212 protein-coding genes, 6 tRNA genes, 3 rRNA genes and 4 pseudogenes (2 of these 225 cut by a window edge) are annotated in these 229,373 nt (G+C 50.1%); 91 read left to right on the top strand and 134 right to left on the bottom strand.

The features are described 5' to 3' along the window. From AWQ21_RS14120 to AWQ21_RS14110, 3 genes are all read right to left on the bottom strand, one after another. On the bottom strand, positions 1-691 hold the 5' portion of the coding sequence (locus tag AWQ21_RS14120; RefSeq protein WP_065715076.1) for a ribonuclease Z. It extends 263 nt beyond the left edge of the window; the window shows 691 of its 954 coding nt (coding positions 1-691); it begins with the start codon at positions 689-691; its stop codon lies off the left edge, out of view. Positions 692-1,105: 414 nt separating this feature from the next. Next, positions 1,106-2,305 carry an argininosuccinate synthase gene (locus AWQ21_RS14115; protein ID WP_065715075.1) on the bottom strand — a complete coding sequence of 400 codons (1,200 nt, stop codon included), beginning with the start codon at positions 2,303-2,305 and terminating at the stop codon, positions 1,106-1,108. Positions 2,306-2,721: 416 nt separating this feature from the next. Then, the gene (locus AWQ21_RS14110) at positions 2,722-3,180 is read right to left on the bottom strand and encodes an endonuclease domain-containing protein (RefSeq protein WP_232315000.1); all 459 of its coding nucleotides are present in this window, start codon (positions 3,178-3,180) and stop codon (positions 2,722-2,724) included. A 444-nt stretch (positions 3,181-3,624) separates the two neighbouring features. Here AWQ21_RS14110 and AWQ21_RS14105 point away from each other — a divergent pair, with 444 nt between their 5' ends. Both AWQ21_RS14105 and AWQ21_RS14100 read left to right on the top strand, forming a co-directional pair. After that, positions 3,625-4,206 (top strand): type IV pilin-like G/H family protein, encoded by a 582-nt coding sequence (locus tag AWQ21_RS14105; RefSeq protein ID WP_065715385.1) that lies wholly within the window; start codon positions 3,625-3,627, stop codon positions 4,204-4,206. 217 nt (positions 4,207-4,423) lie between these two features. Next, positions 4,424-5,065, top strand: coding sequence for a type IV pilin-like G/H family protein (locus tag AWQ21_RS14100; RefSeq protein WP_083998035.1), 642 nt, complete (start codon positions 4,424-4,426; stop codon positions 5,063-5,065). A gap of 59 nt (positions 5,066-5,124) precedes the next feature. Here the strand turns inward: AWQ21_RS14100 and AWQ21_RS14095 are convergent, their stop codons facing one another. Next, positions 5,125-6,411 (bottom strand): proton extrusion protein PcxA, encoded by a 1,287-nt coding sequence (locus tag AWQ21_RS14095; protein WP_065715073.1) that lies wholly within the window; start codon positions 6,409-6,411, stop codon positions 5,125-5,127. 176 nt (positions 6,412-6,587) lie between these two features. On the opposite strand from AWQ21_RS14095, the gene AWQ21_RS14090 reads away from it, so the two are divergent. The 3 genes from AWQ21_RS14090 (at position 6,588) to AWQ21_RS14080 (ending at position 12,509) form a co-directional block, all read left to right on the top strand. Continuing rightward, positions 6,588-8,705 (top strand): hypothetical protein, encoded by a 2,118-nt coding sequence (locus tag AWQ21_RS14090; RefSeq protein WP_232314998.1) that lies wholly within the window; start codon positions 6,588-6,590, stop codon positions 8,703-8,705. A gap of 482 nt (positions 8,706-9,187) precedes the next feature. Then, positions 9,188-10,948 carry a biosynthetic-type acetolactate synthase large subunit gene (gene ilvB / locus AWQ21_RS14085; RefSeq protein WP_065715072.1) on the top strand — a complete coding sequence of 587 codons (1,761 nt, stop codon included), beginning with the start codon at positions 9,188-9,190 and terminating at the stop codon, positions 10,946-10,948. Between the two features lie 127 nt (positions 10,949-11,075). Continuing rightward, complete coding sequence (locus tag AWQ21_RS14080; protein WP_065715071.1) at positions 11,076-12,509, top strand: FAD-binding domain-containing protein; 1,434 nt, start codon at positions 11,076-11,078, stop codon at positions 12,507-12,509. On the opposite strand, the gene AWQ21_RS14075 is transcribed toward AWQ21_RS14080, so the two are convergent. Then, a complete protein-coding gene (locus AWQ21_RS14075) occupies positions 12,506-13,288 on the bottom strand; it encodes a photosystem II S4 domain protein (RefSeq protein WP_065715070.1) in 783 nt (260 codons plus the stop codon). The two genes, AWQ21_RS14080 and AWQ21_RS14075, sit on opposite strands and share 4 nt — an antisense overlap. Before the next feature lie 38 nt (positions 13,289-13,326). Further along, complete coding sequence (locus AWQ21_RS14070) at positions 13,327-14,103, bottom strand: hypothetical protein (protein ID WP_065715069.1); 777 nt, start codon at positions 14,101-14,103, stop codon at positions 13,327-13,329. A 196-nt stretch (positions 14,104-14,299) separates the two neighbouring features. Here AWQ21_RS14070 and ftsY point away from each other — a divergent pair, with 196 nt between their 5' ends. Beyond that, on the top strand, positions 14,300-15,904 hold the full coding sequence (ftsY, locus tag AWQ21_RS14065) for a signal recognition particle-docking protein FtsY (RefSeq protein ID WP_065715383.1): 1,605 nt from the start codon (positions 14,300-14,302) through the stop codon (positions 15,902-15,904). A gap of 129 nt (positions 15,905-16,033) precedes the next feature. Here the strand turns inward: ftsY and AWQ21_RS14060 are convergent, their stop codons facing one another. Then, positions 16,034-16,378: a hypothetical protein gene (locus AWQ21_RS14060; RefSeq protein WP_065715068.1), complete on the bottom strand. Its 345-nt coding sequence runs from the start codon at positions 16,376-16,378 to the stop codon at positions 16,034-16,036. 40 nt (positions 16,379-16,418) lie between these two features. Between AWQ21_RS14060 and AWQ21_RS14055 the strand changes: the two genes are divergently transcribed. Further along, positions 16,419-17,336 (top strand): histone deacetylase, encoded by a 918-nt coding sequence (locus AWQ21_RS14055; RefSeq protein ID WP_065715067.1) that lies wholly within the window; start codon positions 16,419-16,421, stop codon positions 17,334-17,336. Here the strand turns inward: AWQ21_RS14055 and AWQ21_RS14050 are convergent. Continuing rightward, positions 17,330-18,469: an anhydro-N-acetylmuramic acid kinase gene (locus tag AWQ21_RS14050; RefSeq protein ID WP_065715066.1), complete on the bottom strand. Its 1,140-nt coding sequence runs from the start codon at positions 18,467-18,469 to the stop codon at positions 17,330-17,332. The two genes, AWQ21_RS14055 and AWQ21_RS14050, sit on opposite strands and share 7 nt — an antisense overlap. Positions 18,470-18,610: 141 nt before the next feature. Between AWQ21_RS14050 and AWQ21_RS14045 the strand changes: the two genes are divergently transcribed. From AWQ21_RS14045 to AWQ21_RS14015, 7 genes are all read left to right on the top strand, one after another. Then, positions 18,611-20,362, top strand: a complete 1,752-nt coding sequence (locus AWQ21_RS14045; RefSeq protein ID WP_065715065.1) for an ABC transporter ATP-binding protein — start codon at positions 18,611-18,613, stop codon at positions 20,360-20,362. A 448-nt stretch (positions 20,363-20,810) separates the two neighbouring features. After that, positions 20,811-22,300 (top strand): 16S ribosomal RNA (locus AWQ21_RS14040). Positions 22,301-22,421: 121 nt separating this feature from the next. After that, positions 22,422-22,495, top strand: a tRNA-Ile gene (locus AWQ21_RS14035). Positions 22,496-22,534: 39 nt separating this feature from the next. Continuing rightward, a tRNA-Ala gene (locus AWQ21_RS14030) sits at positions 22,535-22,610 on the top strand. 205 nt (positions 22,611-22,815) lie between these two features. Further along, positions 22,816-25,629, top strand: a 23S ribosomal RNA gene (locus tag AWQ21_RS14025). A 79-nt stretch (positions 25,630-25,708) separates the two neighbouring features. Further along, positions 25,709-25,826 (top strand): 5S ribosomal RNA (gene rrf / locus AWQ21_RS14020). Together the 16S, 23S and 5S rRNA genes with 2 tRNA genes alongside form the textbook arrangement of a ribosomal RNA operon. A gap of 261 nt (positions 25,827-26,087) precedes the next feature. Further along, positions 26,088-26,447: a PPC domain-containing protein gene (locus AWQ21_RS14015; RefSeq protein WP_315862276.1), complete on the top strand. Its 360-nt coding sequence runs from the start codon at positions 26,088-26,090 to the stop codon at positions 26,445-26,447. On the opposite strand, the gene cobS is transcribed toward AWQ21_RS14015, so the two are convergent. Further along, complete coding sequence (gene cobS, locus AWQ21_RS14010) at positions 26,427-27,215, bottom strand: adenosylcobinamide-GDP ribazoletransferase (protein ID WP_065715064.1); 789 nt, start codon at positions 27,213-27,215, stop codon at positions 26,427-26,429. The genes AWQ21_RS14015 and cobS overlap by 21 nt on opposite strands. A 301-nt stretch (positions 27,216-27,516) precedes the next feature. Between cobS and AWQ21_RS14005 the strand changes: the two genes are divergently transcribed. The 3 genes from AWQ21_RS14005 to AWQ21_RS13995 all read left to right on the top strand — a co-directional run bounded on the left by AWQ21_RS14005 (position 27,517) and on the right by AWQ21_RS13995 (position 29,354). Further along, a complete protein-coding gene (locus AWQ21_RS14005; protein ID WP_065715063.1) occupies positions 27,517-27,972 on the top strand; it encodes a hypothetical protein in 456 nt (151 codons plus the stop codon). A gap of 81 nt (positions 27,973-28,053) precedes the next feature. Then, positions 28,054-29,190 (top strand): tRNA guanosine(34) transglycosylase Tgt, encoded by a 1,137-nt coding sequence (gene tgt, locus AWQ21_RS14000; RefSeq protein WP_157094776.1) that lies wholly within the window; start codon positions 28,054-28,056, stop codon positions 29,188-29,190. A 26-nt stretch (positions 29,191-29,216) separates the two neighbouring features. Next, positions 29,217-29,354 (top strand): photosystem II reaction center protein K, encoded by a 138-nt coding sequence (locus tag AWQ21_RS13995; protein ID WP_012308371.1) that lies wholly within the window; start codon positions 29,217-29,219, stop codon positions 29,352-29,354. Positions 29,355-29,443: 89 nt separating this feature from the next. Here AWQ21_RS13995 and AWQ21_RS13990 read toward each other — a convergent pair whose 3' ends face one another. Together AWQ21_RS13990 and AWQ21_RS13985 are read right to left on the bottom strand one after the other, a co-directional pair. Next, positions 29,444-30,004 (bottom strand): glutathione S-transferase family protein, encoded by a 561-nt coding sequence (locus tag AWQ21_RS13990; protein ID WP_065715061.1) that lies wholly within the window; start codon positions 30,002-30,004, stop codon positions 29,444-29,446. A gap of 32 nt (positions 30,005-30,036) precedes the next feature. After that, positions 30,037-30,501, bottom strand: coding sequence for a hypothetical protein (locus tag AWQ21_RS13985; RefSeq protein WP_065715060.1), 465 nt, complete (start codon positions 30,499-30,501; stop codon positions 30,037-30,039). Between the two features lie 196 nt (positions 30,502-30,697). Between AWQ21_RS13985 and AWQ21_RS13980 the strand changes: the two genes are divergently transcribed. Beyond that, complete coding sequence (locus tag AWQ21_RS13980; protein WP_232314996.1) at positions 30,698-31,417, top strand: hypothetical protein; 720 nt, start codon at positions 30,698-30,700, stop codon at positions 31,415-31,417. A gap of 148 nt (positions 31,418-31,565) precedes the next feature. Next, positions 31,566-32,531 carry a tyrosine-type recombinase/integrase gene (locus AWQ21_RS13975; protein ID WP_065715058.1) on the top strand — a complete coding sequence of 322 codons (966 nt, stop codon included), beginning with the start codon at positions 31,566-31,568 and terminating at the stop codon, positions 32,529-32,531. A 17-nt stretch (positions 32,532-32,548) separates the two neighbouring features. Here AWQ21_RS13975 and ald read toward each other — a convergent pair whose 3' ends face one another. Next, on the bottom strand, positions 32,549-33,637 hold the full coding sequence (gene ald, locus AWQ21_RS13970) for an alanine dehydrogenase (protein ID WP_065715057.1): 1,089 nt from the start codon (positions 33,635-33,637) through the stop codon (positions 32,549-32,551). 232 nt (positions 33,638-33,869) lie between these two features. On the opposite strand from ald, the gene AWQ21_RS13965 reads away from it, so the two are divergent. From AWQ21_RS13965 to AWQ21_RS13945, 5 genes are all read left to right on the top strand, one after another. Next, complete coding sequence (locus AWQ21_RS13965) at positions 33,870-35,417, top strand: AAA family ATPase (protein WP_065715056.1); 1,548 nt, start codon at positions 33,870-33,872, stop codon at positions 35,415-35,417. 186 nt (positions 35,418-35,603) lie between these two features. Then, positions 35,604-35,804, top strand: coding sequence for a hypothetical protein (locus tag AWQ21_RS13960; RefSeq protein WP_065715055.1), 201 nt, complete (start codon positions 35,604-35,606; stop codon positions 35,802-35,804). Between the two features lie 111 nt (positions 35,805-35,915). Next, entirely contained in the window at positions 35,916-36,440 is a 525-nt protein-coding gene (locus AWQ21_RS13955) for a phycobiliprotein lyase (RefSeq protein WP_065715054.1), read from the top strand. A 173-nt stretch (positions 36,441-36,613) separates the two neighbouring features. Further along, the gene (locus AWQ21_RS13950) at positions 36,614-37,978 is read left to right on the top strand and encodes an NAD-dependent succinate-semialdehyde dehydrogenase (RefSeq protein WP_065715053.1); all 1,365 of its coding nucleotides are present in this window, start codon (positions 36,614-36,616) and stop codon (positions 37,976-37,978) included. A 44-nt stretch (positions 37,979-38,022) separates the two neighbouring features. Next, the gene (locus tag AWQ21_RS13945) at positions 38,023-39,660 is read left to right on the top strand and encodes an acetolactate synthase large subunit (RefSeq protein ID WP_065715052.1); all 1,638 of its coding nucleotides are present in this window, start codon (positions 38,023-38,025) and stop codon (positions 39,658-39,660) included. On the opposite strand, the gene cobA is transcribed toward AWQ21_RS13945, so the two are convergent. Together cobA and AWQ21_RS16435 are read right to left on the bottom strand one after the other, a co-directional pair. Then, positions 39,643-40,413 carry a uroporphyrinogen-III C-methyltransferase gene (gene cobA, locus AWQ21_RS13940; protein ID WP_232314995.1) on the bottom strand — a complete coding sequence of 257 codons (771 nt, stop codon included), beginning with the start codon at positions 40,411-40,413 and terminating at the stop codon, positions 39,643-39,645. The two genes, AWQ21_RS13945 and cobA, sit on opposite strands and share 18 nt — an antisense overlap. Positions 40,414-40,643: 230 nt before the next feature. Then, positions 40,644-40,784 carry a hypothetical protein gene (locus AWQ21_RS16435; RefSeq protein WP_198159662.1) on the bottom strand — a complete coding sequence of 47 codons (141 nt, stop codon included), beginning with the start codon at positions 40,782-40,784 and terminating at the stop codon, positions 40,644-40,646. Positions 40,785-40,962: 178 nt separating this feature from the next. Here AWQ21_RS16435 and gshA point away from each other — a divergent pair, with 178 nt between their 5' ends. The 3 genes from gshA (at position 40,963) to AWQ21_RS13925 (ending at position 45,348) form a co-directional block, all read left to right on the top strand. Next, on the top strand, positions 40,963-42,108 hold the full coding sequence (gene gshA, locus AWQ21_RS13935) for a glutamate--cysteine ligase (protein WP_065715050.1): 1,146 nt from the start codon (positions 40,963-40,965) through the stop codon (positions 42,106-42,108). Positions 42,109-42,164: 56 nt separating this feature from the next. Then, positions 42,165-42,620: a tRNA (cytidine(34)-2'-O)-methyltransferase gene (locus AWQ21_RS13930; protein ID WP_065715049.1), complete on the top strand. Its 456-nt coding sequence runs from the start codon at positions 42,165-42,167 to the stop codon at positions 42,618-42,620. A gap of 754 nt (positions 42,621-43,374) precedes the next feature. Beyond that, positions 43,375-45,348 (top strand): peptidoglycan DD-metalloendopeptidase family protein, encoded by a 1,974-nt coding sequence (locus AWQ21_RS13925; protein WP_065715381.1) that lies wholly within the window; start codon positions 43,375-43,377, stop codon positions 45,346-45,348. A 156-nt stretch (positions 45,349-45,504) separates the two neighbouring features. Here AWQ21_RS13925 and AWQ21_RS13920 read toward each other — a convergent pair whose 3' ends face one another. Next, a complete protein-coding gene (locus tag AWQ21_RS13920; protein ID WP_065715048.1) occupies positions 45,505-46,668 on the bottom strand; it encodes an ISAs1 family transposase in 1,164 nt (387 codons plus the stop codon). A gap of 63 nt (positions 46,669-46,731) precedes the next feature. Between AWQ21_RS13920 and AWQ21_RS13915 the strand changes: the two genes are divergently transcribed. Both AWQ21_RS13915 and AWQ21_RS13910 read left to right on the top strand, forming a co-directional pair. After that, positions 46,732-47,469, top strand: coding sequence for a dienelactone hydrolase family protein (locus AWQ21_RS13915; RefSeq protein ID WP_065715047.1), 738 nt, complete (start codon positions 46,732-46,734; stop codon positions 47,467-47,469). A gap of 23 nt (positions 47,470-47,492) precedes the next feature. Continuing rightward, positions 47,493-47,708 carry an RNA-binding S4 domain-containing protein gene (locus AWQ21_RS13910; RefSeq protein ID WP_065715046.1) on the top strand — a complete coding sequence of 72 codons (216 nt, stop codon included), beginning with the start codon at positions 47,493-47,495 and terminating at the stop codon, positions 47,706-47,708. 16 nt (positions 47,709-47,724) lie between these two features. Here the strand turns inward: AWQ21_RS13910 and AWQ21_RS13905 are convergent, their stop codons facing one another. The 8 genes from AWQ21_RS13905 to AWQ21_RS13870 all read right to left on the bottom strand — a co-directional run bounded on the left by AWQ21_RS13905 (position 47,725) and on the right by AWQ21_RS13870 (position 56,114). Then, on the bottom strand, positions 47,725-48,969 hold the full coding sequence (locus AWQ21_RS13905; RefSeq protein WP_065715380.1) for a VWA domain-containing protein: 1,245 nt from the start codon (positions 48,967-48,969) through the stop codon (positions 47,725-47,727). Positions 48,970-49,105: 136 nt separating this feature from the next. After that, entirely contained in the window at positions 49,106-50,764 is a 1,659-nt protein-coding gene (locus tag AWQ21_RS13900; RefSeq protein WP_065715045.1) for an EAL domain-containing protein, read from the bottom strand. 142 nt (positions 50,765-50,906) lie between these two features. Then, the gene (locus AWQ21_RS13895) at positions 50,907-51,557 is read right to left on the bottom strand and encodes a cupin domain-containing protein (protein ID WP_065715044.1); all 651 of its coding nucleotides are present in this window, start codon (positions 51,555-51,557) and stop codon (positions 50,907-50,909) included. A gap of 4 nt (positions 51,558-51,561) precedes the next feature. Further along, on the bottom strand, positions 51,562-52,773 hold the full coding sequence (locus AWQ21_RS13890) for a M20 family metallopeptidase (protein WP_065715043.1): 1,212 nt from the start codon (positions 52,771-52,773) through the stop codon (positions 51,562-51,564). An 86-nt stretch (positions 52,774-52,859) separates the two neighbouring features. Next, complete coding sequence (locus AWQ21_RS13885) at positions 52,860-55,037, bottom strand: Piwi domain-containing protein (RefSeq protein ID WP_065715042.1); 2,178 nt, start codon at positions 55,035-55,037, stop codon at positions 52,860-52,862. A 60-nt stretch (positions 55,038-55,097) separates the two neighbouring features. Further along, a complete protein-coding gene (locus AWQ21_RS13880) occupies positions 55,098-55,394 on the bottom strand; it encodes a TMEM165/GDT1 family protein (protein ID WP_065715379.1) in 297 nt (98 codons plus the stop codon). 78 nt (positions 55,395-55,472) lie between these two features. Continuing rightward, on the bottom strand, positions 55,473-55,790 hold the full coding sequence (locus tag AWQ21_RS13875) for a TMEM165/GDT1 family protein (protein ID WP_065715041.1): 318 nt from the start codon (positions 55,788-55,790) through the stop codon (positions 55,473-55,475). Positions 55,791-55,889: 99 nt separating this feature from the next. After that, on the bottom strand, positions 55,890-56,114 hold the full coding sequence (locus AWQ21_RS13870; RefSeq protein ID WP_157094775.1) for a hypothetical protein: 225 nt from the start codon (positions 56,112-56,114) through the stop codon (positions 55,890-55,892). 53 nt (positions 56,115-56,167) lie between these two features. On the opposite strand from AWQ21_RS13870, the gene AWQ21_RS13865 reads away from it, so the two are divergent. After that, positions 56,168-57,211, top strand: coding sequence for a fatty acid desaturase (locus AWQ21_RS13865; protein WP_065715039.1), 1,044 nt, complete (start codon positions 56,168-56,170; stop codon positions 57,209-57,211). 204 nt (positions 57,212-57,415) lie between these two features. On the opposite strand, the gene AWQ21_RS13860 is transcribed toward AWQ21_RS13865, so the two are convergent. Beyond that, positions 57,416-58,870 carry an ammonium transporter gene (locus tag AWQ21_RS13860; RefSeq protein WP_065715038.1) on the bottom strand — a complete coding sequence of 485 codons (1,455 nt, stop codon included), beginning with the start codon at positions 58,868-58,870 and terminating at the stop codon, positions 57,416-57,418. Positions 58,871-59,169: 299 nt separating this feature from the next. Here AWQ21_RS13860 and AWQ21_RS13855 point away from each other — a divergent pair, with 299 nt between their 5' ends. Both AWQ21_RS13855 and AWQ21_RS13850 read left to right on the top strand, forming a co-directional pair. Beyond that, complete coding sequence (locus tag AWQ21_RS13855; RefSeq protein WP_065715037.1) at positions 59,170-59,799, top strand: hypothetical protein; 630 nt, start codon at positions 59,170-59,172, stop codon at positions 59,797-59,799. A 57-nt stretch (positions 59,800-59,856) separates the two neighbouring features. Then, positions 59,857-60,339 carry a GNAT family N-acetyltransferase gene (locus AWQ21_RS13850; RefSeq protein WP_065715036.1) on the top strand — a complete coding sequence of 161 codons (483 nt, stop codon included), beginning with the start codon at positions 59,857-59,859 and terminating at the stop codon, positions 60,337-60,339. A 129-nt stretch (positions 60,340-60,468) separates the two neighbouring features. Here AWQ21_RS13850 and AWQ21_RS13845 read toward each other — a convergent pair whose 3' ends face one another. From AWQ21_RS13845 to ndhC, 5 genes are all read right to left on the bottom strand, one after another. Beyond that, positions 60,469-62,514, bottom strand: coding sequence for an iron uptake porin (locus tag AWQ21_RS13845; RefSeq protein WP_065715035.1), 2,046 nt, complete (start codon positions 62,512-62,514; stop codon positions 60,469-60,471). A gap of 211 nt (positions 62,515-62,725) precedes the next feature. After that, the gene (locus AWQ21_RS13840) at positions 62,726-63,649 is read right to left on the bottom strand and encodes a hypothetical protein (RefSeq protein WP_083998034.1); all 924 of its coding nucleotides are present in this window, start codon (positions 63,647-63,649) and stop codon (positions 62,726-62,728) included. A gap of 167 nt (positions 63,650-63,816) precedes the next feature. Beyond that, positions 63,817-64,341, bottom strand: coding sequence for an NAD(P)H-quinone oxidoreductase subunit J (locus tag AWQ21_RS13835; protein ID WP_065715034.1), 525 nt, complete (start codon positions 64,339-64,341; stop codon positions 63,817-63,819). A 3-nt stretch (positions 64,342-64,344) separates the two neighbouring features. Beyond that, a complete protein-coding gene (ndhK, locus tag AWQ21_RS13830) occupies positions 64,345-65,076 on the bottom strand; it encodes a photosynthetic/respiratory NAD(P)H-quinone oxidoreductase subunit K (protein WP_065715033.1) in 732 nt (243 codons plus the stop codon). After that, positions 65,067-65,429, bottom strand: coding sequence for a photosynthetic/respiratory NAD(P)H-quinone oxidoreductase subunit C (gene ndhC / locus AWQ21_RS13825; RefSeq protein ID WP_012308340.1), 363 nt, complete (start codon positions 65,427-65,429; stop codon positions 65,067-65,069). The genes ndhK and ndhC overlap by 10 nt, the downstream gene beginning before the upstream one ends. Positions 65,430-65,939: 510 nt before the next feature. Between ndhC and AWQ21_RS13815 the strand changes: the two genes are divergently transcribed. Further along, positions 65,940-66,500, top strand: coding sequence for a universal stress protein (locus tag AWQ21_RS13815; protein WP_065715031.1), 561 nt, complete (start codon positions 65,940-65,942; stop codon positions 66,498-66,500). Between the two features lie 15 nt (positions 66,501-66,515). On the opposite strand, the gene AWQ21_RS13810 is transcribed toward AWQ21_RS13815, so the two are convergent. Then, complete coding sequence (locus tag AWQ21_RS13810) at positions 66,516-67,817, bottom strand: hypothetical protein (protein WP_065715030.1); 1,302 nt, start codon at positions 67,815-67,817, stop codon at positions 66,516-66,518. 378 nt (positions 67,818-68,195) lie between these two features. On the opposite strand from AWQ21_RS13810, the gene murF reads away from it, so the two are divergent. Beyond that, complete coding sequence (gene murF / locus AWQ21_RS13805; RefSeq protein ID WP_065715029.1) at positions 68,196-69,548, top strand: UDP-N-acetylmuramoyl-tripeptide--D-alanyl-D-alanine ligase; 1,353 nt, start codon at positions 68,196-68,198, stop codon at positions 69,546-69,548. 51 nt (positions 69,549-69,599) lie between these two features. On the opposite strand, the gene AWQ21_RS13800 is transcribed toward murF, so the two are convergent. Further along, complete coding sequence (locus AWQ21_RS13800; RefSeq protein WP_232314994.1) at positions 69,600-70,535, bottom strand: type II secretion system F family protein; 936 nt, start codon at positions 70,533-70,535, stop codon at positions 69,600-69,602. A 162-nt stretch (positions 70,536-70,697) separates the two neighbouring features. Between AWQ21_RS13800 and AWQ21_RS13795 the strand changes: the two genes are divergently transcribed. After that, the gene (locus AWQ21_RS13795; protein WP_065715376.1) at positions 70,698-71,264 is read left to right on the top strand and encodes a thylakoid membrane photosystem I accumulation factor; all 567 of its coding nucleotides are present in this window, start codon (positions 70,698-70,700) and stop codon (positions 71,262-71,264) included. Positions 71,265-71,454: 190 nt separating this feature from the next. Continuing rightward, positions 71,455-72,453: an SPFH domain-containing protein gene (locus AWQ21_RS13790; RefSeq protein WP_065715028.1), complete on the top strand. Its 999-nt coding sequence runs from the start codon at positions 71,455-71,457 to the stop codon at positions 72,451-72,453. Between the two features lie 91 nt (positions 72,454-72,544). On the opposite strand, the gene gap is transcribed toward AWQ21_RS13790, so the two are convergent. Both gap and AWQ21_RS16300 read right to left on the bottom strand, forming a co-directional pair. After that, positions 72,545-73,588 (bottom strand): type I glyceraldehyde-3-phosphate dehydrogenase, encoded by a 1,044-nt coding sequence (gene gap / locus AWQ21_RS13785; RefSeq protein WP_065715027.1) that lies wholly within the window; start codon positions 73,586-73,588, stop codon positions 72,545-72,547. Between the two features lie 104 nt (positions 73,589-73,692). Beyond that, positions 73,693-73,848 carry a hypothetical protein gene (locus tag AWQ21_RS16300; protein WP_157094774.1) on the bottom strand — a complete coding sequence of 52 codons (156 nt, stop codon included), beginning with the start codon at positions 73,846-73,848 and terminating at the stop codon, positions 73,693-73,695. Positions 73,849-74,110: 262 nt separating this feature from the next. Between AWQ21_RS16300 and AWQ21_RS13780 the strand changes: the two genes are divergently transcribed. Next, positions 74,111-75,307: a hypothetical protein gene (locus tag AWQ21_RS13780; protein ID WP_065715026.1), complete on the top strand. Its 1,197-nt coding sequence runs from the start codon at positions 74,111-74,113 to the stop codon at positions 75,305-75,307. A gap of 3 nt (positions 75,308-75,310) precedes the next feature. Here AWQ21_RS13780 and AWQ21_RS13775 read toward each other — a convergent pair whose 3' ends face one another. The 3 genes from AWQ21_RS13775 to infC form a co-directional block, all read right to left on the bottom strand. Next, the gene (locus tag AWQ21_RS13775) at positions 75,311-75,994 is read right to left on the bottom strand and encodes a TIGR04283 family arsenosugar biosynthesis glycosyltransferase (RefSeq protein WP_065715025.1); all 684 of its coding nucleotides are present in this window, start codon (positions 75,992-75,994) and stop codon (positions 75,311-75,313) included. A gap of 5 nt (positions 75,995-75,999) precedes the next feature. Beyond that, positions 76,000-77,988, bottom strand: a complete 1,989-nt coding sequence (locus AWQ21_RS13770) for a serine/threonine phosphatase (RefSeq protein WP_065715024.1) — start codon at positions 77,986-77,988, stop codon at positions 76,000-76,002. A gap of 425 nt (positions 77,989-78,413) precedes the next feature. Next, positions 78,414-78,950, bottom strand: a complete 537-nt coding sequence (infC, locus tag AWQ21_RS13765; RefSeq protein ID WP_065715023.1) for a translation initiation factor IF-3 — start codon at positions 78,948-78,950, stop codon at positions 78,414-78,416. A gap of 167 nt (positions 78,951-79,117) precedes the next feature. Here infC and AWQ21_RS13760 point away from each other — a divergent pair, with 167 nt between their 5' ends. The 6 genes from AWQ21_RS13760 to mnmA all read left to right on the top strand — a co-directional run bounded on the left by AWQ21_RS13760 (position 79,118) and on the right by mnmA (position 85,461). After that, entirely contained in the window at positions 79,118-80,065 is a 948-nt protein-coding gene (locus tag AWQ21_RS13760) for an alpha/beta fold hydrolase (protein WP_232314993.1), read from the top strand. A 53-nt stretch (positions 80,066-80,118) separates the two neighbouring features. Then, positions 80,119-80,637, top strand: a complete 519-nt coding sequence (gene ilvN, locus AWQ21_RS13755) for an acetolactate synthase small subunit (protein WP_065715021.1) — start codon at positions 80,119-80,121, stop codon at positions 80,635-80,637. A gap of 73 nt (positions 80,638-80,710) precedes the next feature. Continuing rightward, positions 80,711-82,303, top strand: coding sequence for a methionine--tRNA ligase (gene metG, locus AWQ21_RS13750; protein ID WP_065715020.1), 1,593 nt, complete (start codon positions 80,711-80,713; stop codon positions 82,301-82,303). Between the two features lie 167 nt (positions 82,304-82,470). After that, positions 82,471-83,085 (top strand): NYN domain-containing protein, encoded by a 615-nt coding sequence (locus tag AWQ21_RS13745; protein WP_065715019.1) that lies wholly within the window; start codon positions 82,471-82,473, stop codon positions 83,083-83,085. Between the two features lie 9 nt (positions 83,086-83,094). Next, complete coding sequence (gene lptC, locus AWQ21_RS13740) at positions 83,095-84,249, top strand: LPS export ABC transporter periplasmic protein LptC (RefSeq protein WP_232314992.1); 1,155 nt, start codon at positions 83,095-83,097, stop codon at positions 84,247-84,249. A gap of 150 nt (positions 84,250-84,399) precedes the next feature. Beyond that, on the top strand, positions 84,400-85,461 hold the full coding sequence (mnmA, locus tag AWQ21_RS13735) for a tRNA 2-thiouridine(34) synthase MnmA (RefSeq protein WP_065715017.1): 1,062 nt from the start codon (positions 84,400-84,402) through the stop codon (positions 85,459-85,461). Positions 85,462-85,473: 12 nt separating this feature from the next. Here mnmA and AWQ21_RS13730 read toward each other — a convergent pair whose 3' ends face one another. The 10 genes and pseudogenes from AWQ21_RS13730 to AWQ21_RS13690 form a co-directional block, all read right to left on the bottom strand. Further along, positions 85,474-86,487, bottom strand: coding sequence for a VOC family protein (locus tag AWQ21_RS13730; RefSeq protein ID WP_065715016.1), 1,014 nt, complete (start codon positions 86,485-86,487; stop codon positions 85,474-85,476). A gap of 71 nt (positions 86,488-86,558) precedes the next feature. Beyond that, the gene (locus tag AWQ21_RS13725) at positions 86,559-87,434 is read right to left on the bottom strand and encodes a hypothetical protein (RefSeq protein ID WP_157094773.1); all 876 of its coding nucleotides are present in this window, start codon (positions 87,432-87,434) and stop codon (positions 86,559-86,561) included. Between the two features lie 71 nt (positions 87,435-87,505). Next, entirely contained in the window at positions 87,506-87,715 is a 210-nt protein-coding gene (locus AWQ21_RS13720) for a hypothetical protein (protein WP_012308307.1), read from the bottom strand. A 33-nt stretch (positions 87,716-87,748) separates the two neighbouring features. Next, a complete protein-coding gene (gene coaE, locus AWQ21_RS13715) occupies positions 87,749-88,363 on the bottom strand; it encodes a dephospho-CoA kinase (RefSeq protein ID WP_065715014.1) in 615 nt (204 codons plus the stop codon). Further along, positions 88,350-88,649, bottom strand: a complete 300-nt coding sequence (locus tag AWQ21_RS13710; protein ID WP_065715013.1) for a hypothetical protein — start codon at positions 88,647-88,649, stop codon at positions 88,350-88,352. The genes coaE and AWQ21_RS13710 overlap by 14 nt, the downstream gene beginning before the upstream one ends. A 67-nt stretch (positions 88,650-88,716) precedes the next feature. Further along, a complete protein-coding gene (locus AWQ21_RS13705; protein WP_065715012.1) occupies positions 88,717-89,586 on the bottom strand; it encodes a Bpu10I family restriction endonuclease in 870 nt (289 codons plus the stop codon). Next, the gene (locus AWQ21_RS13700) at positions 89,562-90,773 is read right to left on the bottom strand and encodes a DNA cytosine methyltransferase (RefSeq protein ID WP_065715011.1); all 1,212 of its coding nucleotides are present in this window, start codon (positions 90,771-90,773) and stop codon (positions 89,562-89,564) included. The genes AWQ21_RS13705 and AWQ21_RS13700 overlap by 25 nt, the downstream gene beginning before the upstream one ends. A 323-nt stretch (positions 90,774-91,096) precedes the next feature. Then, a pseudogene (locus AWQ21_RS15955) lies at positions 91,097-91,198 on the bottom strand (dephospho-CoA kinase); the annotation flags it as partial. 42 nt (positions 91,199-91,240) lie between these two features. Continuing rightward, positions 91,241-91,477, bottom strand: a complete 237-nt coding sequence (locus tag AWQ21_RS13695; protein ID WP_065715010.1) for a CDGSH iron-sulfur domain-containing protein — start codon at positions 91,475-91,477, stop codon at positions 91,241-91,243. A 44-nt stretch (positions 91,478-91,521) separates the two neighbouring features. Beyond that, a complete protein-coding gene (locus AWQ21_RS13690; RefSeq protein WP_065715009.1) occupies positions 91,522-92,223 on the bottom strand; it encodes a pirin family protein in 702 nt (233 codons plus the stop codon). Positions 92,224-92,350: 127 nt separating this feature from the next. On the opposite strand from AWQ21_RS13690, the gene AWQ21_RS13685 reads away from it, so the two are divergent. Further along, positions 92,351-93,247, top strand: coding sequence for a LysR family transcriptional regulator (locus tag AWQ21_RS13685; RefSeq protein WP_065715008.1), 897 nt, complete (start codon positions 92,351-92,353; stop codon positions 93,245-93,247). Between the two features lie 59 nt (positions 93,248-93,306). Here the strand turns inward: AWQ21_RS13685 and AWQ21_RS13680 are convergent. From AWQ21_RS13680 to AWQ21_RS13655, 6 genes are all read right to left on the bottom strand, one after another. Further along, a tRNA-Leu gene (locus tag AWQ21_RS13680) sits at positions 93,307-93,388 on the bottom strand. Positions 93,389-93,504: 116 nt separating this feature from the next. Continuing rightward, on the bottom strand, positions 93,505-94,758 hold the full coding sequence (locus tag AWQ21_RS13675) for an MlaD family protein (RefSeq protein ID WP_065715007.1): 1,254 nt from the start codon (positions 94,756-94,758) through the stop codon (positions 93,505-93,507). A 57-nt stretch (positions 94,759-94,815) separates the two neighbouring features. Beyond that, positions 94,816-95,610 (bottom strand): ABC transporter ATP-binding protein, encoded by a 795-nt coding sequence (locus AWQ21_RS13670; RefSeq protein ID WP_065715006.1) that lies wholly within the window; start codon positions 95,608-95,610, stop codon positions 94,816-94,818. Between the two features lie 55 nt (positions 95,611-95,665). Continuing rightward, positions 95,666-96,403, bottom strand: coding sequence for a DUF3153 domain-containing protein (locus tag AWQ21_RS13665; protein ID WP_065715005.1), 738 nt, complete (start codon positions 96,401-96,403; stop codon positions 95,666-95,668). A gap of 30 nt (positions 96,404-96,433) precedes the next feature. Continuing rightward, entirely contained in the window at positions 96,434-97,732 is a 1,299-nt protein-coding gene (locus AWQ21_RS13660) for a TldD/PmbA family protein (RefSeq protein ID WP_065715375.1), read from the bottom strand. A gap of 162 nt (positions 97,733-97,894) precedes the next feature. Then, on the bottom strand, positions 97,895-98,887 hold the full coding sequence (locus AWQ21_RS13655) for a ribose-phosphate pyrophosphokinase (RefSeq protein ID WP_065715374.1): 993 nt from the start codon (positions 98,885-98,887) through the stop codon (positions 97,895-97,897). Positions 98,888-99,166: 279 nt separating this feature from the next. On the opposite strand from AWQ21_RS13655, the gene bioD reads away from it, so the two are divergent. Then, positions 99,167-99,880, top strand: a complete 714-nt coding sequence (gene bioD / locus AWQ21_RS13650) for a dethiobiotin synthase (protein ID WP_065715004.1) — start codon at positions 99,167-99,169, stop codon at positions 99,878-99,880. Here the strand turns inward: bioD and AWQ21_RS13645 are convergent. The 3 genes from AWQ21_RS13645 to AWQ21_RS13635 all read right to left on the bottom strand — a co-directional run bounded on the left by AWQ21_RS13645 (position 99,840) and on the right by AWQ21_RS13635 (position 102,326). Then, the gene (locus AWQ21_RS13645) at positions 99,840-100,493 is read right to left on the bottom strand and encodes an ABC transporter ATP-binding protein (RefSeq protein ID WP_065715373.1); all 654 of its coding nucleotides are present in this window, start codon (positions 100,491-100,493) and stop codon (positions 99,840-99,842) included. The genes bioD and AWQ21_RS13645 overlap by 41 nt on opposite strands. Positions 100,494-101,037: 544 nt before the next feature. Continuing rightward, entirely contained in the window at positions 101,038-101,676 is a 639-nt protein-coding gene (locus AWQ21_RS13640; RefSeq protein ID WP_065715372.1) for a cofactor assembly of complex C subunit B, read from the bottom strand. 149 nt (positions 101,677-101,825) lie between these two features. Then, positions 101,826-102,326, bottom strand: a complete 501-nt coding sequence (locus tag AWQ21_RS13635; RefSeq protein ID WP_065715003.1) for a pentapeptide repeat-containing protein — start codon at positions 102,324-102,326, stop codon at positions 101,826-101,828. A 409-nt stretch (positions 102,327-102,735) separates the two neighbouring features. Between AWQ21_RS13635 and AWQ21_RS13630 the strand changes: the two genes are divergently transcribed. From AWQ21_RS13630 to AWQ21_RS13610, 5 genes are all read left to right on the top strand, one after another. Further along, the gene (locus AWQ21_RS13630; RefSeq protein WP_065715002.1) at positions 102,736-103,254 is read left to right on the top strand and encodes an FHA domain-containing protein; all 519 of its coding nucleotides are present in this window, start codon (positions 102,736-102,738) and stop codon (positions 103,252-103,254) included. A 33-nt stretch (positions 103,255-103,287) separates the two neighbouring features. Then, entirely contained in the window at positions 103,288-105,240 is a 1,953-nt protein-coding gene (locus AWQ21_RS13625) for an FHA domain-containing protein (RefSeq protein WP_065715001.1), read from the top strand. Then, the gene (locus AWQ21_RS13620; RefSeq protein WP_065715000.1) at positions 105,237-105,677 is read left to right on the top strand and encodes a hypothetical protein; all 441 of its coding nucleotides are present in this window, start codon (positions 105,237-105,239) and stop codon (positions 105,675-105,677) included. The genes AWQ21_RS13625 and AWQ21_RS13620 overlap by 4 nt, the downstream gene beginning before the upstream one ends. A gap of 173 nt (positions 105,678-105,850) precedes the next feature. Beyond that, positions 105,851-107,461, top strand: a complete 1,611-nt coding sequence (locus tag AWQ21_RS13615) for a protein kinase domain-containing protein (protein WP_065714999.1) — start codon at positions 105,851-105,853, stop codon at positions 107,459-107,461. 69 nt (positions 107,462-107,530) lie between these two features. Next, the gene (locus AWQ21_RS13610; protein ID WP_065714998.1) at positions 107,531-109,462 is read left to right on the top strand and encodes a S9 family peptidase; all 1,932 of its coding nucleotides are present in this window, start codon (positions 107,531-107,533) and stop codon (positions 109,460-109,462) included. A 6-nt stretch (positions 109,463-109,468) separates the two neighbouring features. Here the strand turns inward: AWQ21_RS13610 and AWQ21_RS13605 are convergent, their stop codons facing one another. Next, positions 109,469-110,668 (bottom strand): glutathione S-transferase family protein, encoded by a 1,200-nt coding sequence (locus tag AWQ21_RS13605; RefSeq protein ID WP_065714997.1) that lies wholly within the window; start codon positions 110,666-110,668, stop codon positions 109,469-109,471. A 125-nt stretch (positions 110,669-110,793) separates the two neighbouring features. Then, positions 110,794-111,891, bottom strand: coding sequence for a mechanosensitive ion channel family protein (locus AWQ21_RS13600; protein WP_065715371.1), 1,098 nt, complete (start codon positions 111,889-111,891; stop codon positions 110,794-110,796). A 241-nt stretch (positions 111,892-112,132) separates the two neighbouring features. On the opposite strand from AWQ21_RS13600, the gene AWQ21_RS13595 reads away from it, so the two are divergent. The 3 genes from AWQ21_RS13595 (at position 112,133) to mutY (ending at position 114,422) form a co-directional block, all read left to right on the top strand. Continuing rightward, positions 112,133-113,122 (top strand): methyltransferase domain-containing protein, encoded by a 990-nt coding sequence (locus tag AWQ21_RS13595; RefSeq protein ID WP_065714996.1) that lies wholly within the window; start codon positions 112,133-112,135, stop codon positions 113,120-113,122. Between the two features lie 116 nt (positions 113,123-113,238). Next, a tRNA-Glu gene (locus AWQ21_RS13590) sits at positions 113,239-113,311 on the top strand. A 64-nt stretch (positions 113,312-113,375) separates the two neighbouring features. Beyond that, the gene (gene mutY, locus AWQ21_RS13585) at positions 113,376-114,422 is read left to right on the top strand and encodes an A/G-specific adenine glycosylase (protein WP_232314991.1); all 1,047 of its coding nucleotides are present in this window, start codon (positions 113,376-113,378) and stop codon (positions 114,420-114,422) included. On the opposite strand, the gene AWQ21_RS13580 is transcribed toward mutY, so the two are convergent. From AWQ21_RS13580 to AWQ21_RS13565, 4 genes are read right to left on the bottom strand one after another with little or no spacing between them, the layout of a single operon-like run. Beyond that, positions 114,419-114,916 carry a YchJ family protein gene (locus AWQ21_RS13580; RefSeq protein WP_065714995.1) on the bottom strand — a complete coding sequence of 166 codons (498 nt, stop codon included), beginning with the start codon at positions 114,914-114,916 and terminating at the stop codon, positions 114,419-114,421. The genes mutY and AWQ21_RS13580 overlap by 4 nt on opposite strands. 56 nt (positions 114,917-114,972) lie before the next feature. Then, positions 114,973-115,419, bottom strand: a complete 447-nt coding sequence (locus AWQ21_RS13575) for a hypothetical protein (protein WP_065714994.1) — start codon at positions 115,417-115,419, stop codon at positions 114,973-114,975. Between the two features lie 48 nt (positions 115,420-115,467). Further along, the gene (locus tag AWQ21_RS13570) at positions 115,468-116,607 is read right to left on the bottom strand and encodes a hybrid sensor histidine kinase/response regulator (protein ID WP_065714993.1); all 1,140 of its coding nucleotides are present in this window, start codon (positions 116,605-116,607) and stop codon (positions 115,468-115,470) included. 2 nt (positions 116,608-116,609) lie between these two features. Next, positions 116,610-120,581: a PAS domain S-box protein gene (locus tag AWQ21_RS13565; RefSeq protein WP_065714992.1), complete on the bottom strand. Its 3,972-nt coding sequence runs from the start codon at positions 120,579-120,581 to the stop codon at positions 116,610-116,612. 188 nt (positions 120,582-120,769) lie between these two features. Between AWQ21_RS13565 and selD the strand changes: the two genes are divergently transcribed. Continuing rightward, positions 120,770-122,965 (top strand): selenide, water dikinase SelD, encoded by a 2,196-nt coding sequence (gene selD, locus AWQ21_RS13560; protein WP_065714991.1) that lies wholly within the window; start codon positions 120,770-120,772, stop codon positions 122,963-122,965. Here selD and AWQ21_RS13555 read toward each other — a convergent pair. Further along, the gene (locus tag AWQ21_RS13555) at positions 122,962-124,362 is read right to left on the bottom strand and encodes an ABC transporter substrate-binding protein (protein ID WP_065714990.1); all 1,401 of its coding nucleotides are present in this window, start codon (positions 124,360-124,362) and stop codon (positions 122,962-122,964) included. The genes selD and AWQ21_RS13555 overlap by 4 nt on opposite strands. Positions 124,363-124,652: 290 nt before the next feature. Beyond that, positions 124,653-126,386, bottom strand: coding sequence for an ABC-ATPase domain-containing protein (locus tag AWQ21_RS13550; protein ID WP_065714989.1), 1,734 nt, complete (start codon positions 126,384-126,386; stop codon positions 124,653-124,655). Between the two features lie 182 nt (positions 126,387-126,568). On the opposite strand from AWQ21_RS13550, the gene AWQ21_RS13545 reads away from it, so the two are divergent. Beyond that, positions 126,569-127,021, top strand: a complete 453-nt coding sequence (locus AWQ21_RS13545) for an EVE domain-containing protein (protein WP_065714988.1) — start codon at positions 126,569-126,571, stop codon at positions 127,019-127,021. A 64-nt stretch (positions 127,022-127,085) separates the two neighbouring features. After that, positions 127,086-127,926 (top strand): annotated as a pseudogene (locus AWQ21_RS16065) (IS630 family transposase). Positions 127,927-128,023: 97 nt separating this feature from the next. Here the strand turns inward: AWQ21_RS16065 and AWQ21_RS13530 are convergent. The 10 genes from AWQ21_RS13530 to AWQ21_RS13485 form a co-directional block, all read right to left on the bottom strand. Continuing rightward, positions 128,024-128,851, bottom strand: a complete 828-nt coding sequence (locus tag AWQ21_RS13530) for a hypothetical protein (RefSeq protein WP_083998030.1) — start codon at positions 128,849-128,851, stop codon at positions 128,024-128,026. 121 nt (positions 128,852-128,972) lie between these two features. Next, complete coding sequence (locus tag AWQ21_RS13525) at positions 128,973-130,139, bottom strand: TonB family protein (protein ID WP_065714987.1); 1,167 nt, start codon at positions 130,137-130,139, stop codon at positions 128,973-128,975. A gap of 4 nt (positions 130,140-130,143) precedes the next feature. Continuing rightward, the gene (locus AWQ21_RS16430; protein ID WP_065714986.1) at positions 130,144-131,310 is read right to left on the bottom strand and encodes a hypothetical protein; all 1,167 of its coding nucleotides are present in this window, start codon (positions 131,308-131,310) and stop codon (positions 130,144-130,146) included. 19 nt (positions 131,311-131,329) lie between these two features. Further along, on the bottom strand, positions 131,330-134,650 hold the full coding sequence (locus AWQ21_RS13515; RefSeq protein WP_083998028.1) for a CHAT domain-containing protein: 3,321 nt from the start codon (positions 134,648-134,650) through the stop codon (positions 131,330-131,332). Further along, a complete protein-coding gene (locus tag AWQ21_RS13510; protein WP_065714984.1) occupies positions 134,616-135,620 on the bottom strand; it encodes a DUF1822 family protein in 1,005 nt (334 codons plus the stop codon). Before AWQ21_RS13510 ends, AWQ21_RS13515 begins: the two co-directional genes overlap by 35 nt. Positions 135,621-135,653: 33 nt before the next feature. Further along, positions 135,654-137,072 carry a hypothetical protein gene (locus AWQ21_RS13505; RefSeq protein ID WP_065715368.1) on the bottom strand — a complete coding sequence of 473 codons (1,419 nt, stop codon included), beginning with the start codon at positions 137,070-137,072 and terminating at the stop codon, positions 135,654-135,656. Positions 137,073-137,179: 107 nt separating this feature from the next. Continuing rightward, a complete protein-coding gene (locus AWQ21_RS13500; RefSeq protein ID WP_083998026.1) occupies positions 137,180-137,593 on the bottom strand; it encodes a hypothetical protein in 414 nt (137 codons plus the stop codon). A gap of 41 nt (positions 137,594-137,634) precedes the next feature. Further along, the gene (locus AWQ21_RS13495) at positions 137,635-138,063 is read right to left on the bottom strand and encodes a hypothetical protein (RefSeq protein ID WP_083998025.1); all 429 of its coding nucleotides are present in this window, start codon (positions 138,061-138,063) and stop codon (positions 137,635-137,637) included. A gap of 81 nt (positions 138,064-138,144) precedes the next feature. Beyond that, complete coding sequence (locus AWQ21_RS13490; RefSeq protein ID WP_065714983.1) at positions 138,145-138,624, bottom strand: hypothetical protein; 480 nt, start codon at positions 138,622-138,624, stop codon at positions 138,145-138,147. Between the two features lie 94 nt (positions 138,625-138,718). After that, positions 138,719-140,332: a hypothetical protein gene (locus tag AWQ21_RS13485; protein ID WP_065714982.1), complete on the bottom strand. Its 1,614-nt coding sequence runs from the start codon at positions 140,330-140,332 to the stop codon at positions 138,719-138,721. Positions 140,333-140,502: 170 nt separating this feature from the next. Here AWQ21_RS13485 and AWQ21_RS13480 point away from each other — a divergent pair, with 170 nt between their 5' ends. From AWQ21_RS13480 to AWQ21_RS13465, 4 genes are all read left to right on the top strand, one after another. Next, complete coding sequence (locus AWQ21_RS13480; RefSeq protein ID WP_065714981.1) at positions 140,503-141,306, top strand: alpha/beta fold hydrolase; 804 nt, start codon at positions 140,503-140,505, stop codon at positions 141,304-141,306. Positions 141,307-141,526: 220 nt separating this feature from the next. Further along, the gene (locus tag AWQ21_RS13475; protein WP_065714980.1) at positions 141,527-143,071 is read left to right on the top strand and encodes a DASH family cryptochrome; all 1,545 of its coding nucleotides are present in this window, start codon (positions 141,527-141,529) and stop codon (positions 143,069-143,071) included. A gap of 88 nt (positions 143,072-143,159) precedes the next feature. After that, positions 143,160-143,231: transfer RNA gene (locus tag AWQ21_RS13470), tRNA-Val, on the top strand. 380 nt (positions 143,232-143,611) lie between these two features. Further along, positions 143,612-144,613: a phosphoribulokinase gene (locus AWQ21_RS13465; RefSeq protein ID WP_065714979.1), complete on the top strand. Its 1,002-nt coding sequence runs from the start codon at positions 143,612-143,614 to the stop codon at positions 144,611-144,613. 126 nt (positions 144,614-144,739) lie between these two features. Here AWQ21_RS13465 and bfr (AWQ21_RS13460) read toward each other — a convergent pair whose 3' ends face one another. After that, complete coding sequence (bfr, locus tag AWQ21_RS13460) at positions 144,740-145,207, bottom strand: bacterioferritin (protein ID WP_065714978.1); 468 nt, start codon at positions 145,205-145,207, stop codon at positions 144,740-144,742. A 68-nt stretch (positions 145,208-145,275) separates the two neighbouring features. After that, the gene (gene bfr, locus AWQ21_RS13455; protein ID WP_065714977.1) at positions 145,276-145,740 is read right to left on the bottom strand and encodes a bacterioferritin; all 465 of its coding nucleotides are present in this window, start codon (positions 145,738-145,740) and stop codon (positions 145,276-145,278) included. Positions 145,741-145,965: 225 nt separating this feature from the next. On the opposite strand from bfr (AWQ21_RS13455), the gene AWQ21_RS13450 reads away from it, so the two are divergent. The 6 genes and pseudogenes from AWQ21_RS13450 (at position 145,966) to AWQ21_RS13430 (ending at position 150,729) form a co-directional block, all read left to right on the top strand. Beyond that, positions 145,966-146,169 carry a (2Fe-2S)-binding protein gene (locus tag AWQ21_RS13450; protein WP_065714976.1) on the top strand — a complete coding sequence of 68 codons (204 nt, stop codon included), beginning with the start codon at positions 145,966-145,968 and terminating at the stop codon, positions 146,167-146,169. 173 nt (positions 146,170-146,342) lie between these two features. Further along, a pseudogene (locus AWQ21_RS13445) lies at positions 146,343-146,975 on the top strand (multicopper oxidase domain-containing protein); the annotation flags it as partial. 72 nt (positions 146,976-147,047) lie between these two features. Beyond that, entirely contained in the window at positions 147,048-147,872 is an 825-nt protein-coding gene (locus tag AWQ21_RS13440) for a hypothetical protein (protein ID WP_065715365.1), read from the top strand. A 75-nt stretch (positions 147,873-147,947) separates the two neighbouring features. After that, positions 147,948-148,607, top strand: a complete 660-nt coding sequence (locus AWQ21_RS13435) for a Fe2+-dependent dioxygenase (RefSeq protein ID WP_065714975.1) — start codon at positions 147,948-147,950, stop codon at positions 148,605-148,607. 112 nt (positions 148,608-148,719) lie between these two features. After that, on the top strand, positions 148,720-148,884 hold the full coding sequence (locus AWQ21_RS16295; RefSeq protein ID WP_157094772.1) for a hypothetical protein: 165 nt from the start codon (positions 148,720-148,722) through the stop codon (positions 148,882-148,884). 234 nt (positions 148,885-149,118) lie between these two features. Next, a complete protein-coding gene (locus AWQ21_RS13430; RefSeq protein WP_065714974.1) occupies positions 149,119-150,729 on the top strand; it encodes an iron uptake porin in 1,611 nt (536 codons plus the stop codon). A gap of 138 nt (positions 150,730-150,867) precedes the next feature. On the opposite strand, the gene AWQ21_RS13425 is transcribed toward AWQ21_RS13430, so the two are convergent. The 4 genes from AWQ21_RS13425 to purB all read right to left on the bottom strand — a co-directional run bounded on the left by AWQ21_RS13425 (position 150,868) and on the right by purB (position 155,125). Next, the gene (locus AWQ21_RS13425; RefSeq protein WP_157094771.1) at positions 150,868-151,401 is read right to left on the bottom strand and encodes a hypothetical protein; all 534 of its coding nucleotides are present in this window, start codon (positions 151,399-151,401) and stop codon (positions 150,868-150,870) included. 180 nt (positions 151,402-151,581) lie between these two features. Next, complete coding sequence (locus tag AWQ21_RS13420; protein ID WP_065714972.1) at positions 151,582-152,721, bottom strand: GTP-binding protein; 1,140 nt, start codon at positions 152,719-152,721, stop codon at positions 151,582-151,584. Between the two features lie 177 nt (positions 152,722-152,898). Next, positions 152,899-153,597, bottom strand: a complete 699-nt coding sequence (locus AWQ21_RS13415; protein ID WP_232314990.1) for an EAL domain-containing protein — start codon at positions 153,595-153,597, stop codon at positions 152,899-152,901. Between the two features lie 232 nt (positions 153,598-153,829). Further along, positions 153,830-155,125: an adenylosuccinate lyase gene (purB, locus tag AWQ21_RS13410; RefSeq protein WP_065715364.1), complete on the bottom strand. Its 1,296-nt coding sequence runs from the start codon at positions 155,123-155,125 to the stop codon at positions 153,830-153,832. A gap of 266 nt (positions 155,126-155,391) precedes the next feature. Between purB and AWQ21_RS13405 the strand changes: the two genes are divergently transcribed. After that, positions 155,392-155,736 carry a hypothetical protein gene (locus tag AWQ21_RS13405; RefSeq protein ID WP_065714970.1) on the top strand — a complete coding sequence of 115 codons (345 nt, stop codon included), beginning with the start codon at positions 155,392-155,394 and terminating at the stop codon, positions 155,734-155,736. A 24-nt stretch (positions 155,737-155,760) separates the two neighbouring features. On the opposite strand, the gene AWQ21_RS13400 is transcribed toward AWQ21_RS13405, so the two are convergent. From AWQ21_RS13400 to AWQ21_RS13370, 7 genes are all read right to left on the bottom strand, one after another. After that, a complete protein-coding gene (locus AWQ21_RS13400; RefSeq protein WP_065714969.1) occupies positions 155,761-155,979 on the bottom strand; it encodes a hypothetical protein in 219 nt (72 codons plus the stop codon). Positions 155,980-156,043: 64 nt separating this feature from the next. Beyond that, positions 156,044-156,760: an OB-fold-containig protein gene (locus tag AWQ21_RS13395; protein WP_065714968.1), complete on the bottom strand. Its 717-nt coding sequence runs from the start codon at positions 156,758-156,760 to the stop codon at positions 156,044-156,046. Positions 156,761-156,861: 101 nt separating this feature from the next. Beyond that, complete coding sequence (locus tag AWQ21_RS13390) at positions 156,862-157,047, bottom strand: PCP reductase family protein (protein WP_012308243.1); 186 nt, start codon at positions 157,045-157,047, stop codon at positions 156,862-156,864. Between the two features lie 238 nt (positions 157,048-157,285). After that, complete coding sequence (locus AWQ21_RS13385; RefSeq protein ID WP_065714967.1) at positions 157,286-157,582, bottom strand: DUF4926 domain-containing protein; 297 nt, start codon at positions 157,580-157,582, stop codon at positions 157,286-157,288. Between the two features lie 2 nt (positions 157,583-157,584). Then, positions 157,585-157,923 carry a DUF6883 domain-containing protein gene (locus AWQ21_RS13380; protein WP_065714966.1) on the bottom strand — a complete coding sequence of 113 codons (339 nt, stop codon included), beginning with the start codon at positions 157,921-157,923 and terminating at the stop codon, positions 157,585-157,587. A 16-nt stretch (positions 157,924-157,939) separates the two neighbouring features. After that, positions 157,940-159,961, bottom strand: coding sequence for an NAD-dependent DNA ligase LigA (ligA, locus tag AWQ21_RS13375; protein WP_065715363.1), 2,022 nt, complete (start codon positions 159,959-159,961; stop codon positions 157,940-157,942). 54 nt (positions 159,962-160,015) lie between these two features. Further along, a complete protein-coding gene (locus AWQ21_RS13370; RefSeq protein WP_071932291.1) occupies positions 160,016-160,912 on the bottom strand; it encodes a lipopolysaccharide assembly protein LapB in 897 nt (298 codons plus the stop codon). Between the two features lie 735 nt (positions 160,913-161,647). On the opposite strand from AWQ21_RS13370, the gene AWQ21_RS13365 reads away from it, so the two are divergent. Then, on the top strand, positions 161,648-162,448 hold the full coding sequence (locus tag AWQ21_RS13365; RefSeq protein ID WP_232314989.1) for a hypothetical protein: 801 nt from the start codon (positions 161,648-161,650) through the stop codon (positions 162,446-162,448). Between the two features lie 28 nt (positions 162,449-162,476). Here the strand turns inward: AWQ21_RS13365 and AWQ21_RS13360 are convergent, their stop codons facing one another. Beyond that, positions 162,477-166,379, bottom strand: a complete 3,903-nt coding sequence (locus AWQ21_RS13360; protein ID WP_065714964.1) for a PAS domain-containing protein — start codon at positions 166,377-166,379, stop codon at positions 162,477-162,479. A 111-nt stretch (positions 166,380-166,490) separates the two neighbouring features. Between AWQ21_RS13360 and AWQ21_RS13355 the strand changes: the two genes are divergently transcribed. Both AWQ21_RS13355 and AWQ21_RS13350 read left to right on the top strand, forming a co-directional pair. After that, positions 166,491-167,273, top strand: a complete 783-nt coding sequence (locus AWQ21_RS13355; RefSeq protein ID WP_065714963.1) for a peroxiredoxin-like family protein — start codon at positions 166,491-166,493, stop codon at positions 167,271-167,273. Further along, positions 167,274-168,191 (top strand): o-succinylbenzoate synthase, encoded by a 918-nt coding sequence (locus AWQ21_RS13350; RefSeq protein ID WP_065714962.1) that lies wholly within the window; start codon positions 167,274-167,276, stop codon positions 168,189-168,191. It begins immediately after the preceding gene. On the opposite strand, the gene AWQ21_RS13345 is transcribed toward AWQ21_RS13350, so the two are convergent. The 5 genes from AWQ21_RS13345 to AWQ21_RS13325 all read right to left on the bottom strand — a co-directional run bounded on the left by AWQ21_RS13345 (position 168,181) and on the right by AWQ21_RS13325 (position 171,024). Next, positions 168,181-168,597: a putative toxin-antitoxin system toxin component, PIN family gene (locus AWQ21_RS13345; protein WP_065714961.1), complete on the bottom strand. Its 417-nt coding sequence runs from the start codon at positions 168,595-168,597 to the stop codon at positions 168,181-168,183. The two genes, AWQ21_RS13350 and AWQ21_RS13345, sit on opposite strands and share 11 nt — an antisense overlap. Next, complete coding sequence (locus AWQ21_RS13340) at positions 168,590-168,808, bottom strand: hypothetical protein (RefSeq protein ID WP_065714960.1); 219 nt, start codon at positions 168,806-168,808, stop codon at positions 168,590-168,592. The genes AWQ21_RS13345 and AWQ21_RS13340 overlap by 8 nt, the downstream gene beginning before the upstream one ends. 60 nt (positions 168,809-168,868) lie before the next feature. Then, positions 168,869-169,327: a lecithin retinol acyltransferase family protein gene (locus AWQ21_RS13335; RefSeq protein ID WP_157094770.1), complete on the bottom strand. Its 459-nt coding sequence runs from the start codon at positions 169,325-169,327 to the stop codon at positions 168,869-168,871. A gap of 33 nt (positions 169,328-169,360) precedes the next feature. After that, a complete protein-coding gene (locus tag AWQ21_RS13330; protein WP_065715361.1) occupies positions 169,361-170,608 on the bottom strand; it encodes an RNA-guided endonuclease TnpB family protein in 1,248 nt (415 codons plus the stop codon). A 209-nt stretch (positions 170,609-170,817) separates the two neighbouring features. Continuing rightward, positions 170,818-171,024: a hypothetical protein gene (locus AWQ21_RS13325; RefSeq protein ID WP_065714958.1), complete on the bottom strand. Its 207-nt coding sequence runs from the start codon at positions 171,022-171,024 to the stop codon at positions 170,818-170,820. A 132-nt stretch (positions 171,025-171,156) separates the two neighbouring features. Between AWQ21_RS13325 and AWQ21_RS13320 the strand changes: the two genes are divergently transcribed. Together AWQ21_RS13320 and AWQ21_RS13315 are read left to right on the top strand one after the other, a co-directional pair. Next, positions 171,157-172,356 (top strand): Coenzyme F420 hydrogenase/dehydrogenase, beta subunit C-terminal domain, encoded by a 1,200-nt coding sequence (locus AWQ21_RS13320; RefSeq protein ID WP_065714957.1) that lies wholly within the window; start codon positions 171,157-171,159, stop codon positions 172,354-172,356. A gap of 84 nt (positions 172,357-172,440) precedes the next feature. Next, a complete protein-coding gene (locus AWQ21_RS13315) occupies positions 172,441-172,899 on the top strand; it encodes an SRPBCC family protein (RefSeq protein WP_065714956.1) in 459 nt (152 codons plus the stop codon). Between the two features lie 12 nt (positions 172,900-172,911). Here AWQ21_RS13315 and grpE read toward each other — a convergent pair whose 3' ends face one another. After that, complete coding sequence (gene grpE / locus AWQ21_RS13310) at positions 172,912-173,778, bottom strand: nucleotide exchange factor GrpE (protein ID WP_065714955.1); 867 nt, start codon at positions 173,776-173,778, stop codon at positions 172,912-172,914. 187 nt (positions 173,779-173,965) lie between these two features. Here grpE and AWQ21_RS13305 point away from each other — a divergent pair, with 187 nt between their 5' ends. Further along, positions 173,966-174,766 carry an ABC transporter permease gene (locus tag AWQ21_RS13305; RefSeq protein WP_065714954.1) on the top strand — a complete coding sequence of 267 codons (801 nt, stop codon included), beginning with the start codon at positions 173,966-173,968 and terminating at the stop codon, positions 174,764-174,766. Between the two features lie 113 nt (positions 174,767-174,879). Here AWQ21_RS13305 and AWQ21_RS13300 read toward each other — a convergent pair whose 3' ends face one another. From AWQ21_RS13300 to AWQ21_RS13265, 8 genes and pseudogenes are all read right to left on the bottom strand, one after another. Then, complete coding sequence (locus AWQ21_RS13300; RefSeq protein WP_065714953.1) at positions 174,880-175,227, bottom strand: type II toxin-antitoxin system RelE/ParE family toxin; 348 nt, start codon at positions 175,225-175,227, stop codon at positions 174,880-174,882. Further along, complete coding sequence (locus AWQ21_RS13295; protein WP_065714952.1) at positions 175,217-175,459, bottom strand: hypothetical protein; 243 nt, start codon at positions 175,457-175,459, stop codon at positions 175,217-175,219. Before AWQ21_RS13295 ends, AWQ21_RS13300 begins: the two co-directional genes overlap by 11 nt. An 18-nt stretch (positions 175,460-175,477) precedes the next feature. Further along, positions 175,478-176,131 carry a hypothetical protein gene (locus tag AWQ21_RS13290; protein ID WP_065714951.1) on the bottom strand — a complete coding sequence of 218 codons (654 nt, stop codon included), beginning with the start codon at positions 176,129-176,131 and terminating at the stop codon, positions 175,478-175,480. Positions 176,132-176,146: 15 nt separating this feature from the next. Beyond that, positions 176,147-176,491, bottom strand: a complete 345-nt coding sequence (locus AWQ21_RS13285; protein ID WP_065714950.1) for a DUF86 domain-containing protein — start codon at positions 176,489-176,491, stop codon at positions 176,147-176,149. Then, positions 176,481-176,801: a nucleotidyltransferase family protein gene (locus tag AWQ21_RS13280; protein WP_065715360.1), complete on the bottom strand. Its 321-nt coding sequence runs from the start codon at positions 176,799-176,801 to the stop codon at positions 176,481-176,483. Before AWQ21_RS13280 ends, AWQ21_RS13285 begins: the two co-directional genes overlap by 11 nt. 54 nt (positions 176,802-176,855) lie before the next feature. Continuing rightward, positions 176,856-177,467 (bottom strand): Uma2 family endonuclease, encoded by a 612-nt coding sequence (locus tag AWQ21_RS13275; protein WP_065714949.1) that lies wholly within the window; start codon positions 177,465-177,467, stop codon positions 176,856-176,858. 141 nt (positions 177,468-177,608) lie between these two features. After that, a pseudogene (locus AWQ21_RS16730) lies at positions 177,609-177,872 on the bottom strand (Txe/YoeB family addiction module toxin). After that, on the bottom strand, positions 177,853-178,056 hold the full coding sequence (locus AWQ21_RS13265) for a hypothetical protein (protein ID WP_232314985.1): 204 nt from the start codon (positions 178,054-178,056) through the stop codon (positions 177,853-177,855). The pseudogene AWQ21_RS16730 and the gene AWQ21_RS13265 overlap by 20 nt, the downstream one beginning before the upstream one ends. Positions 178,057-178,215: 159 nt before the next feature. On the opposite strand from AWQ21_RS13265, the gene AWQ21_RS13260 reads away from it, so the two are divergent. After that, positions 178,216-178,677 (top strand): GNAT family N-acetyltransferase, encoded by a 462-nt coding sequence (locus AWQ21_RS13260; protein ID WP_232314983.1) that lies wholly within the window; start codon positions 178,216-178,218, stop codon positions 178,675-178,677. A 74-nt stretch (positions 178,678-178,751) separates the two neighbouring features. Here AWQ21_RS13260 and AWQ21_RS13255 read toward each other — a convergent pair whose 3' ends face one another. Continuing rightward, complete coding sequence (locus AWQ21_RS13255) at positions 178,752-179,120, bottom strand: hypothetical protein (RefSeq protein ID WP_065714945.1); 369 nt, start codon at positions 179,118-179,120, stop codon at positions 178,752-178,754. Positions 179,121-179,312: 192 nt separating this feature from the next. Here AWQ21_RS13255 and uvrB point away from each other — a divergent pair, with 192 nt between their 5' ends. Further along, positions 179,313-181,334: an excinuclease ABC subunit UvrB gene (uvrB, locus tag AWQ21_RS13250; RefSeq protein WP_065714944.1), complete on the top strand. Its 2,022-nt coding sequence runs from the start codon at positions 179,313-179,315 to the stop codon at positions 181,332-181,334. A gap of 67 nt (positions 181,335-181,401) precedes the next feature. On the opposite strand, the gene bchI is transcribed toward uvrB, so the two are convergent. From bchI to AWQ21_RS13215, 7 genes are all read right to left on the bottom strand, one after another. Then, positions 181,402-182,484: a magnesium chelatase ATPase subunit I gene (bchI, locus tag AWQ21_RS13245; RefSeq protein WP_065714943.1), complete on the bottom strand. Its 1,083-nt coding sequence runs from the start codon at positions 182,482-182,484 to the stop codon at positions 181,402-181,404. Positions 182,485-182,538: 54 nt separating this feature from the next. Beyond that, entirely contained in the window at positions 182,539-183,297 is a 759-nt protein-coding gene (locus tag AWQ21_RS13240; protein ID WP_065714942.1) for a DUF429 domain-containing protein, read from the bottom strand. Then, complete coding sequence (locus AWQ21_RS13235) at positions 183,294-184,136, bottom strand: pentapeptide repeat-containing protein (protein WP_065714941.1); 843 nt, start codon at positions 184,134-184,136, stop codon at positions 183,294-183,296. The genes AWQ21_RS13240 and AWQ21_RS13235 overlap by 4 nt, the downstream gene beginning before the upstream one ends. 276 nt (positions 184,137-184,412) lie before the next feature. Next, entirely contained in the window at positions 184,413-184,808 is a 396-nt protein-coding gene (locus AWQ21_RS13230) for a hypothetical protein (protein ID WP_065714940.1), read from the bottom strand. Positions 184,809-184,966: 158 nt separating this feature from the next. Next, entirely contained in the window at positions 184,967-185,161 is a 195-nt protein-coding gene (locus tag AWQ21_RS13225; RefSeq protein ID WP_012307858.1) for a DUF2862 domain-containing protein, read from the bottom strand. A gap of 41 nt (positions 185,162-185,202) precedes the next feature. Beyond that, positions 185,203-186,528 (bottom strand): recombinase family protein, encoded by a 1,326-nt coding sequence (locus AWQ21_RS13220; RefSeq protein WP_065714939.1) that lies wholly within the window; start codon positions 186,526-186,528, stop codon positions 185,203-185,205. 21 nt (positions 186,529-186,549) lie between these two features. Further along, the gene (locus AWQ21_RS13215) at positions 186,550-187,056 is read right to left on the bottom strand and encodes a bifunctional nuclease family protein (RefSeq protein WP_012307860.1); all 507 of its coding nucleotides are present in this window, start codon (positions 187,054-187,056) and stop codon (positions 186,550-186,552) included. A 161-nt stretch (positions 187,057-187,217) separates the two neighbouring features. Between AWQ21_RS13215 and ribE the strand changes: the two genes are divergently transcribed. Further along, positions 187,218-187,901, top strand: a complete 684-nt coding sequence (gene ribE / locus AWQ21_RS13210; RefSeq protein ID WP_065715359.1) for a riboflavin synthase — start codon at positions 187,218-187,220, stop codon at positions 187,899-187,901. Here the strand turns inward: ribE and AWQ21_RS13205 are convergent. The 5 genes from AWQ21_RS13205 to AWQ21_RS13185 form a co-directional block, all read right to left on the bottom strand. After that, positions 187,896-188,849 (bottom strand): DUF6208 family protein, encoded by a 954-nt coding sequence (locus AWQ21_RS13205; protein WP_065714938.1) that lies wholly within the window; start codon positions 188,847-188,849, stop codon positions 187,896-187,898. The two genes, ribE and AWQ21_RS13205, sit on opposite strands and share 6 nt — an antisense overlap. A 22-nt stretch (positions 188,850-188,871) precedes the next feature. Further along, positions 188,872-189,546, bottom strand: a complete 675-nt coding sequence (locus AWQ21_RS13200; RefSeq protein ID WP_065715358.1) for a M15 family metallopeptidase — start codon at positions 189,544-189,546, stop codon at positions 188,872-188,874. A 13-nt stretch (positions 189,547-189,559) separates the two neighbouring features. Beyond that, positions 189,560-190,264, bottom strand: coding sequence for a TrkA family potassium uptake protein (locus AWQ21_RS13195; protein ID WP_065715357.1), 705 nt, complete (start codon positions 190,262-190,264; stop codon positions 189,560-189,562). 173 nt (positions 190,265-190,437) lie between these two features. Continuing rightward, complete coding sequence (locus tag AWQ21_RS13190; protein WP_065714937.1) at positions 190,438-191,772, bottom strand: TrkH family potassium uptake protein; 1,335 nt, start codon at positions 191,770-191,772, stop codon at positions 190,438-190,440. A gap of 53 nt (positions 191,773-191,825) precedes the next feature. Beyond that, positions 191,826-192,827: a glycosyltransferase gene (locus tag AWQ21_RS13185; RefSeq protein ID WP_232314981.1), complete on the bottom strand. Its 1,002-nt coding sequence runs from the start codon at positions 192,825-192,827 to the stop codon at positions 191,826-191,828. A 113-nt stretch (positions 192,828-192,940) separates the two neighbouring features. Between AWQ21_RS13185 and AWQ21_RS13180 the strand changes: the two genes are divergently transcribed. Continuing rightward, a complete protein-coding gene (locus AWQ21_RS13180; RefSeq protein WP_315862274.1) occupies positions 192,941-194,560 on the top strand; it encodes an ABC transporter ATP-binding protein in 1,620 nt (539 codons plus the stop codon). Between the two features lie 13 nt (positions 194,561-194,573). On the opposite strand, the gene AWQ21_RS13175 is transcribed toward AWQ21_RS13180, so the two are convergent. The 10 genes from AWQ21_RS13175 to AWQ21_RS13130 form a co-directional block, all read right to left on the bottom strand. Next, positions 194,574-196,433, bottom strand: coding sequence for an MASE1 domain-containing protein (locus AWQ21_RS13175; RefSeq protein ID WP_232314979.1), 1,860 nt, complete (start codon positions 196,431-196,433; stop codon positions 194,574-194,576). Positions 196,434-196,602: 169 nt separating this feature from the next. Beyond that, positions 196,603-198,153, bottom strand: coding sequence for a hypothetical protein (locus tag AWQ21_RS13170; RefSeq protein ID WP_157094800.1), 1,551 nt, complete (start codon positions 198,151-198,153; stop codon positions 196,603-196,605). Between the two features lie 157 nt (positions 198,154-198,310). Next, a complete protein-coding gene (locus AWQ21_RS13165) occupies positions 198,311-199,102 on the bottom strand; it encodes a hypothetical protein (RefSeq protein WP_065714934.1) in 792 nt (263 codons plus the stop codon). Between the two features lie 59 nt (positions 199,103-199,161). Next, positions 199,162-201,369: a hypothetical protein gene (locus AWQ21_RS13160; protein ID WP_065714933.1), complete on the bottom strand. Its 2,208-nt coding sequence runs from the start codon at positions 201,367-201,369 to the stop codon at positions 199,162-199,164. A 19-nt stretch (positions 201,370-201,388) separates the two neighbouring features. Further along, positions 201,389-202,669: a histidine--tRNA ligase gene (gene hisS, locus AWQ21_RS13155; protein WP_065714932.1), complete on the bottom strand. Its 1,281-nt coding sequence runs from the start codon at positions 202,667-202,669 to the stop codon at positions 201,389-201,391. 29 nt (positions 202,670-202,698) lie between these two features. Then, positions 202,699-203,220: a hypothetical protein gene (locus AWQ21_RS13150; protein ID WP_065714931.1), complete on the bottom strand. Its 522-nt coding sequence runs from the start codon at positions 203,218-203,220 to the stop codon at positions 202,699-202,701. Positions 203,221-203,306: 86 nt separating this feature from the next. Further along, complete coding sequence (gene recF / locus AWQ21_RS13145; RefSeq protein ID WP_065714930.1) at positions 203,307-204,473, bottom strand: DNA replication/repair protein RecF; 1,167 nt, start codon at positions 204,471-204,473, stop codon at positions 203,307-203,309. Between the two features lie 108 nt (positions 204,474-204,581). Then, on the bottom strand, positions 204,582-205,187 hold the full coding sequence (locus AWQ21_RS13140; RefSeq protein ID WP_065714929.1) for an SH3 domain-containing protein: 606 nt from the start codon (positions 205,185-205,187) through the stop codon (positions 204,582-204,584). An 88-nt stretch (positions 205,188-205,275) separates the two neighbouring features. Beyond that, complete coding sequence (locus AWQ21_RS13135) at positions 205,276-205,818, bottom strand: hypothetical protein (protein WP_065714928.1); 543 nt, start codon at positions 205,816-205,818, stop codon at positions 205,276-205,278. Between the two features lie 21 nt (positions 205,819-205,839). Continuing rightward, on the bottom strand, positions 205,840-206,724 hold the full coding sequence (locus AWQ21_RS13130) for an alpha/beta fold hydrolase (RefSeq protein WP_065714927.1): 885 nt from the start codon (positions 206,722-206,724) through the stop codon (positions 205,840-205,842). A 229-nt stretch (positions 206,725-206,953) separates the two neighbouring features. Here AWQ21_RS13130 and clpS point away from each other — a divergent pair, with 229 nt between their 5' ends. Both clpS and AWQ21_RS13120 read left to right on the top strand, forming a co-directional pair. Next, positions 206,954-207,241, top strand: coding sequence for an ATP-dependent Clp protease adapter ClpS (gene clpS, locus AWQ21_RS13125; RefSeq protein ID WP_012307878.1), 288 nt, complete (start codon positions 206,954-206,956; stop codon positions 207,239-207,241). Positions 207,242-207,334: 93 nt separating this feature from the next. Then, entirely contained in the window at positions 207,335-208,159 is an 825-nt protein-coding gene (locus AWQ21_RS13120; protein WP_065714926.1) for a CPBP family intramembrane glutamic endopeptidase, read from the top strand. 110 nt (positions 208,160-208,269) lie between these two features. On the opposite strand, the gene AWQ21_RS13115 is transcribed toward AWQ21_RS13120, so the two are convergent. Beyond that, a complete protein-coding gene (locus AWQ21_RS13115) occupies positions 208,270-209,214 on the bottom strand; it encodes a spermidine synthase (protein ID WP_065714925.1) in 945 nt (314 codons plus the stop codon). Positions 209,215-210,106: 892 nt separating this feature from the next. On the opposite strand from AWQ21_RS13115, the gene AWQ21_RS13110 reads away from it, so the two are divergent. The 3 genes from AWQ21_RS13110 (at position 210,107) to pstA (ending at position 213,155) form a co-directional block, all read left to right on the top strand. Beyond that, entirely contained in the window at positions 210,107-211,174 is a 1,068-nt protein-coding gene (locus tag AWQ21_RS13110; protein ID WP_065714924.1) for a PstS family phosphate ABC transporter substrate-binding protein, read from the top strand. Between the two features lie 134 nt (positions 211,175-211,308). Next, positions 211,309-212,247, top strand: coding sequence for a phosphate ABC transporter permease subunit PstC (gene pstC / locus AWQ21_RS13105; protein ID WP_065714923.1), 939 nt, complete (start codon positions 211,309-211,311; stop codon positions 212,245-212,247). Then, positions 212,244-213,155: a phosphate ABC transporter permease PstA gene (pstA, locus tag AWQ21_RS13100; RefSeq protein ID WP_065714922.1), complete on the top strand. Its 912-nt coding sequence runs from the start codon at positions 212,244-212,246 to the stop codon at positions 213,153-213,155. The genes pstC and pstA overlap by 4 nt, the downstream gene beginning before the upstream one ends. Positions 213,156-213,489: 334 nt before the next feature. Here the strand turns inward: pstA and AWQ21_RS13095 are convergent, their stop codons facing one another. From AWQ21_RS13095 to moaC, 5 genes are read right to left on the bottom strand one after another with little or no spacing between them, the layout of a single operon-like run. Next, positions 213,490-214,299 carry a DUF2993 domain-containing protein gene (locus tag AWQ21_RS13095; RefSeq protein ID WP_065714921.1) on the bottom strand — a complete coding sequence of 270 codons (810 nt, stop codon included), beginning with the start codon at positions 214,297-214,299 and terminating at the stop codon, positions 213,490-213,492. Between the two features lie 46 nt (positions 214,300-214,345). Continuing rightward, positions 214,346-214,801, bottom strand: a complete 456-nt coding sequence (gene tsaE, locus AWQ21_RS13090) for a tRNA (adenosine(37)-N6)-threonylcarbamoyltransferase complex ATPase subunit type 1 TsaE (RefSeq protein ID WP_065714920.1) — start codon at positions 214,799-214,801, stop codon at positions 214,346-214,348. 13 nt (positions 214,802-214,814) lie between these two features. Continuing rightward, positions 214,815-215,114, bottom strand: a complete 300-nt coding sequence (locus tag AWQ21_RS13085; protein WP_065714919.1) for a DUF3181 family protein — start codon at positions 215,112-215,114, stop codon at positions 214,815-214,817. Then, positions 215,107-215,364: a 2TM domain-containing protein gene (locus tag AWQ21_RS13080; RefSeq protein ID WP_024546435.1), complete on the bottom strand. Its 258-nt coding sequence runs from the start codon at positions 215,362-215,364 to the stop codon at positions 215,107-215,109. The genes AWQ21_RS13085 and AWQ21_RS13080 overlap by 8 nt, the downstream gene beginning before the upstream one ends. Before the next feature lie 55 nt (positions 215,365-215,419). Next, positions 215,420-215,929 carry a cyclic pyranopterin monophosphate synthase MoaC gene (moaC, locus tag AWQ21_RS13075; protein WP_065714918.1) on the bottom strand — a complete coding sequence of 170 codons (510 nt, stop codon included), beginning with the start codon at positions 215,927-215,929 and terminating at the stop codon, positions 215,420-215,422. Positions 215,930-215,989: 60 nt separating this feature from the next. On the opposite strand from moaC, the gene AWQ21_RS13070 reads away from it, so the two are divergent. Together AWQ21_RS13070 and AWQ21_RS13065 are read left to right on the top strand one after the other, a co-directional pair. Then, a tRNA-Arg gene (locus tag AWQ21_RS13070) sits at positions 215,990-216,063 on the top strand. Positions 216,064-216,242: 179 nt separating this feature from the next. Then, positions 216,243-217,343 (top strand): peptidylprolyl isomerase, encoded by a 1,101-nt coding sequence (locus AWQ21_RS13065; RefSeq protein ID WP_065714917.1) that lies wholly within the window; start codon positions 216,243-216,245, stop codon positions 217,341-217,343. An 88-nt stretch (positions 217,344-217,431) separates the two neighbouring features. Here the strand turns inward: AWQ21_RS13065 and AWQ21_RS13060 are convergent, their stop codons facing one another. After that, positions 217,432-217,809, bottom strand: a complete 378-nt coding sequence (locus AWQ21_RS13060; RefSeq protein ID WP_065714916.1) for a DUF805 domain-containing protein — start codon at positions 217,807-217,809, stop codon at positions 217,432-217,434. A gap of 288 nt (positions 217,810-218,097) precedes the next feature. Between AWQ21_RS13060 and AWQ21_RS13055 the strand changes: the two genes are divergently transcribed. The 5 genes from AWQ21_RS13055 to AWQ21_RS13035 all read left to right on the top strand — a co-directional run bounded on the left by AWQ21_RS13055 (position 218,098) and on the right by AWQ21_RS13035 (position 225,312). Continuing rightward, positions 218,098-219,678: a Na+/H+ antiporter gene (locus AWQ21_RS13055; RefSeq protein WP_065715354.1), complete on the top strand. Its 1,581-nt coding sequence runs from the start codon at positions 218,098-218,100 to the stop codon at positions 219,676-219,678. Between the two features lie 260 nt (positions 219,679-219,938). Further along, the gene (locus AWQ21_RS13050) at positions 219,939-221,459 is read left to right on the top strand and encodes a cryptochrome/photolyase family protein (protein ID WP_065714915.1); all 1,521 of its coding nucleotides are present in this window, start codon (positions 219,939-219,941) and stop codon (positions 221,457-221,459) included. Between the two features lie 249 nt (positions 221,460-221,708). Continuing rightward, a complete protein-coding gene (locus tag AWQ21_RS13045) occupies positions 221,709-222,179 on the top strand; it encodes a hypothetical protein (RefSeq protein ID WP_065714914.1) in 471 nt (156 codons plus the stop codon). Positions 222,180-222,239: 60 nt separating this feature from the next. After that, the gene (locus AWQ21_RS13040) at positions 222,240-224,165 is read left to right on the top strand and encodes a penicillin-binding protein 2 (protein ID WP_065714913.1); all 1,926 of its coding nucleotides are present in this window, start codon (positions 222,240-222,242) and stop codon (positions 224,163-224,165) included. Positions 224,166-224,346: 181 nt separating this feature from the next. After that, positions 224,347-225,312 (top strand): hypothetical protein, encoded by a 966-nt coding sequence (locus AWQ21_RS13035; protein WP_065714912.1) that lies wholly within the window; start codon positions 224,347-224,349, stop codon positions 225,310-225,312. A 2-nt stretch (positions 225,313-225,314) separates the two neighbouring features. On the opposite strand, the gene AWQ21_RS13030 is transcribed toward AWQ21_RS13035, so the two are convergent. The 3 genes from AWQ21_RS13030 to AWQ21_RS13020 all read right to left on the bottom strand — a co-directional run bounded on the left by AWQ21_RS13030 (position 225,315) and on the right by AWQ21_RS13020 (position 227,839). After that, positions 225,315-225,995, bottom strand: a complete 681-nt coding sequence (locus AWQ21_RS13030; protein ID WP_071932290.1) for a pantothenate kinase — start codon at positions 225,993-225,995, stop codon at positions 225,315-225,317. A gap of 9 nt (positions 225,996-226,004) precedes the next feature. Then, positions 226,005-227,201: an HhoA/HhoB/HtrA family serine endopeptidase gene (locus AWQ21_RS13025; RefSeq protein WP_065714911.1), complete on the bottom strand. Its 1,197-nt coding sequence runs from the start codon at positions 227,199-227,201 to the stop codon at positions 226,005-226,007. Positions 227,202-227,488: 287 nt separating this feature from the next. After that, positions 227,489-227,839: a hypothetical protein gene (locus AWQ21_RS13020; RefSeq protein WP_065714910.1), complete on the bottom strand. Its 351-nt coding sequence runs from the start codon at positions 227,837-227,839 to the stop codon at positions 227,489-227,491. 308 nt (positions 227,840-228,147) lie between these two features. Here AWQ21_RS13020 and AWQ21_RS13015 point away from each other — a divergent pair, with 308 nt between their 5' ends. Both AWQ21_RS13015 and AWQ21_RS13010 read left to right on the top strand, forming a co-directional pair. Next, positions 228,148-228,762 (top strand): hypothetical protein, encoded by a 615-nt coding sequence (locus AWQ21_RS13015; protein WP_065714909.1) that lies wholly within the window; start codon positions 228,148-228,150, stop codon positions 228,760-228,762. 384 nt (positions 228,763-229,146) lie between these two features. Beyond that, on the top strand, positions 229,147-229,373 hold the 5' end (the start) of the coding sequence (locus tag AWQ21_RS13010; protein WP_065714908.1) for an MgtC/SapB family protein. Its footprint extends 1,048 nt past the window's final position; the window shows 227 of its 1,275 coding nt (coding positions 1-227); its start codon is at positions 229,147-229,149; its stop codon lies off the right edge, out of view.

Raw genomic sequence — 229,373 nt, 5'->3', positions numbered from 1 at the left:
CCTCGTGAATTAGGACATCAGCATCCTGGGCCAACTCCACCGCCGCCTCACAAAAAACGGTGTCAGTACAATAGACCATCTTGCGGCCAATTTCCGGTTGACCACAAAGCTCAGAGCCGTTAATAATTCTGCCATCGTCGAGGGTAACGATTTTTCCTTTTTTCAGATCGCCATAAACAGGGCCGGGAGGAATCCCTAACTTTTGTGCTTTAGGGAGGTTAAATTTGCCAGGACGATCCTTTTCAGCAACGCGATAGCCAAAGGCGGTGACGCGATGTTTGAGGGGTAAACAGCTTACTCGAAACTCTTTATCTTCAAAGACTAAACCGGGTTTGACTTGATGGACGCGCAGGCGATCGCCAATGCGCATGTAAGAATATTTTTCGCAGGCCCGGAGATATGCCTCTAAACCGGGGGGGCCATAAATTTCTAAGGGATGTCCCGTTCCCGCGAGGCCCATGCTGGCGATCAAACCCATTAGCCCAAAGATATGATCGCCGTGCATGTGAGTGATAAAAATGCGGCTAATTTGGGATGAACGAATATCACTTCTTAAAAGTTGATGTTGCGTCCCTTCGCCACAGTCAAAGAGCCATGCCTCGGCCCGCTGTGGTAATCTCAACGCCACACTCGATACATTTCGCGCCCGCGTCGGCACGCCAGAACTGGTTCCTAAAAATGTGATTTCCATTCAGGTGATTTCTGTTGAGGCGATCGCCCATAACCTACATCCTATCCATCATAAATCTTCCCCAGAAGCAAAGTGGCCAAAAAAAATCCTCCCTTGAGGGAGGTGCCCGTTAGGCCGGAGGGTGCTATTCCCCTAACCCCTCTCAAGAGGGGAACAGTTGGCGGGTATGCTGGCGAGTCCTAAAAATCCTCCCTAGAGGGAGGTGGTCGTAGACCGGAGGGTGTCTCTCCCTTATGAGGGGAGCTAGAGGGGTGTCCCTAGAGGGGAGTTAGATGGGTATTCTCAGTAGGTTGCTGGTTAACACTCCCCTAACCCCTCTCAAGAGGGGAACAGTTGGCGGGTATGCTGGCAAGACCTATGAACTTCTCCCCTATGAGGGGAGCTAGAGGGGTGTCCCTAGGCGGAGGGTGTCCGTTACTTATTCGCCTGGGCCCAAACGCGGGTAGGCAGCCCCCAAATATAAATAAACCCTTCCGCCGACTCGTGGTTAAACTTGTCGTCCGCCCCGTAGGTTGCCAAATCCGGCGTATAAATAGATTTCTCAGAACGACGACCGACAATCCGCGCTGTTCCTTTGTGGAGTTTGAGACGAACAACGCCCGTAACCCGTTCTTGAGTTTGCTCGATAAACGCATCCACCGCTTGCTTCAGGGGCGAGAACCACAAACCGCGATAAATTAACTCAGAATAAGTTTGCTCCATGCCGCGCTTATATTGGGTCACATCGGCGGTGAGGGTTAAACTCTCTAAATCACGGTGGGCATCCACAAGCACACACATCGCCGGGGATTCATAAATTTCGCGGGATTTAATCCCCACAACACGGTTTTCGATCATGTCAATGCGACCAACACCGTGATTACCGACGATTTCATTCAATTTCGCAATCAAATCTACAGGGCCAAGGGCTTCGCCATTCACCGTCACTGGGGCACCTTTTTCAAAGCCAATCTCTAAATATTCCGGTTCGTCGGGGGTGTCAGAAATGGCTTTTACCATTTCAAAAACTTCTTCGGGGGGTTCGCACATGGGATCTTCGAGGGGGCCAGCTTCAATACTGCGACCGAGCAAGTTTTTATCGATACTGAAAGGAGAAGACTTTTTCACCGGAGACGGAATACCAAATTTTTCACCGTAGGCGATCGTCTCTTCCCGACTCATGCCCCATTCCCGCGCGGGTGCGAGCACTTTGATTTCAGGATTCTGCGCCAAAATACCCAAATCAAACCGCACTTGGTCATTCCCTTTGGCGGTACAACCGTGCGCTACGGCATCAGCCCCATATTTTTCGGCGGCACGGACGAGCATTTTCGCAATGAGGGGACGCGCTAAAGCGGTAGCCAGGGGATAGCGATTTTCGTAGAGGGCATTGGCTTTAATCGCGGGGAAAGCGTAATCGGTAATAAATTCTTCGCGGCCATCTTCAACGAGGGAAATCACAGCCCCAGAATCTAAGGCTTTTTGTTTAATCGGGCCTAGCTCCTCGCCCTGTCCTAAATCTGCGGCAAGGGTAATTACTTCCTTTACGCCCCATTCGTGCATGAGATAGGGAATACAAACGGATGTATCGACACCGCCGGAATAGGCGAGGACAACTTTTTCTGCGCGACCCATAGTTTAAATACCGTATATAGATGAATCAAGGCAGATTATAGCTTGACACTGCCCTGGAAAAAGCTTGAAAAAACCGGACTTTTGCTGCTATCACAGAATGCTGACAACCTTCCCCTTCAAGAGACGCCCTCCGGCCTAGCGGCCACCTCCCTCTAGGGAAGATTTTTAGGACTCGCCAGCATACCCGCCAACTGTTCCCCTCTTGAGAGGGGTTAGGGGAGTGTTAACCAGTAACCTACTGAGAATACCCATCTAACTCCCCTCTAGGTACACCCCTCTAGCTCCCCTATGAGGGGAGAAGTTCATAGGTCTTGCCAGGATACCCGCCAACTGTTCCCCTCTTGAGAGGGGTTAGGGGAGTGTTAACCAGCAACCTACTGAGAATGCCCATCTAACTCCCCTCTAGGGACACCCCTCTAGTTCCCCTCATAAGGGAGAATGGCACCCTCCGGTCTTCGACCACCTCCCTCTAGGGAGGATTTTTTGGGGTGGGCGAGAAGCCATTCTGTAATTGTTTCAACAATTGCCTCTGGGTGATTTTGGGCATCGTATTCGCTGAAGCGGAGAAAAGAAACGCCTAGGGCTTCAAGTTTAGCTTGGCGATAAGCGTCTCGTTCTTGGGCAGCGAGGCTATCGTGGCTACTGCCGTCAATTTCGATAGCGAGCATCCAATCTTTGCAATAGAAGTCAACGATAAATTGGTCGATGGGACGTTGGCGTAGAAAGCTGACACCGAGGATTTGTTTTTTGCGGAGGTGTTGCCAGAGGATTACTTCGCCTCTGGTCATGGTTTTGCGGAGTTGGCGGGCGCGTTCTTTCAGGATGGGATTATATGGATGTATTTTGCGGGGCATGGCAAGACACTGTTTTTCCATAATCTTATCCAACACCTCCGCCTCTTCTTGTTCCCCTCCACGAGAGGGGCTAGGGGAGGGTTATCGACCGATTGCGTAGCCCACCGTCAACACCCTCCGGCCTAGCGGCCACCTCCCTCAAGGGAGGATTTTTAGGACTCGCCAGCATACCCGCCAACTGTTCCCCTCTTGAGAGGGGTTAGGGGAGTGTCAACCAGCAGCCTATTGAGAGCACCACTCTAACTCCCCTGTGAGGGGAATGGCACCCTCTGCCTGACGGCACCTCCCCCCGAAGGGACACCCCTCTAACTCCCCTATGAGGGGAAGACACCCTCCGGCCTATCGGCCACCTCCCTCAAGGGAGGATTTTTTTTGGGGGGGTGATAGGAAAAGAAAGTGGGTGGGTAATTTAGGGTTAACGGATAAATGATTCCGGTTGAAGCCGGGATAAGGAGATGCCCCCAAATGAAAAATTTTACTTTCAAACTTCTGCAACAACTCAACAAGAAGAAAGCTGACAAAGGTTTTACTCTGATTGAACTGCTCGTTGTTATCATCATCATCGGTATTCTGTCTGCTATCGCCCTACCTGCATTCTTGAACCAGGCTGCTAAAGCACGTCAATCTGAAGCAAAACAGGCTCTTGCTTCTTTGAACAAAGCTCAGCAAGCTTACTATTTAGAGGAACAAGAGTTCTCCGACACAATTGGTCGTCTTGGCCTTGGCCTTTCTGGTGGAACAGAAAACTACTCCTATGGAGCTACTGCGGCTAATGCTGCAGGTGCAGGTAATGCTAATTTTGATACGACGGATAGTGATGCTACGATTTTCGCAATCTCTAGTGATCAACAGGCAGTAAGAGATTATGTGGCTGGGGCAGTCATATTCACAGAGGATGGAAATACAACCACTACCACAGGTCTCTGTGAAGAAAATGACGCTACATTCAGAACTGCGGCTGCTGCCACGACTGCAGATATTACCCTTACACCTACAGCAACAACTCCTGATGCAGCGGTTGCTTGTGCTAACTCTGACCCTCTCTAAATTTTCGAAGAGTGTTGAAATAATCACCATGTAGCTACTTTTATAGCGCTCTTAGGGAATATTTTTTGTTTGCTTGAAAAAGTATTCTTTAGGAAAATTAAAAAAAACAGCTCCAAACTTAAGCCAGCTTTACTATTGTTGTTATAAAGCTGGCTTCTTTACTTAATATCTAACTTGGGTTAAACGTTTAATTCAAAATCTTTTGAAGTGATGATATATGATTATTCGTCTATGCTTTACCAAGCAGAAATATCAACGAAATACTAATCATAAAAATCCAAGGCTGTCTTCGACTCAAGGGTTGACTGTTCTTGAACTACTGATTGCAATGGTTATGATTTCAATTTTGTCAAGTATCGCCTGGCCTACTTATTTGAGTATGTCCGCTAAAGCCCGCCAAACAGAGGCGCGAAATGTGTTAGGAATTGTAAATCGTAGTCAACTTGGTTTTTATCAAGAAAATAGTCGCTTTGCTGAGTCTATTTCCGAGCTTGTTTTTGGGATTAGAGTCGTCAGCGATAACTATAGCTATACAAATACTTACTCTGGTGGTGTACCAGGATTAATTGAGAATACAGCAATTCCCTACGCTACATATTTATTTGCGAATCCTCAAGATCCTTTAGCCGTTAAAAATTATGCGAGTGGTGTTGTTTTGTATGTTAATAATGGTGTTGTGACCCTAAAATCCATCGTCTGCGAAGAACAAAATCCATCAGCTAATATTGCCCTAGAAGTAATTGATGGTTCTGGTAGTTTTACGACTGGAGGAATGCAGCTCGATCCTGCTGCAAATTTTGATGCCGATGCCGTGCGCTGTGATGGTACCCACTACAAAACCGTTCTCACAGACCGCTAATCTTCACAGACCGCTAATCTTTTTTCTCACCTGCGGCACCTCCCTCTAGGGAGGATTTTTTACTCGTTCATGTTGCGGTACGTGGCGACGGCAGAAGGCGAAATACGATTGAGATAACGGAAAATCCAATACTTTAAGACCGTATCGAGGATCACCGGAAAGGTTGCAATAAAAAGGAAATTAAAATCTCGGCTCTCCGCAATGCCAAAATGTTTCGCCACATTTTCGAGGATAATTTCCCAGCCATGGGGCGAGTGATAACCCACAAAAATATCCGTGAACAAAATAATTAAAAATGCCTTTGCTGAGTCACTCAGACCATAGACAATCTCATCTAAAAAGCCCTTTAACATCGCAATTTCGCGCTTACTGATTAACAAAATTCCTACAAAAGCAAAAAAGCTAAAAATATCAGAAAAAATATTTTCGTAGGCGTTGTAACTTTCGGCACGATAATCCTGGGCAATTTCTGTTGCTTTTTCTTGAATTTTTTCAGTAATTTCCGCCTCCGTGAGGGCTGGCGCTAACCCCACTAACTGGCGCATTTCCAGGGTCGCTCGGTAATGTTCTAATTCCTCAAAGGCTTCGTTTTCTAGATCGGGGTTCGCAAACAAGGCTGGACTCGCCTCGGTGAAAAAATGCTCTTCCACGAAAGGCGTAATCGCAATTTTTGCGAGCTGATGCACCAATAAGGGCACAATGACGAGGGTGAGCAGAAACTTGATCGAAACAGCGGTTTTGTTGCGCGATCGCCGGAATTTTGTCACCACCTCGGCTTCTGCTTCGTTGGACTTGGGATCGATCTCCTGCTGGATGCGGGAGAATGTCCGCATGATGGAGCGGGGCACGAGACCCGTTTTGTCCGATACTGTCTCTACTTTGGGTTTGCTGTCGGGGCCGCCATTGGTTTTGGGAGCCTCTGGGCCATCGAGGGGGATAAGGGCAACGGATTGTTTCGACAGGCCACGGCCATAGCGTCCGGTGACTTCGTCAATGAAGCGCAGTTTTTCGATAATGAGCGTCGGCTTGTCGGCGGCATCCGGATAGTAGATATTGCTCGCTTTTTTTTGGAGCGTTTCTTCGGAAACGGGAACGACGGTATTAAAGGAACGAAATTCTCGCAGGCGCACCTCGATAATTTTGAGTTGTTTGCGTACTTCCCGCTGAAAATAGCCGATCACACTGTCGCTATAGTCGGCATTGCGGCCAGAAACGGGTTTGCCGCCAAAGTGTTCGAGTTCAATGGCTTGGATATTGAGGGCGGCACGGTAGGCCTGCTCCAGGGCACGGTCTGGGGTGTCGTAAAACCAGCGGCGGGCTTTTTTGATGAAGTTGGTTAGATTCATTGGGTTTAAATGTTTCTGTATGGCCTGGGCAGACACCCTCCGCCTGCGGCACCTCCCTCAAGGGATACCCCTCTAACTCCCCTCCAGGGGAGAAGACACCCTCCGGCCTGACGGCCACCTCCCTCAAGGGAGGATCTTTTTTGTTTTGTGTTAGTTGGTTATTGTAATCGAAGTAGATGAGATTGTTTGGGGGTTTGATGGGAGCAATTTGGTTACGGGGTCAATCGCGGTCTGGGAAAACGACGGCATTGGTGGCACGACTAAAAGCTTGGGTGGAAGGACAGGATCCCCAGGCGGTATTGGTACCGGGATTATTGGTCTTAGCGGCGAATAATCAAAATCAGCGGCGGCTGGCAGACTTGATTCACCAAGACATTCGCGGTAGCTATCCCTTTGTGAGTAAAACGCCAGTGGCGTTTATGGCTGATGAGGTGGAATTATTTTTCCCGTTAATCTGTGAACAGTTGGCGATCGCCCCCCGATTTCCCCTACGGTTGCGGCCAGAGATGGAACAAAAGTTGGCGCGGGAACTGTGGGCCGACACCCTAGCCACCTGGGAGTTACTGCCCAATGAACGGTTTCAGAATCGCTTGGTGCGACGGCTATTGGATATTTTGTTGCTGGCGGGAGCGGCGGGCATCGCCCTAGCAGAGATTCCCCAACGGCTCATGGCGGGGCAGTTATCTCTACTGACGGGGACGGTGGCCACTGGTGCAGAGACCAACCACGAAGAATTTACAGAAACGGCGGAAAAACTGATCCAACAGTGGCGAGATTGGTGCCTAGGACGAGGTTTCTTGACCTATGGCATTATTTACGATCTCTATGGGCAATGTTTATTGAAAAATGAACAATACCAAACTTCCCTAGGGCAACGGTTTGGGGCAATTTTCGCCGATGATGGGCAAGATTATCCGGCGATCGCCAAGGATTTGGCTGAGGTTTTGTTAGATCAAGGCTGTACCGGGGTCTTTACAGAAAATCCCGTCGGGAGAATTCGCCTCGGCCTCAGTGGTGATCCTGACCATTGGGGCCAATTGGCGCAACGGTGCCAGGTGATTCATTTAGAACGACCAGCGGGCCTGGGGGACACCCTCACAGCGCAAATTCAAAAGACCGTGACCCAACCCCAGTTTGGGGGACAACTACCCGCAACCATCCAATCCATTCAAACTGTTGCCCGCGCCCAACTGCTGGCCCGGGTCGGTGAACAAATCCAATTCTTAGTGAAAGATCAGGGGGTTGCGCCGGCGGACATTGCAATTATTGCCCCTGGACTGGATGAAGTGGCCCGTTACACCCTGATGGAGAATCTTGCCGTCGCCCAAATTCCCCTGGAACCGCTGCGGGAACAACGACCCATCGCGAGTTCTCCCTGGGGGCGATCGCTACTGACCTTGTTGGCGTTGATTTATCCCGGTAGTGGGCGTCTGATCCAGAGCCAAGCTGTGGCGGAAATGCTCATGATGTTGTCCCAGACCGCCACCGAAAAGCTGCTAATCGATCCCGTGCGGGCTGGTCTCTTGGTGGACTATTGTTTTCAGCCCGATCCGGAGCGGCCGCAATTGCTCCCGGCGACAACGATGCCCAGGGGCGATCGCCTCGGCTACCAAGCCACCCAAGCCTATGAAGCAATTCGTCAGTGGATCGAGCAAACCCAGGCCACCCATCAAATAACTCCCCAGGGCATTTTGCAGACCCTGAACCAAGCAATCCAAACCTTTTACCTCCAAAAACTTGCCCCCAACTATGGTCAACTGGCAACCCTGCGGGAACTCAGCGAGACGGCCCAGCACTTTTGGCAATGTGGCGATCGCCTGGAGTCTCAAGATACGATCACAGCCCAGCTTGCCGACCTGCTGCAACTCATCCAAGCAGAAACCATTACCGCCAATCCCCGACCCCAGTACAACTTCAACCACCAACCCTCTAATTCCATTACGCTCGCAACTATTTTTCAATACCGCTCCGCCCGTCGCCACCACCCCTATCAGTTTTGGCTGGATGCGGGATCTCGTCTTTGGGAAAAAGGTGGTGCGGCAACCTTGTTTGGCTATGGCGTATTTCAACGTAGTTGGCAAGGGGAACCTTGGTCTCTGGCGCTCGAACAACAAGGCGATCGCCAACGGCTCCAGGATATTATCCAAGACCTCCTCGCCCGCGCCGATACCCAAATTTATCTGTGCCACAGTGATTTTGGCACCAACGGCAGTGAACAGCTTGGCCCCCTCTATCCCCTCATTCAAGCCACCCAAGAATGCCTCCAATCCTCCCTTGAGGGAGGTGGCCGCTAGGCCGGAGGGTGCCATTCTCCCCTGCGAGGGGAGTTAGAGGGGTGTTCTCAATAGGCTGCTGATTGACACTCCCCTAACCCCTCTCAAGAGGGGAACAGTTGGCGGGTATGCTGGCGAGTCCGATGAACTTCTCCCCTATGAGGGGAGCGAGAGGGGGTGTCCCTTGAGGGAGGTACCGCAGGCGGAGGGTGCCATTCTCCCCTATGAGAGGAGCTAGAGGGGTGTCCCAATCATGATTGTTCGCTGACATCCATGTAACAAACCCTTTACAGGGGATTGCTTCTGAAAAATAAGCTGATCTAAGTTAAAAGCAGCCTATGATACAGTATCTCGACAGTCTGCATGAATTCTTTTAAAATGTAGGCTTCAATACAACAAAACGCCAAAATAATCTATCCCCCTATTGGAAAAAATTATAGGGAAGCAGAGCTCTTATTTCTGGTGTATTCTTCGTCCTTTAAGTTATTCCTTAGGTAACTCCCGTGGTTTCAACAACTTCCCCCGCAGCAACTGAGACTGCTGTCCGTTCAGAGGTTCGTTCTGGTGCATATATCTTGATCGATAGCCTCAAGCGCCATGGTGTCGAATACATTTTTGGCTATCCCGGTGGTGCGATCCTGCCCATCTACGATGCCCTACACCCAGTGGAAGAACGGGGAGAAATTAAGCACATCCTTGTGCGCCATGAACAGGGAGCTTCCCACGCAGCCGATGGCTATGCCCGTGCCACCGGCAAAGTGGGGGTTTGTTTTGGTACCTCTGGCCCCGGAGCAACAAACCTCGTCACGGGAATTGCCACAGCCCATATGGACTCAATCCCGATGGTCGTGATTACAGGCCAAGTCACCCGCGCGGCGATCGGTACAGATGCCTTCCAGGAGACAGATATTTTTGGCATTACCCTACCCGTAGTGAAACATTCCTACGTAGTGCGGGATCCGAAGGATATGGCGCGGATCGTTGCCGAAGCCTTTTACATTGCAAGCACAGGTCGGCCCGGCCCTGTATTAGTGGATGTCCCCAAGGATGTCGGTCTGGAACTATGTGAGTATGTTCCCGTTGAACCCGGTGACGTGGATATCCCTGGTTACAAACCCCGCACCGAAGGAGACACCTCTAAAATTGGGGAAGCGGTACGTCTGATCTCTGAATCCCGTAAGCCGTTACTTTACGTCGGGGGCGGTGCCATTACCTCTGGTGCCCACGCAGAAATTAAAGAATTAGCTGAACAGTTCCAAATTCCCGTCACTACCACTCTGATGGGCTTGGGCGCTTTTGACGAGCATAACCCCTTATCGGTTGGGATGTTGGGGATGCATGGTTCGGCCTATGCCAACTTCGCCGTGAGTGAATGTGATCTGCTGATTGCGGTGGGAGCCCGTTTTGATGACCGGGTAACTGGCAAATTAGATGAGTTTGCCTCAGAAGCGAAGGTGATTCACATCGATATTGACCCCGCTGAGGTGGGTAAAAATCGTTTACCGGAAGTGGCCATTGTTGGTGATGTGCGCCATGTGTTGATCGAGATGTTGCAGCAACTGGGTGGTAAAGGTTTACCCCTCGGTAATAAGCCCACGGAAGAATGGCTCAATAAGATTCAAGGCTGGAAAGAAAAACATCCTTTGGTCGCGCCTCGCTTTGCGGATTCGATCTCGCCCCAGTCGGTGATCGTGGAGTTAGACCGCCAGGCTCCCCATGCCTACTACACAACGGATGTGGGTCAACACCAGATGTGGGCTGCCCAGTTCCTGAAAAATAGCCCCCGCCGCTGGATCTCCAGTGCAGGCTTGGGCACCATGGGCTTTGGCCTTCCGGCGGCTCTGGGGGCAAAGGTGGCGATCGCCGATGAAGAGGTGATTTGTATCAGTGGAGATGCCAGTTTCCAGATGTGTTTGCAAGAGTTGGCAACCCTGGCCCAATACCAAATCAAGGTGAAGACGGTGATCCTCAACAACGGCTGGCAGGGGATGGTGCGCCAGTGGCAACAAAACTTCTACGGCCAGCGTTATTCTTCCTCCAACATGGAAGCGGGGATGCCGAACTTTGAACTGCTCGCCCAGGCCTTTGGCGTGAAGGGGATGGTGGTGGATCATCCGGACGATCTGTCGGGGGCGATCGCCGAAATGTTGGCCCATGACGGCCCCGTATTGTTGGATGTGCGGGTGAAAAAAGATGAAAACTGCTATCCGATGGTCATCCCCGGCAAGAGCAATGCCCACATGATGGGTTTGAATGAAGGCTAAAGATCGCTAGGGAAACTTTGCCTAGAACTTGTTAGTGAAATCGAGATGAGGAGTAGGGTTTAACCTTGCTCCTTTTTTGTGGCTCGATTAGGATATAAGCCGCAGCGAATGGGGCAATTTTTTCAGGATGGGTGAACTCGTTTTACATTGGCATCGGCGAGATTTGCGGCTACAGGATAATGTGGCCTTGGCAGAAGCACGGCAGCAGTCGGCTAAGGTGATCGGCATTTTCTGCTTCGATCCAGCCATTTTAGAAAAAGAAGATGTGGCCCCGGCACGGGTAAAGTATCTGTTAGCTTGCCTGGCGGAGTTGGCAGAAAATTACCAAAAAGCGGGTAGTCAACTGTTGATTTTCCAGGGGAATCCCCTAGAAGTATTGCCGAAAGTCGCAGAATCTCTCAAAGCCCATACGGTCTACTGGAATCTGGACGTAGAACCCTACGCCCAACAGCGGGATCACCAAATGGCGATCACCTTGCGTCAGGTGGGGGCCAAGGTAGAAACCTTTTGGGATCAGCTCCTCCATGCACCGGGGAAGGTCTTCACCCAATCGAAAAAGCCCTACAGCGTTTATTCGCCGTTCTGGAAAAACTGGTCACAAAAGACAAAAGCCGCGCCCGTTGCCGCCCTAAAAGATTGCCAAGGATTGAGCAATGCAGAACAGAAACTAGCAAAAAAACTAGGGGCGATCGCCTTACCGAGTTTGGCTGATCTGGGTTTTAGTTGGGATAAGCCTTTTACTGTGCCCGTGGGGGAAGCGGCGAGCCTGGAACAACTCACTCGTTTTACGGAAAATTTGATTGAAAAATACGATGGCGATCGCAACTTTCCGGCCACCGATGGCACCTCCCGCCTGAGTGCTGCGTTGAAATTTGGGGCGATCGGCATTCGGACGGTTTGGCAAGCCACGGAAACCGCCCTAGAACATTGCCGCAGTAAAGAAGCAGAAGCTGGCGTCACCACCTGGCAGCAGGAATTAGCCTGGCGAGAATTTTATCAACACTGTCTCTTTTTCTTTCCGGAACTTGCCCAGGGGCCATACCGGGAAGAGTTTAAAGATTTTCCCTGGGAAAATGACGCACAGAAATTCCAAGCCTGGTGCGCAGGTGCAACGGGCTATCCAATTATTGATGCGGCGATGCGCCAACTGAACGAAACGGGCTGGATGCACAATCGCTGCCGGATGATTGTCGCCAGTTTTCTCACCAAAGATTTGATTATCGACTGGCGTTGGGGCGAAAAATATTTCATGCAAACCCTCGTCGATGGGGATCTCTCCGCGAATAATGGCGGTTGGCAGTGGAGTGCTTCTAGTGGCATGGATCCCAAACCCCTGCGAATTTTTAATCCCTATACCCAAGCTCAAAAGTTTGACCCCGAAGCAGACTATATTCGCCACTGGTTGCCCAATTTAAGGAGTTTAGATACCCAGGTTTTACTTACAGGTCAAATTCCCCGTTTACTCTGTCAGCAGTACAACTATCCGGAACCGATTGTGGAGCACCGGGTACGGCAGCGGGAATTTAAGCGCCTCTATAAATTAGTTAAAGACAAAGCCTAAACAAAACGGGTGAGATTAACGCGATAGCGTTCTTTTTTGGTCATGTTGATCTCACCAACTTCGACCCGACCTTTACCCCTGAGGGAAATTAGATCGCCTGCTTTGACGTTGTAGCTGCTTTGGGTAATGGTTTTCCAGTTCACCCGCACATTGCCGCCGGCGATCACCTCGGCCATTTTCGCCCGGGACATCCCTAAACCAGCCGACCCAATGGCATCCAAACGGAGAGAGGCTTCAACGGTGGTGAGTTCTTTCTTTTTTGGTGGGCGTACTTTTAATTCTTCGATGGGGATCGGCCGCGTTTTCACTGGGACAGAGCGCACCTGCACCAGGGATGTTTCTAAAAAGGGCACCAGTTCCGGAATCACCAAGGCCTGGGCACCGCGATCGCCTAAGACGAGAATGTCACCGACTTTGTCCCGCACGAGACCTGTGCCGAGGAGCGAACCCAAGAAATCCCGGTGGGTCGCTGTATCAAACAAAAAATTACCGGCAATGTCCAAGGCGGCAATTTCCACATGGCTGGCATCGAGGGGAATTTCTTCGCGGGCGATCGCCAACCGTTGTCGTTCCGCTTGAGGGTAGCCCCCCCCATGGACAACCTGGACTTCCGTGAGCTTGCCAAAAATTTCTAGAGCTTCGTAGAGCACCGGCGGTGAGAGAAAATCCGTCTGGACAATTTCCCAAGTGCGAATCGCCTGATCCGCTTGGTCGAGCAGCCGACTGAGTTCCGCGCGGTTTTCAACGCCCTTGAGTAAATCATCCTTCGGTAAATTCATAGGCTGGGAAAAGGCGATCGTACAATAAAATTAAGTGGCTAAAATGTTGAGAAATTTGCTGTAGAGTGCTGATAAAATTCCAACTCATTAAAGGCACGACTTGCCAATTCTACCACTGCTAAATCATACCAAAACCCTTCTGAAGTCTGTAACTCCGCTAAGCGATCTTGGCAAATGAAGGGACTTAAAACGCTACAAGACCAGGCCAAAAGCGATTCTAAACTGGTGCGATCGCCATCGGGAAAATACCAAAAGCTACCAAATTTTGCATTGCGACCATTAGGATAATACCAAGAGCGCCCAAACTTTGCATTTTGACCATTGGGGTAATACCAGGAATTACCAAACTTTGCACTCTGGCCATTGGCATAGTACCAAGAGTTGCCAAACTTCGCGTTGCGGCCATTGCGCCATTCCAGTCGTCTGCTTTGATTTGTCCCCGGTAATGCACACAAAACTTGCTGCAAACCTGATGTTTCCCTTGCAACTGAACCATAGGAATCCTGGGCGATCGCCAATCGCGCTAGAACCGTTGTATCCAGACAATCCTGAGACGCTGAAGCTGGTGGAATAGTAATAAGCAGGGATGGGAAACGGCGCTGCACCAAAAAACTCGGATTTTCCAGTGCACAGTACCGATATTCCAGGGTAAGTAACTCTAGATCATTAGCACGATTTTGAGTTCGGTAACGGCGAACCTGCTCACAGGTGCGTAGGAAACCATAGTCTCGTTGAGCTTGGGCGGGCAATGGCTTTTGTAACATTCCCCCCAGTAAAATCCCAAGGATGCTACTGCACCGTAGCCAGATTTTCATGCCTTTGCTCCCGATATTGCCAAAGTACCACGTGCCTATGCTAGCGGAAAAGTTCGTTGCTATTCCGTGACGCATAATCTAACTAACAAGGTTCGGCTCAAAAGTCTGTGGCGTCGGGAAACCCTCCGTTTACAAACCCCGATCAAGCCATAATAATGAAAACAGTTCATTTACTCTCCTAGGAATTTCTGTGGCTATCTTTGATTGGTTTCGGCGCAAGACAACTGACAAATCCCAAGACACTTCTGAACCAACCGTTACAGAAGAACAGGTGCCAGAATCTCCCACGGAGGAAGCTGCTGTCCCCGAACCAGAGACGCCATCAACCCCAGAAATTGACTACCTAAACTGGGCGAAATCCGCCTACAAAAATATCCAAGAAAAAAAGGGTATTGAAACAACGGAAGCTCCTCAAACTGAGACCGCAGAACCCCAGGAGCCAGAACCAGAAGTTATTGCCGCCGAGACCGAACCAGAAACACCAGCCCCTGAACCCACGGCAACGGCCCTAGAAACCACCGAAGAGATCGCTCCTCAACCAGAAGCCCCAGCAGAAGTAACTCCCCCAGAACCAGAGAGTGAACCAGCCGAGATCGAAGCAACCGAAACCGTTACACCTGTTGCTCCAGAGCCAGCACCAGAAGTTATTGCTGCCGAAGCAGAGAATGCCCCAGATAGCGAGACAGTAGCCGCACCGGAACCAGAAACCGCCACAGCCACCACGCCCGCCTGGATGAAAAAGTCCGATGGCCTCGAAAAGCTCAAGGAAACGGCGATTGATACCGAAGGGCTAGAGTTTGACGAAAATTTCCTCTGGTCTGCCAAGGTGCTTGCCGATCAAGGGCGTGATGCCAGTGATATTTCCCTCGAAGAAATTGAATGGCTCAAAAAGCTCCGGGATGGTCTCGGTAAAACCCGCCGCAGCTTAGTCAATCAACTCAAGGCTGTGGTCGGTCAAGGGCCGCTCAATGACGAAGCTGTATTAGAAATTGAATCACTTCTGCTCCAGGCCGATGTGGGCATTGAGGCCACTGATTACATCATCGAAACCCTCCAAGAACGACTCCGCCAGGAAGCCCTCCCCCCCGAAGCGGCGATCGCCTATCTCAAAGAAATTCTGCGGGACATCCTCGATAAACCCCTCGCGAAACTACCCAGCACCGAATTTGCCCCTGAAGCCGACAAACTCAATGTCTGGATGCTCACTGGCGTCAATGGTGCCGGAAAAACCACCACTATTGGGAAACTGGCTCACCTTGCCAATCAATCGGGCTATAGCTGTGTAATTGCTGCGGCAGACACTTTCCGGGCCGCTGCCGTCGAACAAGTAAAAGTCTGGGGCGAAAGAACAGATACCCCCGTGATCGCTAACCCCGGCAAAAATACGGATCCCGCTGCGGTCGTTTTTGATGGCATTACCGCAGCCCAAGCAAGGCAAGCGCAAATTTTGCTCGTCGATACCGCTGGCCGTCTACAAAATAAGAAAAACTTGATGGATGAGTTAGCGAAAATTCGGCGGATCGTTGATAAAAAAGCCCCCGATGCCCAGGTGGAATCCCTCTTAGTCTTGGATGCAACCCTCGGCCAAAACGGTCTGCGTCAAGCCCAGGTCTTTTCAGAAGCGGCAAAACTCAGTGGCGTTGTCCTAACGAAATTAGATGGCACGGCCCGGGGTGGGGTAGCCCTCGCCGTAAGTCAGCAACTCGGTTTACCAATTCGCTTTATCGGTGCTGGGGAAGGCATTGAGGATCTCCGTCCTTTCTCTAGCTACGAATTTGTTGAAGCGCTGCTGGACGGCTAGACTCCCAATAAAACTCTTCAAAATCCTGAGAGGCGGATGTTTCCATAAAGCAACCGCCTTTTTTGGTGGCCTGTAGAATTCTAAGATTTCCTTACAAAATGACTCAGGCAAGCTGAAAATCTCAGTATGCTAAAAGTTAATTCGGCCAGTGCGCAGCAGTTGATAACCGGAAGTCATAGAGGCGAGGGAAATAAACAGGTGCCAAAGGCTCACGGGGGCCAAAACGGCTCGACCTCCCGCAAAGATCAAGAGAATTGAGGCACCGATCAAAATCCAACCCAATACACGGTTATTTTCTGGGAGTGTAAAGAGGGAAACGACACCCCCAGCTAAGGTCATCACCGCTAGATCCGCCGAAAGACCCCGCCAAAAAGAATAGCCATAACCGCCGGTCGTGAAGAAAATATTTTTGCCCAGGAAATAAACACCCAAGAGGATTAAGCCAAGGCCGACCACTTTACCGAGAAATTTCATTGTTTTTTGTTCCTAATGATATTTTAGTGTAGCGAATACCATGATCCATGTAATTTATTCCGATCAATTTCTTGACCACAACACGGGGCGCTCCCACCCAGAAAGTGCGCGACGGTTAACGGCGATCGCCCAAGCCCTGAAAACAGTCTCCTGGGCGAACCAAATTCAGTGGCATGAACCAACGGCGATCGCCTCACGGGATCCCTTGCACTGGGTACACCAATTACATGATGACTATTACCTGAAACAACTGGAAAAATTAGCGGCATCCGGGGGCGGCTATTGGGATCCGGATACCCCCGTTTCACCCCAAAGTTTTAATGCGGCACTTTTGGCGGTCAATGCTTGTTTAGATGGGGTGGATTTAGCGCTTCAAACAAAGGAGCCTGTATTTGCCTTGGTGCGGCCCCCCGGTCATCACGCCACCCGCAGCACAGGGATGGGATTTTGCCTGTTAGGAAATGTGGCGACCGCCGCCCATTATGCCTTGGGTTTAGCGGGCGTTAAAAAAGTGGCGATCCTCGATTGGGATGTCCACCATGGCAACGGCACAGAATATTTAGTCGAGGAAAATCCCCAGATTTTTTATTGTTCTCTCCATCAGGATCCGGCTTATCCGGGCACTGGCCAGGCCCACCATCACGGCAGCCACCAAAATATTTTAAATATCCCCCTCAAACCCGGCGCAGATCAAAGGATCTATGTCCAAAAATTCCAGGACGTGGTTTTACCCTACCTGCAAAAGTTTCAACCGGATCTATTAATCGTCAGTGCAGGCTACGATGCCACCGCCAAAGATCCTTTAGCGGGAATGAATCTCCAACCCCAGGATTACAAAGTTTTTAGCGAATTTTGCCAGCAGTTACCTTGTCCAATAATGTTTGCCCTAGAAGGGGGCTATCATCTCCAATCCTTGGCGGAATCAGTGGTGGCCACCCTCGAACCTTTCGTTCAATAGGGCAGATGAATTTCACCAAGGAGCGCCGGACATTTTGCCCCCGTTACCTTTGGCAGATTTCCCGGAAATTCTTTCGTGCGCCAGTAGGCTAATACCGCAAAGGCGATCGCCTCTTTGGCATCGTGGTTTAAATCCAGGTCGTCGGTGCTTCTGACGGGAATCTGATTTCCGAACGCAACTTGTAGACGTTCTCTGAGATAACTATTGCGGCACCCACCACCACACAGAAAAATTTCGTCGGGCAGTTGGGGTAAAAAGAGTTCATAGTTTCGCTGCACTGTTAGCGCCGTAAATTCCGTCAAACTTGCGAGCCAATCCGCCTCTGTAAGTTGGAACGCCTGGGCGTCGTGCCAACATTTTTCCAAAAAATCCACCCCGAAATATTCTCGACCCGTAGACTTTGGCGGCAACTGCTCCACAAAAGGATCCCCTAGCCAGCGTTGGACTAAATCTAAGTGGGGTGTTCCCTGGGACGCCCAAATTCCATCTTGGTCGTAGGCTTGGGTACCGTTGGTTAATTTTTGAATCGCTAAATCCAACAGCACATTGCCAGGGCCAGTATCCCAACCGATCACGTAATTTTCCCAATCAGCCTGGTTTTTGGGCGGCAAATAGGTGACATTACCAATGCCTCCCAGGTTTTGAATACAGCGGTGTTTCGTCGAGTCAGCCAAAAGATAGGCATCGACCTTCGGCACAAGCGGCGCGCCCTGTCCCCCGGCGGCAAGATCTGCCCGGCGAAAATTACTGACCGTTGGCAAGTTTGTTTGTTGGGCGATCGCCTCACCACGACCCAGTTGCCAACTCAAACCCAAGTTGCCATTGGGAGGACGATGAAAAATGGTTTGGCCGTGGGAACCGATTAATTCTGCTTTGCCGTAGCGTTCTTGAAGTTGCCTTGCCGCAGTAGCAAAACTGTGGGCAATTTCGTCATCAAGGGCCGCAAATTCCAAGGCACTGAGTTTTTCTCCGGCACACACTGCGAGGATTTTTTCCCGGAGTTCAGACGGATAAGAATAGGTCGTAAAGCCGAGTAGTTCAATTTCAATAGCGTCGGCTTCCCCCTGAATCTCTACCAGGGCCGCATCAATGCCATCGACTGAAGTGCCGCTCATTAAACCAATCACACGCATAGATTATGTTCCCCACTGAGGCGATCGCCACTTTATTATTACCCAACCTTTAAGATGCAGAAATTCTTCATTTCGATGAAGCGTTGGAGCCGATCCGTCACAATAGAAGAATTGTCCATGTTTTAGAATCACACACCTGCTATGGCTGCTCCCTCTCGCTTGCGCCGACTTCTGGCCTACCTCAAACCCTATCAACGGGACATCTGGCTAGGGATTGGCGCCCTTATTCTTGTCAATGGCCTGGGCGTTTATCTGCCGATTATCCTCAGTAATACAGTAGATTCCCTCCAAACAGATGTCGGCCTAGGTAATTTAACCCGTGCTGTTTTGTTAATGTTGCTCCTCGCCTCGGTTATGTGGGGAATTCGGATGCTCTCTCGCATTGCGATTTTCGGTGTGGGTCGGCAAGTGGAGTTTGATCTAAAGCAAAAAATTTTCCAACATCTCCTCACCCTAGAGCCTGCATATTTTGCCAATCAGTCCTCCGGAGATTTAATCAACCGGGCCACCAGTGATGTGGATAATGTGCGCCGTCTCCTGGGTTTTTCGGTGCTTAGTTTAGCCAATACGGTGTTTGCCTACGCGATGACCTTACCTGTGATGTTGTCGCTCCATGGCAAGCTCAGTGTGATGGCGATCGCCGTTTATCCAGCCATGCTACTCACGGTACAACTGTTTAGTGGTCGGTTGCGGGACGAACAAAAAGAAGTCCAAGAGGAGCTTTCAGAGCTCAGTCAATTGATCCAAGAAGACATGAGTGGCATTTCTTTGATCAAAATCTATGCCCAGGAAGCCAACGAACGCCAAGCCTTTGACAAGCAAAATCAGAAGTTGCTACAAGCCAATCTTGGCCTGGCCCGGATTCGGAATTTACTCTTTCCGATTATCGAAGGAATTTCTTATATCAGCCTATTGATCCTGCTGATCTTTGGGACGAGGGCTATTACCGCTGATGAACTGACAGTGGGGAATTTTATCGCCCTCATTTTATTAGTCGAACGCTTGGTGGTGCCTACGGCTCTACTGGGTTTCACGATTACGTCCTATCAACGGGGTGAAGTGAGCATTGATCGCATTGAAGCCATCCTTGACAATCAACCCCTCATCCAAGACCACACCACCGCCCATCCCCTGGATCGTCATCAGGTCGAAGGCCAAATTGTTGCCAAGCATCTTTCTTTTACTTACCCCGGCGACAATCGTCCAGCCCTAGATGATCTCAACTTCACCATTAACCCCGGTGAAATCATCGCCATTGTGGGATCTATTGGTGCAGGGAAATCGACCCTAGCCAATGCTTTGCCGCGCCTGATTGATATTGAACCTGGCCAACTGTTCCTCGACGGCCAAGACCTCACCGACATTCGCCTTCAAGATCTGCGCCAGGCGATCGCCTATGTTCCCCAAGAAAGTTTTCTCTTCAGCAGTCAAATCCGTGACAACATCGCCTACGGATTACCTGGTAGCGACCAACCCGAAATTGAATCCTCCGCCCAACAGGCGCAAATCCACCACGAAATCTTGAACTTCCCCCGGCAATACAACACCCTTGTCGGTGAACGCGGCATCACCCTTTCCGGTGGACAGCGCCAGCGTAGCTCCCTGGCCCGGGCTTTTATGATCGATGCCCCTGTCCTCATCCTCGATGATGCTCTCTCTAGCGTCGATAACAAAACTGCCACCGAAATTCTCGACTATCTTTCCCACTCCCCCCAAAACAAAACCGTTATCTTTATCACCCACCAACTTTCTGCCGCCGCCAAAGGCGATCGCATTTTCGTCATGGATCACGGCAAAATCGTCCAAACTGGCATCCACGAAGCCCTAATCAACCAAGAGGGACTCTACAAACAACTCTGGGAGCAAAACCAACTCGCCGAAATCCTCACCTAACTCAATCTAAACAATTAACGTAGGGATTTGGTTGCCAAATCCCTGATGTGTGTATCTTATTTCCCTCTTGCATATAAGAGAAAGCCTTAAGGCAGGGGGGGATCCAAATTTTTTTTATTTGTCGAAGCCTTGCCCTAACTTGATTCCAGGGATTCCGCCCAAGAAATATCAAAAAAAGCTGGAAAAAGGTGTTGACATCTCCAGGTTGTCTGGTTAATATAGTTAAGCGCGGTTGAGACAGACGCACTGAACCGACGCCCCGAACCGAGACAAAAGAATAGAATTTGAAAGTGACTATCCGCCCCCTTGTTTTAACAAGATTATAACAAGTGAGCTGGTTGAGATTGAAACAATCGATACCAAGGAACTTAGTTAAGGATAAAGAGAGCCTTAAAAAAATATCTCTTAATAAGAGGAAAGAAAGTTCTAAGGAATGAGTAAAGAATCTAATATGGAGAGTTTGATCCTGGCTCAGGATGAACGCTGGCGGTATGCCTAACACATGCAAGTCGAACGAAGCCTTCGGGCTTAGTGGCGGACGGGTGAGTAACGCGTGAGAATCTGCCTTCAGGACGGGGACAACAGTTGGAAACGACTGCTAATACCCGATATGCCGAGAGGTGAAAAGTTTTTTCGCCTGAAGATGAGCTCGCGTCTGATTAGCTAGTTGGTGGTGTAAGGGACCACCAAGGCGACGATCAGTAGCTGGTCTGAGAGGATGAGCAGCCACACTGGGACTGAGACACGGCCCAGACTCCTACGGGAGGCAGCAGTGGGGAATTTTCCGCAATGGGCGAAAGCCTGACGGAGCAATACCGCGTGAGGGAGGAAGGTCTTTGGATTGTAAACCTCTTTTCTCAAGGAAGAATAAATGACGGTACTTGAGGAATAAGCACCGGCTAACTCCGTGCCAGCAGCCGCGGTAATACGGAGGGTGCAAGCGTTATCCGGAATTATTGGGCGTAAAGAGTCCGTAGGTGGTCATGCAAGTCTGCTGTCAAAGCCCACAGCTTAACTGTGGATCGGCGGTGGAAACTGTGTGACTTGAGTACGGTAGGGGTAGAGGGAATTCCCAGTGTAGCGGTGAAATGCGTAGATATTGGGAAGAACACCGGTGGCGAAAGCGCTCTACTGGACCGTAACTGACACTGAGGGACGAAAGCTAAGGTAGCGAAAGGGATTAGATACCCCTGTAGTCTTAGCCGTAAACGATGGATACTAGGCGTTGTCTGTATCGACCCGGACAGTGCCGAAGCTAACGCGTTAAGTATCCCGCCTGGGGAGTACGCACGCAAGTGTGAAACTCAAAGGAATTGACGGGGGCCCGCACAAGCGGTGGAGTATGTGGTTTAATTCGATGCAACGCGAAGAACCTTACCAAGATTTGACATCCCGTGAATCTTGCAGAGATGCGAGAGTGCCTTCGGGAGCACGGAGACAGGTGGTGCATGGCTGTCGTCAGCTCGTGTCGTGAGATGTTGGGTTAAGTCCCGCAACGAGCGCAACCCTCGTCCTTAGTTGCCAGCATTAAGTTGGGCACTCTAGGGAGACTGCCGGGGACAACTCGGAGGAAGGTGGGGATGACGTCAAGTCATCATGCCCCTTACATTTTGGGCTACACACGTACTACAATGGTCGGGACAAAGGGCAGCAACCCCGCGAGGGCAAGCGAATCTCATCAAACCCGGCCTCAGTTCAGATTGCAGGCTGCAACTCGCCTGCATGAAGGAGGAATCGCTAGTAATCGCAGGTCAGCATACTGCGGTGAATCCGTTCCCGGGCCTTGTACACACCGCCCGTCACACCATGGAAGCTGGCAACGCCCGAAGTCGTTACTCTAACCGTTCGCGGAGGAGGGCGCCGAAGGCAGTGCTAGTGACTGGGGTGAAGTCGTAACAAGGTAGCCGTACCGGAAGGTGTGGCTGGATCACCTCCTTTTAGGGAGACCTAACCTACTGAAGTTTGAAAGCAATCAGCAAATAGAACGCAGTAAGGTCATCTCGAAGGTCGTGCGAGGGGGAATAACGGAAGTCATTTTCAAATTTAGGTTCGTGGACATGGGCTATTAGCTCAGGTGGTTAGAGCGCACCCCTGATAAGGGTGAGGTCCCTGGTTCAAGTCCAGGATGGCCCACTTATCAACCGTTGATAATCATCAATTGTTGATGTCAATGGGGGTATAGCTCAGTTGGTAGAGCGCCTGCTTTGCAAGCAGGATGTCAGCGGTTCGAGTCCGCTTACCTCCACCAAGACCACGAAATAATGAAACGAATTTGGCATCAGCACCATAAATTTGCCATTAGGTAAATAGTGTTGTTGAATGCTGAAAGAAATTTCAGTAAAGCACCTTGAAAACTGCACAAAAGAATATTAGATAGTCGAAATAATAGCTAGGTAGGAAAGTACGAAAGTACAAACAATCCAAAAATAGCCAAGAGTCTGACCTCGAAGAAAGGTCAAGCTACAAAGGGCTAACGGTGGATACCTAGGCACACAGAGGCGAAGAAGGACGTGGTTACCGACGATATACTCCGGGGAGCTGGAAGCAAGCATTGAGCCGGAGGTTTCCGAATGGGGCAACCCTAAATACAGCCATCTGAATATATAGGATGGTATGAGCCAACTCAGCGAATTGAAACATCTTAGTAGCTGAAGGAAGAGAAAGAAAAATCGATTCCCTTAGTAGCGGCGAGCGAAGCGGGAAGAGCCTAAACCAACTGCTTAGGCGGTTGGGGTTGTGGGACAGTGATATGGACTATAGAGGTTAGACGAAGTAGTTGAAAGCTACACCAAAGAAGGTGAAAGTCCTGTAGTCGAAAATCAAAGTAGCCTAACTGTATCCCGAGTAGGCCGGAGCACGTGAAATTCCGGTTGAATCAGCGAGGACCACCTCGTAAGGCTAAATACTACTGTGTGACCGATAGTGTAAAAGTACCGCGAGGGAAAGGTGAAAAGAACCCCGGGAGGGGAGTGAAATAGAACATGAAACCGTTAGCCTACAAGCAATGGGAGGACGATTTAACGTCTGACCGTGTGCCTGTTGAAGAATGAGCCGGCGACTTACAGGCTGTGGCAGGTTAAGGTGAAAAGCCGAAGCCAAAGTGAAAACGAGTCTGAAAAGGGCGTTAGTCACAGTTTGTAGACCCGAACCCGGGTGATCTAACCATGGCCAGGATGAAGCTTGGGTAATACCAAGTGGAGGTCCGAACCGACTTCTGTTGAAAAAGGAGCGGATGAGCTGTGGTTAGGGGTGAAATGCCAATCGAACCCGGAGCTAGCTGGTTCTCCCCGAAATGTGTTTAGGCGCAGCGGTTGATAAAAGCTTGTACAGGGGTAAAGCACTGTTTCGCTGCGGGCTGCGAGAGCGGTACCAAAGTGAGACAAACTAAGAATACTGTACAAAAAGCAACCAGTAAGACGGTGGGGGATAAGCTTCATCGTCGAAAGGGAAACAGCCCAGACCGCCAGCTAAGGTCCCAAAATACTTGCTAAGTGATAAAGGAGGTGGGAGTGCATAGACAACCAGGAGGTTTGCCTAGAAGCAGCAATCCTTGAAAGAGTGCGTAATAGCTCACTGGTCAAGCGCTCCTGCGCCGAAAATGAACGGGGCTAAGCAAGTTACCGAAGCTGCGGACTCGAAAGAGTGGTAGGGGAGCGTTCTATATGGTGTGAAGCATTAGCGGTGAGCAGATGTGGACTGTATAGAAGTGAGAATGTCGGCTTAAGTAGCGAAAATATGTGTGAGAATCACATACCCCGAAACCCTAAGGGTTCCTCCGGAAGGCTCGTCCGCGGAGGGTTAGTCGGGACCTAAGGCGAGGCCGAAAGGCGTAGTCGATGGACATGAGGTTAATATTCCTCAACTCTTATGTGGGAGCATAATTATGACGCATGAAAGATAGCTACACCCTGAATGGATTGGGAGGAGACTACGGTCTCTGCGTAGTAAAGGATAGTGCCTAGAAAAACTAATTATGTGTTGAAAGCATAGGACCCGTACCCGAAACCGACACAGGTAGGGTGGTAGAGTATACCGAGGGGCGCGAGGTAACTCTCTCTAAGGAACTCGGCAAAATTGCTCCGTAACTTTGGGAGAAGGAGTGCCAGCGAGAGCTGGTCGCAGTGAAGAGGCCCAGGCGACTGTTTACCAAAAACACAGGTCTCTGCAAACTCGTAAGAGGAAGTATAGGGGCTGACGCCTGCCCAGTGCCGGAAGGTTAAGGAAGTTGGTTAGCTTAGGCGAAGCTAACGACCGAAGCCCCGGTGAACGGCGGCCGTAACTATAACGGTCCTAAGGTAGCGAAATTCCTTGTCGGGTAAGTTCCGACCCGCACGAAAGGCGTAACGATCTGGGCACTGTCTCGGAGAGAGGCTCGGCGAAATAGGATTGTCTGTGAAGATACGGACTACCTGCACCTGGACAGAAAGACCCTATGAAGCTTTACTGTAGCTTGGTATTGGGTTCGGGCTTTGTTTGCGCAGGATAGGTGGGAGACGTTGAGATTGCCCTTGTGGGGGTAATGGAGTCACTGGTGAGATACCACTCTAACAAGGCTAGAATTCTAACTCTAAACCGTGAAGCCGGTGAGAGGACAGTATCAGGTGGGCAGTTTGACTGGGGCGGTCGCCTCCTAAACGATAACGGAGGCGCACAAAGGTTCCCTCAGGCTGGTTGGAAATCAGCCATCGAGTGCAAAAGCAGAAGGGAGCTTGACTGCGAGACCTACAAGTCAAGCAGGGACGAAAGTCGGTTTTAGTGATCCGACGGCGCTGCGTGGAAGGGCCGTCGCTCAACGGATAAAAGTTACTCTAGGGATAACAGGCTGATCTCCCCCAAGAGTTCACATCGACGGGGAGGTTTGGCACCTCGATGTCGGCTCATCGCAACCTGGGGCTGAAGTAGGTCCCAAGGGTTGGGCTGTTCGCCCATTAAAGCGGTACGTGAGCTGGGTTCAGAACGTCGTGAGACAGTTCGGTCCATATCCGGTGCAGGCGTAAGAGTATTGAGAGGAGTCTTCCTTAGTACGAGAGGACCGGGAAGGACGCACCGCTGGTGTACCTGTTATCGTGCCAACGGTAAACGCAGGGTAGCCAAGTGCGGAGAGGATAACCGCTGAAAGCATCTAAGTGGGAAGCCCACCTCAAGATGAGTACTCTCATGGAGTTAATCCAGTAAGGTCACGGGAAGAACACCCGTTAATAGGCATTAGGTGGAAGTGTGGCAACATATGGAGCCGAGATGTCCTAACAGACCGAGGGCTTGTCCTTAAACAGATGGTTAGACTAAGTATTTCGATAAACTAATAAGTATTTTGTGCAGTCTTGAGGGTGTGAGACCACACCACTGCTTGGTGTTTCTAGCATAGTGGAACCACACTGACTCCATCCCGAACTCAGATGTGAAACGCTATAGCGGCGACGATACCTGTGGGGTAGCCTACCGGGAAAATAGCTCAATGCCAAGCTTCTCTCTCTTATGAAAAACTGAATATTTTATTCTTCAACTCTATATTCTAATCAAAGCTCTCAACTCATTGTTGGGGGCTTTATTTTTTTCTTTATTTTTTCTTCGTAAGTAAAGCGGCATTGCTTCGTTGGGTAGTGTTGTAGAGTATGAAGAGTAAGTCAATAAATTGATAGGTATTTGAATGAATCGGATTTACTGGGGTTGTATATTCGGACTTTTTAGTGTGTTAGGACAGGCAAATCAAGCGATCGCCAACGAGATGATGTATCGACCCCTCGGAATTCGCTCTGGTCAGGAGATTAATCAGCGACTTTCGGATCAGGATATCCCCACGGGTGAAGGGGGGTTTGCTAGGGATTATGCGATTACTCTCCAAGCGGGCGATCAAGTTGCCATTGATTTGCTTTCGGATGACTTTGATACGATTGTGCTGCTGCTGGCGGCGGATGGTTCGACGATTGCCGAAAATGATGATGCTGCCGATGGTTCCACGAATTCATTACTATTTGTGCGAATTAATGAAACAGGACGCTATATTGTGCGGGTACGGGCCTTTGGGGAAACAGGCAATGGTGATTTTTCGCTCAAGGTAACGCGCTTACAACCCATTCGTGAATAAAGCAGTGCTAATGAGACAGGCGACTTCGGTCCATTCCACAGTGGCACCGTAGGTATCGCCTGTATGGCCCTGAAATTTCTGGCCAAACCAAGCACTGACGGCGATCGCCACTGTCATAAACCAAAGATCACTGAGCAAAATACTTAACCATTGACTAAGCGGCAGGACAAAATAGCTCAAGAGTAAAAACAAGAGCATGGGGCAGATACTCCAGCACAAATCTGGATATAACTGGAACTGCTGTTTGTGGAATGCTCCTTTGCCTTCGGCTTTTAGATAGGGATAAAAGGCGATCGCCACCACCTGAGACCAACGCCCCCAAGCTGGTATCACAACCAAAAAATACCCAGTCTCTAACCCGAAACTTTCGAGGGCGGTGACCTTGAGCAACAGGATTAAGATCCCGGCCATCACCCCAAATGCCCCAGAGACGCTATCAGCCATCACCGCTAAACGGTGTTTCGGTTCGGTCACTGCTAAACCATCGGCCGTATCCATTGCCCCGTCTAAATGTAGGCCGCCCGTCAGACCCAACCAAAGGGCCACTAAAATCGCACTCCTGAGTAAAGCAGAAATATTTAAACTCTCTAAACCCCAAAAAACTCCCAGCAATATGCTCCCAATGATGACACCCACCCAAGGACACCAACGAGCAATGCGGTTAAAACTAGGTTGCACTCCCTTGGGCAGCGGTAACATCGTATAAAAAAGAATCGCCCCCAAGAGCGATCGCCATAGCTGCACCAAACCTGATAAAAAACGAACCATAAGCCGATTGAGATGATTGAAGTTAGATGGATTACAGGTTTTCAGATGTCAAAATTCAAACCTTAAGTTAAGATTATGGCGAGGCATTGGAAACCATTAATAAACATCCTCCGCCATAACACCAAGACAACGCTGTCAAACACGGTCTTTGTCCTTGGGTTCTAGCTTTTGTACAAGTAAAATGACAATCGCATAAGCTCATCCTGATGTGATGGCGCTCATTTGTTTGTCTTGTCTAAGCGGTGTTATGGATGATTTACCTTCAGTCTGTCATATTTTTGTTTACCCTTAGTTAATTCCCATGAGTCATCAATGTCATCCCACTTCCTTGCCCGCTCCTTGCGTGGTCTCTACCGGTATTCTTGTCAACAAATGTGACATGAAACGTCTACTCCAAGATCTCGCGTGGGTTCGCTATTCCCATTACCTTGATGGCGAAGTCAAAACACAGGGCGAAGGTTGGATTGTGGAAGTTTTTGATGACGAACAACAGGCCACTTTAGTGGTTAATCAGTCTTTATATTTGAATTTGCATAGCTTCGATTACCTTGCCCTTAAACAGGCTGAAGCGGGTAAGACTTATTTTGAACTCGTGCAGGATAATCGCGTTTTACGTTTGGAAGTAGCGGAAAATCCCCATGCTAATCCTTTTAACCCGAAGGCAGTCCCCGAAAGCACCCTAGAAGAAATGGTGACTCAGGTTTTATCGGCCCGCTGGGATGTCCATCTGGATGACGATGAAAATTTTAATTTCTAGGTTCTGTTTCCTGAACTCGGTAGAATAAGCGGGGGCTTCGGCCTCCGTTTTTATTTTTTGTTGATCGTCGGAAAGTCATCTGTGAGCCATTTTCATTTTTCGCTGCATAAGGAATGTTGCCATACAAATGCCCGGGTCGGCGTGTTTCATACGCCCCACGGAATTGTGGAAACGCCCCGATTTATGCCCGTGGGTACCCTTGCGAATGTGAAAGGCATCACGCCAGACCATCTAGTCCAGGCCCAGGCCCAGATGGTCTTGTCGAATACTTACCACCTCCATTTGCAACCAGGGGAAGAAATTGTTCAGAAAGCCGGGGGACTCCATCGGTTTATGGCTTGGGATGGGCCGATTCTTACGGATTCTGGGGGATTCCAGGTCTTTAGTCTTAGTGAAATGCGCAAGATTCGTGAGGAGGGGGTGGTTTTCCGGTCGCCGAGAGATGGACGTTTGATTGATATGACCCCAGAGCGGTCGATTCAGATTCAAAATGCCCTGGGAGCCGATGTGATCATGGCCTTTGATGAATGTCCGCCGGGGGATGCGGGTCGGGAGGCAGTGGCAGCGGCAACGGCCCGAACCTATCGTTGGCTAGAGCGCTGTATTGTGGCCCATGAACGGGAGGATCAGGCGTTGTTTGGGATTGTCCAGGGGGGGATTTTCTTGGATTTACGCTCCCAAGCGGTGACGGATTTAACGAAATTAGACCTACCGGGTTATGCCATTGGGGGGGTCAGTGTGGGGGAATCGCCAGAAAATATTCGCAAAGTGGTGCAGCATACAGCACCGTTACTGCCGAAAAATAAGATCCGTTATTTGATGGGAGTGGGCACCTACCGGGAAATGGCCCAGGCGATCGCCGCTGGGATTGATGTGTTTGATTGTGTGATTCCCACGCGGTTAGGTCGCCATGGTGCGGCCCTGGTGCAAGGCGATCGCTGGAATTTAAAAAATGCTCAATTTAAAGAAGATTTCCGCCCCCTGGATGAAAGTTGCCCTTGTTATACATGCCAGAATTTTACGCGGGCCTATTTGCACCATTTAATTAAGGCGAAAGAAATGTTAGCCTACATGCTACTTTCTTTACATAACGTTACAGAATTGATTCAATTTACCGTGAGAATTCGTGAATCAATCCTTGGCGATCGCTTCGTGGAAGAATTCGGCGAATGGCTAGAACCCGAACCAACTCATGCTAGGATTGACTGCAAACCATAAGAAAAATCAGTTCAACAAGGAAATATATGGAAGCGGCATTATTACTTGCGAAATTACCTGAGGCCTACTCAATTTTCGATCCCCTCGTGGATGTTTTGCCTCTAATTCCTTTGTTCTTCTTGCTGTTGGCATTTGTATGGCAAGCGGCAGTGGGCTTCAAATAAACACCATTTTTGAATTATTTAAAAAAGAAATTGATTAAGCATCCCCGAAAGGATGCTTTTTTGTTTTTTGTAACTAAATGTAACGAGAATTAACCGCGATTCATAATCGCTTTTTGGAAAGCGGGGCGATCGCCTAATCGTTTTAAGTAAGCTTGGAGGGCTGGGTAGGCGCTGAGATCCACATCTTGGAACATCAAAGGAATGTAAGCGAGGATCGAACCGACGGCCACATCCGCTACGGTAAACGCTTCCCCTAAGAGAAAAGATGTGTCTTGCAAAATATCATTCAGCGGCTGTAAGTAACGGGCCATGACTTCATTGCGATTTTCAGCCGGGGTGAGTCCCATGGCAAAGGTCGAGTTGGCAAATAACACCCATTGGTAGGCGATCGCCTTATCTGCCGGGGAAGTACCGAGGTGGCCAAATTTTTCCGCAAGGTAAAGCAGAATAGCACCGGATTCAAACAGAGTGACCTCGCCATCGGTTAAGACAGGCACTTTCCCAAAGGGATTTAGGGACAGGAAATCCGGTTGCTTGTGTTCGCCCGCCTGCATATCGAGGAGGACAAATTCATAGTCAGCACCGAGCTCTTCGAGGTACCAACGCACAATTGAGGCACGGCTACGCGCCCCACCATAGAGTTTCAGCATAATGGAAGTTTTTGTTCGGCCAATAAATTCATCTAGAGAACTTTGTGGGTATGGGCATGTTGTTTCACATTGTCCTCTGTGTTGACGATATTAACCTGATTGAGGACGCGCTTTTTCGCGGTGGAATGGTTAAACTCTTCGTGGAGTGTCCCTAGGGGAATGTGGCCTTGGGCTTCGGGGCGGCGTTTGTAGGTGCGGGCGGCGGCGGCAGTGCGTTCTAAAAAGTCATCGGGAATTTGGAGGCGATCGCCTAGGGCTGTGGGCAAAGTGATTTGATCTGCTTGGATAACATCCCCAAGGGGTAGAGCTTGGGCAACTCGGTAAGATGTGGGAATTCCTTTTAGAAGTGCTTCGAGGGCGGCCGAAGGAATCGGTTCTAGAATTGAAACCGCCTGGGTTTCGCCTTCCTCCCGGACAAAACAACTGGCGACCCCAAAAACACAATAATCGTTACTGGTTAAATGATTGGTTTGAAAAAAATCTTGTAATGTAGGCATAAGAATTTTTACTTACTGAAGCTCAATATAAGGATTAAATTTTCCGTTTTGATCCTAACGAGCTTTTGGGGCGTACGAGACAGAAAGAAAGGATTCTTTAATTGCAGCGAATTATCTCCAATATCGAACCATTACCTCTGACCATAGCGATGCCTGCGCCAGTATTCTAGGGTGAAACAGAAAAAATAATATCTTGATGGTAATGAATCTAAAATTAAACTTTTTTTGGGGTTTTTGGCTGCTTTATGTGGGTTCTTTACTCCTCGCTCCGAGTCATTTTCCCTTCGGCGGCGAACCTTTGTGGCAACTACAACCGGCGACGTTGACCGAGGTAAAACAAGAATCGCTTAATTTCTTTTTTGTGCTGCCGATTTTAAATTATTTCGGTTGGCGATCGCCTTTGACCCCGGTGCTCAATCCTGTAGATGAAGCTCTCTTTAATTTTGCCGTTGCTTGGATGTGGCTTTTTCTGCCAGTCATGGCGGGCGATCGCAAGGGTCAACATTTGCCATACTTCGCCTTCTGGGGTTTGGGGATGTTTCTCACCAATGTTTTTTTGCTGCCCTATATGGCACTCCGGCGCTCTATTTCTCCTCAACCTTTCTTGCCTAAACCCTGGTTTACTCGTCTTTTCGCCTGGGTCGGAATCTGCGTTGGGATTATTGCCATTGGTTGGTTTGGTCTGGCTCGCCCTGAATTTGGTCTCCTCGGCGATCGCCTTGATTATTTTTTCCTGCGCCTGGGGGATAGCCGCCTCACCGTTGCCTTTATGGTAGACCTCCTCTGTTTTTGGTTTATCCAAATTTTCCTCATGGGCGATCTCACTACCAAGGATAGCGTCTGGCAAACCCTGCGTTTTGTGCCATTTTTTGGTGTGGCTTGGTGGCTACTCTTTGACCGTCGCTCTTCTTCCTAAAACACCTCTACTCAGTCTCAATTTAGATAGTTGGGGTGAGGTTGGGGCCATTGATAAATGCAATTAAAATAAGCTTAAGGAAACTATGATTATCGTAAGCTAAACTTCTAAAATGTAGTTAAATTCAAGATTTGAGCGATCGCCGATTATGGAAACATCCCTGGCTAGCCTTGGCCCTTTTTCTGTCCCTGCGGACAATCCTGATATCCTGAGCCAACTCCTTGAAAACCAAAAATCTCCCCATACCTGGCGGGCTTACAAAAAAGATATTCGTGATTTTTTTCGGTTCGTGGCCGATGCCAATGAAGCCACGCCGCTCTTGGTCGAAGCCTTTCTAAATCTGGAGCAGCCCCAAGCCCTTGCCCTCGTATTGCGCTATAAAAATCATCTGCGGGATGTCCGTTGCCTCAAGGAAGCCACCATTAACCGCCGTCTCGCGGCCCTCAAAGCATTGGTTCGTTTGGCGAATCAGTTAGGGCAATGTCGCTACACCCTCAGTGGCATCAAAGGAGAAAAGGTCAGTCGCTATCGAGATACCACCGGGATTTCACAAACTGTTTATCGACAAATTTTAAAAATCCCCAACCAGAAGACCATTAAGGGCAAGCGTGATTACGCTATTTTGAGATTGCTCTGGGATAATGCGCTGCGACGGAATGAAATTGTCCAAACCAATTTAGAAGATTTAGATCTCGAACGGCGATCGCTAGCCATTTTAGGCAAGGGAAAAGGTCGCCAAAAACAGTGGGTGACTCTCTCGGCAGCGACAATTACGGCCCTCAAAGCTTGGTTGGCTGTCCGCCCTGGATCTAAAAGTAAAATTCAACCCTTATTTATTGCCCTGGATCGTGCCCACCTGGGCCACCGTCTCACGGGGACTGCCATTTACCAGTTAGTCCGGACTACAGCCAAGGCCGCCGGCGTCACAAAATTATTATCGCCCCACCGCATTCGCCACTCTGGGATTACAGCCGCCCTTGATGCAACCAATGGGGATGTGCGTAAAGTACAAAAATTTTCTCGCCATGCGGATCTCAATACCTTGATGATTTATGACGATAATCGTAGGGATGTACAAGGGGAAATTACAGACCTCTTGGCAAATCTGATTTAGAAATCTTCCTACAACCTTTAGTCTGCTAAATCGGGAAAAACTTCTCGCACCGAAGGATGTACCAAACGCCGCTCGGCAATATTTAATCCCTGGGCGATCGCCGGATTTTGTTTGATGGCTCCCAGACCTTGATTAGCCAGTTGAAGAACATAGGGCAAAGTGCTGTTATTGAGGGCTTGGGTTGCTGTCCAAGGTACAGCGCCCGGCATATTTGGCACCCCAAAATGAACGACCCCTTCCTCTAAATAAGTGGGAGCGCTGTGGCTGGTGGGTCGGAGAGTTTCGATGCAGCCCCCTTGGTCTACGGCCACATCGATAATCACAGATCCCCATTGCATCTGTTTAACGGCGGCGCGGGACACTAAAATCGGTGCGCGTTTGCCCGGTAAGAGCACTGCCCCAATTACCAGATCAGCGAGGGGTAACCAGCGTTGAATTTGGGTTGGTGTGCTGTAGAGTAGCTCCACCCGGGAGCCAAAGAGCGTTTCTAAATAACTGAGGCGATCCACATTAATGTCGAGGATCTGTACCTGAGCCCCAAGACCCACGGCCATTTTTGCCGCTTCGGTGCCAACAGTGCCCCCACCAAGAATCATCACCCGACCTGGCCCAACGCCAGGGACGCCCCCCAGTAAAACACCTTTGCCCCCTTGCTGTTTTTCGAGATAGCGGGCCCCAAACTGCACTGCCAAGCGTCCAGCAATGACACTCATCGGCGCAAGTAACGGTAAATTACCTTTACTATCGGTGACTGTTTCATAGGCGATCGCCGTCACGCCTGATTGCATTAAATGTTCTGTGAGGTGGCGGTCGGCTGCCAAATGGAGATAGGTAAATAGGATTTGTCCAGGCCGCAACAAATCATATTCTGAGGGGAGCGGTTCTTTGACTTTAACGACCAGGTCTTGCTCCCAGGCGATCGCTGCCGTGGTCACTATTTCGGCTCCGGCCTGTTGGTATTCCGCATCCGTAAACCCAGAACCGAGGCCCGCCCCTACTTCAACAAAAATATGATGACCGGCACTGGCGAGGACTTGCACACTGCTCGGTGATAAACCAACCCGAAATTCTTGGTCTTTGATTTCCTTGGGGACACCGATTTTCATCCTCAACGCCTCTATGCTCTGTCTTAGGATCTGTGCTTTTCATTTAAGGACTTTTTTGAGGCCCTGTCAGCACCTACTTTTCAAATGATTCAAATTCAACGTTAACCAAGCACTGCTTCATAAAAATACTAAATTAATTTAGACAAAATGAAATTCAGCCAGACTGTGGGCAGAGGGAACCGAAGCAAGATGGCACAATAAACCTCAATATCTTCTACGGTGAAATTTTTAGATGTACCATTCGATCTCAGCCTTGATTGAAGCGCTACAACAGCCTGCGATGTATCCCCACCCGACCCAAGGGGCGATCGCCTTAGTGCAAACCCATGTGTCCTACGTATTTTTGACCGGGGACTATGCCTACAAAATCAAAAAAGCGGTTAATTTTGGCTTCCTGGATTTTTCGACCCTAGACAAGCGTCACCATTTCTGCGAAGTAGAACTAGAGCTAAATCGCGCCCTGGCTGCTGATCTGTACTTAGAAGTGCTGCCCATTACCTATGACGGCCAAACCTACGCCTTTGACGGGGCAGGGGAAGTGGTGGAATATGCCGTGAAAATGCGTCAATTCCCCCAAGAGAATCTGTTGAGTGAAATGTTTACTGCAGGCACTCTCACCGAAGATCACATGGTGCAACTGGGAAAAGCCGTCGCTGATTTCCACCAACGGGCGACTACTAATGATTACATCCTCGGCTTTGGGGAAATTGCCAAAATCCGTCAGGCCATTGATGAAAACTACGCCCAAACAGCTAAATATATTGGTACTGTCCAGACCCAGGATCGCTTCGAGCAAACCAAGCAATTTACAGACAATTTCTTTGCTAGTCGGGAGGAAATTTTTGCCAAACGCCGCCGCGAAGAAAAAATCAAAGAATGCCATGGCGATCTGCACCTGCGCAATATTTGTTTTTGGCAGGATCAGATTCAATTGTTTGACCGCATTGAATTTAATGAGCCTTTTCGGTTCGTGGATACCATGTATGACGTGGCTTTCACGGTGATGGATCTGGATGCTCGGGGCGCTAAGGAACTGGGGAATGCTTTTCTCAACACCTATGTCGAACGTACCGGAGATTGGGAAGGGCTCCAGGTTTTACCCCTATATCTGAGTCGTCAGGCCTATGTGCGAGCAAAGGTGACGTCATTCCTTTTGGATGATCCGGCGATCGCCCCAGAAGCAAAAATTCAGGCTGCGGCCACCGCTTCCGATTACTACGACTTAGCCTGGCGTTATACCCAACGTCCCCAGGGAAAAGTGATTGTGATGTGCGGCTTGTCTGGTGCTGGCAAATCAACGGTGGCTCGCGTGGCGGCCCGCCAATGGAATGGAATTCAACTGCGCTCCGATGCCGTGCGCAAACATTTAGCGGGTCTAGCTTTAGAGGCGAAAGGAGATGACAGCCTCTACAGTGAAGCGATGAATGAGCAAACTTACGCCCGTCTACAGGAGCTGGGTTTACTGTTAGCAAAACAAGGTTTTACGGTGATTCTCGATGCCAAGTATGACAAACTTGTCTACCGTAAAAATGTGATTAAAGCCTGTGCCGACCAAGATATTCCCTTAGAAATTTTCCACTGCCAAGCACCATTGCCGGTTTTAGCCCAACGGTTAACAACCCGCACCAACGATATTTCCGATGCAACGGCAGATCTGCTTACTAGCCAACAGGAGCAGTTTGACCCATTTGCCCCAGAGGAGCGCCCCCTGGTTAAAACCCTAGATACCACCCAGGCTCCTGTCGCAATCATGGCCCAACTGACGGAGGAACCGATTTAAGCCAAATTAATTTCTCAGAGAAAAGAAAAAGGCGATCGCCAACTTGGGTGAAAATATTACAAAAAGTTAACACTTGCGCATATTTCTCCCCGATCCCGTAACAAATCCCACGGAAACTCTGGGTCATTTCCTCAAAATAAATAGTTATAAATACTCATTGACTATTTCAATTAAGGAGTAAAAACCATGCAAGCAGCTGGCCAAATGACCTGGAGTCCCAACGGTGGTGCGTCTGAAGGGGTACTACATCTTAGGTTAAAAGCCTTTGACCCCTGGCGTCCCTATACGGAGTTTCCGGAATTTTACAAACCTGATTTTCCGTCTACCTCTGCGGGGTATGCCACCTTTCTTTCCCTCATTCGCAATCAGTGGCAGTACGTAAAGTAGGGTCTCTGCTGGGTAAGGCGATCGCCCTTGCCTTGCCCAGAACCACACTAGAATGTAACAATATATAAACTAAGCATTGACATTTGCAGCAGCTCTCGAAGCTCTTCGCCCATGAATTTACTTGCGACTTCGCCCAGTGCCAGCACCGCCTTTTTTCAGCGCTCCGCCGGTCGGTGGCATTCCCAGCGCCGCTACTACACCCTCAACAGTGACCAGGAGCCCCTGGAGGCCATTTCAGAAATCGAAGTCGTCTTTTTGCCCGCCGAGCACCCTCACCTGAAACCCTTGGCGATCGCCCACAAATTACCCTCTGATCAGGCCTTTCAATGTGGGGCGAAAGTAACCTGGGAAAGCACCTACACCAATGTGCAACGCAAACCCCTAAAAGGAGAAACGATCTTTGGGATCCGGGATCAGTTCATGTACCGCGACCGTGGTTTTTCGACAACTGCACCGATTGTTGCCGAATTTGAATTGATTCAACCCCACGTTATGCGACTCCAGACCGCCTATGACGGCGCAAGTTTTGAAGAAGAAATTAAATTTGTTGGGAATAAACACCGCACACGCCAAACTATTACTTCCCGTGCGGGACAAGAACTGATGATCGCGCAATATTTAGAAACGCGCCTCTAGGGATTCGGGCCAAATTTGCGGTCTTAAAAAATCTCCCTGGTATAAAAAGTATTCCGTGTTGGGCGTATGTCACGGATTGTTTAGGTTTATCTGTCTCGCCAAAAATTGCCAAAATTCCCGCTTACACTGAGAAGAGTGGAGGCCTCAAGCCCGCAGCGGCAAAGGAGAGAGTTATGGCGATCGCCACGATCAATCCCACAACCGGAGAAATCTGTCAGCGTTTTAAAGCCCTGACCCCAGCAGAAATTGACGCAAAATTAGCCAAGGCCCAGGGGGCATTTCAAGCATATCGGCGCACCAGTTTTAGCCAACGGCGACAGTGGCTCGAAAATGCGGCGGCGATCCTCGAGCGGGATGCCAGTAAATTTGCCGAAATTATCACCACGGAGATGGGGAAAACCCATAAAAGTGCGATCGCCGAAGCCGAAAAATCTGCTTTAGTGTGTCGCTACTATGCCGAACATGGCGAGCAGTTTTTGGCCAATGAATATACAGAAACCCAGGCCACAGAAAGTTATGTTTGCTATCAGCCCTTGGGCATTCTGCTTGCAGTGATGCCGTGGAATTTTCCCTTCTGGCAAGTCTTTCGTTTTGCGGCCCCAGCATTAATGGCGGGGAATGTGGCGGTGTTAAAGCATGCGTCCAATGTGCCCCAGTGCGCCCTAGCCGTGGAAGCGATTTTAGAGGCGGCGGGGTTTCCGGAAGGGGTGTTTCAAACCTTGTTAATTGGCGCAGCCCAGGTAGAGCAGGTGATCAAAGATCCCCGGGTGAAGGCCGCCACCTTAACGGGGAGCGAACCCGCTGGGGCGAGTTTAGCCAGTCTCGCGGGCCAAGAAATTAAACCGACGCTCTTGGAACTGGGTGGCAGTGATCCCTTTGTGGTCTTTCCGTCGGCGGATCTCGATGAGGCTGTGGCCGTGGGCACCGTGGCCCGCACCATGAATAATGGCCAATCTTGTATTGCGGCAAAACGGTTTATTCTCCACGAGGCGATCGCCGCCGAATTTCTCGAAAAACTCCACCTCAAATTCGCCAGTCTCAAGATCGGCAATCCCATGGAACCAGAGACGGATATCGGCCCCCTGGCAACGGAGGGCATTTTGCAGGATATCAGCCGCCAAGTGGATCAAGCGGTGGCCGCTGGGGCCAAGGTTTTGTTGGGCGGGCGACCCCTCGATCGCGCCGGTCATTTTTATCCGCCGACCATTTTGACGGAGATTCCCCCAGGGGCCAAAATTCTTCAGGAGGAACTGTTTGCGCCGGTGGCGATGGTGTTTACGGTTAAAGATCTCGATCAGGCGATCGCCCTTGCCAATGATATTCCCTTTGGTCTAGGGGCCAGTGCCTGGACAAATGATCCAGCAGAACAAAAACGCTTTATCCGGGATCTCGACGCTGGAGCTGTCTTTATTAATGGCATGGTGAAATCTGACCCACGCCTCCCCTTTGGCGGGACGAAACGCTCTGGCTATGGGCGAGAATTGGGCCTTGCCGGGATTCGCACCTTTGTGAATGCCAAAACAGTGTGGCTGAAATAATCCCCCGATTTTATCCTAACGATTTTGGTGCTTGAGGAGGCCCCGTGAATACCGCAGAATTATTGATCCGATGCTTAGAAAATGAAGGGGTAGAGTATATTTTTGGTCTGCCGGGGGAAGAAAATCTCCATATCCTCGAAGCCCTCAAAGAGTCTTCTATTCGCTTTATCACCGTCCGCCATGAACAGGGTGCTGCCTTTATGGCCGATGTGTATGGTCGTTTAACCGGGAAAGCGGGGGTCTGCCTGTCTACTCTAGGGCCAGGGGCCACCAATTTAATGACCGGGGTTGCCGATGCGAACCTAGACGGTGCTCCTTTGATTGCGATTACAGGGCAGGTGGGCACCGACCGGATGCACATTGAATCCCACCAATATCTCGATCTGGTGGCGATGTTTGCCCCCGTGACCAAGTGGAATAAACAAATTGTCCGGCCAAACACGACCCCAGAGGTGGTGCGTCGCGCCTTTAAAATTGCCCAACAGGAAAAACCAGGGGCGGTGCACATTGATCTCCCCGAAAATATTGCGGCGATGACCGTAGAAGGTCAGCCCCTCCGGCGGGACGGTCGCGAAAAAATCTATGCTGCGAGCCGGAGCTTAAACCGCGCCGCCGAGGCGATCGCCCATGCCAAGAATCCTTTGATCCTGGTGGGTAATGGCATTATTCGTGCCGACGCGGCCGAAGCCCTCACTGATTTTGCGACCCATCTGAATATTCCCGTGGTCAACACCTTTATGGGCAAAGGGGCAATTCCCTATACCCATCCCCTATCCCTGTGGACGGTGGGACTCCAACAACGGGATTTTGTTACCTGCGCCTTTGAGCAGAGCGATTTGGTGATTGCGGTGGGCTACGATTTGATCGAATATTCCCCGAAGCGTTGGAACCCAGACGGTCAGACTCCGATTATTCACATTGGTGAAGTAGCCGCTGAAATTGACAGTAGTTATATTCCCCTCACGGAAGTTGTCGGCGACATTGGCGATGCCTTAACGGAGATTCGTAAACGCACTGACCGCGAAGGCAAAACCGTACCCAAATTTCTCAATGTCCGGGCAGAGATTCGGGAGGATTATGAACGCTACGGCACCGATGCTAGTTTTCCAGTCAAACCCCAAAAAATTATCTACGATCTCCGTCAAGTGATGGCCCCAGAGGATATCGTCATTTCCGATGTGGGCGCCCACAAAATGTGGATGGCCCGCCATTACCATTGCGATCGCCCCAATACTTGCCTGATTTCCAATGGTTTTGCGGCGATGGGTATTGCAATTCCCGGCGCCGTAGCGGCCAAATTAGTCCACCCAGAAAAAAATGTGGTGGCCGTCACGGGAGATGGGGGATTTATGATGAACTGCCAGGAACTCGAAACCGCTCTGCGCATTGGGGCGAACTTTGTCACCCTCATTTTCAATGATGGTGGCTATGGTTTGATTGGCTGGAAGCAGATTAATCAATTTGGGGCACCGGCCTTTGTGGAGTTTGGAAACCCCGATTTCGTGCGGTTTGCCGAAAGCATGGGCCTCAAGGGTTATCGGATTACTGCCGCCGCCGACCTAGTGTCCACCCTCAAGGAAGCTTTAGCTCAGGATGTGCCAGCGGTGATCGATTGCCCCGTAGACTACAGCGAGAATGTGAAATTTTCCCAAAAATCAGGGGATTTAATCTGCCGTATGTAACAGGGTGTCGTACTGGGGATGGAGTTCTACCACCCGGCCCACAATGGCGATCGCCGGTGCGGCAAAGCCTGTTGCTTCGACTTTTTGAACAATATCACCGAGGTTACCCAGAAGTTCTTCTTGATCCGGGCGCGTCCCCCAACGAATCAGGGCAACGGGGGTATCAACGGTTAAGCCCCCTTCGAGGAGCTGGGGAATAATTTGGGGCAGATTATGGATGCCCATGTAGATCACGAGGGTCTCAGAACCCTGGGCGATCGCCTGCCAGTTGACCTGGGGTTGATACTTGCCGGCCGCTTCGTGGCCCGTGACAAAGGTGGCTGAACAACTATAACCACGGCTGGTGAGGGGAATGCCACAGTAGGCGGGGGCGGCAATGCCAGAGGTGATTCCAGGAACAATTTCTACGGGAATATTAGCTGCTTGGAGGTCGGCCATTTCTTCGCCGCCTCGCCCAAAAACGAAGGGATCGCCCCCTTTCAAACGCACCACAATGGCAAATTCCTGGGCTTTTTCGATCAAAATTTTTGTGGTGTCTTCCTGGGGGAGGGAATGTCTACCCCGGCGTTTCCCGGCATGGATCCGCTCTGCCTGGGGATTGATCATCGCCAAAATGGGCTCACTAACCAGGGCATCATAAACAACAACATCAGCCATTTCGAGGAGGGTTTTGCCCTTGAGGGTAAAGAGTCCCGGATCACCGGGGCCTGCCCCAACAAGGTAAACTTTGCCGACGGGAGTGCTAGGGGTCATGGAATTTGCCATGGAGGAGTGATTCAGGGGAGAAAATAATATTTAAGGGAAATGGCGGAGGGGCCGTAGAGTATCTCAGGTTAACACGGGCAATTTTTTTTTCTGTATCTTTAATTGCTCTTTCTAAAGAAATACTTAATTTTTTCCTTGACAAGGCGATCGCCCTTACGATTTTCTATCCCGAAAAAAGAAGCCATGGCCCCAACGAACAATCATGACTCCCCATTTCCTTAGGCTTGATCCTGCTTCTGGGGATTAGAACGAATTTGCTGGAGCAATAATTCCAATTCCGCTTGGATCGAAAGATACTTCACCCGGGTGTCTAGGGGTAAGGTGTTGGCGGCTTTATCCTGGACTGTACATTGGCTCATGGCTGATCTAAAGCAATTTTTAAAATGGCGTTTATTAAGAGAATGAGTATATTAACTCAAAATTCCCCAGCGTCAGGCAGAAATTTTCGCACAAGGAGCGAGAAGGGCAGCATAAAATAGTGTATTGCTGGAGAATCTCCATGATTCATCCCCCATGGCCAGGATTTGAGGATACATTTTGCTGCTATCAAAAGGTTTAGAGATTGAGATCTACACAGGCACTCCCGCCGGAGAAATTATCGGCCTCTCCGATCAAGTGGTAAAGGCCCTCGAAGGCTTCGTGCGGGAACCCGATAATCGCAACGTAGAATACACCACGCCCCCCTGTTGCAGCTATGAAAGTTTGCTCTGTGCCATTTTGCAGCCCCGACTTCAACTGCGTCAGTTCTTAAAAACCCTGGGAAACTACACCCTCATTCCTGGCAGTACCCTCTCTTTGGGCGATGCGAGCCGCTTTTTTCGTTCGGATCCTCAAAATCCCTACCATGCCTATATTGAAAAGACCTATGGCACCGATGTGGTGACGGCCAGTGTCCACATTAATATTGGCATTGAAGATCCAGAAATTTTGATGCGGGCCTGTCGGTTAATGCGCCTCGAAGCCCCCTTGATCCTGGCTTTGAGTGCGGCCTCGCCGTTTTTAGATGGTCGCGTGACGGGTTCCCATTCCCGCCGCTGGCAAGTTTTCCCGAAAACCCCGGCCCAGGTGCCCCTATTTACCAGCCATCAACATTTTATTGATTGGACTAATGAGCAACTCCGTCTGGGCACAATGCAGAATGTCCGACATCTTTGGTCTTCGGTACGCCCCAATGGCGATCGCCGTCCATATTCCCTAAACCGTTTGGAACTGAGAATTTGTGATTTGGTGATTCACCCTCTGCAATTGTTGGCTATTGTGGCCTTTGTGGAAGCAAGAATCCAGCAGCTTATGGCCCAGCCCCACCTCGACCCCCTCAAATCGAGTCAATTAAATCCGGCTCGCCTCTTGGAAATTACCGATGCCAATGAGCAGTTGGCGGCCCAATCTAGCCTAGACGCGACCCTCAATCACTGGCGGACGGGCCAACCGATCCAAGCGGTAGACTGGATCCAAGAAATTTATACAGAGGTCTATCCCTTTGCGAAACAGGCGGGATTTGCTTGTTTTTTGAGCCCCCTACAAAAGTTACTCCGGGAAGGGAACCAGGCCCAGCGATGGCTCCAGGCCCATCACCAAGGTCAACCTTTAGAGATGATCATCCAAAAGGCGATCGCCGAAGCCGAAACCCTCGATCAAGAATTAGCCCAATATTTATGTGAACCGGCTGCCCTTGTGGCCTAGGCGCTTGAATGGGTATCTTTAACTGTCTGTAAGACTTTTTTTATTAATCCGAGCTGATGCCCCAACTGGTTCTTGTTCATCCCCAAATCCCCCCCAATACAGGCAATATTGCCCGCACCTGTGCCGCCACCGATACGGAATTACACCTCGTCGGCCCCCTGGGTTTTGAAATTGGCGATCGCCACCTGAAACGCGCCGGTCTAGATTACTGGCCCCATGTCAAACTCTCCTTCTATCCTGACCTTGAGCATTTCCTCCAGGCCCAGGCCACCAGAGGGGGGCGTCTCCTGGGTTACAGCGTCCGGGGCACCAGCCAATACACAGAATTCACCTACCAAGATGATGACTGGTTACTCTTTGGCAGTGAAACCCAAGGCCTCCCGCCAGAACTGCTCCAACGCTGCGATGCAACCCTGACTATTCCTATCAATAAGACCCATGTTCGGAGCCTTAATCTTTCTGTGAGTGCGGCGGTGGGTCTCTTTGAAGTGCGGCGTCAATTAGGGCTTTAGTTTTCCTCGATAAGATATTTCTATCACCGCTCTTTCGTCGTGCTTCGAAAACATTAACGAATCTCCCCTGAATGGGTGGGACTCTCACTCTTTTAAAACAAAAATACTATCGCTAAATGCAATCTTAAAAATTCCAAAAAGCTTACTAAATAAGCATCTGGCCCATAGAAGCTGTCAAAATCCCAAAAATATGCTAGGCGATCGCCATTGGGGAAAAGTGCAACCAAATATTAACTGAAATAGCCCTTGTTTTGTATCCTGGACTACCCATTAATGACGGTGTTTTTCCCCCAGAAAAATCAAAATATATCAACGCAGACTTGTTAAAAAGAAGAAACCAGGGTAACCTTTCCTAGACATTCACCAAATGTCCAATTCAAGTGATCTCAATCACGAGAAGTTGGTAGAATTGTTACTTCAATTGTTTCAGTTGAAGCAGAATGAAACCACTGCTCGACACAAGTAGGAGGTTGTTTTTGAAGGACGTATCCCAAAAGCACCGCATTGTATCCCCGAGAGGTACTGCCGCTTTGGCAACGTCGGTAAAGTCAAACCAAGCATCTGTTTTCCAACAAGCCTGCTCCCCCTGGAGTATTGTTGGCCCTCCGGAAAACGTGCCTCACTTCTCAGATTCTTCGGCCTCACATTGAGAGCCCCAGGAACTATCACCACCGATATCCCGGTGTTGACCACAGAAGCAACGGCTTTGCCCAATTCACAAACAGACCGTCTTTTTTCCCAAGGAGAAACTTTTATGATTCCTGCTCCAGTTACTTTAGCAACGGCTCCGGAGGTCGAATCCCCCCAACTCGTCGCTGCTGTAAGTTCAAATTCTGTCAGTAGGGTTGAGCCTGAACTACCCGCCATCAAGCACATCGTTGCTGAAGCTGATACGTTTTGGTCCATTGCTCAACGATATGGCGTTGCCCCCGAAGCGATCGCCACCTTAAACGATCTCACTGTCGAAAGTACTTTAGTGGTTGGGCAAGCACTAAAAATTCCAGCCCCTTCCCAACAGCAGATCGCCCGTTATGAGATTGACTCTCCGGCGATCGCCCCCAGCGAGCAACCCACGCTCCCCAAGCCCAGCGTTGAAGTTGCCGCCCTTGAGCTTCCTTCCCAAGCCCTCATGGATGCCGACTCCGTCCGCCTTGAGGCCGACGCACCTACCGCTACGTTACGCGCCGAACAAGATAAACTCGTCGAAAGTATTCAAGCCCTAAAAAGCCAGCCTGTGGAAAAGGTGATTTTTGAGGCAGAAACAGAGGCATCTCAACCCGAAACCTTAGTTAGCTCCACTGCTTTGACCCCCCAGGCTCCCACTGCGGCTCCTAAGGGCGTCGTTACGATTCCTGTGCCGAAACCCCAGGACTTCAGTGCGCCCACAGCGAAGGCAGAGCCCACACCAGAAACCTTGATTGCCAACAACGCCGTCTCTAGCCCACAGCGTTTACCGGAACCCCCCAAGCTCCAATCTCCGACCCCGGAATTGGTATTGGAAGCGAAAAAAGAAGAAAAAACAGAACAGGCCCGTTCCGTCACCCTGACTATTCCTCCGGCCCAAAGCAATGCTTCAACCCCCCTGGTGCGTCCCCAAGAGAAGGCCGTCGCGCCGACAGCTCCAGCGGAAGTGTTAGTTGCAGCAAATACCAATGCCGTACCCAAAAGCCATGTGGTTCGTCCTGGGGAAACTTTGTATGCGATCGCCCGTCGTTATGGCATCTCAGGACGTGAATTGATTGCCGCCAATAAGCTGCTCAATCCCAACGTAATCTACGTCAACCAAAGACTGACGATTCCGGCCCGCGCCCAACGACCCCAGCCCCAAAAAGAATTTGTGGCCCTTGTTCCCCAAACGGAGGTAACCCAAGGCGTGAATCGCAACAGTGCAACCCTAGCGAATGCAGTTTCCCTGCCGCAACCCAAATTGCAGGTAGAGACTGGTTCTGCAGTAGCAGCAGAGAGTGACCAAATCACAACGGAAGCCGCCGTAGAAAAGCTTAAAACTGACATCGCACGGCTGCGTCGAGAATATCAACAACAATCAACGCCCATTGCCCTCAAGGTTCCGGCTCCTAATGTCGAATTCACCAGCAATGAGCGCGCTAGCAATGAGCGCGCTGCGGCCCCGGCTCCCGTAGTGGTTAACCCAGAATGGCAGGGCCAACCTGAAACTTCTGCTGCCCGCACAGTAGCAGTCCCCGAAGCTCCCCAGGAAATTGCCGCAGCTTCTCCTGGCAACGTCGCCAACTATAACGCGCTTCTGCGCCTATCCATCGGTGAAACCGTGAGCCCGGATCTACCGCCCCTAGCCTCTCCCGATGAATATTTACCAGGCGCTGAAATCTTCAATGGTTATATTTGGCCGGCGAAGGGAACCTTTACCTCTGGTTATGGCCCCCGTTGGGGTCGGATGCACCGAGGAATTGATATCGCTGCTCCCACAGGTACGCCAATTTTTGCGGCGGCCAGTGGTGAAGTGATTACGGCTGGCTGGAACTCCGGCGGCTACGGCAACCTCGTCAAGATTCGTCACGGTGATGGTAGTGTGACGCTATATGCCCACAATAGCCGGATCATGGTGCGCAAAGGCCAACAGGTCAAACAAGGCCAACAAATTTCAGCCATGGGTAGCACTGGTTTCAGTACTGGCCCGCACCTCCACTTTGAGATTCATCCCAAGGGTCAGGGAGCAGTGAACCCGATGGCCTTCCTACCGAAGCGCTAGGGCGGAATATCTAGTCTTTAAGTTTCATACATTTATCTGAGAGGGAGTATTTCTCTCTCTTTTTTTGGCTCTGGTTAAGGCGATCGCCAAGGGCATACCTTCTAAAATGGAAACGGCGAAGTTATTTATTCAGTGCTTTTGTGATGCCCCCAGGGGCTACGCATCTAAAATAAAACCAGAGTCAGCAAGGATTTTAAGTAAAAAACCATTGTCCATGGCAGCCTTGTAACGCTTCATGGTGAGGCTGGTTTGAGAAGTCTCCTGACGAAGCAGATTCAACGTGAACCGCCTCATTAGGCTCATATTACGAGCCGAATGACCTTGGCGAATTCGAGAATTATCTTCTCCAAAGACCACGTCAAGACACCAATGAAGCTGATTTTCAATTCCCCAGTGATTGCGAATATGACTGGCAAACTCCTGATTTGTCGCTTCTATAGAACTGATAAAGAAGCGGATTTCGTGAGTAGTCTTATGCCAAAGTTGACGAGTTCCTTCCACAATGACGATGGTACGGAGTTGCTGCCAAGGCTCCCGTAACTCTTGAGGCAAAACATGAGATGCTGGAATTTGCCAGATTGTTCTGGTTTCTAGACGCTGATGTCCCTTCTCCGTCTGATGCCATCCCGTTTCTCGCCATTCTTTGGCAGATTCTCTTTGCTTTTCAAACCAGGTTTTTACTGCTTTAAACAATCTACCCTGGTTGCCCTTGAGAGCCAGAATATAGTCTGCTTTAGCTTGACAAATCTGTTGGGCGATTTTCTTTTGAGTGCCCATGGCATCGATGGTCACAATACATCCTTTGAGCTCTAGTTGTGCGAGTAGTTGAGGAATGGCTGTAATTTCATTGGATTTTGTTTCCACAGCCTCTTGTCCTAACACTAGACGAGATGACGTTGCCCAAGCACTGACCAGTTGTAGGTCTTTAATGCCTTTTTCCCTATCGTAGGAGCCTCGTGAAGCTTTTCCATCTATGGCAATGACCTGAGCTGAGAGCTTTCCTGCTATTGTCCCTACCCAGTTGCGAAATTCTGCTTCTAATTGTTCTGAGTCTAATCTGGCAAATACCCTGGCACAAGTATTATGGGAGGGGATGCCGTTGGGCAACTCGAGAAATTGCCTGAGCCATTCTTCTTTGGAATTTCCATAGGTTTCGATTCCTACCCAACTATCGGCTCCTGATATAGTGGCAAAAAGAGCGATAACGATGATATCGACTAAGTAGTGTGCCCGTGTACGTTCTACTCTTGGGTCTTCTATTTCTCCAAAGTGCTTGTCAATACTGGCTTTGAGAACTTCGTTGTTAAATAGGGATGCCATTCTTTTCACATTTTTCCTCTTTCCTCCTTTCTACACCTTTTTTTAGATGCGTAGCCCCTGGTGATGCCCCCACTCCAAACAGAAACGGTGCAAATTCCCAATGGCGATCTCCAGATTGCCGCTTACTTGAGCTATCCAGTCAGTACGGAACCTCTGCCCGCTGTAATTGTGGTGCAGGAAATTTTTGGGGTCAATGCCCACATTCGCGATGTCACCGACCGCATTGCTCGCTTAGGCTATGTGGCGATCGCCCCGGCAATTTATCAACGGTTGGCCCCAGGGTTTGAAGCGGGATATACGCCAGAGGATGTGCAAGTCGGACGGCAATACAAAGAACAAACCAAGGCCACAGAACTCCTCAGTGATCTCCAGGCGACCATTGATTATCTTTACGGTCTGCCCCAGGTGAAGCCCACGGGGGTTGGTAGCATTGGCTTTTGCTTTGGCGGTCACGTGACCTATTTGGGGGCGAGTCTGCCGGAGATTAAGGCGACGGCGTCTTTTTATGGTGCGGGCATTACCACCTGGTGTCCTGGGGAACCGACCCAGACAACCCTCGACTACACCCCTAAGATCCAAGGCAAACTCTATGGCTTTTTTGGGATGGCCGATGCTTCTATTCCGACGGCCCAGGTGGATCAGATCGAGACGGCTCTAAAAACGCACCAAGTCGATTACCAAATTTTTCGCTATGAAGGGGCGGATCATGGCTTCTTTTGCGATCGCCGCGCCAGTTACAATGAACAGGCCGCCCAAGCGGCATGGCAGGAGGTGCAAATCCTCTTTGCCGAAACCCTCTAGTTTTTTGTTTTCGTCTAATCCCCATGACCCAAACACCCACCGCTGAACCCACAATTCAGCTTGATCAATTTCTGAAGATTATGAACCTTGTGGCGACGGGGGGCCAGGCCAAAATGGTCATCCAGGGGGGCTTCGTGGAGGTCAATGGAGAAACGGAAACCCGCCGCAAACGGAAATTACGCCACGGAGATCTCGTCACCTTTGAGGAGACAACGCTTCAGGTGGAATTTGACGAGTAGGATTGTTTCCTAAAAATTAAGGCTGGATCATTGTCTTTGCGGCGATGCGGGTACGTTTGCGATCGCCTTCGGAGAGGTCTTGGCCCCCTTGGAGTTGGGTCGCATTTTGCTGGAGGACAGTGGCCGCATTGGTATCGCCCAATTGAATCGCCGTTTTCGCTGCGGTTTGGAGGAGGGTTGCAGCCCCTTGGCGATCGCCGGCTTTGAGTTTGTCTTCGGCTAGTTGGGTTTGTCGGTACTTGGCGAGGGCGAGAATCGATTGCTGCACCACAGGATTCGGAGCCGGTTGATAGTTTTCTTGGACAGCGACGGTGATCGGAACGGCCTCTGAAATAAGCCGGGTTTGGCCCGTGGCTGGGTCGTCGTAACGGACTTGGGCCTGGGCAATGGTTTGGTTGCCGGGGGGGAGTTGGTCAATATATAGATTCGCCAAAATGATCCGGGGGGCTTCGGTTAATAGATCCCCAAGGCGGACACCGTAGAAATCGCCTTCCTTGACCACTGGCAATTCAATGGTTTCTGGAGCCACCTGGGCGAGGGGCTTGAGGTCTGCTAAACGACTGCCAGGGGACAGTTGCAAAAGGAGTTGGGCATTGGTTAAACCGACCGATTGCGCCCGTTGGAGGAGTCGTTCAAATTCTACGAGGGCTTGATCCGGCGTTTCGATAAAGGCCAAACTGCCATTGGCGGCATCAGCAATTTTTTCGAGGACGTCCTGGTTCCAGTTCTCACCAAACCCAAGGCTACTGAGGGTCACACCATGTTCGGCGGCAACGGCGGCAATTTCTAAACAGCGGCCATTGTCACCATGTTCATTTTCCCCGTCGGTGAGCATAAACACCTGGGCGGCGCGTTTGCCGGGGCTGTTGGCTAGTTCCTGTAACCCAAGCTTAATGCCATCGTCGATACAGGTGCCCCCGGCGGCCTCAAGGCGGTTGATCTGGGCTTTAATGTGGGCTTTATCGGTGACATCTTGGTTGGGGACAATCACCTTTGCTTTGTGATCAAAGGCAATGACCGAGAGGCGATCGCCTTCCCGCAGTTGATCGACCAATTCTATGGCGGCTTCCTTGACCGTGCGAAGGGGTTGCCCAGCCATCGAACCACTGTGATCCAGCACTAAACAGAGATTGAGGGGCAGAGTGGCGTCTTGAAAATCACTGGCGATCGCCCCAATGGAGAGGGAAAGCTGCCGTTGGCTTTGGGTTTGGGTAGCATCCAAATGGGCATCACTGAGGCGCGCTTGCAGTCCGACTTGCATCATGGCTATTTCTCGATAGGACGTGAATCACTGGGGGCGAACCCCGCAGACCGGGGCGGATATTTCGCAATTTCAGCATAACCGTTTCCCTGGGGGAACGGGCAACGACGACTGGGTTTCGTAATGTTTCGGAGTTCTAGGCTGGATAATTTGCTAAAAATGTTTCGAAGGCCGCCGCTGGTAGGGGGCGACTGATGAAAAAGCCCTGGAATGTGTGGCAGTGGTGTTGCCGTAAAAATTCCATTTCTTCAGCCGTTTCTACTCCTTCGGCGATGACCGAGAAGTTAAGCTGTTGGGCCATGTTGATCAAGGCTTTGGTGATGGCGGCATTTTTAGGATTTTGGTGGATATTTTCCACAAAGCAGCGGTCAATTTTAAGGGTATCGAAGGGGAAATGTTGTAGATATCCCAGGGAGGCATAACCCGTCCCAAAGTCGTCAATGGCGATCGCCACCCCTAGTTCCTTAATCAGCCGAAATTGGGCCATTGTAAAATCGACATTTTCTACCAGGGCGCTCTCGGTCAGTTCCAGTTTGAGCCAGCGGGCCCCAAGACCTGTTTCCGCCAAAATTGCCTTGAGGCAGGGCACCAGTTGGGGACTTTGTAGTTGCTTACTCGAAAGATTGACGGAAATTTGCAAGGGAGGCAAACCCCGTTGTTGCCATTGAACGGCTTGGGTACAGGCGGCCTTGAGGATCCATTCCCCCAGGGGCACAATAAAGCCTGTCATTTCTGCGAGGGGGATAAATTCTCCCGGTGACACCAAACCCCGTTCTGGGGACTGCCAACGCACCAACACTTCCGCCCCAATGATCCGTTGGCTTGCGGTGTCGAGTTGGGGTTGGTAATAGAGTAAAAATTCGTCGTTTTTGAGGGCTTGCTGGAGGTGGAGCTTTTTGTGGGGCAAAAGGCGATCGCGGTCCTCACTCAGTTGGTTCACGCGATGCTGCAAAATTTCTAACATCCCGAACAGTTCTAGGGGATCGAGGATTTGGGAGAGATTACTTTCCGTCAAAATGCCCTGTAATTCCCCTTCCTTCCCAGTGACAACAATCCGCCGTACCTGGTGCCGTTGGAGTTTTTCGTGGGCGATCGCCAGGGAATCTCCCGGATGCAACTGAATGAGGGGCGCACTCATCACTTCCCCAGCACCCAAAGCTTCTAAATCAACCCCAGAGCCTTGCAATTTGACGATATCCCGTTCTGTAATGATGCCGATGGGCTTGAAAAAATATCCCGCTTCGATGGCCACTACCACACAGCTAATCCGTCGCCTCGCCATTAGTTGCGCCACTTCAAGGACGGAGGTTTCTGGCGGAACGGAAATCACCTGACCGGACATCACCTCTCGCACTTCCCGAAACCGGAGAAAATATCCCAAATGCAACGCCTGTCGCAATAGACTCAGGGTTGTAACCCCGATCACCCGCTGCTGTTCATCAACGACTGGCAAATGGCGGATCTGGTGCCGTCGCATCAAGTTATAGGCCGAAAAAACGTCGATTGAATTTTTGTCCTCGACGGTCACCACTGGGCTAGTCATAATGTCCCGTACCAAGGTTTGGTGGAGTGCTTTCGGAGAGAGGGACAATCGCACTAAGTCTCGCTCCGTCAAAATCCCCACCATCTGTTCCCCCTCTGTAATGATCAAACAACTTTGGGGAGAATCTTTTTCCTGACCCATCATGAGGGCGATCGCCTGGGTGAGGGGCGTCTGACCATCCAGAAAAATCGGCGGCTCAAAGCTGATCCCTTGACTCGCAGCCAGGTCACCATTCTGCCAGAAAAAAGTCATACGTCTCCGGGGAAATTTACCTATGATTTTACGGGTTAGTACCACTCAATGATTGTGTCTGCACCTATGTTGGGTTTTAGCACAGATTTTCAAAGCCAGATCCCACAGGAATGCAAAAAGCCCCTGATATTTGATGAACGTCTTACAAATGGCCCGTTTTTACATAGATCAGGCAACCTTCTCGACTAAAGGGAGTATGAATACTGTCGGGGGGATTCCGCAACCAAGTGCCTGCCGGGTAGCTGCCCTGGTCATCTTCAAAAGTACCTTCGAGGACAAAAATTTCTTCACCGCCCCAGTGGCGATGGGTTTGGAAATAAGTCCCCGGTTCCCACCGCACCAAGGCAACATTTTCTCCCTGGAAATTATGCAATGGCAGCACCGATAACCCTTTCACCAAACCTGGCAACCAGGGTTGTTCCTTGGTATTAAGCCGCACAAAAGTTTGATCCGCCGGATCCATTTGCCAGAGTTTCACAAAAATGGTGCAGCCCGTTTTGCTGTGGGGACGGTGGCTAGAACCGACGGGATTACGCACATAGGTACCGGGGGGATATTCCCCATGTTCATCGGCAAAAGTACCTTCGAGGACAAAAAATTCTTCGCCGCCGCCGTGGGTATGTTCCGAAAAATAACTATCGGGGGCATAGCGCACGAGGGAAGTGGCGCGGGCAACTTCGGCCCCATCCCGGTCTAACATGCGCCGTTCGACCCCAGCCATGGGTGAAGCTTGCCAGGGTAAGGCATTGGTATCGAGGACGACTCGCTCTTGTAGGTTGGCGTGGAGTTGCATGGGCTTAAGCTAAAAATTTTTCGACACAACGGACAAACATTTCGACCCCCATCCCTAAGGCTGTTTCATCAAAGTTAAAGCGGGGATGGTGGTGGGGATAAGCCAGATCAAAATACGGATTCGCCGAACCGAGAAAAAAGTAACAACCGGGCACTTCCCGCAGGAAAAAGGACATATCTTCGCTACCCATGGTTTGGCATTCGGGCATGACCCCTAGGGGCGTTTCAATGGTAGCTTCGGCAACGGAACGCACCAACTCGGCCATGGTGGGATCGTTGATCGTCGGTGGATAAAGATGCACATGATCCAATTTGTAGCTGGCCCCATAGCTCTGGCAAATGCCGTTAACGATGGTTTCAAGGCGATCGCCAATGGTTTTTTCCAGTTGGGGGTTGAAGTAGCGGATAGTGCCTTTGAGGTCCGCATAGTCGGCGATCACGTTCATCGCGTGACCTGCTTTAAATTCGCCCACCGTAACCACCGCCGCATCGAGGGGATTCACGATCCGGGATACAAGGGTTTGCAGTGCGCCGACAATTTGCGCCGCGACCACGATTGCATCGACGGTTTGGTGGGGTAGAGCGCCGTGGCCTCCTTTGCCTTGTACACGCAAATCAAAGCTTTCGACCGCCGCCATTAACGCCCCAGGCCGTACCCCCACGGTGCCGAGGGGGAGATTATTCCACAGGTGCAGGCCAATGATCGCATCTACGTCAGGGTTATGGAGGACACCCGCCTGGATCATCGGTTTTGCGCCGCCGGGACTTTCCTCAGCAGGTTGAAAAATAATTTTCACGGCTCCCCGGAAACTGTCGCGGTTTTCCTGGAGATATTTCGCTGTCCCCAAGGCGATCGCCACATGGCCATCGTGACCGCAGGCGTGCATCACTCCCGGATGTTGGGAGCGGTAATCCACCTCATTTTCCTCTTGGATTGGTAGGGCATCCATATCGGCGCGAATGCCCAGGACTTTACCCTTTTGATGACCTTCGATGAGGGCGACAATGCCAGTTTCAGCAATGCCAGTTTGGTGGGGGATGCCCCATGCCGTGAGCTTGTGAGCAATAAATTCTGCGGTCAGATTTTCCCGAAACGCTAATTCCGGTTTCTGGTGGATCTGGCGACGCCACTGGACAATTTCTGATTGGAGCGCTTGGATCGTGGGACGAATCCGGTGTTTGTGGAGAATTGCGTCCAGGCTAACGGTAGCGACCATAAACAAAAATTTAATGAAAAAACTAAGAAGCTATTTTTAGTGTAAAAGATCTCAAGAGCAAAATAACAAAAAATAATATTCTTGTTCTATAACCAGAAAGGTATATTTCCATCTACATCCTTTGGTTTAATGCCTTTGGATACCATTGTTGAAATTGAATCAGCATAGTAAGTAGAAACAGGTAACCGTGGAGGTCTTTCTGATCCATAGTGTAGGTATGTTAGAGATAAGACGGAGTGAACTGCTGACTGCAATGGAAAATTCCCAAAGGTTTTGATTCGCAGAGGTTGTGGAGTTGCTCGAAAACGGTCTGGAAAATCAGAGCTAATTAATAATGCTTCTGTCTCAGACAACAAAAAAATTGAACCTTTTGGGGCTTTGCGATAGCTTCCTATTCCTTCTTCATTTTTAGTTCTACCGTATATTCTAGGATTGCCACTTTTGATTATTGAAACAAAATAAAACTTGGCATCTATTTTTTCTGCGATTTCTTCTAGTGCTTGTCTTTCTTCTTCTGGGAAATTTCCATCTCGATGAATTACTACACGCTTTCCTTGATACTCGTGAAGAGGAAACAAATCATACAACATTCTTTTTGGTATGATTTCACCGTCGATAGTAGCATCTCTAATACTGTAGTGAACTAATTCACCTTGATTGGAATAAATACGAGTCATGGCAGCAACACTATTAGTTCCTTGAAGATTTTTCTTCCGACGGCGTGAAACATCAAGGCCTACCACAAAATCTGTGTAAGTAAGTGGTTCTTGTAATATGTAAGGAACACTTCCTATTTTTGCCAAGACTCCTAAAACAATGTTCTTAGTCGCAAAAGAAGTTGTCAATGTTTTCTCTTGTAACATTTGGGATTGTAGATTGTACTTTAGAAAAGTTTGTTTTAGATCATCATAAAGAGTCCTTCCATCTTCACCTTTAGACAAGAAATTCGGAATAACACAGATAACAATATCCGGTTTCTTCTTCGACAACTCTCCTATTTTAGAGTCTAATAAAGAGAGAGAGTTTTTTGACAAATCAAGGGCAATAGGCTGGCCTACTAATTTTAATTTATACTTTAGTTGATTGCCAATGCCTTCTAGATTTTGATTAAAGGATCTTTTGAAATTATTTCTAAATATCTCGATAAGCTTTGTAGAGTTTTCACTTTTAAGTGTATTTAGAATAGCAATTCTAATTTCAGATTTATCTGCTTTTCTGAATTCACCATGTTTTTGAACAACTTGAACTGTGCTTTGAACTGATTCGGCAGCAACAGTAGCATTATTTTTAAATTTAAGGAGCGGATTATAACCCCATTCTTCACTACAAGAACGAAAAAGCTCTGGATTTCTCTGAGATGTGTAAACTTTATCCAAAAAACCTTCGGATTGAAGAATCCGGAAAAGTGGTTCAATATATTTTAGTCTTTCTTCGGAAACAATTTGTAGTTTTTCGGATATTCCGAGCCTTAAATAATCTTGGTTTAAAACTCTTATTCTTAAAGCACTTATAATGTAATGATAACTCTTTTTTTTGTTCCCTATTTCGACTACTAATTCACTATCAGGGGCTTCTTCAACGAGTTTTTTCATTGTTGGTTCTTTAACCCAAGTCAACAATCGTTGTCGTCGATTACCCTCCCCTAATATTCCAAGTATTTTAATGACCTCTTGAGCCGTATTAAATGGCTTTGTTATATCTAAAACATGGAGTCCAATAATGTTACTGTTGGGGAATTTTGTGAGATAGTCTTGTAGGGTTCCATTAAAATCAATCTCTTGTTTAAGTGATAAAGATATACAGGGCTGATTGTTTACTACCCATGAACCAAATTTGTGTATAAGTTTAATATGGTAGTCTCTACGTGCTGTTTTACTTTGCTCTAAAATTTTTTTGATTTGTTGATCATATTTCTTAATTAATCCCTGCGAGCAAAAGTCAGCAATTCCTTGAGGAGTGCAACATCGTATATTCTCTATCTCAATACCTTCTAGCTGATTAAATGTAAGATTACTTTGATCTGTCCATAGATATTGAGTGAATTTTTGTAGTTCAGGATATTCAATTAATTTATCTGAAATTAATAATTGATCATTGGTGCTCCAAACCCAAATACCTCTAAAGTATTTCTGAATGCGATATTTTATAGAACGACCTAAAGAATCTAAATCAACATCTCCTGCTGTACAGAGTTTATAAAAATATTGATTTGGTAATTGTGAAATATTAATAGGCAGGATTTCATTAAATAAGGTCAAATTCATAATTATGCAAAAATTACATATTTGTATTTAATAAAATATTCTAATGGATTATGTAGAAATTTAATCCTCGTGTTTCTCATTCACTGGGGTCGGGTGCCACAGTAACCGCACGGCGAGGGTCGCAAAACCGATGGCCGCTAAACCCTTAAGAATCTGGGCGGGAATAAAAGCAGCAAAGGCTCCCCCGGCAATGACACCTAAGAGGCTGGTGATAATCAAAGCCGTCACGGAGCCGAAAAATACAGCAATGGGTGATTTGGAACTGCCCCCCAGGGCGATCGCCGCCAGTTGACTCTTGTCACCAATTTCTGCCAGAAAGACGGTAATAAAAGTGAGACTTAGTAATTGCCAATCGATATCTACCATGGGCTAGGAAATTTTATGGGTGAATCACGTTAATCAAAAAAAACAGAAATTATTGCCTAGGGAAATGCATTAGACTGCCAGCATATCCACGATCAGCAGACCAGAAATCACGAGCAGCAGCACGCCAACAAACATATCCAAAATATCGGGGGCCAACTTCCGGGCGAGCCAGTAGCCAATGATCACGCCCAACAAGCTCGTACTCACGAGGGCAAGGGCGGCCCCCAAAAAGACCACCCAGGGAGAAGCCGCTTGGGCCGAAATTAAAAGGGTGGCCAACTGGGTTTTGTCCCCCATTTCTGCAATGAAAATCGTCAAAAAAGTGGAGCCGAAAACAGTCCAAATACTCCAGGGTCTTTCCTGTTTGGGGGGGTGACTGGCCGTCATATTACTTGGGAAAAATCTCGCTTAAAACCATGGCTTAGTTTATCAGGATTTATCGGGGATGTTTTGTAAATATGAAATAAAAGTGAAAATTTTAAGCTGCTAAAGGGAACGGTCTGGTGGACTTTTCTCAGGATCGGTGGGGGAATTATGAGGCGATCGCCCCAGGGCAAAAAGAAGGGTCGGTGTCCCTCCCAAGAGGCCCCAACCCAGCCAACGCCGGAAGCTGTAACCCTTACGCCAAGAGACCAATGCCGCCATCACACCCATGAAACAATGGAGACTTGCCAAGAGCCAGACCCGGTAATCGAAAAAAAACGCTTGCATAGTGATCGTGGTATAACCTTTAGAAACCATGTTACATTTCGCAAACAATATCAATGACATCAGTTACTGTGCGCCCTAGTGCCACAACTCTTTTAGAAAAGCATCCAAATCTACGGCTACGGGATATTCTCGATACATTGCCCCGTTCCGTCTACGAAATAAATCCGCTAAAAGCTTGGTCTAGGGTGCTGTTAAGTGTGGCGGCGGTGGTGGGTTGTTATGCCCTCTTAGCGATCGCCCCTTGGTATTTACTATTACCCGTTTGGTTTTTAACTGGAACTGCCCTAACGGGTTTTTTTGTGATTGGCCATGATTGTGGGCACCGCTCCTTTTCCCGCAAAAATTGGGTCAATAATTTAGTCGGTCACCTTGCCTTTTTACCCCTCATCTATCCGTTCCATAGCTGGCGTATTCTCCACAACCATCACCACCGCTACACCAACAACATGGATGAGGACAATGCCTGGGCACCCTTTACCCCTGAGTTGTACGATGACTCTCCGGCCTTTATCAAAGCCGTTTACCGAGCAATTCGCGGCAAACTGTGGTGGACTGCTTCGATCATCCACCAACTGAAACTCCACTTCAATTGGTTCGCCTTTGAAGGAAAACAACGGGAACAGGTGCGCTTTTCCGCCTTATTCGTGATTATCGCTGGGGCGATCGCCTTTCCGGTGATGTTCTACACCCTCGGCGTTTGGGGCGTTGTGAAATTCTGGCTGATGCCCTGGCTTGGCTACCATTTCTGGATGAGCACCTTCACCCTTGTGCACCACACCGTACCGGAAATTCCCTTTAGCTACCGGGACAAATGGAATGAGGCGATCGCCCAACTTTCTGGCACTGTCCACTGCGACTATCCCAAGTGGGTCGAAGTCCTTTGCCACGACATTAATGTCCATGTGCCTCACCACCTCTCCACGGGCATTCCCTCCTACAATCTCCGCAAAGCCTACGCCAGCATCAAAGAAAATTGGGGTGAATATCTCTACGAAACCAAATTTTCTTGGGAGTTGATGAAAGCGATCACCGAGCAATGCCACCTCTATGACGCTGAGCACAATTACATTTCCTTTGCCCAACATCAAAAACGCTAATTTCAGTAAAACAATTTTTTAAAACACGAAAACATTGCCCACTGAGCCTTTGTTTCTGCACCCTAAAACCTAGGGTGTTTTTTATGCAAAAAAAATCCCCTCTAAAGGAGATTTTGTTGGTTATGCTAAAAGCTTCGTGACATACTCCCTGGAGAGAGGTGCCGCAGGCGGAGGGTGAGTCCCAAAGGAAAGGAGATGCGGAGATTACTCCCGGAAGAAGCGGTGGTATGCTTCCATACCATGTTCACCAATGTCGAGGCCCTCTAGTTCTTCTTCTTTGCTCACCCGGAGACCCATACCAAGTTCGAGAACTAACCAGATGGCGAAGCTAAAGCCAGCGGTAAACATCCCCACCACGACAATGCCGATAAATTGACTGAGCAGTTGGGCAACGCCCCCCCCGAACAATAATCCGGCACTGGGGCCAGCATCGGCGGCATACCAAGGATAAACGTCGCCACCCACACTGAATAAGCCCACGGCCAGGGTGCCCCAAATCCCGCAGACGAGATGCACCGAGAGAGCACCAACGGGGTCATCGAAGCGTAAACCCTCGAAGGTCAGCACCGCAAAAACCACTAGCACCCCGGCGATCGCCCCGATCACAATGGCAGAAGGGACATTCACATAGGCACAGGCGGCGGTAATGCCCACTAGCCCAGCCAGGACACCGTTAATGATCATCGAGAGATCCGGTTTACCAAATTGAATCCAGGAGGTAATGGTCGCGGCGATCGCCCCGGCAGCAGCAGCCATATTTGTGGTGACGATGATGTGGCTAATGGCATCGGGATCCGCCGCCATCGTCGAACCCGGATTAAACCCAAACCAACCCAACCAGAGGATTAATCCCCCTAAAGTGGCGGTACTCATGTTGTGGCCAGGAATGGCATTGATGCGATCGCCTGCGAATTTTTCGAGGCGCGGCCCCAAAAGGATCACCCCCATCAAAGCAGCCCAGCCCCCTACCGAATGCACCACCGTTGATCCGGCAAAATCATAAAAACCGAGGGTTGCTAACCAGCCGCCCCCCCAAACCCAGTGACCGGTGATGGCATAGGAAAATCCCACCAAGAACAAGCTGAAAATCACAAAAGAAGCAAACTTAATTCGTTCAGCCACCGCCCCGGAAACGATGGTCGCTGCCGTTCCCGCAAAGGCCAATTGGAAGAAAAATTTGGTAAAAAGGGGAATCCCAGCCCAGCTTAGGGACGAAAAAATACCACTGTAGGCCGAACCTGTAAGGGGACTATTATCTGCCCCAGTGAGGAAAAAGCCATTCCAACCTACGACCGCATTGCCATCGCCAAACATTAGGGCAAAGCCCACGGCCCAAAAGGCGAGGCTCGAGAGGGCAAACACAATCAGGTTTTTCGCCAAAATGTTGACGGTATTTTTCGCCCGACAAAAGCCACTTTCTAACATTGCAAACCCCGCGTTCATAAAGAACACGAGCATCGCTGCGAAAATAACCCAGAGGGTATCTAGGGTGACCTGAACCGCCGGCGGAATTTCTCCAACGCTACCCTGGGCGATCGCCACCCCCTGCCAAAGGAGTGGTAACACACAGGCCAAAAGCAATAAGCGGCCCTTGCGGCGAAATGGGTATCCAAGCTCAGGGAAAGGCCCCCGTAACCACGAATCAAATAAAAATGTCATAGCAAAATAAAAATGAAGAACCCATCATCAGGGTCCATAGGTGTATTGCCGTAATAATCTTGTATTACGTCATTAAAGCCGCGCAAAATGTAGCTTTCGTCACTAAGAAAAAAATTTATACTCCTTAAGATGAACTTTGGACTCAAAAATATATTTTTTAATTAGCCGTACCTTGCCAGGGATATTTTCACCGACTAAGCCATAAGCGGCCTTTGAGTCATGCCCGTTGCATCACTTGGGTTTCTACCCTGTGGTGATCGCCCCTCCGAACACCCCTATGGATTATTCATAAAAAACCAATGCTGATGAACATTGCCGATAAAATTGTGATTCTCCATCAAGCGGAGTTGCAGGGGCACATTTGGGAAAAAATCCTCCATTCCCAAGGACTGCAGTCTGCGATCTTGCCCTTTAGCGTTGATCTGCGGGGAGAGCTCATGGATTTAGCGGCGGCCCAACAATCCCTACCCAATTTGATTTTATTAGAGCAACAACTACCGAGCTTTGATACGGCAAAATTTTGCCAGTGGATGCAAGGGTTTGAGCAACCGATTCCGGTGATTTTAATTTCTGCCCAGACCCGTAAGGTGACCCCAGCCGATCGAGAAGTGGCGATCACCAATGGCGCAGCGGATCTGTTGCCCCAATTTGATCTCAATAGCATTGCCATTGAAGCGGTCAGTGGCCTTAAAACCGTCGCCAAGGTGCTGGGAAATATCAACATCGTCAACAACACCCTCGTCACCTGCATTATGGAGCTTAAACGGGAGCTAGAAGCGGGTCAAGACTTTCCCGTTGCTCCCCCTGTTGTCCCTACCGTCACGCCCCCAAGTACGACTGAGCTAAAACCGCCCACACCAGCCGTTGCGCCACCACCACCAGAAGCCCCCACCCCCAAAACCCGTAAATATCGGGGCCGCGACTATTAAGTCCCAGAGCAAAAAACCATGGCATAATGACTTCGCTTCAGGTTACGGCTCAGCACCATGGATCAAGTTTGGCGAGATAAATTTTGGGTACGGGATTGGCAAACAGGCGATCGCCACACCGCCGCCAAAGTCATCGAACAGGTTTTAATCGAATACGGTTTACCTTGGGAACCGGAAGGGGCCGACCAGGAATTATTTGAGATCGAAAAATATTATTGGCAACAGGGCGGTGAATTTTGGGTTATCGAGCAGGCCGGAAAAATCGTTGGTACCGCCGCCTACTACCCCATACCGAAAGGCAATCAGGCCGTGGAAATCCGCAAAATGTATCTTCTGCCTGAAGTGCGGGGCCAGGGCTTAGGGAAGTATCTCCTAGCAGAACTCGAAAAGGCGATCGCCAACCGGGGCTTTGAAGAAATCTGGATCGAAACCGTCACTGTCCTCAAGGAAGCCGTTCAACTCTACGAAAGCCAAGGCTATCAACCGATCACCGATGTCGAAACCACCCGCTGTGACCTTGCCTATATCAAAAAACTTTGAGCTCAAAAATAAATACCTGTGCGCCCCCAGAGCAAAAAAAAGCCCCACCCAAAGATGAGACCAATGATTTAAGTTGAATGTGTTCGGAAAAACTAGAGAAACTAGAGTCGTACTGCTCCGATCAAAACCTTAGAAGGTAAACGTTGTTCTAAGGGTGCCGATCCAGGCACTATCTTCACCAAAAGCACCTTCAGCAGAATTATTCAGCCAAATCACACCCGGTGTAATTGAGATATTGTCATTGATTTGGTACTTATAAAAGCCCTCAATGTGGAGTGGTGTTTTATTATCACGTAGAAGGCCGCCAGATTCACCATCACTGTAGGGAGGTGCACCAGCAAAAATACCAAGAACATTACCTTCTTTGCCTAGGTCAGCAAACGCGATTCCGCCACCATAGCTGTAGATTTCCACATCATTAGCATCGGTATACATCCCGAAACCACTCAAGGAAATTCTGTCGGAAAGATTGAAGGCGAGTTGTGCACCGTAGCTGTTGGCCTCAACGGTGGTATCGACATAGTTCCCGAATAAAGTCCCAACGACTGGGGTACCGCCGCCTGCATCAAAAATGGCATTCCCCCCCGTGTGGTAGCTGTTGACATAGGTCAAACCTAAACCAAGGCGATCGCCAAGATTAAAATCTAGTTGAGCCAGAGCCGCATATTCACCATTGAAGAGGCCATTGCCTTCCGTCGGATCTGCCGCATTATCGGCCAGATAGCCAAGACTTGCGCCAATACTGTCAGAGAAATTGAAGCTCAACGCGGCCCCCGCACCACCGCCGATACGATAAATGGGGCTTTCTGAGGCAAAGGTAGACAGGGCACCATTACCACCATCAAAGTCTTCAAAATAGGGGTTGTAGGTGTTGTTTACATAATCACTATGGATCCCACCCGTTGCCGCAATGTAAAGGTTGCCCTTTTCACCCAACGGTCTGTAGTAGGCGAGCCAATCGACAATAACATCATTGCTGCCAGTATTGCCGAGGTTAAATGTTTGTAGACCCATGCCTCCCGCAGAAGAATCCAGCAATGCCTCTGCATTGCCTGCCGCAAGACGCGTAATCAATTTATCCTTCCCGGTAAAACTGGTTTCTAAGGTGAGACGAACTCGATCTTGGAAAACCGTTTGCGTGTCATCATCATCAACAGTCTGCTCACTGAAGTAATCTTTGAATTGTGTCTTGATGGTATCAAGTTCTTCCTCGGTGAGCGGGTCAGGGCCACCAACATTTTGAGCGACATCGTTGACGCGGGGATCCGTTAAGAGATTTTCTACATCATTCAGGAAAGCAATTACGCCCCCTGTACCTTGGTAAGCATCGATTCCCTTGAAAAATGGATTACCTGTTTCGCCAAAATCTCGAATGAGTTCGCTCTCTTCGATCAGAAGCAGATTAATCCGAGAACGGACTGCCCTCGCCGACTGACCCTCGCCAATGATGGCACCCCAACGGGGATTAGTGGGGGGATTTGCATCGACAGGAAGCACAAGTTCACCGAGGCGTAGGGGAATTGAGTTAGGGTTACCACCTCCCTGTTCTCCGCCTTCACCTCCTTCACCTCCCTCACCACCATCTTCTCTGACTCGTTCAGTGTAGAAAGTCAGGGAGTCATCAAGGGGGTTTGTATCACCGAAAGCATCGGTCACTGCAAAAATGACTTCTCCTTTCAGTTTCGTGGTGGTGGAGAACTGGTGATCTTCGAGAAATTCAACGCGACCTTCAAGCTCATCAACGCGAGCACCTAAGGTGGCTAATTCTGCTTCAAATTCGTTGATCAAGCGACGGAGGGCAGCGAGATCTTCTGGGGTTACTTCGGAGCCGCCACTTTGGATCATGCGCTCGATTTGTTGTAAACAAGCGTTCAGACCAGCGGCAAATTCATAACGACTGAGAGAGTGATCGCCACGAAATGTGCCATCGGGATAACCAACAATACAGTTGTAGTTTTCAACGAGATTACGCAGTGCATCAAAAGCCCAGTCAGAGGGAGAGACATCGCTGAGTTGGAAAACGCTATTAACCTGGGCAAGGTCATCTTGAGTGTAGTGATTGATTTGATCAAGAAGTGCTGTATTTGCTTGGGCTGTACTGGTGCCAGCCATGGACATCCCCGCTGCAGCTGCAGCAATGGGTAAAGCACGCCAAAGGGCTATCGATGTTTTCATAGAGGACTCCTCACACAAATTGGCACACTAATTTTGAATGATTATGTGCTACGTGTATGTTACGGGCGGCGACTAAGCACTTCATCACTCCATAGGAAGATTTAATTTTTTCAATAAAGTGATTGTCTTGTCGTCAGGTCTTAATCAGCGGAAATCCACAATGGCGATCACCAAAATTATGAAATGTTAGATTTTGATTATTTTTCTATCGTTAGAGTGGTGCAGTTAAATAATTCGCTTCTTCTAAAAATGCTTCGAGGGCGGCGGGGAAAGAATCGTAGGTCAACAAGCCCCCTTCACAATTGCCCTGATCATCAAAATTGCCCCGACATTCTTCGAGGCCCCAATCACTGGTTCTGTCGTAACGATTGAGCATTAAATTCCAGCCCGCTTGGGTTTCACCGAGGACTGCCTTCGTCGCCACATAGCCCGCCAGCATCCCATTCACTTCATAGCCTTCTGTTTCTGCATTTTGAATTGAGGCCCACATGGCTTGGAGTCGTTCCTGGTGGAGGGGATGAAACCGTTGTTCTTGGGACACATCCTGTAAGGTTAAACCGTCTAGCTGCCAAACTTGCACGGGCGGAAAACTGCCAGCATAGCTGCTATAGCGATAGAGAAACCGATTATCACTGGTCACGTATTCATAAATACCATTGTCATCGGGATCTTCGACGGGAATTGGCCCACCATCAAAGGCCCCTACATCGACCACTTCCCAGGTATTGCTGTCGGGATCTTGGGTGAAGATTTTGACCATGGCACAGCAATGGGCACCGCCGGAATATTGGGAAAAAATCACCTCCGGGAAGTTATTGTTAGAATCCATCTCCGCAATTTGCACCAGGCTGTACATCATAAAGGAACTGTCCTCTGTCAGCCGTAAAACCTCTTGCTCGTCTGCCTGAATGGTCAAAGTCGGGATATAGTTGCTCCAACCTTCTGGATTGGTTTGCTCGGCGTAACTGAGATTTACTGTTACTCCCTGACTGGTAATGGTTCCAGAGTGATCGGGGGTTTCGTAATCAAATTCTAGGGTTACGACTTCAGCCTGGGCAGCGGTGCTGAAGCCTAGGGGAAGAAGTGCTGTACTCATAAAAAAAGTGGCGATCGCCTTTTTGATACCCATGGCCATACCTAAATCCTCAGGAGTCTTACTTCAAATGGTATGCAACGCCGTTGAGCCATTTACCTAAAAGTTCAGAAAATGTTGTAGTTTCTCTCAAGGTACAGCACAAAAAAACACCCCCATCTAGGAGGTGTTGCAGCGAATTCCAAGCCGTCAATACTGTTCAGTAGACCTTAGTAAGCGTCCTGGAGTTCGTAAAAGTCAGGGGAGACATAGTCTTTCCGCAGCGGCCAGCCGATCCAATCTTCTGGCATCAAAATCCGCTTTAGGTTGGGGTGCCCTTCATAGACAATGCCGTACATATCATAGCTTTCGCGCTCTTGCCAGTCGGCTCCTTTCCAAATCCAATACACCGAAGGCACCACCGGATTTTCTCGCGGTAGAAATACTTTGACGCGGACTTCTTCTGGGTCGGTCACGTTGTCCCCGACTTTCAGCAAATGGTAGAAGCTCACCAATTCTTTGCCTGGCCCTAGATCATAGGCCCCTTGACATTGGAGATAATTAAAGCCAAAAGCATAGAGAGCCGTACAGAGGGGAATCAGAAGCTCAGCATCTACTTTAATCATTTCGATACCGGAGTGATCCCGCTCTAGAGATTCATGGCTAAAGCCATTTTCTGCCAATAATTGAGAGACAGCACCCGCCTCAACAATGGCGGCTTCTTCGGGGGTGGGGTTTTGATTTTCTTCTGCCATCGCTTAGGCCTCCTCTCTATTTTTCGCGGTTAGCAGTGCAGGGGGAACAGGCATTCCCATCGCTTCGGTGAGTTCTTTCGGGGGGTTATTCCAGGTATCCATGCCCAGATATTTCCCTGTGAGAATCGGCTCTACTACTTTCATGCTGTGGGCGGTGCTGTAGTAGCGGTGGGTCTGTTCCGTTTTTAAAGAGCGCTCTTGGATGGTTTCGTTAGAGACTTTTTTGCGCAATTTGATAATGGCATCAATAATTGCCTCTGGTCTGGGGGGACAACCGGGAATATAGAGATCCACCGGAATCAGCTTATCCACGCCCCGGACAGCGGTGGTGGAGTCGCTACTGAACATACCGCCGGTAATGGTGCAAGCGCCCATGGCGATCACATATTTCGGTTCGGGCATTTCTTCGTAGAGACGGACCAAGGCCGGAGCCATTTTCATGGTGACGGTACCGGCGACCAGGATTAGATCTGCCTGGCGAGGGCTAGAACGGGGCACAAGGCCAAAGCGGTCGAAGTCAAAGCGGGAGCCAAGGAGGGCGGCAAATTCGATAAAACAGCAGGCTGTCCCATACAGGAGCGGCCACAAACTAGAGAGACGCGCCCAGTTGTAGAGGTCATCAACGGTGGTGAGGATGACATTCTCAGAGAGATCTTGGGTGACCTGCGATCGCCCCATGGGGTTGAGCAGTTTTTCGGTTTGCTGTTGTTCAAAGGATGTCGGATTCATGACCATTCAAGGGCTCCTTTTCTCCAGGCGTACACAAGGGCAATCACGAGGATTGCGATAAAAATGAGGGCTTCAACAAAGGCAAGGAGGCCGAGTTGGTTAAAGGCCACCGCCCATGGGTAAAGGAAAACGGTTTCCACGTCGAAGACAACGAAGACCAGGGCGAACATGTAGTAGCGGATATTAAATTGAATCCACGCGCCGCCGATGGGTTCCATCCCTGATTCATAGGTAGTTTTACGTTCAGGCCCGCCCCCTTTAGGGCGCAGTAGTTTCGATGCGGTGAGAGCAAGGATCGGGACTAGGCTACTGACGATGAGAAAGCCTAGGAAATATTCATAGCCGGAGAGGACAAACACTGGTGTTGTAATACCTCGCAGTTTTTTGACTTGGAATTTTTATGTCCTATCCAGTATAAAACCTATCCCGGCGGGATCATAAGTAGATGCTCCTAATCAATGACATAAGTGAGGGTTTTAGTCGGAGAAAGCGATTGTAAAAAATTGAGGGTTGGAACCCTTTTGCATCAGAGGCGATCGCCTTCTTTGTATCCAGCGAAAGCTGTAAGGATGCATTGTAATGGTGAACCAATAGCCCAAGCGCTCCCAGATGATTTTCTACTTTTTGGAAAAGGCTAGCGTCTTTTTTCTTAGCAAGACATCCTCTGTCGCCGAGTGCAGTCGCTGCATTGATTATTTTGTTTCCCATTGTGAATTCGTCTATCGAGAACTAACCAGTACTCCAGCCATAATCTAGGACGACCGCCACAACATAAATTTTTCTCTCAAAGCGCCGGGATTTTCTCGATGGAATGACACACTGGAAGTAGAAAGGCACTGCTTTTATCGTCACTGTCGGAGGACACTGCTATGTTACCGACCCCATCTGCCCAAACCGCTATTCCGGAGCCCCAGACGACAGCTATCCAAAAAATTCTTGTCGCCCTTGACTATCGCACCGAAGATCCCAGCATTTTTGCCCAGGCTCTCAATTTTGCCGAAAAGTTCCAAGCGGCTCTCACCATTTTTCACTGCGTCCAGCCCCAACCTGTGGCCATGCCCGAAATTGGCTCCCTCGCGGCCTATGGGGGCATGATCGATTCAACGGCGATCGCCCTCCAAGAAGAACAATTCCAGCAGCACCTCAACAACGTCGATCATTGGCTCCAAAATCTTGCTTACCAAGCTCGCACCCAGGGGATTGCGAGCACCATCCACCAACAAATCGGTGATCCGAGCGAAGCCATTTGTGCGATCGCCAAAGACCAACAAGCCGACCTCATCATCCTCGGACGTCGGGGTTTAACCGGTCTAGGAGAAGTCTTTTTGGGTAGTGTCAGCAGCTACGTACTCCACCATGCCCCCTGCTCTGTTCTCGTCGTGCAGCATCCCCAACAAACCCCAGAAAAATCCCCCAAACACCGCAAATAACGAGCCTTATCCCCTTTACATAATTTGCTTGAGGAACGACACATCCGCATCACCAAAATGCACACTGAGGGCAATGTGGAGGTTTTCTAGGGATTTGATCAACCAAGGTACCCCCTCTTGGGATTGGGATTCGTAGTGACTAAAGAGAATTGAAAAACGCCTTTCAAGGTGGGGTTTCGCCTTACTGCACATCAATACCAGTTTTAAGAGCAACGCCACCGTCACCGTCGGGCCAAGGTTGGTAATCATATCCACAAAGACGTAATGCTCTGGACGCTGGGGACTCTCCACAATGAGAAAATTCAGCAATTGACTGGCCGTGCGCATCATCAATAACTCATTCGGTTTCTGGTGATCATAGTTCGGCAACATGGTTTGCAGCTTTTGGTAGAGCTTTTGGTTAAACTGCAACTTGCCATACTTTTGATCGACGCTAGAAATCAAGTAGCTAAATAGCTCATGCTTAAAGTCTTCATAGGAGAGAATTTCCGTTGTCCGGCGTAAAAAATATTGGGACAAGTCCCGGTAGCTATGGCCCCGCTCTGGTTTCCCCACAAAATACTTCAGGGCGGTTCCCAACTCTCGTTCCGTTAATAGAGTGGGATTTTGCACCCCCTGGAGCATTTGTTTCGCATCTTGAATCGAATGTTTGCGGCGGGCTAACTGAGCCAAACGCACCTGATACATGACATATTTCGAAAGGTCTAACTCAAAGGCCCGTTGAATCCTTGCTTGCACCTGGCGGACGGTCTGCTGGTGTTCGAAGCTGCTATCTTCACTGAGCAGGCAATGTTCGTATAGATAGGGATAGCGTTGGATGAGTTGGCCGACTGAAACGCTTTGATCATTCCAGGTAAATTTCTTTTTACTATCGTTGTCTTCCACCACCCGCGCTAACCGTTGCAGGGTGAGATATTGTTCGGAGGTGTTAAAGTCCGCGACTAATTGGCGATGTAATTTTGTGAGGCGGGGGGTAGAAATGCTCGGTGGCGGGATAGATTCAAACAGCTCAACCAACCGAGGAATAGATTTTTGGAGCTGGGGGTGGATTTGCCAGCGGTTGATAATGATGTGGCAGCAGCGGTTCAGGATAAATTTAAAATCTTCTTCGACGCCGGGGGTTTTGAGGATGGTGATGAGGGCCTGGTGGAGTTCGGGGGTCGGTGCCTGGCGTCCTTCAAGGAGAAATTGCCTAAATTCCTGGAGCAGCTCATCGGGGGTGTGGCTCTGGACGGCGTGCATCAAATAGTCATACAGCTCTTGTTCGGCGGAGTTGGTTTGCCGGAGATAAGAGGCGATGGGAGTTACTTTCGTCACGCTAATCGGGGAACTGGGTAAGGGATAGGCTGATTACAAGGCGAGGGACGACAGAGAGCGGCTATTAGATTTAAGAGGGACTGATTGATTTTTTTCTATCTTAAGGGGCAACGGCAAGGAACAGGTGCGGACTTTTGTGTTTTCTTGGTAAAGCTCAAGGCAACGGTTTTCCAAAAGGGTTTTACTACCGTTGGGATTTGCTTACATTATTGTCTATGAGTTTACGGGGCTTCTGGGGATTTGTTGCTAATTTTGTCACGGGACACCTCTTTATAATGTAGGCGATCGCCGCCGCCATGATGGTGATAAATATCACTAGGGGCGACCCAAAATCCCGTAAGATTGCCTAGGAAAGTTTCTTGTGGGGTTACTCAAGTCATGGGGATTGTGTTGATGTTGTCTCAGTTGACGGCAATCTTGGGGGAAAATCTACGGCGATCGCCCCAGCAGCTCCCTCCTGAATCTGCCACAGGCGTTTCGACGGACACGAGGGATTTACAACCGGGCAATGTGTTTGTGGCCCTTGTGGGTGAAAAATTTGATGGCCATGATTATGTTGAGCAAGCGCACCAAGCCGGGGCGATCGCCCTCATTACCAGTCGGCCCCTGGAAACGGATTTGCCCCAATGGATTGTCAACGATACCCTGCGGGCTTACCAGGATTTGGGCGCGTGGTGGCGGCAACAGGTCAACATTCCGGTGATTGGGATTACGGGTTCCGTGGGCAAAACCAGCACGAAGGAACTCATTGCGGGAGTGTTGGGCACCCAGGGAAACGTTCTCAAAACCGAGGCCAACTTTAATAATGAAATCGGCGTGCCCAAGACCTTGTTAAACCTGACCCCAGACCATGACTTTGCCGTAATTGAAATGGCAATGCGGGGGCCAGGGGAAATTGCTCGACTCGCAGAAATTGCCCAGCCGACTATTGGGATTATTACCAATGTTGGGACAGCCCATATTGGTCGCCTCGGATCCCGGGAGGCGATCGCCAAGGCCAAATGTGAACTGCTTGAATTTATGCCCAAGGATAGCGTGGCGATTCTCAATGCGGATAATGAGTTGCTGATGGCCACGGCGGCGACGGTTTGGTCAGGAGAAACCCTCAGCTACGGCTTTAGCCAGGGAGATTTAAACGGGGAATACGTCGCGCCGGATCAAGTGAAGGTGACCGATCAAGTGTTCCCGGTGCCCCTCGCCGGCCAACATAATGCCCTCAATTACCTAGCAGCCCTGGGCGTGATGCAAGTGCTGGGTTTTGGTTGGCAGGGTCTGACGACGGAAATTTCCCTGGCCATGCCCAAAGGGCGATCGCAGCGCATTGTGCTTCCCAATGACATTGTGCTGTTAGATGAAACCTACAATGCGGGGCTAGAGTCGATGTTGGCGGCCCTTGATCTGCTCAAACAAACCCCCGGCGATCGCCACATTGCCGTGCTAGGGACGATGAAGGAACTGGGAGAATTTTCCGAGGCGCTCCATATCCAGGTGGGCGAAAAAGCCCAGGCCCTCGGTCTCGATCAGCTCTATGTGTTGGTGGATGACCCCGAAGCCCAGGCGATCACCCAGGGTGCTCCAGAGGTACCGAGTTTTTGTTTCTCCGACCACGGGAGTTTAATTGCGCATTTACAGGAAAATATGCAACCCGGCGATCACCTTTTGTTTAAAGCCTCCAATTCCGTTGGCCTTAGTCGCGTGGTGGAAGCCTTACAACAGTCTGCTGGTTCCTAATTACCTGGCCATGAAACTTTTGCAGACCTCTGCTTAATGCTTGCGAGAGGGTTAAAACGCCTCGAACTGCTGCATCATCGACTGAATCACATCGGCCCCCAACAGTGCCACAAACATCCCAAAACTCAACAGGCTTAACAGCAAAATTTGCACCCGCAACAACGTAAAACGGCGGGACAGTTCCCGTTGGTAATATTGGCGAATTTGACTAAAGCTGAGGGGCAAGGTGCCAGCCGTTTCCCCGGAGCGGATAATTTGGCGCACCATCGGCGAAAAATAGGGGGCGATCGCCGTTGTTAAATCTGTGCCCCGGCGCACCTGGGGTTCAATGCGCTGGCAAATGGCTTGGAGATCTGGATCTGGAAATCCCTCGGCTAACCAGGCGATCGCCGCCGTTAGGGGTAACCCACAATCGAGGGGCAACTGGAGATAACCGAGATGAATAAGCATTTGCAGCCGAGTAATATTCCGCAGGGGTGGCACCCGCCGTAAACCGAGGCGCAGCGGTTCCCAGGTGATGGCCCCGTACAAAAAAATCATCAAGGCGATCGCCGTAACTAATGCCGTCGTCCCGAAACTTCCCGCCAGCAGTGAGCCCCCCAGCAGCAGATAGATAACCATCACCCAAGACCAGACCATGACCAGCCCCCGCAGGAGCATCCCTCGGATTAAGCGCCGTCGCTCGGCCATTTCCACCAGGGTATCTGACACATCCCGGCAAACGCTCACCAAAGCCCCACTGGTTTCTGCAATCTCCAGGAGGGTGATCGCCCAGGCCGAAAACTGCGATCGCACCGGCCGCCAACTTTCCCGGAGACTATGGCCCCGCTCCAATTGCAAAATCACCCCCTGCCAAGGTTCCCGTTGCCGCCAGGGAATTTCCCCCATGGCCAAGGCCACCGCCTGACCTAAGCCCATGCCAGCCTTGAGGGTCGCCCCCAACTGCCGAAAAAATAACGCCTGTTGCTGTTCTTTCATCTCAAACATTCCATTTGCTGCACCGTCGCAACCTAACCCCCAAGCACCGATAAGTATTTTTTCTTAGGTTTTCTGGCGATCGCCCTACCCATGCCCCTAGGCTAATGCGATAATTCACCATAGTGACGCCAGCCAAGTTCATAACCCTTTAAGTAAAACAAAAATTCCATGATGCAAGCCCGGCACCTTTCTCCCAAACACATTCTCCTTAGCCTCCTCGTTATCTTAGTAACAACGCTATCCCTATGTGTCACCCCCGCCTGGGCGAGCCTCAACGATGATCGCTACGATGGCAATGTTTTTGTCCTTTATGCCGGGAATGGTTCTCTCGTGCCACCCCGCCTCTCCCTCAAAGAAACCAGAGAACGGGAACTCCCTGCCATGTTGGTGTTCTACGCCGACGACAGCAGCGACAGTAAACGTTTTGCCCCCATTGTCTCCGAAATCCAGTCCTACTACGAAAAAGTCATCAGCATTATCCCCGTGGCGATCGACTCCATTCCCCAGAAAAAACGCTACAGCAAAGACGAAGTCGGTTACTACTACGGCGGCAAAATCCCCCAAACGGTCATCCTTGATGCCAAAGGCAAAATAATTTTTGATGAAGTCGGCCAAAGCGACTTTAACGACATTGACAATACCTTCCGTAAACTCTTTGACCTGCCGTTGCGGGAAGGCGAGAACCTCAAAAAACCGATCCAATCCTTTAACGAATACAATTCCGGTTTCGCCCAATAAGCACCGCTTTTCCCAATAATTCAGTTCCCAGAGAATGAGCCAAGCGCTGATTCTCTTTTTTTATGCCCCGTTTTCAGCTCCCCAGCCCAGGTAACTTTTCCACAACAGAAGCCCATCAAGACAAACGACCTGCGCTAGTCTGAAACAAATCCTGCTTACATTTACCCAACAACCATTGAGGCAGATTCCAATGAACCCTTTAGTATTTATTATTTTGGCCCTGGGTGGTTCCGCTGTTTTTGGTTCCGTCAAGATCGTCAATGAAAAAAATCAATATTTAGTCGAAAGCCTCGGTAGCTACAAAAAAACCCTGGAACCGGGTTTGAATTTCGTCACCCCTTTTATCGACAAAATTGTTTATCGCGAGACCGTCCGGGAAAAAGTTTTAGATGTCCCCCCCCAATCTTGCATCACCCGTGACAACGTTTCCATTAGCGTCGATGCGGTGGTCTATTGGCGCATTGTCGATATGTACAAAGCCTATTACAAGGTAGAAAATCTCCAATCGGCCATGGTGAATTTAGTTCTCACCCAAATCCGCTCGGAAATGGGCAAGCTAGAACTTGATGAAACCTTTACGGCGCGCACGGAAATCAACGAGCTCTTGCTGCGGGAATTGGATATTTCCACTGACCCCTGGGGTGTCAAAGTTACGCGGGTCGAACTGCGCGACATTGTACCCTCTAAGGCAGTGCAAGATTCTATGGAACTGCAAATGGCTGCTGAACGGAAAAAACGCGCGGCGATCCTCACCTCTGAAGGGGAACGGGAATCTGCGGTCAACTCCGCCCAGGGTCGTGCTGAGTCCCAGGTGTTAGAGGCCGAATCCCAGAAAAAAGCGGCAATTTTGCAAGCAGAGGCGGAAAAAGAAGCGATTATTATGCGGGCTGAGGCGAAACGCCAAGAAGAAGTCATGCGTGCCCAAGCGTCGGCCCAAGCGATGCAAATCGTTGCCCAGCAGCTCAAAACCAATCCTGCTGCCAGTGAGGCATTGCAATTTATCTTGGCCCAGCAATATCTGGCAATGGGTCAAACCATTGGTAGTAGCGGCAGTAGTAAGGTGATGTTCCTCGACCCCCGCAATATGATGTCTACCCTCGAGGGCATGAAATCAGTGATTGGCAATAATGCAGACATCACTGCTTTAGACTTGGATCTAGACCAACTGGATCGTCATCAGGCTGGTTAGATACATTGAGGTTTGAGATAAAACCACGCGAAAAATCCCCTTGTCAGCGCAGGGGGATTTTGTGTTTCTGAAGATCTTGACCGAGGTTCCTTTAGACGGCGATCGCCATTTCTGTTTCTGTTTCTTTGGCCGCCATACTCAGGAGCAAATCTACAACGCGATTAGCATAGCCCCATTCATTGTCATACCAGGCCACCACTTTAAAAAAGTGCTCATTCAGCGCCATCCCGGCCCCGGCATCGAAAATGCTCGAATGGGGATCACTGGTGAAGTCTGTAGAAACCACATCGTCCTCGGTGTAGGCCAAGACGCCTTTGAGTGCACCATTGGCTGCCTCACGCATCGCCGCACAAATTTCTCCGTAGGAAGTGGGTTTTTCGGTGCGGAAGGTTAGATCAACCACGGAAACATCGGGGGTCGGCACCCGCATCGCCATCCCGGTTAAACGTCCGGCTAACTCCGGTAAAACCAAGGTCACCGCCTTCGCGGCACCAGTGGAAGCAGGAATAATATTTTGGCCAGCACCACGACCACTCCGGTTATCTTTTGCGTTGGCGCCATCAACGGTGGGTTGGGTGGCTGTCATCGCATGGATCGTTGTCATCAACCCCTCTGCAAGGCCGAAATTGTCGTGGATCACCTTGGCAATGGGAGCCAGGCAATTGGTCGTACAGCTAGCGTTGGACACAATGCGGTCGTAGGCTGGGGAATAATCGTGGTGGTTCACCCCAACTACAAAGGTGGGAATGCGCTGGGGTTCGCTGGTGGGCGCAGAAATAATCACCCGTTTTGCTCCGGCTTCTAGGTGCTTGGAGACGCCGACAAAATCCCGGAAACACCCGGTAGATTCAATTACATAATCAACGTTGAGTTCTTCCCAAGGCAGCATACTGGGGTCTTTGACCATCGTGCAGCGGATAAAGCGGCCATTGACATAAATACCATCGGCGGTGGCTTCGATGGTGCCAGGAAAACGACCATGGGTGGAGTCATATTTGAGGAGATAGGCAATCTTTTCCGGGGAAATTAGATCATTAATGCAAACAAAATTGAGGTTGGGGTTGTGGAGGGCAGCACGGAAAACGAGGCGACCGATGCGACCAAAGCCGTTGATTGCGAGATTGAGAGAAGCCATATATTTGTGCGTCAGTCCAACTTGATAGAACTGGGTAGGTTGGTTACGGCCCCATTCTAGGCAGTGAATCTGGGTCGGCTCAGGCAGCTCAAAGAAGTATAAAGTTACGAAAAATTTTCTTCTTTTACGAAGGGTATGGGCAGATGAACTTTAGTAACGGGAGTGGGGGGATTGCCGTGGCGATCGCCTTTTTTGCTGCGATATGTTTCGGGGATCGCCCAGGGGAGAAGCAATGCCGCCCTTAGATCCGGTGTTGTCATCGCCAGTTCATGACATCCGGAGGTTGCGAAATGTAAAGACTGCCCAAAAGTCTCAACGAGGGGGCGATCGCTTAAAATTCTGTAAAGCTTCTCTCCGGGATCCTCCCTGGCCCTTGAGTCAAGGGGTTACACTAGAGGGCAATCTTGCTTGCCGGACTATTTACTGAGCTGTTGTGGTGCTCGTCCTCGGTTTTAAAATTTCTGCCATTTAATATTTCATCTCCGCCATTAAAAACTGTTTTTGTCTCCCCCGACGCTTAATATGCCAGCCCCCTTGCCCATTACCATTGAGCCCTTTACTTGGTCTAATCTTGACTTACAGCAAACCTTTCAGCTGATTGATCGCTATTTACCCCTGAATATTTGTCGTAATCACGAAATTCTGCCCCTCACCCTCCAAGATCGCTGTCTCACCCTGGGAATTGTCGATCCCCAACGCTCAAGTACCACGGCCATTGTCAACAAACTTCTCAGTCGAGGCGGACTACAGCTCAAAGCCCAAAAGCTTGATCTCAAAACTTACCAACTGATTCTGTCTTCTTATCTTAACTACCATCAAAGCAAACAGACATCTCCGCCCCAACCCAAGACCTCCCCAGTCCCTCGTTCCAAAACGACCACCCCCCCCATCTCAGAACGGGCAACCTTAGTCATGGAGAATGGGCCACCAACAATGCCTCCGTCCGTTTCCGGTACGTCGACTGATGCAGACCAAGATACTGCCGTGTTCTCTGGGGAGCAAACGGCCCTGCAGATGCCGGTTAATAGTGAACTGTCCGAATTTTTTCGACATGTGCCGGCGGTGGTGATTCCCAAGGGGCCGGTGCAATTGCAAGCGCCGTCATCTGCGGCGGCGACCGATGCCGGGGAATTACAAATTTCGCCGCAATATCTCAATACTCCCCTCGAAGAGCTCAACCATCTACCTGCGTTGCAACTGTACCAAGAACTGCTGGGTCGCATTTTAACGGAGGGCATTGGCCGCTTATATTTTGAAAACCATGCCCGGGCAGGCCGCATTTTTCTTAGTGAGAGTGGTTTGATGAAGGGGTCGCTATCTGGGATTCCCCAGGAGACGTTCCACGGCATCCTCGACGAATTTAAGCGTCTGGCTCACCTGCCCCCAGGGCCCATTGACCGACCGAAAAAGGTGGAAATGGAGCAGTACTATCAGGGTGAGCGGATTTTGCTACGCCTGCGGGTAATGCCGGGACAATATGGTGAAGAAGGAACTTTACAAGTCTTACGGGGTCAAGCGCTGATATTTTATCAACAGCAGCAGATGGATGAACTTGGGCAAGAGGCCATTGAAACGGCCCAACGTCTCGAACGGAAATTGCGTCATATCTATCTGCGGAGTCAAATTAATCCGGCCCCCCTCAATGCGTTGGATGAACTGTATGGTTTTTGCGATCGCCTCCGAGAACAGCTCGACAATCTAAACAAGCCCCAGGCATAGGATTTAACGACGGACTTGTTGGCGGTACCATTGGCGGAGAATCTCTGGATCAATGCCGAGATGGTAACCGAGGAGCATTTTTTGATTAATCCAGGTGGTGCGCCACAAACCCAATTGCTGCCATCTGCGGGCCGAAGTTTGTACGGGTTGACGGGTCAGGCGAATCTTGCCCCGTTTTCTGAGCCGTTGCATCAGTTCATAATCTTCCATGATGGGAATTTCGGCATACCCCCCCAACGCTTCAAAATCCTGACGTCGCAGAAAAATGGCCTGGTCACCGTAGGGTAAAGCCAAAAATTGCGATCGCCACTGCACCAACTTTTCTAAGCTACGGAATCGCCAGCGGGGATCCGCAATCCCTAGGGGAAAGGCCCCGGCGACCACCTGGGGATCGGCCAAGGTCTCTGTCACAAGGGCGGGAAAGTCTTGGGGTAATTGGGTATCGCTATGGAGAAACAGCAAAATATCTCCTTGGGCGATCGCCGCGCCTCGATTCATCTGTTTGCCGCGCCCTCCAGTGGTTTGACAGAGGATCACCGGCAACTGACGCACGCGATCGCAGGTTTGATCCTGGCTACCCCCATCCACAACGATAATTTCTAGAGGGTCTGGCACCCGGAGCAAATGTTCTAAACAAGGGACAATGCCAGTTGCCTCATTTAAAACAGGAATAATCACTGAAATCATGGTGCCTAAAAATCTGCGGCCCCAATATTAGGACGCACCCGTAACCGCACGAGCACCGCTGTAATATTGTCATGGCCATTACGTTCGTTGGCTAAGGCAATTAAGCGATGCACCCCTTCATCTAGGTTGGCCCGGGCACTCAGAAGGGGGAGGAGCATTTCTTCCCAGGTCGCTTCAATGAGGTCATTGTCCGATAAGCCATCAGAACAAAGCAAAAATAAACTATCCTCGTTGATGTGAAGAAAATTAATATCCGGCTCCACGAAGCTATTTTCCCGGGGGCCAATGGCCTGGGTCAGTTGATAGGCATCGGGTCTACCATAGGCAATTTCTGGCGTGACGCCTCGATGCAATTCCCGCTGGCCCACCTCATGGTCAACGGTGAGTTGTTCGAGGTTTCCTTTGGGGCTCACGCGATAGATTCGGCTGTCTCCCACATGGGCGATCGCCACCTGATTATCCTGCACCAACATCAAAACCAAGGTCGTGCCCATACGCCCGCTACCGGAGCGGGCATTTTTTAAGTTGATATTGTAAACCGCTTCATTGGTGTCCCAAATGGCCTGACGGATCATCGCCTCATCTGGTAATGTGTCTTGCCAATGTTCCTGGAAAAACGCCTGGATCGTTTCCACAGAAAGGGCACTCGCCACTTCCCCTGCCGCATGGCCGCCCATACCATCACAAACCACATAAAAGCCACGCCCTTGAATTTGCCGACCCAGCAGATTTTCCTGCTTTTCGATGCGCGTACGCAGGCCAAAATAGTCTTCATTGTGATCCCGCTCCTGGCCAATATCCGTGCAGCCCGCATCCTCTAAACTCACCAAATTCATCGGTAAGACCACCGTTGAAGCATCCTCTTCCTCTGGGAAATCCAACGGTTCAAAATCCCCTGACGCAATGCTCCCTCCAGAACTTTCCACCTGGAGCGAGTCCTCTGCTGCTGCTCCGGAGTTGGCCGTTGCTGCTTCCCCATCAAGGGTTTCTGGGAGATCCTCTGGGCCTAAATCAGCCGATGACAATACATCATCCAGAGTCGTTAAATCCTCTGGTTGTAATTCAATGGCCTCTAATTCTCCTTCTGCTTCACCATAAAAATCATCCGTATCTTCTGGGGCCAAGGCCCGGAGGGCTTTTTTCAAGCGGGATACGGTATCCAAGCCACCAATTTGGGCGGTTTCGGTCAGTTCAGAGAGGGGTTGCCACTCTGGTTGTGCAGACAGGTGAAAAAAGTCTTGCCACAGTTGGGGAAGTAATTGTAGTGCGGGGGGATGCTCCGGATCATCCTTGAGGAGTTGTCGCACCACGAGGTGTTGATCTTCGTCGAGGTATAAATTTGTTGGCTCCAGGAGAGTTTGGCAACATTGGAGAGGCACCAATTCTCGCCATAGCTGCACCATCTGAAAACACCATTGCAGCAGTTGTTCGTAGCGGGGCGTTTGTGCTTGGCAGTAATTTTCTAAAGAGATGAGAGGCTGTTGCTTTGGGACAAACAGCAGCACTTGATAGTCTGGCTGAATCCACGCTTCTTGGAGTGTCGGCACAGCGGCAAAACTATCTTGCAGACTGAGGTAGTGGCGGGCGATCGCCGGAATTCCTTTATCTTGCCAAAGGTTGGGATCGGCTAGTTTTTCAGGATCCGTTATTTCTAATTCCTGGAGGAAGGTTTCCAGAATGGTTGGGGTTTCTGGGGCCGTATCGATCACCGCCAGCCAAGGAAATGTCTCGGCCCGTACTGTTGGGCGATCGCCCAGGCGATACCGACCAGCTTCATCGAGGGTTTCTCGTGTTTGGCAAGCTTCAGCTTCCCCGTCCAGAATCAAGGCTGTGAGGGGTCGATTGAGCCACCCCTGGCATGATTCACATTGTTCCTGCTGTAACCGCACAGGCGTTTCGCAGTGGGGACAGGGCCTTGTCAAGGAGTTCCCACAATATTGGCAGAAACGATTTTCTGGCGGGTTTTCTTGGGTACATTGGGGACAAACAACCATGGTCACAGGGGCCTTCTGGAAAGAATGGGGGGTGACCCGCGAAGCTTAACCTAAGCTTGTGGGGGAGAAATCTTAATTTAAAGACAGTCTAGGTGTTTTAGGATATCTTGAGTGGCAACAGGCCATGATTTGACTTCATGTTAAACGTTACAGAAACAGCATTGGGGAGTAGCCTTTGCCCGCAAGCACAACTTACTCCCCAGCGATGAATAGCTAAATTTTGACATACCTCCTCGTCTTAAAAGAGCGAGGATTCCTTGACACTTCGCTGGGATGCGCCACAAGTGGTCTTACCTTCCCTCCATGTCCGTTTAGAGTCTCCCAATGCCTTATGGCGACTATCTTTAAATTTTACTATAAAGCCGTCTTAGAAAGACGGGGCTTGTATCCCATTTTTTCGGTCATGTTGGCCGCCTCAATCGCGCCTAGCTGGATTTTTTCGGGGCGAGGATCATCATCATGTTACGCCCTTCTCGTTTGGGTCGCTGTTGAATTTCACCGACTTCTTCGAGGTCTTTGGCCATGCGATCTAGGAGTTTTTGGGCGAGGTTGGAGTGTTGAATTTCCCGGCCCCGGAAGGTGATCGTTGCTTTGACTTTATCTCCTGATTTGAGGAAGCGTTGGGCACTATTTACCCGGACTTGGTAGTCATGTTCCTCAATTTTGTAACGCATTTTGACCTCTTTGAGATCCGCATTATGCTGCTTTTTCTTGGCTTCTCGGGCGCGTTTTTCCTGCTCGAATTTGTACTTCCCATAGTCCATAATCCGGCATACTGGCGGCTTGGCGGTTTCGCTGACAAGGACAAGGTCGAGGTCTTCTTCTTCGGCGATCGCCAGGGCCTCTGCGGGGGTCATAATACCGAGCTGCTCCCCGTCGCCACTGATTACTCTGATGTTTGGAAAACGAATTCTTTCGTTAATTTTTGGGAGGTCACGTTTTACGCGTCTTTTATCTTTCACAGGCTATGCGTTGAATGTTGTTACGATTTGTAGGTAGGTTTATACGATCAGTAAAAAATTGAGAACTATGCCCATTTTACTCATTGGCGGACTTTTCGTTACGTCCTGGGGCAGATTTTAGGGACAATTTGTGATGATTTTTCGAGAGAGGATGATCTATTTAGGTTATGGCGATCGCCCAACACCCTAAGGAAATAAATGCTGCAATGGCGCTTCAACCTTGGTCACAACGGATCGGGGCACAGCGATGCTGGATTTGGCGGGGCTGGCAGATTCGTTACAGTTTTTGGCGCACGGTTCCGGAAAACAGAGGGCGATCGCCCATTGTCCTACTCCACGGATTTGGGGCGGCCCTGGAACATTGGCGTCATTTGATGCCCTTACTCGCCCAGGATCGCGATGTTTATGCCCTGGATTTATTAGGGTTTGGGGGTTCACGGAAAGGCCGTGCGGATTTTGGTGTCCCCCTCTGGACAGCGCAACTGAGGGACTTTTTAAACCTCGTGGTGCGGCGTCCGGTTATTTTGTTGGGCAATTCCCTTGGATCTTTGGTTTGTGCCAACTTGGGTCAAGATCCCCAAAATCGGGTCGAGGCGATCGCCCTGATGAGTGTTCCCGATGTGGCCCAACGCCAAGCGATGTTGCCCAAACCCCTGCGCCCGATTGTCAATGGGTTAGAGCGCAGTGCGATGCAACCCTGGCTCCTGAAACTCATCTTTCGGGTGGCGCGCCGCCCTTTTGTCCTGAAAAATTGGTTGAAATTGGCCTATCCTTCCTGGTCAGAAATTGATGCTGAGTTACTAGCGATTGTGCAAGCCCCCACCGGCGATGAAAAGGCCGATGCCGCATTTATTGCCCTGAGTCGCCGCGTCGGTCAGCCCGGTTTTGCGCCTCCCATGGCCGAGGTTTTCGCGAAAATTCCTTGTCCGATGTTGCTGCTCTGGGGCGAACAGGACCGCTTTGTCCCCGTGGCGATCGCCCCCCAACTGGCCGCCGTCAATCCCCAGATCACCCTGAAGATTTTGCCCGGCCTTGGCCACTGCCCCCACGACGAAGCCCCGGCCCTGATCTATGAATTATTTTCCCAATGGCTAGAAGGTGCCAGCGAGCTATAGTAATATATCCCCTTGGTTTTAGTACGCAGCGCCGCCCCCATCCCCAAACCATGATGAAACACACCCTCTCAGTCCTTGTTGAAGACGAAGCCGGAGTCCTCACCCGTATTGCCGGACTCTTTGCCCGTCGCGGTTTTAACATCGAAAGCCTAGCCGTTGGCCCCGCCGAAAAAGAGGGAATTTCGCGGATTACCATGGTCGTTCCCTGTGACGAAAAAGAAATTGAACAGGTCTCTGCCCAACTCGACAAACTCATCCATGTGCGGGAGGTAAATGATGTCACCGCCAAGCCCTGCGTAGAACGGGAACTGATGTTGGTCAAAGTCAATGCCGATGCCAGTCAACGCTCCGAAGTGATGCAATTGGTACAGGTTTTCCGGGCGCGGATCGTTGATATTTCTGACAGAACTGTCACGGTGCAAGTGGTGGGTGATCCTGGCAAAATGGTGGCCATCCTCCAAATGCTTGAAAAATTCGGCATCATCGAAGTGGCCCGCACTGGAAAATTAGCCCTCGTCCGGGAGTCCGGTGTAAATACCGAATACCTCAAATCTGCCGGTAGAAAAGCCTAGGAAACCCCCTGGCTTGAGTCGCATGTAAGCTTTCTACCCCTGTCGCGCGCGAAAACCCCAAACCCCCATCACCATGACTTCCCCTGCTCGTTTTGCCCTGACAACTCCCCTCTATTACGTGAACGATGTGCCCCACATTGGCAGTGCCTACACAACGATGGTGGCCGATGCGATCGCCCGGTTCCATCGCCTTAAAGGGGATGACGTGCTTTTTATCACAGGCACCGACGAACATGGCCAAAAAATCCAGCGCACTGCCCAAGAAAAAGGCGTGGATCCCCAGGTGCACTGCGACGAAATCATCGGTAGCTTCAAAGATCTTTGGCAACACTACAACATTCAATACGACCGCTTTAGCCGCACCACCGCTCCCAATCACGCGAAAATTGTTGCCGAATTTTTCCAGCGGGTCTGGGACAACGGCGATATTTACCTCGCCCAGCAGCAGGGTTGGTATTGCGTCGCCTGCGAAGAATTTAAAGAAGAAAAAGACCTCATCGAAGACCACCACTGCGCGATCCACACCAACAAACAGGCCGAGTGGCGGGACGAAGAAAATTACTTTTTCCGTCTGTCTAAATACCAAGCCCAACTCGAAGCCCTCTATAGCGAAAATCCCGATTTCATCCAGCCCGCCAGCCGTCGCAACGAAGTGATCAACTTTGTAAAGCAGGGACTGCAGGATTTTTCGATTTCCCGCGTCAATCTCGACTGGGGCTTTCCGGTACCCACCGACGATAATCACACGATCTATGTCTGGTTTGATGCGCTGTTGGGTTATGTCACCGCCCTGCTAGAGGAAGGGGAGGAAGTCAGCCTCGAAAATGCCCTGAAACAATGGTGGCCGATCAACCTTCATCTGATTGGTAAAGATATTCTGCGCTTCCATGCGGTTTACTGGCCAGCGATGCTCATGTCAGCCAACTTGCCCTTACCGGATAAAGTCTTTGGCCACGGCTTTCTCACGAAAAATGGCCTCAAGATGGGCAAAAGCCTCGGCAATACCATCGACCCCATTGCCCTGGTAAACCAATACGGTTCCGATGCGCTGCGTTATTACTTCCTGAAGGAAGTGGAACTGGGGAAAGATGGAGATTTTAACGAAACTCGCTTTGTAAACGTGGTTAACGCTGACCTAGCCAACGACCTGGGGAATTTGTTGAACCGCACCCTGGGGATGTTGAAGAAATACTGCAAAAGCGAAATTCCTGCTCTGGATCTCGCTGCCATTCCCGCCGACCATCCCCTCAAGGCCCTGGGGGAAACCCTTGGCGATCGCACCGGTGCCGCCTATGACAATCTCAACTTTGCCGCCGCCTGTCAGCAGGTATTGGCCTTGATCCAAGCCAGCAACAAATACATCGATGACCGCGCCCCCTGGGCCTTATTTAAAGCCGGTGAACAAGCCCAAGTCGAAGAGATTCTGTTGACGATCCTAGAGTCAGTGCGTCTGGCGGCCTATTTACTGTCTCCGGTGATCCCCAATCTCAGCAACCAAATCTATCGTCAATTAGGCTTCCCTGGCGACTTTAATAACTCTGATGACCTTGTCAATCTGGCTCCCTTTGCCAGCCATAGTCGCTGGGGTCTGCCTTGGTCTGAACGGACTCTAACGAAAGCCCAGCCTATCTTTGCCCGCCTCGAAGCCCCCGAAGTCGCTGTTTAAAATAATCCCCAAAACCGAGGGAATGATAAAAGTTTTGACGAAGTTCCAGCTTTCTCAGTAAGCTTAGTTATTGGGTTTCCCTTTTTTACAATGGGGCATCTATTTTTTTATAAAAACTGTTTCATAAATATTTTCGTTTTAATAAAATCTCAAGAGGCATAATCACAATGCTGGATCACTTTGGTAGCGATCCGGTTTTCTCGCCTGAACAGGTACTTGAAAATCGAGGTCGTGTTGCGATCTTTATCGATGGTTCTAATTTATTTTATGCAGCGCTGCAATTAGGCATCGAAATTGACTACAGCAAACTTCTTTATCGTTTAACGGGCGGGTCACGGCTACTGCGGTCTTTTTTTTACACAGGTGTCGACCGGGCCAATGAAAAACAGCAAGGCTTTTTGTTGTGGATGCGCCGCAATGGTTATCGAGTCATTGCTAAGGATCTGGTGCAACTGCCGGATGGCTCGAAAAAGGCCAATTTAGACGTGGAAATTGCGGTAGATATGATGGCCCTTGTGGGCTCCTATGATACGGCGGTACTCGTCAGTGGCGACGGAGACTTAGCCTATGCTGTGGATGCGGTCAGCTATCGGGGGGCACGGGTCGAGGTGGTGAGCCTACGATCCATGACTAGCGACAGTTTGATCAATGTGGCAGATCGTTACATCGATCTAGAGCAAATCCAGACGGATATCCAAAAGCTCCATCGGGGTCATTTTTCGGAACCGAGGCTCATGGAAGATCGTGGTGGTGGCACAATTGAGTTACCCAGTCATGAGTAAGTAAAGGTGATGGTGCGTTTGTGTCGATGGGAACGGGGGCGATCGCCCAGAATATTCGCTCTAGCACTACTTCTTTTGGGGAATCTTGGGGGAATAACAGCCTGTCGCAATGCCCCCCCGGCCACAGAGACAGAACCCCAAAGCCAAAATTCCGAAAATCGCCTCATTGTCGAAGACGCTCTCCTCGAGCAATCCGATGCCGAGGGAAACATTCTCTGGAAAATCCAAGCCGAAGAAGCCATCTATAGCCAAGATCGTAAAGCCGCCACCCTCACCAAGCTTGTGGGAAATCTTTATCAAGACGGGGAAGTGATCCTCAGTCTCCAGGCCAATAAGGGTCAGGTGATTAACGATGGCGATCGCATTATTCTCGAATCAGGGGTTTTGGTCACGGATAATCGCCAGAGAGCCGTCTTTGAAACAGAAAAAGCCGAGTGGGAACCCGCCAATTTCATCCTCCAGATCACCACGGATCTCCAAGCCAAATATCCTAACGGTAAACTCAGCGCCAAACAGGGTAAATATTTCATTGATCGCCAGGATTTAGAACTGACCGATACCGTCGAGGTGGTCATTGTGGAACCGCCCCTCCAACTCCAGAGCAGCAAGCTCAATTGGCTCGTGGCCGAAGATAAAATCACTGCTGCCGAGGGCCTCACTGTCCAACGCTACACCGCAGAAACGATCACCGATCGCCTCCGGGCAGAGCAGGGTGAAGCCCAACTCAAAGCCCAGAAAATTATTGTCAGTGGCAATGTCTTGTTAAATAGCCTTGACCCAGAAATTCAGTTTGCCAGTGGGGCCGCCACTTGGGATCTTCAAGCGGGGGTGATTACGGGCGAAGATTCTGTGCAACTCACCCAAATCGCCGAGCAAGTTCAGTTCCGGGCCAACCAAGGACGCTACAATCTCAAGACCCAACAGGTCCAAATGAGCGGTGCGGTCAGGGGGACGGGTGAAGATCCCCCCACCTCCCTCAAGGCCAACCAAGTGGATTGGGATCTCACCGCCGAAGAAGTGGTGGCCGTGGGCAATGTGGTCTATGAACAGACCAATCCCCGGGTAAAACTCAATGGCGATCGCGCGGTGGGTAATTTCGGACGGAATCAAGTCGTGGTAACAGGGTCAGCCCAAAAACAGGTCACAACGGAAGTCATTCCCTAAGTGATCAACAAGTTCAGGCAATCCTTGGGGGCGACACAGCCCAGCAGCGAGGGGATACCAGTACAATGGTAAATCGCTAGGCACATCAGGCAGTGCATTTATCTAGTTGTAGGCAATTCACCAGAAAGGATATTGAGATTAGACAAGGCCATGGGTAAAGTTGCAGTTGGGTTATCAGGGGGCGTAGACAGTTCCGTCACCGCAGGGATTCTCCATCGTCAGGGCTATACCGTCGAGGGGGTGACCCTCTGGCTCATGAAGGGCAAAGGTCAATGTTGTTCTGAGGGGATGGTCGATGCGGCAGATATTTGTGAGCAATTGGGCATTCCCCACCACATCGTGGATAGTCGCGATTTATTTCAGAAATACATTGTTGACTATGTTGTGTCTGGGTATGAAGCGGGGGTGACGCCTTTACCCTGCTCCCAATGTAATCGGATGGTGAAATTTGGGCCAATGTTGCAATGGGCCAAGGCAGAGCTGGGCATTGATCAGATTGCGACGGGCCACTATGCCAGAATTCGTTATAACGCTCAAACCGGACGCTATGAACTATTGCGGGCCGTGGATCGCCATAAGGATCAATCCTATTTTCTCTATGACCTCACCCAGGAAATGCTGGCGGGGACGCTGTTTCCTTTAGGGGAAATGACCAAGGGCGAAACCCGTCAAATTGCGGCGGAAATGCAGCTCTCGACGGCGAAAAAGCCAGAAAGCCAAGACCTTTGTCTCATTGAAGCCCACGGCTCGATGAAAACTTTTTTGGATAAATACATCGAACAGCGGGAAGGGGAGATCGTCGATCTTGATGGGAAAGTGCTGGGACACCATACAGGAATCCATCACTACACCATTGGCCAACGTAAAGGTCTAGGCATTGCGGCCCCGGAGCCCCTCTATGTGGTGAAGCTGGATAATGTGATGAATCGGGTGGTGGTGAGTACCCGCGATCGCGCTGGTCGCTCTGAATGTACGGTACAGCGTATGAATTGGTTAGCGCTCCCAGGCATTACGACCCCTATTCACGCCGAGGTGCAGGTGCGTTATCGCAGTGGTGCGGTGCCTGTGACGGTGATTCCGCTAGAAGGCGATCGCCTTAGACTTGTGTTCGAAGAACCCCAATTTGGGATCACCCCTGGCCAAGCGGCCGTGCTCTATGACGGCGATCGGGTGCTGGGGGGCGGCATTATCGAACATCCCGAAGCAGCTTAGTTTTATTGGCATTTATGGGCGAGGGGAAACCAGCCGCTGTCGTTGGGCCTGTTCAATGGCTTCAAATAACGCTTGAAAATTCCCTTCGCCAAACCCTTGGGCCTGTTGTTTGCGTTCGATAAATTCCCAAAAAAATGTCGGCTCTTTAAAAATGGGCTGGGTAAAAATTTGCAAAAGCATTTCCTTGGGCGATCGCACCACATCCACAAGAATTTTTTCCTGCTGAATTTGGGGCCAATGGGGTAATGTTTCTAGGTGGGGATAACGATGACAAAGATTTTTGTAATAGGTGTCAGGGACATCGAGAAATGCCACATTTGCTTGGCGAAAGTAATGGATTTGATCCGGTAAATTTTTGTACTTTAGGGCGATATGTTGAATCCCCGCACCACGGTTAAACTCAATAAATTCTTGGATTTGGGATCGCTGTGCCGTTTCGCGATTTTCGTAGCAGTCCCCCGGTTGGTTAATGGGTAACTGGATTCCGCTGGGGTGGGAAAGGACTTGGGAAGCGAGGCCGGAATAATTGGTTTTGATCGTAAAGGTTTGTTGCCGGTTAAATCCAAATTTAGCTTCGTACCACTGGACTGTTTCCTGGAGTTTGCCCACGGGGACATTGAGCACTAAATGATCAATTTGGGTATTTGTTTTGGGAACTGTGTCTCGATAAATAAGCGTGTGTTGAAATCCCACATTATTGCGTAACACAGTAACGAATTGGTCGTTATTTATTGCCTGAAAAAAGGCTTTTTGATCAAGATAAAAGGCAACATCGGCAACGCCACAGGGATGATGGGTTAAATATTGGGCGACGGGATCTGAAGAAGTTTGGGGCGCCGAGAGCATCAGGGTTAACTCTGGGCCACTGAGTTGAATGGTGTTCCCAGGTAAAAACGGAAAAGCTGCTTGGGGATCGGTGATTTTGAGCTGAAATTTGGTTTGAAACCAGGTTTGCCAATGCTCCAGATCGTCTACGTAGAAATGGACATAGGCGATCGCCAAATTTGGGGGACTCTGGTTTGCCATGTGTCGGGAAAGATAAACAACAGCTCCTATTCAACTTAGCGTACTTTCTCAGGATTGACCGATGGCTTGGGTTATTGCTGGGAGCGTTCGAGGAATTCTTGATTGAGTTGGGCGGCTTTTTTGCCACAGAGGTAACTGGCGATCGCCAAGGGAAGCCAAATCACCGTCAGAATCCGACCAAAGCGTTCCCCGGTGCGGCGAATGTCTGCTTCGGTGCCGAGGGCAATTTTTAAACGGCCTCCCAGGGGGTCTACCAGTTGTTGATCCCGCAGGGCTGCCACCACCGTTACCGTTTGGCCGTGGGGCAGGACGCGACGATCTAAATCCGTCGTAATGTAATCAAGCCTGCCCCAGTCTGCGGCAGTGAGGGGAAAGGTTTGATCGGCGTAGGTAATGGCCTTGGGTTTACTTAGGCGGGCGGATTCTCCGGTGCGTTCAATCTTGGGGCGCTGGTCAGGCTCCGGTTGCGCCGCCGGCAAGGGAAATTTCTCCAGGGCGATCGCCAAGGGAATGCGTGTTTCCCCATCGCTCAAAAAAACCTGCTCAACGGCGGCTTCCCAAGTAAACAAAACCTTTTGGATTGTTTCTTCGGCAGCACTGGAGCCATTGCGGGCTGTAAGCGCAATTTTGCCCTGAATGACCTGTAGGGCGGGATCATCGGGCATCGTCGGGGGATTATCTGCCACAAGGTAGCCTTCGAGCTTGATGAGATCGCGATTGGTTGTGGCTTCGCTGGCCGCCTGCACCGAAAGCTGTTCTACTTGGGCGAGTTCTTGGGATGTTTTGAGGGCTTGTCCCGTTAGTCCCATCACCAAAGAAATCACCGCTAAACCAGCACTGGCGATCGCCCCCAGCACCAAGAGTTCAAATTTGGCATATTCATTTTCACTGACATTACGCGGTGCATCCTTCCACCAACTCCAGCGCATCCGTCGTTTTGGGCTCATGGCTTTTCGGGGCGGGTCACAGCAAAGAATTTTTAACGATTAATCCAGGGCGATCGCCTTTGAAATACATTTTAAAAACTGAGTTTTAGGGCATTGACGGGCACATCATCCCAAGAATCAACGGTGCGAATCTTGGCTTCCCAGCCGATGGTTGTTTTATCCGTAGCGAGTTTTTGTTTCCATTGCTCATGGCAATCCTTCGCGGCTTCTTCATTTTGACAAGCGATACAAGCTTGAAGAATGCCAGTCGGATCAATTTGTTCATTTACCCAAATGGTCATCGCAGCTACCTTAAAATGATTGCACCGCTCATTCTAGCAACTTCCTTTGAGGGCTCGATCAACTTGGTGATAGAGTGTTGCAAGATCCAAAGAATTATCAAGCACCACATCAGCCCGCTGAACTTTTTCGGTGAGGGGCATCTGGCTGGCGATCCGCGCTTGGGCCTGGGCAACGCTTAGCTGGTTACGCCGCTGGAGCCTCGCCAACTGCTGCTCAGGGGTACAGGCAACCACCCAAATTTCTGTGACAAAATCCGTTAACTGCGCCTCAAACAACAGTGGGATCGCACAAATTACCGTGGCTTGTGTCTCCTGAATGGTTGCTAAGGCTTCATGGAAACGCTGGCGCACATAGGGATGAATTTGCGTTTCGAGCCACAGTTTTTCGTCGGGATCATTAAAAACAATGTCCCCTAAAGCTTGGCGATTGAGGGAACCATCGGCGTTTTGAATTCCCACACCATAGCGGGCGAAAATTTGCGTCAAGATTGCCGAGGGAGGGGCGATCGCCTCGCGGGCATAAACATCGGCATCAAGAATGGGGAGCTGGTAGCGTTGGGCCAAGTATGTCGTTACTGTACTTTTTCCTGTCGCGATGCCTCCCGTCAGACCAATGATTCTTGGTTTTGTCACTTTATGGCGCGACATGACGTTTTACCAACAGTGGAATTCCGCAGTCATGCCAAAATTCAGGGCTTATCCCGCCGCTAGACATGCCGCCATGCATGAATCTTTTGACGATGAAATGTTCTCTATGCTTTATGGAGTGACCCGTCGCTACTTCGTATTCCTTCTCGATAATGCTTTTGAGTTGTTCGGGTGTGTCTGGCATATCAACGTTATTTAGTCTTTCCTTCAACTCACGCCAAAGATATGGATCACCTCGGAATCCCCATTGTTTGGGTTCGTTTTCGAATATTTCAGATATTTTCATTTTCTGTCAGTACCATAACGCTCCAGGCCCCCGCTTTTTACTGTCCGAGTGCATGTGATTGTTAGCTTTATATTAAGTAGCCTTTCTCAAGACCGTGTGTAATACCACCTTCCCAGTCTGATGTGAGATAGTTACGAACAGAATTGAACAAGTGAATTACAACGTCATCATAGATTGGGTTTTTGACGTAACCTTCGCGATATCGAAATTCGCGGTCGGTGTTTTTCTGCTTTCGTAATACGTAAATTTGATCTATTTTATATTTTTTTAAATTGACTGAGTCAGTTAGCTTTAACCATTCGGCTACTACCATATACATCGCATTTGGATTCTTTTGTTTTAATTGTTCTGCAGCGGTAGAAACATCTTGAAGCATGGTCTTATCAAGATATGTCTTGCATTCAATCGCAACTGCTGGAATGTCCCATTTATGAATTTCAGATTCTTCAGAACCTTTGCATAGCATTTTTGATGTTATGCTGCACCCAATCGAAAAATCATGATCTTTGATCTCAATTAGAGCATTTGGCTTTGTCAGCATATCTGCATAATTCGATGATCTGAAAAATATATCTTTGAATGAATGTGATTTTCCTATAAGTGCATGTTCTGAAATGCTGCTTACTAAATCTCTAAACAAATAATACAAAAATTCTTCAAGAACAGAAGAATGTAAGTTTGAACGGGAGTCGAACTTTTCTGCATAATGTTGCTGATCCAAGAACTCCTTATAATTATTTAGCAACTCTACTCTTTGCTTGAGAATATCATCATCATTATCCGCATGCAATTTTATAGGGCCGACTAGATTTTCATTATTATCTTTCCATTGATTATATCGGCTCCTTATTTCTGCAAGATAGCACTTTGATTCTTTGTCACGGTATTTTGTCCTATGATTTTCTTTTTGTTCTAAATTGTTGCCATGTACAAACATTCTTCATCTTCCTCAATAAACTGGTTCAACACATTCTCTGCAACAGCTTTTGCCAAAAGAGGAGGCACTGCGTTACCTATCTGATTGTATTGGCATAAATACTTTTCATCAAAACGCCCTTCTCTTGCTAATAGCTTATGGCTAACTACGGTTGGCTTCCCTTTAAATACATATGTATCAGGGAAGGTTTGAATGCGAGCGCCTTCTCTAGCAGTAAAATTCCTATTTTTATACGGATGAACAAAGTTAGCATAAAAAGATGCAGGAATTGTATGGCAAGGCTTATTTGGGTGCATTCGTCGATTATTTTGATCATAAATCCTATCACTAACAACTCCGTTTGAATTACGCTTATATGGTTTTAGATGGTCAGGAACATCTGATCCTGACTGTCCCCATTTCATTGAGCTAAATCTTTCCACCATACGCTTTGAGTGTTTCATTGCTAGATGGTTGTGTAATTTCATGCTACCGTTACGCAAAGTCTTTTGAAAGTCATTTAGTGGCTTAGATACATATTCCATTTCTTCAGCGCCTTCTCTTGCTTCAATTTCAGGTAAGTCTGATATTGCATCCCACAGAGTTGGCGTTTTCTTTAACGACACTGAAAATAAGTCACTCTGATTTGGTGAATGGGTTGGCTTTGGAAACGGATTACAAAGCTCTTGCGTAGAGGCTATAACAAATAGCCTTTTTCTGATTTGGGGGACTCCATAATCAACGGATTCTAGTATTGTTGAATACACAAAATATCCAAGGTTATGCAGTTCACTCCTAATAATATCTATTACTAATTCATTTGATTTTGTTTTTGCTTTTACTAAATTAGGGACATTTTCCATGACCATCACTTTAGGCTTAAACAGTTTACCTAATCTTACAAATTCTTCAAATAAACTATTTCTTGGGTCTTTTGGATCACCATTGTTTTTGTTACATATTGAAAAACCCTGACAGGGTGGGCCACCAAGGATAATGTCCGGCTCATTGCCTTCAAACAATGCTAATAATTTTGCATCCGACAGATCTTCAATATTCCCCTTTATTACAGTTGCATCTGGATGATTGAATTGGAATGTCTCACATGCCCATGCGTCTGTTTCAATTGCACCAACAATTTTACAACCTGCCATCTCAAAGCCAAGGCTAAACCCACCAGCTCCAGCGAATGTATCAAGAACTTTCATTGATTTTTGCTCGTTTTCTTCAACAAAGGTTCAATATTATATCAAAAAACACTATTGGGCAGAATGTTGGTGGTTGAGAAGCTAACTAGAAGTCATACTGCACTTGCAGCATAACAACCCAAGTCCACCAAAATATTACCGCAGATTTTGACTACAAAATGGCGGTCAGGAGGCAAATACTATAATCAGAGATGCTTGAAGAGCATTTAACTCAAGTCGCAGTTGCTTACCAATGAGCGCCGCTGCCTTTTCCAACAGGTTATCCCAGAAAAAAACGAGATGCTGATTGTTTTGCATTTTGGCGATTATTTCAAACAACAGGCGATCGCCTCACGGGCATAAATATCGTCATCAAAAATGGGGAGCTGATCGCGTTGGGTCAAATAAGTCGTTACCGTACTTTTTCCCGTCGCAATGCCCCCCATCAGACCGATGATTCTTGGCTTGGTCACTGTTCGCAGATCATCCTATAGTTTGGCGTGATTGCCATCACAAAACGGCGGATCTTGAGTGTGCTTACAAAGACACAACGTCACCTTTTTCTTTTCTTCTAGGGTGAACTTTTGGGGCTTAAATTCCGTACCCTTGTGGCTGCCATCACAAAAGGGTTGATCCGCAGATTGACCGCAGGCACACCAGAAATAATCGCCGGCCTCAAGCTCTAAGGTCATCGGTTTTTTGGCCGCAATCGTTGGTTTAGCCATTTTTGTATTTCCTCTATAAACTTTGAGCAACAATCTCGGCTGACCTAGGGCAAATCAAACAATAAAAATTCTGTTTCGGCCGCTTGACCCACACAAATCAGTTGTGTTTCGCCACTAATGCCAGCGCCATCGCCCGCTTCCATCCTAACGCCATTAACCGTGAGGCTTCCTTTGACGATCTGCAACCAAGCCCGACGGCCCGCCGCTAACGGATGGGTGACTGTGGCTCCGGTAGAGAGCAACGCCGCATAGATCGAAGCATTCTGATGAATTTTTACAGAGCGATCGCGCCCATCTGGAGAGGCAACAATTCGCAATTGATTTTCTTTTTCTTCCGGGGCGAAATAGGTCTGCTCGTAGCTGGGTTCTACATTCAGTTGATCGGGGGTAATCCAAATCTGCAATAAATGCACAGGCTGTTCTGACGAGGGATTAAATTCGCTGTGCAAAATGCCTGTACCTGCGCTCATGCGTTGCACATCCCCTGGGCGAATAATTGAGCCATTGCCAATGCTGTCTTTGTGTTCTAGTTCCCCTTCGAGGACATAGGTGATGATTTCCATATCGCGGTGCCCGTGGGTGGCAAATCCTTTCCCTGGGGCGATGTAATCTTCATTAATCACCCGCAGGTTAGAAAAATTCATGTGGGCCGGATCGTAATACTGGGAAAAGGAAAAGGTGAAATAGCTCTCCAGCCAATCAAGCTGGCCACGGCCCCTTTCGGCAGCAGGACGGAGTTGAATCATAAAATCCTCCGAAATATCGATTTACTTAGCCTTTTAAAATAGCTTGTCCCTATTGTGGATTGGTTCTATATATAAGACAATAATCTATTTTTGATACATACTGCATCCAAATAGGAGACAATAGATTGTGGATAAATTTGAAAGTCTCTATGCCTTCACCCAGGTCGTTGAGGCGGGGGGGTTTGCCGCTGCTGCCCGACGCATGAATGTCGGTCGCTCAGCGGTTAATAAGATGGTGGTTGCTCTGGAAAATCAACTTCATGCCCAGCTTTTTCACCGCAGCACCCGTAAAGTAACTCCGACACCAACGGGCTTGGCTTTCTATGAAAAGTGTGTGCGGATTTTGGCGGATTTAGAGGAGGCGGAACGGTCGGTTTTGGAACTCCAGGGAGAGCCACAGGGATTACTGCGCGTCAATGCCCCGATGACCTTTGGTACCCTCAGGATTGCCCCCCTGGTGGCGGCATTTATGGCTCAATATCCCCAGGTGCAGATCCAACTCACCCTAGAGGATCGGTTTGTGGATGCGATCGCCGAAGGCTATGACCTCGTGATTCGGATCGCCGAACCCGTCGCTTCGGCCAGTCTCCTTAGTCATCCCCTCTGTGAGACGAAATTACAACTCTGTGCGGCCCCCAGCTATCTGGAACGCCATGGTATCCCCCAAAGTCCTGGGGATCTGGCTCACCATAACTGTTTGCGTTACGGCCCCACAGGCAATACCTGGCATCTGGTCGGCCCCCAGGGGGAAGTTTCTGTTAACGTGTCTGGCTCTTTTTGTGCGAACAACGGTGAAGCGTTGGCGATCGCCGCAGCGGCGGGTTTAGGGATTGCCCAATTACCTCAATTTATCCTTGATGCAGACCCCTGGACAGAACAACTCACGGTGATCTTGCCTGAATACAATCACCGCACCCTCAGTACCTATGTCCTTTATCCCATCAATCGCCATCTTTCAACCAAGGTGAAACTCTTGTGTGAATTTCTCCAGCAACATCTTGCCGACTCGAACTCTCCGGGCTAACTTGAAACACAAAAAAACCTTCCCATGAGGTTCGGGAAGGCTTTTCGTTTTTTGTGGTATGCGGATGGCGAGACTCGAACTCGCAAGGATCGCTCCACACGCCCCTCAAGCGTGCGTGTCTACCAATTCCACCACATCCGCTCGTTTTGACTTGAACGAATATAGCATACTCATTTGGCGATCGCCAAGCGTTTTTGAGAAAAAAATTGTCCGATCCTCGAAAACAGTTCTTAAGCTTGCCAAAAGTCCCTGGTAGATTAGTTTTTGGGCTGACTCTGGTCTGGATTCTGGGACTTGGGACGCAACGATAGCTGCCGCTGTTGGTTATAAATGGGGCGTTGTTGCTCAATGCGATTGGCTACCTGGATCTGTTGCTGCAGTTGATCCGTCGAGGAAACCAACTGACTCAAACCATTCACTAAATCAATCAGATTACGCCGAAACTGCGGATCCCCCGTCAATTCATCCAAATCAGCGGTAATTTTCTGGGTATTTTCAAAGGTGACTCGAGCCGCATCAAGGGTTTTTTGCAACATCAAGACATTGGTTGGATCATTCAGAGCCGTTGAGACATCCTTGAGATTTTCCGAGGTCGTTGCCGCGTTGGCCGTTAGCACTGTGAGATTATCCAAAATTTCTTGGGTATTCGCCGCACTAAGATTTTGATTCACCGTATCGAGGGTCGTATCAAAGGAAGCTAAAGTACGTTGCATCTGATCACTGGTGCGCCCGATGCTATTGAGGGTCCCCACCAGAGCTTGGCGATTTTCGACCACAAGGCTATTGAAATTCCCCGTTAGGGTGTTCACCTGTTCGAGGGTGCGATTGAGTTGATTGGAACTGGTGACTGCCGCATCGGTGATGGCTTGGGCATTTTCGGCAAAATTATCCACTTCCCCTCGTACTTCCTTAGAAAGTAGAGCTAACTCCTCAGTGAGAATGGCTACTTGTGCTGCCGCGTCGCTGGAGTTATCTGCCAAGGTACGGACAATTTCAAAAAATTCTGGATCACCGTAGAGTTCACTGAATTTGGTGGTATTGCGGAGCACTTGATCAAAACTAACCCCAATCACCCCATCTAGGGTTGTGCCATCACAAAGAATCGTGCTTTTTTCCGGACAGTCGTCTGCGAAGGGGCTTTGGGCCATTTCTGCTTGGGTTAATTCTGTTTGGGGAATAATTTCGAGGGAGGTTTCCCCAATGAGCCCCCCTTGGTTTGCTTCTACCACTACATCTCGTGGAATGACTAGATCAGGGGTTTGGATTTGAATTTTGATTTCAATGCCATTGCTGGAAGGTTGTACGGCAACAATGCGTCCCACCTCAATGCCCCGGTACCGGACGATCGCCCCTTCTTGCATCGCATTGGCATTGTCAAAGCGGACATTGATAGAGTAAGTGCGTTTACCTAGGGTTGCCCCCGTCAGCCAGATGAGCACGACGCCGAGCAGGGAGAGTCCAGCGAAAATGAATAAACCGAGGGAGCCTTCTTTGAGGGTACGCGATCGCATTGGATTCGTCAGTAGAGGGGATAAATTTACGTCTTATTGTATGGGGGAGGGTCAATTTTAGCCGATTACTTTAATGGGACCTTCCACCGCCGCATCAAAAAACTGGCGCACAAGGGGATTTCTTGTCTGGTTAATTTCCGTTACTGTCCCCGTCCATTGGATCCTACCGTCATATAGGAAAATCACTCGGTCAGCGGTACGGCGAATGGTACTGTCCTGGTGGCTGACCATCACGTAGGTGCCACAAACCCCTTGCATCCGTTGAAGCTGGCGCACAAGATCTTCGATCACCGTCGAGGCAATGGGATCAAGACCAGCAGTGGGTTCATCGTACAAAATAATTTCGGGATTGTCCTTCGGATTATCGGGATTGGCCATAATCGCCCGGGCAAAGCTAACCCGTTTGCGCATCCCCCCAGAGAGTTGGGACGGGTAGCGATCGCCAACCCCCGACAACCCCACCATATCTAACCGTTCTTCGACTAATTCTCGGATTTTTTTTGCAGACAGCTTCGAATGTTGATAGAGCAAAAAACCCACATTTTCCGCCACGGTCAGAGAGTCAAAGAGGGCCGCCTGCTGAAAGACCATGCTGATCCCAATGGGATCGTTACCATCCTCGATGAGTCCCTGGCGCTTAATGCCATTGATATAAATTTCTCCTGCATCCGCCGCCAGTAGCCCCGCAATAATGCGCAAAATGGTGGATTTCCCCGTGCCGGAAGGGCCAATAATCACGAGGGCTTCGCCCCGATAAATGGTCAGGTCAACATTGTCGAGAATGACATTTGACCCGAAGGCCTTTGAAATTCCCCGCAGTTCAATTAAGGGTTCGGCTTGGGTGGCTACCATAGGATGCACGCAAAAGATAAAGGCAATTGACTTAACAATAGCGATAGATCGGCAACTACACCGGCAAACGGCGATATTTTAAGTAATAGCCCAGGAACAATAACGCCACTAATCCCCCCGTGCCGAGGCCCACCCAACTAGGTACCCAAAAGGCCACTTCCAGGTGATTTAACTGCCCCGGTTGTAAGGTCCAAATCAGGCGATCGCCTTCCTTGCGGGTTACAGGAGCGTCCGTCGTGTTGTTGTTAATTACTCGCGCTCCCAAAGGCGTTTTTAGGCTGACATCTAAATCCAAGAGAGAACCAGGACTGAGGATCAAACTTCCCCGCTGGGACAAAACGCCCAAGGCCCGCAAATCCACATCCAGGGTGGCCCGGTTGCGTTCAAACAAAAGCCAGTTTTTCTGCTCGAGGGCGATCGCCGACTTGAGTTGTACCAAATCTAAATCTGCCGCCTGGAGATTTTGTCCTTCCGGGTTAAAAAAGTCATTGAACTTTTCTACGAGATCCGCCCCGTTGTGGAAGGGGATCCGTACATCCAACTCCTGGGTCGAGAGCCGCTGGGCCGAACCATGGAGGCCCCTAGCGCGTTTTTCCACACTTTTGAGCCAGTGTTTTGCTTCCTGCTGATTAAAGTTCGTAAACTCATCCCCCAACTGGAGATGCTGGTGAATTTCGCCATGGTGCTGGTGGTCGAAGACGATCTCCACGTCATAGTCCACACAACCCGCCAGGCAGAGGACACACACACAACAGAGACTCAGCAATCGGATCAAAGATTTCACAGGCATCATCGCTCACAATGCAGGGGCAGTAAGGAAATTTTAAACCGCCCTGGACGCAACCCCCAACTTGCCAAACAGAATCGCTGGCATATAAGCGCTGCCACCAACCCATTCGCAGGTGTCGCTAAAATCGACCAAATCCGCAAAGGCTTCGAAGATGCTGCCCGCCACCATGGTATTTTTCAGGCGACCGACAATTTCGCCGTTTTCGACTTTGTAGCCGAGGTCAAGATTCACAGAAAATTCTCCGGCTAACTGATTCGACTGACCCGCCCCCAGCACTTGATCAACAATCACCCCTTCCTTCATGTCTTTGATTAGCGCCGTTAAAGGGGTTTTCCCGGCACCCATGCAGAAATTTACCATATCAGGACTGGGACGGGAGAGGCCCCCCCGGAAACCGTTTCCCTGGGCCTCGGCGTTGCCCCGGGCGGCCCACTGGCGATCCCAATAGAATTGCTGGACAATACCGTTTTGGATAAAGGTTTTTTTCTGGGTGGGGGTACCTTCATCGTCGAAGGGACAGGCAGAAACGCCAATGGTCGGATCTTCGTAAATGGTTAGGTGATCGCCAAAGAGTTGTTCGCCAATTTTTCCCGCGAGGGGTGAGGCTTTTTGCACCACCACTTGACCGGAGAGAATCGTGTCAAACAGGCCGCCGATGGCACTGAGGGCCGCCCTGGGGGTAAACAATACGGGATATTGACCGCTCGAAATTTGGGCTGCTTTTTCGGCGTTGGTATATTTTTCGATGAGGGTGGCGAGGATTTTGTCGTAATCAGGTTCGCCATCCTTGGCCACGTCATAACCGTAGGCATTGAGAAAATCTTCCCCCTGGACGAGATTCCCCCCCAGGCTGGCGCTGACAATCTTGCTATTGCGCTCGCCGTAGACGCCGCCGGTGGTGGCTAATTTCGTTTGACCAGAGCGGATATGGAACCCGGCACTAACGAGAATGTCGTCGTTGTAGGCCCGCACTTTTTCGATGAGGGTTTCGCCAATTTTTACCAGTTTCGCGGTTTCTGGCAGTACATAATCACTCTCTGGCACGACCCCTTGAAAATCCTTGGCAAATTCAAAATCCACCGGGTCGCCGATTTCTGCCGTGGCGATCGCCGCATCCACTACCTCTTCTAGACGAGTTAAATCCGTGGCGCTGGCAAAGCCCAATTTCCCATCGACGACCACCCGCAGGGCGACCCCTTGGCTCGCTTTCGTTTCTAGGGACTTGAGGCGATTATTCTCAAAATCGATGGGAGTATCACGGCTACTGCGGTAGTACACCTCCGCTTCGATACCCTTTTGCTTGGCGAGATCTAGGATTTGCTCAACTACCATAAATTTCTTGAAAACTTTGAGAATAAAGGCCGCTCCCCATTGTAGAAGATTCTCCCAAACAACCGAGGGGCGATCGCCTTTGGCCGAAAATTGCCAAAAAAAAGGAGAGATAAATTTTCCCTCCCCCACAAAATCAATTTAGCGTTCTAGCAAAACCAGGATCTACCGGAACATACTGCTCACAGAACTTTCCTCGTGGATGCGCCAGATGGTTTCTCCAAGGAGATTTGCCACTGTTAAAACCGTCAGTTCCTTAAATTGCTTATCGGCAGGCACCGGAATCGTATTGGTGACGATGACCTCCTCAAACAACCCGCTAGAAAGACGATCAACCGCTGGCCCAGAAAATACCGGATGGGTCGCACAGGCATATACTTCTTTCGCCCCTTCCTTCTTCAGCAATCTGGCCCCTTCCTGGAGCGTCCCCGCCGTGTCGATCATGTCATCGACAAGGATCGCCGTTTTTCCTTTGACTTCCCCGATGACGTTCATCACTTCGGCGACATTGTGGGCTTGGCGACGTTTATCGATAATGGCCAAAGGCGCATCGTCTAATTTTTTCGCAAAGGCCCGCGCCCGTGCCACCCCGCCCACATCGGGAGAGACCACCACAATATCTTCTAAATTTTTGCTTTTGAGGTAGTCGATGATCACCGGGGAACCGTAGACATGGTCACAGGGAATGTCAAAATACCCTTGGATTTGCGCTGAATGGAGATCCATCGCCAGTACCCGACCAGCCCCTGCTTGGGTAATCAAGTTAGCGACTAATTTGGCTGTAATTGATTCCCGGCCAGCGGTTTTGCGGTCGGCGCGAGCATAGCCATAGTAGGGGATCACCGCTGTGATTTGCCGAGCCGAAGCCCGTCGACAGGCATCGATCATGATCAACAGTTCCATCAGGTGATCGTTGACCGGACGACAGGAGGGTTGAATTAGGTAGACATCACAACCGCGAATGGACTCTTGCACCTGGATATACATTTCACCGTCGGCAAACTGCTTTCGGATCATGGGGCCAAGATCCATGCCCAGATAACGGGCCACTTCGTTGGCTAGGGGTAAATTCGCCGATCCCGAAAAAATTCGGAGACGGTTGCTATCGGTGGGGGTTTGGAGAACAGATTGTAAGGCGAGGGTGGCGGAGTGGCTCACAGCGGAATAAACCTCTCTTTCGGTTTGATAAAGGACATCCAAGGGATCAGTGCGAACGCCATAATCCTCCTTTTGGTCGTTTCGATGATATGTGTTACCAAAGTACAATTACTCAGCCCCATTTATTAGACTGGATAGATACGGTAGAACCATTGGGGGCAATCATCGCCACTGAAAAGGATTAGGGTTAATAGAAAATAAAAAAATTGTTAAGGAAGGTGCTGATCTTCAGGGTCTATTGTACTCAATAAACCTTGAAATTCAATTTGAAATTTTTCTATGCTGCAAAATTGCTTGTTAATCGCGGGAACAGACACAGAAGTGGGGAAAACAGTAGTCAGCTCGGCCCTGATTGCTTATTGGCGCCATTTTCTTCCTTTTTCTCAGCTAGGAGTCATCAAACTACTCCAGACGGGGATTGGCGATCGCCAATGGTACGAAAAATTCTGTGATGAGGGAACAGTTCTAAGGGTGCCTTTGGAGTATGAAACCCCCGTGGCACCGCCCGTCGCGGCCCAACTGGAAGGAAAAGCCATTGATCTGGGGATCGTTTGGCGAGAGCTCCAGGCCTTAAACAATTCTCAAGATTTCGTGATTGCTGAGTCCCTGGGGAGCTTGGGATCGCCGGTGACCGATGAGTTAACGGTGGCGGATTTGGCCGGCCAGTGGAAGCTGCCGACGCTGTTGGTGGTGCCGGTGAAATTGGGTTCCATTGGCCAGGCGATCGCCCAGGTGAGTTTGGCGCGGGAACGGAAGGTTAACCTCAAGGGGATCATCCTCAGTTGCGGTACCCCCGAAGCCATGGGACAAATCGAGGCTTTGACGCCGCCGACCATGCTGCAACAATTCACCCAAATCCCGGTGCTTGGAATCATGCCCCACTTGGAAAACCTTTTAGACGCGTCGGCTCTGGCAAAAATCGCCGCCAATTGGCACTTGGAACAGTTGGTTTCTAAGGAACATTTGCGGCCCCAGGCTCCTTTGTCACGGTAATTTGACCCCGATCAATATGCCAACAACGGTCGGCGATCGCCTCTAGTTCGTGGGGATCGTGGGTAACGATTAATAGCGTCCAATGTTGTTTTAGCTTTGCCAGTAATTTTGCCAACTGCGATCGCATCGACCAATCTAAACCCGCCGTTGGCTCATCCAGCATCAACAGGTTCGGCTGGCGAATCAGTTGCACCGCAAGGGATAAACGCCGTTGTTGTCCCCCACTGAGGGCATGGGGTGAAGCCTTGAGATCCAAATTTTCGAGGCCCACCTCCCCTAGAGCAGCTTGGATTTGTTCGAGGCGTAATTCTGGATGGCCAAACCGGACTTCATCTAAAATCGTCGAGGCGCAGAAATGACGCTCCGGGAACTGAAACACTAGACCCGCCAACTGTTGCAAGTGGAAATTGGTCAGGGTTTGTTCTTGCCAGCGGATCTGTCCCTGGGTCTGCTGGGCCAAGCCCGCCAGAATTTCGAGCAACGTCGTTTTCCCAGAACCACTCGGCCCCACAATCATCCCCATTTCTTGGGGGGCTAACTTGAGGTTCACCTGCTGCAAGATTGGCTCAGGAGTCGCCGCAGGATGGTACACCAAATCTTGGATGTAGAGCATGAACAGACCCAAAGAAAAATCTTTCCCCAAGCTACCATAGCCGTCTGTGTAAAGGGTGTTTGGCCTAGGGATTGATCTGGTAGATTCGAGGCCGAGCATTTACGTTTCTTCATAGAAAAAAATGCTTTTACTCAGCGAAGAATGAACTTTCATTGAAAGTAATTGTGTTGGTCAAGAAACCCTGTTAAATTAATAAGTGAAGTTAGGTAGAACTTAACTTCCCTGGCAGATAAAACAGCCACTGTCTGAGTAAAGTAAAGTTAGTTAAGGAGATAAACCAAGCTGTTTCTTTGCATATCTGTCTCGTCGAATGAAGCAAAACCATCCAAGCGCGAAATCTGCACTTCCAACCACCTGTAGAAACAGGGAGCAACGTAACTGAATAAACTGTCAAGTCGGGCAGCAAGATGATTCAGTTAATGTCTCCAGAGAGTCTTAAGTAAAAGGGTTCCGGAAGTTCTAAGGAAAGTAGGTTCTGGGTGGTTTTGTTCTGTTAAGGGTAAATTTTTTAGATTTTATAGAGATCCCCTTCACCCGAAAAGCCCTAAATCTCTTCAAGGGCGATCGCCAATTTTTCCGCCAGCGCTGCCACCCAATTTTCATCTTGTTTTGTGTAGCTGCGGGGAATATTTGTCCCTAAAACTAATAGCCCCGTTTCACCGAGGGGTTGGCAAATAATACCCTGGGTATTTTCTGGTAAATAGTCAAATTCGACCCGCCCTGGATACATTTTTAATGTCACCAGATACACGGCCTTTTGGGTTTCTAGTACCCGTTTGGCGATCGCCCCAACATTAAAATCTTTTTTCGCCCCAAAAATACCCCGCCGCAGAATTGTCTCGCCATCACGGTAAACCACCACCGATTTTGTCACCGTATTGGTCAGCAGCAGGTGGGACGCCCAGGCAAGCTCAGTTTTGACCGCATCCGGTAGAGCCTCGGCCAGCTCAAACCGCTCTTCTCCTTCTAGGACAACTGCTTCCGGAGCCTTGGGTTGGATCTGCTCCCACAGCAAAGTGGTCAAAATCAAAACAGCACTGAGAATCACCCCCACCACGTCGGAACGGGCCTGGGAATCGCTGAGGGCGGGGGTCAGTAAACGGTTAACCATCAACATTGTTCCCCCGATCATCCCGACGGTCAGCGGTAGATATTGCAATGGATTGCGCCCAGAATCAGCCATGGTAAACCCCAACATAGTTTGTTTCAGCTTCCCTGAATTGATTGTTGAAAGTCAATAAAATCCCAAACAAAAACCACCTCAACCGGATGGCGAAGGTGGTCAATGGGTTGTAATTCAACCTTTGAGTAAAATTTGATCGCGAAGAAAATCTACGGGCAATACAGCGTTTCAGCGGTATCACGGCCCGTGGTGGGGTTAGTGCCGCTGGCCAGTTCACAAAGCTTGTCATTTTCCCGCGCCAAGATTAGGGCATCAGTAAAATCGGCTCCTTCAATAACTGTGGACGGCGTGATTTTGACGCTGGCGAGGAAAGCCCCCTCTAGGTTGGCATTTTTAAAATTTGCGTGGCCAATGCGGGCCGAATCTAGGACTGCCCCCCGGAGATCCGCCCCTTCAAAATTGACAAATTCGAGATTGGCCGAGAAAAAACGCACCCCCCGTAGGTCTGAGTAACTAAAATCGCAACCCCGGAGACTGGAAAGATCGTAGCTATTGTCCCGCAAGTCCTGGTGGGAAAAATCTTCTTGAATAAAGGTTCGTTTGTTATAGTCCACGGCCCAGGCCTCTGGTAAGTCGAAACTGCCCCAGGCGAAAATCATGACCCAAGCAACCAAGGCGATCGCCATTAACCGTTTACACATTGCTAGCATGCCAGTCAGCTCCCAAAGCTCTTTTCTTAAAATTCACTCAAACATATTTTATCGGGAATTGACCCCGGTAAAATGCGTCTTTAGCATCGGTCTGGGCCTAAAAAAGTGTCCTTTCTCCCAAAAAATCCTCTGCTTTTCAGAAATCCTTGAGGACAATATCAAGGAAAAAGATTCGTGTTTAAATACTGATTAATCTCTGTAAAAAAGAGTTGATTTAAGCAAAAACTCTTTATTCAAAAAAATTAAATCTTGAGCAAAGATCATTACTCAATCGACATCAATGGAGTTAACGCTTGGCCATTAAAAACCGTGAAGTTCTTTTTTCTCTCTAGCAGATCATTACTATAATTTGACAGAGGACAAAGCCAATCTATACTTAGGCATCTACACGCAGTCAGTGTTGAGAATAATGGAAAAATTAACCCTAGAGTGGTCGTTACAAAATCACCCCCACCACTACACATTTCACCAAGCTGCAACCACAAAAGTTGCCCAGAAATTGCGGCTTGGCCGAGATCCGGCCCGGTGTGACATTGTCTTTGCTGACCGCAGTGTTTCTTCTCTCCATGTGGAATTATTTTTTAGTGCGACCTTAGATGCTGCGCTCATTCAAAATCTTCGCCCCTCCAACCCCCCCCTCATTGATGGCTACCAGCTTACCCAAGGGACGGCCAATCTATCCCAGGGCAGCCAAATCCAACTCGGTCGGATTCAATTGCAGGTGTCTCAGTTAGTGTTGCCAGGCCAAACTCAGACGACCTCCCCTCCCCAACCCAACACGGCCTCAGCCTACGGTTTGAAATGCCCTAACCCGTCCTGTGGTAGGGTTTCTCGGTATGATGAGCAGGTGCTCAAACAGGGATGTCCCTGGTGTGGGTTTTCCTTAGCCGCAGCTAATACGGTGATGATGGCTCGGCCACAATCTTAAGGTTTTGCTTGTTTCTCCTCAGAATTCATTAACATGACGACATTGCAGCAGGTCTGGTTAAGCTGGAAAGATCCCCTCACGAGTGACGTTCAAACCTTAGCCCTGGGGTTACCCATTGCCATTGGCCGCGATGCCAACAGCATGCCGGCGGCGATCGCCAATGGACAACCCGTCGCCAAATTAACCCTCAATAGTTCCCAGGTTTCTCGGTACCATGCCCTCATTTCTCTCCAGGCCGATCAACTGTGGATTGGGGATCAAAATAGTAGTAATGGCGTGTTTGTAAATGGGCAGCGCCAAACCCAAAGAAGCCTGCAATCTGGGGATGTCGTGCGGATTGGCCCCTATGAAATTTCGATTACCACCACAGCCCCTAACCAACCGGCGACCCTACGCCGTTCCAGCGATTCTTTTATTCAGGTACCAGAACAACAACAGCCGGATCCCCCCAGCGGCAGTTCCCCAGTAGAAGCTTTTCCCCCCGCCATCTTTAACGAGCAATATCTGCGCCCCCAAGATTTATACGCCACCACACTGCCCGTGGAAGAAATGGACTATGTCACCGTTGGGGCGGGGCTAGGGAGCTATATTTGGGCTGATTTTTTGCGGGTATATGGTGTGCAAGTGCAGCAAATCCGCGCCCTGGGACTAGAAGCAAAACCCTATGGGCGTTACCAACGCTTGTGTATCAACTCACAAATTCCGGCCCACGAACGGCTCCGGTCAAACTCTGATTCTTGCCCCGATAACCTCTGGGGTTGGCCCAGCTACGCCCTCCGGGAAGCCTACCAAGATTTTTTGCGGGGTCATTTCCAAGCAGCCTGTCGCCATCTTTGGCAAGTATTTGGGGAACCGACCCTAATCGAAACCTATACGCCCCGGTCCGGGAATGTTTTTAAATCCATCGACCGGGAGGCACAGCGCATCGGTTGGCCCCACATTTATCGGTTTGGGCGGGTGCGGGCAATCCGAAAAACGGATGATGGTCGTTATGCGATCGCCTATTCTGCGGGCCGGGGCCGCCATGCCTTTGTCATTGGCCGTTATGTCCATTTGTGTACGGGATATCCGGTGATCCAATTTTTGCCAGATCTCCAGGACTACCGCGAAAAAACAGGGGACTTTAAAACGGTCGTCAATGCCTACGAAGAACATGATCACGTGTACAGCACCCTCGAACGCCAGGGGGGGACGGTCTTGATTCGGGGTCGGGGCATTGTTGCCTCTAGGGTGATCCAGCGCATCTACGAGGCCCGCCGCCGGAACCCCAACATTTCGATTTTGCATCTGATGCGATCGCCGAAACCCGTAGGAAACAAATTTGGCCTCGCCCAGCGACCCGTCAGTAACCACTTTGAGCTCCAACCCTTTAATTGGCCCAAGGCCTGTTGGGGCGGCACCCTCCGGGAACAATTAGAAAGCGCCGCCCCCAGGGAACGCAGTAATCTCCTGGCTGATTGGGGTGGCACCACCACTGCCGATCGCCACGACTGGAGTGACATCATCCAAACGGGCTTAGATAAAGGTTGGTACCGGATCGTTTTTGGGGATGTCGTGGCCGTCGAACCCGATGCCCAGGGACGTCCGGTGACGCGAATCCGCGAAAAAGGGATCACAGGGGAACTTACCCTCACCGCCAACTACATCATTGACGCCACGGGCCTAGACGGAAAGGTCAAAGCAACACCTTTGTTGGATGATTTGGTCACCCATTACCAACTGCCCCTCAATGCCATTGGCCGCCTCCAGGTCAACAATGATTTTGAAATGCCCGAAATGCGCAACCGCTCCGGCCGAATGTATGCAGCCGGTGCCATTACCTTTGGTGGCCCCTATGCGGCCGTCGATAGCTTTTTGGGCTTGCAATACTGTGCCCTAAAATCAGTAGAAGCTTTGGTTCAGGAAAATGCCCCCCAGGTGCGCCCCCTGCATCCCTTGGCTTCCCTATCCCAATGGTTTAAATGGATTAACAATCAAGCCCCATGACCCCAACACTCCTTGGCCGCTGGCAAACTCGACTCCTCTTGATGGGTACGGTGGGTGCCCTCCTTACAGTCTGCTTTGCAGAGGGACTCTGGGGCAATCCCGTTGGTGCTGTCTATTGGGCGATTTGGGGTTACATCACCGTCTTTGGCCTTGGCTGGGATTGTCTTTATATCTATTTGCAAAATTACCGTTGGGATCAAGATTGGCCAGCGGCGCTGCAATGGCTGGCGGCCCTATGGGAGGGGGTCTTCTTTTTACTCTTGTGGGCTGGCTTACGGAATGTTGTGGGCGTCGCTTTGCCCCTGACGGAGGATCTGTCCTTAACCTGGTTTGTGATTCACTACGGCTCAGTTTGGCTAGGGATCTTTGTGGCCTCCCAGAGTGTGATGCGTATTTTATTTCCGCGATGGCGTTTCCATGGTGGACGCTGGTTCTAGGGACACAATTTTTGCGAGGGTAGCCTTGGTATTTGACGGTAAGGTAAGAGGCGATCGCCTTTTTGCTTGAGAATTTCTCACCTGTAGCCAGACTTTTGAGATTCTCCGTTTATGATGAATAGCATCAAAGGCCCTCAGCGCCCCTTTGACGTCGCGAAATATAACCTGAAGCCATGACGAAACAGACAATCGGTTCTGGTCGATATCAAGTTCTCCGTGAGTTGGGTAGTGGAGGATTTGGCGTCACATACCTTGTAAAAGACAGCTACATGCCCTCCCAACCTATCCGTGTCGCGAAGCAGCTTCGACCCCTTGAAGATCAATCTGAAATCTATCGTCTGGTGCAGGAACGGTTTCAACGGGAGGCCGTATTACTAGAAGAACTTGGTAGCAATCCCCAAATTCCCAGCCTCTATGCCTATTTTGAAGAAGAAGGCAAATTTTACCTAGTTCAGGAATACATCGAAGGCCAAACCCTAGAAGCTCTCTTAAAAAACGAAGGGCCCCAATCCGCCACCACAGTCCGGCAAATCTTGGTGGACACCCTCGATATTTTGGAATTTATCGAAACCAAACAAATCATCCACCGGGACATTAAGCCAGAAAATATTATTCTGCGCGAGGCGGACAAAAAACCTGTGCTGATCGACTTTGGCGCAGTCCGAGAAATTATGGGCACCCAAATGATGAGCAGTGGTGCCACCCCAAAAAGCTCCATCGTGATCGGCACCCCCGGATTTATGCCCCCAGAACAAGCGTCCGGTCGGCCCGTTTTTTCGAGCGACTTGTATGCCCTTGCCCTAACGATGGTCTATCTTCTCACTGGGGTGATGCCCCAAGATTTTCAACATGATCCCATCACTGGGGAATTGACCTGGCCCAGTCAGAATATCGCGGATCAACATCTGGTGGCGGTGCTAAATTTTGCCATTAAACCCAATCCGAAAGAGCGGTTTATGACGGCCAAGGCGATGCGGGCGGCCCTCACAGCGGCAATGCCCAACAATCAAGCCACGGAGGTTGTGCCAGAAATTTTACCGACCATCGTTGCTTCTACCATTGCCACAGCGCCGGTTGGGACAGGTTCTAATGCTAATGCGCCGGCTGGTACGCCAGTAACACCGCCAACAGAGATTTCTGGGGGCGGCCAAGCGCCACCAAACTACCACGTGGCCGAAGAGCTTTCTTTTTCTGGGGCGGATTTACAGCAGAACAGCCCGAAAAAACGCGGCGCTCCCTGGGGATTACTCCTGGGCTTGGGGCTACTGGGGGTCGGGGGCTACCAACTTTATCAAGTGGTGCAGCAACGTCAAATTGCCGGGGAAGTGCAACCGGGGGTAACGCCCAGCAATCCCGATTCGGGGACAACGCCACCGGACAATGGCGCAAGTCCGAATCCTGATCCTGTTAATCCGACGACGCCGACAACACCTGTGACACCAACTACGCCCGATCCGGTTGTGACCCCCCCGACGGATGGCGTCTTTTTTGGGGCGATCGCCTTTTCGGAGGCCACGGGGGAATGGGGCTATGTGATTGACGTGCCCACCCAAGCGGAGGCAGAACAAGCGGCTGTGGAAGATTGCGAATTTTTTGCGGAGTCCGGTGATTGTCAAGCCTTGGTTTGGTTCCGTAATGGCTGTGGGGCGATCGCCATGGGGCCAGAGGCCTATGGCAGCGGCTGGGGGGCTGATATTGAGAGCGCCGAGGCAGCAGCCCTCGATGTGTGTAGTGATTTTGGCTCCGGCTGTGAGGTGGTCGATTCCATTTGTACGAGCCAATAGCCATTGTGGGCCTGGCTTCCCAAGGGGTAGAGTAATAGTCAGTTTGAATTTTCTTGGGTTTTTTCTACCATGGCCACTCCACAAACCGCCCCCTACGGCACTTGGCGATCGCCGATTACCTCCGACCTGATTGTTTCGAGCAGCATTGGTTTAGGGGCAGTGGCCTGGGCTGGCACAGATCTTTACTGGCTTGAGGGCAGACCCCAGGAAAAAGGGCGCAATGTACTCGTAAAACGTAACGCCGACGGAAGTGCGGTAGATATTACGCCGCCGGGTTTTAATGTGCGTAGCCGTGTCCATGAGTATGGTGGTGGTGCTTTTTTAATTCTCGAAGATGGCACCGTCTATTTTTCTAACGATGGCGATCGCCGCGTTTATGTCCAAAAACCCAACCAAGAACCCCAAGCCTTAACCCCAGAAAATCAGCGCCGTTATGCCGATTTTATTCTCGATGCAGCCCACAATCGCCTAATCTGCGTTAGTGAAGACCATAGCGTTGCAAGCCACGAACCGAAAAATGATCTGGTGGCGATCGCCCTCGATGCCGGCGACATTCAAGTTTTAGTTGAAGGCAATGATTTTTATACCTCACCTCGCCTTTCTCCCGATGGGAAAACCCTCGCTTGGGTCAGTTGGGATCACCCCGATATGCCCTGGGACAATAGCCAACTCTGGCTTGCTGAGATTCAGGCTGACGGCACTTTAGGGAAAAAATTTTTGGTGGCTGGGGGCAATGGTGAATCTGTGGTTGAACCCCGCTGGTCGCCCGGTGGTGTGTTGTATTTCAGTGGCGATCGCAGCGGCTATTGGAATTTGTATCGTTATGTCGATGGTGAGTCCCAAGCCGTCTATCCCGCCGAAGCAGAATTTGGCTATCCCCATTGGGTATTTGGGGAATCGATCCTGGGCTTTGTCGATGAAACGACCCTAGTCTGTACCTACAACGACCACGGTACCTGGAAACTCGCGACCCTCAACCCCGACCGCCGCGCCCTCACGCCGATCCCCGTCCCCTACAGCAGCATTAGCGATCTCCAGGTACAGGGGGAAACCATTGCTTTTATCGGCGGCGCAGCCACCCAAACCACTGCCATCGTTACTCTGGATCTGTTTACGGGGGAAACGGTGCGGGTCAAGGAAGCCAGCACGTTAAAAATTGATCCCAGCTACCTTTCTCAGCCCCAGGCCATTGAATTTCCCACAGAAAACGGCCTCACCGCCCATGCCTGGTATTACCCACCCACGAACCAAGATTTCCAAGCTCCTGCCGATACAGCACCGCCTCTGTTAGTAAAAAGTCATGGTGGCCCCACGGCAATGGCTTCAGCGAGCTTAAACCTGCGGATTCAATATTGGACAAGTCGGGGTTTTGCCTTTGTGGATGTGAACTACGGCGGCAGCACAGGCTACGGTCGGGAATATCACCAACGCCTTGATGGGAATTGGGGCATTGTCGATGTGCAGGATTGCGTCAACGTGGCGAAATATCTCGTGGCAAAGGGGTTAGCTGACGGGGAAAAATTGGCGATCGCCGGCGGTAGTGCCGGAGGTTATACCACCCTTGCCGCTTTGACTTTCCATGATGTCTTTAAGGCCGGGGCCAGCTATTACGGCATTTCTGACCTGGAGGTACTCGCCACCGACACCCACAAATTCGAGGCCCGCTACCTTGATCGTCTCATTGGCAAATATCCCGCAGAAAAGGAAAAATACGTCGGGCGATCGCCAATCCACTTCACCGAAAAGCTTGCCTGTCCTGTCATCTTTTTCCAGGGTTTAGAAGATAAAGTCGTCCCCCCGAACCAAGCGGAGCTGATGGTGGAAGCGATTAAGGCCAAAGGTTTACCCGTCGCCTATGTACCCTTTGAGGGGGAGCAGCACGGTTTCCGTCAGGCTGAAAATATCAAAAAAGCCCTCGACAGTGAATTTTATTTCTACAGTCAAATCTTTGGCTTTACCCCGGCCGAGGCTCTCGAACCCGTGGAAATTATCAACCTCTAACCAGCCCTAACGAAAATTAACCGGATCTTGGTCGCGGCGGTGGCGCACGGGGATCGGTTCTCCCTGCCTATCTCCCGCTAGTTTCGCGGTATTTTCCAAAGCCGTCCGTAAATGTTTGGCGGCATAGATGGACATATCTCTCGGTACATTCAGGCGATCGCGCAGATATCGCAGCGCTTTGTCAGAATCCTGGGGCGGTTCACATACTTCCCCGGTGATCATCGCGGTTAGGGCGCAGCGCAAAGCCTGGTCAAAAAATTGATCATTGGCAGGGTTAACCTTCACAATATTGCGGCGATGTTTAATCACCCGGTACAAGGCTTCTTGTTTCGCATTTTCCGGCTCCGGATAACCCACATCCGGCAGACCAAACCACTCCCCCTCATCCACTCTTGTTTGATTGGCTAAAGCTTGGGGTTCCCCGTTGGCATAGCACCCCCCCATCTGGGGCGGCAGATCATGGACATGGGTATGGAAATCGCTCTGGGTGCCCCGGTAGGTAGATCGAGTTTCCATGGCGTCAAACCAAGCCGCAAACCCAGGATTTTCCTCCCGTAGAGAATAGCCTTTGTAATAGTAGAGACTGGCATTCATCCGCTCCACATAGGGCGTGAAAATCACATCGACCACGCTAAATTCTTCGAGAAAATAAGGGCCTGGGGTGGCAGCGAAAGCATCTTCCACCTGTTGCACCACCTGGATAAACTTACGGCGGCCCTCTTTATCTTGTCCGGGGAATAGCGGTGGCCGACAGAGCCAATTGCACCAGGCACGGAATAATAATCTTTCGAGGCGACGCAGGGGCAAAACCCTGGGATCCGTCAGGCTGAAAGTAAGCGGCCCAAATGCCTGTTCTAGGGCGAGTAAAATATCATCACTCTCGGTGATCATGCGGCCATCTAGTTCCAGGGCCGGGAGCATGCCGGAGGGGACTTTTTGTTTGTACCAGGCTTCTTTTTCGCCATAGCAAAACATCGTCACTTTTTTGATGCGGTAGGGGATGCGCATTTCCTCTAGCCAGAGCCAGACTTTTTGGCAGTAGGGACACCAGCCATGGTTATCTCGGTAGAGGGTGACACGAATATCGCTTTCTGACTGACCAAAGAGCCGTAAGCAGGATTGGGCATTGGTCGGGCCATTTTCGTAGTCAAGTTGGAAATCAGCAAGGGCTTCGAGTTCTGGCCAACTGAGGGGGGCAAGGGTCATCGCTTTTGGGGAAATACGCAACAGTTGATTATTATGACGAAATTTTAGGGACGGGGCGATATTTGCTCAGAAAAAACCCCCAAGTTTCAATTTGGGGGCAGCATTACAATCAATCATCCAGAGAATTAACTGTTCGTGGCAGTTTCCGGGGCGATCGCCTTTTCTGCGTCGGCATTTAAACCTTGGACGTAGGTCACATTGGTCGGATAAGCGAATTCAATGTTCCGCTGGGCAAAGGCCTCAAAGATGGCCAGGTTAATTTTCTGTTGGGTGTCCATGTAGAGGGCGTAGTCGCTACTTTCAACGTAGTAGACAATTTCATAGTTCAAACTAAAATCACCATAATTGGCAAAGTGCGCCCGGTCGAAACTAACCTGTTCCTGGGCGCTAATGATGTCCTGGATGAGGGCCGGAATAATTTCCAGTTTTTCTTTTGGCGTTTCGTACAGTACCCCGAGGCTAAAGACAATGCGCCGCCGTTCCATGCCTTTAAAATTACGGATCCGTGAGCTGGTTAAATCGGTGTTGGCCATAACGATTTCTTCGCCACTGAGACTCTTCAGCCTAGTGGTTTTGATACCGATGTATTCGACAGTACCGATAAAATCACCCACGATAATAAAGTCTCCTAGGGCAAAGGGACGGTCGAGAACAATGGAAAAGTAACTGAATAAATCCGTTAAAATCCCCTGGGCCGCAAAGGCGATCGCCAACCCCCCAATCCCCAGACTGGCGACCACCGCCGAAATATCAAAGCCGAGGTTATCGAGGAGGAAGACTGCACCCACGGCCCAAAGGATGGCCCGCAAAATTGGCATCAGCGCACTAAAACTCTGCTCTAGCTCAATGTCTCCCTTGCGCAGAAGGTAGGAACGAATCGCATATTCGGCCAATTGAGAAATGAGTTGAATGCCAATAATGGTTGTGGCAATAACAGTCAAAGCCCGCACCGCTTGGTTCAGAATGGGGTGCAAGTTGAGATTCCCAATCGCCAAAAAAACGTTCCCCACATAGAGGAGACGCACTAAAGACTGACTAAGAATTTTTGTAATGCGCGGATCGAGGGTTGTTTGGGTCTTTTTGGCCCATCGCCGTAGCGAACTGAGAATGAACGCCCTGAACCCATTGATCAGGAGAAAGCCCACTACCAGCACGGCGATCGCCATGGCATAGGCGGCGAGGGTATTCCCCAAAATACTTCGGGTAAGAAAATCTAAATTCATAAAAAAAGATGCTTGAAGCTGCGTAAAAATCAAAAAAAAGAATGAACATTTTGCAGTAAATGCCCGTCCAACTTAACAAAAATACATAGAATCCGCTTCTAGTTAATGGCGTAAACGCAATCTTTCCTGGGATAGATTTTTTGATTCTTGAATTTCTGAAAATGGCGATCGCCTGCCTCCCTGCCCGGATCAGTTAGGATAATTTGAGCCCTTTTTGCCGCAATTCACGTCAACTCAACCCATGAATATCTTGCTCCTTGCCCTGGGGATTAGTGCCACAATTTTGGCGATCGCCCTCGTTACCTACCTCTTGACGGCCCGCCGTTACCAATCTGCCGACACCGTCGCCGACTCCTACGACGAATGGACCGAAGACGGCATCCTCGAATATTACTGGGGCGAACACATTCACCTCGGTCACTACGGCAACCCACCGAGGGCGAAAAATTTCCTCAAAGCCAAGGCTGATTTTGTCCATGAGATGGTGCGCTGGGGTGGCCTGGATCAACTGCCCCCTGGAACAAAGGTGCTGGATGTGGGCTGTGGCATCGGCGGCAGTAGTCGCATTCTCGCGCGAGACTATGGCTTTGACGTTACTGGCATCACCATCAGTCCCAAGCAAGTGGAGCGGGCGACTCAACTGACCCCACCGGGATTGACTGCTAAATTTGCCGTTGATGATGCGATGAATTTATCCTTTGCCGATGGCAGCTTCGATGTGGTTTGGTCCGTAGAGGCTGGCCCCCACATGCCCGATAAAGCCGTTTTCGCCCAGGAACTGCTCCGAGTCCTCAAACCCGGCGGTAAATTAGTTGTCGCTGACTGGAACCAAAGGGACGATCGCCAAATTCCCCTCAACTGGTGGGAAAAACCCGTGATGACCCAACTCCTTGACCAATGGGCGCACCCGAAGTTTTCGAGCATCGAAGGCTTTTCGGAACTGCTAGAGGAGACGGGGTTCGTCAAAGATCAAGTAATCAATGCTGATTGGAGCCAAGAAACGCTCCCTTCCTGGTTGCACACGATTTGGGTCGGGGCAATTCGGCCCTGGGGCTGGCTGCAATATGGTTTGCCTGGTTTTATCAAGTCAGTGCGGGAAATTCCCACCATTCTGCTGATGCGTCTAGCTTTTGGCACGGGCCTTTGTCGGTTTGGGATGTTCCAGGCGGTGCGGGGCGAGGGCAACCCAGTGACTGAAAATCGGACAACCCAGCAGGCCATTTCCCGTTAGATGAGTTCTCCCAAAAAGTTTTGAAAAAAGGCTTGACATCTCAAAATTCTTCAGTTAGATTGTATAACTGTGAGTCGCAAGCGAAATAAACAAAAACGCTTTCACTCAGTCCGCAAGCCCCCATCGTCTAGTGGCCTAGGACACCTCCCTTTCACGGAGGCGACAGGGATTCGAATTCCCTTGGGGGTACTAAAAAATAAAGAGAGCTTCAGTTTCGGCTGGGGCTCTTTTTGCATTGAGGCATTGTCGAATTGTGGCCATCTGGACAGCAGAAATCTTAAAGGAAATGCGGCGATCGCTTCTGGATTGGTATCAGCGGGCGGGCCGTACTTTACCCTGGCGCAACGAACCGGACATTTATCGGGTCTGGATTTCAGAAATCATGCTCCAACAAACCCAGGTAAAAACGGTGATCCCCTATTATGAACGGTGGTTAGAACAGTTCCCGACGGTGAAGACCTTGGCCGCCGCCGATTTACAGACGGTTTTGAAACAGTGGGAAGGGTTGGGATATTACGCCCGGGCGCGCAACCTCCACCAGGCGGCGCAACAGGTGGTGACGGACTTTGGGGGGCAGTTTCCCGAAGATTTAGAAAGTATTCTGCGCCTCAAGGGAATCGGGCGAACAACAGCCGGGGGAATCCTTAGTTCTGCGCGGAATTTGCCTTTAGCGATCCTCGATGGGAATGTCAAACGGGTTTTGGCACGACTCATTGCCCTAGAGGTGCCGCCAGCAAAAGCGTTGGATGTGCTGTGGGACATTTCAGAAACCTTGCTTGATCCGAAAAATCCCAGGGATTTTAACCAGGCACTAATGGATTTGGGGGCGACCCTCTGCACCGTTAAACAGCCAGATTGTCCCCATTGTCCCTGGCGCAACCATTGCCAAGCCTATCTCAACCATCAACCAACCGCCTTTCCCCGAAAAGCCCCGAAAAAACAGATCCCGACCAAAAAGCTGGTGGCGGCGATCGCCTTTAATCTGGAGAATCAAGTTTTTATTCAACAGCGGCCCCAGGATGGGCTCTTGGGGGGACTCTGGGAATTTCCGAACCGCGAGGGTGAGATTAAATCCCTGCTCATACAATTATTTCCTGATGCGCAGTATGAAAGAAGTTTAAACACGGTTTTTCATGCCTATACCCATTTCAAAATTGAGCTGGAGCCTCGAATTTATCGCGTTAATTTATCGGGCTCAGGTTGGGTGTCGCTCCAAAGCCTTAAGGATTATCCTTTTTCAAAAGCCCATTTAAAAATTATCGAGCAGTTGCAAGATCCTCAATTAAGTCTGCCCCTTTAACGTTTTTTGCCGTGGCATTGCTTGAATTTTTTGCCACTGTTGCACCAACAGGGTTCGTTTTTCTTCGGTTGGACGGGCGGCAGAATATCCCCTTCGAGGTAAAACCAACGGCCTTTTTCCTTAATAAATTGCGATCGCTCGTGGAGTTGACCCACTGCCTTACCTTCCTGGTACACGGCGACAAATTCCACCATCCCTGTTGCATCCTGGGGCTGGCCTGCCTCCGTTGCCAAAACATTGAGATTTAACCAAAAAACGCTGTTCGCTGTAGCTGTAATCAGTTGGCGACTATCGGGGGTGTGGCGGCTGGGGTGTTCCGTCTTCAGCAGGTAATCCACATCCCGAAAACAGTAGGCCGTGTAGCGTGATCGCATCAGGGCTTCGGCGGTGGGGGCAGCCAGTTGACTTTCGAGGTAGGGGGCACAACATTGGGCCAGGGGCTTTTGACTGCCACAGGGACAAAGACGGCTAGGGCGATCGCCAGAAATTAACACAGGATAATTTTGTAAAAGAACAGCTTTATTTTACCGAGCTTCCCAGTTTCGAAAGTCTATTTAAACGGTGTAAGCCAGCCCCGTTGGATTCCCAAATTCAGCGCCAAAGCCGTCAAGCCAAACAGCAGCAAATTTTCACCACAGGCCGCCACAAAGGGCCAACCATTTTGGGCGATCGCCGATCCCGCATCCACCAAGGCCACTCCCCGCACCAGGGCAAACGCAGCAATCACCCCTGCATTGAGTTGGGGATTCTCGTCAGTACGCACCGCATAACGATAAGTCAGGGCAAACAAGGCCCCCGATAAGGTCGAAGTTCCCAGGTTCACCAATAATGTGAGGGTGCCAAGGCCGCCACCAAAATTGAGGGGCAGTCCCTCAGAACCAACAAAGCGATGGAGCAGCAAAAGTCCGAAGCTGAGTAATCCAGCAGTTACACCACCGGCGATCGCTGTTTTCAGAGAAGCAATGCGTTCGGCGGCGGTAAAACGAGAAGAAGTCATGGTAATCGGGCCGTAAATGGTTTGGAGAGTTTAGGCGTCTGGCGCAGACTACTGGCCTAAACACAAAGGTAAACGAATCTCCACCATGGTGCTATCCGTCGAGGGCGTTGTGATTTTTATTTCACCGTCATACTTTTTTAGGATATTGGTGACAATTTTCAGACCGAGGCCCAAACCTTGCTGTTCATAAAATTGGCGATTGAACTGCTGAAAAGCTCCTACCCGCTGGATTTCGGCTTCTGTCATGCTCCGGCCCTGGTTGGTGACTCGCAAAATAAACTGATCGGCGATCGCCTCACTGGTCACTTGCACCGGACTCCCAGGGGGGGAGAACTTAAAGGCATTTTCCAGGATTTCTGTAATCAGGGTGGTGAAATCATCATAGTCGATTAATCCCTGAGCTTCCCCGAGCTCGGTCTGGAGATCAGCTTGGCGTTTTTCCTGAAAAGCAATGGTTTGCATGATGTCGGCCATGGTGATCGGTTTTGGGCCATCGTGGGGCCGAGGTTTTAGTGATTGCGGGTTTTGTAAGCTTAGTTCTAGGGAGGTGTAGGTGAGAAACTTTTGGGTTGTCCTTTGGAGTCTCAGGGCGGAGTTATAGGTCAGTTCCAAAAAGGTTTGCTGCTCTTCGCAGGACATGGTGTTGTGCTCATCCAGGAGAATGCTCAGGCCGCCGATGATCCCATTGAGGGGGGTATTTAGTTCGTGGGGAAAGCTGGCCGCTAAGTTACCCTGGAGCGCTTCCAGGTTATGGCGTAGGAGGATCACGGTATTTTCCTGGAGTTGGGCAAATTCATGGAGTTGGTCATACTGGGCCTTGATCCGGAGGAGGGACTTCACCCGGGCTTTGAGTTCGAGGCCATTAACGGGTTTACTGATAAAGTCGTCGGCCCCCGCATCGAGGCAGCGCACGAGGTCATATTTACTGGTGAGGGCCGTCACCATAATCACCGGGATCATCACCCAATCGGCATTCCCCTTGAGCCTGGCACAGACTTCAATGCCATCCATGTCGGGCATCATCACGTCTAGCAGAATTAGGGAAATGGGGAACAGTGCTAGGTTTTCGAAGGCTTCGACACCACTGGAGGCATATTGCAGTTCATAGCCTTGGTGACCGAGGAGAGCTTCCACGACATCAAAGTTGCGGGGTTCATCATCAACGACCAAAATAATCGGGTTGCTCATCGCTAATCTGAGGTGGCCAAGGTTTCTTGGATTAAGGTGGTCAGTTGACTTAACTTGACGGGTTTCGCTAGGTAGCTGTTGGCCCCGACAGCTAGGCATTTTTCGGGATCATCAGCCGTCGCTAGGGCTGTCAGGGCAATGATCGGGGTTTGGGCTAGGTGGCGATCGCCTAACTGACGAATGGTTTGGGTGGCCGCTAGACCATCAAGGATCGGCATTTGCATATCCATCAAAATAATATCCGGTTGTTCCGTTGGGAGTAAATCGAGGGCTTCCTGTCCATTATTGGCCAAAGTAACGCGACAGCCCTTGGCCTTGAGGTAGCGGGTGATGGTCAAGGCATTGCCAGGATTATCCTCCGCGAGCAAGACCCGACATCCCTCTAGATCGACCGGCTTTAGCACAACATCGGGATTATCCCCAGCGGCCCCTGGTTCCGTCTGCTTCCCAGAAAGGTTTTCATTGAGGATATCTGGACAGGGCAAACAAAAGGAAAAACAACTACCGACCCCGGGTTTACTGGTCACATGGACGGTGCCCCCATGGTTTTCGACCAGCCTTTTCACAAGGGCAAGCCCTAAACCCGTGCCATCATAACGGCGATTCAGGTCACTATCGATCTGGGAAAACGGTTGGAACAGACGCGGGAAATCCTCGGAGGCAATGCCAATGCCTGTGTCCTGTACCCGAAAACACACTACATATTCAGGGAGCTCTGGCGTGGTCTTGGTGGGGTGTTGCAGGAGATTGACTTCAAGGGTGACTTTCCCTTGGTTGGGGGTAAATTTGATGGCATTGCTGAGGAGATTGATCAAAACCTGGCGGATTCGCCGTTCATCAATGAGTAATTGAGGGAGATAGCGGGCAATCCGGGTCGTCAGTTGAATTTGTTTTTCGTGGGCCTGGTGCCGCACAAAGATCAGACTGGATTCGCACAGATCGGCGATCGCCGTTGGTTCCCGGTGAAATTCCAGCCGGTCAGCCTCAATTTTGGCGAGGTCAAGGATATCGTTAATCAGCGTGAGTAAATGGGTACCTGCCATTTCGATGGTTTGGACGGAGCGATGCTGTCTTTCGTTGAGGGGGCCATACACCTCTTCCTTGAGGGCTTCGGACATCCCTAAAACCGCATTCAGGGGGGTGCGCAGTTCATGGCTCATGTTGGCGAGGAATTCATCTTTGAGGCGGGAGATCCGGGCGAGTTCGAAGTTGGTGGCCTGGAGTTGATCTTCATAATTTTTTCGGTCGGTAATATCGCGGGCGGCGGAGTAGAGTTTCTGCTCCATCGGGATACAGTGCCACTCGATCCAACGGTAGGAACCATCCCGACAGCGATAACGATTGACAAAGTCGATGATAGGTTTCCCGGTTTGTAGGGTGGCTATTACTGCCTGGGTGCTCGTGAGATCATCGGGGTGGATGTAGTCGAGGAGATTTTGACCGACCAATGTTTCTGGGCCATAACCAAAGGTCTTTTTCCACTGCTGATTAAGGCGGATGACATTGCCTGCTAAATCGGTAATGCACAACAAATCCAAGACCACGGAAAAGAAGCGGTCTAACTCTTCGGTTTTTTCTTGGAGTGCTTGTTGGGCTTGTTTTTGTGCTGTAATGTCGACGACTACACAAAAGACTTGATCGGTATTGGGCAGTTGGGAGGCACCGAGCAAGATGGGAACCCGGGTGCCATCCTTACGGTAGTATTCTTTTTCCCAGGGTCGGATATGACCTGTTTGTTGCAATTCGGCGATCGCCTGTCGATCTCGCTCCAAATGTTCCGGCGGTGTCAGGTGTTGCCAATCTAAGCCCTGGCTCTCAAACTCAGTGCGACTATAGCCAACCATGGTGAGGAAGCGGTCATTGGCCTCGAGAATCTCCCCGGTTACCTTGACCCAGATCATCCCCACGATAGTGGTCTCAAAAATTTTCCGGAGGCACATTTCACTGGCTTCTTTGGCCTGGATGGCCCGTTGCCGTTCTGTAATATCCTGGGCAATACCCACAAGCCCCACAATGGTATCTGATTCATCCTGGAGAATCCCGAGGGACAGGGACACGGTTTTGCGATCGCCTGTTTTGGTGATGTAAGTCCATTCCCGGTCACGGTGGAGATTTTTATGGAGACAGAGGAGGCGGAACACTTCAAAGTTAGCTTCGACGGGGCGGGCGAGGGTCTGGCTCAGTTCGGTGGCGATCGCCTCTATTTCCGTCGGGTCATGGAATAACAGGGGTGTTTGTTGACCAATGATTTCTTCGGGGGCATAACCCAACATCTCAGCGGCTCCCCGGTTATAGGTTTGGATGATCCCCTGGGGGTCGGTGGCAATGATCGAGAGGTTGGTGCCCCTAAAGATCAGATTCTGGAGATGGCTGATGCGCTCTAATTCATGGGTTCGTTTGGCGACTTCGGCCTCAAGGTTTTGGTTGAGCTGCTGGAGCTGGTGTTCGGTCTGCCGTCGTTGGTCAAGTTCCTGGGCGAGGGCTTGGTAGGTGCTGGCCTGTTGGAGGGCGATCCCCAATTGGAGAGCCAGTTGCCGCAGGAGAGAAATTTCTTCGTCGCGCCAATCCCGGGGGCGATCGCATTCACTCACCGTGAGCAGTCCCCAGAGGCATTCTTTGTAGACGATCGGGACCAAAATTTTTGAACGTATCTGGATACTTTCCAGTAATTCCCGGTGGCAGGAGGTCATCTTCTGGGTGTAGATATCGTTAACCACCCGGCAGCGGCCATTATGGGCATAGTCCTGCCAATGCTCAAAGAAACATGGATCAAAGGCACTTTGGTGGAGCAAGCTACTTTGATCAGGGGCGATCGCCTCCGCAATCACTTTCACCTGGCCATCGGGTTGAATTTCCCACACCGCCGCCCGATGACATTGGAATAACTGCCAAATTTCCTGGACAGCGGTTGCCAAAATTTCCGGTAACTCAAAGGAGGCATAGATTTGGGCCGAAACTTTACTGAGGAGGCGTTCCTGCTGGAACTTATTCCGAAGGGCGATCTGGGTGGTCTTGATTTCCGTCTGGAGGTAGGCATTGTGTTCTTCCAGGAGGACAATTTTTTCCGCCTCAAGGACATGCACCCTGCGCTGGAGGGTCGCGGCCCATTTGTATAGTTCTAGGGGATTGATCGCCCGGATCAGATCCGTCGTGGTGAGGATGCCTTTTAAAACTTGACTGTGGCGATCGCTGACGACAACCGCATGGCGGCCCCCATGTTGATCAATCCGTTCCTGTACCATCCCCAAAGAATCCGTCGGTGTCACCACAAACGGGAGGGGACTCATCACATCCTCCGCCAGATAGTTTTCCGCAGCGAGGCCCAAGGCTTGGAATTGCACCAAATCCCGCTCCATAATTAGACCAATGGGCACTGCCGGTGTGGCGATCTCCGTTGCCTGGGTGACCACCACCGAACTGAGCCGCCGCTCCGTGAGCCTTTGGATAATTTGGGGGAGGGGGGTCTGAGCAGTGACGGTACTCACTTGGGGGTTCATCACCTCCGCCACGGAACGCACCTGCAACAAATCACTCGGATCCGCGCTGTGGAGTAAACCTTCCTGGGTCAGGAGGCCCGTCAATTGCCCTTGCTGATCTACAATCGGCAAATATCGCGCCTGGGTTCCCTGGAAAAGGTTGACGATCGCCGCAAAACTATTGAGTTCTTCTTCCTGAATGGTGATCACCGGTGTTTGCATCACAGTTTCAACGGTCAGCGGTTCGGTTTCAGCCCCCAGCACACTGAACTGTAAAATATCCCGTTCCGTCACGATTCCCACCAGCTTGTCCGCTGAGCTCACTAAAACGCAACTCCCTCGCCCCTCCACCACCATCCGCTCGATGGCTGAAGCCTCTAGGTTACAGGCTTGACGGGCCACCTGCATTTTGGCGATCGCCTCCCGGAGAGGACAGGTGATGTTAACCACCAAGGGATCACGAATCACAACCAACGATAGCTTCGGAGCAATGGGCATGGGAGCCAAAACAGTAAGATGAAATTAATAATTAACCCAAAAATGAACCCAGCCATTACAGAGGAATATCCACTGCGTTTGACGAAAGATGTACCCTAACCGATGTTATCTCTAATTTTAAAGTTGCTGGGTTTACCCCTCACAATTCTCCCCATAAGCTGTAAACAATTGGAAAAAAGGTTCACATTATGAGCGATGTTGTTTTTGTTGGGGGAGGTCATAGCCATGCGATCGCCTTGAGAATGTGGGGGATGCAACCCCGGGCCGATGTCCGCCTGAGCCTCATTAGTGATGTCACCTACACGCCCTATTCCGGCATGCTCCCGGGCTACGTGGCCGGTTTCTATGACTATACCCAAACCCACATTGATCTACGGCGCTTGGCCCATTTTGCCCAGGCAGACTTTTTGAAAGATAAAGTAATTGGTCTCGACCTCACCCAGAAAGTTGTCCATTGTGAAAACCGTCCCCCTGTCCGCTTTGACTATCTCTCGTTGGATATTGGCAGTACCCCGGCAACAGAAACCATCCCTGGGGTAAAAGCCTATGCGATCGCCGCCAAACCTGTTCCCCAATTTCTCGACGCTTGGGAAAAAATCCTCGATGCTACGACCCAAGCGCCCGACCAACCCCAACGGATCATCATTGTCGGTGGCGGGGCTGGGGGTACAGAACTCACCTTTAATATTCACCATGCCCTCGGTCAACGTTTAGCTTCTCCCCAATTATTAGAGTTGCACCTCGTCCACCGGGGCCACCAACTCATGGGCACAAACAAAAATCCTGGGGTCAGTCGCCAAGCACAAAAGCTGCTGCAACGGCGGAATGTCCAAGTTCATCTCCAGGAAACAGTCGTTGAGGTGACCCCCACAGGGGTACGGTGTCAGTCGGGATTGGTGCTGACGGGCAAAGTGATTTGGGTGACCCAGGCTTCGGCACCATCTTGGCTCAGGGAAAGCGGTCTGCAAACTGACAATCGGGGTTTTGTACTGGTCGATCAAACCCTGCGATCGCCATCCCATCCCTTTGTGTTTGCCGCTGGCGATATTGCCACCATGCGCGACGAACCGCGACCCAAAGCAGGGGTTTTTGCGGTGCGCCAAGGGAAACCGTTACTGCGAAATGTACAGCGGGCCATCCTGGGGGAAACACCAGCGGCCTACCATCCCCAAAAACGCTACCTTGCCCTCATTGGCACGGGGGACAAACAAGCTTTTGCGACTTGGGGAAAATTGAGTTGGCGATCGCCTCTGTTGTGGCGCTGGAAAGACCACATCGACCGCAAATTTATGGCGCAATTTTCTGACCTGCCCCAAATGTCCCAGACAACCCAATCCCTGTCGGCAGAACAACCCAAAATGTATTGTGCCGGTTGCGGTGCCAAGGTCGGCAAAGATATCTTAACGAGCAGCTTAAAGAACTTACACTTACCTACCCACGCTGATGTGGTCGTGGGCCTAGAGCAGCCCGATGATGCGGCGATTATTCAAATTCCCAAGGATCAACTCCTCGTCCAAACCATCGATTATTTTCCGAGCTTAATCAATGACCCCTTTTTACTCGGCCAAATTGTCACCCACCATTGCTTGAGTGATCTTTACAGCATGGGCGCAACTCCCCACAGTGTTCTCGTGCTCGCCACATTGCCCCACGGGAAAGCCAGGGTGCAGCAGGGAATCTTGCAACAATTGCTCGCAGGGATTGTCGAAGTTTTAAATCAAGACAAGATTGCCCTAATCGGTGGCCATACCAATGAAGCAGATCAATTGGGACTAGGTTTAACCTGCAATGGCCTGTTGCAAAAAGACGCAATTTGGCGCAAAACAGAGGTGAATTCAGATCAATTGCTGATTTTGACAAAATCTTTGGGCACAGGGACTCTTTTCGCCGCAGAAATGCAAGGACAAGCCAAAGGCCATTGGCTCGATGGGGCGATCGCTTCTATGGTGCAATCGAATAAAACCGCCGCTGAAATTTTACGGAAGCATGGGGCCACAGCCTGTACCGATGTAACCGGATTTGGGTTAGCAGGCCATCTCCTGGAAATGTTGCAACCCAAGGATTTTAGTGCGGAACTCTACCTTGACCAATTGCCAATCCTCAACGGAGCTAGGGAGACCCTGCAACGGGGTTTTACCAGTTCCCTCGCGCCTCAAAATCACACCGCAGAACAGTTTATTCAAGTCGCTCCAACCCAACGGCAATGGCCAGAATACGAACTACTCTTTGACCCCCAGACCTCCGGCGGCCTCTTGGCGGCGATCGCCCCAGAAAATGCCCAGGCCTGTCTCCAAGCCTTACAAAGCAACGGCTATGCCCAAAGCGCAATCATTGGCCGGATCGTTAATCCCCCAACAAGCCAAGCCCAGATCAGCATCGCCTAGGGAACCGGCACAAAATCATAGCCGAAGCCCGACCGTTGCCCCGGTTGGACGGTGACCATTTCTAAAGCCTGGTTGCGATCGCCGGAGGGGAGAAACTGGACGGTTTGGGCGGCCCCCGCTGCGGAAAAATCAGGATTGGCCAGGGCCTGTTGCAAACCTTGGCGATCTGCCGTGGGGCTTTGCTGAATGCCTGTCATGAGGGCGATCGCCGCATCATAACTGAGAGCCGTGCGCCAGTTCACATCGCCACCCCAGAGGGCGCGGGACACCTGGGTAAAAGTGCCATTGGGATGGTTCAGGATGTGCCAGGGGATCGCCACCACCATTCCTACCGCGTCATGGCCACCAATTTGTAAGGTTTCTGGCTTGTAGAGACTATCCCCAGCGACAATAGGCAACTGGTTTTCATTCACCTGGACAATTTGGAGCGCTTGATTGAGGGTTGGGGTGTCGGTCACGAGGGCGATCGCCGTTGCCCCTTTATTTTTCGCGTCCGTTAATGCTTGGGCACCATTAAATCCCCCTGGGCTTACATCCACCTCGGCCACCACCGTGCCGCCCCGGGTAAAGAGTTCTGTGGTGAGGCTGTCTTTGAGGGAATTACTGTAGCCGCTGGTACTGTTGAAAAAGACCACCACCTGGCGTGTGTTGAGCCGATCCAAGAGGTAATTGGCCAGGGCTGTCCCCGTAAAGCGATCGCTCGGCACCGTCCGAAAAATATAATCCCCTGCCGTAGAAAGGGACACTGCTGTACTCGTGGGGGAAATCATCACAAGGCCCTGGGCTTCGTAGATTGCAGCCGCCGCCAAACTGGTATCACTACTAAAATGCCCAACCACCCCCAAAATGTCCGTTTGATCTGCAAGGGCTTGGGCCACCTCAGCGGCGATCGCCGGATCGCCATCATCGTCAGCAATGACCACCAAAAACCCCCGACCCCCATCGAGGGCTTCCTTCTGAGCCTGGGCCACGCCCCGCAAAATTTCCTTCGCGCCGTTTGTGTCCGTATCTACCGGTAAAGAAACCACTACGGCGATCGCCTGGGGATTGGCGGTTTGCTGTTGAATTTTTGCGTTATTCAGATAAATCAGCGTTTCCGGATCGTTGGGGCTCGCCTGGAGAGACGCTTGAAAGAGCCGAATTGCTTCTGGGAAATTTCCTGCCCCATAGGCCGCAATGCCTTGTTCTTTGTCCGGTTGGCGATCGCCTTGTAACAGTAATCTTTCCCCCCGGCTGAGGCGGTTTGTCATTTCGCCGCGCCCAATCACATCCCCCAAGGACGTCGGTAGCTGGAGAGATTGATTTTGATTGAGGAACCACCAGCCCCCTGCCCCTAATAAACCCAAAGTAATGACTAAAGCGCCCAATAATGCTGCCGTATCATTCTTTTTTGCCATGGCTTTTTCTCTCCTCGACGACCAAATGCCTCTACTGTGATTGTGCCGAAAAATTCCGCCAAAACGTTACTTCATCGCCAAAGAAACCATAAATCTTTTTGAGTGGCGTCTTCCTGCCGCTTATTTCTGGGAAACAAAGACCAAAATGACATTGCGAATCAAGCGATCATATTTTGCCTGGGGGACAACGGCGATCGCTTGGAATGCCTTTATTATTGCTGCCATTGGGTACTAGATTTTTCCCAAAAAGTAGAAAATCATCTTGGAGCGATTGGGCTATTTGTTCACCATTACAAGGCATCCTTACGGCTTTCGCTCTGGGGGATAATGGCCAGCGATCGCAGTCGGTTGAGGGCGGCGACCAGTTCAAATTTACGAAAATAGCTCAAATCAGCCTGGGGATATTCACTGAGAATATCAAGCCCTTCTGCTTCGATGTCGCCTAAAACTCGGTTCAACATTTCTGTGAGGGTGAGCTTGTCCTGGCCATAACGATCACGACCGTAAATGATGCCGAAGGCGATCGCCCGCAATTGCGTCGTTTCAACTAACTGTTCCACAGCGCTGAGATCAATGTCTTCGGTGCCAAACCCAAGGCGACTGGTATCCCGCACTTTAATGGTGACGGCCCGTTTTCCCCGACTGGCATCAATGCTTTCGGCGGCGGGAATGCGGGGGGTAATGGTGCCAAATTGTGCCCCCCCTTCTAGGAGTCTTTCAGTTTTGTGGCTGGCCGCAATTTGTTTAGCGGTGGCGGTGACGTCCTGGGGTTGGAAGTTATCCATGGCGATCACCGTATCGGCCACATCGAAATAATCGCCACTGCCACCCATTACGAGAATCGTTGAAACCCCGTGATCCTGGTAGAGTTGGCGCACCTTATCCACAAAGGGGGTAATCGGTTCTTTGTCCTTGTGGATGAGCTGTTGCATGCGGCGATCGCGGATCATAAAATTCGTGGCGGATGTGTCCTCATCCAGCAGTAAAGCCGTTGCTCCCACTTCTAACGCTTCGATAATGTTGGTGGCCTGGGAGGTGCTACCGCTGGCATTATTGCTCGAAAAAGTCTGGGTCGATTGGCCCTGGGGTAACTGGTTAATAAACGGCGAAATATCAACACTGGCAATGCTACGTCCGTCCTCGGCGCGAATTTTTACGGCGTTAGCATCGGTGATTACCCATTCCCGCCCGTCCCCCGGCAGATGGTTATACACGCCTAATTCAATCCCTTTGAGCAGCGTTGATTTGCCATGGTAGCCGCCGCCAACGATCAGGGTAATGCCCTGTTTAATCCCCATTCCTGTGATTGGGCCATGGTTCGGGCAGTCAAAACTTACTGTCAGTTCTGGGGGACTCTGGAAGGGAATCACATTTTCTGTTAAAGGATGGGCATCGACGCCGCTCTGTCTGGGTAAAATTGCGCCATTCGCAATAAAGGCAACAAGCCCCCGTTTCGCCAGTTCACTGCGGATCCAGTCGGCATCTTCGCTGGTTTCGATGTGGGTTTTCAGGGCAGTGGCGTTGAGATTCTCAAAAAGTAAGGATTTTTGGACAATTTGGGGCAGGTCATAGCACAGCATTTCCTCCGCTTGGCGGCCTAAAATTGATCGTCCCTTGGCCGGTAAGCCTACCCAAAAACGAACTTCTAAGTCCTGGTCATCAATAAATACAGCAGTGCGTTCTAAGATTTCCTGGGCGGGTTCTACCCCTTGGATCAAGCCGCTTTTGCCCGTTCCCCGGAAGCCACTAAAGTCTTTAGCCACTTGATAAAACTGGCGAGTGAGATAATCCCGTAGGGCAATTTCGCGACTGAGGCTGTTGTAGAGGGCTGGGGGAAATTGGGCGATCGCCTGGGGGACAATCACACTGCACTGGGTGGGAGCCGCAAAGGGATCGCCCTGGACGTAATCAATGATCAGCGTGAAGTCTGGGAAGCTATATTCCCCTTTTATTTGTTTGTAGGCCTTATATCCCCGGCTATCGAGTGCAAACAGGAGCGCGGAAAGATCGGCTTGGCTTTTCATAGATCAACGGGCAAACGTACTAAAATCGAGTGACTGAGAAACGGATGACATGCTTCTCAGAGTACACGTTCGGGCCGATGCAACCCAAATTTTCCCCCAAGAAATTGTCCTGCTTCCTGGCCAAAACACGCTACAGTAAACGTGATTCTTGCAATTGTTGTTTTCGTATCATCACTGCATCCATGCGCTATTGGTTGATTAAATCAGAACCCAGTGAATATAGTTTGGCGGATCTGGCGGCCGACGGGACAGAACTGTGGGATGGCGTTCGGAACTATCAAGCCCGCAATTTTTTACAGCAAATGGAAAAAGGCGATCGCCTCTTCTTTTACCACTCCAACACCAAACCCCCTGGCATTGTCGGTTTAGCCGCTGTCACCCAAACGAATCTGGTTGATCCGAGCCAATTTGACCCAGAGAGCAAATATTTCGACCCCAAGGCAACGCCAGAAAAACCCCGGTGGTACACCGTCGAAGTGGGCTACCAGGAAACCTTTGCCGAAATCATTACCCTAGATCAACTCAAAGCAAGCTTTACCCCCGAAGAATTTACCGTGGTGCGGCGTGGTAATCGCCTGTCGGTGATGCCCGTTCCTGAAACAATTGCTGAACGACTCCTGGCGATGGTGTCTTAGATAAACTCCCCTTCTTGCCACAAAAAAAGGTATAGTAAATTCGAATAAAGAATGGAGGAAAAAGATGTATAGCTTAGACCTCAGAACAAGAGTGGTGAACTTTGTCCGCTCTGGCGGCAGCAAAGCAGAGGCTGCAAGACGCTATGAAGTTTCAGAAGCGACAGTCTATAGTTGGCTCAAGCGTCCCGACCTGAAACCAACAGTAGTGAATCGTCGTCGTCGTAAGCTCGACTGGCAAGCAGTCGCCGAGCATGTCAGGCAGTATCCAGAAGCAAGACTGCTCGATAGAGCCAAGCACTTTGGGGTGACCACAAGTTCAATGCATTATGCCCTCAAACAGATGAAGATAACGAGAAAAAAAACAGCAAAAATATCGAGAGCGTAACCATCGAGAACGGCAACAATATCTCAGAGAACTACGAGAGTTACTCCAAAGGGTAGGAGCAGAGAAATTAGCCTTTATCGATGAATCAGGTTTCGATAACCGCGTGCATCGAAGACATGGATGGGCACCCAGAGGTCAGAAATTATTTGGAGAGAGGACAGGAAAACGCGAAAAGCGAGAGAATCTGTTGGCCGCTCGACAAGAGGGCAAGATGATTGCCCCGATGTTGGTCACAGGAAGCGTGAATGCCATCTGTTTTGAGACATGGTTATCCCATTGGTTGATGCCGCAGCTGAAGGAGAACTCAATATTAGTCATGGATAATGCTCCAATTCACCGCAAAAGCAGGATAAGGGAACTCGCCGACCAGAAGGGTCACATCGTCAAGTTTCTGCCAAAGTACTCCCCAGATTTCAACAAAATAGAACATGATTTTGCTGCTCTCAAGAAGAGAAGGGAATATTTGCCGGAGGGAACCAGTCTTGACCAGCTTATTAGAGATTATTGCGATGACCCTTAATCCTCTAGAACTTATTTGAATTAACTATAAAAGGTGATTCCCAAACCTTTTACCCGTGAAAACCTTAAATTTTGTCTTGCTGGAAGTGACGCCAAATTTAATTCTGATTCTGGACTTGGACTTGCAGGAGATGCACAGAGCCTGCCGGAATTTCGACGATCCGGAGGTCATCGGGGGAACCCATGCCGGAGAGAATCCCCACCGCCGCGCCGAGGAAACCAAACTGTTGTTGAGTTCCAATACTTGTGCCAGCCGCCCCAGCCAAGGAGGTCGTCAGGTTCCCCCAAACGGCACTGTTTTGTCTCGCCATCTCCTGGGCAGTGCGCTGGGTGACGGTACGACCGGGAATCATCGTGCTGCTTTGGGCCTGGATATTAACCACTTGGCCGTTGACGATAATCGAATCAGCCACCAGAATCGCACCATCTTTGTGGGGTTTAACCCTTAGGGTAATGGGGGTATTGGCCGGAGCAAGCAGTTCTCCAGAAGCACTCCGGAGGTCTTGGAACAACGGCAGGGTCAGGGGATAGTCATCTTTCTGGCCGACATCGACAACGACAGCGCTGGGAAAGTTCACCAAAATTGCACTGGCGGGACTAAGTTTCGCCATGAGGGACGTGGGGGCAGCGGGGGCTACCGGAGGCGTCGCAATGGTCGTCGGGGTAGGGGACTGATGATTGGGGGAAGAGTTAATGGGTGCCACGGCAACGGTTTGGGTTGCTGGGTCGTTGGGGCTGCCAGTGCGGGCTTCGAGGCCAACGAGGCGGGCTTTGAGTTGTTGCAGTTGGACTTCGAGGGAAGGCTCGGCGATCGCCCCTTGGGGATTCGCAAAGGCGGGGGCTGGGGTGCCCATCACCAAAAGAGACAGAAAAGGAATCGTCGCAGACTTAAGGAGGCGTTGGCAAAAAGGAGATTGAAACAACATGGCAGGTTCTTCCAGTAAAAAAAATCGGCTTCGAGGGGTGCGGGAGAATCATCACCTTGGCTCGATGCTGGGTAGTAGTTACTGGCTTGGGGAACTGATGCAGTTTTTCGGCTAAATGCTCCTATTGGTAACGGACGGTGAAGTTGTTATCGACGGGCAAAGCTTCGTAGGGATAGCAACTGGGGAACGGCTCGAATCGCTGTTCGAGGGTACGCACATGGCTCAGGGCCGCTTGGTCGATAATGTTGGCTCCGCTAGATTGGGCCACCTGGAGATTTTGGACTCGACCATCTTTGGTGAGTAGATAGCTGACTTCGGTGCGCCATACCCCTGGAGATGGGGGATAGGGAGGCCGCCAGGTATTCCCCATGGTAGCTTTGAGGTTCGCTAGATAAAAATCCACCTCAGCCTGGCAAGCTAAACTCAAGTCGGTCATGTCTGGGGTATCGGTGGCGGCTGTATTTTGATTGAGATCCTGAAACGCGATCAGGTGATTGTTGATGTCCTGGGAAACGGGGGCAGGTAATTGGGACTCGCGCCAAATCTCTGGGTTTAAAAATTCTTGTAAGTCTGGGGAATTGGCGATCGCCTCGGTGGGGTTAAAGGGCTCCACTTGATCTTGGCCGTCACCCAAATTGAAATAACGCTCACCACTACGGAGGCGCAGACCCTCTGGGTATTGGGCCGAGATAATTAAAACTTCCCCCTGGAGCGTCTCGATTGCCTGGAGATCATCATCAACAACGGCCCTGAGCAAAATGGGATCATTGCCGAGGGGTTGAATGGTGAGAGAGGCTTCTTTATTTTCTGGGGTGCCTTGGGGCAGTTGCTTATTGGTAGCACTGGGTTTCTGCTGTTGTTTGGGGGCCGCCGCACTGAGCCCGGGGCTAAGATGGACGCCATATTTACAGCCGCGATTATTACCTTGACGCCAACTGAGGGTTACTTTGCCGCCGACAATGACGCAGGGGAAACGGTATTCAGTTTGTTGTTGATCTGGCCCCGCTTGTAACAGGAGGCCATCATAACTTTGGCCACCCCCCACGAACGCGAGACGCGCTAGGGAACGGTTGTTGCCGGGGACAATCAAAGCCTGACTTTGGTTCGTGAGGCGATTGCCCACCCGGGCTGGGTTGGGGCGTTGGTTGCCATTTTGGAGTAATAGGCGATCGCCTTGGAGGGAGGCAATTTGACTGGCATTGGGGGTGCTGGCCTGGAGTAGAGAGGTCAGACCCAATAGGCCAAACAGGGTGAGATTGACTAAAGTAATCGGTTTAAATGGTCGCATTGTTCTATTGGTATGGAGAAGTATCGGGATAAATTTCTGGGGATAGATCTGAATCTGGATTTTCAGGGGGCAGATCGTTGGGACTGTTTTCAGGCTCGGTATCAGTGGGCAAATTCGGCAATGCAAATTGACAGCGCTCAAACTCATTAATAAAGTCCGTCGCCCGTTGACGCAGTCGGTTTAATTGCGGCTCATCGGGGAGCGTCCCTTCGTTAAACCAATTAGTTTCCGGTTGGGTTAACAATGCATAGGGATTATTGGCAAAGTCCCAAACACCGGGCACGATGCTTTGGGCTTCTTGGAGAAAGTTCTGGAGCGCACTGAAGTAGTTATCGCAGAAGCCACCATTCTCTGGGTTAAAGGTTTCTCCGCTAGAAGGTTGCCGGACGGGGGGACGAATCGGCAAAGGGACATCTGGAGTCTTAGCAATGGCGTCATCGGTCATCATCCAACTGCTGGGATCTAAAAATTCCTGCAATTCGGGGGAATTGAGAATGGCCGCTGCATTGATCGGCTCCACCTGGGGACTCGCACTGGGATTGTTGCCATCGAGGCTATAGCGTTGGCCGGGTTGGAGGGTAAAACCACTGGGATGGGCGGCTGAAGTAAGGGTGATTTCCCCAACCAGGGCATCCACAATTTGGCGATCGCCAAGGGTACGGGCCTGGAGAATCACTTCATTGCTGTCCTTGGGTTGGATAACGATCCCTTCCATACCTTTCGTTGAAGCTTTTTCTTTTTCTGTTTGTTTTAAGCCTTTGTTATTGTTGCGATTCGGACTGAGATAAATCCCTTCTTCACAACCGCGATTGTTCCCCTGACGCCAACTGAGGGTGACTTTGCCTCGGCTGACCACACAGGGAAATTGATAATGGGTCTGCTGGAGATCGGGGCCAGCTTGCACCGCTAAACCGGCATAATTTTGACCGCCTCCAATAAAAGATAACCGCGCTAGGGAGTAGTTATTGCCCGGCACAAGGAGGGTTTGACTGCGATTTTCCAGGCGATCGCCCACCCGGGCAAAGTTGGGGCGTTGATTCCCCCGTTGAACCATCAGATAGTTGCCCCGCACCGAGACAATTTGACTGGCCTGGGGCAGGGTTGCCACGGCGAGGGGGGCGAGTCCTAAACAGCAGAAACTGGCGAGGAGGGCAATTTTAGGGGGCGTCATCTTTTTCTTTCCTCCGTGATTATTCATAGGGGTCGGCAGCGGCTGGGGCCACTTGACATTGTTGGAGTTGCGCGGCGATCGCCTGGTAATCGCCCACAAAAATCGTTTCTGTTAACGTTCTTCCTTGGAGGGGCGCACAGGTCGGGGCCGCATAAAAGGAACGATCGCCATAGAAACCACATTGTTGATCGGTATGGTCACGCCAGAGGGTTTCAATCCGTTGCAAAAGGTCGCAGGGCAGTTGGCTCGCCTCGCTGCTGTGGTTAATTTCTCCGTCCTGGTTGCGGTCGGCGTATACTCCCTGGGGACGTAAAAGGAGGCCATAAGTTTCCTGGAGTGCCCCGGGCGTGTACTGGTTTTCGTAGTCCAACAGGTTTGTTTCGGGTTTAAGGCTACCAAATTCTCCTTGGGCGAGGCTGGTTTCTAGGGCGGGCAATTTTTCGCTTTGGATCACCGCCACTAATTGAGCTTCTGTTTGGCTAGCGAGGCTTTGCAGTTGCTGCTGTTGGGCCGCCGCTAAATCAGGCTGCTCCTGGAGCTTGGCGACTTCCTGCAAAATTTTCTGATAATAGGCGATCGCCAAATCAAAGTCCCCCGTTTGTTGCCGCCGTTGGGCAATGGTGAGGAAACGAGGTAAATCCCGCAGCAATGCCGGGGTCGTCGCCGCACTATTGATCGAAACCGTCTCGATAATTTGTAGAGAACGCTGCCGTTCCCACCAGGTCCAGCCCCCGGCCAAACTCAGCAACATCAAGGCCACAGAAGAAAGCACCGCCAGTTTTTGGGCACCCCGCCGAATTTGGCGTTCTTGGTCTAATTCCCGCTGTTGCCGTAGGGCGATCGCCGTTTCCTCTTGGGTGCGCAAATCCAGCCCCAGATGAATAAAAAACCGTTGGGCATCACTGAGGCGATCGGGACTTTTATCCAGCCAAAATTCTGCTTCCACCAAGGGCGCTTGGCGCAATAGATAACCGTCGCTGTTATTGTGGCTTTCCCATTGTTCAATGGCATTATTTAAACGGGTCTGCCACCGCAGGAAATCAGCGTTATCCGCAATCCAGCCCTGGAGACGATGCCAATGGCGAATCAGGGCTTCATGGACAATTTCCACCGTTTCTGTGCCCCGGATTGAGTCGCGGTTGGTGGTCAAAAGCCGTTCTGTCGCCAATTGCAATGCGAGAGGCCATTCTTTCACCTCTGTTTTCGGCAGAATGCGTCGGGTGGCCTCGGCTCCTTCCCGCACTTGGATCAGTTGTAAAAAGAGGGCTTGTACCTGGGGCCGTTGGCTGGGGGAAATCTTGCCATAAACCTCTTCAGCATAGTCCCGGAGGGCGGCGGTAATTCCCCCTAGGTTTTCGTAAGCGGCATGGGTGAGCCAACCCCGTTCCTGGTGGGGCCACAGTTGAGTCAGGGCAAATTCCAACAGGGGTAAATTGCCTGCCTGATCCTGGATCGTGTCGATGATTTTATCGACTAAACCCGGCTCAAAACGGACACCCATTAAAGCAGCCGGTTTGGCGATCGCCGCCTGGAGATCTTCTACAGATAGGGGTAAAAGAAATTCTGGTTCATGCCGTTGCCAGAGTTTCCCCAGGTCGGGATGTTCCAGCACTGGCCCGAGACAATCCGCCCGCAGGGTCAATAACACCGTAAATTGGGGGGCTTCTTCAATGGCCGTCACCAACAGGTCTAAAAATTGTCGTTGAATATCTGGGCCATTGAGAGTAAAAAGCTCTTCGAATTGATCAATAACTAGCAGCCGGCGGGTTTGTCCTGGTTGAGTTTGCTGAATTTGGCTTAACGCTGTCGCCAAACTTTGGGGATCTTTTTGAAAAGCACGACATAAATCTATTTCTGAAAGATTAGGCTGCCATGTCGCCACAGCATGGGCCAACCTTGCCACAGGATCATTTTCGGGGCGCATCACTTGGATCGCCCAATCGTACCGGGCATCCTGCCGTAACTGGGGCACAATTCCCGCAAAAACGAGGGACGATTTCCCACTACCGGACGCACCCACCAACGGTAATAGCGGTTGGCTTTGGAGTCGTTCTACCAACTGTTCCCGCAGACTTTCCCGCCCAAAATAAACGGCTGCATCCTGTTCCTGGAAGGTATTTAAACCACGATAGGGACAGGGAGGTAAACCACCGAGTTGCAACCAAGTGGGGGGCAGGAGGGCGCTATTTTGGCAAATGATTGGCAACCAAGCCGCCCCAGGATAATCATTTTCCAAGCCTTGCAGTTGGCGCCGGGCCTGTTTGACCGCCTGATAAAGAGGTAATTGGGCGATCGCATAACCTTCGAGGAAACGCTGAAAAAAGTCCTGGGCGACTCGATTCGGCACCGGTTCGCGCATCACGATGGTCACGGGAATCTGGAGATTACCTAAACTATTCGCCAAACCCAACCCATCACAGGAATTGAAAATTGCCAACTGTAACCCCCGTTCCAGGGCCGTGCGGAGGCCTTCCTGTAAATGCTCCAGGGTTAAGCTGCGGTGTTCTGGCCCGTCGTGGAGATAAAGGCGGCCCGTTTGCTGCTCTGTCTGGCTGTGGCCCGCGAAAAATAAAATATCCCAACCCTGGTCATCCCAGAGGGCCGTATCAAATTCCTGGCGGGAGGGTTGCGCGAGAAACTGCACTTCCGCATCGGGAATGGCTGACAATTGTTCCTGTTCGCCGGCGAGGTCAATGCCCTGGCTACTGCCGAGGATCGCCAAAATTCGTACCCGTTGCCGCTTTTTCTGGGGAGTAATTTCTTTTAAACGGTGGAACTGGGGCTGACTGAGGGCCACTTCCGCTAGGGGATAATCCACCAAAAACTGCCAACCCTGCCAGGGTAGATGGTGCAGGTGCGGGTCGTCCGTCTGCAAAATCAGCCGCAGGGGCATCTCTGGGGAAAGATGCGATCGCAATGCCTGGACAATGGGCGTAAATCCGGGGCTGAGGAGCCATTCATTCAGTTGCCGTTGGAGCCGCTGGGACAAATCTTCAAAGCTGACCTGGGACACATGGGTAACGGCGTCTTCTTCGATCTCAAAATCATCGTCGTCTTCATCAAAGCTGCGTATTCCCTCGGCTTGTTGTCGTCCCAATTGGAGCCGTTGGGCGAGGGCGAGATAAACCGTTTGCCACTGTTGCAGACTATTGAGTAGGTCTGGAAAAGGCGGGAGCTGTCCGACGAATTGCTGGGGCAAGGGAACATCCATCTCCCAAAGTTGCGCGGTAACCATCGGAAAGCCTTCGGTGAGGCTGCCCCGACCAAACGCAAGGGAAATGGTCACGCTGGCGTCGGTGAGCCAATTAAATTTCAAAGGTTTCGTTGACGGTGCAACCATCGCCGCTTACCTCCACTTGGAATACTTTGCCGGGGACACCCTTGAAGGGTTTGAGTTGAATGTAGCTGTCCTGTTGCCGACTGGTGATCGTTTGCAGCACCTTGCCAGATTTTGATTTGAGGGAAATACTTAAATCTGCCGGGAGATACTCTGCCTCAAAGGGTAGCAGTCGCGCTTGGATGCGAACTTTATCGTCTTCGTCACTGGGGGCGAGGGTAACGAGGAGAACCACCTGTTCATTGCCCAGGCTCAAGCCGAGATCGAGAAGCTTACCGGCTTGGATATCTTCACTCAAGTTTCGGGTCGCAAAGGCGAGCTGGGCTTCGGGCATCATGAGTTGATCCAGGGCTTGCCAGCCTTGGTCGAGGAGCCCGTCAAACCAGTTGCCGAGTTTGGTAGCAGTTTCGGTGACTTGGGCTTTCAGTTCCGCGAAGACATTCACAGGGAGAGGAATGGCGGCGGGGGAAAGGTAACGGCAGTCGGCGAGGAAATGGTTCAGTTCCGCATCAAAATGATCGAGGCTGAGGCGATAATGACCATCTCGTTTGGGTGCGGTTTGAAGGCGATCGCCCCGGCTAATCCCTCTGAGAATGACGGTTTCTGCTTCTTCATCCACTTCGACAATGCCGTAGAAATGGGCGGCGAGTTCCGGCTGTTCAAGATAGTCCTGGGGCCAGAACACCTGTTCGTCGAGGTAATCGCTCTGGGCCAAAAGACAAACTTTAAAACCTCCTACGGTCACGTAGGCCACCTGGGGCAGGTGAGAAAGATCCCGCTGGCGACGTTTTTCTGGGAGGCGATCGCCAAGCCAATTTTCAAAGGCCACTAACCCCAGGCCGTTTAGATAGGCTTGCCACTGGTCGGCTTCTGGCAAATTTCCATCGGGCCAGGTTTGGACGAGGGCATAGTCAAGCTCGCTGAGGGTAATTTCTTCGGGGATCAGTAGGCGGAATTCAGATTGGGTGAACATTTTGGGGCTCCTCGGCGTCAAGCAAGATTAGGGTTAGTTTGGGGCGGCATTCGTCAAGTAATGCTTTAGTTTTTGGGCGTAGGCACTGTCAAAGCGACGGTTCTTACCACTGCGGATTTCGGCGGCGGCCTCCGTAAACAGTTCTTGGTCTACAAATTGTTCTAGTTGCTGGCAAAGGGAACTTAGGTAGTTTGGGTCGGGTTCTGGGCCAGTTAGTCCTTTTTGGCGGGCCAGATCAAGGAGTTTGGCGAGTAATTTTTCCGTGGTTTGGCGGCGCACTTGGTTCAACAAATCGCCGGGGTTGAGGATGCGGCGGGCTTGATCCCAGCTACTCATGCCCAGTTGGGGCGCAATCTCCGCGAGGGATTGGGCCTGGATGTAATAAAGAGAAAGACCTTGCAAATAGTGATCGGCAAAGGGTTTGTAGCGTTTGCTTTTGGCGAGTTTTTGTTGTTTCTGTTTGAGGTTGTCCTGGAGGCTCTCATCAAAGGAGATCGCCAATTGGTTGTGCAGAAATTGGATCATCTCCCGTTGTTCGAGGTTCCCTTCATCGAGGCTTTCGTGGGGGAGATCTCGCCTGGGGGCATAATCACCACTGTCGGCATCATAGGTTTCTAAACTTTCGCGCGATCGCCAAATATCATATTGCCGCAACTGTTCGGCGAGGCGATGCAAATCTCCCAGGAGTAATTTGGGGGTGCGGCTCGGATAACCCTGGTCAACGCAGTGGGCATCCATTTCCAAAAGTTGCGCCTCCGTAGGGGTCTGGCATTTGGTGCGCTGTTTAGTTTGTTGACGGCGATCGCGGCGATACACGGCATGGAAAGCTTTGAGTAAACTTTGATCCGCAGGCACTAACTGCTCAAACTGACCTTTACGGGCGCGGTTTAAAAGCGCCCAATCGGTGAGGTGTTGAAAGCCAAATTCTGCTAAAAAAGCGCGAATGTCCGGGTGTTGTTTTGTTTTCAAAAAAGCCCAATTCTTCAAGCTAAGTTTATTTTCCCGCTGCGCCCCATAGGAACGTAAAATTTCCACCGCAAAAATTTGGAACTGGCAGGGGCTAGGCTGGCTATCTTCGTTGAGTTGAACTTGATTGCTGTCTGTGGCCTCATCGATCAAAATTAACCTCTGGCCGTCGTCGTGGAGCACCAGGGGCAAAAGGTCTTGGTAAGAAAAATTTTGTTGGGCACTAAATAAACTCGCGAGGCGTTGGCAACTTTGGAGAATCGGTTGGGACACATAACACCGTAAACACAATCCCGCTAATGCCTGGCGGTGTGGTTCTCCTTGGGTCGCTTGAAACACCTGGAGGAGCTGTTCTGGTAAAGAATTAGCCGAAAAAGTTGTAGTCTCTAACCAGGTTTGGGCCGTTGGGAGCGGTGCCCAGTGATATCCTTGGCGGTGCTGGAGACTGATGCGATATAAATGCCAGTACTGCTGCGGATAACTCATGATCTCCCCTTGGGTTTCCCATTCAAGCAAAAATGCATAGCGGTGTTTTTGTAAGTACCATTATCTTGCCGCTATACATCTTAGTTGAGCTTTTTCTTAATAACCGGTTACCAAGCCAACATATTACCGAGGAGTCCCTGGCGCAAATTAGAGTCATTGACATAGCGTACATTTTCTAATTGTTGGTAGGTGGCATAACGGTGGGCTTCTGCTTGGATGACGGCAGAGCAATCCTTGGCACTCATTGAACCGATGGTTTGCATACCCCAGCCTGTATTTTGGGCATCGATATGTTGGCTGGTCGTACTGTCTGGGGTGCTGGTGCTGTCTGTCACCGTGGCCTCGTTATGGAAACTGTTCACTTGGGTCATGTCTTCCATTTCCTGGGTATTACAGAATTCTTGGGCATCTTCTACGCTCAGCCAGGGTTGATAGTCGTCGGCGATCGCCCCAGGGACAAAACTAAGGGGCAGTAGCATTGTTAAACCAAAAACAGCGAGGTTGCGAGTTGTATTAAACATGGTTAGTTTCTCCGGGGGCGAGTAAAAAGTAAGCGGTCAATTTAAGGATTAATGGGTAATCCCAGGGACTCCAGGAAATTTGGATCGTGGGCGGGACTGTAGATATCAATGGGAACACTAATTTGGGTGCCAATGGTTGGACTTTGGATGCCGTAGGGAGCCAGGGGATTCGCGCCATTGCCATCAACAAAGTGACTACTGGTGCGTTGTTGGGTAGTGTTACCAGAGCCAACATAAAGCTGGCTGCTCGTGTTGGTTGTGGTGTTGCCCCAGCAGGGTTGGTTGCCTGTGCCCATAAAGACTTGGTTGCTTTGGTTAGCTGGAGTGTGGGAACCGTGGATTGCCACTTGGAGGGACACATCGGTCATCACACAGGCTGCCTGGGCAGGCATACTAATGGAAGTAACGGGTACAAGCAGAGAAGGGGTAAAGATCATCCAGAAGGGGGAACCAGCAAAGAGAATTTTCATTGATTTGGCCTCGGTGAAGGGACTAGGGGAAAAACCGGGCAGCTATGGGAGTTCGGTTAAACCACTGCCCTGGTGTCGGTCTTAGAAAGAAAAGATGGAGCTTTGGTTTTGGAAGCTGTTCTGGAAACTGCTGTTGTTGACGCTATTGCCGAAACCAATCCCCGCGCCTGTTTGGCTTGCACCCACCTGGGCAACGCTGGCATTATTGCCGAACCCAAGGACTCCGGATTGTTGTTGAGTACTGGATTGACCGAGGTTGTTGTTGACATTGTTGAAAAAGCCATCAGCCACGGCAGTTTGAGAACCGACAATCGTGGACTGGGCACCGTTGTCACCACCACTGAAGAAACCGCTCTGATTTTGGAAATTTGATTGGCCCATACCATTAGAGGTGGAGTTACCGACACCGACGGCGGCACTGGTCTGTTCAGAAATCATGGTGCTGCTAGAAACATTGTCAGCTTTAGCGGGTTGGGCGAGGCTGAGAACACCGAGAGCGAGGAGAGCACCAGCAGTAGCCAGTTTGAGGGATTGGGGACGGGAGAAAGCGAAAGTAGTCATTTGTTTTACCTGGTTGGATTGATTGTGTGTTGCCAGGTGATAGTGACCAGAAATTTTGCTTATGCAGTTTTTTTCTTCCGCCCCAGAAAATTTTCTAGAAAAGTTCAGCGGCGATCGCCTTTAGGGGAGAGTCCGTGGTGATCGGTTTTTTCTCAGAAGGCACAAGGGTAAAGTTGGGTTCGAGGAGCGCATCATCCACCCAGCCAGAAAAATAATCCACGGTGGTGCTATCCAGGTCGAGGGCAAAGAGGGTCAAATCCCCCCGCAATGCATTGAGATCCTGTACACCTTCAGGGTTATAGCCCTGCTCACTAATGCCCACTGGCCCCAGGCCCACCTGTTGCCCCATCACTTCATCAAAACTCCGCACAAAGCGATCGCCTGCCCAATGCCATTCTTCGCCGGGCCAATAGAGACGATCTTCCCAGGGGAGTAAATCCGCACCGGGTTCACTATCCCACTGAAAAGCCCCCTCCGGTACCGTCACCCGAAAGCCCATGGGATAAGCGACTTCAAATCGTCCCCTCTTCGGTTGTTCATGGGCAATGCCAAAGGGAACGGTACTCGCCCACCAGAGCACTTCGACCGTTTCTGCGGTTAGGGTGGTACTGGGGGTTTCTGCCAACAGACTACGGTAAACGGGGAAACCCGATTCTGGCACCTGGGCTTCTAGGGCAAAGCGCCAACAATTCCACGCCTCCCACTGGTCAATATTGCGCCACTGAATGTTGCAAATGCCGTTTCCCGTCGCCGCCCAAAGCAGATCACCTTCGCCATGGAGTTGGGTGGGAATTGCCCCGATCAAGGGACTGTTGTGAATTGTGTAAAACGAGATTTTGCCGTCACGCCAATTTTCGTTAAATTCATAGGCCACCAAGCCCCGTGCGGGAATCAGAGGGGAACCTTCGGCTGCATACTTTGTCCCCAACCAGAGAATGGTTTGATCATCGCTAGTCGTAGCCTGGAGGTCGGTAATTTGGGTGGCAATCAACTCGTCGGGTTGCTGTAATTCGAGGCTGCCAGTGCTTGGCTCATAACGAATCAAGGTGCTCAAACCACTAAACCCTTCCCCTTGCTCTGAGGAAACCGCAAAAAATAATGCTTCTGCCACGGGAATTGCCGCCGTCACTGTGGGAATACCAAGTTCATAGCCAATGCCAGTCGCGCGTAACTGTTCGAGGGTATAAAGATCTAAGGCGATCGCCTCGGTTTCCCCTGGGGGAATGAGTTCAAAAATCGCCTTTTCGGGGGGATTCTCAAAATCTAAAAAAGGATTGGGCCGCAAGAGGACGCGATATTGATAGGTTTCGCCTGCCAGTTCGATCGTTTGAAAAGCGGGATCTTCCCCCGCTAAAAGTAACTCCTGATCCTGGGCGGTGTTGGAAGTGGTGTCTGGGGTCGGCGGCAGCATCGCCCAACTTTGGGTTTCCCGACAAAAAACCAGTTGATGGTGCTGGGTTTGTACCGTCACAGTATCTGCATCCGCCTGAATATCCCACGCCGTAAAATCAAACTGATCCGCCACTGACAGATCCCCTTGAATCATTAACCGCTGGGCCGCTGCATCGGTACTGGGACAGTTGGCTGAAGAAGACGCCGCCGTTATGTCCCCCGGTTGTTGCTCTACACTAATGGATTGCCCGTTACAGGCACCAAGGCAAATTAACCCAACCCAAATCCAAGGCGATCGCCATAAACCCTTTGCCATTGTTCTCAGTTGCAACTTCAGTAACGTTATGTTCAAATCTATGGCCAATCCAGCCCTGGGTGGGTAGGTTTGCAAAGTAGCTTCACGAACTGAGCAACCTTCTTATGGAGTCTGGAGAACTTTTAGAGTCCCTAGATTAGTAACCTCTTTCTCAGGAAAATTTTGCCGATATGACCGCCGATATCCTCACTAAACATAATGTTCAAATCCTCGGCAATGCCACTTCAGAAAAGGTGCTACTCTTTGCCCATGGCTTTGGCAGTGACCAAACCAGTTGGCGTCTGGTGGCCCCGGCCTTTGCGGCGGACTACCGTTTGGTGCTTTTTGATTTGCCAGGTTGTGGGCGATCGCAGGCCAACGAAAACGAGACATTACATCACACACGTCTCGAAAGTTATGCCCAGGACATCATCGACATTTGCGATGCCCTCGATCTTGAAGAAGTGCAACTGGTTGCCCATTCGGTTAGTAGTATGACCGCAACCCTGGTGGCTCTCAAGCACCCCAATCTCATTACCCGTTTAGTGTTTATTAGTGCCTCACCCCGGTACATTCATGACCAAAATTATGTGGGAAGTTTTGATCAAGCCACAGCCGATGCAATATTGGCGGAAATGACCCAGAACTATTCCCAATGGGTGCGTAAATATGCGCCATCGATTATGAATACCCCGAAGCAGCCGTTACTATCGGCGGAATTTTCCAAGACGCTCCTCCGACTACGGCCCGATTATGCTTTTTTGATCTTTTCTTTGATTCTCCAATCTGATTACCGTCGCGAGGTTAGCCAACTCAAGATCCCAACATTAATTTTGCAAGCGGAGAATGATCCTTTTGTTGCAAAGGCTGTGAGCGAATATCTCCACCGAACCATCCGTGGTAGTCAACTCCACTGGATCGACGCCAAGGGGCATTTTCCCCAGTTAAGCAATCCCCAGGGGGTAATCGCTGCCCTTAAAGATTTTCTCTATTGAACGAACCGGAAAAGGCGATCGCCCCTGTGTAAATTTGTCGCAACCTCAGACCATCAAAAGACTACAGTGGGGGCCTTGGCCGACTTCCCTGGGATAGACTGACGTTTGGGGGTCGAGATGCTGGGCTAAAAATGTGGCGCGCCAATGGATATGTCGTTTGAATCTGAGTGGCAATTAACGTTACCTTATGGGCTTCTGCCTTATCGTTCGTTAGATTACAATGCCCTCTGTCAATATTCTGCTTTGGTATCGCCGCGATCTCCGGCTCCATGACCACCAGCCACTCCAGGCAGCCCTGGCACAACAGGCCCAGATTTTTCCCCTTTACTGCTTTGACCCACGGGAATTTGGGACGACCCTGCTAGATTTACCGAAAACGGGTGCTTTTCGGGGACAGTTTCTCCGGGAAGCAGTGACAGATCTACGGCAAAACCTCCGGGGCAAGGGGAGTGATTTGATTGTGGGCCAAGGCAAACCCGAAAAACTCATTCCCGATCTCTGTGTCCAGTGGGAAATTGACGCTGTTTATTGGCACCAAGAGGTGACGGCAGAGGAAACCCGCGTTGAACGGAAACTGCGCCAGGCCCTCCAACAACGGGGCGTTCAAGTGGAAACCTTTTGGGGGACGACCCTCCATGATCCAGGGGATTTGCCCTTTGGTATTAACGAAGTACCGGAGGTTTTTACTCAATTTCGTAAGGATGTGGAAAAGTATGCGGCGATCGCCTCTCCGGTACCCACACCGACCCAATTGCCACCGCTCCCGGAAACCCTTGACTCTGGCGAGATTCCCAGCCTCCAGGATTTGGGCCTAACGCCTCAGACCACCGATCCCCGTGGGGTGTTCCCGTTCAAAGGCGGTGAAACCGCTGGTTTGCAACGGCTCCAAGCCTATTTCTGGGAAGGCGATCGCCTCAAGATTTACAAAGAAACCCGCAATGGTTTGTTAGGGGCAGATTACTCCTCAAAATTCTCGCCCTGGCTGGCCCTGGGTTGTCTCTCAGCTCGCTACATTGCTGCCCAGGTGGAGGAATACGAAAATCGGCGGATCGCTAACAATTCCACCTACTGGCTGATTTTTGAGCTACTCTGGCGGGATTATTTCCGCTGGATCTGTGCCAAACATGGCAACCAAATCTTTCAACCAGAAGGCTTGCAGGGGGTCGCAATTCCCTGGAAACAAGATTATGAAGCTTTTGAATTGTGGCGCACCGGGCAAACGGGGATTCCCTTTGTCGATGCCAATATGCGCGAACTTTTGTACACGGGCTTTATGTCCAACCGGGGGCGGCAAAATGTCGGTAGTTTCCTGACAAAAAATCTGGGGATTGACTGGCGGTGGGGGGCGGCTTGGTTTGAGTCGCAACTGATTGACTACGATGTGTGCAGCAACTGGGGCAACTGGAACTACACCGCTGGCGTGGGGAACGATGCACGCGGCTTTCGCTATTTCAACATTCCCAAACAGGCCAAGGATTACGATCCCCAGGGGGACTATGTGCGTCACTGGCTCCCGGAATTGGCGGCCCTTCCCGGAGAGCAGATCCATCAACCCTGGCGTTTACCCGTAAAAGAGTTGGGCGATCGCCAAATTATTCTGGGGGAAACCTACCCGAAACCGCTGGTTGATCTGCAAATCTCTGTCCAAGAAAACGAACGCATTTACCAAAAAGCCCTGGGTCTGGCCCCTAAATCCAAATCCCGAAAGCCCAGTAAAAATTTCAAACGAAACCAAGACACCCCCAAAGCCCGCTGGCGACGTTAGTTGCTCTGTTGAACGTGGAAGTTCACAAAAACTTTTGCTAGCCCCCTTGCATTTTAAAAAATGCCCTGTTATAGTTGTTAAGGCTTAAGGGCGTTTAGCTCAGCGGTAGAGCGCCTGCCTTACAAGCAGGATGCCACTGGTTCAAATCCAGTAACGCCCATCCTTAAGAAGAATATGCAGAAGTCACCTTCTGGGGTGGCTTTTTATTTTTTCGCGACCCATGGGGCGCAAACGGGGCCTTAACAGGGGTTCAAGAAAATTTGTGTTTCCCCATGAACGGCAAACAAACTCCATATTTGCTCGCTTCTGGGGGGGCACCATGGTTAAATGTTAGTGCCGTTGTATAATAAGCGGCGAAATTAATAAAAGCAATTATTTTCGTACCGAGTTTATCTGGGCGATCGCCTTCGGGGTGACAGTGTGGCAAAGCTAAGGTTATTTACACGCCTGAGCCTCGCGAGTAAACCGATTCGTCACGAGTTCCCGCCATAGATAACGGATGAGTTTAAAACATAAAATTTGCAGACCCAGAGGAAATTTATGACCAGTCAGACAGACCGTGTAGTTATTATTGGTGTTGCCGGGGACTCCGGCTGCGGAAAATCTACCTTTTTACGCCGGCTTACCGATCTGTTCGGCGAAGAGTTCATGACGGTCATCTGCCTTGATGACTACCACAGCCTTGACCGCAAAGGCCGCAAAGAAGCTGGGGTGACAGCCCTCAATCCCAAGGCCAATAATTTTGATCTCATGGCAGAGCAAATCCGTGATCTAAAGAACGGAAAGGCCATTGATAAGCCCATCTACAACCACGAGACCGGCGAAATTGACCCGCCCGAACGCATTGAACCCAACAAAGTCATCGTGATCGAAGGGCTACATCCTCTCTATGATGCCCGGGTGCGGGAATTGGTAGATTTTAGCGTGTATCTTGACATCAGCGACGAAGTCAAAATCCAATGGAAAATTCAACGGGATATGGCAGAACGAGGCCATACCTATGAAGACGTTCTTGCTTCAATTAACGCCCGGAAACCTGATTTCAGCGCCTACATCGAACCCCAACGGGAATTTGCGGATGTTGTAATCCAGGTGCTACCCACTGAGCTGGTCGATGACAAAGAAGGCAAATACCTCCGGGTACGCCTCATCCAAAAAGAAGGGGTTGCTGGCTTCGAACCGGCCTATCTCTTTGATGAAGGCTCCACCATTAACTGGCGTCCCTGTGGCCGGAAGCTCACCTGTAATTATCCCGGCATCAAGATGTACTATGGCCCCGATAACTACTTCGGCAATGAGGTCTCTGTCCTGGAAGTAGACGGGAAATTCGATAATCTCGAAGAAATGATTTACATCGAAAGCCACCTCAGCAAAACCGGCACCAAGTATTACGGTGAAATGACTGAGCTACTCCTGAAACATAAGGACTACCCCGGTTCTGATAACGGTACAGGTCTGTTCCAAGTGCTCGTGGGCCTCAAGATGCGCCAATCCTATGAATACGTCACTGCTGGGAAAGGGGCGATCGCCGCAAGCGTTTAAGACCGCTCAGCCGATATAAAACAGAAGGGGTTTACCATAGCAAACCCCTTGCGAGAGAGGGAGGTAAAGACCTCCTTTTTTTGTTGCCTTACATTTGGTTGGCCCAATGCCAGGGAACTTTTACTTTTACAGCTGGGATTGCAGGTAATTTTGCAGGCCAATTTTCTCGATTAGTCCCAACTGTTGCTCTAACCAGTGGGCATGGTCTTCCTCGGTGTCGGCCAGCATTTGCCGGAGAATATCGCGGGTTTGGTAGTCTTGCTCTGTCTCGCAAATGGCGATCGCCCCCTTCAGATCCCCGATAACCTTGTACTCATAGTCGAGGTCATTGCGGAGCATTTCCGGCACAGTTTTACCAATGTTCAACCCATCCTGTTGGGACAGATCAGGGGTGCTTTCGAGGAACAAAATCCGCTCGATCAATTGGGATGCGTGGCCCGTCTCGTCTTGCATCTCGTGGTTAATGCGTTCATAGAGTTTCGTCAGGCCCCAGTCCAGATACATCCGGGAATGGGTGAAGTACTGATCCCGGGCCGCTAGCTCATTGCGTAGCAGTTTATGGAGTTGTTCTAAAACTTTTTGATTACCTTTCATCGGAATTTTCTTTAATGCTCTAAGTGAATAAAAAGTAGGCCATAGTACGGCCCATATCATCGCGCGATCTACATCATCGCCTGTAAATAATTTTCCAGGCCAGAGTTTTCGATCAGCCACTGCTGGGACTCAAACCAGTCAATCTGCGCTTCGGTTTCTTCGAGAATTTCGCCCAAAAGATCACGACTGACATAGTCTTGTTCCGTTTCACACAGTTGAATCACTGCTAGTAACTCATTGCGGATCGTTGTCGCCGTAGCTAGCTCATTGGCCAACATTTCTGGAACATCTTCGCCAATCATCAACTTGCCAAGACTCTGAAGGTTGGGCAAGGCCTCTAGAAACAAAATCCGTTCAATGAGGCTATCGGCCTGTTTCATGGCCTTGATGGAGTACTTATATTCCTGACCATTCAATGCCCCCAAGCCCCAATTTTTCGCCATTCTCGCGTGGAGAAAAAACTGGTTAATAGCAGTCAACTGAGATTTTAAGACTGCATTGAGTTGGGTATTAATGCCAGATTTTCCTTGCATTCGCTTTTTTTTCACTCCAAATCGACCACCTTCAACGTAAAAGGTGTCATAAATACTGCGGTATGTCTAGCTTAGGGGAGTTCCTCCCATTGGGGGGCTTTACTCACAAAATTTTATTTTCTGAATAATTTCGAGACAAAAAATGAGAATCTATTGCAATAATTTTTAGAATAGGGCATAGTAGGGGGTGACATTTAAATCAAGCATTTTCTCCTTGAGGTCACCATGTACGTTTGCCTTTGTCGTGGCATTACTGAAAAGCAAATCCGCCAAGCTGCGGAACAACAAAGTTGCTCTATGAAAGAGCTTTCGAGTGTGATGGGCGTTGGGATGGATTGTGGCACTTGCCTGGAGTATGCCGCCCAGCTATTGCAGGATTACGATGGACAAGGCTGTGTGAAGCAACCCTGCAACTCGACCATCGCCTAGGAATAGGCAAGATTTTATTTGCAAGTCTTTCTGTTTAGATTTCTACCTTTTAAGGAAATCTTTGAATTTATTGGGGCACTTGAGCATAAAAAGCCCAGTTAGTGATCGATTGATTGCGTTTCAAGTTCGGAGTGATTAGACACCGATAACAGCTCGGAAATCGGGCAGGCGAAATTATTTTTCATAATGCCGATGGACACTCCCATATCCTCCACTTCCACGGCACTCACCCCGACACGATGGATGGCGTCAAACCAGTGCGCCATGACCAAACCACTATCTATGAATTTGAGGCAACGCCCTACGGTGTTCACCTTTACCACTGCCACATTGCTCCGGTGACACGCCACATCGTCAAAGGCTTGTTTGGACTCTTCATTATTGATCCCCCTGAGGCCAGGCCCCCCGCCGACGAAATGGTGTTGGTGCTGGGGGGTTATGACATCAATGACGATGAAAAAAACGAACTGTATGCTTTCAATGGCATTCCCAATGTGTTCCGCGATCGCCCCATCCCCATCCCCATTGTGCAAAATCAACTGGTGCGGCTTTACGTCTTGAATATGATCGAGTTTGATCCGGCGATCACCTTTCATATCCACGCCAACTTCTTTAAGCTCTATCGCACTGGCATGACCACGACCTCCCACGAAGAAAGTGATGTGGTCACCATGGGCACTGCCGAACGCCACATCCTAGAGTTTGCCTATCCTTTCCCTGGGAAGTATATGTTCCATCCCCACCAGGATTACATTGCCGAACATGGCTGCATGGGCTTTTTTGAAGTGCTACCAGCCGAAACCTAAACATCTATTGACAAAAATCAGCAAAAACTCTAGCGTATTGCAATATTCAATTTGCAAATTATTTTTAATAGTATGAAATCTGTAAAGCCCGTTGAGTTATTTTTAACCCTTGGTTTGGCGGTGAGCTTAGGGGCCTGTGGCACCTCCGTTCCAGACAATGGTGGGGAAGGGGGCGAAAATGCTGCAACAACAGAAACCGTAGAACATAATAGTGCTGACCATGGGGGCGAAGGCGGCGAAGGTGGTGAAGGTGGTGAAGGCGCTAGTTCCGGCAACCCCGATGAAGACTATGCCACGACTCTTTCGTTGATGTTGGGCCATTTGATGGTGGCTGAGGAATTAATTGCGGCTGGGGAATATGAACAGGCAGAACCACACATCGGCCATCCTGTAGAAGAATTGTATGGTGCCATTGAGGGTCAATTGGGCGATCGCGGTGTGACCGATTTCAAAGATGTCCTCAATAGTGCCCATGACTTGATCAAAACAGCACCGGAATCTCCCGAATTACAGACCCAACTAGACGCGTCCGTTGAGGCCATTGATACAGCCCTTGCGGCCCTCGGTGAAGCAGAACTGCAGTCCCCTGAGTTTGTCCTTGGGGTCATGAATAATCTCCTCCAGGTGGCCGGGGAAGAATATGCTGCAGCGATCGCCAATAATCAGATCGTCGAAGCGGTGGAATATCAGGATTCCCGTGGTTTCGTCCTCCACAGCGAAATGCTCTACGACCAGGTTGCTGATCAGTTGGCTCCAGAGACCAGGGAGGCGATCGCCACCGCCATGGCAGATCTCAAAACCGCTTGGCCCACGGTAGAACCGCCCCAGGCTCCTGTGAAAACGCCCCAGGAAGTCTTAAGCCGCATTGTGGAGATTGAAGCGGCCAGTAACAGCTAATCTCAAAGTTCTGTGAATATCATTACAGTGGCCCCGGTTTTGCTGGGGCTTTTTTAGATTTTTTTGGTAACGCCAATGTTCTTTAAAATTCCCCAGGTGTTGACACCAGAGGCCCTCGAAAAAATAACCGCAACCTTGACCCAAGCTGAATTTGTCGATGGCAAACTCACGGCGGGCTGGTACGCCAAACTGGTCAAAGACAATCAACAACTGGCCAAGACAACCCCCACGGCCCAACTCCTCGAAGAGCAAGTGCGCCAAGCCCTCCAGAACAATGCCCTGTTTCAAACGGCGATCCGCCCCAAAAGTGTGCATACTCTGCTGTTTAGTCGTTACGGCCCCGGCATGGCCTACGGTCGCCACACTGACAATGCCCTGATGAATGGGATGCGCTCGGATGTTTCATTTACTCTGTTCCTCAATGAGCCTGACGAATATGAAGGCGGTGAACTGGTCATTGAAGGGGCAGATTCTGAACAAAGCTACAAACTCCCTGCCGGAACGGCGATCGCCTATCCTTCTACTTCTCTACACCGGGTAAATGTGGTGACAAAAGGGACGCGCTTAGTGGTGGTGGGTTGGGTACAAAGTTGGATTCGGGATGCCCAAAAACGGGAAATTGTGTTTGATCTTGATGTCAGTCGTCGCAGCCTGTTTGCCCAAAGCGGTAAAACCACAGAATTTGATCTCCTCTCTAAGAGTGTGGCGAATCTCCTACGGCTATGGAGCGAGTAAACAGAATCACCTAAAAAATTATTGAAAATAAGTATCAATACTATTGACGGGGTTCCCAAGTGTCGATACACTCTATTTAATTTAAATAAGAATTATTTTCATTAAATAGTCCATGAAGATTGTCCACTCCTACGGTACGACCGACATTACCCAACAGCTCCGCCAAGATAGCCATGCCCCGGAGCCGTCTCAATGTAGGCCGCCCCACGCCACCCCAGACCTTGCTCAATATTATTTAGCGACCCTGAGTTTAGACCACGCCGTGGCGGAGTCCTGAGGCTGGGCGAGATCGTTTCGTTAAAACAACTTTATTTTCTCGGTATCAAAAAATGATTGATTTCTTTTACTTTATGTTCGCGGCCTGTCTCGGTTTTTCTCCAGTTGATGCGGAATCACCACGCTAGCATTCCCGCCAACGGGACTATACAAAAAGCGATCGCCCTTGCGGACTTTTACGAAAACGATTATCATTTCTATTTCTAGAAATTTTGCGTGTGTGGAGAATTTAAAAATGTCCCTAGCCAAAGGTTTTGTTATCTTCAGCGCCAGTGCCTTGGTGGGTAGCAGTCTCGGTACAGCGGCGATCGCCTCTCCGATAACAGATCAAGACCGTGCCCTCGGCCAAGTGAACAGCGTTTTCCAATTGCGGGATGTGGCTCCCAGTGACTGGGCCTTTGATGCCCTGCGTAATCTCGTTGAAAATTACAATTGCATCGTCGGTTATCCTGATAGCACCTATCGCGGCGATCGCCCCCTCAGCCGTTATGAATTCGCGGCTGGCCTGAACGCTTGTTTGCAGCAGATCGAACGCATGATTCAAAGTGGGACTTCTGAAGTAACCGCCGAAGACCTCGCTGCGCTGCGTCGTTTGGTTAATGAATTTGAAGCTGAATTGGCGACCCTCGGTGCCCGCGTTGATGATCTCGAAGGGCGAGTGGAGTTCCTCGAAGATCACCAGTTTTCTACCACTACTAAGCTTGAGGGTGAAGTTATCTTTGCCCTGGCTGGTGCTTTTGGTGACGAGAAAGCCGATGACTCTGGCGATCGCCTCGATGACCAGCTCACCTTCAGCAACCGCGTTAATCTGACTCTTAACACTAGCTTCACTGGCGACGACAACCTAGAAGTCACCTTAGCCGCTGGAAACATTCCTGAATTGGCTGGCGCTACCGGTGTTGATACTGCCGCATTGGGGTTTGAGGAAGCGAATGATAATGATGTTGTTATTGACACCGTTGTCTATGAGTTCCCTGTCGGTCGTAAAGGAACCGCTATTGTCGGGCCACTTGGTCTCGGTATTGATGATGCGTTACCGGTATTTAATCCTTACTTTGAGGGCGAAGCCGACGGTGCTCTCTCCGGTTTTGCCCGTCTTAACCCCGCTACCAAGAGTGGCCCTGATGGGGCAGGGGTAGCATTTCACTATGACTTCAGCGATAGCCTTAGCCTCGGTTTGGGCTACTTGGCTGATGATGGTATTGCCTCTAACCCGGAAGAAAAGAATGGTTTTTTCAACGGAAACTATGTTGCTGGTGCCCAACTAGCCTTCTCTCCTTCCGACCGTTTTGACCTGGCGTTCTCTTATACCAATAAGTATCAAAGAGGCGATGATGATGTCGTCGATAATGATTTTGAAGGTGACGTAGACCTATCCGGCAGCACTGGTAGCGACTGGGCAAGGGAGCCTTGGGACAACGAGTATGCTGTCTCCTCTAACAACTTCGGCATTGAAGCAAGCTGGATGGTTAGCGAAAAATTCAACATTGCCGGGTGGGTGGGCTACACCGATGCCCAAATCGAAGATCCCAACAATGAAGGTAGTGCAGAAATCTGGAACTGGGCTGTCAATGCTGCTCTGCTTGACGTTGGTGGCGATGGCAACGTCCTCGGATTCGTCTTTGGTCAACCGCCGAAGCTTACCAGTGGAGACCTAAATGGTGTAGATCAATGTGCCGGTGGCATCTGCGATGATACGACTTACCTTGCTGAATTACAGTACCGCTACAATCTAAACGACAACATCATGATTACTCCCGGTGCCTATGTCATCTGGAACCCCAACCAAAATGATGCGAATGAAACTATTGTTGTCGGTGCTATTCGTACTACATTCACTTTTTAAAAAAGGTGAGAGTTTCAAGAAGGCTAGTTCTGAAACTGTCGTTAGGTAATCTGCTCACGAGGTGAGTGGCTCTAAAACTTTTCCTCACCCTTGATGTAGTGGCTAGAATCTATGGCTAGCCGCTTTTTTTGTCTGCAATTAATTTATGGTGAGTGCAGTTTCGCCTGTTGTTAATCCCGTGGCGATCGCCTGGGCATCGGCAAAAATAGCCGCAGCAACCTGGGGTTGGGCCTGTTTTTCGAGGAGATGACCGAGTTGATTGAGTACTGTAACTTGGGTCTGTACGTCCTGGCGATCGCGGGCTAAATGGAGTTGTTGGCGCAGCACTGTTTCTGCTGCCTGGAGATTAGCCTGGGTAAGATAGGTGTCGGCCAAGGCGGTGAGGGTTAAATTAAGCTGATCCCAAGTGCGGAACTGTCGATAAATTGCTTCGGCCTGGTGCCAGTGGAAAAGCGCCGTTTCTAGGTCTCCTTCCCTGTGGGCTTGTTGGGCTAGGGCAAAGTGGCGATCCGCATCTTTACGCTGGAGTAATTTTTGTTCGGCATTTTGTTTGCGCCCCTGGCCAAAGGCTGGCACTGTCCCTAAAACCCCTACGGTGCCTAGGCTCAGCAGTAAGCAGAGGGTCAGCCAAAAGGGAAAGGTCACAGTCCGGGAAGGAGCAGGCGATCGCATAAAAAATTAAACCCAAAAAACAGCGCGCAAAAAAACCAAAGTTCTTCCATCTTAGCGGTAAATCTCGATCCTCTCGCCTAGGCGATCGCCCAGACAAAAAAGAGGGCAAAGAAATTAACTTTCCTTACCCCAGGCGTTGTGTAGATTCGCTGTTAAACAGTTAATGCTGTCGAAAATGATTTACGAAAAACCTTTGCCACGGTTCTCAGAGGGCAGACAGAAGCAGTTTTCTACCTGTTGCCGCAACGTTGCCTCATCGAGATTTTGACCAATGAGAACAAGCTGATTTTTTTTCGTTTCCCCAGGCTTCCATTCCGAATCATCAATCGTAAACCGCTTTCCACTGAGGTGAAATACATGGCGTAGCGGGCTTTCATCAAACCAGAGGATTCCCTTCGCCCGGAACACATTGACCGGTAATTGATTGTCTAGGAAATATTGAAATTTGCGGATCGCAAAGGGTTGATCACTTTGGAAGGAAATTGACGTGAACCCATCATTTTCTAAATGGTTGGAGTGGTGATGGTGGTGTTCGTGGTCGTGGTCATGGTCGCATTCTGGGGTGCAAACATGGTCGTGATCGTGGTGATCATGATCATGCCCGTGATCATGGTGATCATGGCTGTGGTGGTGATGCACATGGGTATCCGCTGCATCAAAATACTTATCTGACTCAAATAAGCCCACACTGAGTAGCAACGGCAACGGCACTTCAGATTTTTGGGTGCGCAGGAGTCTTGCTCCTTCCTTAATGTCACGGATTTTGACTTCTAAAGCGTCCACTTCCGCCTCATCTACCAAATCCGTTTTATTCAAGACAATGATGTCACCGTAGGCGATTTGGCTGTAGGCTGCCTCACTATTAAAGAGATCCAAACTAAAGTTGGCACAGTCCACCATGGTCACAATCGAATCTAGGCGAGTTAAATCCCGTAACTCTGTCCCCAAGAAAGTCAAGGCCACAGGTAATGGGTCGGCAAGCCCCGTTGTTTCCACGACGAGATAATCAATTTTGTCACCCCGGTCGAGGATTTTATGCACCGCGTTCACAAGATCTTCGTTGATCGTGCAGCAAACACAGCCGTTGCTGAGTTCCACCATGTTGTCTTCGGTGGTGACAATCAGCTCATTATCAATCCCGATTTCCCCAAATTCATTCACGAGGACAGCGGTTTTCAGTCCCTCTTGGTTGCTCAAGATATGATTTAAGAGTGTTGTTTTGCCGCTACCGAGAAATCCGGTGATGATCGTTACCGGAAGGCCACTTTTACTCGCATCTAGGGTATTGGCCTCTGGGGCTTGGCTACTGACTGTGGGCATAATATTTTTACTTTCGATTAGAAAACAACTCTTTCTTATCTTACACAGTATTTTGGGTGTCTAGAGTCGGGGAGATACTTCAGGAAAAATATGAATGCGGAGCTGTGGAAGCCATGGCCAACTCGGAAGAAATACGTTAGGGGGAAAGGTCGGTGCTTACCATGGCGATCGCCAAAATCAAACGACAGTGACAAACCGATCTAACGGAATTTGGGCCAGGGATTGAAAGGCGGGTTTGGCAAAATAAAAGCCTTGGAAGAGATTAATGCCTAGACCTTGGAGGGTGATTAATTCTGCTTGGGTTTCGATGCCTTCGGCGATGACAAGACTTGAGAGTTCCCCAGCGACTTGTAGCACACCCTTGACGATCGCTTGGCGGACTTTATCTTGATCGATGCCACGAATCAAGGCCATGTCAAGTTTGATCAGATCGGTCTGAATTTCTGATAAAAGATTTAACCCAGCATAGCCAGCACCGAAGTCGTCAATGGCTGTTTTAAAACCACGGGCACGATAATATTCAACAATTTTTCGGAGGTGGACTAAATCTGTAATTTGCTCACTTTCAGTAATCTCAAAAATAATTTGCTCAATGGGAAATCCGTGGTTTTCAGCGGCTTCTAGGGTTGTGCGAATGCAGCGTTCTGGTTCATAAACGGCATTGGGTAAGAAATTAATACTCAAAAAACAGGGAATATGAAGTTCTGCGGCGAGGCGAATGGCGGTGGTACGACAGGCTTGGTCAAATAGGTAGCGATTGCTGTCATTAATGTGTTGAAAAATTGCTTGGGCCGATTCATTATTTAAACCCCGCACCAGGGCTTCGTGGGCAAAAATTGTTTGGGTTTCTAGGTTGACAATGGGTTGAAAGGCCATTGTGAAGTCGAAATTGAGCTTATTCTGATTCGTGCATTCTTTACATGCCATAGTGCAACCAATTTATAGGATTTCTTAAACTATCCTGGCGATGATCAATATTGAACATCAACACATTCAGCGGTTAGGGCTTGTTTCCATGCAGATCAATATTTATCCATAAAAAATCGCCTCTCTTGGATCTTAGTTCAAAAAAGGCGATCGCCAAATTGATCTGGGTTAAATGAAAGATTTAGATACCGAGACGTTGGTAGACCTGATCGAGGTGACGCAGTTGGAATTGTGGGTCAAAGCAGGCTTCAATCTCTGTGGCAGAGAGGTGTTGGGTGATTTCGGCATCTTGCTCGACATTGGCGCGGAAGTTTCCTCCCTCGGTGTTCCAGGCGGTGTGGGCACAACCTTGCACAAGGCGGTAGGCATCCTCACGGGTTAAGCCTTTCTCGACGAGGGCCAGCAGCACCCGCTGACTGAAGATCACGCCGCCGTAGACGTTCATATTGCGCTTCATGTTTTCGGGATACACCAAAAGATTCTTCACGAGGCTAATGGTTTCCCGCAGCATAAAGTGCACGAGGATGCAGCTATCAGGCACGGCAACCCGCTCGACGGAACTGTGGGAAATATCCCGCTCGTGCCAGAGGGCAACATTTTCGAGGGCGGCCATCGCATTCCCCCGTACCAGACGCGCCATCCCGGTTAAGCGTTCAGAACGGATCGGGTTTCGCTTGTGGGGCATCGCCGAGGAGCCTTTTTGCCCTTTGGAGAAATATTCTTCGACTTCTAAAACATCGGTGCGTTGGAGGTTGCGGATCTCTACGGCAAAGCGTTCGATGCTGGCGGCTAACACAGCCAATTGGTTCATGTAGTTGGCGTGGCGATCGCGGGAAATGACCTGGGTAGAAGCAGTATCCGGATCGAGACCGAGTTTTTGACAAGCTAAGGCTTCAACGCGGGGTTCAATGTTGGCGTAGGTACCCACTGCGCCAGAGATTTGACCGACGGCAATTTCTTTGCGCACGGCCACTAGGCGATCGCGGTTCCGGAGCATTTCCGCCAGCCAACCCGCCAGCTTAAAACCAAAGGTCATCGGTTCGGCGTGGATACCGTGGGAGCGACCCACCATCACGGTATAGCGGTGTTGTTGGGCTTGGTAACGAATCGCTTGAATCAGTTCTTCGACACAAGTCAGGATCAGGTCGAGACTATCCACCATCTGCAGGGCGAGGGCCGTATCGAGGACGTCAGAACTGGTCATGCCGAGGTGAATGTAACGTCCCGCATCGCCAACATATTCATTAACGTTGGTGAGAAAAGCGATCACATCATGGCGTACTTCTTTCTCAATTTCTAAAACCCGCGCTTCGTCAAACTGGGCTTTGGCTTTGATTTCTTCTACGGCTTCTGTGGGGATATACCCTAACTCTGCTTGCGCTTCACAGACGGCAACTTCGACTTTCAGCCAGGCCTTGAGTTTTGCTTCATTTGTCCAGAGATTCCCCATTTCGGGGAGGGTATAACGTTCAATCACGAGATGTGCCGCAGAATACAACCTAGCTATTTTACAAGGGGTTGTTCAAATTTTGGCAATGTTTTTACGGGGGTTTACGGGGGAGGCGATCGCCTTTGGGACAGAAGCCGCTAGTTGGAATTGCCATAAAGTTCGGTTTAGGCCATAAAGCGCCATCAAGCTCAAGATATGTACAATTTCCGGCTTTCTCCTAAAGGAGCGAGTTAAGCTAAAAGTAGCCGATGTTGTTCTAAATTATTGTTGGCGATCGCCGAGGGGTTTGTACCATGACAAACAAACTATTTACCAAAGAAATCACCACGGGTGACATCACTCTCACCAGTAATGTGACCAGCGTGACAGCACGGGCCAATCGCATCTCTCGCGTGGAAGAAAAACAAGACGATCCCCGCAAAAACCCTGCTGCTATCTACGTTGACCTCACCGTTGATCACCCAGAAAAATTCCATGATGTCCTCGAAGCCACCGAAGCCGTTGATCTGGCCCTGGGTCTAAATGATGCGGTGGAAATGGGCCTATTGATGGTGGCCATGGGCTTAGAACATAAGACTGATACGGAAATTAAGCAGGTACTCGACCGTCTGGCGGCCTTAATTGAACAGTACCGCTAGTAAAAGATCTTTAATGGCCACACCTTAACGGTTACTGAAAAAGTCCCAGATGATGCGGGGGAGTTCAATAATCTGTGTAATCACCTGCCCCGACTGAATCCCGAAGGCCAGTTGCAACACAAGCACAATGACCGCAATGGTCACAGCCGTTTGCACGCTGGTTTTCACGATTTTGATGAACGCAGTAAAAACTAACCAAGAAATAATTAAAGCGGCGACGATCACAATAATTTCGATCGGCATCGGTGCTCACTCTCCACAAGGTGAAATTTGGCCTGGCATTATCCTAGGGCAAAAGGGGAAAAGATTATTGGGGAAGCTGTTTGACCTCGGCGAGCCAGCGGTCTTCATCGGAACTGTCCTTGGCGATCGCCAGATAACTATGTTCGGTGCGATCAACAATCAAAATTTTGTCGCCCCGTCGGGGAATCACCTCGGCCCAGTGGGGTAAACTCACCGGGACAGTCATCAGGTTCCGAGCCGAATCGTACACATCTGCCTGGCCAATTTTGCCCGCGACATAGTGGGGGAGATTTTTAGAAGAGACTACTCCCAAGCAACCAATCAGGCGATCGCTGCTGACATCTTCCCCAAAGGAGGCAAATACTTTTCCCAGAGGATAAGCCAAGAGTTTCCCGACCCAAAAGGCGATCGCCCCACTCCCCAAAAAGACTACAATCCCTAAAAATCCCGTCGGCGTCCTCAGGCCCACATTGAACATCCAACCCAGCAGACCCCACAGACTCAAATCCGTGGCCAACAGCAACATCAATGGCGCTTGCCCAAAGCCAAACCAAGACAGCACCGACCAGAGACCAAACCCTTCCCCCTCGACCTCGGCTTCCCCATCGAGATCGCCATCAACGTCGGCATCTAAATCCATATCGGCGTCAATGTCCGCATCAAAATCGGCATCCATATCAAGGTCATCGTCCCCACCCCCAGAGAAAATGACAAATAAATACAGCAGGATGCCACTCCCCAGGAGCACCCAATAGCCTAAGTTTGACGCATCAAAAATCATGGACGCACCGTATCCGGGACAGAGTAAAGAATTCGCACGGGCTGCACCCCAAATCTAGGAATTTTTTTGGCGATCGCCACCACCATAATTTAGCTTTAGACTTATTTCCCGAATTTTTGTTGCGCGCGCATCACCAGTTCTGCCGTAATTTCTTCGACTTCCTCTTCACGGGCAAGCTCCTCGATGGTTTGTCGCGCCTGGGAGCGGGCATAGAAAGGAATATTTTTGTATTTGGTTTTTGCTTCTTCTGTCCAGGGGATTTCGTCAGGAAAATTAGGATAAGTCATGGTTTCAGCACCTTAGGGGGAGTTTTCTGAATAATAGCAAGGATTTCCGGGAGTTAAAAGCGCGGTTTCGTTAAATTTCTTGATGTTTTTTAGTGCAAATGTTTTGATATCTAAGGTATATTTTAATTCACACACTATGAATTTCCCAGCACAGTACCGGGGCAGCAATTAATGCTGACAGACGACAGATTCGGGATAATGATCATTGTCGAGAAGCTGTATTCTTAAGCCATTAAATCTAGGCAATTAATTGATTAATATATTGATCTAATTCCTGTAATTTTTCGGGAGAAAGCTTGTGGATTTTTTGGAAAATCTCTTGTTCTTTCTGCCATTGACTAATTGATATAATTTGTGAATGTGCCACTTCTAATGTGATTTCTGGAATGTTAAATCCTTCTAAGCTATAGCCATCTTCTTGTTCTGTCATTTGATAATATTCAACCACTGTCGCAATGTCGCCCCAATGTAGATTGTATTCAGGAAAGTCTTGGGATAGAGCAACTTGACTGAAAAGAGGATAATGTTCGTGCATAATTATTCTCCTTTATCTGGAATCAAAGTAACAAACTTGGCAATTTTATCGGCAACCATCCAAATTGTAGCAACCTTAAGAGTTTTGTGACCCAACCCTTGCAGCTCTCCTTTGATTTTATACTTTTTGCCATACGGTGTCTGCTGTAAAAACTCAGATTTTCCTTTCATCGCTAGTGTTTTTAAGTGATCGTGCCGGTCCTGCCAATTGTCAAAAGTATATCCGGCTTGGGATAGGAACTTTGATTTATCATTTTTGGGAAGAAGGATGAGTAGATATTGCGTCAACTTGGCTTGAGAAATTAAAAATTGTGTAGCAATTGGTGGTTGAGATTGCGTCATATTAAAAAGATTTTTTCTATGCCAACAAATCTAAAAGCTGACTTTCATTCAGTTCTTGAACCCCCAATTGACGGGCTTTGTCTAATTTAGATCCGGCATTTTCACCAGCCACAAGATAATCAGTATTTTTACTAATAGAACCCGTCACTTTTCCGCCAGCAGCTTTGATTTTTTCGGCGGCTTCAGTGCGTTTGAGGGTGGGTAAGGTACCTGTGATCACAAAGGTTTTACCGGCAATCTGATGGTTAATTTCGGTTTGTGCGGTCTGGGTTTGGGAAAAGGTCAAGCCAGCTTTTTTCAGTTTTTCAATTAATTGTTGATTGGCATCAACCCGGAACCAATCGACGACGGACTGAGCAATTTCTTCGCCAATGCCATAAACCCCTTGTAATTGGGCAAAGGTGGCTTTTTGGAGTTGGTCTAAAGTTGGGAAGTTTTGCGCCAAAATTTCCGCATTCACTTTCCCCACAAAGCGGATACCTAGACCATACAAAACACGGGCATAGTCTTGATTTTTTGAGTGGGCGATCGCCTGGATTAAATTTGCCGCTGACTTTTGCCCCAGGCGCGGGAGAGATTGTAATTGTTCGCTGGTCAGGTCATAGATATCGGCGATGGATTGCACTAGACCATGCTCGATCAAAAGAATCACATTTTTTTCGCCTAAACCCTGGATATCGAGGGCGTCACGGCCAGCCCAATGGACGAGGGAACCCCGCAAAATCGCTGGGCATGAGCTGTTGACGCAACGGGCAACGGCTTCTCCAGAGGGACGCACCAGGGCTGAGTTGCATTCGGGGCAATGGCTAGGGAATTGATAGGGAACAGTCGCTTCTGGGCGTAAATCAACTAAAACTCGTAAAACTTCCGGGATAATTTCCCCTGCTTTGCGAATAACAACCGTATCACCGATTCTGATGTCTAATTCTTTAATGCGGTCTTCGTTATGGAGGGTGGCCCGTTGTACCGTCGTCCCTGCTAATTGCACCGGTTCCATGACGGCCATGGGAGTGACAGCACCCGTTCTGCCCACGTTGACGATGATGTCTTTGACGATGGTGGGAGCTTCCTCGGCAGCATATTTTAAGGCGATCGCCCAGCGGGGAAATTTTTGGGTGAAGCCCAACTCAGCCTGGAGGGAAAAATCATTCAGTTTAACGACCACCCCATCGGTCAGGTAAGACAGTTTTTTCCGGCCTTTATCCCATCTTTCAAAATAGTTTTTTACAGCAGCTAAATCAGGACAAAGTTCGCGGTTTGGATTGACCCGAAAACCCATTTTTTTCAGAAATTCTAGGGCTTCCCATTGGCTGTTTAGTTGGGGAGAATTGCTAAAGTCTGGGAGGTGGAGGGTGTAGGCAAAAAAGTCTAACTTGCGCGCGGCAACGATGCGAGAATCGAGTTGTCGTAAAGTACCGGCGGCGGCATTTCTCGGATTGGCAAATAGATTTTCACCCGCTTTTTCTCGCTCCTGGTTAATTTTTTCAAAGGTCTCTAAAGGTAAAAAGGCTTCTCCCCGCACTTCCACTAAAGGAGGCGGATTATCGAGGTTTAAACGCAAAGGAATGGTGCGAATGGTGCGCAGATTTTGGGTGATTTCTTCGCCTGTCACACCGTCGCCCCGGGTGGCCCCCCGCACTAAAATGCCGTTTTCGTAGGTTAAGGCGATCGCCGAACCATCGATTTTAAGTTCGCACACATAACCGGAATGGCGAGGGATTTCTCCGGCTAAAGCCCGCTGCCACCGCTGTTCCCACTGGGTTAGTTCCCCAAAGTCAAAGGCATTTTCTAGGCTATAGAGGGGAATATTGTGCTTGACGCTGGTGAATTGGGTGGCGGGTTGATCGCCGATCCGCTGAGTGGGACTGTCGGGGGTAATGAGTTGGGGATGTTCCGTTTCCAGGGCCACCAGTTCCCGATAAAGCTGGTCATAAACGGCATCCTCCATGAATGGCGCATCGAGGACATAGTAAGCGTAGGCCGCTTTTTGCAGTTGCGATCGCAGTTGGGCCAGGCGGGCTTGGGGGGCGTCGGACATGGATTCGGGGAAAAGAATTTCAAACCGCAATTATAGGCGATCGCCCCAGGGAAATTATTCTGTTGCCTCTGCTTCTGGGTCGGTTTCGGTGGGTACGGCTTCGAGGGCCTTGAGATCTGCGGCACTGAGTACGGCCATTTCCTTAATTTGGTCTTTGTAGGTGGCAGGCGCAAGGTTAATCGCTGTCATGAAAAAGGGTTTGGCAGCGGCTTCATTTCCTTGATTTTTTAAGACCATGGCCTTGGCGAGGACTGGCCGAAAGTCTGTTTTATTTACTGTGGCGGCTTGGTCATAGATGGCGATCGCCTCCCCGAAGCGTTTTTGAGCGACGTAAATTTGCCCCAACATCAGTTGAATAGATGTAACCTTTTCTGGGTCGATTTCAATGGTTTCTTCTTCCGTTAATTGCCCCATGTCCTTGAGGGTGGTTTGGAGCAGTTCGATTGCTCCCTCTGGCCGATTTTGCACCAGGAGCAGATCAACCATGCCCTGGAGAGCGTTGATGTGGGTGGGATCTGTCAACAGCACCTTTTTGTAAGTCGCGGCGGCCCCTTCGTAATCCTTGGCCTCCTGTTTAACCTGACCTAGCAGCACGAGATAATCGGGATTATCGCTGTGGATTTGCGCCAGACCATCGAGGGCGGTGGCCGTTTTTTCTAAATCATTGAGCTTGAGGCTGGTATCCAACAGACCCCGGAGAGCTTTTTCGTTATTGGGTTCTTTTTCTAACCAGATTTCATAACTTTGTTGGTCTTTTTCGAGGAGGGCGATCGCCGGATCAGGGGTTGTTTCGGGCTGCACCTTGGCCGCCGCTGCCGTTTTCCGGGCCACCATCCACTGGTCAAAGCGTGGCATCACCAAGAGCCCCCCTGCCAACAGAAACAGAAGCCCAGAAAGACCATAGACCCAGGCACGGGGACGATAGTATTTTTCGATGATGTGACTCGCCATGGCTATAGATAGTGGGGAAAACTAAGGGGATAAAAACCAGACCCAAAAGACCGGAAAAGTCAGAAGGTTGGCAAAATTTTATCTAAATTTTACTGATTTATCGGAAAAGTCGCCTTAAGACTCCGCTGTTCTAGGGCGATGATACAAGGCGAGCGACTGACGCTAGGCAGGAGCCATGCCAATATCGAGTGGCATTTTGCTACACTGCATTCTAGCGGATAGGGTAATCAACCGCTCTAAAAACCCAGTCGCCTCACGGCACTACGCTGAACCTTGACAATCAAAGATATCGGGTTCTATCCAATTGTTCTAGGTTCCCCCTGTGGATAGGTAAAGTCTTTGCAGGAACTAGACGACCAGCATTTGAAACAAGGGTTTCAAGTCAAACAAACATTGGAGAAATTTCACTACCCAGGGGCACTGGGAAAGTAACGCTTGGGGAGAGACCCACCTCTGGTTAGGGCTTCGCAAGGAATCCTAGGTAAGTGGACTCGCTGAACCAAGAATCCCCTCACCTTTAGGCAGGGGAGTGTCAACACCTCTGACACCCCATTGAGTACAATAGGCAGGCGCTAAACGTCTTCATCTGTCCTAATATGATCGAAGGCAGAATGCTAATTTTTATCGTGATGGCGATCGCCTACCGATGATGTTGATGTCTGATAGTTGACTATCTGGCATCGAAAACGATCTGTATTTTTTTGTTAGCCCACCTAGAAAGCATTGGATAAGCCCGTGTCTGAATCTAACCATCATCTATCGTCTCCACCAGCGCCGAACCCCCATGAGGACCAGACGACCTCCCAAAAACTACGGCAACATCCCATTCCCCCCGCCAGCCATCCCCGTCAATATCGGGCCATTGGCATTGTGCGCGGTAAATATACCCCCGAAGACCCAGAGCAAATCAGTAAGGGGGCGATCGCCACAGCGGATGGCGACATTGAAGCCGTTTTATTGGGTCGCGTGATTAGCCTGATCAAAAATCACATTGACCTCGACCAAGAGCACGTTTGGGTCGTCTATCCCCGCACCCGCCAGGATGACAACCATCTCCACCTCCAGATTCTCGGCATTTGGGAGCCCGAAAACCTTGATGATCCAGAGGCCCTCACGGAGTCCATTCCCACCAGTGACCAAGTCGAAGACGGCTATTTTTCCATTCGCGGTCAGGTGGTTTTCTATGACGCCGAATCCAAAAAAGTCATCGTTAAAATTCGTCAATCGCCGAAGAAGCAAGGGGACAAACCCAAATTTTTCAAGATTCAACTCATTGGTGCCCTGCCGGATCGTCCCGTTAACCATTTTTATGATCTCCAGGCGAAGCTCCTCGACAATATGCTGATGATCCAAACCTGCGAAGATATTGGCTATATCAGCAGTCGCCGTAAAGGCCCCAAACCCGGCGGGAAACCCTTTAACCGCGACAAGAGCAAACCCAGACCCATCGGTGATCATCCTGCCAGTGACAGCCATGGGGCAACTGCCAGAGCGAGACCTGTACCCCGACCCAAACCAAAAGATAGTGAGGGCTAAATCACAGTAATTTTACGGTAACTTCAGGCTAACTCCCGGTCTCCCCCTTTGATGAAGAAAAGTCATTGGGGGTTCTTTGTTGGCTGAGTTTGGCGAGGGTATCAAAGGCAAATTTTTGCACCAGGATTTCTAAGGCCCGGGCGATCGCCGTTGCCTGGGGCGGCAGTTGATCAATGAGGGCTTTGAGGTGTTGGGCCCTGGCGGCAAGGGCGGCTTGGTGAAAGGCTTTTAACCATTCCGGGGGAAATTTTTGTAATGCCTCTGGGGTTAGGGCTGGGAGTTGTTCGTCCCGTGCTTGGGGAGGATAGAGGGTTAGGTGCATCGGGTTGGCTGGGGTGACACTTGTAAGTTCAAAGGAAAAACAAGAACCGACCCCAGGCTGGCTACTGACAACGATTTCACCGCCCATGAGATTGACAAATTTTTGGCTGAGGGCCAAGCCCAAACCACTGCCTCGACCCATGCGATCGCCGGCTTCTAATTTCACAAAATTATCAAAGAGTTTGGTGAAATCTGTTTCGGCAATGCCGATCCCTGTATCTGTAACGCTGAACTGGAGACGGAGGGGATTTTGCGCCAGGGTTTTTACGGCCAGTTGAACGCAGCCACTGTCGGTAAATTTGAGGGCATTATTCAGGAGGTGGAGCAGCACAGAATGGAGTTTTGCTTGGTCGGCGTTGATATAACGGGGCACCTGCTCATCCCAATGGATATCAAGCTGGATATTTTTGTGCTGGATTTCCAGGGCATACATTTGGGCGAGGTCATCCAGGAGATCGTGGAGATTAAACAGGTTGGGGTTCAGTTTTAGGGTGCCCTTTTCAAACTTCGCCAGGTTGAGAATATCGTTGAGCAAGGCGAGGAGATGTTTCCCCGACCGATGGATGATGCTTAAGTATTCCTGGTGATCCGTCGATAGGTCAGGCGATCGCTCCATAATTTGCGTAAAGCCTAGGACCGCATTCAGGGGCGTTCTCAGTTCATGGCTCATGCTCGTGAGGAACTGGTTTTTGGCATGGTTTGCGGCCTCGGCCAATTCCTTTGCCAGTTCGAGTTGTTTATTAGCCTGCTGCCGTTGGTGGTAGTTGTAAATTAAGTTGCCGGCGATCGCCAAAATATCCGCATCTTCCTTTGACCACAGCAGATGATCCACCGCTGTCGAAGAACACTCAATGTAGCCCCAGGGTTTCCCTTCTGCATCCTGGATCGGGATCCATAACACCGCCTTAACCCCTAGGTGATCTAAAAATTCCTGTTCAGCGATCGCCGTTGGCGGTAGGGAGATTTTTCGATTGAGCAAAATTATTTCTTGTTTCTGCCAATGATCTAACCACCACGGATAGGGACTTAGATCAATTTTTTGTAAGTCTTCTAACCATAGATGGGGAGCCGCACTCCAAGCAGCAATGCGTTCGACGGTGGCGTGATCGGATTGACCGAGCATAATCGACATTCGATCCGCTTGGAAGGTTTGACCCAGTCGAGCCAGTAACGCCTCCAAATCGAGATTAGCTTCTACCACCATCATGTGGGAAATATCAGCCAGCATGGTTTCAAGCTTCAGACGATGGCGGAGCACCTTATCAAAGTTTTTCCGCTCTGTAATATCTAGGGCAAAACCATCAATGACAAGATCACCATCGTTGACCGTGTGGATGTTAAAGGAGCAGTCATAGAACCAGCGCCAATTGCCGGCGGCATCCCGGATCCGATATTCCAGCTCAAAGTTCCTGCCGGCCTGTAAGGTCTGGAGGACTTGATCGACATCGACGATATCTTCGGGGTGGATCGATTGGTGCCAGAGCGCTGGGTGGTCTAGTAAATGTTGCATGTCATAGCCAAGGATCTGTTGCACCTGGGAGGAATAAAACAAACCACCCCGTTGGGGCGAATATTGGTAGATGATCGCTGGAATCCCATCAACCATTTTTTGGTAGCGATGCTGGCTTTCAACAAGGGCGATCGCCGCCTGTTTATATTCAGTAATGTCTTCGATAATAGTCAAAAGATATTCTGGTTGGCCTTGGTTGTCATAGATATAGGAGCAGATCACCTTGACCCAAATAAAATGGCCCTGGCGGTGACGATAACGTTTTTCTAAAACAGCACTAGCCGCTTTGTGGCGGTTGAGTTTGGCCCGTGCTTCGTGGCAGATATGGATATCTTCAGGATGGGTGAGTTCTTGCCAAGTGAGTTGCTGTAATTCTGCTTCACTGTAGCCACAGATCTGACAGAAGGCTTGGTTGACCAGCGAGAAATGATCCGTCCGGTCAATTTGTACGATCCCCAGGGCGGCTTGGTCGAAGATTGCCCGTAGACGGGCTTCACTGGCGGCCAAGGCATTGAGGGCTTGCTGCATTGTCGTAATGTCTTGCACGGCCCCCCCTAAAAAAATAGGTTGGCCCTGCTCGTTCCGGGTCAGTTCGTGGTAGTCCTTGAGATAACGCACTTCGCCGGCGGGAGTAATAATGCGATATTCAGAACTGGGTAGCTGTTGACCGCTCAAGAGACTTTCAATACTGGCCTTTATGCGATCGCGGTCGTCGGGGTGAAGCCGCTCAAAAAAGGTTTCCGCATTGGGGTGAATTTCACCAGGGGCAAAGCCAAAGATCTGAAATGTTTCTGGAGACCAATAGATTTGATCGGTGCGGATATCCCATTCCCAAACGCCAATGTGGGCGATCGCCTGGGCTTGGGCAAGGCGGGCTTGGCTGGCGGCGAGGGCTTGGGTGCGTTGTTCGATGAGATCTTCTAGGTGGGTTTGGTAGCGGTTGACCTGTTGGGCCAGGTGATTACGGGCGGTCACATCCGTCAAGACCACTAATAGTCGCGAATAATGGTTGGTTTGCTCGCAGACAGCCGCCAATTCCACTTCTAAAATGTCGCCATTTTTCTTGATGAACTGATAGGCATCATCTTCTACAGAGCCCTGGGTGGTTAGGGTGGGCAGGAGGACTTGTTCTGCTTTATGGCGGGAGACTGGCGTCAAAAAATCAGTGACATTGCAGCCAATGACTTGCCGCCGTTCATAACCCAGCACCTGCAACCAACGATCACTCACCGCAAGGATTTGCCCCGTCGCATCCATCGAATGCAACATCGCCGGCGTTTTTTCGTAGTAGTAGATGGCCTGTTGGTTTAATTCCAGGGCGATCGCCTTTTTCTCGGAAATATCAATGATCACCCCATCGAGCCAAAGCAGATTTCCCTGGTCATCAAAGACCCCTTGGCCCCGTTCATCGACCCATCTCACTGTGCCATCGCGATGTTTGAGGCGGTATTCGAGGGCGAAGGGTTTTTTCTCCTGCACTTTCCGCTCAATAATTTGGCGCACAAAGGCCCGATCATTGGGGTGGATGAGGCTGGCATAGTGGCGATCGCCCCCTGGGAGAAAATCAGCCGCAGGATAACCTACCAATTGTTCAATGGTTTCGCTGAAATAGATCCCGTGCCATTCCGCCGTATTTAAACATCGGTACACCGTGCCCGGAATATTTTGAATCAACGTTTGGAGGCGATCGCCCTGGAAATCGCCTAAAGGTGCTGCCGAGAGTGTCCCCTGAGTCCGGCCCAACATCGTCCGTAGGGCAACCCGCAGCGTATGTACCAGCAGCGGCCCCGTCAGTTCAGACCACAAAAAACAATCTAAAACCCCAAGGCGCAGCATTTCATCCTGGAGTGCTGCCTCATCGGTCAACCCAATCCAAGGCCACCGTTGCACCACCTCGGCATGGTCAACCAAATAAGTCAGCGGTGCATCACTGAGATAAAGATCATGGTGACCCAAACTTTGCAGCGCAGACGTCGCCGTCAAATCAAGCCAAACCAGTTGGAAATCCTCAGGCTGCTCCTCTACCAAAAGCGTTTGCAGCCGTTGGTAAACGTTAATATCCGTTGATAAAACCGCGACACTATAATGAGAAGCAACCATAGGGCGACAGGCACTGTAGCATTTTTAAACGAGATCTGTTTATCCTGACGAAGGCGAGGCTATGGCTCCATAGCAACCCTTGTTCTCTATCCTAAATGTTTCCCAATAACCGTGGATTATCTTCAGTTTTTTCAACACACAGAACGGCAGCGGGTGAGCGATGGTCAACTGACACCATTAATCCCGTCCGGTTTTACTCGACCCCTCATGGTGCTGATCCTATCCCAACTCGGCGATTTTGACAGTCTTGAGTATGCTTGGTGGCTCCAAAAGGATGCTGATTTCTGTCGCGGGGTAGATTATGTGGCAGTGGGCATTGGCGATCGCCGTTCTGGTCAAAAATTTTGTGACTATACGGGTTTCCCGGCCGAGAAATTATTCATCGATCCCAATGCAACCATTCATCAGGAACTGGGCCTATATCGCGGGTTAACCTGGAAAATTCCCGGACTCAAAGCAGGACAAAATGCTTGGGTAAATCTGATGCTGATGTGTGCTGGCATTGGCAGCCCAGGTACCCTCAAGGAAGTTTTGCGGGGTTATACGGGGGATAAACAAGCGCCCCAACTGTTTGCCGATGATGAAGTCGTTAAAGCGGCTCCTTTACCAGCCCTAAAGGGAGAATTTTTTGCGGCGGCTGGGGGGAAGGGTTTTCAGCGGCCCTTAGAATTGGCCACTTTGCGCCTGCGAAATATGGCTGAAGTCCTCGGCAATTGGTCTACCTATGTGCCCGATGCCCAGTACATGACCCAACGGGGAGCGACATTCCTCTTTGCGGCCGATGGCACGCTGAAATATGAACACTTCGACCAAAATATTCTAGGGTTTGCGGCGAATATGAGTCGGCCTTTAACCTTCCTGGAGAACCTGCCTGCGGTGCAGCGAGTGGCCTAGGTGAATTACCAGTTTCGCTTTGCCCCCTATCGCCGCCCCTTTAAAACGCCTCTCCGTACCCACCATGGTTTGTGGACTATGCGGCAGGGGATTATTCTTTCTCTACAAGACGAAATGGGACGGATTACCCAAGGAGAAATCGCCCCTCTACCGTGGTTTGGCACAGAAACCCTAGAGGAGGCGATCGCCTTTTGTGCGGTCTTTGGGGGAAACATTACCCGTGAGCAAATTGCGGCAATTCCCGATACCCTGCCAGCCTGTCAATTTGGTTTTGAAACGGCTCAACTTAATCTTGCCAGTACCGAAAATTTAGTATCCTTACCCCCTACAAAATTTTGTCAGTTAATCCGGCGATCGCCTACCCTGTTTCAAGACCTACAAACTTTACTACAACAAGGATTTCGCACCTTTAAACTGAAAATTGCCCTGGATACACCCACAACAGAAATCGCCCTCTGTCAGCAAATCCTGGCTGCCTTGCCTGCTGATGGTCGGTTGCGCCTCGATGCCAATGGCGGTTTAAACCGAGAACAAGCGAAATATTGGCTAAATTGGGGGGAATCCCAAGCAAAACTAGAATTTATCGAGCAGCCCCTAGCCCCAGAGCATTTCTCTGACCTATTACAGCTAAACGCAGCATTTCAAACCCAAATCGCCCTAGACGAATCCGTTTCCCAGCTTGCTTCTTTAGAACATTGTTATGGCCAAGGTTGGTGCGGTGTTTTTGTGATCAAATTGGCGATCGCCGGTTTTCCGTCCCGGTTAAAAGAATTTTGCCAAGCTCACCAGCCAGATATTGTGATTTCTACTGTTTTTGAAACGGCAGTCGGCCAACGGGCACTTTTGAATTTTTCGCAAAAATTTTTCCCATCCCAGCGAGCTTTAGGCATGGGCGACATCCACTGGTTTACTGATTGAGTGTTTCGAGAAACTGATTTACCGTAATAATTGGCACATTACGAAAAGGATTCAAAACAAGTAAATCCTGATCTCCCGTGACTAGAAAACTGGCATTTCCACTAACAGCTAATTCTAAAAATTGATTATCCTTGGGGTCGCGGCAAGCAAAAACTTTTTCTGTAACCATTATCATTTCTACCTTTGTGAGCAACAACATTAAAAATGCCAAGCGTTTTTCCAAAGAGAGGTACTTGTCAAATTTTGGGCGTCTTAAAACCTGACTGATCTCTGTATAAATTTCTTGGGATAGTAATAAAACTTCCCGCTGCGTAACATAGTCAAAGACTGCTTGGGGTTTAGAATTACGAAACAACAAACCACTAATTAAAATGTTTGTATCAAGGACAATACGCCGTTTACTCATCCTCTAAAATTCCTTGAAGTATTGTCTCTGTCAAACCACTTGTCGCAACATCTTCACGAATCTCTTGTACCAATTCATCAAAGGAACGAGATTTTAAAATTTCCTTCACCATGACACTAAATAAAAATAAAGCTGCTTGTTGTTGTTGCTGGGTAGCTTTGCGGTAAGCTTTGGCCACTTCCGAGTCCACTTGAATCACAATATTTTCCATAATTCTTACAAGTTAAAGAAATTTCTTTCATCATATCCGAGTCAGTTTGGAATGGTTAGGTTAGGCGATCGCCTCAGGCTCTAGTGCAATCTGGTGAGTCTGGCAAAATTGGTAAATTTCTCGTTTGGCTCGTTTTGCCCGTTCAACCTGAAGACGGTGTTTAAACTGCCGATTGATATCTGCCAAAATATTTTCGGTGATGGTCTGCTTGGGTTGGAGTTGAGCGATAATCGTTGCTCCGAGACCTTTGTGACAAGTCGTTTGCTGGGAAGACAGGGGTAAACCGTAGAGAATATAGTTGGCGAAATGTTCACAGTTATGGAGAGCAATGTTGTAGCGGGCTGTCTCAATAAACTGTTGCACTCGCCTTACCTGCGTTTGGGTGATTTTGACCTGGCCTCGCAACTCAATGCCCTTTGGCCCCCACCCCAAGGAATTAGATAAACCCGGTGTTTCACTGAGAAAGTAGTGATCAGCTAATCCCCCAAGCACCGCAATACTTTCTTTGTGTACAGACAATTGATTTTCTGGCACCAAATGAACTACTCCAGCCTAAGAGGCATGGAGTTTCCGTCGTTTCATCACCCCAAGTTGCCTCATGCTTCCGCAATCGGTAGAGCTTGGCGGCTCCGCGACTGAAGAGGCCAGTTCCTGACCCCTTGCCCAGGCTAAATTAACCTGAGCTGCATTGATATCTCTATCCTCCCTGTGGCCACAGTTTGGGTTTGAGCAAATATGTACCCTGTCTGCCAATGTCTTTGGCGTTAGCTCCCAACATTTAGCGCAACGCTGAGAGGGCTTAAGCGTCCTTGTCGGGGACTCCACATAAAATCCTCCTGCCTCTGCCAGCTTGTATTCCAGCATTGAACCAATCATGCCGAAGCCAACCGAGAGAATGGAGCGGTTAAGCCCTGTTTTTTGAGCTTTCCGTTTGCTGCCTTTTTTGGCTTTGCGGGTCATGTTTTTGACGTTTAACTGCTCACCTGCAACCAGGCTATTACCGCTGACTATGTCGCTTGTGATTTGATGCAGCCAATCTTCGCGCTGACGGGTAATTTTGCGTTGCCGCATTGATACCTGCCGTCTCGCTTTTTGCCACCGCCGCGATGCTTTAACTCGCTTATTTCGGTTTGGTGCACGCTTTCGTCTGAGTTGCTTGGATGCTTGCTTTACGGCAACTTCACCGACTTTGATAAAGCTAGGCTTTGATAGTTGCTCCCCTGTAGAAAGGGTAATCGCTTCCTTGCAACCTAAATCAATCCCCACAGATCCCCCGTCAGCTTCCCGCTGCGGCTTACATTTGACGGTGATTGAGGCATACCACTTGCCCTGGCGGAAGAAAATTGTGCAAGTTGTTGGTTTTCCCCAGGTGCGAGCTTTCCCTCTCATTTGCATTCTGCCTAAGTGGCTCAACTTGAGAAAGCCATGCTGACCATCTGTTTCTACCTGCCAACCTGCCCCGCAGGGATATGTCCACCCCGAATATCTCCGAGATGCCTTGAACTTTGGATATCCCCCCAATCCCTTAAAAAATCGGTTGAAGGCAAAGTCCACTCGCTTTAACGTTGCCTGTAGGGCATGGGAACCCAGTTCTTTAAATTCTGGCCATACTTGCTTGAACTCCGGCAAACTATTTTGCTGCTCAAAGTAATCAACGGAATGATTGAACTTTTGGTACTGGGTTTTGCGATTAGCTATTGCCGCGTTATACAAACTGCAATGTAAGCGCCGCCAATAGTGCAGCTTTTTTTGCTGTTGGCGACTTGGATAGAGCCTGTAAGTGATTCGGCGTGTTACCATGCTCCTATTGTAGTCTATTGTGCCCACAATGAACAAGTCAGAAGTACTAAAAATAAGGCTAACATCAGAGGATCTGGCAAGACTCAAGGCGTTCGCGTCCAACAAGGATGTCAGCATGGCTCAAATTATCAGAGAGTACATAAGGCGATTGCCTAAGCCTGATTGATTTGGCTACTTCCGTTTCTCTTCAGTAGCCGCGCTATCCTTCCCTACCCTAAAGAGGGATAGGGACTGCCGCGCCCAAGTTCAAAATAATCCACCAAGGCCAAGGCTTGGTTGAGTTGTCCCAAAAGCCGTTGCATTGCCCGTTGAATGGCTAAATCTGGATTGGGGGCGATCGCCTTTTCCCAGAAGCCCTCACAGGTTACTGTCGCCTGGGTCAAGTTGTTAATGATTGACTTGGTTTGAATCTCCATGGTCATCTGCTTGATTTTTGGTCTTCAATCATCCTGACGGCGATCGCGTTACAGTTCGTCACAAAAGCTCCCTTTCCGGTAATCCTTTCCATTACGCTGACAAATACTGTTCTTTGATCGACTCTGCTGCCCATGACTGCCCAAATTCCTGCCCACAAGAAAGCGAAAGGTTTACCCCGGGGGAGCGTCCGTCCGGCCAAGGCCCTGTGTAGTGACTGCGGCCTCTGTGATACCCATTTTATCCACTATGTTAAAGAAGCCTGTGCTTTTCTCAATCAGCAGTTTGACAAGCTCGAAACCAAGGTACATGGTCGCAAGCGGGATCTAGACCAAGAGCAGGAAATGTATTTTGGCGTGCATCAAAAAATGGTCGCCGCCCGGAAAACAGATCCCATCGAAGGGGCGCAATGGACGGGGATTGTTAGTTCCCTCGCCTGCAAGATGCTCGAAGAAAAACTGGTAGAAGGGGTCGTTTGTGTGCAGAGTTCTCCGGATGACCGTTTTCAGCCGATGCCAATCATCGCCACTACCCCAGAGGAAATTCTCGCCGCCCGGGTCAATAAGCCAACTCTTTCGCCAAATTTGACGATCCTAGAGCAGATTGAACAGGGTGGGTTCAAAAAACTATTGGTGATTGGTGTGGGTTGCCAGATCCAAGCTTTGCGGGCGGTGCAGGATAAATTGGGCCTTGAAAAACTTTATGTTTTGGGTTTGCCCTGTGTGGATAATGTCACTCGCGCGGGTCTACAAAAATTTCTCGATACCACCAGTCGATCGCCTGAAACCGTCGTCTATTACGAGTTTATGCAGGACTTTAAGGTGCATTTTAAGCATGAGGATGGTTCTACGGAAACAGTCCCCTTCTTTGGTCTAAAAACCAATCAATTGAAGGATGTGTTTGCACCGTCTTGCATGAGTTGCTTTGACTATACCAACGGTTTAGCGGATCTCGTGGTGGGTTACATGGGTGCCCCCTTCGGTTGGCAGTGGATGGTCGTGCGCAACGAAACGGGCCAGGAAATGTTTGATCTCGTCGCCGATCAAATTGAAACGCAGCCGGTTAGTTCTAAAGGCGATCGCCGGGCCGCTGTGCAAAATAGTATTCCTGCTTACGATAAAGGCGTAACGCTACCAATGTGGGCGGCGAAACTGATGGGAGTTGTGATCGAAAAAATTGGCCCGAAGGGCTTAGAGTACGCCAAATTTTCCATTGATTCTCATTTTACGCGGAACTATCTTTATACCCGCCGCAATTACCCAGGTAAGCTAGAAGCCCATGTGCCAGAGTTCGCGAAAAAGATCGTCGCCCAGTACGAACTCCCCAAGGACTAGCGGCTATTTCCCCCTCAGTCAGCGGTACCAATTCGCCAGGGAATTCTGTTACAGTGAGGGGGATGTTTGGTTTTATAAAGTTTTATGTCAGGTTGGCTAGAGCACAGCGTACAGGTAGAAGTTGACGCCCCCATCGATCTCGTTTGGGAACTCTGGTCAGATCTCGAACAAATGCCCCAGTGGATGAAATGGATTGATTCTGTGGTGATCCTTAAGGACAATCCGGATCTGTCCCGCTGGAAATTAGCCAGTGGCTCCTTCGAATTTACCTGGCTTTCTCGCATTGTAAAAGTCGTTGAGCATCAAATTATCCAGTGGGAATCCATTGATGGCCTGCCAAATCGGGGGGCGATTCGTTTCTATGATCGCCATGGCAAAACCATTGTTCGCCTCAGCATTGCCTACGATATCCCCGGTATTTTAGGACAGGTAATGGATAATCTCTTTTTAGGCCGGGTCGTGGAATCAACGATCCAAGCCGATCTCCATCGCTTCCGGGATTACGTTAGAAATCTCCAAGAACAATCGCCTACTTCTGTATAGCGCAGTGAATTCCTAGGCTTTAACGGCTTCGGGGTGGATCACCTTGGCGCGATGTAAAAGGCGATCGCCTTGACGGTAGCCCGCATTTTGAATCACCACCGCATCCCCTGGGCCGACATCACCGTGATTTTTCACCAATTGATGCTCTTGGGGGTCATAGTCCACAATTTCGCCGACGGTGCCGATGGGAGTCACGTCCCAACTCGCGAGGAGTTGCTCAAAGGGTTGGGTGAGGGCCACAAGGGTTCTAGCAGGGAACTGGGCATTATCCTGGGCGGCCTTGGCGGCGGCAGACCATTGCAACAGCCACGCTTCGAGGATATCCAGGGCTTCCTGTTGCCAGCGTTGCTCGTTTTGGGCTTGTTGGCTGTCGAGTTGGCTTTCTAAGCGGGCGTATTCGGCCTTGAGGGTTTCTTCTTGCTGGGCCTGAGCTTCGGCCTGGGCGGCTAATTGTTGCTGGAGGTGGTCGATTTTATCGGTATATTCCTGCTGCTGGGCTTGGAGATGATGTTGAAGTTGCTCGATTTCCTCGGCGTGGTTAATGGCCTGGGTTTCTAGTTGGCCGCGGAGGCGATCGCCCTCTGCCTGGAGTGCTTCGAGTTCAGCGGGGTCAACGCCAGTTGCTTGAGTTGTTTTGGGGGTAAATTCTAAGGGCTGAATCCCTGTGGGGAGAAACAGAGCGAGAAATTCATCCACCGATTGATCGAAATATTGAGCCAATTTCACCACGGCTTCGACGGGGATGCTGTGAATGAGTCCGGCTTGCAGTCGGTAAATTTGCCGCGCCGCGACCCGCGAATAGGCCGCCAGTTGAATAACATCGCTCACATTGGCTTGGGCCATGAGGGTTTGAAGTTGGGCAGCGTGGGGATGGCTCATGGGGAGGGGGCAGTTTCGTCAGTAGGGATACTCTGGCATTCTCACCCATGGCTGAGAAAGGATGCAGCCTTTTTTATTAAATCGTTAAAAAATCACTATTTCGGGTTGTTTGTCGAGGCATTTTCGCTGCGGGATGAAAAAATCTTGATATGCTGTTTCTTTGATGCTTGTCCTGTTGAGAAAAGCGATGAATCTTAAGCGCATTTGGGCGATCGCCAGTAATTGTTTCCGAGAAGTGATCCGCGATCGCATTTTGTATTTTTTGGGTTTTTATGGCCTTGTGTTTGCCCTGGCGGTACGGATTTTACCCGATGTGTCGGCGACGGCAGGGGCGAAGATCGTCGTGGACTTTGGCCTGGGGATGATCGGCATTCTCAGTGTGCTGGTGGCTGTTTTCGTGGGCACAGGCTTGGTCAACAAAGAAATTGAAAAACGCACGATCCTGGTGCTAATTCCTAAACCCATTAGCCGCGCCGAACTAATTGTCGGGAAGCATTTGGGGCTTTCGGCGGTGGTGGCGGTGATGCTAGTTGCCATGGGGATTGTTTACTTCGCGCTCTTGGCCTGGTCACAAAGTATGATGCCGCTGCTGTGGCAAGGGTCAACGGTACCGCTGGGGCCAATTTCCCTTTCCCTCGGTTATTTATTTATTGAGTTAATGCTGATCATTGCCGTGGCGATCGCCTTTGGGGTATTTACCAGTTCTCTCTTGGCAACTTTATTTTCCTTTGGGATTTACCTCATGGGCCACTTCAGCACTGACCTAGTAAGGTTGGGGGAATTGAGCCAAAATACGGGTGTCCAGTGGATCACTGAAAATCTCTATAAAGTTCTGCCAGATTTATCGCGCCTAAATTTCCGTAATGAGGTGGTTTACGGGGTGGTTCCTGATGGCCAAACCCTACTCCTGAGCGCAATTTATGGCATCGTCTATGTAATTCTGCTCCAGGCGATCGCCATCTTTATTTTCAGTCGGCGACAATTTTAAACGCCCCAGTTCAGAAATGGTAAATGGATAAAAAATGCCCCCTAATTCATCAGGAGTCAGGGGGAGTTTTATTGAAAAAACCAGACTAAAAAATTTAATAGCCTTCTAAAAATCTAATTTGAATAGTCTTCTATAATTTGGCGGATATCTTCAGGCGCAATATTCGCTCTTTCAGATTTTGTGTACAGCGTCAGTAGAATAATGCCTGTATCAGTCTTGAGGTAATAGATTAAGCGATAACCGCCACTTTTCCCTTTTTGAACATCAGTATTGCGGACTCTGAGTTTAAAAACAGGATAGTTCACGCCGGGAATTTGATCACCTGGCAACTTGCCTTGGCTGAGGGCTTCGATAATCGGCTGAATGTCTTTTTTAATATTGCGATATTTCTTTGCGAGTTTACGGAGATTGCGGCGAAAAACAGCCGACGTTTCAACTTGGATGGGGGTTTTATTCGGCATGATCAATCTCATCCCAAAGTTGCTCAACGGGAAGGGTTTGTCCGGTCATTGCTTCATGCCATGCTTGCCGAAAGTCATCGAGTAATTCTGCTTTTGTTGGTTCATCGGCTTCGTCTTCTTCAGGAATTAGGATAATGACTTCGACACGACTATTTTTAATCGCAACTAAAGGGTTATCAAGGGTAAGTTGCCCCTGAGCGTCAATGGTTGCCATGACTTTTTGCGCTTTCATATTTTGATCCTCTATCAATCACAGATTTTTATATTTATTGGATAGGGAAGCCGCCATGTTTTTCAAGGACTTGGTCGATAAATCCCGCATTAGCACCTGCTGAAAAGACTTGTACTGATCAAACAACACTCCACTTTTTGCATTCTTGAGTTTTGTGGCGATCGCCTCCCGAATCAGTTGGGCTAGATTTGCCATCCGCTTCGCCAAATCCCTAGGGTTTTTCGCCTGAGTCACCCGTGCAACAAGGAAGCCCTTAAGGATCGTTTCAACCTGTTTTTGTCCTTCCTCATCAGCCTTAAATTCTCCCTTCGTATTTAACTTACCTAAACGTCCCTCCGCCTGTAGCCTGCCATCCACATACCAACGAAAGTCTAGGTAATCTGTCAAAATCAAGTTGCCGAGAGCCGCCAGATATCGCTTCATCTGCTGGGACTTCTCTTCCCGCTTTAAGGACTTGCCCACATCCTTCGCTTCGAGATGACCAATCTCTTGATAATCCTTTTGAATTAGAAGATCAGGCGCACCACAATCAATTCGTTTTGGCTCATTTGTAACCGTTAGCCCATTATCTAAGGACTGCAGTAACTTCTGTAAAGTTGCTCGGTGGGTATGCTCCGTGGCATTGCCCTGCTTTACTGCGGTAATAAGCTCTGAAAGGTAACTATCAAACACTGTGGTGATCCTTCTTTATCGAAGATTACGTAACAACTTTTCTAACGGCTCAATCACTGTTGGTAAATTATTTTGTATCGTAGACCAAGTGATTTTTAGATTGACTTGAAAATACTCATGGGCCATGATGTTCCGCATATCACCCATTAAATGCCAAGGAATATTAGCTTTGGCTTGGGTCTCAGACGATATATTTTTTGCGGGTTCCCCAATAACAATCAAATCATACAGAACTGCTTTTTGAATTGTCTCATTGCCACAAAAATCATCAAAATCCAGATTGGCAACATGTTTTTGAATGCTGGTGATTGAATTTAAAATATCCTGAATTCTTGCCTGCTCAGATCTACTAGAAGACATGAATTAAATCCTCAAAAACTGACTGGCGTAAATGTTCTTTTAACGCATCTTTTGTACCAAGGTCTACGGGACGGTCAAGGATTTCTTCAAGATAATTCTTAATTTGAAAAAATTCAAAAAAACCAACATTTTCTTCAAGTTCAACCAAACAATCTACATCACTATCTTGGGTTGCTTCATTCCTGGCAACCGAGCCAAATATCGCTAAAGACTTAACACCAAGATCCTTTAACTCCTGGGCATGTTGATATAAGAAATTCACAATATTGTTCTTGTTTAAAGATTCTTGCAAGATGATGGATGTTTCCATAAATCCAGTGTAAATAAATAACTGTATGAGGAATTCGGCGATCGCCATAACAATTCACCAAATACGCGCCATTTTGAGGACTAAACCTTGAAGCTCTGGCTCACAACTGACAACCTCTGGATTTTCCAAAATTTGTGGCGATTGATTCGGGCGATAGAGATGAACCGTCTGATTTTTTCGATCAATGAGAACGCCTAAACGCACCCCATTTTCAATGTATTCCGTCATTTTCTCTTGTAATCTTTTCAACGAGTCACTCGCTGACCGTAACTCAATCACAAAATCGGGACAAATGGGTGCAAAAGATGCTTTTTCTTCAGTCGATAACTGATTCCAACGCTCTAAGCGAATCCACGACACATCCGGCGATTTGGTGGAACCATTCGGCAAAGTAAACCCCGCACTCGAATCAAACGTTTCTCCCGTGCCGTCTTGCTCTGCCCAAGCCATTACTTGATAAAGCAACTTGGCATTTCGATTGCCCGTATCCGAAAAAGCAGGTGGCATAACAATTACTTCCCCCGTCGCTGTTCGTTCAATGCGGAGGTCTCGATTTGTCCGACAAAACTCATAAAATTGCGCATCACTCATCTTCAGTTGGGGCATAATCGCCGACAAATCTACCACAAAGGGCGATGCTACACTTTGCACCTGTAACGTTGTCATAACCCCTCCCTTCCAAAAACTTGTTTGATGATGCTTTAAGTTTATCAAGCCTTTTTAGGTCCGGCGATCGCCCCCATGCCCAGACAGAGAAAAAACGAACGGCGATCGCCATTTTTATTTTCAGTCGGCGACAGTTTTAAGTTATCGGTCGTAGTGAAAGCGACAGGCAAGGATTCTGATTTTGTCGTCGAAGACTTCGTAAACAAGGCGGTGTTCTTGGTCAATGCAACGAGACCAACAACCTGCAAGTTCATGTTTGAGGGGTTCGGGCTTGCCTGTACCAGTGAAAGGATTTCGCTGAATTTCTTGGATAAGCTTGATGATTTTGCGGGCTTTCTTACGATCTTTATCGACCCACTAGGCTAAATCTTCAAAGGCATGGGGATCAAATTCCAAGTTTTTCACGGGCTGCGTCGAGGGAAATACCAGTAGTGGGGTTTTTGGCGGCGAATAGCCTTTGTTTCATAGCATCACTACTCAAAAGATAAGCAGTTTCATTGTCTGCCATGAGGTCTTGCCAAACTTGGATCGGTACGACAACAGCAAGGGTCTGTCCAGTATCATCGCAAATGTATTGCAGATTATTCATCAGTAGTTTCGGTTAAGGGCTTTCTGCAATTTTATCTAATGTTTCTTGGGATTTGCTGGAAGAGAGACGGGCTTTTTGATCAATACTGAGGGAGCTTAGTCGGCAGCAATTCTAAGAATTTTTCCATTTCTCCAAAATGTCTCAAGGGTTTTTATGGTTATGATTCGTCCGTTTCAAACTCAGGATATTCTGGCGATCGCCCAACTATTCCACGACACCGTCCATACCGTAAATGCTCAAGACTACTCCCCGGCCCAACTGCGAGCCTGGGCGCCGGATGACCTATATTTTCGTGATTGGGAAACCCGTTGTCATGCTTGCTTTACCTACGTTGCCGAAGAGGATGAACAAATCCTTGGGTTTGCGGAACTTTCGCCAGCGGGTCACATTGGCTGTTTCTATTGCCACAAGGATCACCAACGGCGAGGCATTGGTCGCCAACTCTATCAAACACTGCTCGCCCAAGCAGAACAGCTGCAACTCGTCACATTAACCGTCGAAGCCAGCATTACCGCGAAACCTTTTTTTGCAGCCCTGGGGTTTCGGATTCTCCAAGAGCAACAGGTTCAACGCCACCAACAAACATTGACAAACTACCGGATGGTCAAGCCTCTCCGTTAAAATTTCCCACAAAAAACCCCTAGGTAATAGGGGAAATGGTTTGGCGATCGCCACTCTATCGCCACTTTTGAGAATTAGTCGAGGTAGCCGATCAAAGTAGCCATATCATCGGTTTCATTGGGGGCGACAGGGCGATTGCCCATAATCACAATGGTGTCGCTGACATGGAGATGGCTGGCCATAATCGGGCGATTACCAGAAACGGTCATGGTGCTAGAAATTTCCATCGTGCCAGCGGTCACCGGGCGATCCGCACCAGAGGAACGGTAGGTATGCATCACCTTGAGATGGCTGGGTTCAATGGGACGATTATTGGGCAGACCCAACTTGGTCGGCTCTTTCACAGAGAGGGCAACCACCTCGTCTTTTTTCGCCGTGCTGCGGGAACGGGTGGGACTTTTAGTTGTGCTATCGTTCGTGGGAGTCGAATTTTCGGTGGTCATGGGATTTCTCCTTGAGGTATCTGAGCCAACACCTACTGAATCAAAATTTTGAGTAGGATTATGTTTTAAGAATTTTTTCGTTACTTTACTTCAATTATCCCAAATGATGGGACAAAGATTCCTTGCTGATCTTAGACACACTTTGTCATAAATTCGCAACATTGTTTCTAAAGTATCCCATTAAATTAAGTTATGTCTAACGGGAGTAATGTTTTGTTTCGTCTCCACGCCCCTTTTACCCCCACCGGCGATCAACCCCGGGCGATCGCCAAACTGGTCAAATCCTTAGAATCCCAAGCCAAATATCAGACCCTATTGGGGGCGACGGGCACAGGCAAAACCTTTACGATGGCGGCGGTGATCGCCCAGATGCAGAAACCCACCCTCGTTTTGGCGCACAACAAAACCCTCGCAGCCCAGCTTTGTAACGAGTTACGGCAATTTTTCCCCGACAACGCCGTGGAATATTTCATTAGTTATTACGACTACTACCAACCGGAAGCCTACATTCCTGTCACCGATACCTATATTGAAAAAACCGCTTCGATCAATGATGAGATTGATATGTTGCGCCACTCCGCCACGCGATCGCTCTTTGAACGCAAAGATGTGATTGTGGTGGCTTCCATTAGTTGCATTTACGGGTTAGGAATTCCGAGCGAATATTTAAAGGCGGCTCTTTCTCTAAAAGTAGGTGAAGAACTCGATCAACGGGCGGTACTGCGGCAACTTGTGACCGTGCAATATAACCGTAATGATACGGATTTAAGGCGCGGCAATTTTCGGGTGAAAGGGGATATTTTAGAAATTGTGCCCGCCTATGAAGATCGGGTGATTCGCGTCGAATTTTTCGGCGATGAAATTGATGCGATTCGCCTGTTAGATCCTACCACTGGGGAAATTTTGCAAAGCCTTGATCAAATCAATATTTATCCAGCGCGTCACTTTGTTACGCCCCAAGAACAGTTGGCGATCGCCTGCGAACAAATTAAAACTGAACTCGCTCAACAACTCACTTTTTTAGAAGCAGAAAATAAACTCCTCGAAGCCCAACGGTTAAAGCAACGCACCAGCTACGATCTCGAACTATTACAGGAAGTTGGTTACTGTAATGGTGTTGAAAACTATTCTCGTTTTTTGGCTGGTCGTGAAGCTGGCTCTCCCCCGGAATGTTTAATCGATTATTTCCCCGAAGATTGGCTTTTAGTCGTTGATGAATCCCATGTCACCGTGCCCCAAATTCGGGGGATGTATAACGGCGACCAAGCCCGAAAAAAGGTATTAATTGATCATGGTTTTCGCTTACCCAGTGCCGCCGATAATCGACCCTTAAAATCTGAAGAATTTTGGCAAAAAGTCAATCAATGTGTGTTTGTTTCGGCGACCCCCGGCAATTGGGAAATTGAACAATCAGAAGCACGGGTAATTGAACAGGTAATCCGTCCTACTGGGGTCGTTGATCCTGAAATTTATGTGCGTCCCACCGAAGGACAAGTGGATGATTTATTAGGGGAAATTCGTCAGCGCGAAAAACTCAAAGAACGGGTTTTAATTACCACTCTAACCAAACGCATGGCAGAGGATTTAACGGATTATTTCAGTGACCAAGGGGTAGCGGTTCAATATCTCCATTCTGAGATTAAATCCATTGAGCGCATCGAAATTTTGCAAGCCCTCCGCAAAGGGGAATTTGATGTTTTAATTGGCGTGAATTTACTCCGGGAAGGACTCGATTTACCGGAAGTTTCCCTCGTGGCGATCATGGATGCCGACAAGGAAGGTTTCCTGCGGGCGGAACGTTCCTTAATCCAAACCATCGGGCGGGCTGCCCGTCATGTGCGGGGTCAAGCGATTCTCTACGCCGATAACCTCACCGATAGCATGGCAAAGGCGATCGCCGAAACGGAACGTCGTCGCAAGATCCAGATCGAATACAACAAAAAACACAACATCACCCCCCAACCGATCAAAAAGCGGGACGAAAATGCAATTTTATCTTTCCTCGATATTTCCCGTCGTCTCAATACCCAACAATTGCAGCAGGTCGTAGAACACGCCGAAGCAGTGCCCCTCGAAAAAATCCCCGAGGTGATCAAACAACTAGAAGAAGAAATGAAGGACGCCGCCAAAAATCTCGAATTCGAACAGGCTGCTCTCCTGCGGGATCAAATCAAAAAATTACGCCATCAACTACTCGGCAACCACGATAACTAGTGAACAAAAAAGCTGGAGAGAATTTCTCCAGCCCAGGGGATGTCATGTTACTTAATGGAAAAATTATTTACTCGTCGTCTTCTAGGCCAAAGACACGGGCGACAATTTTTTGCACCTTGTAGCCGGAGTCAATAGACTCAAGGGGATCCTTCCGCAGACGATGCCGCAAACAAAGGGTGACGACCCGGCGAATATCATCCACGGTCACTTCAGTGCGACCTTCGTAGGCGGCAAGGGCCTTGGCGGCGCGGTTAGTGACGATATCACCCCGCAGACCATCCACATCGGCTTCGGAACAAACTTCGGAGATTTTCACCTTCAGTTCCCGATCAATGGTGACTTGGGGTAATAGTTGTTGGGCGCGGACGAGGCGTTCCTGTTCTGCTTTCTGTTCAGCGTCGTACTGCTGCAAAAAGTCTGTGGGGTTTTGGTCGAAGGCAGAGCGCCGTTCCACAATTTCAACGCGCTGTTCGGGGTTGCGTTCGGTGCGGATCTCGGCGTGCATCCCAAAGCGGTCGAGGAGTTGAGGGCGTAGTTCCCCTTCTTCGGGGTTCCCAGAACCGACAAGGACAAAGTTGGCAGGGTGACGAATGGAGATCCCTTCCCGTTCGACGGTATTCCAACCGCCAGCGGCAGAGTCGAGGAGCACGTCTACGAGGTGGTCATCAAGGAGGTTAACTTCGTCCACATAGAGGACACCCCGGTTTGCTTTCGCCAACAGGCCGGGTTCAAAAGCTTTCACCCCTTCAGAAAGAGCTTTTTCGATGTCGATGGTACCGCAGACCCGGTCTTCCGTTGCGCCAAGGGGCAGGTCAATCATGGGGACTTTTTTGCGGGCGATCTCGATGGGTTCGTTGTTTTCGAGTTTTTGCCGCACTTCATCGCCCATGAGTTCGGGGTTTGTAGGGTCGCTGTTAAAGGGATCATTAGCGACGACTTCGATTTCAGGCAGGAGATCGGCTAAAGCGCGGATGGTGGTGGATTTTCCGGTGCCGCGATCGCCCATGATCATCACGCCGCCGATTTTGGGGTCGATGATGTTGAGTTTGAGGGCCAGTTTCATTTCATCTTGGCCGATTACCGCCGTAAAGGGGAACACCACACGACGTTTTACTTTTTCTTGGGGAGGAGCGTCAGCCGTTACTGTCATATCAATAGAAACTTTTGTAAGGGAACGTAATTTTTTATTTTAAAAATTCACAATTTATGATTGCTGATCACCCATCGTAACAGGTGCTGGGACGATAATGTAACCGGAGTGGCGATCGCCGAGGGTTTGGTTTTTTGCTGCGCCCCAGTACCACCAGTAGGCCCCCACATAGGCACAAACGAGGGCATCAATGCGGTCTTCGATTTCCTTAAGGTCGCTACCTTTGGCCGTGGCGATGGGGGTAATTAAATCTGTCCAGAGATCGTTCAGGGTCAGTTGTGGCTCTAGGGTCGTCAATACCGTTTTAATGAGGCCCACCAAGCGCAGTAATTCTTGGCGGCGATCGCCTAACTTTCCTTTTTTGTATTTAATAATTCGCTCAAGCTGAAATAGACGCACCATCGCCGGATGGGGAAACACCTCGATCTGGTAACGGCCTAGTTTTTGGGGTTCTATTGCCGGAGCATGGGAAAAACCTAACGCTTCAAGATCAAAGCCCAATTGGGTGGTGCGGGGCGCAAAAGGACGGTTTAAATTCGCTGGATAACAGCCCGCATGGTACTTACCGAAATATTTGTGAGTGAGACGATCCGGGAGACGTGTTCCCGTTTCATTGGGGATAATCGTCGGCGCATCCACTGCCACCAGACCCATTGTTTCCTGCGGGAGCAGTTGGGCGACCCAAGCCACAATTTCGCCAGGATCAAGGATTAGCCCAAAGTGTTGAATCGTGAGCTGTTGTTGCCCAAGTTCTAAACAACATAGGCCGCTGGCACCAGAAGTCCAGCCAAAGTCAATCCCCGCAAATTTCACTTATTCACCACATCAAGACCTTCAGGGAGAATTGTCCCATCAAAAATTGCGTTGTGGAAATTTACCTGATCCACCGTCGCATCCAACAGCACAGCCCGGCTAAGGTTCGCACTGGTAAAATTTGACCAATAGAGTTTACTGCGGAAGAGTTGGGCATCACTGAGATCGGCCCCGCGCATGGTCGTCCAGGCCATTTGTACCTTCCGGAGTACCGCATGGCGCAGTTTAACGTTGGTAAAGTTAGCGCTATTAAGTTTCGCCTGGCTAAAGTCTGCATGGTCGGCGATCGCCCCGGTGGCATTGACCCCGTGCATAATCGCGTGGGAAAGATTGGCTCCCTTTAAATTGGCACCGATCAAGATGGTACTCGTCAGGTTTGCATTGGCGAGGTTTGCTCCTTCCAAGTTTGCCTGGGTCAAGTTCGCCCGCCCAATGAATGCATCCGTTAAGATCGCGTTGGTGAGATTGGCTTCCCGTAAAACCGCCTCGTTGAGGGTGGCACAACTGAGATCCGCTGAGACAAGTTGAGCGTTGGTTAAATTGGCCGCCCGGAGTCCCCCATAGGTGAGTTGGGCGGTGGTTAAATTCGCGTCGGTCAGATCACAGGAAATCAAATTTGCTTCGCTGAGATTCGCTTGGAGGTTGCTGTTGGTGAGATCTGCTTCCCGGAAATTCGCCTGCTTAAGGGATGCCCCCGTGAACACAATTCGAGACAAATGGCTTTCCCGTAGATTAATCCCGTCAAAGTTGCTGCCCCCCAAGAACGCCCCTTCGAGGTCTACTTCCCGAAAATCCCGTTCTCCGGCCGCATAGCGTTCTAATAATTCTCCCGCATCCATTCGTTTCAAAATGGTATTCCTCCTGAGGCTGTGACTGGGCCAAGGCTTTGACCCATGACATGGCGAATATGAACTTTATGAGTTTTATGAGTATCGAGTCTGCTTTATCGCATTGTAGGGTTAGTGGCCTGGGGATTGGCGATCGCCGCAATGAAACGATAATCGTCAGATGAAAATTTCCCCAATAAAAATCCCATAGACGTTCCAGAATTGTCATCAAGAATCTATATCTATGGGAAACGAAACTGCCATGGGCTGAGGCCACAAAAGCCGGTCTTACTCGAAGGTTTCTGTGGGGGTGATAATCGAACCGTCTTCCGGGGTGCCGTTGGCTGCGGAGGTTTCGGCTTGTTTTTTCTGACGCCAATATTCCTGCAGTCGGGAGCGATAATCGGCGGCCGCATTATTAAGGTTAGAGTTTGTGCTCTCCCGGAATTGTTCTGGATCCTTATTGCCTAGGCGCATCATGTGGATCAAATCGTAGGGATTGAAGCCGTCCGTGTTGCCATAGAGGGAGGAATTTTCGCTTTGTTGATAGTTTCCTTCGAGATCGTTGGCAGTTTGGGCCTGGCTAGGCGCGGCGGGCACACTGGCGATCGCGACACTAAAACCACAGATGAGAGTTAGTAGAGCAGGTTTTTTCATTAGCTTATCGGCAATGGAGTTGCGCATAGATCGTCTTTGATGACCATTGTGCCGCAAAAAAGTTTCAGGCGTTGGGTAAATTATTCTGGGTTTGTGGTGAAATTTTGGCTTTAGTACACCGACAAAAAACGTCCCCCCACGGGAGACGCCTCGGTGGTCTAATTGGGCAGTAAAAAAAATGTGCCCTAGGACGCAGGACGCAGTTCATCCCCAAAAAACCAAGTGGCGGTTTTGTCATCGAAGGTCACGATCGCCCCAATGCCACTACCATCGGTGACGCGAAAGTCTGTGATGGTGCCTACTTTACCGAGTTTATCGGCGAGATCTTTACCGACACGATCCCGCAAACGGTAGATTTGTACTTTTTGCCCGATTTCCATGCCAATTATCGCTGTACTAATAAAGGTTTAGTTGAATTAAATCATTCATCAGTGTATCGGAAACTGGTCGAAAAAATGAATTTTAGCTGGATTTGCCAATCGTCGCGGCTCATACGGTGGAGTTGGATTTGTTCGATAAATTCTCGCAGGTAAAAGCGCCGCTCGGCTTCAGATAGGTCATACCAAAAGGATTCGAGGGTAATGGTTTTGGCGATCGCCCCTAGGTTAGCGGGGGGCAGTTGGTTGAGTTGGCTTTGCAGGTGGCTGATTTCACTACGCAGCACGTAGCGACGTTGGGCGGCGGTGTCAGGGTCGAAAATGCCCTGGGCGGTGAGATCCGGGAGGGCGGCAATGAGGGTTTCCTTTTGCTGGATTCCTTGTTGAATCTGGCCCTGTTGCTGATCCAGAGAGGGGCCTTGGTATTGCTGGGCGATCGCGGGGAACTCTTGGCAAATTTTTTGCACGGTGGCCCGGAAAACATTATCGTAGGCGATCGCCCGGCATTTAGGCTTGCGGGGGCAGGCGAGGGGACGCAGATATAGATAGGTTTTGGGATGGTTACGCCGACTGACACGGCTAATGCTTAGGGCACTGCCGCAGGTTTGGCATTGCACCAACCCGGCTAAACACCGGGGGGCACTGGCACTGCGGGGGGCGAGGGGACGATTGCGGCGCAGGAGGCGATCAATTTGGGCGGCTTCGTTGTCGGTGAGGATCGCCGCGTGGGTTTTGGGAATGGTTGTGCCGTCACAGTAATGGAGTTGACCTCGATAGATGGGATTGCTTAACCAGTTGCGCCCAGTGGATACGGCAATTTTTTTCCCGAAGCGTTGTTCTAGGTGGCGCACTGCCCCCCGCAGGGAACCAAACAGGAGGAAATGTTCACAAAAATCCTTGACCACGGGGGCGGTACTACGGTCGATGAGGTAACGGTCTTGGCCCCGTTTGTAACCGTAGGGGGCTTTGCCTGGGGGCGGCAGGAATTGGCGGCGATTTTTCGCATGGCCCCGTTGAATTTTTTGTTGTCTGAGGCGATCGCCAATGGTTTGAAAGAGTTGACCGAGGGCTTTTTGATCCAGCGGTTGATCGCTTTGGTAATCCTGTTCGGTGGCGATGATCCCCACGCCGTATCTTTCGATGTGCTGGAGGCGATCGCCAATCTCGCTGAGGTTCTCTCCCAATTCATCGAGGCGACGTAATAGTAGATAGTCGGGGCGATCGCCTGTGTCGAGAGCCGTCAGTAACTGGGTGAGCTGCTGCCGTTGGCCCCAATCGCTATAGATGCGATCAACCTCAACCCCCCAAAGTTCCGGTTCCGGGGCCGCATCCAGGAGTGGGTCACTATAGCTGTAGACAAAAATCGTCATCCGGCCTTAACCCCCAATGCCTTAGCTTTCTTCTGGATTGGCGGATTGGCTGTGGCGGATTAAATCTTCGGGGCTAATCTGATCGACAAAGGCGCGGAAGGCTTGCCGTTCTTCTTCGTCAGCATCGCGGTCTACGGGAATTGAAGCCTCAGAAATCACTTCTTCGACGACCCAAATCGGACTTTCGGTGCGTAGGGCAATGGCGATCGCATCACTGGGGCGACAGTCAATTTCCTGGGTTTCTTCCCCCTGGGAGGTACAGAGCACCGCATAGAAAGTGTGTTCTTCGAGGGCGTGGATAATGATTTTATCGAGGGTGAGATCCCAAGCTTCCAATAGATCCGCAAAGAGATCATGGGTGAGGGGCCGGGGCGGTGTTTTTTGCTCCAAAACATTCATAATTGAGCGGGCCTGATCCTGGGCAATGTAGATCGGTAAGGCACGCCGTTCCGAGGCATCCTTCAGGAGAATGATCGGGCTCCGAGTAATGGCATCAAGGGCAATGCCAGCAACGTGCATTTCAATCATGGATCTGGGCCTCGGCGTAGGGATAGAAACGGGAGCAATATTTGATTCCCTTACTAACTAGTATCCTACAGCTTCGATATTCTGGGACGATGTTGGGCCTGATTTTCGGTCAATTCCCGTTACAATCGAATGGCCCTTTTACTGCGATCGCATCACGCCCTGTGTTTACTGGATTGATTCAAGCCCTTGGTACCGTTAAAGCCCTCGGTGGCGATCGCTTTGCCATTGACATCCAGGGTCACGGCGCAGGTCAGGTGATGTCGGATCTGGCCCTCGGCGATAGTGTGGCCGTAGATGGCGTTTGTCTGACCGTCGAAACCATTGCCGAACAGGGATTTGTTGCCACCGCCTCCCCCGAAACCCTGAAACGCACGATCCTCGGCGATGCTGTTTCCCGTTCCAATTGGGTGAATATTGAAACGTCCCTGCGGGTGGGCAGCAAGATCGGTGGCCATTTTGTGTCGGGCCATGTGGATACCATTGGCGCTTTAGAAAAAGTGATTGAAACCGCCCGTGCTTGGGAACTGTGGTTTACGGCGATCGCCGATTACCAGGCAACCTGGGATATGAATATTTCCCCTTGTCTGGTGTCCAAAGGGAGCATTGCGGTTAATGGCATTAGTCTAACGGTGGCCGAATGCGATCGCCTGGGGCAGTGGTTTAAGGTGGCCGTGATTCCCCATACCTACGCCGAAACCAATTTGGCCTATCTCAAGCCAGGCAGTTGGGTGAACCTAGAAGGGGACATCCTCGCAAAATATGTCCAGCGATTTGTCAGTTACCAACGGGAACAAAAAGCCCCCGACATTGGCCTCGACTTCCTCCAGGAACATGGCTATTTATAACGACCGTATTACCAGTTTTTTCTGGTGGGGCATGACCTGGATTTCTTCTCCCACAACACTCGGTAATTGTGCCTCTGCTTCTGCGGTACGGGGCCGCATCCGAATTAGGTAATAGCCTTGTTCTCTCAGGGGATCACAGGTCAAATTTTCAGTGATTTTTTGCCAACGTAGAGGAAAACTGGCGCGGTTATAAAACGTCAGATAAAAATCAAAGGTTTGCAGCCAGGATTCTGGGATGGTGATTTCTAAGCGTTCTGCTGCGTCTAAAGCGCCGTAGAAAAATTGGGTGTCGGTGGCCCCAACAGGGAGAAATTCTCCTTTCACAAAAGCAGTTGGTAAGACATCACGAAATTTAAATAGCGTAAAAATGTAGTAGTGGAGCAGACAAAAATAAAGGTTTGTTTTCTGGGCCAGGGTTTGATAAAAGTCGTTGTTTTGGGGCGAAACAACCAAGGTCGGTACAGTTAGATTTAGGTCTGTTTTTACCGTCGGAAAGCGAGGATTCACCTTGGGATGGTAGTAACGTAAACCAACGGTATATTTGCCTTTGGGTAAGGAAATCTTGAGTTCTGTTTGGCTGGGATCATCGGTGAGTTGCGTGAAATTTAACACCGTGCGATAGCCCGGAAAGTCATAGATGCAACCCACCCAAGCTTCCGTAGATTGACGAATGGTTTCGAGGTTAATGGTGAGTTCTTTTTCCACAGAAAGCGGCCCCAGGGTACCGATAATGGCGTGGGTGTTCCACCGGGGCGCTTTGGTCATTAAAACGGGTAAACTCAGGAATTTCTGGAGGGATTTTTCCCCAATAATGCGCCATTCTTTTGCATTCTTTTTATTAACGCTCAAGTACAGGGTATAAAGATTACCAATAATAAATTTATTAACCTTATAAAAACCAAAAGAAAAGATCGCAAAGGGAAGTTCTAACCAGGGTTTGCGCGCCATTATTTATCAGAAAAATTGTGTTTTAAATTCTACCGTAGTAGGCGATCGCCCTTTGGGTTTGCCAGGCCCAGAGCTGATCCCCATAGGAAAAATGCCACCATTCGTTGGGGTGAATCACGAAACCTGCCTTTTCCATAGCTTGTCTAAGCAGTTGCCGATTTTGATGGTACTGCTGCTCTGGGGGCGTGGTGGCGGCGGCATAGAAATCGGGGTAGGAGCGATCGCCAATGTCGTCAATTTCTCCTCCCATCGGCAGAGGTTCTTGGGCGAGGTTCACTAAACGCACATCCAGGGCCGCGCCGGTACTGTGGGGCGGTGGGGTCGCCGGATCGCGGCTCGGTACGGCCCAAAATTGCAACACCTGCTCCCAAATCTGGGCTGTTTCTGGAGGAGTTAATGGGCGATCGCCTTTTAACTGAGCAAAGGTGTAGTCCACCATAAATTGTTGCACCGTGATCGGTCGATAGGCATCGAAGATCTGAATTTGTAACTCTGGATGGGCAGCCCGCAAAAAATCCTGGGCTTGGATGAGCTTTTCGAGGACTTGGCGGCGCAAAAAATAAGGCGATCGCCCTTCATAATCAGCTCCTAAAGCCATGTAGGGATGGGGCATTACCAAAGAAAAAAGATCTGCAGGAATCGGCACCAGAGGATCGTCACTTGCTTCGATGGGGATCCGTTGATAGGGCTTGGTCATGGGATGGGACAACTTATGACAACGGTAGGCGGTGAATTGCATCGTTGGTGCCGATCACCATCATCATTAGAGACTTATCTAGGCGATGTTCTGGCCCCGGATTAATTTCAAAATGATCCTCATTGCCCACCGCCAACACATTGACCCCGTAGTTCGCCCGGAGGGACAGTTCGGCGATGGTTTTGCCATGGAATTCTTCGGGAGTTTTGATTTCGACAATACTGTGCTCTTCGTCAATATCAAACCGATCCAGGATTGAAGGTTTTGTCAGGGTCATCGCCAGGGCGGCCCCAGCTTCATATTCCGGATAGACAATGCGGTCGGCCCCCACCCGCTTCAAAAGCTTGCCGTGTACCTCCGAAGACGCCTTGGCAACCACATGTTCGACGCCCCCTTCCTTCACATTTAAGGTCGTGACAATGCTTTCTTGGAGGTAGTTGCCAATCGCCACAATCACCGTGTCAAACTCAAAAATGCCCGCCTGGCGCAGGGCCATCACTTCGGTAGAATCCAACTGCATCGCGTGGGAAACGAGTTTTTCGGAAACCACCTGGCCGACTAATTTGGGGTTGATATCGGTGCCAAGGACTTCGTAGCCCATGTTGTGTAATTTTGTGCAGACGGCGCGGCCAAATCGTCCCAGGCCAATGACCGCAAACTGACGATTTTCTTCCTGCCGAAAACCCTGAAAGAGAAAATTCCAATTCCGTAAATTCACCGTTTGTTTTACTCCAAAACCCAAATGATTGTTAGCTAGTGGCTACTGTCGTTGTGAAAGGATAAAAATCTGTGGGGGCGATCGCCGCATCTTAACCGATGATCGTACTAGAATTCCAAGCGCTGGTGAAGTCTTGGGAGATTCCTCCGGCAATAGGGGGAAGGTGCTGCGGCTCAACCCACCAATAAATTTTCTTCGGGATAGTTAATGCGGCGTGGGGTAATTTCCCCGACAATGGCAGACATCAACAGTAGGACACCGACCCGACCGCAGTACATGGTGGCAATGAGGGTAATTTGACCGACGGCGGAGAGGCTGGCGGTGATCCCCGTGGACAAGCCAACGGTGGCGAAGGCAGAAATCACCTCAAATAAAATGGCGATTAATTCGATCTCAGGGTTGCTAATGGAAATAATTGCCGTAGAAATGGTGATCACGGTGGCGGAACCGAAGACGACGGCGATCGCCTTAAAAACGATACTCTGGGCAATTTCACGGTTAAAGACCGTGACGCGGGTTTGACCATAGAGCACGGATTTGGTGCAGTTGGCCAGGATGTTAATGGTGGTTGTTTTGATTCCCCCCCCAGTGCCACTGGGACTCGCCCCAATAAACATCAAACCCATGGTAATAAACAGCCCGGCGGTACTCATTGTACCGATGTCAATGCTATTGAACCCAGCAGTGCGGGTCGTCACCGACTGAAACCAAGCGGCGATCGCCTTATCACCCCAACTCATCCCCGCAAAGGTCGTTGGATTAGCCCATTCCACGAACAAAAAAGCCGCAGTACCTAGACCCAGGAGCCAGAAAGTCGTGGAGGTGACCACCTCAAAATTCAACGAAAATGTAAAGCGTCGGCTTTTGCGCTGGAGACGGTGCCGTAACCAGAGATACATTTCGATAATCGCCTCATAACCAATGCCGCCAAAAATAATCAAACCAGAGATTGCCCCATTCACCAGGAGAGAATTTTGATAGCCCACTAAACTGTCTGCAAATAAACTGAAGCCTGCATTGTTCCAAGCACTAATGCTGTGAAAAATGGCTAGCCACAATCCTTCACCGGGATCAAAGTCCCGACTAAACCGCCCGAACAGCAAAAAAATCCCTGTCAGTTCCCCAATGAGCGTGGTAGCGATAATCGAACGAATCAAATTTCGACTACCTTGGTTGTAGGGTTGGTCAAAGGATTCTTTAATGGCAAATTTTTGGGCCAAATCAAAGCGACGCCCCAGCAGCAGCATGAGAAATGTCGAGAGGGTCATGTAGCCTAGTCCCCCCAGTTGGATCAAGAGGAGAATGACCCCCTGGCCAAAATTGGAAAAGGCTGTGCCTGTATCCACCACAATTAACCCCGTGACACAGACGGCAGAAGTCGATGTAAATAGGGCGACGAGGGGGCTGTTCCATTCCCCGGAGGCGGTGGCAAAGGGCAACATCAAAAGCAGCGTCCCTAATAAAATAGCTCCGAGAAAGCCGAGGCAAATGGTTCTGGCGATGGTCATGGCCGATCAAGATAACAAAGAAACGTTTAGGACATTAAAACAATGAAAGGGGATTAGGTGCGCCACCGGGCAAGTTGTTGACGGAGGGCGAGGCGGAGGCGCACCAGGAGGGGATTTTGTCGCTGGAGTTGGATATTGCCTGGGTATTGGCCTTGGTAGTCAAAGAAATGATTGACCTCCTGGAGGATCGTGGCAAATCGGAGCAGGATCGTTTCCGGGCGGTATGCCTGCAATAGGGCCTGGGTATTGGTGGCCGCTGGGGGATTGTTGAGGGCGGCCAAAAGGCGATCGCCATCGTATTCCACACAATAGGTACTGATTTTCTGGCAATTAAAACCCGGATCTAAATAATCGGCTAAAGCACCGTTGACGCTACTAAAAACTTGACAACCACAGGCGATCGCCTCTAGGGGGGGCAAGCCAAAACCTTCACTCACTGCATTATTCAGCCAATATTCCGCCGAATCATAAAGATAAATTTTACTGCGATTAAAGAGGGCCGCAAGATCCGGGACAAAGGAATTGACGACTTCTACTCGACACCGCTGCTGGAGGTAGGGCACCAGTTGCTGGAGCACATAGCTGGAGGTTTTGCGGGTTTGCACCAACACATCAATGTCCCGTTCTTGGTGCCAGTTCTCGAACGCTGGGGAAATCTGATTGGGCAAATAGAACAAAGGATTATTCGGTGCCTTTTGCCCCCAATAGCCGAGGGAATTGCGACTTACCGCCCAAATGGGAACGCGACTGGGGAGCTGAAACCCATAGCCTGTACTGTGGGCATGGTAGACCACCGGATGCGATCGCAGTTGTTTGACCAAGCGCGGAATATCAAAGCCCCAACTAACCACAAAAATAGCCTCCTGGGGGCGCACCTGGGGCAGTAGTTCCGGCAAATAGAGATGATCTGGGGATTTTTCTCGGTAGGTGACTAAATGGGCCGATTGCAGTTGTTGGGCCAGTTCGTAGGTCTTGATTTCGGCAAAGAGGCCACCGCTGGCAAATTTTTTACTGACACCGGGGACAAGGAAATAAAGCGATCGCATAGTAGCCATTGGAAGAGTCTCTAAAAATATACTGTTTATCTGGAAAAATGCTCGGCAAGGCCAGAAATCCCCTTAAAATCAGAGGGTCAGTGTTCCTTGGTAAGTTCGTCATGACCCCTCCTTTGCTTCAGGTTCAAGATCTGCACATCGCCTATCCCGCCCAGGGTCAAGCTTTACAGTGGGCCGTTGCTGGGGTGTCTTTTCAGGTGAATCAAGGCGATCGCCTCGGCCTCGTGGGAGAATCTGGCTGCGGGAAATCCACCATTGGCCGCGCTCTGCTGCAACTGCTGCCGCGGGGTTCCCAGGTGACTGGCAATGCTACTTTCCAAGCCAAACCAATCCTTAATTTAACGGGTGAAGCCCTGCGCCATTACCGAGGCGAAGTGGTGGGACTGATTTTCCAAGACCCGATGACCAGGCTTGATCCCCTGATGACCATCGGCAACCATTGCCTGGAAACCCTCCGGTGCCATCGCCCCGACCTCAGCCGTCCCGCCGCGAAACAAAAAGCCCTGGAAACCCTCGCCGCTGTCCGGATCCCCGAAAACCGCTGGCATCAATATCCCCACGAATTTAGCGGGGGTATGCGTCAACGGGTGGCGATCGCCCTTGCCCTGTTACTGGATCCCAAATTCATCATCGCCGACGAACCGACTACCAGCCTGGATGTCACCGTCGCCAACGAAATCCTCCAGGAACTGACCCGCCTCTGCGCCGAGCGGGAGATGGGATTGTTGCTCATTTCCCACGACCTCGCCATGGTCGCCGAATATTGCACCGACATCGCTGTCATGCACCAAGGTCAAATCGTCGAAACTGGCCCCGTCAAGCAAATCTTTAATGATCCCCAGCATCCCTACACCCAATCCCTCCTGGAAGCAGCCCTCCACCTCCACAGTGAACAAGCAATTTCCCTAAATCCAGAAAAGCAACCGATCCTCTCCCTGGAAAACCTAGAGCAACATTACACCCTTGAGAGTAACCTGTTCCAACGGCTCATCACAGGCCAAAAAACCCAGGTGATCCGTGCCGTCGATGGGATCAACCTTGATATTTATGAAGGGGAAATTCTGGGCTTAGTGGGGGAATCCGGCTGTGGTAAATCCACCCTCTCCCGGACAATTTTGCAACTCATTAAACCCACCGGGGGCAGAGTCATCTTTGAAGGGAAAGAATTAAACCAATTGTCAGTGGGGCAAATGCGACCGGAACGGCGGCACCTCCAGATGATCTTTCAAGATCCCCATGCTTCTTTAAATCCCCTGATGACCGTGGGGGAAAATATCGGCGATCCGCTCCACATCCACCAGTTAGCGACGGGGCCAGCGGTCAAAGAAAAGGTCTTGCAAATGCTGGAAAAGGTTGGTTTAACGCCCGCCGAAGAATATTACGCCCGCTATCCCCGGCAACTGTCTGGGGGACAGCAGCAACGGGTGGGCATTGCCAGGGCTTTGATTACCGAGCCGCGCCTCGTGATCTGTGATGAACCCGTCAGTATGCTGGATGCGAGTATCCAGGCCCAGGTTTTAGATCTGATGCAAGCCCTAAAAGCGGAGTTTAACTTGACCTATCTGTTCATTACCCATGATCTGTGGGTGGCGAAATTTTTGTGCGATCGCATTGCAGTGATGAACCAAGGCAAAATCGTTGAATTAGGCCAGACCGCCGACATTTTTAATCATCCCCAGCATCCCTATACCCAAAAGCTACTGGGCGCTGCGCCCCTACTCCACTCAGCGTAATTGTTTCGCTGCCTCAGTTTGAATCCGGGATAATTTCTAGCTCCGGGACGGGATGGCTCAAAAACGTAAAGTAAAAAGAGGCACCATAGCTCTGGGGGGTAAGCCCACCGGGGGTAAACCATTTTGGTGGTGGGTCGCCGGCGATTTCACCATTACTCTCAACCCAAATTTTTCCACCCATGAGATTCACCAGACGTTTGGCGATCGCCAACCCCAAACCACTGCCTCCATAGCGACGACTAATAGAGGCATCGGCCTGGATAAAGGGTTGAAACAGTTGATTGAGTTGCTCAACCTGAATGCCAATGCCCGTATCTAAAATTTGAAAACTCAGTTCCTCCATTGGGGGATCGCTCGGAGACAGCACCGCATGGCTTCTGATAATTAATTGCACAGAGCCCGTTTCCGTAAACTTGAGGGCATTACCCAACAGGTTAAATAGAATTTGTCGCAACCGTAGCTCATCCCCTACCAAAATATTTGGAATCGAGTCTGCCACACGATATTGCAGGTCAATGTCCTTGTCCTTTTGGTCTGCCTGCACTTTCAGAAGAGTAAAGACCGATTTCAACAGTTCCTGAAAAGAAAAATAACGGGCTTCTAAACGGAGACTACCCGACTCAATGCGGAGAAAATCGAGGGTATCGTTGATGATATTGAGTAGGGTTTTGCCACTGTCTTCAATAATGGCGACCAATTCTGCTTGATCGTCCTTGAGATCCATGGTGAGGAGTAATTGGGCCATGCCGATCACTCCATTTAGGGGCGTGCGAATCTCATGGCTCATGTTGGCGAGAAATTGGCTCTTTTCCTGGGCGGCCATTTCTGCGGCTTCCTTGGCCTGGATGAGGTTCAGCTGTCGTTTGAGGGCTTGGTTATATTTAACCAGAAGATTTTCCCGCTGTTGGTGTGCCAATTCTTTCTGGGTTGCCAGCTCTTCGAGGCGCTGATTTTGGCCGGTCAGGGTTTGATTCATGGCCTTGAGATCGGCTTTTGCTTGTTGTTTTTCGTTCAACACCGCAATCAACATCAACGTCATGAGGCCGATGCAGGCAATAAAAAATTGCGAGAGCAGCAGGGAATTGCGCATTGACTCCCCCACAAAGGTGCCATAGCCCTGGACGGTACTGACGGCAGCCATCAAGACGATCATCACCATCAGGAGGGTAGCACCGACTTCTTTAAACTGAAAGGTTGTCCACACCAGGAGAGGGGCGAGGAGATATTCTCCGTGGTAGCCGTTGATCACCAGGTGACTAACGCCGAGGGTGAGGGCGGCGAGGGTGAGGGCGGCTAACCAATATTTTTTGAGGTAATGGATAAATTCGCGGTAGCCATGGTTGGTGGCAATGATCAGGGGCGCAAAAATGAGAATGCCAAAGCTATCGCTAAGAAACCAAGTTCCGGCGATTTCCGGGTAAAGGGCCCAAGGAGCTTTGCCGGCCAGACAAACGATGAGGGCACAGGCGATCGCCACAGGGAGATGGCTCAGGATGCAACTGTAGAGAATGAAATTTTGGGTCGTCTCCGGACGGTCGAGAAAATACCGGTGTTGGTTACGGTGTTGCAACCAATGGGCCGCCAACACTTTGCCGGTGGTGGCGATCGCCGTGATGCCGAGGGTCATTAGCAAATTAGGGACACTGAGCCAGGCTTGGTAAATGACGATTTCTGCGACCAAAATCCCCCCCAAAACCCCCAACCACATGGGCATCCCCCACACGACCAGGAGGCCCACCGCTAGCCCCCCCGGAATCCAGATGGGCGTCGACCCTGTTTCTGGGTAAACCGTAAAACTGTGGGAAAACAAGGCCGTCACACAATAGGCGATCGCCACCACCACGTGCTGCCACCAAGGTGCCGGTTGATGCATCAAAAAACGAGAAGACAAACGGGATAATGACGACAAAACCATCACAGAGAAAAGATTAGGGAAAATATACCGATGAATAAATTCTATTGTGGGGTGTGCTTGAACCGTTCATGACACCACTGCAATGAATCTCTAAGTACATCGTCACCGAGCCGATTCCTGCAGCATTCTAAACGCGACAGAATTTGCGGTCATTATCAAATTGTGGCTCTTGCCAAGAGTAGGCGAAATGACTCACCTGGGTAATATCTGGAAAACTGGCTTTGATGGCGGCCATTTGATCCTTGAGGGAAGGGCGATTGTCTTGGGCACGGTTCCAATCCCCGGCCAAGGCCGGAATAATCTTGGTGCCTGCTGGGGCAAACTGACGCACTCGGTTAATTTCATCAACGATGCAACTGCTGCTGCCACAAACGGCATAGGCCATGGGATGCCACTCCATCGAAGCAGGAAATTTATCCCAGGGTTGGAGGCGAGAATCAAAACCCCGTTGACCGACGGGTTGATTGCCCCCCGGAAAAAATACGGCCCCTGCAGGAATATTGCGACTTTGGGCCTGGGCGGCGGCGCTGTTGACAAAATCCACGACCCCTTGGGCTGCGTGACTGACGGTGAGATACCAAAGTTCAGCCACAAGGCGTTGATGGAGGACATTGACGTCTAGTTCCGGTTCATCTCCCAGGATTTTTCGACCCTGCCACCGGGGCGTGCCCTCTTCGGGGTATTGGGCCAACACCGCTGCCACATCCCCCACGGTGATATTGCCTTGGCGGAGATATTTTTCGATGAGGGTTAGACCCTGGCGATTCTCGGCACGATTGTAGAGGGCTTGGGCCGAAGCGGGGCTATAGATCCACAAATCTGCCACGGAAGCGGCCACGGAGCGGGCACCAGTCCCCCGGGGATAGCGGATGTAATCGAATAAAATGCCATCAGGTTGCCGCTGGAGCATCTGATTGACGAGATTTTTATAGTCGGCCTGGGCGATCGCATTGTAGGGATCCGCGAAGGCTTGGGCACCATCTTGGACAAAGTCGAGGCTGGTTTCACCGTAACCGTTACGGGCCATGGCACTTTGGCGATCGCCTCGATTCCCATAAACATAGCCATAGTTCATCCCAAACAGCCAAGCATAGACCTTTAGCCCACGGGCCCGACCCTTTTCGATAATTTCGGCCATCACATCGCGATTTTCGAGGCCGGGGGTCTGGATGCGGGACGGCCAGGGGGTATTGTTCTGGTTTTTGGGCAACAGGGCTTGGCTATCCGCAAAAACTTCGAGGTAGAGTTGGTCGTAGCCTTTATTGACAATATCGTCGAGAATCCGCTCGATCATGCCGGCTTTCGTGTCGCAGGGATAGATGCGGAGCCACATCGCTTGGTGTCGTGGCCAATAGGTTTGACGGCAGCGCTGTAGTTGCTCCTTGTGTTGTTGTAAGAGCGCTTGGTACTCGGCCTGGGCGCTCCGGTTGCCTTGGATCGCGGCGGTACGGCGTTGATCTTTAGCGGCGATCGCCCCGGCATTGAGGCGGCAATATTCGTCTAGCTGATTATTTAGCTGGGCTTGGGCAGTAAGGGGATTGATACCAAGGGAGAGGCCACCCAAACCAAGGGCGAGACCAAAAGCCTGGAGACGGTTATACCAAGGTTGCGGTCGGAAAAGCTGGGCCTGGGTGATGTGTCTGGGGCCAGTTCCCCTTGATTGTGGCCGCTGATCCATAAAATACTCACACTTGAAAAATGACAAAAATAACTTGCAATAGTAATCGTGGCGATCGCCCTTGGCAGCTTTAAGGATAGCCAAAATTTCCGAGGGTCACACCACCCCTTCGTAAAGGAAGAATGCAAACGCGCCGCAATTGTTCCCCAAGATCACGCTAAGGACGCTGGGGGGACGGGATCTCGATTGTGTCTGGCAGTTCAAACCCAGAGAGGTCTAGGTTCTCTGGTAAAGATTCCTGGGCATATTGAAAAGAACCGGGCAAAATTTCTTCGAAGAAAAACAAAGATAATTCTTCCGTGAGGGCAGCCCCCAGACTTTCGCCTAATTTGTCGCCAATGTTGAGATTGGTAACCTCCGTGAGGCTGACATCAGGCACGGTAATCTGCCGGGCGATCGCCTGCTCCTGCCAAGGCACCGTAAGGTTTAAATTCACCTGGATATTTTGCACGGCTAATTGATCCACCGTAAACGTCGTGATGGGCTGATCAGCGGCGGTGGAGGGGGTTTGTACCTGTTGTTCTAATTGTTCGATCAATTGGGCAATGTTGACATTGGGGAGGGCACCCACAAGGCGTGGATCCGGTAAGTCATTCAGATCCCCTTCAATGTTGACCGTGACCCCTTCAAGGTTGGCGATCGCCACCTGGAGTGGTTTTCCTTGCAGTTGGGGTTCTTGCAGCTCGATCTGACGAATGACCAACAGATTCGCCCCAGAGAAACCCGGAATGTTGGCAAAGGCCAAATCATGAAAGGTCACCCGACGTTGGAGAAGTTGCACCTCAGTTTGACCCACCGCCGCCTCAATACCCGTGGTCTCGGTAAGTTCGCTTTCGAGTTCCGTCTCCAGGCGCTGGCCTAACCAGTTTTCCGCCGCCAGCAAAGCTCCACCCCCCACTACACCGAGGGCCAAAATTGAACTCGCAATGATCAGAATGGGTTTTTTCATCAAAATGCTCCGTTATGCCAGACAGACCGAGTAGAACGATTCTTTGCCCAAGGGTAACATCACCAGGATTCTCCAGAATCAAAGGCGGGCCAGTCTCCGTCAGTGGCAGCAGTTAGCAACACCTGACAATCTTGGCTCACTTTGCGGCTTTCTTGGTGGGAGTGGGGATCAAGGGCGATCGCCTCAAACCTTAACGCCAAAGCACCGGGGGGAATCGAAACCACTTGGCGACAGTAAAGCCGTCCTTCGGGGCCTGGTGTAAAGGTCATTAGTTGGAATGGCCCCGCTAAAAGTTCCCGTGTTTGGCGATCCTGGAGCCAGAGCTGCCCATGGAGGCGATCGCTTCCGGCGGGTAAACTCAGCTCAACAACCGCTAAATCCGCCACCTGATAAGTCGTTTTATCAAGGTGAAGCTGGGGTTCTGGGACTGGTAATGGTGCCACGTCAGCTTGCGCTGCGGGCATTTCCGACTCCGGGAATTCAGAGACTATCTCCGGGGATTGTTCCGGTTCGAGGGCTGCGAGTTCCTCATCCCAGAGGCTATCGACAACAATTTCCAAACGGGGTGATGGTGTCGGTATTGGATTCTCTGCTTCTGGGGTTACTTCAGGGGAGGCTGTCGGTGGTTCGGGTTCGGGTTCGGGTTTAGGCATTAACCAGGTGGAATCTTCTCCATCGACGGCCAGGGCATTTAACCGGGTAAAAAACCGTGAATTCCAATCTAAATCCCCTGCGGGAAGGGTTTCTGAGGATTCCGCAGCAGGTGGCTGAGAATCTTGCGCGGCGGTGTCTGGATCTGTCTCTGGTGCCGCTGTCTGGGGAGTCTCATCTTCTAGGTGCGGTTTCTCTAAAGCTTCTACGGGCTGATCTGGGGGGCTTGCTGGTGCTTCAGCGGTTGATTCAGTTTTGTCGGGGGCATCAGGGATAGTGGCCTTGGGGGCAAAGTTGGGCAACTGTAGGCCAGTGGATGATTTCTGGCCTTTGGTTTTGAGCTTGGGGGGCAGAATGGTCGGGGTTTGATGGCTTTGGGGCTGAGGACTAGGGGGCACAGCCTCAGGGGTAGGGAGCTTGAGGGGTTTGGGAGGCGGCGTAGTGGGCGCTGGGGAGTCTGGTTTTGGAGCAGCCTTTGCACTGAGTTGACTGGCGATCGCCCCATAGTCTGCCATGAGACTAAAGGTTTGCTGGGCGAGTAATATCCCTGCCCCCGTGTGTAAAGTGATTTCGCCGACCAAGAGCAGCGTTGTCAGAGGCCCATCGAGGGTAATGGTTTGGCTAAAGGCACAGGGGAAATCTTCAAGGGCGATCGCCGCCGTTAAGGTTGTCACCACTGCCGCCGTCTGGGGATCTCGGAGAGTAAACGTTAGGGTACCAGGCTCAGAAATTTGCTGACTCTCACCAACGGCTGAATTGGGTTGAATGTCTCCCCGGAGTTCCAGTGCTTGGGTTTTGTCTAAGGGATAAACGGCTTGCTCTAGGACAATCTGATAGGGAAGTGGAGTCGGCGGAATATCCAAGGTCGGAGGCGCCGGTGGTGCCGCAGCAATCTGGGCCTGGGCCTCTTGGTCCATTTCTGCCCAAATGGGTTCTAGCTCTTCCTTGAGTAGCTCATCTAATGCCGCGAGGGAATCTTCCAGGAGGGCAGCGGAGCGTTCTTCTTCACTGGGTTCTGGAGCTTCTGGTAATCCAAATTCTTCTGGTGCTTCTAAAGGAGTGGAGGAAGCCTCGACTCCTGCTAATTCTTCTAATGTTTCATTCTCCGCTGTGCTTTGATCCGTATCGGTCACAAAATCTGTCACCGGCGTTGATTCGGTTTCCTCTAGTTGAGGGGGAGGGGCATTGTCGCTTGTTCTCTGGGCAGGATGAGCCGCCGTATTCGGGTGACTGTCCGCCAAGGAAAACGTTGTTTCAAAGGAAAAAACATTGGGATTTGGGGGCAACGGCAACGGCTGAAATGTTGGCTGAGTGACCTGGAGCGTAAGGCGTTTTTCCCAGGGGTTGGTCACATCAAGGCTCCGGCAGGTAATCACCCATTCTCCGCTTCCGAGGTGCCGCAGGGGCATGATTGCAAATAGGCCCTGGTCGGTGGTGACATCTGTGCGCTGCTCCCTTTGCCCTTGGGGAAGACGGATTTCACAGTGGATTTCTGCTTGGGCATCGCCGCGGGCGGCCAGACGATATTCTCCAGGCGCTAGATTCAGGGTCTCGGTTTGGAGGATATCCCAATTGCGATCGCCTTTTTTTTGTAGCAGAAATTGCCAGTGCACCATCGACGCCTCCTCTGGGGTTTTAATGTTTTGCTTGCTGGATTTTTTGACGCCACTGCGCAAGATTTCCCAGCAGATCCGCTTGGGCCAGGGTTTCTTGGGCCTTGGTCTGGAGCCATTTGAGTTGTACCTGCTGGTTGGCGGCCTCTTCGTCTCCGAGCACCAAACAGGCGATCGCCCCACTGCGGTCGGCCCGTTTAAATTGCTTCCCAAAGGCACTACCACTGAGATCAAGCTCCACCGAGAACCCAGCAAAACGCAACTTGTGGGCCAGAATCACAGCGGCGGCCTCGGCCTGCTCCCCTTTAGAAACGAGGTAAAAATCAAGTTGGGGGCTAGGGGCTTCTCCCAATTGTTGTAGCAGGATCACCAAACGCTCTAAGCCAATGGCCCAACCCACTGCCGGGGTCTCAGGGCCACCCAATTCCGCCACAAGGCCATCGTAGCGACCGCCCCCACAGACCGTTGCCTGGGCACCGAGGTCACTGGATTGGATTTCAAAGGCGGTATGGGTGTAGTAGTCTAGGCCACGCACCAGGCAGGGGTTTAACACATAGTCAATACCTAGGGCCGTGAGGGAGGCTTGCACTTGGTCAAAATGTTTTTTGGAGTCGTCACCCAGATAATCCAGAATACTGGGGGCATTTTGGGCAATTTCTTGGGTTTTTTGATCTTTGCTATCCAAAATACGCAGGGGGTTGCGCTCGAGCCGTTCCTGGGAATCTGCGTCTAAATCGGTCTTAAAAGGGAGCAAATAATCCACCAGGGCTTCACGATACCGTTGACGATCGCCGCCATTGCCGACGGAATTCAATTGCAAACTCAGATTTTTGAGGCCTAATTTCTGCAAAATTTCCGTGGCGATCGCCATCACTTCCACATCGGCGCGGGGATCCGCACTGCCGAGCACCTCGACCCCCACCTGGTGAAATTGCCGTTGGCGGCCCGCTTGGGGTCTTTCGTAGCGGAACATCGGCCCCGTGTACCACAGCCGCTGCACACCACCCTGGGCAAACAATTTTCGCTCGATATAGGCCCGGACTGCCCCTGCTGTCCCTTCAGGTCGGAGAGTAATCGGGCGATCTCCCCGGTCTGTAAAAGAATACATTTCCTTACTGACCACATCCGTCGCCTCGCCGATCCCCCGCTCAAACAAGCTGGTCTGCTCAAAAATGGGCGTGCGGATCTCCTGGTACATCGCCCGGCCGAGGCAGTCACGCACCACCGCTTCCACCTGTTGCCAGTAGGCGATCTCCGGCGCAAAAATATCCTTCGTTCCTCGTAAAGCTTGAATTGTTGCCATTATGTCTAGAAAAAAGTACCAGTCCCAGCTTATCGGGATGGGGCGTTGTTATTGTTCAGCAGAGGTAAAACTACCATGTATCCTGCCCCAAATGCTGTCAAAATCATGGCGATCGCCGCCACCAAGAGCACCCAAGCGCTCACCCCAGCATCAAAATCTGTCCCACTCTCAAACTGCTCCGGGGGAACCGTCGTAAACTGCCGCATTGGTTCTGGTGTCGGCAATGCAGTGACCCCATGGGAAATCGCCTTCCCTTGTGGGGGATGGTGGGGGGCCGTGACCGGTGGCAGTGGCTCGATGCCAAAATCATGGCGGTTGACCATTTCTTTGAGACGTTCCGTGGATTGCACCACCTGATGCACCTGGTTATATAGCTTGCGGTTATGAACCCGCAACTGCTGATTTTCCTGCTGGAGTGCCGTCATCTCCGCTTGGGTTTCCCGGAGTTTTTCAGCGAGTTGTTGATAGACAGACAGAGGTACCGAAGCGCCACTCCGGGGCAGGGGCGTAACGTTATCGAAGCTCGGAGAACTAGAAGGATTAGCAATCATAGGTCAGCTCACACCAAAAAGAGCAAATATTCTTACATTATGATCGAATTTCAGGATTGTCATCTGTCGCGGGGCGCCAATCCACCTCAAGGGCCGTAGGTTTCCGACAGGGGACGGGCATAGGGTTGCAAGGAGCCTTGGTTCACAGTCAAAATTTGCGAATGCTTCAGCCAGTCTGCCCCAAAGGAATTGAGATGGGTCGTCGTAATGAGGGTCTGGAAACGGGTTTGAATGGTATCTAGCAGTTGATTTTGGCGGGAAGGATCAAGCTCGGCCAGGACATCATCCAAGAGCAACAGGGGCGGTTCCCCAATGATTGTCTCAATCAGTTGGAGTTCGGCGAGTTTGAGCGCTAGGACTAAAGTGCGTTGCTGCCCTTGGGAGCCATAGAAACGGGCAGGAGTGCCATTGATAGAAAATTCGATTTCATCTCGGTGGGGGCCAACCATGCTGCTGCCCTGGTGTTGTTCTGCTTGGCGGCGTTGTTCTATCTTATCGAGACAGGCTTGTTGCACATGGTGGGGGTCATCTTGTTGCCAGGGAATATTGGGACAGTAGGTGATTTCTAGGGTTTCGGTTTGGCTACTAATATCACGGTGCCAAGCTTGGGCGAGGGGCATTAGTCTGAGCAACCCCCGCGATCGCCTGCGGGTAACCCGCGAACCTGTGGCCGCTAACTGGAGATCCCAGAGGGTCAGCTGTTGGGTTAAATCAGCGGGAATCGCCGCCTGGTTTCGGTGGAGTTTTTTCGCTGTTCGCAAGAGGGCATTGCGTTGCTTGAGCACCTGTTGGTACTCCTGCAAAATTCGGGCATAGACGGGTTCTAGCTGGATCAAAAGATTATCAATCCATTGGCGACGACAGTCGGGGCCACCGCGCACAAGGTCTAAATCGAGGCAGGAAAATTCCACCGCGTTCAGGGTACCGAGGCCATCGAGTTGGCGGCGGAGGGTTTCACCATTGAGTTTGAGGGTACGTCCCCCCTGGCGGCGCAGCAAGATATCAAAATCAACGGTGCCGTAACCGCGCTGAATTTGGGCTTGGATGCTGGCAGTGGCCTCTCCCTGTTTCACCAAATCGGCGTCCCGGCTGGTGCGGTGGGTTTTGAGGCTGGCGAGTAGTTCGACGGCTTCGAGGAGGTTGGACTTTCCCTGGGCATTATTGCCGATCAAGATGGTTTTTTGGGCGGAAAAATCAACGTGCTGGTGGTGGTAGTTGCGAAAATTACGGAGGTGCAGGGTGTGCAAATACATACGCGCTCGTCGCCCAAGTCCCGGAACAGAATCCTGATTTTAGCGTGTTATGGGAAGGGAAGTCGTGGCGATCGCCTGGGGAATCCCAGAGCAAAATGTTGGGCCTGATTAATCACAAAAACGGTAGTTGATGTGGCCTCCCGCTTGGGCGACGAGGGATGTCCAGGCGTAATCCTCTTGAAAGGGAATATAGAGCCAAGTACGTCCGGTGGCGTCTTCGCTGAGATAGGCTGGCGTCCCTGTCACCGTAATCTGGCTACCGTTGCGGAGGAAACCCAAAACCGGGGCGGAGACAGTGGGTTCCTGTCTAATATTGAGGCCTGTCCCCACATCACTCTGGACGGTTAAACAACCGCGAGAGGGTTGATCATTTAAGGTTGCTGTACTGGTGTGCTGGGCCACGACTTGATCGTTGACGAGACAACGATATTGCACCTGACCTGTGCCAATAGCTTCGACTAAACTATTTAAGCGATATTCAAAAATGGGTTCTTGCTCCGCTGCTGTGCCGGCTTGGGTGCAGGTATATTCGTAGTCCATATATCCCCCCAGTTCCAGATTAGAAAACCCAGCACTAAACGACCGGTCGTTGTCTTCTGTTTCGTTGGGTCGCCAGGATTCCCAGCCGGGTTCCGGGTTGGCGATCGCCCCTGATGCCATACTCAACCAGCACCCAATCGCCAAACAAAGCAGGTAAGGTTTGACTCGCGCCATGTTTTTTCTCCCCTTGCAGATAACTTTGTTTCCACATTAGAGGGAAATGCCGGATCTGAAACTCAAGACTGAAGACAATGTCGGCAGTTTAAGACAAAGTCATGGCCGTGGCGATCGCCCAACCATCCACGAGGAACAGCAGCACCGAAAACCCCAGCAAAATCATGTACATCCACGGTTGAGACAGGGGCCGCACATCGCTGGTATCAATATTGGTTTGTGCTTCAATCAAGCCCACCATCTTCGCAAAGCCCGCCACCCGCATCGGTAACAAATAGGCGCGATCGCGTTCTGGGGTGACGAAATAATAGACTAAGCCCCCTTGGCCCGTGGTACGCATTTTCAGTTGCGCAATATTTTCCCAGGGCAATGACCAGCCCTTACGGGTCAGCCAGCGGAACCAGACCGGATAGGTGACCGTAATCCCCGTCTCATCTAGGCAGACCTTTTCACTAAGGGCACCGTAAAGAAAAATCGCCCCCAACCCCAAACCGACCCAGAGGAGCGCTGGCGAAACAGGGGCTTGGGTAACATCCGCTAAAAATGGAATTGGAACGGTGAGCGAAACATAGAGACTCAGCAGGGTGATGCGAATTAGGGGTGAAAGATTAAACGTGGTCGCCATGGTCATTACACAAAGTTTCTGAATTGCCTAAAAAGTTTGGTGGAGCCAATCGCGAATCAAAGGATTGACCAATTCCGGCGTATCGTCGTGGGGGCAATGGCCGGACTCCAGGTAATATTCCACGAGGTTGGGACAGTGCTGTTTAAACTTTGCCCCCCGTTCCCGTGCCCGAATCCAGGGATCCTTTTCGCCCCAAATCATCAGTAACGGTCGATCTAGTTCTTCCAGGAGATGATCGACTTTGGCTCCTTCTGGGGTGTTAAAAACGGCAGCGAAAACTTTTGCGGCCCCTGGATCATTGGCAGGGCGTTGAATTTCGTCGATCAAACGTTCGGTAACGGCCTCTTGGTTAACATAGACTTTTTGCAGGGTTTTGCGGATGGTGGCGCGCCGTTTGGTGTATTGAAAAATAAGCTGGGTTGAAAGGGGACTAAACAGAACCTTACGGAGGGCTTTTTTCCAGGGTGAAGGTTGGGCCTTAACTTGGTCGCTAAAGGGGCCAGCACTGTTGAGGAGAATTAACCCCTTGGCCACTTCTGGACATTGGGCTGCCGCACAAAGGGACGCATAACCCCCTAAGGAATTGCCCGCTAAGACCACGGGTTCGCTAATCACCTCGTTGATAAAATCCCGCAGTTGATCCCGCCAGAGGGTACCACTGTAAACAATCGGGGCCTTCGGCGATCGCCCGAAGCCGAGCAAATCAATCGCCCACACCGAAAAATCCTGTTGCAGCACCGTGATGTTTTTGCGCCAGTGGTCTGTGGAAGCCCCAAAACCATGGACGAGGAGTAAGGGAGGTTTTCCTTGGCTGGTGCCGGCCTGGACATAGTGGATATCGTAGCCCCGCCACCGCCAAAACTGACTGGGGGGATTTTCGGCTAGAACGTGGGGGGAAACGGTCGCACTCATCGGGACTTTTTTGTAAATAAATGTTAACTACTGCCATTGTATCGTTTTCTTCCGGGGGGTTCTGGGGCGATCGCCGGGTGAGGTTTGTCTGAAATTTGTGTTATAACCTAAGCGACAGTTTGTCCTGTGATGCCGCTTCCCATGGCAAGCCCTCAACATTTGCCAAAGCGGTAAAAATTAACTAATTTTTTTCTTGCTCAAGCCATAGCCCTCAGGAGGTTTATTCATCATGTCTACCGGTGTGATCGAACAACGTTCCACTTCGACCATCCGTAAACCAGCCCCCCGTTACCGGGTACTGCTCCATAACGACGATTTCAACTCCATGGAACATGTGGTGCAAACCCTAATGCAAACGGTGGCGGGTCTGACCCAACCCCAGGCGGTCAGCATCATGATGGAAGCCCACACCAACGGCATCGCCCTAGTGATCACCTGTGTGCAGGAACATGCAGAATTTTATTGTGAAACGTTGAAAATGCACGGCCTCACCAGTACCATCGAGCCGGACGAGTAGAGATATTTCTTGCTTTTAAGGAAGGCGATCGCCAGATTATTGGCCAGAAACCGATTAAATAGAAGGTGACCATTCCAAGCGACGACTAAACCCTTGAAACGATTTTGGCATCTCTGTAAAACAACCCCAGCACCCCTACGGCTGGGCCTTTTTTTCTTGAGCTTAGGGCTGATTTGGCTTCCCCTGGCGGCACCGTTATATCTAATTTTTCGCGCCGACGAGAACCTAACCACCATCCTCACCATGGGATTGCTGTTTGTAGAATTTTTGTTTTACCTGCCCTTTTGGGTGAAACGAGTCCACGGAGAAACGCAACCTTTCCGCCGCTATGGTTTGGTTTGGCAGCGGGCCAATGGCGTGGATTTGGTTACAGGCTTGGCCTATGGGCTGGGGTTCACCTGGGCTTTGCTGATTTTTGAAGATGTATTGGGGTTTATCGACATTATTCCGCCCACAATGGCATTGATTCGCATTGTGATCGAGGGTGCGCTCAGTGGTCTTGGGGTCGCCCTAGCGGAGGAATTGGTCTTTCGAGGCTGGGTTTACGATGAACTAGAACGGGACTACAACCCAAAAACAGTGCTTTGGGGCAGTGCGATCGCCTTTGCGGTCTTACATTTCCTGAAACCTCTCCCGGAGATGCTGCGGACGCTGCCAGTATTTCCGGGGTTGGTGCTGCTGGGATTAACGTTAGTTTGGGCCAAGCGATCGCGGTTTGGCCGCCTCGGTAAATCCATCGGCCTCCATGGGGGCCTGGTCTGGGGCTATTACATCTTTAATGTGGGCGGTTTGATCCAATACAAAGAAGGCGTTTCCCCCTGGTTGACCGGGGTTGATGGTAATCCCCTCGGTGGTCTCTGGGGCATTCTCTTCCTCGCAGTTCTCGCCTGGATCATGGCCCGTGCTGCCCAAAAATAATCCTCTAAAAAACCTTCTCCCCTTGAGGGGAGTTAGAGGGGTGGCCCTTGAGGGGAGTTAGAGGGGGGGCCCTTGAGGGAAACTAGAGAGATTTCAAAAAGAAAATGTCTCTACTGAGCTTTGTGACCTTTCCCGAAAAACTTCGGCGGTTCCGCTAGGGTAAAGACTTCGGTATGGGTGGCGATCGCCTCACGGACATGGCGGAAAGTCTGCAGCATTCCCAACAACGTTAAACCGTCAATAATCTTGAAGCCACCGGTGGTTTGTTCGGCTAAAAGTTGATCCACTGCTTCTGGGTCGGGACGCAAATTCAAATCCCCATCGGTACAGATTGCAAACCCCCAGGGGGAGCCATAACTCGAAATGGGTGTCGAATAGGAAGAAACGTTGGCATAAACCGCCTTGAGAGTATTCACCAACCGCGCATGGAGCCGCAAATTTGCCGGGGCCGTAGGGCCTGCCTGCACAGCCACAACGCCACCGGGAGCCAAAACGTCCTTCAGTTGGGCGAAATATTCCTTGGTAAAGAGCTTAAAGGAAGGGCCTTCTTCGATGGGATCGGAAAGGTCAGAGATGATTACATCCCACTTTTCGGTGGTGGTTTCTAAAATTTTGAAGGCATCTTCAATGCGTAGGTCGAGGCGCGGATCATCAAAGACCCCCTGGTGCATCTCCGGTAAAAATTCCTTACAGGCTTCGACCACTTCGCCATCGATATCGACCATCATCACCTTTTCGACGGACTGCCAACGCAGCACTTCCCGCACGGTTGCACCTTCCCCAGCACCGAGGATCAGTACCTTTTTCGGGGCACCATGGGCAATCATCGCCGGATGAACAAGGGGTTCGTGGTAGAGAAATTCATCGCCGGTACAGGACTGCCATTTTCCATCCAGCACCAGGGCTTTACCATAGGCACCGCTTTCAACGATCGCCATCTCCTGAAATTTGGTTTGTTTATAGGCCAAAATCTTGGTAATCCCGTGGCTATAAATATCCCAGGGCGTAATGTACTCGTTAATCCAATAGTCGGCTTTGACTTCGCTACCTGCCATAATTCTTCTCTTCTGACAATTGACCGGATACCAGTATCGCAGACTTTTTCATTTTTTTTGCGATCGCCTCCCAAAAGCTTACTAGGCAAACTTTTCTCAATTCTATGTTGCCTAAAACCCTGGAGATTTAGCCAGTGTTAGCGATTCCCTAGGCCAAAAGGCGATCGCCAAAACGACAATCAATTCATTAAGCAACAAACTTGCGGTGAGTCACCATTGGGAATTCACCTCATTTCCGCTGTCCCTGACCCACAGCTTTCCATAAAATCTGAAAGTACAATATTCCAGGAAAAGTACATTACTTTTCATCTAAACCAAGACCATTTTTCCCGGCACAAAAACTTTTTTAGGATTGTTAAAATAATGCTATGGTGAACTGGTTTTGACACAGTTTAAGTAAGTCTTTCAAAAAAGAACCCCATCCTAAATCATCAACCATTTAAGGTCTCCCGCAATACCCTGGATATTGCCTGGGATTTTCAGGAAATCGAGCTAAATCAAACTAGGCAATGGCTTGAACTACTCAGATATTCAGCAAAAAATCCCCATTAAATTTACCTCGACTTTTTCAAAAATTAACCTTCATTTAACCTTCTTAAAAACTTTGCTTAAGGCTGATGCACTTTTTGGAGAGAGGAGAGAAAAAACAAACATAATTTTGGATTGATTTTCTGTAGTTATGGTATAAACATCTTGAAAAGTTTTGTGAATCTCAATTTCTTTTTTCGAAGATTTACAAATCCATCAGAGCTTCAGAGAGTTTAAGCCTAGAAAAATCGCTCTAATCTTAATCTCTGACTAGCAGTCAATGCCTGAAAGCCTCGATCTCGCTAAAAAGTTTTAATACATCGCTCACTTACGCTTAATTGCACAGTACACAATAGAGGAAACTATGAAACAGAGCGCGACTCGCCTCCGTACCTTATCTTTGGGTCTTGCTGGCCTCACCCTTACCGCTGCGCTTGCAGCTTGTAACACTACCCAAACACCGACTGAAGGCACTGGCACAACTGATGCGCCTGCAGATAGTGCGTCTGGTTTGTCTGGCGATATCCTCATTGATGGTTCTAGTACCGTTTTCCCGATTACCGAAGCCATGGCCGAGGAATTCCAAATTGCAAACCCCGATACCCGGGTAACCGTTGGGGTTTCCGGGACTGGTGGTGGCTTTTCTAAATTCTGTGCCGGTGAAACGGACATCTCCAACGCATCCCGTCCGATCAAAGCTGAAGAAATTGAAGCTTGTGCTGAAGCCGGGATCGAATACGTCGAAATTCCCGTTGCCTACGATGCGATTTCCGTTGTTATTAGCCCCGAAAACGACTGGGCAACTTGCTTAACCACCGAAGAGTTGGCCACCATTTGGTCGCCTGAGTCTGAAGGCACAATCACCAACTGGAGCCAGGTGCGCGAAGGTTTCCCCGATCGCCCCCTCGATCTCTATGGCCCTGGTACTGATTCTGGTACCTTCGACTACTTCACCGATGCGATCAATGGTGAAGAAGGAGCCAGCCGTGGTGATTACACTGCTAGTGAAGATGACAACGTCGTTGTTCAAGGGGTTATCAATGATCCCAATGCCATCGGTTACTTCGGTTTTGCTTACTACGAAGAAAATTCAGACCAACTGAACGCAGCTGAAATTGATGACGGCGACCCCAGCAATGGCGACGGTTGTGTGGCTCCTAGTGTGGCAACGGTAGATGACACGACTTACCAGCCCTTGGCTCGTCCTATCTTTATCTATGTCCGTGCGGATTCTTTAGATAAGCCCCAAGTACAAGCCTTTATGGATTTCTATACTGCTGAAGAAAATTCCACCCTCGTTTCTGAGGTCGGCTATGTTGCCCTCGGTTCTGAAATCTATGCCAAAGCCCAGGAACGTCTAGCCTCTCGCACTGTTGGTTCCATCTTTGACGGTGGTTCCACTGTTGGTGTTCGACTCAGCGATGTCCTCTAGGCCTTATATTTGACCTAGATAGGGAGTAGGGAAAATTCCGTCGGAAAGTCCCGACTCCCTTTATGCTTTGCAAGAATGTCACTTAAGTTTTTTTAGGTGGCTAATGCACAAGAAAAAATTATTAATGAAATGCTATGACAACCAGCCCTTTCCCCCCATTAGTCAATGCGGGACTCTGGCGGCCAGACCGGAGGTTTAGTAAATGGAGCCAGCGCCTGGTCGTGGGAACTTTTGGCTTATTTGCCCTTGTGTCAGTTTTGACAACATTTGGCATTGTTGTTACTCTAGTCGTCGATGCTGCGGGCTTTTTTGAGGAAGTCTCCCTCTGGCAATTTCTCACGGACACCCGCTGGACGCCTCTTTTTACAAATCCCAAATTCGGTATTTTTGTTCTGGTTTGTGCCACTTTTATGACCACGGCGATCGCCATTTCTGTGGCCTTGCCGTTGGGTCTGTTGGCCGCGATTTGCCTAAGTGAATATGCCTCCCCTAAAATTCGTCAGTGGCTCAAGCCGGCCCTCGAAATTCTGGCGGGGGTTCCTTCCGTTGTTTATGGTTATTTCGCCCTATTGTTGGTGACCCCAGCGCTACAATCCATTATTCCGGGGCTTTCACCCTTTAACGCTTTGAGTGCCGGTTTAGTGTTGGGAATTTCAATTTTGCCCCTGGTGGCATCCCTTAGTGAGGATGCAATTTACGCAGTACCCGATAGTCTGCGCCAAGGGTCCTATGCACTCGGGTCGACTAAACGAGAAACGATCATCAATGTCGTTTTGCCCGCTGCTCTGTCCGGGATTGTCTCTTCTTTTATTCTGGCCGTTTCCCGGGCCGTGGGGGAAACCATGATCGTTACAATCGCCGCAGGCTTAAACCCGACTCTCACCCTTAATCCCACGGTGCCCATCGCCACCATGACCGCCTTTATCGTCCAAGTGAGCCTTGGGGATGCCCCGGCTGGAAGTATAGCCTTTAAGACAATTTATGCCGTGGGTTTGTCCCTTTTCCTGATCACCTTAACCCTGAACATTCTCAGTTATTGGGTTGTACGTCGCTATAGACAGAAATACGAATGAACAACAACTCTTCCGATTCCCCAAGTGTCAATACCCTTTTTGATAGCCGTCTCAAAATCCGTTACCGCTGGGATATGGTGTTTCAGTTTCTCAGTTGGTTTGCCGTCATTTTGAGTATTGTCGTGTTGGCTGTTCTGCTGATTGATGTTTTCCTGGATGGTCTACCGCGCCTCGATTGGACGTTGTTAAATTCCTTTCCATCCCGTCGTCCCGAAGACGCCGGCTTAAAATCGGCCCTCGTTGGCAGCATTTGGCTGATGATTTTAACCGCCTTGATCACCTTTCCCATTGGTGTGGGTGCAGGCATTTTTCTGGAAGAATTTTCCGTTGAAAATACTTTCACCAAGATTATTGAAATTAATATCAATAACCTCGCTGCAGTCCCTTCAATCATTTATGGTCTGCTAGGACTGCAAGTGTTTGTCCGTATTTTGGCCCCCATTACCGGTGGTCGCAGTGTTTTGGCCGGAGCTTTAACCTTAAGTTTATTGATTTTGCCGATTGTGATTGTCGCAACTCGTGAAGCGCTCAAGGCGGTACCGGATAGCCTTAGGCAGGCAGGTCTTGCCCTTGGAGCGACAAAATGGCAAGTTGTTCGCGAACAAATTTTTCCCTTGGCTTTACCTGGGATTCTAACGGGAACTATTCTGGCGCTATCCCGTGCTATTGGGGAGACTGCTCCTCTAATTACCCTGGGGGCATTGACATTTATTGCTTTCTTGCCTTCCCTATCTCTTGAGGGCTTGCAAACACCCTTTACAGCACTACCAATTCAGATTTTTAACTGGGTTTCTCGTCCCCAGCCAGAATTTCATACCGTAGCAGCAGCGGGGATTATCGTCTTGATGGTCATGTTGTTGGCAATGAATGGTACAGCTATTTTTCTTCGGAACAAATTCCAGAAGTAAAAACTGCAACCACCACCCCACAAAAAAATCCTCCACGATTGGGAGGATTTTTTTGTGGCAATGATCTTTGCAAACACGCACTGCGTTATTCTTCAGGCAGGAGCCAGGTCCGCAACCCCAGAATCAGCAAGAGAGCCATAACGTCAGCGGTAATGAGAAAGGCGATCCAGTTTTGATCCATGGTGGATTGTCCTCTAGTTTTCTAAGGAAACAATATTGGTTTTATCCTATGATGTTCAAACATCGTATCTTTTTTTGTCTATGCAAAAGCTGGTTTCACACTTGAGGATTTTTTAGGACAAAGATTAGCTTTTGTTATGGCCCAGGGAAATTGCTACTCAATGGCTTGGGGCGTAAATTGGATAAACATGGCCCCCTCAAGTTGGTCCGCCTGGGCGTTTAGCTGTAGGAAACGCGCTGTCAGCCCCCGATCCTGGAAAATGCGTAGGTTCAGACGACGACTAAAGGCTTGGGCAAAACCATTCAGCAAAGGGGCAGGTAACACTTGCTCGTTAATGGTGCCCTCAAAGTTAGTCAGTTGGAATTGACTACCGGAAACAAGGCCGAGGCTAAAACTGAGTTGGAGAGTCACCTGCTCGGTTTCGCCTGTTTCGGGATTGATTTGGAACATTTCACCGGTGAACTGGAGGCGATTTTCACCGAGGAAATCAACGGTGGCGTTTTCTAGTTGGAAACGAGGCGGATTGGTGCTGCCGGGACGGGTGAGCAGACGATTGATGAGGGGTTGAACCAAGGCCGTGACTTGGGGGGACGTTAAAGCCTGGTTGAGGTCGGCTTCGGTGAGGACAAAGCGTACACCTGCTTGGAGGGGTTGCTCTAGAACACCGGGACCGGGTTTGCCACTGCGGAGTTTGGCCAGGTCAAAACTGAGGGGATCGGTTTCTAGTTCTAAAACGTCAAAACGGAGGCCTGGCAATAGCTCTACACCACGACTGGCAATCTGGACGCGGTCAATTTTGCCCTTGAGAAGTTGGTGGCTAGGTACGTTATCGACGCGCACTTCAAAGGTCTCGGCAGCTTGGAGGCGATCGCCAATCCGTTTACCGCTGACTTGTTCGATGATCAGACCCACGGGGGCAAGGGCAGTGAGTAAGCCAGACATCAAAATTGCGAGAAATTCCATGGTGCACCCCAGGGTGATGGTTCGTCCTTAACTTTACTTGAAAATTTTAAAGGACAAACAAGGGTTGTTTGACATTAACAGCGGAAATGACGGCTTGGCGTTGATCGTTTTGGGTGTGGCGGAGTTCGATCTGGTAATAGGATTCCGGGAGATAGGGTAAACGCTCTGACCATTCAATGACGGTTAGGCCAGGGTCACATTCTTCGCCTTCCCAGTAGGTTTCGGGATAAAGGCTATCGACTTGTGCGGGTTCAAGGCGATATAAGTCCAAGTGATAGAGGGGAATCCGTCCGCTGTGGTATTCGTTCACCAAGGTAAAGGTGGGACTGGCGATCGCCTCGGTGATCCCTAAACCCAAACCAATGCCCTGGGTGAGGGTCGTTTTTCCGGCCCCCAGATCGCCTTTCAGCAAAATCACCGTGTTTTCCGGTAAGGTGCGCCCCAGTTTTACCCCGAAAGCTTGGGTAGCCGCCGCATTTTCTAACAGAATAATTTCTGCCATTGATCGCCTCAAGTTACCAATTGTCTTGATAGGCTTCGAGGAGCTTGAGCAGATCCCCTTGTCCGGCGGTGGGAATCAGTTGGGCGAGGGTCACAAAGGTTTGTTTGCCACCCAGGGGAACTTGGATTGAGCGCAAAACATCCATCACTTTCGCTTCGTCCACCGCGCGATCTTCAATAGCGGGAAAAATTTTTTCAGCGACGGTGGTGTGTAAATGGGCATCGGCCAAATATAAATGCCAACCGGACACATCAATATAGATATTTTCACCAATCTCTGCGGCGAGTTTTTCGATTTGAATCGTGCTAGCCATTAGAAGCCTCCGAATAATCGGCGATCGCCGTAATGTAAAGCAGGTGTAACCCCAAAATGCCCAGCCAAATCAGGCTAAACGGTTTGACCCAGGGACGCTCTACCGTCGTTTGAATCAGGGTAGTAAACCAAATGGGAGAATTAATCGCGAGATAGACCATCACATGGACAATAAAATTCATCCGGTCTTCGGCGCGACGGAATTCAGGATCAGTTTTACGGTCAGGTTTGCGCGGCCAACTGCGAGGCATAGGTTTTACCCATCACATTTACGGAACACTGGTGATCCTATCACAAGGATTTTCCCTAGGCTTGCCGGGTATAATCGCCGGATTTACCGCCGGTTTTTTTCAGCAATTGAATCTCAGAAATGACCATCCCTTTATCCATCGCTTTCGCCATGTCGTAGAGGGTTAAAGCGGCCACCGAAACCGCCGTTAAAGCTTCCATCTCCACCCCCGTTTCGGATTTGGTCGTCACACTAGCCTCGATGCGATAACCGGGTAAGTTTGCATCAGCAGTAAAATTCACCGTCACCTTTTTAATGGGCAGCGGGTGGCACATGGGGATTAAATTCGAGGTTTGCTTGGCTGCCATAATCCCGGCAATTCTCGCAGTGCCGAGCACATCTCCCTTGGGGGCATCTCCCGCTTGGATCGCGTGAAAACAATCCTGGGTCATGGTGATGAGCCCCGTGGCGATCGCCTCCCGTTTTGTCACGTTTTTTTCAGAAACATCCACCATCTGCGCCTCGCCGGTGGCGTTGAGATGGCTCAGGGGAGGGAGGGAAATCTTTTTTTCAGAAAACTCTTGCATTTACCCAAAACGTCTGTTAGATTAGATGACTGTTGGTCAAACAACACAACTCTTCTCCATGGGTCTGTAGCTCAGCGGATTAGAGCAGCTGACTACGGATCAGCAGGTCGGGAGTTCGAATCTCTCCAGGCTCGTAAGAAGAGAAAACAACCCTCCTAGGTTAGCCCAGGGGGGTTTGTTGTGGCAAGAATCTGAAGAGTCGTGATGTTTTGTTGACAAGCCCAGAGGGAAACGCAGAATATGACAAGAGACCAGTCAACCTGCATTCTTTTAAACAAAGAAATTCAAACAAACTCATTTCCCTCTCTCCGCCATGACCAAATTTTTAAAATATTGCCTATCTGTGGCTTTGGCGATCGCCGTTTGCTTTGGCGTAACCCAAGCTGCCTGGGCTTTACCCCAACCGAGTTTTACTCTTGCCTCCCTTGCCCAAGGGGATGCGATTACTGATCCCGAAGCCATTCTCCGCTACGCCCTGCCCATTGAAAATAAGCCCATTCGCCGTCTCCAGGACAGCATGGAATTTATGTCCAAGGATCTACGGGCGAAACGCTGGGGGCCGATTGCGGCCAATGCCAAGAAAGCTAGCCGCGTCCTCTCCATTAGCCAGGATGGCATCCTTGAAGATGTTGTCCCCAGTTTTAAGGAACAGGCTAAAACTCTCTTAGATGAAATGGAACAGGATGTCGCCACCATGAGGGAGGCGATCGCCGCCAAAGATCGCGAAACTATCTGGACAAAGCGTCGGGAAATCCTCAACAAAGTCGGGGTGATCGAAGAAAATATGATCGCCGAATATCCGACCACGATCCCCGAAGACTATGCGGATCTGCCGCGCCTCTTGGGTCGGGCCACAGTTGAACTCAAAACCACCCAAGGCGACATTACCGTTGTTGTTGACGGTTACAACGCCCCCATTAATGCCGGAAACTTCGTTGATCTAGTACAGCGCGGTTTCTATGATGGTTTACCGTTCAACCGTGCCGAAGATCTCTACATCCTGCAAACGGGCGATCCCGAAGGTGATGCCGATGGTTTCATCGACCCGAAAACCAAGGAATATCGCGCCATCCCCATGGAAATCATGCTCACTGGCGACCACGAAGCCACCTATGGCGCAACCCTAGAGGAGCTAGGCATTTACCTAGCGGAGATTAATCTGCCCTTCAATGCCTATGGTGCCTTAGCCCTGGCCCGTCCCGCCGATGATGCGAATGGTGGTTCTTCACAGATCTTCTTCTTCAAGTTTGATAATGAATTAGCGCCACCTGGATTTAACTTGATGGATGGTCGTTATTCCGTCTTTGGCTATACCGTCGCTGGCCAAGATGTCCTCGAAAACCTCAGCAAAGCGGACAAAATCATTTCTGCCAAAGTTGTTAATGGCTCAGAAAATCTGGTTGTGTCCAACTAGATCCGTCACACTTTAATTTTCTGATAAAAAACACCCTTTACCAACAGTGGTTTAGGGTGTTTATATTTTTCAAGTGAGTTTCTAAAAGTTAGACCATCGTGTCAGCGTTATATTGATTGGGGCCTGGTTGACTGTCGGAAGCAAAGAAAACAATTAAGACAATTACACCAATAATCGGTACAAATCCAATCAAAAGCCACCAACCACTCCGGCCAGTATCATGCAAACGCCTGATGCTAAGGGCTATCCCAGGTAAAATGAAGGCTAAAGAATAGATAATACTCACCAAAGAGGCGATCACCCCAAGAAATGTTTCCTGAAAAATACCCAAGACAAAGGAAATCAAAAGGTTGATGATAAAAACATACCAGAATTCTTTGCGGCGCGCTCTACCACTAAAATTTGTATAATTTTGCCAAGCCTTGATGTAATAATCGACAAATTCTTCAAATATACTTTTGTCCATTGTTTTACTGTTGTATTAATAATTGATTGGATTTTTATTCTACATAAAAGATTCATGGGCAATTCAAGCTCATGGCAAAAGTCAACATTTTGTAACTATTAAATTGACATGAAAACAATAAAGTGATGGAAGCTTGAATTAAATGCTTTTCTATGCAAAGGACTTGTGAAATATAAGGCATTCTAGGCTAATGATAGCCCTCAAAAATTTAAAGACTCTTGATATTTCTGATGACAGAGGTCAATGCCTGTTAGCATCTGTAGAGATTATCTAGACATGCCTTTGGTCATGATTGTTTTAGCAGAACTTGCAGAAGCATCGATTTCAACTAACTTGCAACAGTTTGTTTTGGTTTTATCGATCTCCCTAACCGTTGCAACCTTTTCACGGATTTTTAGTTGGTTGCGCCAGATCCCCTATACCCTCCTGCTGGTGATTGTGGGACTGGGTCTGGCCTTTATTGATGTGCGTTTGGTCAATCTTTCGCCAGAGCTCATCCTCGAAATTTTCCTCCCGCCGCTCTTGTTTGAGGCTGCCTGGAATATTCGCTGGCGAGAACTTCAGAAACAATTGTTACCGATTGTTTTGTTTGCTTTGGCTGGGGTGGCGATCGCCATCTTTGGGATTGGCTTTGCCCTGAGTCAGTGGACGAACTTAGCCCTTAGTTCTGCTTTGCTTGCAGGGGCGGCCCTCTCGGCGACGGATCCAGTGTCGGTGGTGGCCTTGTTCCGGGAGTTGGGGGCCAGCAAAAAGCTCACCATGGTGATGGAAGGGGAGAGCCTCTTTAACGATGGGGTGGCGGTCGTAGCCTTTCTGTTACTGGTGGGGATTCCCCTCGGTACCCAGACGTTTTCTGTGTCGGCGACCGTGTCAACCTTCTTAGTCTTTGTGGGGGTTGGTGCTGGTTTCGGTTGTTTGATTGGTTTTGGCATTTCTTTTCTGACGCAACGGTTTGATATTCCCCTCGTGGAGCAATCTTTAACCCTGGTATCTGCCTATGGTACTTACCTTTTAACGGAGGAATTGGGCGGCTCTGGGGTTATTGCGGTGGTGACAGTGGGGATGATTTTGGGGAATTTTGGCTCGAATATTGGCATGAATCCCCGTACGCGCTTGGTTGTCTCGGAATTTTGGGATTTTCTCGCGTTTTTTGTCAATTCGATTGTGTTTCTGCTCATTGGTGATCAGGTCAATTTTGGCACCCTGGGGGAAAGCTTAGACGCGATTTTTGTGGCGATCGCCGCTGTGTTGGTGACGCGGGCCATTTCTGTTTATGGCTTGGGTTGGCTCTCGAATCAATTTAGCAATAACCCCTTGAGCTTCTCCGAACAAACGGTGTTGTGGTGGGGAGGGCTGCGGGGTTCTGTCTCCATTGCCGTGGCCTTGAGTGTGCCTGTGGTGCTCGGCGATCGCCAGGAAATTATCAACATCATTTTCGGGGTCGTGCTATTCACCCTTTTGGTGCAGGGCCTCACCACCCAGTGGGTGCTAGAAAAACTCGATCTCATTGGCGATCAACCCATCCGCCAGGAATATTCCGAGTATCTCGCCCGCCGCGTTGCCCTCAAACGAGTCTTAAACTACCTCGACCAGTTAAATCTTGCTGCCGATGTGGACGAAGAATTCTACCGGTACGAACGGGATCTCGTCGAAGGGGAATTAGAAACCATCGAAGAAAAAATTGAAAAACTCAAAGGCAGCCATCCCCAACTGCAAGAACTGGATATGAAGCAATTGCGCGATACCCTCCTGGATATTGAGGCGGACACCTATGCCGAATTTATCCGGGTGGGCCGCTTAAATAAAGATCTTTCTCCCCTACTCCAGGAGATCTTGATCAAAGCCACCGAAAAAACAATCCAGGGTTAACCCCCCTTCGCAAAACAAATCATCACAATAAACGACAGGGCCAACCCAGGACTAAGGAGGGTCGCCAGGGTTAAAAGTTCTTCGCCGGACATAAAAAATACCTGCAATTAAAGGGATTCCCCCCCACGTTAAAGGGTTTTTCTGGCGATCGCCCACGGGTTCACAGAAACTTAATTGTCTGAGTCCCGGATCATGTTGCCACAGCCATCAAAAAGCCTGTGTTAGACTCTCCAACAGCATTTTTTGGGAGAGAAAAGCCCATGACCGTCGGGATTTGGGTACTGGGGGATCAACTGTGGGCCACCCAAGCCGCCCTCCAACAACGGGAAACCCAGCGATCCACAACGCCGGTTCTGTTGATCGAAGCGGCAGACTACGCCCGCCAACGGCCCTACCATGGCCAAAAGCTGGTGTTAGTCTGGTCGGCCATGCGCCACTTTGCCCAGGAGCTAGAACAGGCTGGCTGGTCTGTCCATTATGCGATCGCCGCTGATTTCCAAACGGCTTTAATCGATTGGATCACCGCTGAAGGAATCACAGAATTGTGGGTGATGCAGCCGAGCGATCGCCCATTCGAAGCTTTTATTCAGAACTTAGACCTCCCCTGCTCCCTCAAGTTCATCCCCAATAATCATTTCCTGTGGTCGCGGGCAGAATTTCACACCTGGGCCAAGGGTCGTAAACGCCTCGTCCTCGAAGACTTTTATCGGGCTGGTCGCAAACGGTTTAAGATCCTGCTCGACGAGCAACAGCAACCCCTTGGGGGTCAATGGAACTTTGATAAGGACAACCGCAAACCTCCCAAAAAAGACTTCAATCCGCCTCAACCGCTGACCTTTGAACCAGACGCGCTGACCCAAGCCGTGATCAATCGGGTTAAAACTTTGGATCTCGTCACCTACGGGCAGCTTGAACCCTTCCGCTGGGCCGTGACCCGTACCCAAGCCCTCCAGGTTTTTGAGCATTTCCTCGCTACGGGCTTAGAAAAATTTGGCACCTTTCAGGATGCGATGGTCACGGAAGAATATACCCTCTGGCATGGTCTAATTTCGCCCTACCTCAACCTGGGTCTGTTGCATCCCTGGGAATTAATCAAAAAAGCAGAGGCAATCCGGGAACAAAAGGCGATCGCCTTAAATAATCTCGAAGGCTTTATCCGGCAAATTTTAGGCTGGCGGGAATATCTCCATGGCCTCTACCATTACGTGGACGCTGATTATGCCCAGAAAAATCATTTCAACCACCAACAACCCCTACCCGATTTTTATTGGGACAGCCGTAAAACCGATCTCAATTGCCTCAAACAGGTCTTACAACAAGTAGAACAAACGGGCTATGCCCACCACATTCAGCGGTTGATGATCCTCAGTAACTTTGCCTTGATCCTTGGGGTGAACCCCCAAGAAATCGAAGCTTGGTTCCATGCAGCTTTTATCGATGCCTACGATTGGGTGATGCAAACCAATGTGATTGGCATGGGACAGTTCGCTGACGGGGGGATCCTCGCTAGCAAGCCCTACGCTGCCTCAGCCAACTACATTAATAAAATGAGTGATTACTGTCGTGACTGTCGCTACCACAAAGGCGATCGCCACGGGGAAAATGCCTGTCCTTTCAATACCCTCTACTGGCACTTCCTCGACCGTCATCAGGGCCAACTCCGCAGCCAAGGTCGGATGAATTTAATCCTCAAAAATTTAGAACGGCTCGCTTCAGATGAATTGCAGGCAATCCGCGCCCAGGGTCAAACTTGGCAAAACCGCTTGAGGCCTACTCTATAAGAGCACGTACCATAGGCGATCGCCGCCGATTGTTCGTCACAATCATTTCTTGAAGATCATAAAAATCAGAGCGCTTTTTGGGATCTATCGATATCTTTCTTTATATTTTTTTTAGAAATAAAAGTACATCAATATTGCTTTTTTGAAAAATCAGCAAAAATCAAAAAAAAACACGGGAAAATTAATCAAGGCGCGACTACAATACCCCATAATGACAACATCTTTTGTGTGAGGCGATAGAAAGTAGATATGGCAGTTGCCCCTCGACCCTGGCAGGTTCCCCCCTCCCGTCCGCAAAAATCAAGGCCCCTCACGGTGGTAGAACCCAAAGTCCGTAGCTTGCCAGCACGGCCGAAACAGCCCTCTGTTACCCCTTTGGTGCAAACGCTCCAAATCAGCAAGCAGGTGACCCAATGGGTGGCGATCGCCGCCGTGACAACGGCAATGGGTCTGTACGCCGGGAAAGCCTATTCCCAAAAGGACTGGAGTGAAGCTTTTAGCCACCTCCTCCAACTCCAGGACTACGAGGCAGATCTCGTTGCCACCAGTGCCAGCCTCGGCGAATTTTTCCAACAGCAGGCAGAGGAACCGACCACAGAACTCGTGGAACCAACCCCAGCCCACAGTGTTTATGTGAAAACTCCAGCCCAGGTCTCTCTCCCCGCAGCGCCCCAAGATAATCTTCCCCACGTCCGCGAACAATCTCCCATTGGCTACTAATCATTGGTTTCTTGGTAGAGTATTGAGCAGATTTGCCCTTAGTAACCAGGGGTCAAACCGATGACCATGCCTTCCCCCCACTCCCATCAACAACGACGGCAACTGTATCGGCGCAAAAAACAAGCGATCCGATCTCGGCCGCCCGCACCGAAGTTGCTCCAACGGCGTTTACTCCTCATCTGGGGCATTTTTATGGTGGGCCTGTTGGGTCTGGCTATCCGGGTTTTTTACTTGCAGATCATTGACTATGACAAGCTAGGGGCGATCGCCCAGTCCCAGCACCAGATCACCCTCCGTCCCTACATTCCTCGACGCACTATCGTTGACCGTGAGGGCAATATCCTCGCCTTAGATCGCATCTCCCATACCCTCTATGCCCATCCTGTCGGTTTTCGACTGCCCCAGCAGTTAGTCGATGATCTTCCAGAGGCGATCGCCCCCACAGACCTCCCGAAGGCCGTTGCCCATTACCTCGCCCCCATTTTGGGCGATGTTTCCCCCGCAGACCTAGAGACCACATTACGCCGCCAAAAAAGCGGTATCTTGTTGCGTGCCAGCCTAGACGCCACCAAAGTTGACGACATCCGGCAATTACGCATTGATGGCTTGGAACTGGTGGAACGTTACGGTCGGTTTTATCCCCAGGGGGACGCGACTGCAGAAATTACTGGCTATGTCCAAAAAGACGACCACCTAGGTCGAGCCGGCATTGAACTCTCCCAGGAAAATTTGATCCAACGGGAGCCCATTTCCCTCAGTCTCCGGCGCAATGGCAATGGAGCGATCCTGCCGGGGGATCTCCAGGCAGAGGCGATGAAATACGACGATTGGGAATTAGAACTATCCCTTGATCTTCCCCTCCAAAAGGCCGCCCGCCAAGCCCTCCAAAAACAGATGGCTGCCTACAAAGCGAAACGGGGTGTTGTCATTGTCATGGACGCCCAATCTGGGGAACTGCTGAGCCTGGTGACAGAACCCAACTATGATCCCAACAATTACGCCCAAGTCCAACCCGAAAACTATGGTGTTTTTAAAAATTGGGCCGTCACGGATCTCTATGAACCAGGCTCAACGTTTAAACCGATTAATGTCGCCCTCGCCCTAGATGCAGGGGCCATTACCCCCAACACGTCGGTGAATGATCCTGGATCAATTCAGGTTGGTCCCCACCGGATGAAAAACTACAACGGTGCCGGAAACGGTGTGATTGATGTGGCGGGAATTTTGCGGGTCTCTAGTAACGTGGGGATGATCCGACTGATGCAAAATCTTTCCCGAGATGATTATTATGACCGACTACAAAGCCTGAGAATCACCGAACCCACAGGCATTGATCTACCGGGAGAAGTGACAGGCACCCTCAAGAGTCGTGAAAAATTTACCGCTAGCCCCGTTGAAGCGGCGGTGAATTCCTTTGGCCAAGGGTTAACCGTGACTCCCATTAAGTTGGTGCAACTCCATGGGGCGATCGCCAATGGCGGTACCCTCGTCGAACCCCATCTAGTGCGAGGCCTATTCAACAGCCAAGGGGAACCCCAAACCGTCATCCCCAAGGCGGAAATCCCCAATAGTGCCCGGCAGCTTGCCGCAACCACGACTGAACCGGAAAACCCACAAATTTTTTCCCCCGCTGTAGCCCGAACCGTACTAGACATGATGGAAACCGTTGTGGACGATGGCAGTGGCGAAAAATCAAAAATTGCTGGCTATCGGATCGGTGGGAAAACGGGCACTGCCCAAAAAGCGCGCAACGGCCAATATATTCCGGGGGCCTACATCACAAGTTTTGTCAGTATCTTTCCCATCGATAACCCCCGCTATGTGGTCTTTGCCGCTGCCGATGAACCCACAGAGCCGAATTCCTTTGGGGGGACTGTCGCCGCACCCGTCGTCCATGATGTGCTCCAAGCCCTTATTATCCGCGAAAAAATTCCCCCCACTGGCACCACGGCGGTGCCGAAAAATCCTCCGGAAACATCACCCTAAGAAAAACAAGTTGTAGCCTTCTGCAGCGCCCTGAACGCAGAAATTTCTGGAAGAAATTCTGTGTATCCCGCAATCTCTGGTTCCTTGAAGGGATACACTAATAGAGCACACAGGTTAAACTAATGTGCTGGCAGGCTTTGACCCAGGCTGCTCACCTTTATCTGCATTTTGTATCGACGCTATGAGTCCCCGCAAACTAACCGACCATGACAAAGAAGAATTACTCGTTGCCTACCGTGAGACGGCAGAAACGACTTCTACTTTGGCGGCTCGCTATGGCGTGAGCAGTTCTACCATTAGTCGCTTTCTCAAAAGTCGTCTCAGTGCCAATGAATACGAGGAATTGATCCAACGCAAACGCCTGGGTCGCGGCAACCGTGGGGCAAAATCGACCCCCGAACCGGAGCCATCGACTGCTAAAATCGTGGAAAAACCAAAGCTGGTCAAACGGGTTGAAGTAGCCCCAGAGCCCACCGATACCGCTGAGGAAACGCCACCAAAAACGGAACGGCGACGCATCAGACGTAAATCCCGTGACCTGGAGCCGGAGGCAATGCCCGACCCTGATCTGTTTGAAACAGTGGCCCTAGAGGATTCTGAGCTTGATGCTGAACCGGAGACTGCAGCCTTTGAGGAGATTGAGATTAATCCCGATCTGCTGGCCCTGGCCCAGGAAATTCAGCTAGGCGATCGCCAACAGGCCCTCAAGGAATTGTTGGGGGAAGACATTGGTGATGACGATGAATTTGACGATGAAGACGACGACGATGATGAATTTGATGATGAAGACGACGACGAAGACCTGGATGTAACCCCGGTTGCCCACTCGGAAACGGTAGAAATTTTGCCCCTCGAAGCGGCTCAGTTTCCCCGCAATTGCTATGTGGTGACGGATCGTTTGTCGGAGTTAATCGCCCGGCCGATGCGGGACTTTCAAGATTTAGGGGAAATTCCCGACGAAGAAATCACCCAAAAAACCCTCCCGATTTTTGATAATCATCGCGTCGCTAAACGGTTTATCCGGGGGCGTACCCAAAAAATCATCAAAATTCCCAATGGCGAACTTTTCCTTAAAACGAGCGGTTGTCTCGCAGCCAAGGGCATTACCCGCCTACTGCTCGATGGCAAGGTTTATCAGCTCCGTTAGGATTAGCAATTACCTCCTAAGGCCGTAAACCCGTGGAAAATAAGCCCCGGATCGTAATTTAGCGTGGGCAATTGTTGGGCCAACCAGGCCCCATCCCCGCCGGTGCTGAAGATCTGACCCTGGGGGAATTCTGCCTGCCAAGCGCGAATAAAATCTTTGACCCCAGCAAGGACTGTATAGGTAATGCCACTGGCGATCGCCCCGGCGGGATCATTGGCCCAACGTAAGGGTAGTTGAGTCGGTAAATGCACCTTCGGTAAGGCGGCGGTGTGCTGGGAAAGGCTTGTAAATTGGAGGTTTAAACCCGGTAGGATGGCCCCACCAAGCCATTGGCGATCGCCGTTGACTGCCGAAAAAGTTAAAGCCGTCCCCCCATCAATCACTAAACAGGGAAAACCATACTGTTGTCCGGCTCCTAAAACCGCCAGGGCGCGATCAATCCCCAATTGAGGATAAAGATTTTCGAGGGGAATCTCTGCCAAGGTAATGGTCTGGGCAGTGGGAAAATGACCCTGTACCCAAGCAGTTTGTTGGGGCACCACCGAGGCCACATAGCGCAACTGTTTAACGGCAGAGGGACAAGTGCCATGGGCCGTGTGGTGTACCGTTTGCAAGATATTCCCCGTAAATGCAGCCCAATGGAGCCGGGAATTGCCAATCATTAAGGCCCACCACTGATCCATAAGCGTGGCCTAACTCGGAAACTCCGCAGGTTGCACAGTTAACTGTCGCATTGTGCCCCGGCGCTTGAGATCAATGGGCAAATCCGCACCGATACTGCTCCGTTCTACGGCATCCTGGACATCAAAGGCCGTTAGCACGGGTTGCTCCCCCACCTGTTTGAGGATATCCCCCTCCTGGATATTGGCGATCGCCGCCGGAGAATCTGGGGCCACCTCAATTACCAATACCCCTGTTTCTTGGTGCAAATCAAGCTCCTCGGCCAGGGTGGGCAGGGTTTCTCGCAGTCGGTTTTTCCCTTCTCCGTCTAGTGCCAGCATCCGAATACCGAGGTAAGGGTGAGTCGCTTTCCCCTCCGTAAACAGTTGCTGGGCAATGCGTTGAGCCGTTTCGATGGGAATCGCAAACCCTAGCCCCTGGCCATCGGCGCGAATCGCTGTATTTAACCCAATCACTTCTCCTCGCACATTCAAGAGGGGGCCGCCGGAATTACCGGGGTTAATGGCTGCATCGGTTTGAATAAAACGCACCCGTTTGTCCGGGATCCCCACCTGGGCACTGGGGCGGTCGAGGGCACTGACGATGCCGACGGTGACACTGTTGTCAAAACCGAGGGGATTGCCAATGGCGATCGCCCATTCTCCTGGGGTCAGACTTGCCGCCCGGCCTAACTTTGCGGTGGGTAACCCCGTGGCCTCGATTTTAATTACGGCAATATCCGTTAGCTTATCAACGCCCATCACCTTGCCTTCAAATATCTGGCCATCCTTGAGGGTCACTTTTACCTTAGAGCTATTTCCCACCACATGGGCATTGGTCACCAGTTGGCCATTACTACTGAGAATAAAGCCGGAGCCCGTGCCCTGGGGTTGGCGATCGCCATCGAAGGTGGGTAATCCCTCTTCTAATTGAAAAAACTTCTTAAATAACGGTGTAGGTGATGCCAGGGCCTCCGGCTGATCGAGGGCATCAATGCGCACAACGGTCGGGCCAACCGTTTTCACCGCCTCGGCAATAAAGTTCACCGAATCTGAGTTGAGATCCAGCTCCGCGAGGGATTGCTCATATTGACGAAACTCACCATAGGCCTGCAAAGACGCATTCAATTGTCTCTGGAACCAATAGGCATGGCCCAAAAACCCAAGGCTTCCCCCAAGGATAAGGAAAGTCGTGTAGAGACTCCACTGACGAAAAGATTGATTTAGCATGGGTGTGAGGAGACTGGAGGCGCAAAGATAAACGCAAGCTTGCTTCTAAAATTATGGCAAAAATCTTGCTTGATTCCCCACTTTAACCAGCCCAGAAAATCTCTTTTGTTAATTGCGGTCAATTTTTAAAAAACTTTTTAAACAGTCGGATCGCAAGAACCGGAAATTTTTCCGTTGTGTGGGGCGATCTTTGGGTTCAAAAAGCGCCTCATTGCCATTCTCCCCAACAAAAAACCAGAGCCTCCTGACTCTGGCGAAATGTAAACCCCCGACAAACCGCCAAATTGTTACTGGCTGGTATGTTGGTAAACCTGGATCGAGGTACGGCTCGAACTTTGAATGTGGGACTCCTTGGGGTGGCTCGGATCGATTTGAGCGCCGGTTTGGATAATCCGTAATTGTTGTACCTGCACCTGGGCGGGTTGTCGGCTGAGATCTGAGAGCGTTGGGAGGTGGAGGTGTTTGGGTAAGCAGACACGGATCTGGGGATTGAGTTCTTGGGTATGGAGACGCCATCCCTCTGGACAGGCCATTTCTGTGGGGGTGGCGATCGCCGCCGGGGCACCAGACAACAGCACCATCAACCCCAAAAACAGACCATCCAACAACTGTATGCCAATACCTTGTGTTGATTTCATGGTTTTGCTCCATTGCAAAGGAGAATAAATTGAGAGATTAGGGACTAACCTCCACGGGGTTGTAGTGGTGGCCCCGGAGAACCTATGCAGTTCGTTTACTAGGGGGGCCGGATCGCTGCCTAATTTCCCCTGGGCTGTCGGTGGAAATTTTTGTCTTTCGTTGCAATCTCGTTGCAATCTAAAAAGCGTCTGGGGAAAACTCACTATACTAATGGAGCAGATTTTAGGGCGGCAGGAAAATCCTAAAGAGTGCGCCCAATACTGTCGTCATTGCTTGAAGTGAAGTATTACTTAGGGAGAAAGCTGCGATGTTCCAGGTTTTGCGTCGTTACCTCAGTGCCAGTGTGGGCTTTGGCTGTCTTGTGGGGCAAATGATCTGTGCGCCAGCCCAGGCAAACCCGGCGGGAATCCAGTTCCAAGGGGATGCTAATGCCGTCTTTGTGGCCCAACAGCTTGGCTTTCCTCCTGTACCCCCCAATGCTGGGATTATTGGCCCTTTTTCCGATGATCAGGGTTTAATTTATCTGGATGCCCAAGGGCGGATCAGCTATTTTTCGCCGAGTCAGGTGACGGTTTTTTTCGCTCAAATGAGCCAAAATAATGACCCACAGATTCTCTACGCCTTGACACCCACTGCCACCTACAGAATGCAAAATAATCAGGCGATCGCCGTTGACCCAAATACCATCGAAGCGGCGATTACTCCTTGGCCTTATTCGGGGGTGATGGTGAATGTTTTGATTGCCTACCTCCAGCAATACCAAGCGCAGTTAATGGCAAGTGGCGGCGTTGCGGTTTCTGCCGAACAGCAATCCTATGTCAGTTCGATGCTCCACAACACCAGCATGAATATTTTGAATAACATTGGTGGCGAAGGTTGCACTGAACATTACGAAGATGTTTACTACCTCGGCTGCTGGTAAGGTGAGTACATCCTAATGAACTACTCCAGCCTAAGAGGCATGGAGTTTCCGACGCTTCATCGCTCCTAGTTGCCTCATGCTTCCGCAATTGGTAGAGCTAGGCAGCTCTGCGTCTAAAGAGGCCAGTTCCTGACCCCTTGCCCAGGCTAAATTAACCTGAGCTACATTGATTCTCTTTAAGTGATCAATGTGGCTACTGTTATAGCATATTATTTCCACACTGGTTGGTGATTCCGCTTTGCTACATCACCGCGCTATCCTTCCCTACCCTAAAGAGAGATAGGGACTGCCGCGCTAAAGTTCAACCCTAAGCACAATCATTTTTTGTCACTGGGTTTAGGGCGGCAAACATCGCTATCGTAAAATCGCAACACATTTTTAGTAATGGGCTCCCAACTCCTCAGCCTCGTCCCGGCAGATGCCTATAAGCTTCTGGTGGTTTTATTCTTGTCGTTTCTCATTGGCCTCGAACGGGAGGAACACAAACTCAATAAGGGCTATGCCTTTGGGGGCGTGCGCACCTACCCGCTCATTGGTCTGATTGGCTATAGCGTCGCTTTTTTGGCCCAGACCCAAATGCTGGCGGTGATCGGCGGTTTGGCGGTGATTGG

The sequence above is a fragment of the Picosynechococcus sp. PCC 7003 genome (genome assembly GCF_001693255.1).
In the GTDB taxonomy this organism is placed as follows: Bacteria; Cyanobacteriota; Cyanobacteriia; order Cyanobacteriales; family MRBY01; genus MRBY01.
Note: the sequence above shows the minus strand (reverse complement) of the source record. Positions and strands in the feature narration are given on the sequence as shown.

What these genes read in the sequence shown, in the direction of transcription:
- AWQ21_RS14115 (WP_065715075.1), bottom strand. Translation starts at nt 2,305, where the DNA reads ATGGGTCGCGCAGAAAAAGTTGTCCTCGCCTATTCCGGCGGTGTCGAT.
- AWQ21_RS14110 (WP_232315000.1), bottom strand. Translation starts at nt 3,180, where the DNA reads ATGGAAAAACAGTGTCTTGCCATGCCCCGCAAAATACATCCATATAAT.
- AWQ21_RS14105 (WP_065715385.1), top strand. Translation starts at nt 3,625, where the DNA reads ATGAAAAATTTTACTTTCAAACTTCTGCAACAACTCAACAAGAAGAAA.
- AWQ21_RS14100 (WP_083998035.1), top strand. Translation starts at nt 4,424, where the DNA reads ATGATTATTCGTCTATGCTTTACCAAGCAGAAATATCAACGAAATACT.
- AWQ21_RS14095 (WP_065715073.1), bottom strand. Translation starts at nt 6,411, where the DNA reads ATGAATCTAACCAACTTCATCAAAAAAGCCCGCCGCTGGTTTTACGAC.
- AWQ21_RS14090 (WP_232314998.1), top strand. Translation starts at nt 6,588, where the DNA reads ATGAGATTGTTTGGGGGTTTGATGGGAGCAATTTGGTTACGGGGTCAA.
- AWQ21_RS14080 (WP_065715071.1), top strand. Translation starts at nt 11,076, where the DNA reads ATGGGTGAACTCGTTTTACATTGGCATCGGCGAGATTTGCGGCTACAG.
- AWQ21_RS14075 (WP_065715070.1), bottom strand. Translation starts at nt 13,288, where the DNA reads ATGAATTTACCGAAGGATGATTTACTCAAGGGCGTTGAAAACCGCGCG.
- AWQ21_RS14070 (WP_065715069.1), bottom strand. Translation starts at nt 14,103, where the DNA reads ATGAAAATCTGGCTACGGTGCAGTAGCATCCTTGGGATTTTACTGGGG.
- AWQ21_RS14060 (WP_065715068.1), bottom strand. Translation starts at nt 16,378, where the DNA reads ATGAAATTTCTCGGTAAAGTGGTCGGCCTTGGCTTAATCCTCTTGGGT.
- AWQ21_RS14055 (WP_065715067.1), top strand. Translation starts at nt 16,419, where the DNA reads ATGATCCATGTAATTTATTCCGATCAATTTCTTGACCACAACACGGGG.
- AWQ21_RS14050 (WP_065715066.1), bottom strand. Translation starts at nt 18,469, where the DNA reads ATGCGTGTGATTGGTTTAATGAGCGGCACTTCAGTCGATGGCATTGAT.
- AWQ21_RS14045 (WP_065715065.1), top strand. Translation starts at nt 18,611, where the DNA reads ATGGCTGCTCCCTCTCGCTTGCGCCGACTTCTGGCCTACCTCAAACCC.
- AWQ21_RS14015 (WP_315862276.1), top strand. Translation starts at nt 26,088, where the DNA reads ATGATGTATCGACCCCTCGGAATTCGCTCTGGTCAGGAGATTAATCAG.
- cobS (WP_065715064.1), bottom strand. Translation starts at nt 27,215, where the DNA reads ATGGTTCGTTTTTTATCAGGTTTGGTGCAGCTATGGCGATCGCTCTTG.
- AWQ21_RS14005 (WP_065715063.1), top strand. Translation starts at nt 27,517, where the DNA reads ATGAGTCATCAATGTCATCCCACTTCCTTGCCCGCTCCTTGCGTGGTC.
- AWQ21_RS13995 (WP_012308371.1), top strand. Translation starts at nt 29,217, where the DNA reads ATGGAAGCGGCATTATTACTTGCGAAATTACCTGAGGCCTACTCAATT.
- AWQ21_RS13990 (WP_065715061.1), bottom strand. Translation starts at nt 30,004, where the DNA reads ATGCTGAAACTCTATGGTGGGGCGCGTAGCCGTGCCTCAATTGTGCGT.
- AWQ21_RS13985 (WP_065715060.1), bottom strand. Translation starts at nt 30,501, where the DNA reads ATGCCTACATTACAAGATTTTTTTCAAACCAATCATTTAACCAGTAAC.
- AWQ21_RS13980 (WP_232314996.1), top strand. Translation starts at nt 30,698, where the DNA reads ATGGTAATGAATCTAAAATTAAACTTTTTTTGGGGTTTTTGGCTGCTT.
- AWQ21_RS13975 (WP_065715058.1), top strand. Translation starts at nt 31,566, where the DNA reads ATGGAAACATCCCTGGCTAGCCTTGGCCCTTTTTCTGTCCCTGCGGAC.
- ald (WP_065715057.1), bottom strand. Translation starts at nt 33,637, where the DNA reads ATGAAAATCGGTGTCCCCAAGGAAATCAAAGACCAAGAATTTCGGGTT.
- AWQ21_RS13965 (WP_065715056.1), top strand. Translation starts at nt 33,870, where the DNA reads ATGTACCATTCGATCTCAGCCTTGATTGAAGCGCTACAACAGCCTGCG.
- AWQ21_RS13960 (WP_065715055.1), top strand. Translation starts at nt 35,604, where the DNA reads ATGCAAGCAGCTGGCCAAATGACCTGGAGTCCCAACGGTGGTGCGTCT.
- AWQ21_RS13955 (WP_065715054.1), top strand. Translation starts at nt 35,916, where the DNA reads ATGAATTTACTTGCGACTTCGCCCAGTGCCAGCACCGCCTTTTTTCAG.
- AWQ21_RS13950 (WP_065715053.1), top strand. Translation starts at nt 36,614, where the DNA reads ATGGCGATCGCCACGATCAATCCCACAACCGGAGAAATCTGTCAGCGT.
- cobA (WP_232314995.1), bottom strand. Translation starts at nt 40,413, where the DNA reads ATGACCCCTAGCACTCCCGTCGGCAAAGTTTACCTTGTTGGGGCAGGC.
- AWQ21_RS16435 (WP_198159662.1), bottom strand. Translation starts at nt 40,784, where the DNA reads ATGAGCCAATGTACAGTCCAGGATAAAGCCGCCAACACCTTACCCCTA.
- AWQ21_RS13930 (WP_065715049.1), top strand. Translation starts at nt 42,165, where the DNA reads ATGCCCCAACTGGTTCTTGTTCATCCCCAAATCCCCCCCAATACAGGC.
- AWQ21_RS13925 (WP_065715381.1), top strand. Translation starts at nt 43,375, where the DNA reads ATGATTCCTGCTCCAGTTACTTTAGCAACGGCTCCGGAGGTCGAATCC.
- AWQ21_RS13920 (WP_065715048.1), bottom strand. Translation starts at nt 46,668, where the DNA reads ATGGCATCCCTATTTAACAACGAAGTTCTCAAAGCCAGTATTGACAAG.
- AWQ21_RS13915 (WP_065715047.1), top strand. Translation starts at nt 46,732, where the DNA reads ATGCCCCCACTCCAAACAGAAACGGTGCAAATTCCCAATGGCGATCTC.
- AWQ21_RS13910 (WP_065715046.1), top strand. Translation starts at nt 47,493, where the DNA reads ATGACCCAAACACCCACCGCTGAACCCACAATTCAGCTTGATCAATTT.
- AWQ21_RS13905 (WP_065715380.1), bottom strand. Translation starts at nt 48,969, where the DNA reads ATGCAAGTCGGACTGCAAGCGCGCCTCAGTGATGCCCATTTGGATGCT.
- AWQ21_RS13900 (WP_065715045.1), bottom strand. Translation starts at nt 50,764, where the DNA reads ATGACTTTTTTCTGGCAGAATGGTGACCTGGCTGCGAGTCAAGGGATC.
- AWQ21_RS13895 (WP_065715044.1), bottom strand. Translation starts at nt 51,557, where the DNA reads ATGCAACTCCACGCCAACCTACAAGAGCGAGTCGTCCTCGATACCAAT.
- AWQ21_RS13890 (WP_065715043.1), bottom strand. Translation starts at nt 52,773, where the DNA reads ATGGTCGCTACCGTTAGCCTGGACGCAATTCTCCACAAACACCGGATT.
- AWQ21_RS13885 (WP_065715042.1), bottom strand. Translation starts at nt 55,037, where the DNA reads ATGAATTTGACCTTATTTAATGAAATCCTGCCTATTAATATTTCACAA.
- AWQ21_RS13875 (WP_065715041.1), bottom strand. Translation starts at nt 55,790, where the DNA reads ATGACGGCCAGTCACCCCCCCAAACAGGAAAGACCCTGGAGTATTTGG.
- AWQ21_RS13870 (WP_157094775.1), bottom strand. Translation starts at nt 56,114, where the DNA reads ATGCAAGCGTTTTTTTTCGATTACCGGGTCTGGCTCTTGGCAAGTCTC.
- AWQ21_RS13865 (WP_065715039.1), top strand. Translation starts at nt 56,168, where the DNA reads ATGACATCAGTTACTGTGCGCCCTAGTGCCACAACTCTTTTAGAAAAG.
- AWQ21_RS13860 (WP_065715038.1), bottom strand. Translation starts at nt 58,870, where the DNA reads ATGACATTTTTATTTGATTCGTGGTTACGGGGGCCTTTCCCTGAGCTT.
- AWQ21_RS13855 (WP_065715037.1), top strand. Translation starts at nt 59,170, where the DNA reads ATGCTGATGAACATTGCCGATAAAATTGTGATTCTCCATCAAGCGGAG.
- AWQ21_RS13850 (WP_065715036.1), top strand. Translation starts at nt 59,857, where the DNA reads ATGGATCAAGTTTGGCGAGATAAATTTTGGGTACGGGATTGGCAAACA.
- AWQ21_RS13845 (WP_065715035.1), bottom strand. Translation starts at nt 62,514, where the DNA reads ATGAAAACATCGATAGCCCTTTGGCGTGCTTTACCCATTGCTGCAGCT.
- AWQ21_RS13840 (WP_083998034.1), bottom strand. Translation starts at nt 63,649, where the DNA reads ATGGCCATGGGTATCAAAAAGGCGATCGCCACTTTTTTTATGAGTACA.
- AWQ21_RS13835 (WP_065715034.1), bottom strand. Translation starts at nt 64,341, where the DNA reads ATGGCAGAAGAAAATCAAAACCCCACCCCCGAAGAAGCCGCCATTGTT.
- ndhK (WP_065715033.1), bottom strand. Translation starts at nt 65,076, where the DNA reads ATGGTCATGAATCCGACATCCTTTGAACAACAGCAAACCGAAAAACTG.
- AWQ21_RS13815 (WP_065715031.1), top strand. Translation starts at nt 65,940, where the DNA reads ATGTTACCGACCCCATCTGCCCAAACCGCTATTCCGGAGCCCCAGACG.
- murF (WP_065715029.1), top strand. Translation starts at nt 68,196, where the DNA reads ATGGGGATTGTGTTGATGTTGTCTCAGTTGACGGCAATCTTGGGGGAA.
- AWQ21_RS13800 (WP_232314994.1), bottom strand. Translation starts at nt 70,535, where the DNA reads ATGTTTGAGATGAAAGAACAGCAACAGGCGTTATTTTTTCGGCAGTTG.
- AWQ21_RS13795 (WP_065715376.1), top strand. Translation starts at nt 70,698, where the DNA reads ATGCAAGCCCGGCACCTTTCTCCCAAACACATTCTCCTTAGCCTCCTC.
- AWQ21_RS13790 (WP_065715028.1), top strand. Translation starts at nt 71,455, where the DNA reads ATGAACCCTTTAGTATTTATTATTTTGGCCCTGGGTGGTTCCGCTGTT.
- gap (WP_065715027.1), bottom strand. Translation starts at nt 73,588, where the DNA reads ATGGCTTCTCTCAATCTCGCAATCAACGGCTTTGGTCGCATCGGTCGC.
- AWQ21_RS16300 (WP_157094774.1), bottom strand. Translation starts at nt 73,848, where the DNA reads ATGACAACACCGGATCTAAGGGCGGCATTGCTTCTCCCCTGGGCGATC.
- AWQ21_RS13780 (WP_065715026.1), top strand. Translation starts at nt 74,111, where the DNA reads ATGCCAGCCCCCTTGCCCATTACCATTGAGCCCTTTACTTGGTCTAAT.
- AWQ21_RS13775 (WP_065715025.1), bottom strand. Translation starts at nt 75,994, where the DNA reads ATGATTTCAGTGATTATTCCTGTTTTAAATGAGGCAACTGGCATTGTC.
- AWQ21_RS13770 (WP_065715024.1), bottom strand. Translation starts at nt 77,988, where the DNA reads ATGGTTGTTTGTCCCCAATGTACCCAAGAAAACCCGCCAGAAAATCGT.
- AWQ21_RS13760 (WP_232314993.1), top strand. Translation starts at nt 79,118, where the DNA reads ATGGCGATCGCCCAACACCCTAAGGAAATAAATGCTGCAATGGCGCTT.
- ilvN (WP_065715021.1), top strand. Translation starts at nt 80,119, where the DNA reads ATGAAACACACCCTCTCAGTCCTTGTTGAAGACGAAGCCGGAGTCCTC.
- metG (WP_065715020.1), top strand. Translation starts at nt 80,711, where the DNA reads ATGACTTCCCCTGCTCGTTTTGCCCTGACAACTCCCCTCTATTACGTG.
- AWQ21_RS13745 (WP_065715019.1), top strand. Translation starts at nt 82,471, where the DNA reads ATGCTGGATCACTTTGGTAGCGATCCGGTTTTCTCGCCTGAACAGGTA.
- lptC (WP_232314992.1), top strand. Translation starts at nt 83,095, where the DNA reads ATGGTGCGTTTGTGTCGATGGGAACGGGGGCGATCGCCCAGAATATTC.
- mnmA (WP_065715017.1), top strand. Translation starts at nt 84,400, where the DNA reads ATGGGTAAAGTTGCAGTTGGGTTATCAGGGGGCGTAGACAGTTCCGTC.
- AWQ21_RS13730 (WP_065715016.1), bottom strand. Translation starts at nt 86,487, where the DNA reads ATGGCAAACCAGAGTCCCCCAAATTTGGCGATCGCCTATGTCCATTTC.
- AWQ21_RS13725 (WP_157094773.1), bottom strand. Translation starts at nt 87,434, where the DNA reads ATGAGCCCAAAACGACGGATGCGCTGGAGTTGGTGGAAGGATGCACCG.
- AWQ21_RS13720 (WP_012308307.1), bottom strand. Translation starts at nt 87,715, where the DNA reads ATGACCATTTGGGTAAATGAACAAATTGATCCGACTGGCATTCTTCAA.
- coaE (WP_065715014.1), bottom strand. Translation starts at nt 88,363, where the DNA reads ATGTCGCGCCATAAAGTGACAAAACCAAGAATCATTGGTCTGACGGGA.
- AWQ21_RS13710 (WP_065715013.1), bottom strand. Translation starts at nt 88,649, where the DNA reads ATGAAAATATCTGAAATATTCGAAAACGAACCCAAACAATGGGGATTC.
- AWQ21_RS13705 (WP_065715012.1), bottom strand. Translation starts at nt 89,586, where the DNA reads ATGTTTGTACATGGCAACAATTTAGAACAAAAAGAAAATCATAGGACA.
- AWQ21_RS13700 (WP_065715011.1), bottom strand. Translation starts at nt 90,773, where the DNA reads ATGAAAGTTCTTGATACATTCGCTGGAGCTGGTGGGTTTAGCCTTGGC.
- AWQ21_RS13695 (WP_065715010.1), bottom strand. Translation starts at nt 91,477, where the DNA reads ATGGCTAAACCAACGATTGCGGCCAAAAAACCGATGACCTTAGAGCTT.
- AWQ21_RS13690 (WP_065715009.1), bottom strand. Translation starts at nt 92,223, where the DNA reads ATGATTCAACTCCGTCCTGCTGCCGAAAGGGGCCGTGGCCAGCTTGAT.
- AWQ21_RS13675 (WP_065715007.1), bottom strand. Translation starts at nt 94,758, where the DNA reads ATGCGATCGCGTACCCTCAAAGAAGGCTCCCTCGGTTTATTCATTTTC.
- AWQ21_RS13670 (WP_065715006.1), bottom strand. Translation starts at nt 95,610, where the DNA reads ATGGTAGCCACCCAAGCCGAACCCTTAATTGAACTGCGGGGAATTTCA.
- AWQ21_RS13665 (WP_065715005.1), bottom strand. Translation starts at nt 96,403, where the DNA reads ATGATGCCTGTGAAATCTTTGATCCGATTGCTGAGTCTCTGTTGTGTG.
- AWQ21_RS13660 (WP_065715375.1), bottom strand. Translation starts at nt 97,732, where the DNA reads ATGGTAGTTGAGCAAATCCTAGATCTCGCCAAGCAAAAGGGTATCGAA.
- bioD (WP_065715004.1), top strand. Translation starts at nt 99,167, where the DNA reads ATGCTGCAAAATTGCTTGTTAATCGCGGGAACAGACACAGAAGTGGGG.
- AWQ21_RS13645 (WP_065715373.1), bottom strand. Translation starts at nt 100,493, where the DNA reads ATGCTCTACATCCAAGATTTGGTGTACCATCCTGCGGCGACTCCTGAG.
- AWQ21_RS13640 (WP_065715372.1), bottom strand. Translation starts at nt 101,676, where the DNA reads ATGGCTGATTCTGGGCGCAATCCATTGCAATATCTACCGCTGACCGTC.
- AWQ21_RS13635 (WP_065715003.1), bottom strand. Translation starts at nt 102,326, where the DNA reads ATGCTAGCAATGTGTAAACGGTTAATGGCGATCGCCTTGGTTGCTTGG.
- AWQ21_RS13630 (WP_065715002.1), top strand. Translation starts at nt 102,736, where the DNA reads ATGGAAAAATTAACCCTAGAGTGGTCGTTACAAAATCACCCCCACCAC.
- AWQ21_RS13625 (WP_065715001.1), top strand. Translation starts at nt 103,288, where the DNA reads ATGACGACATTGCAGCAGGTCTGGTTAAGCTGGAAAGATCCCCTCACG.
- AWQ21_RS13620 (WP_065715000.1), top strand. Translation starts at nt 105,237, where the DNA reads ATGACCCCAACACTCCTTGGCCGCTGGCAAACTCGACTCCTCTTGATG.
- AWQ21_RS13615 (WP_065714999.1), top strand. Translation starts at nt 105,851, where the DNA reads ATGACGAAACAGACAATCGGTTCTGGTCGATATCAAGTTCTCCGTGAG.
- AWQ21_RS13610 (WP_065714998.1), top strand. Translation starts at nt 107,531, where the DNA reads ATGGCCACTCCACAAACCGCCCCCTACGGCACTTGGCGATCGCCGATT.
- AWQ21_RS13605 (WP_065714997.1), bottom strand. Translation starts at nt 110,668, where the DNA reads ATGACCCTTGCCCCCCTCAGTTGGCCAGAACTCGAAGCCCTTGCTGAT.
- AWQ21_RS13600 (WP_065715371.1), bottom strand. Translation starts at nt 111,891, where the DNA reads ATGAATTTAGATTTTCTTACCCGAAGTATTTTGGGGAATACCCTCGCC.
- AWQ21_RS13595 (WP_065714996.1), top strand. Translation starts at nt 112,133, where the DNA reads ATGAATATCTTGCTCCTTGCCCTGGGGATTAGTGCCACAATTTTGGCG.
- AWQ21_RS13575 (WP_065714994.1), bottom strand. Translation starts at nt 115,419, where the DNA reads ATGACTTCTTCTCGTTTTACCGCCGCCGAACGCATTGCTTCTCTGAAA.
- AWQ21_RS13570 (WP_065714993.1), bottom strand. Translation starts at nt 116,607, where the DNA reads ATGAGCAACCCGATTATTTTGGTCGTTGATGATGAACCCCGCAACTTT.
- AWQ21_RS13565 (WP_065714992.1), bottom strand. Translation starts at nt 120,581, where the DNA reads ATGCCCATTGCTCCGAAGCTATCGTTGGTTGTGATTCGTGATCCCTTG.
- selD (WP_065714991.1), top strand. Translation starts at nt 120,770, where the DNA reads ATGAGCGATGTTGTTTTTGTTGGGGGAGGTCATAGCCATGCGATCGCC.
- AWQ21_RS13555 (WP_065714990.1), bottom strand. Translation starts at nt 124,362, where the DNA reads ATGGCAAAAAAGAATGATACGGCAGCATTATTGGGCGCTTTAGTCATT.
- AWQ21_RS13550 (WP_065714989.1), bottom strand. Translation starts at nt 126,386, where the DNA reads ATGAAAAGCCAAGCCGATCTTTCCGCGCTCCTGTTTGCACTCGATAGC.
- AWQ21_RS13545 (WP_065714988.1), top strand. Translation starts at nt 126,569, where the DNA reads ATGCGCTATTGGTTGATTAAATCAGAACCCAGTGAATATAGTTTGGCG.
- AWQ21_RS13530 (WP_083998030.1), bottom strand. Translation starts at nt 128,851, where the DNA reads ATGTTGTTTCAATCTCCTTTTTGCCAACGCCTCCTTAAGTCTGCGACG.
- AWQ21_RS13525 (WP_065714987.1), bottom strand. Translation starts at nt 130,139, where the DNA reads ATGCGACCATTTAAACCGATTACTTTAGTCAATCTCACCCTGTTTGGC.
- AWQ21_RS16430 (WP_065714986.1), bottom strand. Translation starts at nt 131,310, where the DNA reads ATGACGCCCCCTAAAATTGCCCTCCTCGCCAGTTTCTGCTGTTTAGGA.
- AWQ21_RS13515 (WP_083998028.1), bottom strand. Translation starts at nt 134,650, where the DNA reads ATGGTTGCACCGTCAACGAAACCTTTGAAATTTAATTGGCTCACCGAC.
- AWQ21_RS13510 (WP_065714984.1), bottom strand. Translation starts at nt 135,620, where the DNA reads ATGTTCACCCAATCTGAATTCCGCCTACTGATCCCCGAAGAAATTACC.
- AWQ21_RS13505 (WP_065715368.1), bottom strand. Translation starts at nt 137,072, where the DNA reads ATGAGTTATCCGCAGCAGTACTGGCATTTATATCGCATCAGTCTCCAG.
- AWQ21_RS13500 (WP_083998026.1), bottom strand. Translation starts at nt 137,593, where the DNA reads ATGTTTAATACAACTCGCAACCTCGCTGTTTTTGGTTTAACAATGCTA.
- AWQ21_RS13495 (WP_083998025.1), bottom strand. Translation starts at nt 138,063, where the DNA reads ATGAAAATTCTCTTTGCTGGTTCCCCCTTCTGGATGATCTTTACCCCT.
- AWQ21_RS13490 (WP_065714983.1), bottom strand. Translation starts at nt 138,624, where the DNA reads ATGACTACTTTCGCTTTCTCCCGTCCCCAATCCCTCAAACTGGCTACT.
- AWQ21_RS13485 (WP_065714982.1), bottom strand. Translation starts at nt 140,332, where the DNA reads ATGGCAAAGGGTTTATGGCGATCGCCTTGGATTTGGGTTGGGTTAATT.
- AWQ21_RS13480 (WP_065714981.1), top strand. Translation starts at nt 140,503, where the DNA reads ATGACCGCCGATATCCTCACTAAACATAATGTTCAAATCCTCGGCAAT.
- AWQ21_RS13475 (WP_065714980.1), top strand. Translation starts at nt 141,527, where the DNA reads ATGCCCTCTGTCAATATTCTGCTTTGGTATCGCCGCGATCTCCGGCTC.
- AWQ21_RS13465 (WP_065714979.1), top strand. Translation starts at nt 143,612, where the DNA reads ATGACCAGTCAGACAGACCGTGTAGTTATTATTGGTGTTGCCGGGGAC.
- bfr (WP_065714978.1), bottom strand. Translation starts at nt 145,207, where the DNA reads ATGAAAGGTAATCAAAAAGTTTTAGAACAACTCCATAAACTGCTACGC.
- bfr (WP_065714977.1), bottom strand. Translation starts at nt 145,740, where the DNA reads ATGCAAGGAAAATCTGGCATTAATACCCAACTCAATGCAGTCTTAAAA.
- AWQ21_RS13450 (WP_065714976.1), top strand. Translation starts at nt 145,966, where the DNA reads ATGTACGTTTGCCTTTGTCGTGGCATTACTGAAAAGCAAATCCGCCAA.
- AWQ21_RS13440 (WP_065715365.1), top strand. Translation starts at nt 147,048, where the DNA reads ATGAAATCTGTAAAGCCCGTTGAGTTATTTTTAACCCTTGGTTTGGCG.
- AWQ21_RS13435 (WP_065714975.1), top strand. Translation starts at nt 147,948, where the DNA reads ATGTTCTTTAAAATTCCCCAGGTGTTGACACCAGAGGCCCTCGAAAAA.
- AWQ21_RS16295 (WP_157094772.1), top strand. Translation starts at nt 148,720, where the DNA reads ATGAAGATTGTCCACTCCTACGGTACGACCGACATTACCCAACAGCTC.
- AWQ21_RS13430 (WP_065714974.1), top strand. Translation starts at nt 149,119, where the DNA reads ATGTCCCTAGCCAAAGGTTTTGTTATCTTCAGCGCCAGTGCCTTGGTG.
- AWQ21_RS13425 (WP_157094771.1), bottom strand. Translation starts at nt 151,401, where the DNA reads ATGCGATCGCCTGCTCCTTCCCGGACTGTGACCTTTCCCTTTTGGCTG.
- AWQ21_RS13420 (WP_065714972.1), bottom strand. Translation starts at nt 152,721, where the DNA reads ATGCCCACAGTCAGTAGCCAAGCCCCAGAGGCCAATACCCTAGATGCG.
- AWQ21_RS13415 (WP_232314990.1), bottom strand. Translation starts at nt 153,597, where the DNA reads ATGGCCTTTCAACCCATTGTCAACCTAGAAACCCAAACAATTTTTGCC.
- AWQ21_RS13405 (WP_065714970.1), top strand. Translation starts at nt 155,392, where the DNA reads ATGACAAACAAACTATTTACCAAAGAAATCACCACGGGTGACATCACT.
- AWQ21_RS13400 (WP_065714969.1), bottom strand. Translation starts at nt 155,979, where the DNA reads ATGCCGATCGAAATTATTGTGATCGTCGCCGCTTTAATTATTTCTTGG.
- AWQ21_RS13395 (WP_065714968.1), bottom strand. Translation starts at nt 156,760, where the DNA reads ATGATTTTTGATGCGTCAAACTTAGGCTATTGGGTGCTCCTGGGGAGT.
- AWQ21_RS13390 (WP_012308243.1), bottom strand. Translation starts at nt 157,047, where the DNA reads ATGACTTATCCTAATTTTCCTGACGAAATCCCCTGGACAGAAGAAGCA.
- AWQ21_RS13385 (WP_065714967.1), bottom strand. Translation starts at nt 157,582, where the DNA reads ATGCACGAACATTATCCTCTTTTCAGTCAAGTTGCTCTATCCCAAGAC.
- AWQ21_RS13380 (WP_065714966.1), bottom strand. Translation starts at nt 157,923, where the DNA reads ATGACGCAATCTCAACCACCAATTGCTACACAATTTTTAATTTCTCAA.
- ligA (WP_065715363.1), bottom strand. Translation starts at nt 159,961, where the DNA reads ATGTCCGACGCCCCCCAAGCCCGCCTGGCCCAACTGCGATCGCAACTG.
- AWQ21_RS13370 (WP_071932291.1), bottom strand. Translation starts at nt 160,912, where the DNA reads ATGGCGAGTCACATCATCGAAAAATACTATCGTCCCCGTGCCTGGGTC.
- AWQ21_RS13360 (WP_065714964.1), bottom strand. Translation starts at nt 166,379, where the DNA reads ATGGTTGCTTCTCATTATAGTGTCGCGGTTTTATCAACGGATATTAAC.
- AWQ21_RS13345 (WP_065714961.1), bottom strand. Translation starts at nt 168,597, where the DNA reads ATGAGTAAACGGCGTATTGTCCTTGATACAAACATTTTAATTAGTGGT.
- AWQ21_RS13340 (WP_065714960.1), bottom strand. Translation starts at nt 168,808, where the DNA reads ATGGAAAATATTGTGATTCAAGTGGACTCGGAAGTGGCCAAAGCTTAC.
- AWQ21_RS13330 (WP_065715361.1), bottom strand. Translation starts at nt 170,608, where the DNA reads ATGGTAACACGCCGAATCACTTACAGGCTCTATCCAAGTCGCCAACAG.
- AWQ21_RS13325 (WP_065714958.1), bottom strand. Translation starts at nt 171,024, where the DNA reads ATGGAGATTCAAACCAAGTCAATCATTAACAACTTGACCCAGGCGACA.
- AWQ21_RS13320 (WP_065714957.1), top strand. Translation starts at nt 171,157, where the DNA reads ATGACTGCCCAAATTCCTGCCCACAAGAAAGCGAAAGGTTTACCCCGG.
- AWQ21_RS13315 (WP_065714956.1), top strand. Translation starts at nt 172,441, where the DNA reads ATGTCAGGTTGGCTAGAGCACAGCGTACAGGTAGAAGTTGACGCCCCC.
- grpE (WP_065714955.1), bottom strand. Translation starts at nt 173,778, where the DNA reads ATGAGCCATCCCCACGCTGCCCAACTTCAAACCCTCATGGCCCAAGCC.
- AWQ21_RS13305 (WP_065714954.1), top strand. Translation starts at nt 173,966, where the DNA reads ATGAATCTTAAGCGCATTTGGGCGATCGCCAGTAATTGTTTCCGAGAA.
- AWQ21_RS13300 (WP_065714953.1), bottom strand. Translation starts at nt 175,227, where the DNA reads ATGCCGAATAAAACCCCCATCCAAGTTGAAACGTCGGCTGTTTTTCGC.
- AWQ21_RS13295 (WP_065714952.1), bottom strand. Translation starts at nt 175,459, where the DNA reads ATGAAAGCGCAAAAAGTCATGGCAACCATTGACGCTCAGGGGCAACTT.
- AWQ21_RS13285 (WP_065714950.1), bottom strand. Translation starts at nt 176,491, where the DNA reads ATGTCTTCTAGTAGATCTGAGCAGGCAAGAATTCAGGATATTTTAAAT.
- AWQ21_RS13280 (WP_065715360.1), bottom strand. Translation starts at nt 176,801, where the DNA reads ATGGAAACATCCATCATCTTGCAAGAATCTTTAAACAAGAACAATATT.
- AWQ21_RS13275 (WP_065714949.1), bottom strand. Translation starts at nt 177,467, where the DNA reads ATGACAACGTTACAGGTGCAAAGTGTAGCATCGCCCTTTGTGGTAGAT.
- AWQ21_RS13265 (WP_232314985.1), bottom strand. Translation starts at nt 178,056, where the DNA reads ATGAATAATCTGCAATACATTTGCGATGATACTGGACAGACCCTTGCT.
- AWQ21_RS13260 (WP_232314983.1), top strand. Translation starts at nt 178,216, where the DNA reads ATGATTCGTCCGTTTCAAACTCAGGATATTCTGGCGATCGCCCAACTA.
- AWQ21_RS13255 (WP_065714945.1), bottom strand. Translation starts at nt 179,120, where the DNA reads ATGACCACCGAAAATTCGACTCCCACGAACGATAGCACAACTAAAAGT.
- uvrB (WP_065714944.1), top strand. Translation starts at nt 179,313, where the DNA reads ATGTCTAACGGGAGTAATGTTTTGTTTCGTCTCCACGCCCCTTTTACC.
- bchI (WP_065714943.1), bottom strand. Translation starts at nt 182,484, where the DNA reads ATGACAGTAACGGCTGACGCTCCTCCCCAAGAAAAAGTAAAACGTCGT.
- AWQ21_RS13235 (WP_065714941.1), bottom strand. Translation starts at nt 184,136, where the DNA reads ATGGATGCGGGAGAATTATTAGAACGCTATGCGGCCGGAGAACGGGAT.
- AWQ21_RS13230 (WP_065714940.1), bottom strand. Translation starts at nt 184,808, where the DNA reads ATGCGCAACTCCATTGCCGATAAGCTAATGAAAAAACCTGCTCTACTA.
- AWQ21_RS13225 (WP_012307858.1), bottom strand. Translation starts at nt 185,161, where the DNA reads ATGGAAATCGGGCAAAAAGTACAAATCTACCGTTTGCGGGATCGTGTC.
- AWQ21_RS13220 (WP_065714939.1), bottom strand. Translation starts at nt 186,528, where the DNA reads ATGACGATTTTTGTCTACAGCTATAGTGACCCACTCCTGGATGCGGCC.
- AWQ21_RS13215 (WP_012307860.1), bottom strand. Translation starts at nt 187,056, where the DNA reads ATGATTGAAATGCACGTTGCTGGCATTGCCCTTGATGCCATTACTCGG.
- AWQ21_RS13205 (WP_065714938.1), bottom strand. Translation starts at nt 188,849, where the DNA reads ATGGCGCGCAAACCCTGGTTAGAACTTCCCTTTGCGATCTTTTCTTTT.
- AWQ21_RS13200 (WP_065715358.1), bottom strand. Translation starts at nt 189,546, where the DNA reads ATGACCAAGCCCTATCAACGGATCCCCATCGAAGCAAGTGACGATCCT.
- AWQ21_RS13190 (WP_065714937.1), bottom strand. Translation starts at nt 191,772, where the DNA reads ATGACCATCGCCAGAACCATTTGCCTCGGCTTTCTCGGAGCTATTTTA.
- AWQ21_RS13185 (WP_232314981.1), bottom strand. Translation starts at nt 192,827, where the DNA reads ATGGCTACTATGCGATCGCTTTATTTCCTTGTCCCCGGTGTCAGTAAA.
- AWQ21_RS13175 (WP_232314979.1), bottom strand. Translation starts at nt 196,433, where the DNA reads ATGCATCAACCGGCACCTTGGTGGCAGCACGTGGTGGTGGCGATCGCC.
- AWQ21_RS13170 (WP_157094800.1), bottom strand. Translation starts at nt 198,153, where the DNA reads ATGGATCAGCGGCCACAATCAAGGGGAACTGGCCCCAGACACATCACC.
- AWQ21_RS13165 (WP_065714934.1), bottom strand. Translation starts at nt 199,102, where the DNA reads ATGAAAAAACCCATTCTGATCATTGCGAGTTCAATTTTGGCCCTCGGT.
- AWQ21_RS13160 (WP_065714933.1), bottom strand. Translation starts at nt 201,369, where the DNA reads ATGGTGCACTGGCAATTTCTGCTACAAAAAAAAGGCGATCGCAATTGG.
- hisS (WP_065714932.1), bottom strand. Translation starts at nt 202,669, where the DNA reads ATGGCAACAATTCAAGCTTTACGAGGAACGAAGGATATTTTTGCGCCG.
- AWQ21_RS13150 (WP_065714931.1), bottom strand. Translation starts at nt 203,220, where the DNA reads ATGATTGCTAATCCTTCTAGTTCTCCGAGCTTCGATAACGTTACGCCC.
- recF (WP_065714930.1), bottom strand. Translation starts at nt 204,473, where the DNA reads ATGTATTTGCACACCCTGCACCTCCGTAATTTTCGCAACTACCACCAC.
- AWQ21_RS13140 (WP_065714929.1), bottom strand. Translation starts at nt 205,187, where the DNA reads ATGGCGCGAGTCAAACCTTACCTGCTTTGTTTGGCGATTGGGTGCTGG.
- AWQ21_RS13135 (WP_065714928.1), bottom strand. Translation starts at nt 205,818, where the DNA reads ATGACCATGGCGACCACGTTTAATCTTTCACCCCTAATTCGCATCACC.
- AWQ21_RS13130 (WP_065714927.1), bottom strand. Translation starts at nt 206,724, where the DNA reads ATGAGTGCGACCGTTTCCCCCCACGTTCTAGCCGAAAATCCCCCCAGT.
- clpS (WP_012307878.1), top strand. Translation starts at nt 206,954, where the DNA reads ATGTCTACCGGTGTGATCGAACAACGTTCCACTTCGACCATCCGTAAA.
- AWQ21_RS13115 (WP_065714925.1), bottom strand. Translation starts at nt 209,214, where the DNA reads ATGGCAGGTAGCGAAGTCAAAGCCGACTATTGGATTAACGAGTACATT.
- AWQ21_RS13110 (WP_065714924.1), top strand. Translation starts at nt 210,107, where the DNA reads ATGAAACAGAGCGCGACTCGCCTCCGTACCTTATCTTTGGGTCTTGCT.
- pstC (WP_065714923.1), top strand. Translation starts at nt 211,309, where the DNA reads ATGACAACCAGCCCTTTCCCCCCATTAGTCAATGCGGGACTCTGGCGG.
- pstA (WP_065714922.1), top strand. Translation starts at nt 212,244, where the DNA reads ATGAACAACAACTCTTCCGATTCCCCAAGTGTCAATACCCTTTTTGAT.
- AWQ21_RS13095 (WP_065714921.1), bottom strand. Translation starts at nt 214,299, where the DNA reads ATGGAATTTCTCGCAATTTTGATGTCTGGCTTACTCACTGCCCTTGCC.
- tsaE (WP_065714920.1), bottom strand. Translation starts at nt 214,801, where the DNA reads ATGGCAGAAATTATTCTGTTAGAAAATGCGGCGGCTACCCAAGCTTTC.
- AWQ21_RS13085 (WP_065714919.1), bottom strand. Translation starts at nt 215,114, where the DNA reads ATGGCTAGCACGATTCAAATCGAAAAACTCGCCGCAGAGATTGGTGAA.
- AWQ21_RS13080 (WP_024546435.1), bottom strand. Translation starts at nt 215,364, where the DNA reads ATGCCTCGCAGTTGGCCGCGCAAACCTGACCGTAAAACTGATCCTGAA.
- moaC (WP_065714918.1), bottom strand. Translation starts at nt 215,929, where the DNA reads ATGCAAGAGTTTTCTGAAAAAAAGATTTCCCTCCCTCCCCTGAGCCAT.
- AWQ21_RS13065 (WP_065714917.1), top strand. Translation starts at nt 216,243, where the DNA reads ATGACCAAATTTTTAAAATATTGCCTATCTGTGGCTTTGGCGATCGCC.
- AWQ21_RS13060 (WP_065714916.1), bottom strand. Translation starts at nt 217,809, where the DNA reads ATGGACAAAAGTATATTTGAAGAATTTGTCGATTATTACATCAAGGCT.
- AWQ21_RS13055 (WP_065715354.1), top strand. Translation starts at nt 218,098, where the DNA reads ATGATTGTTTTAGCAGAACTTGCAGAAGCATCGATTTCAACTAACTTG.
- AWQ21_RS13050 (WP_065714915.1), top strand. Translation starts at nt 219,939, where the DNA reads ATGACCGTCGGGATTTGGGTACTGGGGGATCAACTGTGGGCCACCCAA.
- AWQ21_RS13045 (WP_065714914.1), top strand. Translation starts at nt 221,709, where the DNA reads ATGGCAGTTGCCCCTCGACCCTGGCAGGTTCCCCCCTCCCGTCCGCAA.
- AWQ21_RS13040 (WP_065714913.1), top strand. Translation starts at nt 222,240, where the DNA reads ATGACCATGCCTTCCCCCCACTCCCATCAACAACGACGGCAACTGTAT.
- AWQ21_RS13035 (WP_065714912.1), top strand. Translation starts at nt 224,347, where the DNA reads ATGAGTCCCCGCAAACTAACCGACCATGACAAAGAAGAATTACTCGTT.
- AWQ21_RS13030 (WP_071932290.1), bottom strand. Translation starts at nt 225,995, where the DNA reads ATGGATCAGTGGTGGGCCTTAATGATTGGCAATTCCCGGCTCCATTGG.
- AWQ21_RS13025 (WP_065714911.1), bottom strand. Translation starts at nt 227,201, where the DNA reads ATGCTAAATCAATCTTTTCGTCAGTGGAGTCTCTACACGACTTTCCTT.
- AWQ21_RS13020 (WP_065714910.1), bottom strand. Translation starts at nt 227,839, where the DNA reads ATGAAATCAACACAAGGTATTGGCATACAGTTGTTGGATGGTCTGTTT.
- AWQ21_RS13015 (WP_065714909.1), top strand. Translation starts at nt 228,148, where the DNA reads ATGTTCCAGGTTTTGCGTCGTTACCTCAGTGCCAGTGTGGGCTTTGGC.